The organism is Neolewinella marina, from assembly GCF_002631205.1.
Classification (GTDB): domain Bacteria; phylum Bacteroidota; class Bacteroidia; order Chitinophagales; family Saprospiraceae; genus Neolewinella; species Neolewinella marina.
This window is the reverse complement of sequence record NZ_PDLO01000008.1, coordinates 1-205,588: the sequence shown is the minus strand read 5'-3', so window position 1 is coordinate 205,588 and position 205,588 is coordinate 1. Positions and strand designations below refer to the sequence as shown.

Sequence of the window (205,588 nt, the reverse complement as noted above, 5' to 3'; positions counted from 1 at the left end):
TTATCGTCGCGATCATCGTCGTCATCCTTGTCGTCGCGATCATCGTCCTTATCGTCGTCGTCGTCGCCCCGGTAACTCTTGCGATCACCCACCTTGCTGTCGGCGTAATCATCATCATCGTCGTCCTTGGTGCACCGGCTGTTGTGCTCGTGGTGGCGGTCTTCGTCCTTATCGCAGTGGTCAGCGTGATCGTGGTGGTTGTCGTCGTCCTTGGTACACCGGCTGCTGTGCTCGTGGTCGCCGTCCTCTTCCTTGTCACAGTGATCGGCGTGGTCGTGATTGCAATCGTTACCACGGCGTCGGCGACGCTCGCGGCAGTCAACTTCTGCATTGAGTCCCCGGATACTGGCATAGGCCCGGTATACGTCGGAGGTCGGCAGTTCGCAGGGCAGGGAGAAGCGGATGTTGGAGATGTCTTTACAATCGTCACCGATAAGGCACAGTTTCCAGGTGAAGCGGGTAGCGTTGTACTTCTCACTGTACTCGATCGTCGGATCAATGGAGTAGCAATCATTGGTGTGACTGGTGGAAGTCTTCACCGTGATCACCTGTACGCATTCGGTGGAATTGTCACAGTAGTCGGTGGCCGTCCATCTCCGGGTGAGGGTGTACTCACCATCCGGGCAACTGCCACTGGTTTCTTCCCCATGATAGGTGACAAGTACATCGGAGTCGCAGTTGTCTTCCGCCATGATGTTTTCGGGTACCGGAGGAATTTCGTCCGGGTGGTTGACGACCATGTCCCGCGGACAGTTCGTGAACACCGGCGGTTCATTGTCCACCACTTCGATGTGCTGGGGATGGCTGCTGATATTGTCGCAGGCGTCCTTGGCATACCACACGCGTTTGATGATATAGCAATTGCCATCTTCGTCATCCTCACGGACGTCTGTATAGTCGATGAAGACTTCTCCCCCACAGTTGTCGGTGGCGGTGGCCATTCCGGTATTGTCGGGTGAGGTACTGGCGTCGCAGGACAGGCCGGATACGTCGGCCGGGACGGTCAGCTCGGGTGGCGTCAGATCCTCCACGGTGATCGTCTGGCTGACGCTGCTGCTGTTTCCTAGGCGATCAGTGAAGGTCCAGGTGCGAATGATGGTGTATTGGTTCTCGCATTTGATGTCCGTTTTGACATCGATCACCTCCCCGTCGATGGTGCCGTCACAGTGGTCTTCGGCCGTCAGGGGCTCGGGAGGGGGTACGTCTTCGGCGCATTCCACGGTGAGGTCACCCGGTGGAGCCGGTGGGACGGGGGGATCGGTGTCCAGAATGAAAATCTGCATCGTACAACTGGATACGATCCCGTTCTCGCTGGTGCCGTACCAAGTCCGCGTGATGACCGCACCGTAGGCGGGATTGTCCGGGTCGTAATCGATCTCGTCTTCGTACCGCAGGTGGGTCGGGGGAGTACACTTGTTTTCGAAGTGGGGTACGTGATTGATGTTGTTGAAGTCCGGATCGGCGTCCTCCGCGCAATCAACGCTGTAGTCGTTCGGACAGGCGATCTGGTCGCAGGTAAACAACGCTGTCGTGGTTTCTCCGGAAACCACGAAGGGCACCGTGAAAGCCGTTGTGGAGGGGGCTTCCGTCACGGCGTACAGCTCCGTCAGGTAAAAGGGGTGTTCGTCGGTGGGGCCCAGGGGCGCATCCCGGAAGGAGGGTCCCGCAACTAGTCCTGCCGTCAACAGCAGTCCCAAAAGAAGGGGAAAAGGTTGTTTGCCGGGCAGGCAGCATCGGTAAAGGTGATCCATGATGGTGTCGTTGATAGCGTGTGAAAAAATGGGTTATATCGGTCTGGGCATTGGTGCTGGAATCCAAAGGACATCCACCCTCGTCCGGACCGGCGAAGTGTAATCTGATATAACGGGGAGTACGGCCCATGACGGCTAGGCTACCGGGTACGGTAGTACTCGGCGGTAGTCGGGATGATCAGCCAGGGATGTGCGATGGGGCGAGCGCGTTTGCAGTACGCGCTGCTGAATACTATTGGCACTGAAAAATGTGCATTTCTAAAATATGCTGTTTGGGTATTTAATCAAAATTAAATATTGATAATTATCACGATTGGCGGATATTTCTTCCGATGTGGGTGGGGGTTGATTAAATCGCAGAAAATCAGGTCGTTAATTGTCCAGCGCACACCTTGCTCCGGGACCGCCGGGCGGCTCGTAGCCGGTTTTCTTGGCGGGCCGCCGGAATACGCCTATTATTGAAGGAAATCAGTCACCACCCCATGAACGCAGCGGACCTTCACCTGATCCTCAATCATTTTCCCATTATTGGCGCTTTCTTCGGAGTGGCCTTCATGGGGTACGGCTATTACACGAAAAACGAAACCATCCTGTCCGCCGCCAAGGTTGTTTTCATTTTCATCGCCCTCATGACCATCCCCGTGTACTTCACCGGCGAGCCCGCCGAGCACGCCGTGGAGGAACTGGGTGGCTTCAGCCACGACCAGATCCACGAGCACGAGGACGCCGCGGTGTGGGGCTTCGTCGCGGTTCTGATCGTGGGCGCGCTCTCCGGCTTTTCCCTGTGGAAGCAGCGCAATCCCGGCTGGCTAAATGCTGCCATCCTGGTAGCGGGATTGATTACCCTCGCCATAATGGCGTACGTGGGTTACGAAGGCGGGCAGATCCGCCACCAGGAGCTTCAGGAAGCCGCTATTGGGCAGTAGGGGGGATTTACCATTTACGAGGTACGAATTACCATTTCCGATTTGCGGCTTTGCTCGCTGGCGCTCGTGGCAGGTCGAGGCCCTCTGGGCCGAGTGAAGAATGATCACGCCCCATCACCGCGAGGCCCATTCCTGGGAATTGACCCCGCTAATTCGGGGCCGTCCCTTCCAGGGCCGGTAAAATTTACCATTTACCATTTCCAAAGTACCATGGACAATTTGCTGCCATGCTCGCTGACGCTCGTGGCAGGTCGAGGCCCTCTGGGCCGAGTGAAGAATGATCACGCCCCATCACCGCGAGGCCCATTCCTCGGTTCCCTCGGAATTGACCCCGCTAATTCGGGGCCGTCCCTTCCAGGGCCGGGAGGGATTTACCATTTACGAGGTACGAAATACCATTTCCGATTTGCAGCACTGCTCGCTGACGCTCGTGTGGCCCGATACATTTGAACCACCGAGGCACAGAGGTACACGAGTTCGTTCCAAACCCTCCGTGGTACTCCGTGGCTCTGTGGTTCACCACTCCCTGGTCTCTACGGCGGAGGCAGCACCTCGGAGGGTCCGCAAGACCTCCGAGGGTGCGGACGTGTGGAAAACTCCTACCCCTGGTAAGCCCCAGAGGAATACGTCAGCTCATAGCTGTGGGTGTAGATTTCGAAGACCACGCCGAAGGGGTCTTCCACGTAGACCATGCGGTAGGGCTTTTCGCCGGGGTAGTACTCGCGGATGGGCATGCGTTGTTTGCCGCCGTGGGCGACGATCTTTTCGGTCAGGCCCTCGATGTCGGGATCCTGAACGCAGAAGTGGAACAGTCCGGTGGCGAAGGGATTGAAGTCGGGTTTGCGGGCTTCGGTCTGGGGGAAGGAGAACAGTTCGATTCCGACGCCGTCGGAGGTGGACAGGTGGGCGATCTCGAAGGTTTCCCAGTCTTCGCCAAAGACGTCAATGCACATTTGACCGATGGCCGTGTCGCGCTCCTTGTGCACGGTGGAGGGGGGCATGATGACGTACCAGCCCATTACTTCGTGGTAGAATTCGACCGCGCGGGACAGGTCGGGGACGGTGATGCCGATGTGAGAGAAGGAGCGGGGGTACATGGTGAGTGTTTGCCTACAATACCCGGGTGGCCAGCAGCTGGTTCACCGGGGCGATGTCAATGGTGCGGCTGAAGTTGATCTCGAAGAGGCCTACTCCACTCACCCAGATCTTGAAGTCGGCGTCGGTGTCCATCAGGCCGGCGGTTTCCACGGCGTAGGAACCGATCTTGCCGTAGGGGAAACTGCGGAAGTTTTTCTTGGAGCCCGTGAGCCCCTGCACGTCAAGGGCGAGGATGCGGCGATCGGTGAACCACACGCGGTCGCGGACGTGCTTGTACGCCAGCTCGATGGTCTCTCCGGGGGCCAGCATATGCCGGATGAGGTCGTAGCCGTCGCCGGAGGTGGTCTGGGTGGTTACGCTGAAGCTGGTGAGCAGGTCCATGGTTGATATTTTGATATGGCTAATATAGAGTTCAGACGCAAAGCCCCTAACTTTAAGCAGGATGTCAGACCAGCTTAACTTCCCGCTCCCCGCCCCGCGGCCATCTTGGCGGCTCCGGACCGGTCTCCGCTGGGCGTGGCTGTTGGTGGTTGCCCTGGGCACCTGCGCACCGGCGCTGAACGGACAGGACACGGCCCGCATACAGCAAGTGCTGGCGGCGGCGGATACCCTCTTCGTCCTCCAGCCCCGCCCGACGCTTGACCTCCTGGCTACCGTGGAACCCCTGCTGCCGCAGGCCACCCTACGGAAGCGGATCGACTGGCTGCACTACCACGGCGCGGCCTACCAGCGGCTGGGGAAGATGGACTCGGTGGAGTGGTACCACCGGCAAATCCTGGAACAACTGCCCCCGGGCTCCCACGAGGCATCCCGCGCCCGCGCCCTGGCGAATCTTGGCACCGCCTACCGCGCCCGCGGGGAACTCGACTCCGCCGCCGCCGTCTACGAGCGGGCCCTGACGGTCTTCGAGGCCCGCCCCGACAGCTTCCCCCGGGGCACGGTGCGCAACAGCCTCGGACTCATCTACTACGCCCGCGGCGAATACCCCGCCGCCATGCGGGTCTACCTGGAAGCCCTCAACCTCTTCGAGGGGCTGGGCCACGCCGGGGCAGTGGCTATCGTGAACAACAACATCGGCCAGGTCTACCACGCCCAGAAAGACTATAGCAAGGCCATCGACCACTACACCGCCTACCTGGCAGCCAGTCGCGACGGCGGCAACCGCCGGGGGGAAGCCACCGCCCTGAACAATATCGGCGTGGCCCACCTGGACCGCAACGCCCCCGACACGGCGGAAACCTACTTCGTGCGCAGCCTGGCGGTGAAGGAGGAGATCGGACTGGCTTCCGAGATCTCCACCACCCTCAACAACCTGGGCAAGATCGCCAACGGGAGGGGAGACTACACCGCCGCCCTCGACTACCACGGCCGGGGACTCGGACAGGCGCGGGAGCAGGGCAACCCCCGTGATGCCGCCTTCTGCCTGCTCGGCCTGGGGCACAGCTACCGCCACCTTGGACTGACGGCCGAGGCCCGCACCCACTACCGCGAGGCCCTGGAGCTGGCCGACGAAATGGGCGACCCCCAACTACGTTTCGAGGCCCATCAGGGACTCTACGAATCCTATGCGGACGACGATCCCGGCCGGGCCCTTCCCCACCTCGCAGCCGCCTTCGCCCTCCGCGACAGCCTGGTGAACGCCGAAAACGTGGAGGCCCTCACCACCCTGCGGCTGGAAAACGACTTCCACCAGCGCGAGCTGCTCAGTGAGCAGCAACTGGCCAACCTGGAACTGCGCCAGGCCCTCGACGCCACCCGTCTTGCCAACCAGCGGCGGGTGATCTACGGCCTGCTGCTGGTGCTGGCCCTCCTCGGTGCCCTGGGCTACCTGCTCTGGCGGCAGCGCAACCGGATCCAACAGCAGCACGCGATGATCCAGGGAGCACTCCGCGAAAAGGAAACCCTGCTGCGGGAGATCCACCACCGGGTGAAGAACAACCTGCAGGTGATCTCCTCCCTGCTGGGCCTCCAGTCGCGCCACGTGCGCGACCCGGTGGCCCGTGACGCCCTCAACGAAGGCCGCAGCCGGGTGCAGACCATGTCGCTGATCCACCAGAACCTCTACGGCCGCGACCAACTTACGGGCATCAACATCCGGGAGTACTTCGACAAGCTGCTGCAGAACCTGCTGCGGACCTACCACATCTCCCCGGAGCGCGTCGAGGTAGACACCGACATCGAGGACCTGGTGCTGGACGTGGACACCCTCATCCCCCTCGGACTGATCCTGAACGAGCTCATGACCAACGCCCTGAAGTACGCCTTCCCCAACGGCGCGGGGCGCATCGCGGTGAGCATCCAGCAGGCGGAGGGTGGTTTAGAGGTGACGGTGGACGACGATGGGGTGGGCATCGAGGACGCCGCGGCCCTTACCCGGGGCGACAGCTACGGCTACGAACTCATCACCGCCCTGGTGGACAAGCTGGAAGGTGAGCTGAGGGTGAACGGGCAGGCCGGAACCCGGGTTAATATCCTGCTGAAAGCCTATAAAGTAGCGGCATGACGCTGGAAGCATTGCGCATCCTGGTGGTGGAGGACGATCCGGTCATCCGCACCGACCTGAAGTCCCTGCTGCTGAGCCGCGGGCTGGCCGTGGTGGGCACCGCCAAGAACGCCCTCCAGGCCTACGACCAGCTGCGGTCGGCCCGCCCCAATTTCGTTATCCTGGACATCAACCTCGGCACCGGCCCCAGCGGACTCGAAGTGGCCGAGGTGGTGCACACCACCTACCACCTGCCGTACATCTTCCTGACGTCATATTCCGACGCGGCTACCCTGGAAGCCGCCATGCAGCAGAACCCCTACGGCTACCTGGTCAAACCCTTTCAGGACGAAACCGTGCTGAGCACCCTGGCCGTGGCCTGGGGCAACCACCAGCGGCTGCGGCAGAACCGGGGCATCGACCTGAGCGACTGCCCCGAGCCCCTGACGGATCAGGAGGAGCGGATCGCCCGCCTGTTGGTGGAGGGACTTTCGTACCGCAGCATCTGTGAGCGGCTGTTCATTAGCCAGAACACCCTGAAGTACCACGTGAAGCACATCTACGCCAAGTTCGGCGTGGCCGGCCGGGCGGCCCTGGTGGCCACCGTATACCGATAACTACCCTTTTGTGTGGGGCGCCGTCGCGGGGCGGAGCGGAATTTAGGAGTGTCCGGAGCATGAGCCTCTGGCGCATTGATCCTTCCACAAAATTCCCCCACTATGAAACGCATAGCCTTCCTCCGCACTTCCCTGGCCGCCGGGGCCATCACCGCCCTGGGCCCCCTGTCCGCCCGCACCCCCGCCCTGGCCGGCGACCCCTTCCTTGAACCCCGCATCGTACGCGGCGGGGAAGGCAAGGCCGTCAACGTCCTGGGCGACCGTATGACCTTCAAGCTCACCGGGGCGGACACGGCCGGGCAGCTCACCATGATCGAAGAGACAAACGATCCCGGGGTGATGATCCCGCCCCACATCCACGACAACGAGGACGAGATCTTCCGGGTGCTGGAAGGTGAGCTGGAACTCACCGTCGGCGACCAGACCACCATACTCCGGGCGGGTGATATGGCCTTCGGGCCCCGGGGCGTGGCCCACAGCTGGAAAACGGTAGGGGAGGGCAAGACCCGCGTCATCCTGACGGCCTTCCCTTCCGGTATCGAGACCATGTTCGAGGAACTCGGTGCCCTGCCGCCCGGCCCCCCCGATATGCCGACGGTATTCGGCATCTGTGAGCGCTACGGCATCCGCTTCGTCTGACCTGCCGCTTTTTTTCACCCCGTAAATGATTCAGTTATGAAAGCGACATCCGTTTTTATCGCCTTATTGGTGCTCTCCTTTTCGGCCTGCCAGGACGACGAGAAAGTGCAGACCCGCTTCACCGGACCGGAAATTGCCGTCGGCAACGGCCAGGCCTGGACGGTAGTGAACACCGACCGCCAGGGCAATCCCCTGAGCCTGTCCGTGGAGTTCGGGGCCGATGCCCTGGAAGGCTTGCCCACCGGCCAGCACCACCCGCCGTCCTACGTACTGCGGTTGCCGACGGAGGTAGCCCTGCCGCCCTACGACCACGTAACCCTTGACTGGAACGAGCACGGCCACGACCCTTCGCAGGTGTACGACATCCCGCACTTCGATTTCCACTTCTACTTCATCACGGAGGCCGAGCGGGACCGCATCGGTCCCGACGATTCCCTGGCCTTCAACAAGCCCCTGGCCCCCGAGCACCTGCCCGCCGGTTACCTGGAGACCCCCGGGGGCGTACCGCGCATGGGCGCCCACATCATCGACCTGCAGTCGCCGGAGATCAGGGGCGATGCACCCTTCACCTATACCTTCATCTACGGCAAGTACGACGCTGAGCTCATCTTCCTGGAGCCGATGATCACGACGGACTATCTGCGTACCAAGCCCGACATGACGGCCGAGGTGCGGCAGCCGCAGGAGTGGCAGCAGGCCGGGTTTTACCCGACAGAGTACCGCATCTCCTACGACGCGGCCACGGATCGCTACGCGATGACCCTCCAGGATTTCGTGTCCGTCCCGTAGGCGGCGCCGGAGCGCGGGTGCCGATTACCCCGGCAGCAGCGGAGCGGGAGGGCGGTTGTCCTCCTGACTTCGCGCTGCTTTTTGTACGTTGGGGTGAGAGCAACCATTTTGGCCCATATGTTCCTGACTTCCCTGATCTCCATCACGGTCCTCATCCTGGTCCACCTCTTCGTCAGCCGGCTGGGGCTGTCGGGTATCCCTCGCAGCAAGTGGCTTTCCCTGGGCGGCGGCATTTCGGTGACCTACGTTTTCCTGCACGTGCTGCCGGAATTCGCCGAATACCAGGAGATGTACACCGAGCACGCCGCTTCCCCGCTGCTTTCCTTCATGGAGCACCACATCTACGGTTTCGCGCTGCTGGGGCTGGTAGCCTTCTACGGACTGGAGCGGGCCGCGATGCGGTCCAGCCAGACGGAGCGGGAGCCCCACAACGACCATGAGGAACACGATACCCGCATCTTCTGGATCCACATGTTCTCCTTCATGGTGTATAATGGCATCATCGGCTACCTGCTGTGGTGGCGGGAGGACCAGTCGACCCTAGGGCTGGTGTACTACGTGCTGGCCATGGCGTTCCACTTCATGGTGACCGACTTCGGGCTGTACGAGCACTACCGGGAGCTGTACCGCCGGCGGGGCCGCTGGTTGGTGGTGGCCGCCCTGCTGGGGGGCTGGCTGCTGGGCCTCACCGTGGAAATCGAGGAGATCCACATCGGCATGATCTTCGCCTTCGTCGCCGGTGGCATCATCATGAACGTGCTGAAGGAGGAACTTCCCGAGGAGCGGAAGAGCAACCTCTGGGCTTTCCTCACGGGAGTGGCCGTTTATGCCGCCCTCCTCATCGCTACCTGAAGGGGATCCGAGAAACGAATGGGGGGTGTTTCCACCGATTTCCATACATTGACCGGACAAATCCAGATACAGACATGACCGATCGTAGAAAATTCCTCCGGCAATCCGCCAAATTCGGTGCCGCCGGGCTGCTGCTGCCCGTCTGGGCCTGCGGCGCCAATTCCGGTGACCAGGGCGAGAGCGTGGAAGCCCTTGAAGACCACGACATGGACGCCGAAGCCGCGGGCGGGAGCATTGAAACCTTTGGCATCCAGCTGTACACCCTGCGGGACGTACTGCCGCAGGACGTGAAGGGAACCCTGCGCAAGATCGCCGACTACGGCTACAAGCAAATCGAGGGCTACGAAGGCAACCAGGGACTCTTCTGGGGCATGGAGAACACCGAGTTCAAGGACTACCTCGACGAACTCGGACTCACCATGGTGGCCAGCCACTGCAACATCGACGAGAACTTCGAGCAAAAGGCCCAGCAGGCTGCCGCAATCGGCATGGACTACCTGATCTGCCCCTACATCGGTGCCCAGGCTGGCCGCGCCGGCTGGCAGGCCGTGGTGGACAAGTTCAACCAGCGCGGGCAGACCTGCGCCGACAACGGCATCCGCTTCGCCTACCACAACCACGGGTACAGCTTCGAGGAGGTCGACGGCATCATCCCCCAGGACTTCATGATGGAGAATACCACCGACGCGGTAGACTACGAGATGGACATCTACTGGGTGGTCACCGGCGGGGCCGACCCCGTCGACTACCTGAACAAATACCCCGGAAAGTGGAAGCTCTGTCACGTGAAGGACCGCGAACAGGGCGCCGACCCCGCGGAAAGCGAAGCCTCGGTCGACCTCGGTACCGGATCAATTGATTTCGCCCGTATCCTTTCCGTGGCGGAAGAGCAGGGGATGGAATACTACATCGTCGAGCAGGAGCGCTACCCCAACTCCACCCCGCTGAAGAGCGCGGAAGTGGATGCCAAGTACCTCAAGCAACTGAAGTTCTCCTAGCCTTCTGGCAGGAGCTGTTTACAACGGGCCACTGGCCGTTGTCCGCCTGCGGTGGATGACGGGCGGTGGCCCGTTCTCGTTTACCGCCCCCCGGTGTGGACGCCTACGCGTACCCCGGAGTAGAAATAGAAGCGGGAACCTTTGCCTTCCTCGCTCTCCAGCCAGATGTCGCCTTCGTGAAAGCGGATGATCCGCTGGACCAGGGCGAGGCCGATGCCAGTGCCTTCGTATCCTTCGCTGTTGGTGGAACGGGTGAAGAGGTCGAATACCCGGGCCTGCTGATCCTGCGGAATCCCGATGCCGTTATCGGCCACGCAGAAAACGGGAAAGCCCCGGCGGTACTCCCCGGTGAAACTGACTTCGACCCGGGGCTCCTTCGCCCGCGCGCTGTACTTGAAGGCGTTGGAGAGCAGGTTCGTGAATACGATGATCATGTAATTGCAGTCGCCGCAGATGTCCGGCAGCGGCTGGGCAATGTCACACTGGGTAGCCGCGGAGTACTTTGCGGAGGACAGATCAGCGAGTACCCGGCGAACCAGTTGTTCCACGCACAGGCTGTTGAAGACCATCTTGTTGCGGTCAATGCGGTTCAGCGCCAGCAGGTCGTCCATGAAGATGCGCATCCGCTCGGCGTTCTGCTGGATCTTGTTGAGGAAGGCCTGCCCTTCCTGGTCGAGCAAATGATTGTAATCTTCCTGCAGGATATCGGCGTAGCTGGCGATGCCGCGCAGTGGTGCCCGCAGGTCGTGACCGATGGTGTAGCTGAACAGCTCCAGGTCGTCGAGGGCTTCCCGCAGCAGGGTGTTCTGCCGCTGGGTGGTCGAATACCGCTGGAGTACTACCTTCTGCAGGAAGACCCGCAGGGCGCGGATGGCCAGAATCTCTTCTTCCCGCCAGGGAAGCGACCACCGTTGGGTGGTTACGGCCCGTTCGCTGTACCGCCGGTCGCGGGGGTTGTCGGCGGGGGCCGTGCTTCCGAAGACGATGGTCCGTACCGTTTCCGGCTTGAACCACACGATCCACTGGTTTGCATCGTGGTCGAGGGGCAGGAATACCATGCCGGCGGCTTTCTTGATGTACGCCTGGGCGGGGGGGAAGTGGGTGGCCAACTGATCGGTGTACCACTTTTTGTCCTCTCCGATCACGCCCTTCACCCAGCCGACCACGGCGTTGATCTCCTCCTGGGTGGGCGTCTCTCCCAGGATCGTCATCTCGTCGTCGGAGCACACGGCGGCCCCTTTGGCTTCCGGGATCAGGTCCAGGATGGTGGTGGGGCCCGCCGTCAGGCCTTCGGTAAGGTTTTCGGCCCTGATGATTTCCTTGTGCAGGTTATCCCGTACCGCGTGGGCCTTTTGCTTATTGCGCAGGTTGCTGTGGTAGAGGTGGTAGGCAATCTTGTGCTGCACCAGCCGGCCGACGACCCGCAGGAAGGACTGCATCTGGTAGTCGAGGTAGAGCGGCTCAATGCTGTGCATGTAGCAGGACCCCCAGAGTTTGCCGTCGATGAGGATGGACAGGTACCCCAAGGTGCTCAGTCCGGTATCGCGCAGGAAGCGCAGGCTGTTGACGAAGGGCTGGCGGGAAGCAACGTGGAGGTGGATGATCTCGGCGGCCGGATCGCTGACGTCGCCGACCACGGGGTGGAGGGGAGTATTGTCGTCCGTAAAATTCAGCACCGTTTCCGCGAGCTGCCGGCAGCGGGTAGCTTCCGGGATGTCCTCTTCCACGAACCGCATGTCGAGCATGGACGGCATGCCTTCCTTCCGCGATTCGTGGGTGACGACGCTGTGTTCCAGGTTGTCGAACTGAATGGTGATGGCCCGGTCGTAACCCAGGTGCTCGGTCAGCCCATCGCACAGCCGCTGCAGGAGGCCCGAGGTGGTGGTTTCGGCTTCCAGTTCCCGGGTAAACCCGTCGAGCCGCGAAGCGTAATCGCCTACGTGCGACCACTTGCGGCGCAGCTCCACCTCCAGGACGAACTCGTCCTTGAGTGGATAAATCACAACCTGATAATCACCTGCAGGCCAACCCGCGGGATCGTTGAGGTAGACCACCGAGGGGGTATCGGAGGGGGGGACAGCCGTAATCTGGGCGATGGTTTTCGCGGGGAAAAGCTCCTTCAGGGGCCGGCGCAGCAGGGCCTGGGCGCTCCGTCCGCAATGCTGTTCAGCCTGCGCGCTGGCAGCCGTAATAGCCAATGTCGTCCGGTGCACAACGAGCACCAAAGCATAGGACTGAACAAGAAGGGGAGGAGAGTGCAAGGTGTCAGCTTTCGTGCAAAGCTAACACCAATACCCGCTTTCTATTGAAGTTCTTCCACGAGGAAGCGCCCCGTGTGGCTTTCTTTAACACTTGCCACCTCCTCCGGCGTGCCGGTAGCGACCACCGTTCCGCCGCCCCGGCCGCCCTCGGGACCCATGTCGATGAGGTAGTCGGCTACCTTGATCACGTCCATGGTGTGCTCGATGACGATGACGGTATTGCCCTTGTCGACGAGCTTCTGCAGCACCCGCAGGAGGTACTTGATGTCCTCGAAGTGGAGGCCGGTGGTGGGCTCGTCGAGGATGTAGACGGTCTGCCCGGTGTCCCGTTTCGACAATTCCTCGGCGAGCTTGACGCGCTGGGCTTCGCCGCCGGAAAGGGTGGTGGCCCGCTGCCCCAGGGTGATGTAACCCAGGCCCACGTCGCGCAGGGTCTTGAGCCGGCGGTAGATCTTCGGGATAGGCTCGAAAAACTCGGCGGCCTCCGCTACGCTCATGTTGAGGACGTCAGTGATGGACTTGCCTTTGTACAGGATTTCCAGCGTTTCCCGGTTGAAGCGCATGCCCTGGCAGTTCTCGCACTTGACCTCCACGTCGGGCAGGAAGTTCATCTCGATGGTACGCATGCCGGAGCCCTTGCAGACCTCGCAGCGTCCGCCCTTGACGTTGAAGCTGAAGCGGCCGGGCTTGTAGCCCCGGATCATGGCCTCGGGCAGCTTGGTGAACAGCTGGCGGATGTCGGTGAACACCCCGGTGTAGGTGGCCGGGTTGGAGCGGGGGGTGCGGCCGATGGGCGACTGGTCGATGTCGATCACCTTGTCGATGTGCTGCAGGCCGTAGACGCGGCCGTACTCCATGGGTTTCTTCACACTGTTGTAGAAGTGTTGCCGCAGGATGGGGTAGAGGGTCTCGTTGATGAGGGTCGACTTGCCGCTGCCGCTGACCCCGGTCACGCAGGTGAGGGTGCCGAGGGGGATCTTGATGTCTACCCCCTTGAGGTTGTTGCCCTGGGCGCCCTTCAGGGTGAGGAACTTGCCGTTGCCCTTGCGCCGCGTTTCCGGAATTTCGATCCGGCGGCGGCCGGCCAGGTAGTCGCTGGTGATGCTGCCGGCGTTCTCCTGCTTCAGGAACTCCTCGGGCTTTCCGGCGGTCACGACCGCTCCCCCCAGGGCCCCGGCCCCGGGACCGAGGTCGAGCAGGTAGTCGCTGGCCATCATAATGTCCTTGTCGTGCTCCACCACCAGCACCGTATTGCCGATGTCGGTTAGGTCGCGCAGGGCCCGGATCAGCCGCTGGTTGTCGCGCTGGTGCAGCCCGATGCTGGGCTCGTCCAGGATGTAGGTGATGCCGGTGAGCTGGCTGCCGATCTGGGTGGCCAGCCGGATGCGCTGGGCCTCTCCGCCGGAGAGGGTCCGGCCGGGGCGGTCGAGGCTCAGGTAGCCCAGGCCCACGTGCAGCAGGAACTGCAGGCGGAAGCGGATCTCCTTCAAGATGTCGGTGGCGATCAGGGTGGTGCGTTCGTCCATCCCCTCCTCGGCGGTTTCCATCCAGGTGCCCAGTTCGCCCAGGTCCATACGGGCCAGGTCGCTGATGGTCTTGTCCTTGATCTTATAGTGGCGGGCCTCCATACGCAGGCGGGCGCCCTCACAGTCCGGACAGGTATCAATCGTCATGAATTCCTCGGCCCAGCTGCGGATGCGCTCGCTGGTGGTCTCCTCGTACCAGCGCACGATCATGTTCACCAGGCCGTTCTGCTCCACGTCCCAGACTAGGTCGTGGGCCACCTTGTCGTAGCGGCTTTTCTTTTTCTTCTTGCCGTCCTGGCGGCCGTAGAGAATGACGTTCAGGGATTCCGGGGGAATACGCTCGATGGGATCGGTGAGCTTGAACCCCTCGGCCTTGGCGATGGCTTTGATCTGCTTGAAGGTGGTGTTGTCGCGGGTATCGCCCAGGGGGGCCAGCCCTCCCTTGTTGATGCTCACCGAGCGGTCGGGGATGATCTTGGTGATGTCCGGACTGTTCACCTGCCCGAGTCCCTTGCAGGTGGGGCAGTAGCCGTAGGGCGAGTTGAAGGAAAAGGTGTTCGGGCTGGGCTCCTCGTAGCTGATGTTGTTCTCCGCGTCCATCAGGTTCTTGGAGTAGGGGGAAACCTCTCCGCTTTCGGCGTCCTGGACGAATACCAGTCCCTCGCCCAGTTTCAGGGAGGTGGCCACGGCCTGGCTGAGGCGATCACGGCGGTCAGCGCTCATCTTGATGCGGTCGACCACCAGCTCGATGTCGTGCACCTTGTAGCGGCTCACCTGCATGCCTTCCTTCAGGTCCTGGATCTCGCCGTCGACCCTCACCTTGGTGTAGCCCTGTTTGCGCACCTGGTCGAACAGCTCCCGGTAGTGGCCCTTGCGGCCGCGGACGAGGGGGGCCAGGATGACGAGCTTGCGGCCGTCGTAGGCCTCGGCGATCTGGTCGAGCATCTGCTCCTCGGTGTACCGCAGCATGGGTTTGCCGGAGACGTAGCTGTAGGCGGTGCCCGCGCGGGCGTAGAGCAGGCGGAGAAAATCGTAGATCTCGGTGACCGTACCCACGGTGGAGCGGGGGCTGCGGTTGGTGGTCTTCTGCTCGATGGAGATGACCGGGCTCAGGCCGGTGATCTGCTCCACCTCGGGGCGTTCCATGGTGCCCATGAACTGCCGGGCGTAGCTGCTGAAGGTTTCCATGTACCGCCGCTGCCCTTCGGCGTAGATGGTGTCGAAGGCCAGGCTGGACTTGCCGCTGCCGCTCAGTCCGGTGATGACCACCAGCTGGTTGCGGGGCAGCTCCACGTCGATGTCTTTCAGGTTGTGCTCCTTCGCGCCGATTACGCTGATGTAGCGTTCCGTATGGGGTATGTCAGGGCTGGTTTTGGGCGGGGCCGCAGGTGCGGTAGTCGTCGTTGAAGGCATAGTTCTATCAACCCGTGAGCGAGGGATGAGGTTTTGTCGGGCGGTTGGCTCGTCCAGGGCTGAGCGGTTGGACCACTTAGTCGTCCATGAATTATTGGTCGGACGACTTAAGTCGTCCGACCACTCAGCGTTGGACGACTACGCCAGCCCCGCCGGCTCGATGGCGTCCGCGTAGTAGCCCTGGGGGCCATCGCGGAGCACGAAGCGCACCAGGTCTCCCTTGCGGACGGTAGCCACCAGGAGGTTGCGGCGGCGGAAATGGAATTCCTCGCGGCTGCCCCGCAGCCGCAGGTAGCCGAACCCGCGCTCGGGCAGGTAGAAGACGATCGTGCCGAAGGAAGGGGCGGAATCCATGGCTCCATAGTTAGGCATTTTTCGGTTGCCGGGGCGGGCGGCGATTTCGTCAGCCACCGACCAAGCTTTCCCGCCCCGGCATGGCACCCGCGCCCGCGCCCCGGCTTACCTTTACCGAATGCTGAAACAGCTTCTCCTCGGTACCCTGCTGCTGCTCACCGCCGCCGGCCTCCGCTCCCAGGTCGACAGCCTCGGGCAGTGGCGCAGCCTGCAGTCCTTCGCCTCGGGGGCCTACGTGACCCAAAGCCCGGAGGCGGTCATCTACACCACCGGCAACGTGGTCTTCTTCCTCGACAAGGAGGACCTCAGCATCCGCCCCCTGACCCGCACCGACGGGCTGGCCGGCGGCAAGATCGACCGGGTGAAGTACCACGCCCCCACGGGGACGCTGATCATCGTGTACGAAAACAGCACCATCGACCTCTACCGCCGGGGTAGGTTCTCCACCTTGCGGCAGATCGACAACTTCAACTTCAGCGGCGACAAGCGGATCTACGACATCAGCTTCGGGGAGGACAACACCGTCTACCTGGCCACCGGCTATGGCCTCAGCTCGCTGTCGCTGGACGAGCAGATCTTCAACTTCACCACCTTCACCGGCGTACGCGTCAACAGCGTGGCCGCTCACGCCGGCCACCTCTACGCCGCCACCCCCGAAGGGCTCTACCGGGCCCCGCTGCGGGGGGTGAACCTCAACGACTTCAACCGCTGGACCCTGCTGGGGCCGGCCGCGGGACTGCCGGGCGATTATAGCTCCAATACCCTGGCCACCTGGCGCGACGCCCTCTACTTCAGCGTCGACGAAGACGTATACCGCCTGCAGGGGGATACCGCCCGCATCCATTACGACGCCGTCCGCGCCGACAACCGCCTGGAGTACCTCAGCGGCGGCCCCAGCGTGCTGCTCGCCGGCTACCGCTGCACCACCGGCAACTGCGCGGACCGGGTCATCCTGGCGATGGGAGAAACCCCCGGGGTAGGGACCGAGCTGCCCGACTGCGCCTACCGCACCAACTACGGCATCGAGGATGAGTCCGGCCGCATCTGGTTCGGCGACGCCGCCGAGGACATCCGCTACCTGACCGCTGCCGCGGGAGAGTGCCGCCGACTGGCCTATCCTGGCCCCCCGAAAGACCGCGTGTACCGCCTGCTCCACGACGGGACGGCCCTGTGGGTAGCCCCCGGACAGCTGGACGAAAACACCACCCCGACCTTCGACGCCGACGGGGTATGGCGCTACGCCGACGGCAGCTGGACCACCTTCACCCCCTTCAATACCCCGGCCCTGCGCGGGCGGAACGGGAGCACGGGGGGCGACGACGACTTCCTGACCATCATCGACGTGGACTACGACCCCGTCAACCGCGTCCACTACTTCAGCTCCTTCTTCGAGGGGGTGGTGGGCCGCGACGCGGAAGGGGAGTTCACCCTCTACGACGAGACGAACAGCAGCCTGGAGTTGGCCCCGGACGCGGGGCCCGGCCGCATCCGGGCGGCGGGGGCGGCTACCGATGTCCAGGGCTACACCTACTTCGCGGTCAGCCGGGCCGAATCCGGCGGCATCGTGAGCGTGCGCAGTCCGGACGGGCAGTGGGCGGCCCTCGGGCAGTCGTGCGACCTGAACATCGCCATCGACATTGCGGTGGATGATTTCGGCTACGTCTGGGTGGTCCACCGCGGCGGCAGCAACGGCGGGCTTACCGTCATCGACCCCATGGGTACGCCGATGGACCCCAGCGACGACCGTTGCCGCACCATCCTGGCCAGCAGCCAGAACCAGCTGCCGACCAATCAGACGCGCAGCATCGCGGTCGACCTGGAGGGCAACGTGTGGGTAGGCACCGCGGAGGGCATCGTGATCTTTACCTGTCCGGGCACCGTCTTCGACACCGAATCCTGCACGGGCTACCGCCCGCTGGTGTCGGCCGACGACGGATTCGGGGGGTACCTGCTGGAAACCGAGGAAATCCGCACCATCGCCGTGGACGGCGGCAACCGCAAGTGGATCGGTACCAACGGCGGCGCCTTCCTGCTTTCGGAGGCCGGTGACGAGCAGCTGCTGAAGTTCGACCGGGGGAACAGTCCGCTGCTCGACGACGTGGTGAAGAGCATCGCCATCGACCCGGTGTCGGGCACCGTTTACTTCGGTACGGAACTCGGCATCATCAGCTACCGGGGCGACGCCACCGCCGCCGCGGAGGTGTTCACGGGGGAGCTGGAGGTATTCCCCAACCCCGTCGAACCCGGCTACGACGGCCCCATTGCGGTCCGGGGGCTGGCCCGCGACGCCCGGGTGAAGATTACCGACGTGGGTGGCAAACTGGTGTACGAGGGCTTGGCTACGGGCGGGCAGTTCAGCTGGGCGGGTACCGACTACAACGGTCGCCGGGTGGCCACGGGGGTATACCTGGTCTTCGCCTCCAGCAACCGCCGCTTCGCCCTCGAGAACCCGGGCAGCGCCGTGGCCAAGATCGTTTTCATCCGGTAGGGGGTTCCTGCCTATCTTCGTTGCCGTGATTCCCGACTACCACTTCCGCGCCGACCATTCCGCAACGGGCACCGCCCGCTGGATTTACCTCCTCCTCTACGCCGGAGCCGCGCTGCTGCTGGTGGCGGCGGTCTACGAGCTCTACCTCTACTTCACCCACTGGGCCATCGGGGATGAGCGCGACCACGTCTGGCAGCTGATCCTCGGCATCCTCTACCTGGTCGTGAGCGGACTGGTGGCCTACTTCACCTCCCAGCGCCACGGCCGCGAGGAGACGCCGCCGGAGCGCTTCGTGACCATCAAGGACGGTATCCTCACCTACCAGCTGGACCAGCTGAATGGAAAGCAACGGGTGGACTTGCGGCACCTCGTAGCGACGCGCCGCCCCTCCGTCCGCGACCTTACGCTGGAGCTGAAGGACGGTCAGCGGGTGGAATTGCCCATCTACCTCATCGACGATGAGGCGAAGCAGGCGGAACTGGAAAAAATACTGGTGGCGGCGGCCCGGTAGCGTTTACCCCTTGTTGGCCAGCTGCCCGCAGGCGGCATCGATGTCCTTGCCCCGGCTGCGGCGCACGGTGACCATGATGCCCCGGTCACGGAGGTAGGTGGCGAAGTCGTCGATGCGGTGCTCGCTCGACTTGCGGAAGGGGGCGTTGTCGATGGGGTTGTACTCGATGATGTTGACCATGGAGGGTACCCGGCGGCAGATGCGGTAGAGGTTCTCGGCGTCGTCGAGGCCGTCGTTGAAGTCCTGGAAGGTGATGTACTCGAACCCGATGCGCTTCTTGGTCTTCTCGTAGAAGTATTCCAGGCTCTCGATGAGGGTTTCCAGGTTATTGGTTTCGTTGATCGGCATGATCTCGTTGCGCTTCGCGTCGTCGGCGGCGTGGAGGCTCAGGGCCAGGTTCACCTTGGTGTCCTCGTCGGCCAGCTTGCGGATCATCTTGGCGATGCCGGCGGTGGAGACCGTCAGGCGGCGGGGCGCCATGTGCAGGCCGGTGTGGCTGGTGATGCGGTCGATGCTGCCCACCACCTCGCGGAAGGCCAGCAGGGGCTCGCCCATGCCCATGTAGACGATGTTGGTCAGGGGCTTGCCGTAGGTCTCCAGGCACTGCTCGTTGACCAGGTACACCTGATCGTAAATTTCGGCGGCGGTGAGGTTGCGCAGCCGCTTCATGCGGCCCGTGGCGCAGAAGCTGCAGGTGAGGCTGCAGCCCACCTGGCTGGAAACGCAGACGGTGTAGCGGTCGTCGGCAACGACGGGGATGAGCACCGACTCGATGAGGTGGCCGTCGTGCAGGCGGAAGCGGCTCTTCAGGGTCCCGTCTGAGCTGCGCTGCAGCTGGTCGAGGGTGATGACGGGCAGGGTATATTTCTCCTTCAGCTTGTCGCGCAAGGCAAGCGACAAATTGGTCATCTCATCGAAGCTGCGGGCGCCTTTCTGCCACAGCCATTCGTACACTTGCTTGGCGCGGAACTTCTTCTCTCCGGCGAGAATAAGGTCGGAGGTGAGTTCCTCCAGGCTGAGGGAACGGATGTCGGGACGGGTAGCGGTCATTGTGGCCATGGGAGAGCAACGCCTGACGGACGGTGGTGGTTGACGTTCCAACCTCGCAGGTTCTTATACGTTAGTTATCCTCCGGCCATTGGCCTTTTTTGCCTTGCAGTGTATGATCTATGAACTTACCACCTAACTACCTGGAACTTTACGAGCAGGCCCTCCGCTACGACAAGGTGGGGGACCCCTACACCGCCGTGAAGCTCCTGAAGAAGGTGACCCGGATCGTACCCGACTGGGCGGGGGCCTTCCGCAGCCTCGGCCATATCTACTCCCGCCGCGGCGAGTGGAAACCGGCCTTCCACTACTGGAGCAAGACGGTGGCCCTCGACGCCGACGACCGCGACGCCTGGTGGCAGCTCGGCCTGGCCGCCGTACCCCTGAAGCGGATGCGCACCGCCCAGACCGTCTGGGCCAAGTTCGGCTTCGGCAGCGTGGACCTGAGCCAGCCCCTTGGCCTCCAGCTCAAGCACGACGACGGCTACGAGATCCTCTGGATGCAGCCCCTGGACGCGGCCCGCGGCCGGGTGGTGAGCATTCCCCATCCGGGCAGCGGCATGGGGTACCGCGACCTACTGCTCTACGACCGCCGCGGACAGCGGGGCTACAATGTGGTGGCCCGGAGGCGGGTGCCGATATTCGAAGCGGTGAGCCGACTGAAACGCTCGCCCTACCAGACCTTCAGCTGCCTGCTGCACACCAGCAATGCCGGACACATCGAGCAGCTGGAGCAGCTCTGCTACGACGCCGGACTGGGCTTCGAGGTCTGGAGCAACGCTACCCGCGCCGTACAGCAAACCCGCGCCAACGCCAGCGACGACGAGCGGCGGGCCTTCCCAGAATACTACAGTGACCTGCTGCCCCGGCCCGAGAACGGCACCGCCCTGGTGGCCATGGCCGCCATCCACCCCGCCGAGGTAGAGCGGACGCTGAACGACTGGCAGATCATCTCGCTACAGCAATTCTCGGACCTGCGGGCGTACTGAAGGAATCCATCCACTCAATCATCTCCCGTAACCCCGCCTTCCGCTCCACCCGCCGGAAGCCGGTCAGATCGTGAAGGCCGGCCTGGTAGCCGGAGAGCAGCAACCGGCAGTCGGGGCAGTGGTCCAGGATGTCCTGCACCAGATCCTCCACGGGACGGGCCACGTAGTTGCTGGACAGGATGGTGAAGAGGTAGTCCACTGGCCGCACCCGGTAAAGATCGCCCAGGTCGGTACAGGATACATCGGTGCCCACGTACACCACCGGGAAGCCCCGCTTGCGCAGGAGGTACTGGATGAAGAGCATGCTCAGTTCCTGCCGTTCCCCTTCCGGCAGGAAGAGGGTGAAGACGGGCCTGCCGGGGCGGCCCGCCGCCGGCAGGCGGTCGGTGGCCGCCAGGACCTTCTGGCGAATCAGTCCCCCGGTGAAGGACTCCTGGGCCGCCGTAATTGATCCGGTGAAGTAGAGCAGTCCGAGCTTGTCGAGCAGGGGGAAGATCACTTTCATCATCGTTTCCTCGAAGCCGCGCTGTTCGGTGTGGGCGTCGACGAGCATACTGAAGCGGCAGGGGTCGAGCTCCAGCACCGACAGGGTGAGGGCATCAAGGCGGGTCTCGGGGCTGATGTTGAGGGCGGTGACGGCGGCTACCTCCCGTACCCGCTCGCCGGGCGACATGGCGGCGATCCGGCTGATGCGGTAGCCGTGGCGGTGGAGCAGGGCCACGGTGCTGAGCTCGCGCAGGTCCTCCTCCCCGTACACCCTTGCGTTGTTTTCGTCGCGGTGGGGAGCCACCAGCTCGTAACGCTGCTCCCAGGCGCGGAGGGTAGGGGCCCGGATGCCGGTGAGTTTTTCAACGTCGCTGATGGTGTAGACGACCAAGGCAGGGGGGTAAAGGGTGATTATTGGACAGCCGGGGGACTAACGCCACCCCAAAAGAATGGTTCAGGCGATAGCACGCGCCCGCGTTCGTCGCCTTTGTGGTATTTTTCCCGAAGGAATCCAGCCACTATGCGACTACATCTACTTACTCTCTTCCTCCTGCTCGTCACCGGCCTGAGCGGCCAGGACTGCTTCTACCAGCTGCAACTGACGGACCAGGGGGGCGACGGCTGGAACGGGGGACTGCTCACCGTCACCGTCGACGGCCGCCCGCGGGTCTTCACCCTCGACGCCACCAACGACGACGGGGCGCGGCGGGATTTCTTCTTCCCCGTGGAAAACGGCGACCGCGTCACCGTAGGATTCGTCGCTGGCGCCTTCCCGGCGGAAGTGGGGCTGTCCATCCTGGACAACAACGACAGCCTGATCTACACCGTACAGGCTCCCACCCCGGTACCGGTGCTCACGGCCTTCACGGCCGCCTGCCGCACCTGCGCGCCGCCGCCGCTGTCGTCCATCGAGCTGTACCGCCTGCGCTACAACTCCGTCGACCTGCGCTTCCGGGGCACCCCCGACCGGCCTACCTACCGCATCACCTACGGGGAATCCGGCTTTGACCCCGAAGGCGAAGAAGCCACCCGCATCACTACCCGGGATACCATGCTGCGCATCAGCGACCTCCTGCCCCAAACGGCCTACGAATTTTACGTGGCCACCGAGTGCGACGCACCGGAAGAAACCAGCGTGCGCCGCGGCCCCTTCCGCATCGTGACGCCCATCCGCCGCGACGTGGGCATCACCGTGCTGCGCAACCCCGTGGACGGCTGCCACGCCGACGGGCTGGATACCCTGACGGTGGGCGTGACCAACTTCGGCGGTGAGCCCCAGCAGTTCTTCCGCATCAACTTCCGGGTGAACGGTGAGTCCGGGGGGGTGAACTTCCCCTTCGACGGTATCTACACCGGCGTGGTGGGCGTCGACAGCACCAAGTTTTTCAGCTTCAAGACGCCGGTCGACCTCCGGGAGGCGGGCTACTACGAATTCCAGGTCTACACCCAGCTGGATGGAGACGAGAACCCCGAAAACGACACCCTGACGGCCTCGGTGGTGAGCCTGCCGGTGGTCGCCGAATTCCCCTACCTGGAATCCTTTGAGGACGGAAACGGCTTCTGGTTGCCGCAGGCGGCCGGCCGGGGACCCTCTTCCTGGGCGCGCGCCCGGCCCCGGGGCCCCCGGATCGACCGCGCCGGATCGGGCGACTTCGCCTACGTGACCAACGCCACCGGCCCCTACAACGACGACGAGCGCAGCTACCTGCAGTCGCCCTGTTTCGACTTCTCCGGCCTGACCGCAGACCCCTCCCTCTCCTTCCTGCTCTACGTGGATACCGAGGCCCAGTTCGACGGCCTCTACCTCCAGGCCACCACCGACGGCGGTGCCAGCTGGCGCCGCGTGGACCGCAACACCACCAGCGTGAACTGGTACAACAACGGACGCCGGCGGGTATGGGACGGCGACGGCGGATTCGGCGGCGGCTATGCCCTGGTGAGCCACCAGCTCAAAGGGTTTGCCGGGGAGGAGGAAGTGCGCTTCCGCTTCGTATTTGAAAGCGATGGCGACGGACAACGGGAAGGCGTCGCGATCGATAACTTCCGCATCGCCCCGGCCGCGGAGACCGACTACGCCGCCGTCAGCGCCCGGCTGTTCAACGCCGCCAACTGCGAGCAGCGTACCGATACGCTGGCCTTCACCTACACCCAACTTGGCGGAGTGATCGTGGATTCGGTCACCGTCAGTTATTCCCTCAACGGTAGCCCGACCGTAAGTGAGCGCGCCGCCGCTCCCCGGGTCATTGGCACCCCCCTGACCTACCGCTTCGCCGATCCGCTGGTCGTGGACCAGGCCGTGGGCACGGAAAACCGCCTGCTGGTGTGGGTGACCGCCGAAGGGGACGGCGCTACCTACAACGATACCCTGACCTACGTTTACCCCGCGGTCCAGGAAATTCCCTTCCGGGTGGACTTTGAGGACGGCCGCGCCCCCCAGGGGTGGACCATCCCCGCCGACGCGGTGATCGCCCGCCGCACGGGTACGCCCTCCCTGGCCCTAACCGACAACCTGAACGAGCAGGACACCGATTTCTCCTTCACCACGGCCAGCTACGGCGTGGTCGAGGCCGAGGACGAACTGGTCTTTACCCTGCGCATCCGCGATGCCGACGGCAATCCGGTTACCGATGCCCTGCTTGACCTCACCGTTACCATGGGGTCCGACTGCGACGAGGAAGTGGCCCTGCTGCTGGAGCTGGATGAGGCCCCCGCGGATTCCACCTTCTCCCTTGCACTGCCGGAGATCGGTCTCGGCTACTACTTCACCTTCTCGGCTACCTGGGCCACCGGCGACATCTTCGTCACCTTCGACGACATCGGCGTGCGGCGCTGTCCGGAAAGCCTGGACCTGCGCTTCACCACCGCGCCGCCCTCGGGCATCTTCGCCGACGACGGCACCGCCTACGTGCTGGTGGGGGCGGGGCTGGCCCCCTACACCTACGCCTGGAGCAACGGGGACACCTCGCCCTCGGCCGACAGCCTGAGCGTGGCCGACTACCGCGTCACGGTGACCGATGCCGTAGGCTGTTCGGATGAGCTGACGGTGAGTATCGACCTGGACGCCGTCTCCACCGAAGACCCCAACGCCATACTGGCCGGGCTGGAAGCCTTTCCGAACCCTACTTCCGGCGTGCTGGAGGTAAGGCTGGAGCTGCCCCGGGCGGAAACGGTACACCTGGAGGTCTACGACGCCCGTGGGCGCCGGTTATCCGTCCAGGAACTGGGGCGGCGGGCGCAGGTGGCCACGCGGGTGGACCTGAGCCGGGTGCCGGCCGGACTGTACTTCGTGTGGGTAGCGGCGGGAGACGCCGCGCGGACCCTGCGCATTCTGCGGCGGTAGGCGTCTAGCGGATGCCGCGCTGGCGGAGGTTGGCTACGTAAATGGCAATGTTGCGGGAGTGCCCGGCCAGGGTACTGGCGAAGTTGTGCTCCCCGCTACCGTCGCCCCGGGCGCAGAAGTAGAGGTACTCGTGGTCTTCGGGGTTGAGCACCGCGTCGATGCTGCCCACGCTGGACATGGTGATGGGCCCCGGGGGCAGTCCCGCGTAGCGGTAGGTGTTGTAGGGGCTGTCGAACTGGGTGTGGCGCGTCAGTACGCGGCCAACATCGAACTCCCGGGTGGCGAAGACGGCCGTGGGGTCGGCCTGCAGGGGCATCCCGATGCGCAGGCGGTTGAGGTATACTCCGGCGATGCGGGGCCGCTCGGCGGCCACCAGGCTCTCCTTTTCGACGATGCTGGCCAGGGTGTAGACTTCGGCCGGCGTGAGCTGCAGGGCCTCGGCCTTCGCCAGCCGGTCGTTGGCGTGCCAGAAGCGGTCGTGCTCCTTCACCATCCGCGCGACGAAGTCGCGTGGGGTGGCGTTCCAGTACATCTCGTAGGTGTTGGGAATGAAGAGCGTCTGCAGGGTGGCGGGGGTGTAGCCGATGCTGTCGACGTACTGGGTATCCTGGAACAGGCGCACGAAGGCGAGGCTGTCGGGCTCCAGGAAGCGGGCCACCTTGGCGGCCACGTTCATGGGTTCCCGCTCGGTGGTCAGCACCACGTCGACGGTCGCCTGGGCGCCGCCGCGCAGCTTGCGCAGCACACTCAGGGCGCTGCTGCCCGGCTGGAGCTCGAAGCGGCCGGAGCGCATGCGGGGGCGGCGGAAGCCCATCTGTTCGGCCAGGGGGTCGAAGAGGGTACGGTTCAGCCGGACGCCCTTTACGGCCAGGGTGTCCATCACGGCTTCGTAGCTGCTGCCGGTGGGGATCTGGACCGTAACCGGCCCGTCCAGGTCTTCCGGAACGGCGGCCACCACCTTGAGCTGGTAGTAGACGTAGCCGAGGGCGGCCAGGCCCAGCAGGAAGACAATACCGAGAATCCTTTTCATATGCTTACATCAATCTTGTCACCGGAGTTCCGGCCGGCGGCGGGCCGGCTGCGGTTTCAGTTTGGCTAACAATGTGGTGGGGCTGAGGTTGGCCTCAGTACTGCTCCTCCTCGCTGGGAAACTCCCGGCTCTTCACGTCCCGGACGTAGGCCGCGGTGGCCTCCTTGATGACGTCGAAGAGTTCGGCGTAGCGCCGCAGGAAACGGGGGTGGAAGTCCTTGGTAATACCCAGCATGTCCTGGGTGACGAGCACCTGACCGTCGGTATCGGCCCCGCCACCGATGCCGATGGTGGGAATGTCGATGCTGCGGCTCACGCGCTTGGCGAGGGCGGCGGGAATTTTTTCCAGTACCAGGCCGAAGCAGCCCAGCTCGTCGAGCATTTTGGCGTCCTTCAGCAGCCGGCGGGCCTCGGCTTCCTGCTTGGCGCGGACGGTGTAGGTGCCGAACTTGTAGATCGACTGGGGCGTCAGGCCCAGGTGGCCCATCACGGGGATGCCCGCGGTGAGGATGCGGCGGATGCTTTCCTCCACCTCCTGTCCGCCCTCCAGCTTGACGGCGTGGGCGCCGCTTTCCTTCATGATCCGGATGCTGGATTTCAGGGCCATCTTGCTGTCGCCTTGGTAGGTGCCGAAGGGGAGGTCGACGATCACTAGCGCCCGCTGCACGCCACGCACCACGCTGGAGGCGTGGTAGATCATCTGGTCGAGAGTAATGGGCAGGGTGGTTTCGTGGCCGGCCATGACGTTGCTGGCCGAATCGCCGACCAGCAGCACGTCGACGCCGGCGGCGTCGAGGATCCGCGCGGTGGAATAGTCGTAGGCGGTCAGCATGGCAATCTTCTCCCCGGCCTCCTTCATCGACTGCAGGGTATGGGTGGTCACCCGCTTGACATCACTCGCTTTGTGTACGCTCATGGCGCAAAGGTAACTTTCCCGCTGCAACGGTCGGTTACCGCAGCAGCAGTAGCCGTCGGCTCCCCGACCGCCCATCGGCCGTGCGCAGCTGCAGCAGATAGGCCCCCGGCGGGAGCTCCCCGAGCTCGAGGGGCAGTTCGCGGGCGGTGGGTTGCACGGACCATTCACCCAGGCGGCGGCCGTCGAAGGCAAAGAGACTTACCCCCGCCACCCGCAGCGGTGACTCCCACCGCAGGTACGCCCGCTCCCGGGCGGGGTTGGGCGACAGCGACCACAGGGCGTCGGGCAGGGGCAGGCTGCGGTTGTTCACGCAGTCGTCGCCGAGGAAGACGGTGCGGAAGGGACCGGGTTCGCCGGTGCAAATGCTGGCCACCTGTACCTCGTAGCTGTTGCAGAGGTTCAGGCCCGTTACGGTGGCAGTAAGCGCCTTGACGGTGCGTTCGGTGTAGTTGCCGTCGCGGTTGCGGGGGCGGTACCGCAGCAGGTAACTGCCGCCGGGAGCCGCCGAGGCCCCCCAGGAAACCTGGGTCTGCTGGAGTTGCTCGTTGTAGGTGGCCGTCAGGGAGGGCGGCGCCGGGCACCCCTGGACGGGGGTGATGTCAAGGCAGTAATCCTCCACCTCCCCCGAGAACTGCTGGTTGCTGCCGGCGGGGCAGGGGCCGGTCTTCACCGTGGTGAACTGCATGATGATGCGCATCCGCGTCAGGCCGAGCTCGGTGGATTCCGGTACCACGATGCTCCCCCGGGCCACGCCGCCGCGGGGGGCGGACTGCTCCACCACCAGTTCGTCGGCGGTGAACTGGGCGTCCTGGTTCCAGTCGATGTACACGTGGAAGTCCTGGGTGAATCCACTGCCGCGGTAGGCGGGGGTGAGGGTGATGGGGTAGACCCCGCCGGGCACCATGCTGCTGAGGGTCTGGTCGCCGAAGTTGCGGTAGGCGTCGATCTCGCGGCTGGATTGTACGTCCAGGATGCCGGGAATCTCCACCCGCGCCAGCCACTCCTGCTCGTTGCCGAAGCCGGTGGGCAGGCAGTATTCGGCATCCAGGCAGACGCCGCAGCCCAGGGTCTTCTGGATGCGGCGGCCCTGGAACCGGGTGGCGCCGCCGGTGCAGTTGGTGCGCAGCTCGATTTCGTAGGTGCGGCAGTTGCGCAGGCCGGTGAGTTCCAGGCGGGATTCGGTGGTGGTAACCTCCGTCCACTCATCGTCCCCCGTGCGGTACCGCAGGGTGTAGCTCAGGGCATTGAGCAGGGGCTGCCATTCGGCTACGATGCGGCCCCCGGCCAGGGCGCGTACCCGATAGTCGTCCGGGAGGCGGCAGCAACCCGGCGTTTCCACCGTCCACACTTCCGTTTGGGCGGAGTCGGCCCCGCAGTGGCTCACCAGCTGGAGGTCGTACTCCCGGCAGGAGGGCAGCCCGCTGAGGCGGTAGGGGGCGCGGACGTTCGTCAGGGTGGTCCACGCAGTCGATCCGGCGGGCCGGTAGCGGAGGTCCACCCGGTCGGCGGCATCCGTAACCTTCCAGTCGAGGAGCAGGTCGGAGGAGGCATCGCCCGGCGGGGCGGTGGTGAAGGAGGTAGGCGGCAGACAGGCTACGCAGCCCTGCATGAGGGCGGTCATGGCCGCACCCACGTCCAGGGCCCCGCCGGTAACGGTAGTTTCCTTCAGGGTTGGCAAGGGGCGCAGGGTGGCGAAGAGGACGTCGCGCAGGTAGCGGGCCGCCGCCGGGGGGTCGCTGCGCAGCAGCTGCCCGAGGCTCGCGCAGGGGGCCGAGTACAGCAATCCGAAGGCACCGGTCACCGCCGGGGTGGCGAAGGAGGTGCCGTATACGGCGCCGTAGCTGTTGCCCAGCAGGGTGGTATAGACCCCCTCGCCGAAGGCGGCCAGGTCGACGGAAATGGCGCCGGCCGCGGCGTCCTTCACCTTTTTGTTGCGGGTGTCGATACTCGTCACCACCACCAGATACTCCGACTGGCAGAGGGAGGGCAGGTCGCCCACCTCGTCCACGTCGATGTCGCGGTTCGGTACCGCCGCCACGTTAATGATGCCGTAGCTGCCCAGGGTATCGTAGAGGGCGCACCAGATGGGGCTCTGGGAGGGAAAGGCGCGGTCGCGTCCCCAGCTGGCGTTGGTGGCCACCACGTAGGCCCCCTCGCGCCCCCCGGTGGCGTCGTAGCGCCGGCGGGCGTCGAGGGCGTAGCCGTAGGCTTCGATGACTTCCGATTCGAGGGGGTCGAAGTCGTTGGTGATGTTCATTACCCTGGCCAGCCAGTTGACCCCGGTGACCCCCCGCTGGTTGTTGCCCGCGGCGGCGATCTGCCCCATGACGGGGGTGCCGTGGTCGCCTTTGCCGCCCTCGACGTCGTTGTTGTCCAGTTTGGTGTTCCAGCCGAAGCGGTCGTCGACGTAGCCGTTGCGGTCGTCGTCTCGGCCGTTGCCGGGGATTTCGTCGCGGTTCACCCAGATGTTGGCCACCAGGTCCTCGTGGTCGAGGTCGATGCCGTTGTCGATGCTGGCGATGACGATGGTGTCTCCGTTCGTGGTTACCCCGCCGGTGGTGACGTCCCAGGCGGGCTGCACGTTGTAGTCGGCCCCGGTTTCCCCACCGATCTGTCCGGTGTTGAAGAATTGCCACTGCTGGGGGTAGCGGGGGTCATTGGGGCGCCGCCGCATGGTCAGCCGGTAGTTGAGCTGTACGTTCACCACCCCGGCTTCCCGGCCGTAGTCGGCCCGCAGCTGCTTTTCGGAGTGCTTTGCCCAGTCGAAGGTGACCAGGTAAGTATTCAGGTTTTGACCAAGGGGCTTCCAGGCGGCGATTTCCCGGTGACTCCGGATCCAGGCCTTGGCTTCCGTCCTGCTCTCCAGCTGGACGATCAGCTGCCCCTGCCCGTAGTCCAGTACCTGGGCACCGAGCGCGGCGCAGCCGAGCAGGGCCAACAGGAGCAGGAGGCGGGAACGGGACATATGGAGTGGTTACGGACCCGGACAAAATACGGGTTCCGCCGTCGACCCAGGTGCCGAAGGGTAACAATGACTGCTGCCTTGCCGTTCGCCGGCACCCGCGCCCGCCGCCTAGCCCAGCGTCCGCCGCCAGAGGGCCCGCACCACCACGAGCAGGAGGAGGAAAACGGCAACGACGTACTGCACCTTCCAACTGCCAAGGTCCAGCAGTCCGCTGCGGTCCACCGCCCACAGCAGCAGGGCGGTGACGGCCACCAGCCCCACCAGCCCGGCCAGCCGGCCGAAGCCCGGAAGGGTCACCAGCGCAATGCGGCGGTGAATAACGTAGGCCGTGTAGAAAAAACTGGCCACGGGCACCACCTGCAGCACCACATCGGGCGCCACGGCGGCCGCCCCGCCCACCGACCACTGATAGGCGCTCAGTCCCAGGGAAAGGGTAGCGGGCACCGCCACCAGGTACAGCAGGGCACTATAGAGGTAGTTCCAGGGCGGCAGGTGGTCCTCCTCGGGCTCCATCCAGCCCGCCAGGAAGGCGGCTACGGGCACGAGCGTAAAGTAGAATACCACCTCGGTCGGGTGCTCGGCGGCTAGGCGGATGAAGTCAGGTAGGGTCATGGGGCGCTAAGGTTGTGTGGATTTTGCGCTTCTGGACGAAAACGAGGTATTTTTTCTCTAGGCAAGGCGGTAAAAGCGGATCGTAGAACCCTCTACGAAGCCGTTTATGGCAACGCAGCGTAGGGGGAAAAGACCCGTTTGCAGGCCGAATGGTAAAGTCCACACAAGCTTAGGGTAATTCGTCAATCCACTGCCAGGGGAGGAGGCGGGAGAGGTTGAGGCGGAAGGAAACGCGGTCGAGGAGGTTGCCCCGCTGCTCCAGCAGCCCCCGGGTGTCGGCGTCGGCCAGCAGGGGGACGAAGAGGCGGAACTGGTCCTGGAACAGGTTGACGGACAGCCCCCCTACCCAGCGGACGGCGTTGGACTGGGCGCTGCTCAGGGTGGGGCGGTAGCCGTAGGCCCCGGCGTCGAGGAAGACCCCGATCGGGCCGGGGAAGGGTAGGTCGCCGTCCAGGTTCACAGCGGCCAGGTAGTCGTTGCTGCGGCCGAAGGGGAAGGCCGCGGCTACCGGTGCGCGGAAGCCACCCTGCCGCTCCCCGAGCTGCTGCTGGTACCAGCCATCCTGGCTGCGGCCCAGGTAAAGGTCGTCGTAGGCGTAGTCGCTGGCGGCGTTGTCGACGAGCGACAGGCTGACGGAGGGGGCCGTGTTACCCTCGCGCAGGTCGTGCTGCAGGAAGTAGCCGCCGAATAACCGCCAGCGGAGGAATTTGTCCGCTTGGTACTGGTAGCCGCCGGTGAGGGTAGCGTCCAGTCGCAGGTAGTCGGCGGCGGGGAACTGCTGCGCGCCCCCGTTGCGGTATTCCAGCTGGACGCCGTAGGCGACGGGATTGATCTCCCGCTCCACCCGGGCCGCGTAGCCCGCGCGCAGGAAATGGGTGGTGAGCGTCTCGGCCCGGTCCAGCAGCACGCCCCCGTCGCCAAAGTCGGGGCGGCGGCGGTCCAGGCGGATGAGCTGACTGTACAGCCGACTGCTGCGCTGACTGCTGGCCGGATGATCAAGGTAAAAATCACTGCGCAGCGCCCAGCGGTCGTAGCCGTACAGGCGGTCCACGGCTGGAGGATCGAAGTCACTGAAGCGCTGCACCCCGCCGCCCACGACCACCTGCTGCAGCCACTCCGCGGGGCGCACCACCCGGTAACGGGCACCGGCGAAGCCCGCCAGCTCCTTGCTCGCGAAGCCGTAGAGCGGGGCCACCAGCCACTCCAGCCGCCGGGGCTCCAGGGTGCGGTTGTGCAGGGCCAGGCCCGCCAGCACCCCGTCGTTCTCGTTGAAGCCGAGCAGGGGGGAGACGAACAGCTGCGGCCGCTCGCTGGCGGCGTCGGTGATGAGGGCCAGTTTCGGCGGGGACAGGCCGGGGGAACGGTCGGCGGACCGGGCCGCCCGGTTGAATTCCCCGGCCGTGGTGGAGGTCATGGCGTCGCGTACGTAGTCGTCTACCCCCAGCGGGGCCAGGGCGGCGAAGAAGTCGGTCGGGCGGGGGTGGCGGAACTTCCAGGCCGCGTAGTAGTCGCGGAAGGCCGCGTCCAGGGCTTCCGTGCCCACCCTTTCCTCTACGGCCTGCAGCACCAGTTCCGGCTTGCTGTAGGCGGAGATCCAGTAGTTGAAGGCACTCAGTTGGTCGATCGGGGTGTCGGGGGCCTGGTCGCGGCCCAGCCGGGCCAGGTAGTGGTAGGCCAGGGCGTCTGTCTCGACCTCCCGGCCGGGGATGACCTGCTGCCGCCCCCGCCGTTCGGGGTAAAATTGCCGGGTGTAGCGGCCCTCGTAGTAGCTGTTCAGTCCCTCGTCCATCCAGGGGTGGTCGCGTTCATTGCTGCCCAGGATGCCGTAGAACCAGTTGTGGCCGATCTCGTGGGCCAGTACCTCGTCGAGGCCGTAGGCGGTGTAGCTGCGGCCGATGACGGTGATCATGGGGTACTCCATGCCGGCGCCGGCGCTCAGGGCGCTCTGCACCCCGGTCACCTGGGGGTAGGGGTAGGGACCCAGGTGGTCGGAGTAGAAGCGCACGGCCCGCTTGAGGTAGTCGGTGGCGTCTTTCCACAGGGCGGCTTCGGTTTCCGTGAAGAAGGCCCATACGTCGGCGGGGCCGCGGGTGCCGGGGGAATCCGCCAGTTCCAGGGTGTCGTGGAGTACCATGAAGCGCTTGTCAGCAAACCAGGCGAAGTCGTGTACGCCCTTCGCCGTATAGGTCAGGGTCTTGCGCTCCGCGGCGCTGGGGGGGAAGGACTCGTCGACGTAGCCGGACGGAAGGTCACGGCGGCCGGCCAGGGCACGGCGGGTGCTGTCGGCCCGCGCCAGCAGCCATGCCCGTTCTTCCTGGTCCTGCAGCACCCCGGTGGCGGCCACCACGTAGTTGGCGGGCAGGTCGAGGGTCACGCGGAAGCTGCCGAATTCGCTGTAGAATTCCCCCTGGTCGAGGTAGGGCATGGGGTGCCAACCGTCGCGGTCGTAGACGGCGGGCTTGGGGTACCACTGGGTGAGCTGGTAAGACTCCCCCACGTGGCCCAGCCGGCTGAAGCTCTCGGGGATCTTCACCCGGAAGGGGGTGGTGATGGCGGCAGTGGCCCCGGGCCGCAGGGGCTCGTTCAGGTAGAGCACCCCGACGTCGGGATCCGCGGTGTAGGCGAAGCGGGCGGGGTGGCTGTCCACGCGGAAGTCGAGGCTGTCCAGGGTGCCGCGGGCCGCGGGCGGCGCGAAGTGGAAGTCGGTACTCCTGTTGCGCAGCTGCTGGCGAGCGAAGGCGGTATTGTCGCCGCTGAAGGCCCGCGGCCAAAGGTGGAAGACGATGGAGTCGAGGGCGCGGGGGGCGTGGTTGATGTAGCCCAGCCGCAGCTCGGCGTGGAGGACGTGGTCGCGGTCGTCGAGGCGGGCGTTGATGCCGTAGTCGACCGACTGCTGGAAATATTGGCCGTCCTGGGCCAGCAAGGGGCCTGCCAGGAGGAGCAGGAGAATTAGGCGCATGGGTATAGTTAGGCTACAGGAGTTCACCGCTGAATCCGAAGGGCAGCAGGGTGGTGGCCCGCTCGAAGACGTAGACCGGTCCGCCCTCCCCGCGCAGGATGAGCCGCAGGCTGTGGCCGAAGCGGCTTTCGTGCTCGCTCAGGATCTGGCGGCAGGAGCCGCAGGGGCTGGCCGGGGTGTCGAGTACGCGGCCCGGGGCCTGGACGGTAATGGCCATGGCCACCACCGGCATACCGGGCCGCAGGCTGGCCGCGGCGGCCATGGCGTTGGGCTCGGCGCAGATGCACATGGGGTAGGCGGCATTCTCGATGTTGCCGCCGGTCACCACGGTGCCGTCCTCCAGCCGGGCGGCGGCGGCCACCCGGAAGTTGGAGTAAGGGGCGTAGCTGGCCGGCAGGGCGCGGGTGGCGGTGGCCAGCAGCTCGCGGTCGGCGGCGGGCAGTCCCGCAGGGTCCGGAAATTCGGTGTAGGAAACGGTAAGTTGCTTCTGGGTCATGACGGTCTGGCAGGGCGGGCTAAGCTACGCAACGCGGGGCGTACCGGACCTCGAAGTGTTGACTGGTGTGGCCGCACGGCCTTCGAGCGTCCCCCTCACCGCGCGCCACCGGAAAAAACCACCGAGGCACGGAGGTGCACTGAGTGGGTCGTCGGGCCTGTGGCCCGGCGTGGCATTCGGTACCGGCCGGAGCTTCCACACGCCACGTGGAAGAGGGAAAAAGTATCTCCTAAATCACCTCGGCCATCCCCCCGGACCTCGAAGCGTCGCCTGGCGCAGCTACAGGACCTTCGAGCGTCCCCCTCACCGTGCGCCACCGGAAAAACCACCGGGGCACGGAGGTGCACTGAGTGGGTCGTCGGGCCTGTGCCCGGCGTGGCATTCGGTACCGGTCGGTGCTTCCGCACGTGGTGCAACTGCCTGAAGACAACTCCCAGATCACTACGGCCATCCTCCCGGACCTCGAAGCGTCGCCCGGCGCAGCCGCACGACCTTCGAGCGTGCCCCTCACCGCGCCACACCGAGCAAACCACCGAGGCACGGAGGTGCACTGAGTGGGTCGTCGCGCCTGTGCCCGGCGTGGCATTCGCTACCGGCCGGTGCTTCCACACGCCACGTGGAAGAGGCAAAAGGCATCCCCCAAATGACCACGGCCATTCCCCGGACCTCGACGACTCGCCCGCCTTAGGCGTAGTACACTACCGCCGTCGCAATACGGCAAATCGCTAACCCGGTACGAGAAAAAGGCGGCACGCCTCTTCTCTCTGGTGAAGCTCGGCGCTGTCCGGGTGTTCCTTTTCACGTATTTTCAAACAAACTATATAATGTTTAAACATTCTCTTGCTTTCCGCGAAACATTTCCACCAGGGACGGTATGTAAGAAGAGGAAGGTGTCAATTTTTCAGGTAAAGCGAATATCATGAGATTACTTTTTCTTCTGACAGTAGGCCTGCTTGCTTTTGTGCTGCCACTGAAGGCCCAACAAGATACCGTGCAGGTAGAGCAAGAAAAGAAGGTTTATAACATCCTCATCCCTTTTCTCAGGATAACTAAAGATCCGGGTCTGAATAATGCAAGAACAAAAAAAGACCTGGAGTATACCAGTAACATCGAAGAATCAGGGACCACGGAGGAAGAGGATTATCTACGGATAGGAGGGGCCTTGCGCTACAACTATATCTATACCCATTATGAAGGAGAAACCTTCCCTTTAGGTGCTGCGTTAAGAAACGATTTTACCATGGACACCTGGCGGTTAAATGTGAAAGGGCAGAATAACGGTATACTCCTTTCTTTTGAATACCGCTTCTATCCTACTTTCAATACCCATTTTATCCAGCACGGCTGGCTGGGTTACAATTTTACCGACAAAGACCAACTCCAGGTAGGGGTAACACAGGTTCCTTTTGGAAATTTAAAATATGCTTCCCACTCCTGGTGGTTTCAGACCCCTTATTATGTCGGGCTGGAGGATGATTACGATATGGGACTGAAGTGGCACAGGCAAATACCAAACTGGGATTTCCATCTTGCTTACTTTTTGCTGTATGAGCCAAGGGGTACTTCAGAGCCCTCTTTCGGTGCATTGTCTGCAGCGCGCTATTCTTACGATGTAGTGCCTGTACCCGGAGAAAGTAACCTGGAGCGTAACCAGTTTAATGTCCGGGCCGTGCGCCATCTGGGTAACACAAGTGTAGGGGTGTCCCTGCAGCGGACCGGGATATTCAACCTGGTAACTGAAAATGTGGGCAACCAGTTTGCCGGATCCCTTCACCTGGATGGCACCTACAACCGCTGGAACCTGAATGCCGAATATATTTATTACAATTATTCTAATGTGAAGAACGATGCTGGGGAGGAGTTGAAGGTCGTTCAAATGGGCGCTTACGGCTTCGGCACCTACGATGTGGCGGCAGAGGCCTCCATGTATGTAGTCGGACTGAGTTATTCGATCCCTGTAAAATGGGGCCCGGTTTCCAACGTGACGGTATACAATGATTATACCTATACCCAGAAACACAAATCCGTAGAGATAAACGGGCGGCAGTTCGGCTTTCAGCAAACCCAGCAAAATGTATTCGGCGCCTTGATTACGGCAGGTAGCGTGTATACCTATGTGGATTTAGCCATGGGGCAAAACCACCCCTGGATCACCAACGACTTCGGGGGGGCGGATTTGGGCGTAGGAAACCTTGAGGATGTTAGTGAGCCCATGTCCGACACGAACCCGCCGGATGAAAGCCCGGAGTGGAATACACGCTTCAACATCAATATTGGATACTACTTTTAATAATTTATAAATGGTAGGAAAAGACAAGCAGGAGAACCCAACTCCAACCGAAGGACTCAAAGAAACCAAGAAGCTCTTTGATATCCATGGCCCGGTATTCTGGCCGGCAGCTGTGATTATTGTGTTGTTTATTGCAGTGACGCTAGTGGTGGGAGAGCCTATGAAACAGGTATTTGCTGATATTCAGGAGGGGATATCTGGTTTTGCTGGTAGTTTCTTTGTACTGTTGGTGAATTTATTCTTGTTTTTCACGCTCTACCTTGCCTTTAGCCGCTTTGGAAAGATTCGTCTGGGAGGGAAAAATGCAGAGCCAGAATTTAGCACCCTGGCCTGGTTTGCCATGCTCTTCAGTGCGGGCATGGGCATTGGTATCCTGTTTTGGAGTGTGGCAGAGCCTATTTATCATTTTCAGTCTCCGCCGATCAGTGGGGTAGGCGAAACTAGAGAGGCAGCCATAGAGGCTATGGGTTTTACCTATCTGCACTGGGGCCTGCATGCCTGGGGAATTTATGCATTAGTGGGCATGGCCCTCGCCTTCTTTTCGTATAACCGCAAGCTGCCACTCACCATTCGCTCCGTCTTTTATCCCATCCTGGGGAAACGAATTTATGGGTGGCCTGGAAATCTAATTGATGTGCTGGCAGTGGTAGCCACCCTTTTTGGCCTGGCCACCTCCCTGGGGCTGGGCGTAAAGCAGGTAAATGCGGGGCTGAACTACCTTTTTGGAATAACCGATTCTCCCCTCACCCAGGTAATTCTTATCGGTATAATTACCGTGATGGCGACAGCCTCTGTAGTGTTAGGAATTGATAAAGGGGTACGGGTGCTTTCCGAATGGAACATTCGTATTGCTGCAGTTTTTCTCCTCTTTATGATCATTCTGGGCCCCACGCTCTTTATCGTCGATTCCTTTACCCAAAATACTGGTTATTACCTTCAGAACTTCTTTACCCTTGGCTTTTGGACTGAGTCTTACCAGCAAAGCGATTGGCAGAATAGCTGGACGGTATTTTACTGGGCCTGGTGGATCAGCTGGTCACCATTCGTGGGCATGTTTATTGGCCGGATTTCACGCGGCCGTACGGTGCGGGAGTTTGTGCTGGGGGTATTAATCGTGCCGACCATCTTAACCTTTTTATGGTTATCTGCCTTTGGTGGGTCGGCTATTTTACTGGAACTGACCGGAAGCGATGTGATCTCTGCGGCCGTAACGGACAATGTAGCAACGGCCCTTTTCGTACTGCTGGAGCAGTACCCCTTTTCCTTTGTTACGTCTTTGGTAGGGGTATTATTGGTCACCAGCTTTTTTGTTACCTCTTCTGATTCCGGTTCGTTGGTTATTGACAGTATTACATCGGGGGGTAAGCTGGATGCTCCGGTAGGACAGCGTGTTTTCTGGGCCTTTACCGAAGGAGGCGTTGCTGCGGTTTTGCTGATTGGCGGCGGACTGGGAGCTTTACAAACCGCCGCCATCACCACAGGCCTTCCTTTTGCCCTGGTGCTGCTGGTGATGTGTTACAGCCTGTACCGGGGACTGAAAACGGAGCTGTTACAGGAGGAGGAGCTTCAGAAGGAAAAAGATAAACGCGGTTATGAGAAAACGCTTTCCGACCTGGTAACACGCCATCAGAAAAAGAAAGCAGAAACGAATAAACAGGAATAGATATGGAGATTAAAAAGCTATGTATTTTCCTCGATTTAACTGGGATGGATGCGGTAATGATTCGCTACGCCTCCTTCTTGGCTGATCTGCTCAAAGCGGAAAAGACCTTCTTTGTTCATGTGTTTGAATCCACCGAATTGCCGGGCGAAGTGTCTACGCTTTTTCCTGAATTGGATGAGCCTATCGACCAGGTGATAGAAGAGGAACTGGTCGACCAGGTAAACAGGGAGTTTTCCTGTACCAGCTGTGCAAAAGAGGTGAGGGTACAGAATGAAGACTCCATTCCTGTTCTTCTGGAATGGGCGCAATCAGAAGACGTAGACCTAATGGTTTTGGGAAACAAGCGAGCCATTAAAGGCAGCGGCACTTTTGCTCGTAAAATAGCCAAGCTATCCTATACGTCTGTTTTACTCCTTCCTGAAACCGCCCGACCCAGTGTAGATAAAATACTGGCCCCCATTGATTTTTCCCAGTTTTCCCGGGTTGCTTTTCGCCAGGCCAAACATATCGCTGATCTCCGGCAGGCAGAGCTGATTTGCCTGCATGTCTATAAACTCCCTACGCAATATTTTCCTTTTCTGTCGGCTACAGATAAAAAATTGAAGGATTCTACTGAGAAGCACATTAGCAAAGAGCTGGAAAAGTTTTTAGGCAAACTAAAACTTGATGATGGAAAAGCCCGCTGCGAACCGCTTATTGACGAAAAAGGAGATGTAGCCCGTACCATCTATGACTTTGCCGTAACCAATGCCGTCGACCTCATCGTACTGGGGCCAAAAGGCGGCTCTCATGGAGAGTACATTTTGATGGGGAGTGTCTGTGAAAAGCTGATGAATTACAACAACAACATCAAAATGCTGATCGCCAAGGATAAAAAGGAACATGAGAGTCTACTTTCCGAGATTTTCGGTGGATAAAAGCATGAAATAGCACCGGGCGGATTCAGCTTGGTATCCCCTGCGGATTTGTTTAACTGCCATATGCGGTGTGCTACATCTAACAGGCCTATGTTTGGAATAAACGACCTCCCAAAGTTTTTTTTAGCCTTTTTTCTTGTCCTTCCCGTGATTGCATTTCTGCACGAGTCAGGACATGTATTTTTTGCCTGGTTAATGGGCGGCAAAAATATTAAGGTTAGTATTGGTACCGGAGATGTCGTGTTTCGCCTGGGTATGCTTGAAGTTCGCAGGTATTTCTTTTGGTATGGAGTATGTACTTTTGAGAACCTGAAACGTAACAGGCGCTTTAGTAATATTCTTATCTTTTCAGGGGGTGCATTATTCAATGCCATATCAGCAGTAGCCGTCATCCTGTTAATAGAGAATAACTGGCTGGAGCCAACTATATTCACCTATCAGTTTACTTATTTCTCTTTTTATTACATATTCTTTGCCCTCCTGCCTATGCCATATCCCGGAGGAAACTATAGCGATGGGAAGGTAATTCTTGACCTTGTCCGTAATAAAACAGAGGTCGTAAGCCACAAAACCTACCGGATACAGTGGAACAAAGAAAAGGAGCGTTGGCTTGTACTGGATCATAACAAAAACCTTGTTCAGGCTTTTGAGGAGGAAGAACAAGCCTTAAAAAAAGCCCAGGAGGTGGCACAAAAGAACCGCCCCAGCCGACTGCTTAACAGTATAGACGGGAAAGAAGTAGAAGTGCATAATTACCCAAGATTACCATTGTAGTAAGGCTTAGGTGTACCCGGCGTAGTACGCAGTTACGGTTGGATGGAAGTGGCGCGGGACTCCAAAGTGTCGCCTACCGCAGCTGCACGTCTTCCGCGGCGTGGACGAACAGCACGTTGCCGATCTCGTCGTAGCCGGCGAAGAGGTCCTTCTTCATTCGCTTGAGAGCCTCGTCGCGGAAGCCGAGGATGACCAGGTCGGCCTCGCCGGATTTACTGGCGATGACGCTGCGGCTGTCGGTGTTGTCGAGGCGGCCGAGCACCTCGATGTTGTTGCGGCTGATGGGCAGCTTGCCGGTTTCGATCAGGTCGTAGAGGCGCTGCTGCTCGGCGGCGAGCTTCGATTCCTCGAAGACGGCGAACAGCTTTATCTCGGCATTTTTCCAGTCGCTGTGGCCGGTCATCACGTAGGCCAGCAGGATCATTAGATTGCTGCTTTCCAGGTGGGCGCGGGTGATCCAGATGTGGATGGTGCGTTTGAGACCGAAGCCCCGCTCCGACAGTCCCAGGATGCCGATGTTGAAGTCGACCGACTTGATGAGCTTGAAGTTGTCGATGATGTCGTCGAGCCCTTCGCCGCCCCGCTTGGAGTACTCCAGCAGCAGCAGGTTGTTCTCCGTGCCGGCGATGCCGGGGAACTGAATGATCTGGGCGATGGCCGAGGTATAGGAGGGCGACACGATGGTGTCCACGTAGATGCGGCTGTCGGTGGCCTCGGCCATGCGGATGATGCGCTGCTTGGTCACCGCGGCGGCCTCGGAGGTTTCGTGGCTCAGGTAGCCGTTGATGTAGTGGAGGTAGGTGCCGAAGCCGTACTTCTGCGACAGCCACCGCAGCAGGTCAAAGGCCCCCAGGCGGGTGAAGGTAGCGTCGCTGACGGCGATCACGCTGGGGCGCCAGCTCTTCTTTTCCTCCTTTTCGGCCTTCTGGAGGAAGATCTGGATGCGGCGGCTGACCTGGAAGATCACCCCCTGGAAGATGAGGGCCAGGCTCCGCTTGTCGGGATTGCTGTGGGTGATGTACAGGTACAGCAGGCCAATGAGCACCACGGCCGCGGCGGCGTAGGTGGAGTTCATGAAGAACATCAGCCCGAAACAGGCGATGGCCCCGAAGAGGGAGACGTACCACTTGGAGCGGAAGGTGGGACGGTAGCTCGGATCGGCGGCGAAGTGGTTGAGGAAGCTGATGAGACAGAGCGAGCCGTAGGTCACCATGAAGAACATGGAGATGATCTCGGCCACGCTGTCCAGGGCCCCAAGCAGGATGAAGAAGGCGGCCACCACCACGGTGATCAGGCTGGCGTTGTAGGGCTCGTTGCGGGCGCCCTTGCCCCGGGCCAGGAACTGGTTGATGCCGGTGGCCGGGAAGATGTTGTCGGCGGCGATGGCCTGCAGGGTGCGAGGGGCCACCAGAATGGAACCCAGGGCCGAGGAGATGGTGGCCGCGGCCAGTCCCAGGGGGATGATCCACCAGCCCTGCCAGGCGATGTCGGCCATGATCAGGTTGCTGGTGTCGGCCAGGGCCTCGGGGGGAGCGCTGTCGGCCAGTTTCCAGGCCATGAATATGTAGACGATCATGCCCCCGATGGTGGCGGCCAGTGTACCGCGGGGGATGGAGCGGCCGGGGTCGCGCAGGTCGCCGCTCAGTCCCACCCCGGCCGTCATACCGGTAAAGGCGGGAAAGATGATGGCGAAGACGGTAAAGAAGCTCAGTTCGGGGATCACCGGGGCGGCGGGCACGGGTGCCGGGGGCGGCGCGGCGCGCATTACCTCCTCGGCGCCGGGGTAGTAGGCTTCTTCCAGTGCGCTGTCGCGGGCCGCGGGGGTGGTGTCGGCCACCGCGTCGCCCGCGCGGTCGAAGAATTCCACCTCGTGAGTGCGGGCGTAGTCGGTGGTGCCCACGAAAAAAGCCAGCAGCGAAAGGGCCAGGGTGGCCACTACGAAGTAGAGCACCTTGACGCCCAGGTCCGCCCCCTTGGTGAGGATCAGCAGGGTGAGCAGCAGCAGGGCCGGAATCCCGATCGTCTGGGGGTAGCCCAGTAGTTGGTCCACCCAGGGCAGGAGGACGTAGGTCTCCCGTACCCACTCCAGCAACGGCTTGAAAGCCTCGGTGAAGGCCATGATGTAGAAGGCCACCGAGATGGCCTGCGACATATACAGCGCGATGCCGATGGTGGAGCCGATCACCAGACCGAAAGAGCGGCTGATGATGTAGTACTCCCCACCACCCTCCACCTTCTGGTTGGTGGCGATCTCGGCGATGGCCATGGCCGTGGGGATGGTCACCGCGTGCCCGATCAGGATGATCCCGATCGTTCCGGCAAGCCCCACCATGCCCACCGCGAAACCGAAGCGGAGGAACATGATCGCCCCCAGGATGGTCGAGATGGCCGTAAAGAATACGGGAGCCGTGCCGAATTTCTGCTTGTTCATGGATTTAGCCCGGGGAGGCTCCTTCGACCAGGTAGAGGTAATCGGCCAGGATGTCTTCCACCTGCTGCCGCAGTTCGGCGTCGTCCTGGTTCCTCAGCTGGAGGAGGAGTTGCTGGGCGATGTACTGGCCGCGGCGGTTGTCATAGTCATAGCTGTTGGCCAGGGTCTGCTGGTCGAGGCTGGCGAAGTAGTCGAGGCGGTCGGCGGTGTTCTCGGCCAGTTGCAGGACGACGTCCCGTGCCCGGTCGATGTTGCCGGTCTGGAAGTAGGGGGCCAGCATCGTGAAGGCCTCGAAGTAGAACGGGAAGTTCATGTTCGGGAAAGCCTCGAAGTACTTGTCGCCGACCTCCAGGGCCCGCTCGACGTCGCCGCGGCGCACCAGTTCGTTCATGGTGCGCAGCATCACCAGCTGCATCGACTGGATGGCCGGGGAGTAGCTGGTGTTGACGTGGGTATTGACCTGGTCGAAGTTGCCCCACAGCCATTCGTTCATGATGAGGTTGTAGTTCTTGTCGACGTCGATGCCCCCCAATGCGGTATTGCCCTGGGCCTGGACGGCCTGCTGCTCGGTGGGGGTGCGGGTAGCGGTGAGCTGGAGGGCCAGCCCCTCGAGCTGCATGTAGTCCTGGAGTCCGAGGAACTTCGAAGGCTGGGCCGTCACGGCGAAGTAGATGGGCCGCTTGTAGTAGTTCGAGTTGATGATGTCCAGGATGGCGATCTCGTCCTTCTGCAGGGAACGGGGGTCGATCTGGATGGGGATGCTCTGCACCACGGGCTGGCCGGCGGGGGTGAGCCAGGGGGCCTGGGCCAGGCGGCCCGGATCGACGCGCAGGCTCACGTTGCAGGTGGAGTAGGTCGTCTCGATGATGCGCCCGCCCTGGGTGGCCAGGTTCTTGTCGGTGGCCAGCTCGTTCATGAACTCCTCCAGGCTCACCTGGGGGCCCTGGTCGCAGGGGGCGTCCGGATTGCGGGGGTTGTAGTACTGGATCTGGTTGCGCAGCCGGCCGCGGAGCTGGTCCTCGGTGAGCTGGAGGTCGATGACCGGTGAATCGTTCATCTGGTAGCGCAGCAGGTCGATGTACCAGTCCACGGCGATGAGGCTAAGGTTCACCACCCGCACGTCGGTGCGGATGCCCTCCACCTCCTGGGCGTACCAGAGGGGGTAGGTGTCGTTGTCGCCGTAGGTGAAGATGATGGCGTTCTGGTCCACCGACTCCAGGAAGTTGTGGGCGTAGTCGCGGGCCGCAGTATGCTGGGAGCGGTTGTGGTCGTCCCAGTTCTGGCTGACCATCACGATGGGGGCCGAGAGCACCAGGGCCGCGGCGCCGAGGGCGGCCACCGTGCCGCGGGCGCGGAACTGCCGCTTCACGAACTCGTAGAGGGCCGGTACGGCCATGCCCATCCACATACAGAAGACGAAGAAGGAGCCCACCAGTACGTAGTCGCGCTCCCGCGGTTCATTCGGGGGCTGGTTGGTGTAGATCACGATGCCGATACCAGTGATGACGAAAAGCGTCAGCAGGGCCAGGAATTCCTCCCCGCGCTTGCCGGAATGCCAGAAGAGCCCCAGCAGGCCAAAGAGGAAGGGGAGCAGGAAGTAGGTATTGCGGGCCGGATCGTTGCGGAAGTCCTCGGGCAGCTCGTCGAGGTTGCCCAGCCGCAGCTCGTCGAGGAACTTGATGCCGGTGATCCAGTTGCCGCTGCTCTTGTCCCAGGAGAAGTAACCCTGGTCGCCGTTCTGCCGGCCGCTGAAGTTCCACATGAAGTAGCGCCAGTACATCCAGCCCAGCTGGTAGTTGACCATGAACTTCAGGTTGTCGGCCATCGATGGGCGGCCGTAAGGGAGGGGCTGGGAAGGGTCGAGCCCGAGCCACCGCTTGTAGAGGCCGGGGCGCCCCTGGGTGCCGTCGGCCATACGGGGGAAGAGCATCTGCTTGTCCTCCTCGTAGCGGGGGGTGATCTTGTAGTTGGTGTATTCGTAGCGGCCGTCGACCAGTCCGTAGCGGTCCTCCACGTCGGTGGCGATGACCTGGGCGTCGAAGTGGGGGCCGAAGACCAGACTGCGCTCGCCGTACTGCTCGCGGTTCAGGTAGGGCAGCAGGCTGGTGACGTTGTCCGGGTTGTTCATGTTGACCGGCGTCTTGGCCTCGGCCCGGATCACCACCACCGCGATGACGCTGTAGGCAATCAGGATGGAGGCGATGCCCATGGCCGCCAGCTGCACGCCCTGGTCCTGGTGGCGGTGGGCGTAGCGGAAGGCGAGGTAGAGCAGGCCGCCGTAGGCCAGCAGGGTGGGTACGATGCCGATGTGGACGGGCAGCCCGCTGTTCACCAGCCCGATCTCGAACCAGTGCCAGACGGAAGGCACGCCGATGATGACCAGCGTCTGGATGATGCCGATCATCAGGACTCCGGTGCCGGCGGCAACGATGAACTGCGCCCACTGCGGCAGTTTGCGGCCTCCCAGGAAGTAAGTGGCACCCGCGACCGCGCCAATCCCCATCAGCTTGGCCGTAAAGGAAGCCGACGTAAGGAGGATGCTGGCCGCGAAGAGGTAGCCCACGATCTTGCCCACCCGGGTGAGGAAGAGCTGGCCCCGCTCGCGCAGGTAGAACAGGATGGTGATAAAGGGCAGCACCAGGATGCTGAGCAGGTGGACGCCGCTCGACAGCCCAATACAGAAGATGCTGAAGATGAGCCAGCGGTAGGCCACGTGGTCGCGGTCGGACGGGGTGGTGTAGTACCGCATGGCCGCCCAGACGGTCATACAGGTGAAGAAGAACGAAAGGGCGTAGACCTCACCCTCCACCGCCGAAAACCAGACAGAGGTGGTGAAGGCGGCCGCCAGACCAGCCACCAGTCCGCCCCCGGCTACGGCTACTACCTGTCCGCCACCCACCTCGGCGCGGTCGTCGCGGCCGGTAAGGGAAAGCAGGCTCAGGCGAATGGTCGACCACGCCACGAAGGTGGCCCCGAAGGCCGTGGAGAGGGCCGACATGCCGTTGACGAAAGCGGCAATGAAGGAGGGATCGTCGGAAAGCAGGTCGCCGAGGCCCGCAAAAAGCCGGCCGATGAGCAGGAAGAGGGGTGCCCCGGGGGGGTGGACGACCTCCAGCTTATAGGCGCCGAGGATGAATTCCCCCACGTCCCAGAGGCTGCCCGTACGCTCTACGCTGAGCAACAGGACGGTCGCCGTAATAATGAAAACGACCCAGCCGGTGAGCTGGTGGAGGCGGTGAAGTTTACCCATGACGGAAAGCTTGGAAAAAGTCGAAACGCCGCAAAGCTAAGAATAATTAGGGCGCAGCGCGGGCCCGTCTGCCAGCCTGCTTTTCGGCCGCGCACTTACCGCCAGTCGAAGCCGAAAGCGGCAGGTCCCATTGACCAAATTCTGGCTCGATGCCCTCTAACCCAGGCCGCAGGCCGTCTAACCCTAGGCCGCAGGCCGTCTACCTCAGGCCGAAGGCCGTCTAATCCCTAAATCCAACTAAAATCCCCCCCAATCCCCCGATCCGGGTGCTCGCCGTCGCCATGAGCGGCCGTGAAATCCCAGTCGTAGGTATCCAGTTCCAGCAGCCCGGCGGTGAGCAGGTCGATGCAATGGCCGATGTCTTGCTGGCTGGCCATCTCGATGGTCTGGTGCATGTTGCGCAGGGGGATGGAGATGGCCCCGGCGATGCAGCCCTTCTTGCCGTACCGCTGGATGGCCGCCGTATCCGTGCCCCCGGCGGGCAGGAGCTCGAGCTGGGTCGGAATGCCCCCCCGCCCGGCCACCTCCTTGAGGTAGTTGACCATGCGGTAGTCCGAAATCACCGACCCGTCCAGGATCTTGATGGCCGCCCCCTCCCCGAGGCAGGTGACGCTCTCCCGGGGGGTGCTGCCCGGCACGTCGTAGGCAACGGTCACGTCGAGCCCGAAGCCGAAGTCGGGATCGATGTGGCCCACGCTGCCCATGGCGCCCCGCAGCCCTACCTCCTCCTGGACGGTGAAGGTGGCGTAGAGATCGTAGGGAAGTTCTTTACCCTTCAGCCGCCGCAGGGTCTCCAAAAGGATGAATACGGATACGCGGTTGTCGAGCGATTTGCCGGTGACGCAGTCGCCGATCTCGATGAGGTCGCGTTCGCGGGTGATGGGGTCGCCTACCGATACGAGGCGGTCCACCTCCTCCTTGGGCAACCCCAGGTCGATGAAGTAGTCGCTGATGGGCACCACCTTGTTGCGCTCCTCGGTCTTCATGATGTGGATGGGCTTGCTGCCCATGACGCCCACCAGGTCGCGGCGACCGTGGACCACCACCCGCTGGGCGGTAAGGGTCTTGGGGTCGAAACCACCCAGGGGCAGGAAGCGCACGAAACCCTTCTCGTCCACGTGGTTGACGATGAAGCCGATCTCGTCCATGTGGGCGGCCACCATCACCCGCTTGGGGCTGCGGCCCTGGCGGACGGCGATGACGTTGCCCATATTGTCGATACTGACCGAGTCGGCCAGGCCCCGAACTTCCTCCAGGACGAGGTTGCGGATGCGGCGTTCAAAGCCGGAAACGCCGGGGGTTTCGCAAATTCGCTTGAGCAGGTTCAGGTTATCCATCTGGGTTTTTTTCGGGGGAGGGCAAAAATAGGCTATTGTCCAAACAATATTTACGCGGGTGAACATGCACATCCGTCGCCCTGCCAACCCAACCGCACTATAAACTCCGTCCCGCCGTTAAGCGTACAGTTACTTCACTCCCTTCCCCCGGGTAAATACAGAACTCTATGGACAGCATCAAAATCCTTTGGGCCGACGACGAAATCGACCTGTTCAAGCCGCAAATGCTCTTCCTGCGCAAGAAAGGCTACGAGGTGGTCACCGTCACCAACGGACACGATGCCCTGGAAGAGGTGGAAACCGACAAGGAGATCGACATCATCTTCCTCGACGAGAGCATGCCCGGCCTGACGGGGCTGGATACCCTGGCCCGGATCAAGGAGATGCAGCCCTCCATCCCCGTGGTGATGATCACCAAGAACGAGGCCGAGGACGTGATGGAGCAGGCCATCGGCAGCCAGATCGCCGACTACCTGATCAAGCCCGTCAACCCCTCCCAGATCCTGCTCACCCTGAAGAAGATCGTCGACGAGAAACGCCTCGTGCGGGAGAAGACCACCAGCGACTACCAGCAGGACTTCCGCCAGCTGCTCATGCAGATCAACAGCGGACTGAACAAGGAGGAGTGGGTGGATATGTACAAGAAAATCATCAACTGGGAGCTCAAGCTGGACGACAGCAACAGCGACCAGATGGGGGAGATCCTGGCCGTGCAGAAGCGGGAAGCCAACGCCGAGTTCTCGAAGTACATCGAGCGCCACTACATGGACTGGGTGGAGGGCAACGACGCCCCCATCATGTCGCACAACCTGATGCGGGAAAAGGTCTTTCCCCACCTGAGCAAGGACCGCCCCACGGTGATGGTGCTGCTCGACAACATGCGCTACGACCAGTGGAAGGTGATCGAACCCTACATCACCGAGCTCTACCGCATCGAGGAGGAGGACTACTTCTACAGCATCCTGCCCACGGCCACCCAGTACAGCCGCAACGCCATCTTCGCCGGCATGTGGCCCGCCGAGATCGAGAAGCACTACAAGCAGTGGTGGTTCAACGACAGCGACGAGGGCGGCAAGAACAACCACGAAGCCGACCTCCTCGGCAAGCAGTTCGAACGCCTCGTCCGGAAGGCCGACTTCAAGTGGGACTACACCAAGGTGACCCGCACCAACTTCGCCCGGCAGATGCAGGACCGCGCCCTGGACTTCCTGAACAACGACTTCAGCGTCATCGTCTACAACTTCATTGACATGCTGAGCCACGCCCGCACCGAAATGGAGGTGCTCAAGGAACTGGCCGGCGACGAAAAAGCCTACCGCAGCCTCACCCGCAGCTGGTTCGAGAACAGCCCCCTGTGGGCCACCCTCCGCCGCCTGGCCGAGCGCGACATCACCCTGATCATCACCACCGACCACGGCACCATCCGCGTCAATACCCCCAGCCGGGTGGTCGGCGACCGCGATACCAGCACCAACCTGCGCTACAAGCTGGGCCGCAACCTCCAGTACGAGGCCAAGGACGTCCTGGAAGTGAGGGAACCCAAGGAAGCCAAGCTGCCCCGCCCCAACCTGAGCAGCAGCTACATCTTCGCCAAGGAGGACAAGTTCTTCCTCTACCCCAACAACTACAACTACTACCACAACTACTACCGCGATACCTTCCAGCACGGAGGCATCAGCCTGGAGGAGATTGTTTGCCCGGTGGTACGGCTCCGCACCCGCTAGAATGCGGCCTCAGGCCGCGCCAGTACAACGCGGCCTCCCGGCCGCGCTAGCACAATGCGGCCTCAGGCCGCGAAGTAGGAAGCGGTTTCCAACCGCGGACCAGCGAAAAGCGCCCATACACCAGCCAAAACTTGTACGCAATGTCGTACGTTTAAAGGGGAAAAGAGCACAAGTGGAAGCCATCACCGTATCCAAGTTCAGGTCCAACATGAAGCACTACCTGGACCTCGTAGAGGAATCTAGCGACACCGTAATCATTCCACGCAGCGGCAAGGATCGGGAGGGGGTTGTCCTGATGAGCCTATCGGAGTACAACGCTTTGATGGAGACCGTCCACCTAAAATCTTCTCCTGAGAATCACCGGCGATTGCTGGAGGGCATGCGGCAGGTAAGCGAAGGGCTTACCACCGTGAAGTCAATGGATGATCTTGATATGGCCAGATGACCATTGCCTTTACCGAAACCGGTTGGGAAGACTTCACCTATATGCTTGAGCGGGAGCGAAAGCTGGCTAAAAAGCTTCAAAAGCTAATCTGCGAAATTACCCGTCATCCCTTTGAAGGAACCGGCAAGCCGGAGGCGTTAAAGCATGAATTTGCGGGCTATTGGTCACGCCGTATCGATAAGCAGCACCGGCTCGTGTACCGTATTGTCGGGGAAGAAGGGGAAGAAAGAACCTGCTACATCATTCAGTGTCGGTTCCACTATGGCTAGGGCCGCGTGGTAGAACGTGGTTTTCAGCCGCGCCAGTACAACGCGGCCTCAGGCCGCGCGGTAAGCAGCGGCTTCTAGCCGCGGGGCCCCTATTTTCTACGGCCTGTCCCTCCTACACCCCACTCTTCATTAGCCTCAGCCCCCATTGTCAATCTCAACTCCCCACCCCCAAGTAACTCCTTGGCCGGGAACCAGAAGGTAGTAAGCGGCTTTCCGTTCAGCGTGGCCGACTGCACGTACTTGTTCTCGTAGGAGGCGTTTTCCGCCACGATCGTAAAGGTCTTGCCCCGGCCGTACCGCTCGCCCAGGTCGATCTCCACCCGTTCGTAGAGCGGACTGCCGATCTCGTACACGGGTTCCATAGCCGTGCCGCCGTCGGTCTGGAAGAGGCCCAGGGCCGACATCACGAACCAGGCGCTCATCTGCCCCTGGTCTTCGTCGCCGAGATAGGCATTGGAGACGCCGGAGCCGTAGTAGCGGTCCAGGATGTCGCGGTTCCACCGTTGGGTAAGCCAGGGGCGGCCGGCCCAGTTGAACAGGAAGCTGAAGTGCATCGACTGCTGATTGCCCTGGATGACGGGGAAATCCCAGTACAACTCGTTCGGGGCGTTGTAGCGCCAGGGGCTGCTTACCCGGAACCCGTCGTCCAGCCGCTGGACGAAGCGGTCGGCGCCGATCTTGTCGATCAGGGCAGGTACGTCCTGGGGCACGAAGAAGGTGAGTTGCCAGGCGTTGCCTTCCACGTACTGGTGGTTGCCGCCGGTCTTCAGGGGGTCGAAGTCGGCGTACCACTCGCCGCTGGAATGACGGAGCCGCGCGAAGCCCACCGTCGTATCGATGGCGTTCTCCCACCAGTAGGCGCGGTCCATAAACTCCCGGTACAGGTCCTCCTTGCCGAGGGCACCGGCAAACTGGGCCACGGCGTAGTCGTCGAAGGCGTATTCCAGGGAATTGGAGAAGCGGCCCCGGTTGTAGGGGACGTAGTGGTGTTCGAGGTAGGTCTCCAGGTCGCGGTTGCCGGCGAAGCCGTGACCTACGGTATCGCCCGGGGTGGTCTGCATCTTGTGGACGGCGGCGAAGGCCTTTTCGGCGTCGAAGTCCCGGATGCCCATCTGGTAGGCCCCCACGATGAGCGGGATTTCGTGCTCGGCAACCATCACCGGGATGTACTCCATGCCGGCCGGCCCCTTGGCCAGCCAACCGTTGGCGTCGTACATGGCGAGCTGGGAATTGACCCATTTGGACGACCACTCCGGTACGACAAGGTTCCAGAACTGGTTCAGGTTCCAGAAGGTGTTCCAGAAGGCGTCGCAGCCCAGGGCGACGGCCTCCGGATCCTCCAGTTGGCGGACGGTCTCCGTGGCGTCCACCCAGCTCCCGTCCACGTCGCTGAAGATGTTCCTGCTCACGATGGCGCGGTACATATTGGAGTAGAAGCGCACCTTCTCCTGGCGGTCGGGGGTGGTGATGGTGACCCGCCCGAGCAGGTCGTTCCAGGCGGTTACCTGCTGCTCGCGGACCGCGTCAAAGTCCCAGCCGTAGGGCTCACTGATCTCCGCCGCCAGATTCTCCTGGGCGTTCTCGATGCTTACGTATGACAGTCCGGTGCGCGTCTGCACCACCGGCTCTTCGGCGGTGTCGAACTCCAGGATGGCCACCACGTCCTCGGGCTGGTCCAGGACCAGCGAATCCCGGTTGCCGACCAGCACGGTATCCCCGGCACCCGGCTCACGACCGTCGTACCACACCCGGAACCGCTTGATCGGTTGGTCGAACTCGAGGACGAAATGGAGGATGTACTCCTGCTCAATGTCGTCCCAGGCCCGCTCCGCGTCGCCGTTTTCGATCATCTGCTTGCGGTAATACCGCTCGCCCCACACGCCGGGCGTCACCTGCCGGCTGTAACCCACGATCCGGTTAGGACCGTCCTGGGCCAGGAAGGCTTCCTCGATGCGATAGTCATACTCCGCGGGAATCTTGAGGTCGACCAGGATGCGCGACTGAGTATCCCCCGCCGGGTAGGTGTAGCGCTGAAAGCTGGCACGGGTCGTGGCCGTCAGCTCGGCGCGGATGTCGTAGTCGGCGAGCTGGACGGAGTAGTAGCCCAGCGGTGCCTCTTCGGTGGCCTTGTCGATGCGCGAACGGTAGCCGCCGTCCGGGTCCGTGGGGTCGCCCATCGTGGTTTGCAGGGGGCCGTTGGTGGGGAAGGTGCCCAATCCGGCCATGGTCCATTCGTGGACGTGGCTGAAGGTGCCCACGTTCTCAAAGGTGGGTTGGTAGCCGGCCTGCCACCCGGCGTTCTGGTTGTCCGGACTGATCTTCACCATCCCAAAGGGCATCCAGGGGCCCGGGGCGATCATCCAGCGGGAATGGCCGGTGCCGATGCGCGTGTCGACGTAGTCCGCGGGACGGTTGACCCGCTGTGGCGCCCTTTCAACCTGCCCGGCGGACAATGTCTTCCCGTCTACCAGGATCTCGTATGTTCCCTCTTGGAGGGCGCTCACCGCCGGCAGGGGAACTTCAAAGACGTGTCGCCCGTGGCTCACTCGTTCCCGGAAGACTTCCTGCCCGTCCAGCAGAACGGAAAGGAGGGGTGCGCCCTCCAGGTGTTGCACGTCGACGAGCAGGGGCTGCACGCGCCGGTCCCCGGCCTCGGTTTCGTAGTTGGCGGCCACCACGTCGTGGAGGAACAAGCCGGCAGGGGGTGCGAGTCGGGTCTGCTCCGGTCCCTTCAGGCTGAGGTAATCGAAGACCAGCCAGCTGCCGGTCAGACTGGTGACTTCGACGACGTTGCCGCCATCCCGCAGGTCCGCCGCGTCGAGCGTCATCACCAGGTTTTGCTTGCGAGAGCGGGTGCCGGTGCCGGTCAGGGCATCCTCGCTTTCCCCGGGTTCCAGCTGGAATTTTTGCACCCGGTCATTCACGGTAACGCGCACCAGGGGCGGGTCATCCGGACTGCAATCCAGGACGCCCACCACGAGTTGGTAGGCCACGGCATCCTGCGTCCCCGCCAGATTGAACAGCAGGTTCAGTTCGTGGGGACGGATGCCCGCCAGCCGTGAGGTGCCGCCCCAGTAGTCGACGGTGCCCGGCAGCACGTAGGGGAAGCTCCGGGCCAGGGTATCCTTCCCGAGGGCGAAGTAGCGGTCTTCCCAGCCGAAGTCGTTGGCCAGGAAGCCCTCGTAGCCGTCGGGGGCCAGGGCAAACTCCCGGGCGCTTCCGTCGGCTTCGCCGAGTTGCCAGATGGTGGCCTGGGCGAAAAGTGGCCCGGTAGACATTAGGAGTAAGGCAAGGGTAGATCGCAGCAGTAGGGGAAGCATCCCCGAATGTAGCAAACCCGGTCGATTGGGGTAGGGTGGAGGGGATATTGTAATTTTGCGCCGTGTTACTGCCCTACCACACCGAAGGCCGCCTGGAAGCCGGTTGCGACGAGGCCGGCCGCGGCTGCCTGGCCGGTCCCGTCTTTGCCGCGGCCGTGGTCCTGCCCCCGGGCTACGACAATCCCCGGCTGAACGACAGCAAGAAACTCGACGAGGCGGCCCGCGATGCCCTGCGCCAAGAGATCGAGGCCGATGCCCTGGCCTGGCGGGTGGCCCGCTGCAGCGTAGAGGAGATCGACCGCTACAACATCTTCCAGTCGAGCTACCGCGCCATGCACCGCGCGATCGAAGCCCTGGAGGTGCGGCCCGATTTCCTCCTCATCGACGGGAAGTTCTTCGTTCCCTACGCCGGAATTGACCACCTTTGCGTGATCAAGGGGGATGGCAGGTACCAGAGCATCGCCGCGGCCGGTATCCTGGCCAAGACGCACCGCGACGCCTGCCTGCGTGACCTCCACACGAAATACCCCCAGTTCGGCTGGAATACCAACCGGGGGTACCCCACGAAAGCCCACCGTGCCGCCATCGCGCAACACGGAGCTACCGTGCATCACCGCCGTAGCTTTACCCTCCTGCCGGGTGGCAAGCAATACCGCCTCTTCCAGTAAGCCGTACCCCGGACGGCGAACGAAAAGGCGGTACTATTGTACTACGGTATTAGCAGACTTCAGTTTTAGACCTCATTCTATGGATATCGTTGCCATCGTAGGACGCCCCAACGTGGGGAAGTCCACCCTCTTTAACCGCCTGATCGGAGAACGGCAAAGCATCGTCGATGACCAGAGTGGGGTGACCCGCGACCGGCAGTACGGCCAGAGCCACTGGAACGGCAAGGAATTCGCCGTGGTGGACACCGGCGGCTTCGTGCGCAACAGCGACGACGTCTTCGAGGCCGCCATCCGCGACCAGGTGGAGATCGCCATCGAGGAAGCCACCGTCATTCTCTTCATGGTCGACGTGACCACGGGCATCACCGACCTCGACGAGGAGGTGGCCCAGATGCTGCGCCGCGCCGAAAAGCCCGTCCTGCTGGCCGTTAACAAGGTCGACAACAACCAGCGGCAGCTGGAGGCCAACGAATTCTGGTCGCTGGGCTTTGAGCAAACCTTCTTCCTCTCCTCCGTCACCGGCAGCGGTACGGGCGACCTGCTCGATGCGGCCGTGGAATACATCACCAACCACGAGGAGGAACCCAACGAACTGATGCAACTCGCCATCGTGGGGCAACCCAACGCCGGCAAGTCCAGCTTCATCAACGCCCTGCTCGGCGAGGAGCGCAACATCGTGACCGACATCGCCGGCACCACCCGCGATACGATCAACAGCCACTACAACAAGTACGGCAAGGAATTCATCCTCATCGATACCGCCGGCATCCGCAAGAAGGCCAAGGTGCACGAGAACCTGGAGTACTACTCCGTCATGCGCGCCATCCGCGCCATTGAAAAGGCCGACGTCTGCGTGCTCATGATCGACGCTACCGACAAGGTGGAAAGCCAGGACCTGGCCATCTTCCGCCTCGCCCAGCGCAACAACAAGGGCATCGTAATCGCCATCAACAAGTGGGACCTGGTCGAGAACAAGGAAACCAACACCGCCCGCGACTACGAAGCCGAGGTGCGCCGCCGCTTCGCCCCCTTCAATGACGTGCCGGTCGTTTTCATGAGCGTCACCGAGAAGCAGCGCATTATGAAGACCATCGAAGCCGCCGAACGGGTATACGCCAACCGTACCCGCCGCATCCCCACCTCCAAGCTCAACGACGTCATGCTGCCGGCCATTGAGCGCTACAGCCCCCCAGCCTCCCGCGGGCGCGTCATCTCCATCAAGTTCGTCTCCCAGCTGCCCCTGGCCTACCCGGCCTTTGCCTTCTTCTGCAACCACCCCCAGCACGTGAAGGACAGCTACAAGAACTACCTGGAAAACCAGTTGCGCGAGAACTTCGACTTCACCGGAGTACCCATCACCATCTTCTTCCGCCAGAAGTAGGGAGGGATGGCGTAGTCATTGATTTTTTGATTAGTGGTTTTTTAGTCTTTTAGTGATTGAGTTTTTTGGTCTGTTAGGGCTTTAGTCTTTTAGTCCCGTGCCCTGACAGCGCCCTTGCCCGAGCGAAGCGAGGGATAAATGCAGCACCTCTAACTACTCTAACCCCTCTAATTTCCCGGCCCGAGCGAAGCGAGGGATAAATGCACCCTAATTCACCAATTCACTAACTCTCCAACTCACCCCTTCACCCCTTGAAGCTTAAAGTCCACCAACTCTCCCTACCCCTACGCGATCCCTTCCGCATTGCCCACGAAAGCCGGACCGAGCAGCCCACCCTGATCGTCGAACTCAGCGAGGGGGAATTCAGCGGACTGGGAGAGACGGCGATGACCCGCTACTACGGACTCGACAGCCAGCGTTGCGCGGCGGAATTGCGGACCCTGGCACCCGCGTTCGCGCGCCATTCCCTGGGTGAACTGAAGGAAAGCGGGGTAGGCGCTTTGCTGGAAGGGACGGTCCCGGTGGATTTCAACCCCTTCCTCCGCTGCGCCCTCGACGTGGCCCTCCACGACCTCTGGGCCAAGGCCCATGGACAGCGACTTGGACTGCTGTGGGAGCAGGACCGCACGCGCCACGTTCCTACCTGCTACACCATTGGCCTGGCACCGGTGGAAGAGATGGTCCGCAAGCTGCGCGCTTTCCCCTGGCCGGTGTACAAGATCAAACTGGGTGGCGGCGACGACGACGTGGCCATCATCCGCGCCCTGCGCGAGCACACCGACGCCCCCTTCTACGTGGATGCCAACACGGGGTGGACGGCCCGGCAGGCCATCGACTTCTCCGGTCCCCTGAGCGAACTGGGAGTAGTGTTTATTGAGCAGCCGCTGAAGCCCGCCGATACCGCTGGCCAGGCCGAGGTGCACCGCCACAGCGTGCTGCCCGTACTGGCCGACGAAAGCTGCCAGACGGAGGACGACGTCGACCGCTGCGCCGAGCACTTCTCCGGCATCAACATCAAGGTCGTAAAGTGTGGGGGACTGCTGCCCGCCCGCCGCATGATCGCCCGGGCCCGCACCCTGGGCCTGCAGGTGATGGCCGGCTGTATGACCGAAAGCAGCGTGGGCATCAGCGGCATCGCCCAATTGCTGCCCGAACTCGACTACGCCGATCTGGACGGCGCCATGCTGCTGGCCGACGACCCGGCCACCGGCGTCACCTTTGACCCGCAGACGGGATACGCCATCTACCCCGACCGGCCAGGGACGGGAGCAGTGCTCAAGTAGGGGAGCAGGCGGGCCACGCTTAACTTTTTGCAGCAAACTTATTCGGCCCGGGCCGACTTCTAGCTGGGAAACCATCTGCCAACAAGACATGTACGTTACCCTCTCGCGCTTGTGCGCCGCCTTGCTTTTGCTCACCTTCCTGTTCGTCCTGCCCAGCTGTGCCACGAACCCGGTCACCGGCAAGCGACAGATCTCCCTGATCTCCGAGGAAAGCGAAATCCAGATGGGCAAGGAGTACGACCCCCAGGTGGTGGCGGAGTTCGGGCTATACGAAGATGCCCAGTTGCAGCGCTTCCTTACGGAAAAGGGGAACGCAATGGCCGCCATTTCCGAGCGCCCCAACCTTCCCTGGACCTTCCGGCTGGTGGATTCCGAGGTGGTGAACGCTTTCGCCGTTCCCGGCGGCTTCGTCTACTTTACCCGGGGCATCATGGCCCACTTCAATAATGAGGCCCAGTTCGCGGGCGTCCTCGGCCACGAGATCGGCCACGTGACCGCCCGCCATACCGTGGCCCAACAGAGCAAGCAGCAGCTGGCGCAGATTGGCCTGATCGGCGGGATGATCCTCTCGCCGGAGCTGGCCAGCCAGGGGCAGACCCTCATGCAGGGCATGCAGCTCTTGTTCCTCAAGTTCGGTCGCGACGCCGAGAGCCAGTCCGACGAACTGGGCGTAAAGTATTCCACCGCCATCGGCTACGACGCTCAGGAAATGGCCGGCTTTTTCAGCACCCTGGACCGCCTCAGCGGCGGCTCCGAGAACCGGGCGCCCACCTTCCTCAGCACCCACCCCGACCCCCTCAACCGCGAAGCCCGCGTAGCCGAGCTCGCCCAGCAGTTCCAGGCGGCCGATAACCGGGCAAACTACGAGGTGGACCGCGAGGGCTACCTGCGGCGGATCGACGGCATCCTCTACGGGGAGGACCCCAAGAAGGGTTACGTGGAGAGCGGCGCTTTCTACCACCCCGACCTGCGCTTCTACTTCACTATCCCCCGCAGCTGGCAACTCATCAATTCACCCACCATGGTGCAGATGGTGGCCCCCGATCAAAAAGCCATCATGCAGATGCGGCTGGCCCCCGGCAGTGACCCTCGCTCCGCGGCCCAGGAATTTGTCCAGCAGAACAAGGTACAGGTTTCCCGCACCAGCGACCAGGCCATCAATGGCTTGCCCGCTACCACCGTCATCGGGCAGATTGACCAGCAGAACCAGCAGGGACAGCGCTCCTCCCTGGGCACCATCGCCAGCTTCATCAGCTACGGCGGCAACATTTACATGATGGCAGGACTGTCCATGGCCTCCGACTTCAACCGCTACGCTCCGGAGATGGAATCCAGCATCCGCAGCTTCAACGAACTGCGCGACCAGAGCAAGCTGAACCGCAAGCCGGAGCGTATCAAGATCATGACGACCAACCGCGCCAAGACGCTGCGCGAGGCCCTGCTGGACGCGGGCATTCCCCAGGACCGGCTCGAGGAGTTTGCCGTACTCAACGGCATGGAACTGACCGACCAGCTGCCCGCCGGGTTCCTGTACAAGGCGATTAGCGGGGGTACGCGCTAGGGGCGTTGCCCGAGACGGGCGGCCGTAGACGGGGCTTCGCCCCTACGGTTGAAGGCGGATAATGGCTCCATGGCTTCGTAAGCGGCATCCTGCATCTTCTTGCGGGTCTTGAGCTTGCTCAGCTTGTTGTTCTCGGCGCTGGGATAGGTCCGGTTGGAGAGGAATACGTAGACCATATCCTCCTGGGGGTCGGCCCACACGGCCGTTCCCGTAAACCCGAGGTGGCCGAAGGCGCGGGAGGAGGCTTCGTCCGACATGTTGAGGTAACGGTTCTCGTTCAGCTGCTTCATGTCGAAGCCCAGTCCGCGCCGCGATTCGCCGGGGTAGCGGGAAGTAAATTCGTGAATGACCTCCGGGCTCAGATAGCGGCGACCACCGTAGCTGCCTTCCTGCAGCAGCATCTGGAAGAGGGCCGCCACGTCGTGGGCCGATCCGAAGAGTCCGGCGTGACCACTCACCCCGCCCATCATGCCGGCGCCCATGTCGTGTACGAAGCCCCGCACGGTGCACATGCGAAAGTAGTTGTCCCGCTCGGTGGGCGGGATGCGGTCAATGGAGATGGAACGCAGGGGATTGAACGTGAGGGATTCGAGACCCATGGGACGATAGAAGTGGCGGGCGGCGTACTCGGCCACGCTGAGGCCACTTACCCGGTCCACCAGTTTGGCCAGGAGGTAAAACCCGAGGTCGCTGTAGCGGTACCGCCCTACGTTGGGCAGGGGGCTGTCGTAGATCCGTTGCCATACGCTGTCGATGCCCACCTTGTTCATGTACAGCTTGTCGGTAACGGGAACGACGAAGTCGCCGGTCTGGCTGGTCCGGTAGAACTGTGAGCTGGGTTTGGGGTTGCGGCCCGGGGTAAGGGTATAGCGGTAGAAGGGGATCCAGCTGTGAAGGCCGGCGCGGTGGGCCAGCACGGCGCGGATGTTCAGGGGGGCCTTGTTGGTGCCCTTCAGTTCGGGGAGGTAGTAGCCCAGTGTTTGGTCCAGGTCGATTTTGCCCTCGTCCACCAGCTTCATCACGGAGAGGGTAGTGGCGGCCACCTTGGTCACGGAGGCCAGGTCGTAGACGGTGTTTGGCGTGACGGGCTGATCATCGGAGTAGGTATGGTGGCCGTAGGCCTTCTCGAAGACCACTTTCCCGTGGCGGGCGACCAGGACGACCATACCCGGGGCGGCGCGTTCCCGCATGGCTTCTTCGGCCAGTTTGTCTACCCGGGCGGTCAGCCGCTCCCCGTCGATGCCTACGCTCTCCGGCGGGGCGTAGCCCATGCGGAAGTTGGCCGTCGTTTCCAGTCCGGCGTTGTAAGGGGCCTTGGGGCTGGCGGTCACGGGCAGGCGACCGGTGAGGCGGTTAGCACCGAACAGCGCCTGGGCGGCGGCGTCCTGGGCCACCTCGTCGCGGGTGTAGGCCTCCAGCAGGGTGCCGAAGCCGTCCAGGGCCTTGAGGCTGTAGGGGTTGCCGAAAACGGTGACGACCAGCTCGGCGCGCTCGTCGATGGCGCGCAGCAGGCGCAGCAATTCGGAAGTGACCGTCACCTTTTCGATGAAGCGGCTGCCGTCGCTGTAGAGGCTGGTAATGACCACGTCGCCGGCGCTGATGCGGTTGAGGATCTGCTTGCGCTCGGTGTCGCTGGGGCTGCCCCCGGTGGTCAGGTGGGTGATCTGGCCGTAGTCGTCGAGCCGCTCGGTGAAGGTGGTCGGCTGGGTAGCGCCGATGCGCAGGGAGACGATCTTGCCGGTAGGGGGCGTCTGGATGGGGACCAGCTTTTCGGCGTCGCGGACCAGCGTCATCGAGGCCTGGAAGAGTTCCTGCTTGAGGGTCTTGGCGGCGGGGGAGTTGAGCTCGGCCCGCAGGTTGGCTACGGCGGGGAAGTTAGGCCGGGTCAGGCCGAGGCGGTACTTCGACAGCAGCACGCGGCGCACCTTGGTTTCGATGTCGGCGGGCTTGATCTTGCCTTCGGCGACGTAGCGCTTGATGGCCGCGAATGAGGCGGCGATGTCTTCGGGGAGCAGGAGAACGTCGGAGCCGGCGGCGATCGCCTCGGCTTCCACCTCACCGTCGCCGTAGTGCTTGGTCACCCCCTTCATTTCGAGTCCGTCGGTGAAGATCAGTCCCGTGAAGCCCATTTCCTTGCGCAGCAGGTCGGTAACGATGGGCTTGCTCAGGGAGGAGGGGCGGTTGGGGCGGGGGTCCAGGGCGGGGATCTGCAGGTGGGCGGCCATGATGCTGCCGATGCCGTAGCGGATCAGGGCGCGGAAGGGGTAGAGCTCGATGCTGTCGAGGCGGGCTCGGCTGTGCTTGATGACGGGCAGGTCGAGGTGGCTGTCCACGTCGGTGTCGCCGTGGCCGGGGAAGTGCTTGGCGCTGGCCAGGATACCGTTGTCCTGCAAGCCCTTCATGTACATATACCCCTTGGCGGTCACGTTGTAGCGGTCCTCGCCGAAAGATCGGGTCGCGATGACGGGGTTGTTCGGGTTGTTGTTGACGTCCAGAACGGGGCTGAAGGCCACGTTTACCCCCAGGCGGTGCATCTGACGGGCGATTTCAGCGCCCATGTCGTAGATCAGCTGGTTGTTGCGGATCGCGCCGAGGGCCAGCTGCTTGGGGTAGGAGATGGTGTGGTCCGGCAGGCGCATGCCCAGTCCCCACTCGGCGTCCATGCTCACCATCAGGGGCAGGTCGCTGAGGGCCTGGTAGCGGTTGGTCAGCTCGAGCTGCTTTTCGGGGGTGCCCTGGAAGAAGCACAGTCCGCCCACGTGAAAGTCGCGGATCTGCCGCTCGACGCTGGCTACGTGGTCGGGCCCCAGGTCACTGTGGGCGCGAATCATGAACAGTTGCCCTAACCGTTCGTCCTCTGACATCGATTGGTAGACCGAATCCACCCAGCGCTGCTCGGGAGCGGTTAGCTGGGAGAGGTCTGGCCGATAAACCTGTTGACCGATGAGTGTGGAAGAAAAGGTTAGTAAAAGCAGACAAAAAAGAGAGAACGTAAGCTTCATGGACCGGGGAATAGTAAGCTGGTATAAATAGCGCCAAGACGTGGGCAAAGCCCGAAAGGGTTTGTTGGGGTTTTACCATTCGACCTGCAAACGGCCCCTTTTAGCCTGTACTTCGTTGCTAAAAACGGCTTCGTAGCTGGGCTACGATCCGCTTTCCGCGCCTCGTCCAACCTAAAACTGGCTCGTTATCGGACAGAAATGCAAAACCCCAACAAGTCCGTAAGGTAATAACGCTATTAATATACGCTTCCGATGCGGTCCCCCGCTTAAATATTCGGTAAATCTTCGTTCTACCTAAAACTATCCTTTTTTTCAGCGGAACCGCAGGTTTAGCGGCCGCTGACCAGCTCCTCGGAGTAGAGGGGGAACCGCTCCATGAAGGCGTGCACTTCGCCGCGGATCCGGGCGAGAATCGCCTCGTCGTTGGCGTTGCGGATCACCTCGTCGATCCAGGCGACGGTCTGCCGGCAGTCGTCTTCGTTGAAGCCCCGGGTGGTGATGGCCGCCGTGCCGATGCGGATGCCGCTGGTGACCACGGCCGACTTCTTGTCGAAGGGCACCATGTTCTTGTTCAGGGTGATGTCGGCCTTGCCCAGGGCCACCTCGGCGTCGCGGCCGGTGATGTCCTTGTTGCTCAGGTCGATCAGCATGCTGTGGTTGTCGGTGCCGCCGCTGATGATGTGGTAGCCGCGTTCGATCAGGGCGTCGGCCATGGCGCGGGCGTTGGCGATGACCTGCTTGCCGTAGGCCTTCCAGCCGTCGGTGAGGCACTCGCCGAAGGCCACGGCCTTGCCGGCGATGACGTGCTCCAGGGGGCCGCCCTGCATGCCGGGGAAGACGGCGCTGTTCAGGATGCTGCTCATCTTGATGGCGTTGCCCTTCTTGGTCTTCCGGCCCCAGGGGTTGTCGAAGTCTTTCCCCATCATGATGATGCCGCCACGGGGGCCGCGCAGGGTCTTGTGGGTGGTGCTGGTCACGATGTGGCAGTGGGGCATCGGGTCGTTCAGCAGGCCGGCGGCGATGAGGCCGGCGGGGTGGGCGATGTCGGCCAGCAGCAGGGCGCCGACTTCGTCGGCGATTTCCCGGAAGCGGGCGTAATCCCAGTCGCGGCTGTAAGCCGAGGCGCCGCAGATGATGAGCTTGGGCTGTACCTCGCGGGCTTTCTCAGCCACCTTGTCCATGTCGATCCGGCCGGTTTCCTCCTCCACGCCGTAGAAGTTGGCCTGGTAGTTCTTGCCGCTGAAGTTGGCGGGGTGGCCGTGGCTCAGGTGGCCGCCGTGGGCGAGGCTGAAGCCGAGCGTCTTGTCGCCGGGCTTGAGGCAGGCCAGGAATACGGCTGCGTTGGCCTGGGCACCGGAGTGGGGCTGGACGTTGGCGTATTCGGCGCCGAAGAGTTCACACAGCCGGTCGATGGCCAGCTGCTCGACCTGGTCGACGATCTCACAGCCGCCGTAGTAGCGCTTGCCGGGGTAGCCCTCCGCATACTTGTTCGTCAGGCAGCTGCCCATGGCCTCCATCACGGCGGCGCTGGTGAAGTTTTCGGAAGCAATGAGCTCAATGCCGTGGCGCTGGCGTTCGAGTTCCTGGTCGATGAGGTCGAATACGGCGGTGTCGCGGTTCATGGGGAGGGGGGATTGAAGCTGCAAAGTTACCGCACCCCAGGCGATTATGCCCCCCGTCGGGCCGGATAGTTGATCGGTGATCAAAAGACAAGCGCCCGCCCCGAAGCATTCGGGACGGGCGCTCGCCGTAGTGCGGAAGTTGTACTGCTAGGCTTCCGCCGTTTCGGCGTCGGCGGTCTTGCCGCGGCCGTTGCGGTTGGCGCGGGCTTCCTCTTCCAGGCCCATGAGCTTGGCCTTGATCTTGGCTTCCACCTCGTCGGCCACTTCGGGGTTGTCGAGCATGAACTGCTTGGCGGCTTCCCGTCCCTGGGCGATCTTGGCTTCGTCGTAGGCGTACCAGGCGCCGGACTTCTGGATGATGTCCTGGTCAACGCCCAGGTCCACGATCTCACCCGACTTCGAGATGCCCTCTCCGTACATGATGTCGAATTCGGCGACCCGGAAGGGTGGGGCCAGCTTGTTCTTGGCCACTTTTACCTTGACGTGGTTGCCAACTACGTTGCCTTCCTTGTCCTTGATGGCGGCACCCGTGCGGCGGATGTCCAGGCGCATCGAGGCGTAGAACTTCAGGGCGTTACCCCCCGTAGTGGTCTCCGGGTTGCCGAACATGACGCCGATCTTCTCCCGCAGCTGGTTGATGAAGATGCAGCAGCAGCCGGTCTTGCCGATGGTGCCGGTGAGCTTCCGCATGGCCTGCGACATGAGGCGGGCCTGGAGGCCCATCTTGCTGTCGCCCATTTCCCCTTCGATCTCGGCGCGGGGTACCAGGGCGGCTACGGAGTCGACCACGAGGATGTCGACGGCGCCCGAACGAATCAGGTTCTCGGCGATTTCCAGGGCCTGTTCCCCGTTGTCGGGCTGGGAGATGAGGAGGTTGTCGGTGTCTACTCCCAGGCTCTGGGCGTAGAAGCGGTCGAAGGCGTGCTCGGCGTCGACGATGGCGGCGATCCCGCCCCGCTTCTGGCATTCGGCGATGGCGTGGATGGCCAGGGTAGTCTTACCGGAGGATTCGGGGCCGTAGATCTCGATGATGCGGCCCTTGGGGAAGCCGCCGATGCCGAGGGCCACGTCGAGGCCCAGGGAGCCCGTCGGGATGGCCTCCACGTTGGCGGCCTGGCTCTCGCCGAGGCGCATGATGGTGCCCTTGCCGTAGGCCTTGTCCAGGCGGTCGATCGTCATCTGGAGCGCCTTCAGCTTGGCGGCGGTGTCTTTATGGTTATCTGCCATTATCCTGTTTGTTTGAAACTGCTTTTGTTTTGCGACGCTACAAATATAAACACGTTCGGGGCGGTTCGCAAGGAAAAACCCATTAATTGTCGAATAAAAATTCGTCTTTTAGGGATAAATCTGCATTTGTACGCAAATGGGTTATATTTTTTGTTTGAAAAACATTGACCGCTTCTACCGCAACTTGGGGTTGTCGCGGTGGCGCTCCCGGTCGCGGGTGGTCTTCTTGGCCAGGTTGCGTTCGAGGGCGGCGGTCAGGTCAGTACCGGTCTGATTGGCCAGGCAGATGAGCACGAAGAGCACGTCGGCCAGTTCGTCCGCCAGTTCGCCCGGGGCGGCGGCGGCGGCCTCGGGGGTCTTGAACGACTGCTCGCCGTAGAGGCGGGCCATCAGCCGGGCTACTTCGCCGGTCTCTTCCATCAGGATGGCGGTGTTGGTCAGCTCGCCGTAGTAGCGTACGCCTACGGTGTTGATCCAGCGGTCGACGGTCTCCTGGGCTTCCTTCAGGGTCATGGTATAACGTAAAAGGGCACCGGAAGGGGATTTCCGGTGCCCGGTTGATCTGATCTCAGGGGTGGATCAGTAGGAATTGATGATGCGGAAGGTAGTATCGTTCACTTCCACCGTGTCTCCGTTGTGCTTCCCTTGCATGGCCTTGTACAGGGGGCTCTCGGTGGAGATGCCGCGGTACTTCTTGCCGTTCACCTCAAACTCATCGCTGGCGGCGCCGACAAAAAAGAGGCCGCGGTCCGTCTCCACGATGTCGCCCAGCTGGATCTCCTCCGTGGGCTCGATCTCGTCTATGTTGGCCAGCAGGCGGATCTCGTGCTGCAGGGCCTCCACCACGGAGGAGCGGGCTTCGACGCGGTTGATCGACTGGTCCACTTTACCGTCCTCGAAGAGATTTTCCGACTCCTCATTCGTCTCTTCGGCCTCCTGCAGGTCGGCGTTTTGCATGGCCAGCATATTCTGGTAGGAATTCTCCTTGATGGTGAGCAGTCGGTCGGCTACGGCCCGCTTTTCAGCAGCCTGTTCCTTGGTTAATTGCATGGTTAATGGTTTGGCTACTGCAACGGCTCAGCCCCCGGCATGTTTGCCCGAAATCAGTCCGGCGGGCGAACATCTGCCGGGCGGTGGGGATTATATAACAGACCGTGCACATACGTACGGTGTGCCATTGTAAGCTCCGGCCGGGAATCGACTTCCGGCGCCGCTGAACATGCCAACCCACACCGGGTCTTGCTCAGCAACGCTACGATTCCCGTACAGTCTGACCATTATCGCGACGCTCAACAATACGTTGTGGAGTCTATCGCAAGACTTAAGGTCATGTCTTTTGCTGGGTTTTTGGTTAATGTTCGGGCAAGTCGGATTCTCCGGCTTGCCTTTTTTTGTGCGCCTACCGCTGCTTGGCCACCCACTCCACGTGCCGCCGGATGCGCTCGTCGGCCAGCAGCAGCTCCTTGGTGTTGAAGTCCCGCGCCAGTTCCTTTTCGTCGGGCACGAGGCGGTGGATCCCCCGGTGGCAGTCGCGGCAGATGCTAATTCGCCGCAGCGTCATGTCCTCCTTGCTGAACCGCTTCTGGAAGTAACTCTTGCGGTGCACCGCACGCGGGATCAGGTGGTGCTCGGTGAGGGGTTTGTGGCGGGCACAGAGCTCGCATTCCCCGGACGGGCCGCGCAGTCGGTCGGTGTAGTTTTTGCCTTTCCTGGGCATGAGGGGTTAGCTGCAGTAGGGGTACCTAATGCGCTTCTAACCAGTTTTCCCCCTTGCCGGTTTCCACCACGATCGGCACCGCCAGGTCGGGCAGGGCCTCCCGCATCAGCTCCTCGATGAGGGGCGTCACCTTTTCTACCTCGTCCCGCGGGGCGTCGAACACCAGTTCGTCGTGTACCTGCAGGATCATGCGGGTGCGGAAGCCCTTGTCGCGCAGCATCCGGTGGATGCGGATCATGGCCAGCTTGATCATGTCGGCCGCTGTGCCCTGGATAGGGGTGTTCATGGCCATCCGCTCGGCCAGGGCCCGGGCCACGCCGCTGCGGCTGTTGATGTCGCGCAGGCTGCGCTTGCGGCCCAGCAGGGTAGTGACGCAGCCCTCCTCCCGGGCCTTCTCCACGGTGCCGCTCATGAACTGCTTCAGTCCCGTGAACCGCTCGTAGTAGTTGGCGATGAGCTGGCTGGCCTCGGCCCGGCTGATCTCCAGTTCCTGGGTCAGGCGCTGGGCCCCGGCCCCGTACAGGATGGCGAAGTTGATCGTCTTGGCCTGGTAGCGCTGCACCCGGCTGACCTCCTCGTAGGGCACGTCGAAGATCAGGGCGGCGGTAGCGGTGTGGATGTCCTTGCCGCTGCGGAAGGCTTCGAGCATGCCCTCGTCCTGGCTCAGGGCGGCCACCAGCCGCAGCTCGATCTGGGAGTAGTCGGAAGCCAGCAGGATGTGGTCGGCGTCGCGCGGGATGAAGGCCTTGCGGATTTCGGCCCCCTCCGGCGTCCGCACGGGGATGTTCTGCAGGTTCGGATTGTTGCTGCTCAGGCGGCCCGTGGCGGCGATGGTCTGGTTGAAGCTGGAGTGGATTCGGCCGTCCTCGTTCACCAGCAGGGGCAGGGCGTCGACGTAGGTGCCCAGCAGCTTGCTCAGGCTGCGGTGCCGCAGGATTTGCTTCACGATGGGGAAGTCGGCGCTCACCTCCGCCAGGGTGGCCTCGTCGGTCTTGTACTGCCCGGTCTTGGTCTTGCGCCCCTTGTAGGGTACGCCCATGCGGCCGAAGAGGATCTCCCCGATCTGCTTCGGGGAGCCGATGTTGAACTCCGAGCCGGCCATTTTGTAGACCTCCCGCTCGATCGACTGCAGCTCCTCGGTCAGCACCTTGCTGTAGTTGCGCAGGAAGTCGGTGTCGACGTTGATGCCCTCGAGTTCGATGTCGCGCAGTACGGGGATCAGCGGGGCTTCCACGGTTTCGTAGAGCTCCACCAGCCCCTCCTCCTCCAGCTCGGGCCACAGGGCGTGGTAGAGCCGCAGGGTGATGTCGGCGTCCTCGCAGGCGTATTCCACCACCTTTTCCACGGGGACGTCCCGCATCGTGAGTTGCTTCTTTCCCTTCCCGATGAGGGCCTCGATGGGGATGGGCTTGTAGTTCAGGTATTCCTCGCTCAGCAAGTCCATCTTGTGCCGCTTGTCGGGGTGCAGCAGGTAGTGGATCACCATGGTGTCGAGCAGCTTGCCCTTTACGGGGGCACCGTAGCGCTCGAGCACGATCATGTCGTACTTCAGGTTCTGTCCCACTTTCTCGATGCTTTCGTCGGCGAGCAGGGGCGCGAACTCGGCGACGATGGCCTCGGCTTCGGCGCGGCCGGCGGGTACGGGCACGTAGTAGGCCTCCCCGCTTTTCCAGGCGAAGGAGAGGCCCACCAGTTCGGCGGTGGTGGGATCTACACTGGTCGTCTCCGTGTCGAAGGCGAACAGCTTTTGCTGGCTCAACTGGTCGATCAGGGCGGCGCGTTCCTCGGGCGTTGCCGCCTTGTGGTAGGCCTGTTTGGTGTTGCCCAGGTGCTGGTCGGCAATGGCGTGGGCGGGGGGCTGCTTGAAGGAGCGGTTGGGCGCGGACGCGGGTGCCGAATCCGTCGCGGGGGCAAAGAGGTCCCCCTGGGCGGAACTCGCGGACTTCGGCTCCTCCTCCACTCCCAGGATCTCGTTGGCGATGCTCCGGAATTCCAGTTCCCGGAAGATGTCCGTCAGGTAATCCCGGTCGAAGGGCTCGATCAGGTAGGCCTCCGGGTCGAAGGTAATGGGGACGTCCTGGATGATGGTGGCCAGTTTCTTGCTCAGCAGGGCCTGGTCGCGGTACTCCCGCAGCCGTTCCTGGTTCTTGCCGCGGATCTGATCGGTATTCTCCAGCAGGGCTTCCATGCTGCCGAACTGCTGGATGAGCTTGGCGGCGGTCTTGGGGCCGATGCCGGGCACGCCGGGGATGTTGTCCACCGAGTCGCCCATCAGGCCCAGCATGTCGATCACCTGTTCCGGGTGCTCGATGTTCCATTTGTCCTTTATGTCGTCTACGCCCAGAATCTCCACCCCGTTGCCCATGCGGCTGGGCTTGTACATGAGGATCTTTTCCTCCACCAGCTGGCCGTAGTCCTTGTCGGGGGTGACCATGTACACCTGGTAGCCGGCGCGGGCGGCCTGCTTGGACAGGGTACCGATCACGTCGTCGGCCTCGAAGTTGGGCACGATGATGATCGGGATCTTGAAGGCCTGGAGGATCTGGTGGATGTAGGGAAAGGCGATGCCGATGTCCTCGGGCTGCTCCTCCCGGTTGGCCTTGTAGTCGGCCGCCAGCTCGTTGCGGAAGGTGGGCCCCTCGGGGTCGAAGACCACTGCCAGGTGGGTGGGCTCCTGGTTCTTCATTAGGTCCCAGAGGGTCCGGGTGAAGCCGTGCATGGCGGAGGTGTTCACCCCCTTGGAGTTGATGAGCGGGCGGTTGATGAAGGCAAAGTGCGCCCGGTACACTAGGGCGTGTCCGTCGAGTAGGAAGAGGCGCTTGTCGGTGGCGGGATTGGGCATGGGGCGAAGGTAAGGAAGTCTCGCGGTGGACGCCCGCCCGGTAAACCCGCAGGCCTCCTCCGGCCAGGAGTGGCAGAAAACCGGAAAAGTCCGGAACCGTCAACGAGGCTTTCCGCAGCGACCTCGCCTGAAATAAATTGAATATCCTGGATCGCCTGCAAGCCGTCCGTAATCCCGCCCTGCATATTCTGGGGTGATCTACGATGATCTGGGTAAGCGGTATGGGGTCAATAAGTGCCAGCGTATCATCCCGAATACCCGGCACAGCACCAGCGGGGAAAGTCCGGAGGTGGTGCTGCCCATCATCCGATAATTTTAACGGAGGGCAGACCAGAGCGCTCACCGCGGTGCCCGGGCCACTTGCTACGGTTATGTCCGGGCTAAGCAGCACTCTGGACGGAAAAGGCCCTTCACCTAAGCGGTGAAGGGCCTTTCTGTTTTTAAGGGAAGACTGCCGGGGCTGATTGGTTGAGTAGCCGCGACTGCGGCGGTTACTAGGCCCGCAGTTTTACCTTCTCGGCAACGGGGCCTTTGGGGCCGCGGCCGGCTTCGAAAACGACCTGATCGCCGTCGCGGATCGGGCCCTGGAGATTGTCCACGTGCACGAAATAGCTCTCATCGCCCTCGTCGCCGATGATGAAGCCGTAACCCTTTTCGTAATTCAGGAACTTGACGAATCCGGCCTTTTCAAAACTGGATTCAGCCGATTTCTCGGACGGGGGGACGCTGACGTCTATGTCTTCAAGGCTGACCTGTTTGCGCAGGCTCGGATCGGGAGCGTGGGGGGTCAGGTTGCCATCCACGCCGACGTACATGAATTCGGGTGGCTTGCGCGCGCTCAGTTTCTTTTGCTCTCGCTTTTCACTTTTCTCGCGCTTCTTTTTCTGTTTCTTTTTCTCTCGCTGCTTCTTGTTGAAAGTATCTGCCATAGGCTTGTTTACGGGATAACGCGCATCGCTTAGAAACTAAAAGGAATAACAATAGATGCACATATCACTAGCCCAGTCAGGAAACGCCAAAATCACTCCGCTGCTAGTTCGTGGGTAGCGGGAGTGTGTGGTCGTATCCCAGTAGGGGCAACCGGTCAGTAGGCCGGAAGTTGTGTAAAGGAAGCGTTATTCACACGACTATCCTCCCCACCGGCGTCCATCAGAGGCAGAATAGTCGGGAGGTAGCGAGGGGCGCTTGCCCCAAGCAGAAAGCCCCGGCCGCGCGGGGCGGCCAGGGCTTTACTACCTAATAAGTGAGTGTGTGTTACTTGTTGGGCCAATTGCCCCAGATGCTGCAGTGGCCGGCCTTGTCGGTGCCGTCGACTTCGGTCTGCAGGCCGGAGTAGGCGGCGTTCATGACCGCGCGGGGGCTGAAGTGGACCTGGCCATTCTTGTTGCGGAAGGCCTTGCCGAAGTGGCCCTGGCTCAAACCGTGGCCGGCTTCGTGGAGGGCTACGGTTTCAATGTCGATGCTGGTGGCCCAGTTGAAGCGATCGTTGTAGTAGATCTCGCGCCAGGCGACGTCCGGCTTGTTGTCGTTGTTGGTGTCGACGAAGTTGCCGTCGGCGTCCACGTGGAGGAGGGTGAAGGTCACGCCCAGTACCGAGCGGCCGGAGCGGCCGAAGAGCTGCTCGAAGAAAGCCCCGGGGAGCCAGCCGTTGTGGACTACGTCAGCCACGTACTCGTAGCTTCCGCCGTAGCCCAGCAGCTTGGCGATGTAACCCGTGGGGCGGCCGTCAGCGGGGATCTGGAACATGTTCAGGTCGCTGCAGGTGGCGTCTTCCCAGGTGGTCATGGCGCGGTTCACGGCGGCGGTGCTCATATCGACGGTGAGGTCCTGGCTGGGCCGGGTATCGTCGATGTAGTAGGAGATGGCGTCGGTGCCGTCGCCCGACATGCCGGGGGCGAAATCGTAGTCCAGTTGGTTTTTGCCGCGGTGGTTGAACAGGACGGTGTTGCCCATTTCGTCGGAATCACCGGCGGTGATGTACTCGGCCATGACGACCTCGTAGCGGGCGCCGTCGGCGCTTTTACCCAGCTTGCCGGAGGGGGTGGGGAGGTCGGCGTAGACTACCTCGGGGGTGTCGATGGCCATGGTTTCTACGGTAGATTCCTGCTCACACGATAGGGCAAACAGAGAGAGCGACAGCACGCTGGCTGCGCGAAAAAAGGAAATAGTCATGGGTTAAAAGGTATAAGAGAGTAGTAGAGAGAGAAGTGGATCCCGCTGCATCGCATCAAGCGAAGCAGCCAAAGATTACCGATGCACGTAAAAAAAAATGGAGTTACGCTCCGGGCAGCCAGATGCATACTGCCCCTACCGGCAAAAGGCGGTTAGGGCACGGCGCAGACGGCGGGCTGTCCGTTGTGATATCCCGGAACAAACGGCGGGAACTTCCCGGATATTTGAAATATGATAAAAATTAAGAAATTCTCTTCCCCGGAACCCGCGCGCCGCCGCCCGGCATTCCCGTAATCAGGCTACTGGTAGCCCACCGCCACGGCGAGCAACAGCCCCGCCCAGGCCCACAGCAAAAGGAGCCCGGTGAGCGGCAGGATGAACCGCAGCCAGCGGTCAAAGGGAACCCGGCAAACGCCGAGCATGGCCACGAGGCCGCCCAGGGAAGGGTTGAAGAGGTTGGTGACCCCGTCGCCTACCTGGAAGGCGAGGATGGAGATCTGCGGACTCAGGTCCAGGGCCCGCCCCAAAGGAATCATCACCGGCAGAGTAGCCAGGGCCTGACCGCTGCCACTGGGGATGAGCAGGTTGATGCCGCTCTGCCCGATCGACATGCCCACGGCCGAGGCATAAGTGGGCAGCCCGTCCAGCGCCTGCGCCAGTCCGTAGCTGATGGTATCCTGGATCTGACCCTGCTCCAGGATCACCTTCACCGTGGCCGCCATGCCGATGATGAAGGTGGCCGGCGCCATCTCCGCCACCGCCCGCATGGCGCCGTCCGTCAGTTCACGGGCGGTCAGGCCACTGGTCACGGCACTGACGACCATGACGATCAGGAAGACCGCCGAGATCTCGTTGATGCCGAAGCCCCAGCGGAATACCCCGACGAGCACCGCCCCCAGCCCCGCCAGGAAGACCGAAAGCAGCCACCAGTTGCGGCCACTGATGCGGTAGTCGGCCAGGGGCAGGGAAAGGGCCAGCCCGGAAGTGTCGAGCCCCCGCCCGATGCCGCTCTCCGGGTCGGCGCGCAGCCGGCGGAAGTAGCGCACGTTGTAGTAGGCCGTCAGCGCCAGGGCCCCGAAGCAGAGCACCGAACGCAGCCACCAGCCGCTGAAGAGAGGCAGCCCCGCGATCTCGTGCCCGATGCCCACGGTGTAGGGATTGATGGGTGAGAGCCCGAAGGCCACCGTCATGCCCCCGAGGCTCACGCCCGCTGCCAGCACCAGGTCGCCCCCCAGGGCCAGCACCACCACCACGGCAATGGGCACGGTGGCGATGTTGTTCTCGTAGCCCACCAATACGCCCAGCATGCCGTACACGAAGGTGAGCAGCACCAGCAGCAGCTCCGACCGCTGCTTCCCCATGCGGTAGACGAGCCGCCCCACGGCGTTCTCGATGGTGCGGGTGCGCTCCAGTACAGAGAACATCAGGGCACTCGCCAGACAGATGAAGATGACGGGCGTGGCCAGCCGGTACCCCTCCGGAAACGCCCGGAACATCGCGAAGGGGCCCACCGGGGTGGAGGGCACCTCGGCGTAGCTGCCGGGTACCACCCGCAGGCTGCCGTTCACCTCTTCACGGGCGTAGAGGCCCGCCGGCAGCAGGTAGGTAAGTAGCGTCACCACCACGATGATGGCGAACAGCATGACGAGGGGCGGGGGGATGTTGGAGTACCAGCGGCGCATACGGCCCAAGGTACGCGTCGGACATCGGATGTCTATAGACATCCGATGTCCGACAAGCTGTCAGGTGGAGTTCATGAAAATTGTATGTAAACACTAGGAATAACTGATGAAAGGCGCAAGATGCCATTCTGTCATACATCCGATGTTGATTTAGCCCGTCTGCACCTGGTTTTGCCACATGCGTCGGAAGGCCTCGCTGCGGGCCAGGAGGGTATCCAGGGTACCCTGACTGACGATGCGGCCCTCCTCCAGGTAGTAGATGTAGTCGAATTCCCGCAGCAGGTGGAGGCGGTGGAGGGTGGAGACGATGGTCCGGTCGGGGTAGGCGTCGAAGATGCGCTGGTACACCAGCACCTCCGACTCGGGGTCGAGACTGCTGGTGGGCTCGTCGAGCAGCAGCAGGGTGGAGGACTCCGCGGCGAGCAGTCCCCGGGCGATGCTGAGCCGCTGCCGCTGGCCCCCGCTCAAGTTGGCGCCGCCCTCGGAAAGCCAGGTGGCGAGGCCCTGCTCGGCGGAGGACACCACGTCTTCCAGGGCGGCCAGGTGGATGGCCTGCTCCAGGGCCTGGGGCTTGCGCTGGATGCCCATGGTGAGGTTCTGCAGGATGGTTTCCTCGAATATCTCCGGGCTCTGGGGGATCAGGGTGGTTTGCTCGTACAGCTGGGCGGGGGAGCCGGCGGGTTGTCCGTCGAAGGTGACCTGCAGGGTATCGGGGGGATAGAGGCCGCGGAGGTTGTAGAGCAGGGTGGTCTTGCCGCTGCCACTGGGGCCGATGAAGGCGATGCGCTGCCCCCGGCCGAGGCGCAAGTGAATGTCGGTGAGCCCCCGGCTCTCCTCGGTGGCCGTGGCGTAGGTGAAGGTGAGGTTGTTGATACCCAGCTCCCGCCAGCTGCGGTTGATGGGGGTGCCCGGGGGCAGGGCCGGCCGGGAGTGCCGCTGGTAGGCCTGGGTGATGGGGTCGATGGCGGCCAGGTCGGCCCGCAGGCGGATCACGGTATTGTACTGCCCGGTGAGGGCGTTGAACATGTTGGAGAACTGGTTGACGTAGCCGATGAGGGTAACCAGTCCGCCCACCAGGAATACCTCCCCCGGCACGTAGTTCTGGTAGACGTAGCCGATGACGATCACCACGTACATCAGCCCGATGAGGACGCCGGTGGCGAACCACTTCTGTTCGTTCAGCTGGGTATTGCGGAGGAAGGGGGGCCAGACGGCCTTCAGGCGGCGGTCGATCTGCTTGGAGGTCTGGCGTCCCAGCCGCAGGGTGGTGACAGTAATGATGTTGCCGAGGTTGTCGGTCAGCCCGGCCAACAGGTCGTTCTCCCGCTCGTTGGTTTCCTGGGTGGCGGCGATGATGGGGCGGTCGAAGGCGAGGACGGTCAGGACGATCAGGATGCCCACGGCACCCGCGACCCCGCCGAACAGGGCACTGAACCAGATGATGGCCACGATGGAAAAGAGCATGCGCACCAGCGTCTGGAAGTAGACGAAGCCGTTGTCGAAGAAGTTCTTAAGGGCCTCGTACGCTTTGCGGGTACGGTTAATCGTATCGCCGCTGTGGTGCTGCCGGTGCCAGTCGAGGGGCAGCCGCACCACCCGGTCGTAGGTTTCCATCAGGAGCCGCCGGCTGATCTCGTAGGCCATGCGCCGCTCCATCAATCGGGCCGGCCACTGGAAGGCCCAGCCGCCGAGGATGAGGAACATGTAGGCGCCGCCGTAGATCCAGGCCGCCGTGATGAGGTCGCCGCGCTCTTCCTGCAGGTAATTGATGAAGTAGCCGAAGATGATGGGCTGGAGGGAGGCCAGCAGGTTCACGCAGGTGAACATGGCGTAAATGAGCAGGTAGCGCCCCCGCAGGCCCCGGGCGTAGGCCCAGGAAGTCCGCAACAATTGTTCGTAGGGGTTGGTGGAGAAGAATTCCCGCCACTGTCGAAGGGTCCCTTTCAATTTTTGATACTTTTAGGCGGCGCACCGCGCTATAGCCCTAACCATTTCCTATATGTCACGTCCCCCCCTCCTTTTGTTCGCTCTGTTGTGCTCCCTTTCGCTTTTTGCCCAGAAGCAGCACCGCCAACTCCCCCTGGATACCGCCATCGTCTCCGAAAACACGGTGCGCATCAAGGGGAAGGCCGTACCCTACGAGGTAGAAACCGGCGTGCAGCCGGTGTACGACGACAACGGGAAGGTGACGGCCGGACTCCACTACACCTACTACCGCCGGACCGACCAGACCGACCCGAACCGCCCCCTGCTCATCAGCTTCAACGGCGGCCCCGGCTCCGCTTCGGTATGGATGCACCTGGCCTACACCGGCCCCAAGGTGCTCAACATCGACGAGGAGGGCTACCCCGTGCAGCCCTACGGCATCAGCGACAACCCTTATTCGGTGCTCGACCTGACGGACATCGTGTACGTCAACCCGGTCAATACCGGCTTCAGCCGCATGGTGGAGGGGGCCGACCGCGAGCAGTTCTTCGGCGTGAACCAGGACATCAAGTACCTCGCCGACTGGATCAGCAACTGGGTAAGCCGCCACGACCGCTGGCGGTCGCCGAAGTTCCTGATCGGGGAGAGCTACGGCACCACCCGGGTATCGGGGCTGGCCCTGGAGCTGCAGGACAACCGCTGGATGTACCTGAACGGGGTGATCCTGGTATCGCCCACCGAGATCGGCATCGAGCGGGCGGGCATCGTGGAAGCCGCCAACCAGCTGCCCTACTTCGCCGCCGCCGCCTGGTACCACAAGCAATTGCCCACCGAACTGCAATCAATGGAGCTGGAGCCCCTGCTGGCCGAAGTGGAGGCCTACACCCGCAACGAACTGCTGCCCGCCCTGGCCAGCGGTATGGACCTGAGCGACGCCCGCCGCCGGGAGGTGGCCGCCGCCGCCGCCCGCTACTCCGGACTGGACGCCCAGGAGTGGCTGGACAACAACCTGATGCCCTCGGCCGCCTACTTCTGGAAAAACCTCCTGCGCGGGGAGGAGGCCGGTAACTATACCGTAGGCCGCCTCGACAGCCGCTACCGCGGCGTGGACGCCCGCGCCGCCGGGGAGCGGCCCGATTACAACAGCGAACTGACCAGCTGGCTCCACTCCTTCACCCCGGCCATCAACTATTACCTGCGGGAGGAACTCGGCTTCCGCACCGACCTGCAGTATCACATGTTCGGCCCCGTCCACCCCTGGGACCGCTCCGGCGACCGCACGGGCTACAACCTGCAGCAGGCCATGGCGATGAACCCCTACCTGAACGTCATGATCCAGTCGGGCTACTTCGACGGGGCCACCAACTACTACGACGCCAAGTACACCCTCTGGCACCTCGACCCCAGCGGTCGGATGCGCGACCGGCTGAGCTTCAAGGGCTACGAGAGCGGCCACATGATGTACCTGCGGCGCCCCGACCTGGAGGCCGCCAACGAGGATGTGCGCACCTTTATCCGCGCGTCCCTGCCCGGGGAAAAACCGGCCCGGTACTAGTCAGGCGACAATTTCCGGCGGGGGCTTCTGTTATCTTAGAGCTTGTTTGGGTTTTGCTCTTCAGACCGAAAATGAGTCACTTTTCGGATGGCCGAGGCGCTGAAAGTGGATCGTAGCCCAGCTACGAAGCCATTTTCAGCAACGAAGGGCAGTTGAAAAGGGGCCATTTGCAGGTCGAATGGTAAAGCCCAAACAAGCTCTTATTGATTCCAAACCCCCGCTATGCTCCGAGGTCTACTTCTTTCCCTGGCACTGTGTGCCGGTCCACTTTTTGCCCAGTCCGGCTTTCAGTTTACCTCGACCGCCAAGTCAAGCCCGGAGCTGGCCGGCCGCTACGCCACGGCCTCCCTGGACCTGCCCGCTTTCCGGCAAGCGCTCAGCGCCAAGCGGCATAAGCTGGAACTGCCCCTGCCCGACGGCAGCTTCGCTTCCTTTACGGCCGTAAACAGCCCCGTCTTCGCCCCCGAACTGGCCGCCCGCTACCCCGAGATCGGGAGCTACCGCGTGGAGGGGCCCTGGGGGGTGGGCCGCGTGGCCATTTCCCACCAGGGGGTTGACGCCCTGCTGCCCGGCCCGGACGGGATGTACGCCATCCAGGCCGAGGAGGAAGGGGAGGAGTACCTCGTCTTCTACAGCGGGGAGTACGCCGGTGACTCCTCAGACCTGCCGCTATCCTGCGGCTTCAATCCCGGCGATCCCCACAACGTGCCCCTTCCGGCCTCCGTTAAGGCCGAAATCAGTGGGGGGCAGAAGCGCGGCGGCGCGGCGCGGGAGCTGCGGCAGTACGACCTTGCCTTGACCAACACCGGCGAATTCGCCCGCGAGGTAGGGGGCACCAGGGCCGACGTACTGGCGGCTTTCAATACCGCCGTGAGCACAATTAATGTCATCTTCGAGCGGGAAGTGGCCGTCCGCATCAATCTGCTGGCGCTGTCGGAGCAGCTGATCTACCTCGATCCCGAAACCGACCCCTTCATCGATACCGACGAGGGAACCGGCCTGCTCGACCAGGTGATCAACGCCTTCCAGGAAAACAGCGTCCCGTCGACGGCCTACGACCTCGGCCACATCTTCACCACCCGTTGCGTCGACGTAGGGGGAGTTGTGAGCGGACTGGCCTGCAGCGGCAGCAAGACCCGCGGTGTCACCTGCCTGCAGGGCAAGAACGTGGCCCGCACCGCCGAGCGGGTCATGGTCCACGAGATTGCTCACCAGTTCACCGTTTCCCACAGCTGGAACAACTGTCCCTCCAGCCAGGCCCAGCGGGCGGGCAACACCGCCTTCGAGCCGGGGTCGGGTACCACCATCATGTCCTACGCCGGGGCCTGCGGCAACCAGAATGTCGGAGCGGCGGAACCCTACTACCACGTGGGTAGCCTGGAGCAGTTTCTGTACTACACCCGCGAGGGCGGGGCGGCCGGCTGCGCCACCATCATCGAAACGGAGAATGTCACCCCGGAGGTAAGCCTCGACTACGAGAACGGATTCTACATCCCCCAGAGCACCCCCTTCCGCCTCACCGGGACGGCCACCGACGCCAACGATCCGGCGGAGCAGCTTACCTATAACTGGGAGGAGTACGACCTGGGGCCGGCGGTCGACATCTACGAACCCCGGGGCTCGGCCCCCCTGTTCCGCTCCGTGGCCCCCGCGGCCGACGGCCACACCCGCTACTTCCCCCGCATCGACCGGGTGGCCAATCAGATCAGTACCGGCGATGAGGTGCTGCCCGACTACGAGCGTTCGCTGACCTTTCGCCTGACGGCCCGCGACAACCACCCGGGGGCCGGCGGGGTCGACTGGGCCCAGGTGAACTTCGAGGTGGCCGCGGCCGGCCCCTTCACCGTCAATGAACCCGCGCTCGCCGCCGAAGAATCCGCCTGGCGGGTAGGGGAGTACCGTGAAGTAACCTGGAACGTGGCCGGTACCGACCGCGCACCCGTCAACGCCAAACGCGTAGATATCCTGCTGAGCGGCGACGGCGGACTCACCTTCAACCAGGTCCTCCTGGCCGGCACCGCCAATACCGGCAGCGCCTTCGTGACGGTGCCCGATACCCTGGGTTCCGCCATGCGCATCATCGTGGCGGCCACCGACAACGTATTCTTCAATATGAACGGCCAAGACTTCACCATCGAGCCGGCCACCGAAGCCACTTATACCCTGGACTACGACCTGCCCTACGCCGACGTCTGCCTGCCCGAAACCCTCACGACCACCTTTACGGTGGGCAGCGTGCTGGACTTCGCCGCGCCGGTAACCCTCGAGGTCGTGGAGGAAGAACTGCCCGCCGGGGTAGTGGCCACCCTGGAGCGGACGCAACTGCTGCCCGGGCAGTCCACCCAATTGACGGTCGAGCTGGACGGGGTGACCAGCAGCGGACGAATGACCGTGCCCGTGCGCGTCACGGCACCCGGACAGGAAGCCAGCCGCCGCGAGATCGTGCTCGACGTCGTAGCCAACGACTTCAGCGACCTCACTACCAACCTGCCCGCCGAAGGTACCGAGGGGATCGGGCTGACCACCTCCTTCGACTGGTCGGCCTCGGTCAACGCCAACTCCTACGACGTACAAGTGGCCACCTCGCCAGCCTTCACCTCCGGGTCGATATTCGCCGCGGCTACCGGACTGACGGAGACTTCCTTCGCCCCTGAGGAGTTCTTCTCCCCCAACCGGGTCTATTTCTGGCGGGTACGGCCCGTGAACGCCTGCGGCCCCGGCCCCTGGACGGAAACGGTGTCCTTCCACACCGTCAGCAGCCAATGCGATACCTACAGTGGAACCGATACGCCGGTAGCACTGCCCGGTTCCGGACCTGCCTTCACCCGGCAGTCGAAACTGTTCGTGGATCGCCGCGGCAGTATCAACGACCTGAACCTGCCCAACGTCCGCATCAACTACCAGTTCGCCTCCAAAGTGACCATAAAACTGACGAGCCCCACCGGCACCACGGTCACCCTCTACGCCGAGAAGTGCTTCAGTACGAACTCTATTAACCTGGGCTTCGACGACGACGCCCCCGAGGCGGTGGCCTGTCCCCCCGACGACAAGCAGGTGTTCCAGCCCCTGGAGGCCCTGTCCGCCTTTGACGGTGAGGACACCTACGGGGAATGGATACTCACCGTCGCGGTTAGCGAAACCAGCGGGGCCTCGGGAAAGATCGTCGGCTGGGCGGTGGAATTCTGCGCCGACGCGGAGGCTTCAACCCCCGAAACCCTGGTCAACGCCCCGACGGAAGTACAGCCCCTGGGCCGTAACGCCGTACTGCGCGCCGAACTGGAGATTGTGAGCGCCAACGATGCGTCTGCCGCTACGGTATACCAGCTCACCCGCCTGCCCGCCCGGGGCTGGCTGGAGCTGGCCGGTACCCAGCTGGCGCTGGGCGACACCTTCACCCAGGCCGACATCAACGACCAGCGGCTGGTGTACGAGAACCAGGACAGCACGGTGATGACCGACGATTTCGGCTTCGTGGTGACCACGGCCAGCGGTGGCTACCTGCCGGTAACCTACCACGAAATCCGGCTGACGGCGGATGCCGTCAACCCAACCAATAACCTCCGGTCGCTGGCCAGTCAGCTCGAGGTGTTCCCCAATCCGACACGCGGGGCCTTGCACCTGCGTTGGGCCGCCACCAACAGCGCCCGCGAGGTGGGCATCGAACTCTACGACCTGAACGGCCGCCGCCTCCACCAGGAATGGGTATCACGGCTTGCGGGAGCGGCCACCGTGCCCACCGCCGGCCTGCCCGCCGGGGTGTACCTGCTGCGGGTCGACGGGGCGGTGTACCGGCGGATCGTCCGGCAGTAATTACTCGGCGACGCTGCTGGCCCGGGCGGACAGGGCGTCGACCACTTCGGCGATGAAATCGCCGTGCAGGATGGTGTAGCGGTCCGGCGTATTGACTACGTTCGGCGGCAGCTCCCGCCCGTAGCGCTTTTCGAGTTCCTCGCGCCGGTGGGCGTAGAACAGTACCGGTACGTGGCGCAGCACGGGGTCGAAGGCCAGCATGGCCGCGAAGTCGATACCCCGTTTGCCATCGTTGTCGCCCTGCTCTTCGCGGGTGACGTCGCTGATGATGAGGTCGATGCGGTCTTCGGGTTTGCTGCTGGACTTGTTGTTGTTGACCAGCAGCTGGTGGGCCTCATCGCTGGTCCTCACCGTATAGCAGTAGGTGTGCAGCCGGTCCAGGATCGCCATCGGCAGGGGATAGGTAAGGCTGTCGTCGATCCAGAGGATCTTGTATTTCTCCGGTCGCTGGGCGAGGGCGGAGATCTTGTCCTTGATTTCCGCATTGTCGCGGATGCCAAAGGCCTCCAGCGTCCGGTCCAGATCCTTGACGTTGCTCAGTTCCCAGAGGACGGGCTTGATCCGCTGCAGCAGGTTGGTCTTGAGGTCCGATTTGTACTCCAGCCAGTTGAAGCGGCGCAGGAAGCGGCTTGCGGCCTCGGCCCCCCGACGGAACAACTTCAGTTTTTCGGCCTCCGATATTTCGAAGTTGATCCAGTTGAAGCCTTCCACGTCGATGTACTCCACCAGGGCCTTGTACTCGGGGTTGTTGCGGATGAACTCCAGGTCGCGCAGGTTCCTCACGCCCTCCTGCATATTGCCCAGGAAGCCCCCCAGGCTCCCGATGGTGCGGGCGTGCCGGCGGTCTACGCCCAGCTTGACCCCGATGGTGGGCCGCTGGGGGATCCGGTCGCTGTGGTGGAAGAGGTCGATGGGGAAGTTCGACATCACGCCCCCGTCGACGAAGAGGATTTCCTCGGGCAACTCGCCCGGGTAGCCGGCCACCTGCCGCCACTTGCGCCTCACCTCCTCCTCCCGCCCCTGCGCCCAGGCGAGGGATACCCGCTTGGGGGTGAAGAAAAAGGGGATGGCCATCGAGGCCCGCACGAAACTGGCCGGGTGCTGCTCCGCGGGCTGCTCGTAGTACAGCTCGGCCATGCGGGGGAATTCTACCTTGGTTTGGGTGGTGATGTCGGCGGCCACGATGGCGATCTTGGGCTGCAGTTCCTCCGCGTCGACCGGCCGGCGGTGGTTGCCGTAGTCGGAGACGTGGACCAGGCTATCGGGCAGGTTGCAAAGGTTCTCGTTCAGGGAAGCCCAGCTGGGATGGTGGAGCTGCTCGGCGAGCCACCGCTCGAAGTGGTCGCCCGGATTGATGCCGAAGTCCTGGAAGATTTCCGACAGGTTCCCGGCGGCCTCCAGCAGGGCTGGGAGCTTGCCCATCACGTCCAGGCCCTCGCTGAACTGCACCCCCGACTGGATCAGGGCGGTCAGCCGCTGGGCGTCGCGGCCCCCGTCCACGAAGTCGGTGAAGGGCTTGCCCGCAATCCGCTCCAGAATCTTGGCGCTCTTTTTCTCCCCGGGCGTGCCGGCGTCGGCCATCAGCAGGGTATTGATGGAACCCGCGCTCGTACCGCCCAGACTCAGGAAGCGCAACCCCATTTCTTCCAGCACGTAGGTGAAGCCCACCAGGGCAATGCCGAGTACGCCCCCGCCCTCCTGCACCAGGTTGACGTACTGGTGGCCCTCGCCGTCGAAGATGTCGGAGTAGCGGAACCGGTCGCCCTGCTGTTGCCGGTAGGCCTGCAGGTCTTCCAGGATGTCAAAAACGTATTGTTTGTAAATGTGGGTGGACATAGGTAAGTGGGTTTAGGAGAAAAAGGCATTCCGCCTCCGCTCCCGTAAGATAATGGCTGCCGGGCAGTTACTTCTTCCGGGGAAACCCTTGATAATGTGGCCGCTAAGGCGTAATATCCAGTACGGATCCCGGCGCCCTCCCCGAACATTAGGCGGTAAATGGGCGGCGGCGCGCGGGTGCCGTACGCTACCGGGAACAGCCCGCCCCCCCCCCCCACGTCCATTCCCGTCCTCCACCTCTTAATCCGTTCGTCATGGTTACTCTAATCCTGCGTCCCATCGGCCTTGCCCTGCTGTTGGTCTGCCTTTGCACCTGCGGCGACCGCCCCCAAAGTCCTCTCGCCCATACCGGGGCGCAAGCAGCAACCGCCGCGTGCCTGCCGGCCACCAACGACCGCGCTTGGTACGAGACCAAGCAGAAAGCACCCCTCTTCGACAGCATGGGGCAGCATCACTTTCCCATCACGACCCGACGGAAGCTGGTCCAGCGCTACTTCGACCAGGGCCTGGTGCTGGCCTACGGTTTCAACCACGCCGAAGCCGCCCGCTCCTTCTACCACGCTACCCGGCTGGACCCCGACAGCCCCATGCCGTACTGGGGCTACGCCTACGTGCTGGGCCCGAACTACAACGCTGGTATGGAGAAGGATAACTACCCGCGCGCCTACGAGGCCGTTCAGCGCGCAAAAAACCTGGCCCGGATGCGCGGCACGGAAAAAGAAAAGGCTCTCATCAATGCCCTCGCCACCCGCTACCACCGCGACGCGCCCGAAGCCCGTAGTGCACTCGACCAGGCCTACGCAGAGGCCATGCGCAAAGTGGCCACTCGCTTTCCGGACGACGCCGACGTACTCGCCCTCTTCGCGGAAGCGCTGATGGACCTGCACCCCTGGGACCTGTGGGATAAAGCGGGCGAACCCCGGACGTGGACCCCCGAGATCCTGGAAACCCTGGACCAGGTGCTGGCCATCGCCCCCGACCACCCCGGCGCCAACCACTTTTACATCCACGCCATTGAGGGCAGCCGGACGCCCGACAAGGGCCTGGCGAGTGCCCGCACCCTCGACGCGGGTCTGGTGCCGGGGGCCGGGCACCTGATGCACATGCCCTCCCACATCTATATCCGAACCGGCGATTATCACGCCGGGTCGCTGGCCAACCGCGCGGCCGTACGGGTCGACAGCAGCTACATCACGGCCTGCCGCGCCCAGGGGGCCTATCCCCTCATTTATCACCCCCACAATTACCACTTCCTGGCCGCTACCGCCACCCTGGAGGGCAAGCCCGACTGGGCCATGGACGCGGCGCTCCGTACCGCCCGCCACGCCGACAACGACCTGATGACGGTGCCCGAACTGGGTATGCTCCAGCACTACTACACCATCCCGGATTACGTACGGGTCAAGTTCGGCCTCTGGGATGAGATACTGAATTCGATTGACGTGCGCCGCGACCTAACCTACCCCAAGATCATCCGCCACTACGCCCGCGGTATGGCCTACCTGGGCAAGGATGACCCGGCCGCCGCCGCGGTGGAGCTGGCCGCCCTGCGTAAACTGGCCGCTGGTGCGTCGATTGATTCCTTAGTCATCGGGGTCAATACGGCCCGCGCGGTGGCTTCCATCGCCGAAGGGGTGCTGGCCGGAGAACTGGCCGCCAGCGAAGGGGACTACGACAGCAGCATCGAATTGCTGGAAAAGGCCGTTGCCGTCGAGGACGCGCTGCACTACATGGAACCCCCCGACTGGTTCTTCTCGGTCCGCCACCACCTCGGCGCGGTGCTGCTGGAAGCCGGGCGATTTGCCGATGCGGCGCGGGTGTACGAGGAGGACCTCTTGACCTTCCCCAGGAACGGCTGGGCGCTCCGCGGATTGCAGACCGCCTACGAGGGCATGGGTGAGACCGCGAAGGCCAGGGGCGCGGCGGAGCAGCTGGAAAAAGCCTGGGCGACGGCGGATATCGCGTTGACGGCTTCCCGTATCATGTAGCCGATACCCAATTGCTACCCGTCTTTTAAGGGAGCTTGTTCCCGCGTTGTACGCTGGAAGCCAATCGCCTGCGCTCCGGTGGTCCGGGGATGCTATCCGAATGGATTCCCGCTGATCAATTACCTTGGGGGACAACAATGGCGGATGGCTCCTGCCCCCCGCTACTCATGTCAACCCGCCCGCTATGGAATTGCCACTGTTACGTTTCGCCAGCTGTTTCGCCCTTATTACCCTGCTGGCTTGCGGTCCCACCGCCCCGGAGGAGGTGGTTGACGCCGGCTCCTCCGAAGTAAGCGAAGCCACCTACCAGGAGCCCCACCGCCCCCAGATTCACTTTTCGCCGCCCGCCAACTGGATGAACGACCCGAACGGCATGGTGTACCACGATGGGGAGTACCACCTGTTTTACCAGTATTATCCGGACAGCACCGTGTGGGGCCCCATGCACTGGGGGCACGCCGTGAGTACCGACCTCGTACACTGGGAACACCTGCCCGTGGCGCTCTACCCCGACTCCCTGGGCTACATTTTCTCCGGTAGCGCCGTAGTGGACAACGACAATACCAGCGGACTGGGCCAGAACGGGGAGGCGCCCCTGGTGGCCATCTATACCTACCACGATCCGGAGGGGGAGCGCGCCGGCCGCGACGACTACCAGTATCAGGGCATCGCCTACAGCAACGACCGGGGGCGAAACTGGACGAAGTACGAGGGCAACCCCGTGCTGCCCAACAACACTGGTATCCGCGACTTCCGCGACCCCAAGGTGAGCTGGAACACGGCCGCCGGGCAGTGGGTCATGGCCCTGGCGGCCAAGGACCGGATCTCGTTCTACGGTTCCGACAACCTCATCGACTGGGAGCACCTGAGTGACTTTGGCACGGACCAGGGGAGCCACGCGGGGGTGTGGGAGTGCCCCGACCTCTTCCCCCTGCCCGTGACGGGCGCCAACGGCGAGAGTAAGTACGTACTCATCGTCAGCATCAACCCCGGGGCGCCCAACGGTGGCTCCGGTACCCAGTACTTCGTGGGGGAGTTCGACGGGACGACCTTCACCGTCGACCCCTCCTTCGCCGAAGACGTGACCGATGAGCAGGGAGTGTGGCTCGATTATGGCCGTGACAACTACGCCGGCGTGACCTGGTCCGGCATTCCCGAAGAGGACGGCCGCCGGCTGTTCATCGGCTGGATGAGCAACTGGGCCTACGCCAACGTGGTACCCACCGAGCGCTGGCGCAGCGCCCTCACCGTTCCCCGCCAGCTGACCCTCCACCAGACGCCGGCGGGCTACCGGGTGTTCTCCCAGCCGGTCCGGGAGCTCGAACAGCTGCGCACCGATGAATTCACCATTCCGGAGGGGGAGGAGAGCGCAAACCGGGGGCTATCCGACCGCTTTTCGGTACCCGCGAACGCGCCCAAGGAACTGGAGCTGCGCTACGCCCTGTCGCCCGACAGCAAGGCCCGCTTTGGCGTGGAACTCGCCAACGGCAAGGGGGAAGTCTACCGCATCGGCTACAACGCCGCCTCCGGGCACTACTTCAGCGACCGCAACTCGGCCGGGCCGGCTACCTTCTCGGAAGACTTCGTCGGCGACCTGGAGTTGGCACCCCGGGTGATGGACGGGGCGGAAGTGAGCCTGCACCTGCTCATCGACCGCGCAAGTGCGGAACTCTTCGCCGACGGTGGAGCAACGGCCCTCACCGAAATATTCTTTCCGACGGAAGATTTCAACCAGATCCGGCTGTTCACGGAAGGCGACGGCGTGCGGCTGCTAGAGGGAAAAGGGTATACCCTCACCTCCATCTGGCCGCAACTCGACCGGTGATCTGACTAAAGACCGAATCCGGTACCCGAATCGGGATCAGGAAACCTGGTCCCGCATCCGCTGCATTTTGCGCTCGAGGAAGTACCGCCACCCCACCAGGGAGAAGAAGTAGAAGCCGACGACGGGCAGGGTGAGTACCAGCGTCCAGCGCACCCACGTCACCTCCCAGAGCAGGAAGTAGACGGCCGCCAGGCAGAAGGTGCGCAGCAGGAAGAGGGCGTACCGCTTGCGGCGGTATTCCGGTGAAAGCATGGTCTTTTCGTGGGAGTCGCGGTGGGTTTGCATGAATCGACGGCGGTACTCCTGATGGTTAGTTTCTGGGTTCAAAGCGTTAAAACTTAAAAAGCGTGTAATAATATGGGGCAATTCCAGTGAGACAAATTTGTCGATTATTTTTCGGATTGTCAAGCGATTTTTCTTCGGTTTGCGAAATGTGCAACACACCTGAAGTGACTAGGCCCGATCTCTGGGGCGGCGGGAGCATGGCGATCCAGAAGACTTGAAGAAGGGAGCGAAGTACGCGCATCCGCCCCGTAGGGCTATCTTTGCGCCCCACCAAACCCAGCTGTTCATGGCCGGCCGCAATAAGCTGCAGAAGTTTGCCGAAGTCCTCCAGATGCCCAACGTTTACGAGAGCTTCGAACCCACGAAACCGGAGCTGACGGGCGTCAACGGTACCCTTACCGACCTGCGGGGCCGCTGGGCTACCGGCCACTTCGGCAACGACCACCCGATCACCCTGGAACTGGCCTGCGGGCGGGGAGAGTACACCCTGGACCTGGCGCGGCAGTACCCCGACCGCAACTTCATCGGCGTCGACATCAAGGGCGCCCGCATCTGGAAAGGCGCGAAGACCGCTCTGGCCGAAGGGCTTGACAATGCCGCCTTCCTCCGCACCCGCATCGAGGTGATCAGTCACTTTTTCGAAGCCGGGGAGGTGGAGGAGATCTGGATCACCTTCCCCGACCCCTTTCTGAAAAAGGGCAAGGAGAACCGCCGACTCACCGCCGCCCAGTTCCTCAAGCAGTACCGCCGCATCCTGCGCCCCGGCGGGGTGGTCCACCTCAAGACCGACAGCCGCGAGCTCTACGACTGGTCGCTGGAAACCCTGGCCGAGCAGCCCGCCGTCCAGCTGGAATACCACGATAACGACATTTACAGCAAGCCGCTGCCCCTGCCGGAGTTGTCCACCGAGACCTACTACGAACGCATGCACAAGGACCTCGGCAAGACGATCACCTACTTGCGCTTCCGCTTCGGGGAGGGGGATATTATTGGGGGAAAGGGGATGCCTGTTGGGGAGTGAAGTACTGAATTGGTGAATTATTGAATTAGTGAATTGGTGGCGGGCATTTGTCCCTCGCTCCGCTCGGGCAGTTGCGTCTCCGCGTCGCTTATCTGCGCGCTTGCTGCGTGCCCTGGTAGCATTCGCTTAGTGATGCACCTACCCGAACGAAGTGAGGGAAGAGTGCAACACCCCATTCACCCCTTCAGTCCTTCACCCCTTCACCCCCTTAAAACTGAGCAGTAACCTGCGCCCGCCCCACGTGTACGGTGGATGCCTCTCCCGTCTGTCGCCCGTCGTAGAGGAGGTTGAGCTGGAGATATTCGCCGAGGTTCTGGGTAAGGCTGAGGTTCCACAGCAGGTTGCGACCGGGTTGCAGGCCCTGGAGGAGGGCGAAGCCTACCGGGCTACCCGAGCGGCCGTTGGCGAATTCGATCTGTATCCACTGGAAGCTGGCATTGATCCAGTTGCGGTAGTTGCCGGCGAAGCGGGTTTCCCGGCGCAGGGTAAACTCTCCGGCACCGCTGGGCAGGACGTTCTCTTCCCGGCCCACCACCACCGTGGTGTTGAAGCTGAATTCCCCCGGCTGCCAGTTCACCCCCGGTTCCAGGCGGTTGAAGTGGATCTCGTAGTCCTTTTCGTTGAAACGCTCGGAGTCGGAGGCCCGCCGGCCCGTAATGCCCGCCGCTTCCAGACTGAGCTGGTCGTTGGGCCGGAAGCGGAAGCGTAGTTCCCATTCCTCCCGGCGGCTGCTCTCGTAGCCGGTGGTGAGGACCCGGCGGTTGCGCTGTTCGTCGTTGGACAGTTGGATGTCGTAGCGCGGGCTGGCGCGGTTAAAGAACAGTCCGTGCCGCCGCCGTACGTTCAGGGCTACCAGGTTGCTGTCGGCCACGGCCAGCTGAAAGGGGTTCCAGGGCATGATGTCCTCGGCGGCCTGGGTCTTGCGGTCGATATTCACCGCCGTATTCACCGCGAACCGGCGCAGGAAATCGCGGACGCCGTCCGCTCCCCGCCAGATGCGGTCGGGGTCCCAGTTGAAGCGCTGGTTGATGCTGACGTTGTCGGTGCGGATGAAGTTGTTGTTGAAGACGCTCACCCGGATGTAATCGGCAATGTCGGCGAAGGGCGCCAGCTCGATCTCGTTGGGCTGGATCCGGCCGTCTTTGTTGTAGAGGCTGTCCTGCCAGATATATTGCCCGAGTCCGGGACCGACGTAGAGGTACTGGAAGTCGACTCGCGGTTCCTGTCCGCTGCCCACCTGGTAGGTAGTCTGACTGGTGAAGGCCCGCTTCAGGGCATCCGCCCGCACGTCGAGGCGGCCCAGGAAGGTGCTGCTGGGTTTGTCTTCCACCAGGTCCTGGCCGGGCACTTCCAGTTCGCGGTAGGTGAAATTGCCCCCGAGTTGCAGGTTACGGGCGGCCTCGAACTTGCCTTCCGCGGCCACTTCCCGGGCGGAGGTACTGGCCCGCAACTCCGTCGCGTTGGGCAGGCGGTCGTCGCGGCGGCTCGCACTCAGGGTGAAGGCGTAGCGGTCGTGCTCCGGGGCGGCCAGTCCCAGGGTAAAGCGGTCGTATTGAAAAGACAGGGCCGAAAGGGTGTCGCCACCCCCGGGGCGGCGGATGCTCTTTTCGCCACTGTAGGCGGCCGCGAGTTCCCAGCCCCCGAGAAAGTCGAACTCCTTGCTCAACCGCAGACTGGGCCGGCGGAAGGTGCCGGTGCTCTCCCGGTCCTGGCTGTTGAGCAGGCTGTAACCGCCGGCCGCCTCCCAGCCATTTACCTGCAGCTGCAATACCCCCTCGTGGCGGTGTCCCGCGTAGTCATCACCCCGAGTAAATTGCTCGTAGTCGTAGTCGATCCGCCCGACGCCGGCCCGCAGCAAACCGAGGCCACCGCCCGCCAGTTTTTCCACGGCGGCTTCGGGGCGGATGGTGCTCAGGCGGTTGCTCAGGTTCCAGTTGCGGTAGAATTCCGGCGAGCGGTAGGGATTGATGAAGGTGAAGGTTTCTTCCACCCACTCGTAGCGCCCCCGGCCGGTCACTGCCCAGCCGCTGCTGTCGGACCCGAGCCGGAGGGTGCGGTCTACGTCCAGCCGTAGGGCGTGGCCGGTATCGTCGCCGTCGTCCAGGTCGCTGAAGCGGTTCAGGTCCGACCGGCTGCGGCTCCCCTCCACCCGCAGGCTGCCCTGGTCACCAAAGCGATATTCCCCGCCGGCGCTGAACAGCTGTTGTTGGCGGGGGGCTACCAGGTCGATCTCCGGCGCAAACCGTCCCCGGGGCTGGCAGTTCTCGTCGTAGCCGACGAATACATACACCCGTTCGTTGGCCGGGCGGCCGGGGTCCAGGCTGTAGGGGCCGCCGCCGGCCCCCCGGTCGGTGAAGGTGGCCACGTAGCGCCCGAGCCGGGGGTCGTTGCTGCTCACGAGGTAGGCCTGGGTCACCGCGCAGCCGAGTACGGTGTCGCGGAGTTCGTAGGTGGCCCGCAGTTCTTCCCGGCCGGTGAGGGTATCGATGCTGGGTACGGCCACGCCATCCGGGTTGTCGCCGGCCAGGCGCAGGGCTTCCCGCTGGGCGGCGGTCAGGCGTAGGTCGCCGGTGGCGGTCTTGCTGTCCTGCTGGGAGTAGAGGTTGACGTAACCGGTCACCCGGCCCCGGGTATAGCGGCTGCTGCCGGCCGTGAGGGTGCGCAGGTAGCGTTGGTCGGCGTACTCGTACTCCACCGTGATGCGGGCGTCGCGGGTGATGAGGCGGCGGGTGGTGAAGGTCAGCTCCGCCAGGTTGTAGTCGATAACGTAGTCGGCGTCAAGGCCACGGACCAGCAGCTCCCCGTCCAGGTACACCCGTTCGGTGCCGGCCAGGATGATGAGGAAGCGCTGCTCCCCGTCGCCGGTGAGCTTGTAGGGGCCCTGGTTGCCCTCTCCGGGGGTGATGTTTTGGCGGATGAATTGTCCGCGGGCCACGGCCACGCTGGCGGCGTTTTCCCACTGCCCGTCGTCCTCTTCCTGTTCTCCGGAAACGGTGGTGAAGGTGGCCCCCTCCAGTTTCTTGTAGTAGCGCATGAAGTAGCCGTCCGGGTTGCGCAGTTCGTAGTCGCCGGCGGTGAGCTGGCTGCGGTCCTTACGCAGCTGGATGAAGATGCGGTCGAATTCCCGCAGTTGCTGGGTGGTGCCTTCGGGCTGGACGGGCAGGTTCTCGTCGGTGATGGCGGCGGCCACCTCGATGCCGTTGCCTAGTTCGCCGTTCAGCTGGAGGTTAAAGGCCGAGTTCAGCACCAGGTCCTGGCGGTTGCCGAAGCTGATCGCCCGGCTGAAGCTACCCCGCGTCTGCACCTTGGAGGTGTTATCGAGCAGCCCGGCCCGCACGTAGGGGTCGTAGGCGCCGATGACGAGTCCGGCTTCCTCCCTTCTCAATTGGGCCGAGTCCAGCAGGCTCATGCGCTGGTCAAGGGCAAAGGGCAGGGCGCGGTAGCGCAGGTGCAATGAATCGGGTAAATCCGGGTTCGTCCACCGCAGGTAGCGCCCCTCCAGAATATAGTCCGACTCCGGAATCCGCCGGCCGTCGGGTGCGAATACCCCGAGGCTTCCCGGCGCGATGGTCAGGCTGTCCACCAGCTGTCCGGCCGCATGCACGGCCACGGTCCGCTCCCGCAGGTTGGACGTGGGCGCCACCTGGGCCGTCACCATACCGGTGGCCAGCAGCCAGAGCACCAGCCACAACAATTTCGGGATCACCTGTGGGTAACGCCGCCGCGCCGGGGCGTAGTGCTAGCTGGAGTAGACATCGGATGTTGGTGGGCTGTCATCCTGTCAGACATCGGATGTCTGACAAAATGTCGCTCCAGCAATCCCTTTATTGTTGGGGCTGTTGCCAAAAAGATTCCCGCAAAAATGGCAGAATAACCGCAAAAGACATCGGATGTCTGACAAAATGGCGCGCTGACAACATCCGATGTCCATTTGGCTTACAGCACCCCCTTAGTACTCGGCAGCCGCATGTTATCCACGTCGCGGCGCTTGGCCATCTTGATGCTTTTGGCGAGGGCCTTGAAGGTGGCTTCGATCTTGTGGTGCTCGTTGTCGCCTTCAACCTTGATGTTGAGGTTGCAGCGTGCCCCGTCGGTGAAGGACTTGAAGAAGTGGTAGAACATCTCCGTGGGCATATCCCCGATTTTCTCGCGGCGGTACTCGCAGTCCCAAACCAGCCATGGCCGCCCGCCGAAATCGATGCCCACCTGGGCCAGGGCGTCGTCCATCGGCAGGTAGAAACCGTAGCGCTCGATGCCGAGCTTATCGCCGAGGGCTTTGGCGAATACCTCGCCGAGGGCGATGGCGGTGTCCTCGATGGTGTGGTGCTCGTCGATGTCCAGGTCGCCTTCCACCTGAATCGTCAGGTCGCACCCGGAGTGACGGCCCAGCTGGTCGAGCATGTGGTCGAAGAAGCCGAGGCCGGTCTGGATGTCGGTAGTGCCCGTACCGTCCAGGTCCAGGGTGATGCTGATGTCGGTTTCCTTGGTGGTGCGGCGCACCGAAGCCGTACGGTTTTCCAGTCGCAGGTGGCGGTAGATGTCTTTCCAGCTGGTGGTGCGCAGGGCAATGGTGTCTTCCAGGGCGGAGAGGGGACTGTCGCTCAGTTCCTCGTTGCCGAGTTCCGGGTCGTTGGCCAGCCAGAACCCGCGGGCTCCCATATTTTTGGCCAACTGCATGTCGGTGAGGCGATCTCCGATCACGTAACTGTTGGGGATGTCGTACCGCTCGTCGTCCAAGTACTTCTGCACCAGGCCGACATTCGGCTTGCGGGTGGGGGCATTGTCCCGGGCGTAGGTGCGGTCGATGAGCTCCTCCACGAATTCCACCCCCTCCGCCGCCAGGGCCCGCCGCATTAGTTCATGGGGTGGCCAGAAGGTATCTTCGGGGTAGGCCTGGGTGCCGAGCCCGTCCTGGTTGGTGATCATCACCAGCTGGTAATCCAGTTCCCGGACGATACGGCCCAGCCAACGGAAGATTCCGGGGTAGAAATTGAGCTTTTCGACGGAATCAACCTGATAGTCTTCGGGCTCCAGGATGAGGGTGCCGTCGCGGTCGAGGAAGAGAATCTTTTGGGGCATAATGTCACCGCAGCTTGCTGGCGGATTTGATTTCGCGGAGTAGATGGGGGTTAGTCCTGCGCCTCGCCCAGGGCGCGGAGCGCCTCGATGAGTTTGGTATTCTCCTCCGGCGTACCGGCGGTGATGCGCAGACAGTTCTTGGCGTTGGGTTGGTAACTCTGGTTCCGAACCACGATGCCCTGGTCCAGCAGGTAGCGGTACACCCGGTCGGAATCCGTAAAGCGAACGAGCAGGAAGTTGGTCACGGAGGGGAATATGTAGTCCACCATCGGCAGCTGGCCGAGCTCCCGCTCCAGCCGGCGCCGCTCCCGGATGAGCAAATCCACCCGTGACTGCATCACTTCCGGCTGGGCCAGGGCGTCCAGGGCCGCGTCCTTGGTGAGGACGTTGATGTTGTAGGGCATCTTGATCGCCCGCAGCATGGTGATGATGAACTCACTGGCATAAGCTGCACCCAGGCGGACACCGGCCATGCCCCACGCCTTCGAGAGGGTTTGGGTGATGATCAGGTTCGGGAACTCGTCCAGGCGGGGCACGAAGCTTTCTTCCGGGACGAAGTCGATGTATGCCTCATCCAGCACCACGATACCCGGGAAGCTGCGGATCAGGTCCTCCACTACGGCGGCGTCCATCAGGTTGCCGCTGGGGTTGTTGGGGCTGCAGAGCCAGAGCACCTTGGTGGTGTCGTCCCAGCTGGCCTTGAGCTCCTCCACGGGGATGGTGAAGTCGGACTGCAGGGTTACCGCCCGGAAACCCACGTCGTTGATGCCCGCGGCTACCTTGTACATCCCGAAGGTGGGGGGCAGGGCTACGACGCTATCCTTTCCGGGGATGCAGAATACCCGGGTAACCTGGTCGACGATCTCGTCGGAGCCGTTGCCGAGAAAAATGCGGTCCGGGTGGACGTTCCTGATTTTAGCCAGGGCCTCACGCACGTCCGTCGACAGGGGTTCGGGGTAACGGTTCACCCCGGTGTCGAAGGGGCTTTCGTTGGCGTCCAGGAGGACGTCGGCACGGCCCTTGAATTCCGAGCGGGCGCTGGAGTAGGGGGTGAGGTTGAGGATGTTGGGGCGGACGAGACCTTTGATCTTGGCTTCGGTCCAGGTAATGTTTTCGGTGGTGGTCATGATCGCAATCTGTCGGCGGGCGCTACTGCCGGCCGGTGGTTAGGTTAAGGGTTGTTGGGGGGTGGCGGCGACTACGGGTACGAATACTTCCTCGGTGGCTTCGGGGTCGTCGAGGCGGTAGTCGGGCCCCATCCGCTCGAAGTGGGGGCGGGTATTATCCACGGCGTAGCCCGAGGCGGGCAGCCAGCTGCGGAAGAGGTAGTCCAGGGTGCGGCCGAATTCACTCGCCAGTCCGCGGTGGATGCAGTAGGCGTAGATGCCCCCGGGAATCTTGACGGATTCCAGCCCTTCGGGCAGGCTGTCGTCGGCGTTGGCCAGGGCCACGGCGGCCCATTCCCGGTACTCGGTGTCGGGCTCCAGGCGGAAGGAGGACGGTCCGGCGGGGTATTCCCGGATGGCATAGCGGAAGGTGTCGGCCCGGGCGGCCACCTCCTTGATGCGCGGGCCGAAGGCCTGCCACAGCCTGGGGGTATCCATCGCGGCCAGGGTGGTGCGCTGGGAGAGGCCCACCAGGTTGATTGGAGCGAGGTCTTGCAGGGTAACTTCCGTCATGGTCGTCGTGGCGTGGAGTTTAGGAGGGCAGGTCGCGTAACCGCAAACTTACCGCATTTCGGTGGGCCCGCAATTGTTCGGCCTCCGCCATGGTCTCTACGGCCGGGCCGATGTTGCGCAGTCCGTCGGCGGTGAGTTCCTGGAAAGTGATCTTCTTGACGAAGCTGTCCAGGCTAACCCCGCTGTACTGCCGGGCGTAGCCGTAGGTCGGCAGGGTATGATTGGTGCCGCTGGCGTAGTCACCCACGCTCTCGGGGGTGTGGTAGCCGAGGAAGATGGACCCGGCATTGCGGATTTGGCCGGCGAACGAACGGGGGTCAGCCAGGCTCAGAATCAGGTGCTCCGGGGCGTAGGCATTCACGTAGTCGGCGGCTTCCGACCAGTCGTCGAAGACCAGGGCGAAGCTGTTGGCGATGCTCTGGGCCGCCAGTTCGCGGCGGGGCAGCTCGGCGAGCTGGCGCTGGACTTCCTGCCAGACCCCTTCGGCCTTTTCGCGGCGATCGGTGACGAGCACCACCTGGCTGTCGTGGCCGTGCTCGGCCTGGCTGAGGAGATCGGCGGCCACATGGGCGTCCGCGGCACCCGCGTCCGCGCAAACCAGCACCTCACTCGGGCCGGCGGGCATGTCGATGGCCAGTCCCTGCAGCAGAGCCAGCTGTTTGGCAACGGTCACGAAGGCGTTGCCGGGGCCGAAGATTTTGTAGACCTGGGGGACGGTGGCCGTGCCGTACGTCATGGCCGCGATGGCCTGGGAGCCACCGAGGCGGAAGATTCTCGTTACGCCGCACAGGTGGGCGGTGTAGAGGATAGCGGGGTGAATGTTGCCCTGGCGGTCCGGGGGGGAGCAGAGGACGATCTCCCGGCAGCCCGCCAGCCGGGCCGGAACGGCCAGCATGAGCACGGTGCTGAAGAGGGGCGCGGTGCCCCCGGGAATGTAGAGTCCTACGCGGTCGATGCCGCGGCTTTCGCGCCAGCAGCGGACGCCCGGCATGGTTTCGATTTCCTCCACCTGCGTCTGCTGGCTGCGGTGGAAGGTTTCGATATTGTCGTGGGCGGTCTGGATGGCGCGCTTGAGGTCGTCGGGAACCTGGTCGGCGGCGGCCTCGACCGTGGCGGCCGGAACGGAGAAGTCGTCCAGCTCCACCCCGTCGAAGCGGGCGGTGTACTCCCGCAGGGCGGCGTCGCCTTCCTCTTTAACCCGGTTCATCACCTCGCGAACCGTAGCTTCCAGTTTGCCCAGGTCGCTGGCCGGTCGCTGCAGCAGTTCCTCCCAGCGGTCGCGGGAGGGGTTATCGTAGATCTGCATCAGACGATCATTTTCGCGATGGGGACGATCAGGATGCCCTCGGCGCCGGCGTCGCGCAGGCGGTCGATGATGTCCCAGAAGCGGTCCTCGCTGATCACCGTATGCACGCTCGACCAGCCCTCCTCGGCCAGCGGCAGTACGGTGGGGGAGCGCATGCCAGGCAGCATCTTGATGACCTCCTGGATGCTGCGGTTGGGCACGTTCATCAGCAGGTATTTCTGGTTGCGGGCGGCCAGGACGGACTTGATGCGGAAGACGAGCTTGTCCAGGATGGCGCGCCGCTCGGCGTCGATGCGGGGGCTGGCGGCGATGACGGCTTCCGACTGCAGGATGATGTCCTGCTCCTCCAGTCCGTTCTTGAACAGGGTGCTGCCCGTGGAGACGAGGTCGCAGATGGCGTCCGCCAGTCCGATATTCGGCGCGATCTCCACCGAGCCGCTGATCTCGTGGATCTCGGCCTCGATGCCCCGTTCGTCGAGGTAGGCCTGCAGGCTGTTCGGGTAGCTGGTGGCGATGCGCCGCCCCTGGAGGCTTTGAGGGCCCTGGTACTGGCTGCCGCGGGGGGTAGCCAGGCTCAGACGGCACTTGGAGAAGCCGAGCTTCTGTACCACTTCGGCGTCCTTTTGCTTCTCGATGAGGGTGTTTTCCCCGATGATGCCGATGTCGGCCACCCCGTCCTGGATGTACTGGGGGATATCGCTGTTCCTGAGGTAGAGGATCTCGGCGTTAAAGTTGCGGGCCGGGGCCTTGAGCTGGTCGCGGCCGTTGTCGATCTTGATGCCGCACTCCTTCAGGAGCTGGATGGACTCGTCGAGCAGGCGACCCGATTTCTGAACGGCAATTCTGAGGGGGGGAGTAGACATTTCGAATTGGGGTAAAATACAAAGAGGCCCACCGGTATTCCCGGCGGACCTCTGAGCAATAGGTTTGTGGAGTATAAAGTTTACCGCACCACCTGTACGCTCGCCGACGGGCAAGAAACGCAAGAATGATGATGGTGAACTCCAAGGATCATGTGGTGTGGGGCGGAATCGAACCGCCGACACATGGATTTTCAGTCCATTGCTCTACCAACTGAGCTACCGCACCGTTTCGCTGCAGGGCCGGGCGTTCCCGACCTAAGCGGATGCAAATGTAATTACAAGGCGGGAACCCGTGCAAGCCGGAAGGGGAAAAAGTTTAGTGGTCGGACCGGTTAGTGGTCCGACCACTAACCGGTCCGACCAGTTTCGCATGGACGACTAAGCGGTCCAATGAAAATTCGTCGGACGACTTAGTCGTCCGACCACTCAGCCATGGACCACCCCCGTGGTCGCCGCGCGACCGGCCTGTTCCAGGTGACGCCAGTCGTGGTAAGCGAGCAGCCGCAGGCAATCACCGAGGCGAAGGCGGACCACCCACAGCAGGGGAGAGCGAAGATGCAGGCGGGTCAGGTTGGCCGAGCGGGCTTCTGCGATAAAGGCGGCCAGCCGTCGGTTGCTGGTGAGGTAGCGGTGGATCACCCCGTGGTCCAGCGTCTCGTTCAGGGGGTTGAGCCGGTTAAAGGTGGGCACCGCCCGGCTGCGGGGACCCGGTTTCATGCTGCTGGCAATCAGGTTGCCCAGCCAGCTGCTGGTGAAGGTGGGTGAGGTGGGGTAATCCGCCGTCCGGTCGAGGGCTTCCGCTACCCGGGGGAAGTAGGCGGCGTGGGTGCAGTTCAGGTGTTCAACGGCTTCCAGGGCGTTCCAGCTGCCGGGGGCGGGCCGGAGACGGAGTTGAGTTTCTGGTAGCCCGGCCAGGGCACGGGCGCCGTGTTCGTTCTGCCGCACCCGGTCGGCCAACTTATTGAGCAGGGCGGTGGCGGAGCGTGGTTTCATGAACCTAATTTAGGGCCGCTGGCCTGGATGGTCCGGTGGTCACTGGTCCGACCGCTAACCGGTCGGACCACTTAAGTCGTCCGACCAGTTTCACATGGACGACTAAGTGGTCCAATGAAAATTCGTCGGACGACTAAGTCGTCCGACCACTAAACCACGGACCACCTCACCACGCCCCCGGCCGCATCCCCGGCTTGAACTTCTCCCCGAAGCCGGAATTGTTGGGCTCGTAGGGGGAGACAAAGTCGGCGTTCACCCCCTCAGCGGGGATGTCCGCTTCCCGGCCCAGCGCCCAGTAGATGCCGTTCAGGGCCAGCTTCCGCATGGAGGTCTCCCGGAAGTCGTAGGGGTGGCCCAGGGTGGTGAAGAAGACCCGGGCCGGGGTGCCGCTCGCCCCGGTGTAGGTCTTGGTCCAGGCCACGGGGTTGTCCAGGGGGAACTCGTCCAGCTTTCCATTGGCTTCGTGATTGGAGCGCAGGCTGTGACCCATGAGCAGGGGATCGCTGTCGCCGCTGAGCTTCCACTGGCCGCCGTCCACGTGGTACAGCCAGGAGTAGGCCTCGAAGGGTTCCACGCCGTTCAGGATGGGGCTGTCGCGGCGGTCTTCCACCAGGCTGACCTCGGTGAGCCGCCCGTGACCGTCCTCGAAGTGGCCGTGGTGGGTGATCCACTGCTGGCCGAATACCCTGGTCGGCCACTCGTCGTTCAGCACCATCAGCTGGCTGTCCTTCGGCTCGGTGTAGCGGAAGGCGTGGGTGGAAGTGCGGAAGCCCACGATCGGCCGGCCGCTCTCGGCGTAGTCGGTGATCTTGCGGACCATTTCGGCGGGCAGTTGCCGGAACCGCAGGAAGACCACCATCAGGTCAGCGTCTTCGAGTTCGTCGAGGGCACTGACGTGGTAGAGGTTGTTGGGGTCGATCACGCCGTTGCTGTCCAGGGAGTAGCCCACCACGGTTTCCGCGCCGAGTTCTCTTTCCAGGATGTCGGCCAGCATGGGCATGGATTCCTCGGAGCGGTACTCCTCATCGCCGGTCAGGAAGACGATCTTCGGGGGGGCGGTATCCACGGCCGTGGCGGCAGCTTCCGTTTCCTGGGGGGCGGGGCCGCAGGTGCAAAGGACGGCCGCGAACAGCAGGCCGGTCAGGATTTTCATCATCGGGTATCTCAGGTTATTTCTTTACTTCTTCCGGGAAGGGGTGCTCCCGCAGCAGTTCCGCGGCCTCGTACATGCCCTTGCGGCCGGCGGTGGCGGTGCGTACCGCGGCGATCTCCTCCGGCTTGACCATGGGGGCTTCGTTGCCGAAGGCGTTGCGGACGTAGGTCAGCACGGCGGCCATTTCCTCGTCGTCCATCAGTCCGCCGTAGGCCGTCATGGGTACTTGACCGTCGTACTGCTTGCCCTTCACTTCCATGGGGCCGTAGAGGCCGTGCATCACCAGTTTGATGAGCCGCTCCTTGGAGCCGGTTACCCAGGGCGAACCCGCCAGGGGCGGGTAGCCGGTAGCGGCCAGCCCGCGGCCGTCCTGCTGGTGGCAGGTACCGCAGTAGCCTTCCTGCTCGAAGAGCTCGGCCCCGAGGGCGTAGGCCCGGGCAATGGGGCTGTCCGGCGCCTCGACGATGTTGGCGGCGGGGGCGATGTAGGCCTTGTTCGAGAGGTGGGCGCGGGCGTTGAGCAGGACCTCCCGGTCGAACTCGTCCAGCTTTTGTCGTTCGGCTTCGGCCAGTACTTTTTCACCTTCCTCCCGGGGCAACCAGCTGGCGGCGGTCATGGCCTCCATCCGTACCCGGGGGTGGGGGTCGGCGGCGAAGGCGGTCAGCCGGCGGGTTTCGTCCTCCAGCAGGTGGCCCAGGTAGCGCACCACCCGCGCCGCGGCGGCCCGCAGGCGGAAGTCGTTGGATTGGCTGGCGGCGTCCAGGATGTCGCGGTCGACCATATTGGCTCCCCAGGTGACGAAGAGGGCTTCCCGCAGGTATTCGGGGTAGTTTTCCGACTGGGGGTCGAGTTGGTCCACCCATTGGCGCACGGCGGCCATCACGGCCTTGGGGTCCCGCTGCCGCAGCACACGGCGGCTCCGGTAGCGCGTCCGGTATTCGGGTTCCTTCAGGTTTTCCAGGAGCTGGGGGATGGTGGCGTCGGCTACTTTCGGGGCTTTGACGAGCGGGCGGCCGGGGTAGGTGATGCGGTAGATGCGCCCGTGGACGTGGTCGCGCAGGGGGTCGCGCGCGTTGTGCTGCATGTGGCCCACGAGTACGTTGTGCCAGTCCACCAGGTAGAGGCTCCCGTCGGGGGCGAACTCCATGTCCACCGGCCGGAAGTTGGGGTCGGTGCTGGTCACGAGATCCTGCCGCCAGCGGGTATCGAAGCCGGCGCCGTGGTCGAATACCCGGTGCTGCTTGGTGCCCAGGAAGCCGATGGTATTGTTGATCAGCAGGTCACCCTGCATTTCTTCGGGGAAGTGGCGGCTGGAGATGATTTCCAGTCCGGAGGTGGGGCGTACCCGGTGCTCGGGCTCGATCAGGTCGGGGGCCATGGGGTTCTGCACCCCGTAGAGGTTCTTGATGGTGGAGGGGAGCATCCACTGCACCCGGGGCCCGCTGGTATGGGCGAAGATGGGCTGCCCCCAGGCGTCGAAGATAATGCCCCAGGGGTTGGGGATGGAGATCTGGGCCGTCCGCTCCAGGTGGCGGCGCGCCGGATTGAAGCGGTAGAACCCGCCGTTGGTGGCCCGTACGGGCCCGTAGGGGGTTTCCACGTTGGTGTGGAGGAATACGCCCTCCCCCATGTAGATGCCGCCCCCAGGGTCGGCCTCGTAGGCGCTGATATTGTGGTGGGTATCGTGGTCGTCGAAGCCACTCATGACGGTTTCCCGGTAGTCGGCGCGGTCGTCGCCGTCGGTATCCTTCAGGAAGACCAGGTCGGTACCCTGGGAAACGTAGACGCCTCCGTTGGCGAATTCAAAGCCCACCGGGAGGTGGAGGTTGTCGGCCCATACCTTGAGCTCGTCGGCGCGGCCGTCGCCGTCGGTGTCCTCCAGGATCACCAGCTTGTCGTTGGGCAGCTCATCCCCGGGCTTGTAGTGGGGGTAGCTGGGCATGAGGCTGACCCAGAGGCGGCCCTGGTCGTCCCAGTTCATCTGGGTGGGGTTGGCCAGTTCCGGGAATTCCCGTTCGGAAGCGAAGAGATCGATCTGGAAGCCCGGCGCCGTAGTGAAGGTGGTCAGGGCATCCTCGCCGTAGAGGTACTCCACCGAGTCGGCGGGTTCCACGGCGTAGTTGGTCTCCACGGGGGGCAGGGGGCGGGTGAGTGCGTCGGCCGCGGCCAGGTCGTAGTCTTCCCCCCTCAGGTAGGCGTGGATGGCCGCGTCGCGGTTAGCGGTGAGCTGCTTCACCTTTTCCTTTTCGTAGGGGTAGTTGTCGGGGCCGTAGGGGTTGTATCGCCGGCCGTAAGCGTGCACCCCGTTAGGCATTTTGAAGTCGAGCAACCAGAAGTGATTTTTATCCTTCACCCGCGCCAGCAGGTCGGGGTCTTCCTCCGGCGGGGCTTCCCCGAAGAGCTGCTCGGTAAGGTAGCCGGCCAGTCGCCGATAGCCCGCGTCGCTGAGAGAGATGCCGTCGGTGGTCAGCCGCTCGCCTTCTTCCATCCACTCCCGGGAGACACTGAAGAGGTCGACGAAGGGTACGCCGTTGTCCGCGGCAATGTCGGCCATGGCCTGGGTGTAGCGAGCGATGTTTTCGTTTTCCGAGGTGCCGTCGGGCAGGCCCAGGTCACTGGAGTTCTCGTAGGCGAGGGGGGAGACCAGCACGAGCCGGGGGGCGCTTTCGTCGTTGTAGCGCTGCTGCTGGGAGTGGCGCAGGAAGCTGTCGAGCTCGAGGGCGAAGTTCGTCAGCCCGGCCGCCCCGCCGTAGCTCTCGTTAAGGCCGAAGAAGGCGATGACGACGTCCGCGTCCAGGGAATCCAGCCACTCGTCTTCGGAGGGGAAGAAGCCCTCGCTGTGGCTGTCGCGGCTCACGTCGGGGTTGAAGGCTTCCGCCCCGGGGAAGGCCCAGGGGGAGTTGCGGCTGGCGTGGGGCCGGAAGCCGGCGGTATTGCCGGGGTCACACATGTTGCGGACCGTCAGCTCAGCCGTGGGGTGGGTCTGGTAGATGGCCGTCTCGAAGTGGCCAAACTCCGACATCCGGCTGCAGAGGTTGTTCCCGATCAGGACGATGTGGTCCTCGGGTTGGAGGTCCAGGATTCCTTCACTGTCACGGGAAGCGCATCCAGCCAGCAGACAGGCCAGCAGGGGGAGAAAAAATAATTTTGTCACGGCTGATTTTTGGTCGACCGAATATACAAAAGCGCACGGGCTAGTCGTCCTGTCCGAAGCGCAACAGTTTTATCCGGTTTACCATCATCCGAAGGGCCAGACAGAGAGTATTCATCAGCTCACTGTCGGGGTGGTAGTCGGCCGGCGCAATGTTGTGGACGCGACGCGCCCGGCTCATCTGGTCGTAGTTTTCCCACTCGCCCTCGCCGTCCTTGTCGATGGCCACGGCAACGCCTCCGCCGCCCTCGACGACCTGGAAGGCCGACATATCGCTGTTGCCGTCGCCCACGTAGATCACCTGCGCCATGGGTACGTAGTACTGATCGGGGTCGTGCTCCACGTAGGTGTTCTCCAGTTCGCTGGCGCGGTCCAGGTCCAGTCCCTGCACCAACTGCTTGATGTAGTGCACCTTGTCCACGTGGCTGATTACTCTGCGGGCGCTCAGCACCCGCCCTTTGTCGTCGAAGTGGAGCTCCCCGCCGTATACCCGGTCGAACTGCTGGCCGATCACCGAGTGGGCCGGGATGGTCTTGAAACCGGCCGTAAGCAGGACAAACTCCAGGGTAATGTTGTCGTCCAGCTCCCGGACGAAGTCGTTCAGGTGGTCGACCATTTCATCGACCCCCGGGAAAAGGGGGAATTCCCGGCCGAAGGCCTGCATGGATTCCCGGTTCAGGGGGCTGCCCTCCCGGTGGCTGTATTCCCGGTACAGGTCGGCCTTGGCCAGGGGCGCCTGCCACTTCCTCTTTTTACGTTCCCGCAGCCGCGATTTAAAATCCTCGAACGACAGCCCCAGGTACTCCAGGTAGGCGCGGGTGGTGTTGGGGCCCAGCGTATCGTCGAAATCGAAGATGAGTACGATTCTTTCCCGGAGGATCTTGGTGGCGGTAGAAGCGGACATATTATTAAGATGGGTAGCCGGAAAGAAATGTTCACGGCCAGAACGGCGGGGGCGCCGGCCCGGGAATATTGGTCGACTTCCCCAAGGCATAGATCGGATGAAGTGGCGGGGTGGTTGGCGGGAGCAGACCTTGTTCTCATGCCCAAAATTTTCCGTCATGGCACCCACCAGCCTCCCCTCCGCCCCCCTTTCCGTCCGCCCCCGCTCCGCCGCACAGCGCCACCGCCGTCGGAAGGGAACCCGCGTTCCCGCCGGCAAGGGTCACCCCCCGGACGGCCTCCGGCTGGAGGAAAAATACCAGCATGAGGTCCGGGAAAGCCGCCTGCTGCAACGGACCACGACAATTATTGGGCTTCTGGTTGCAATAATTGTAGTTATTCTGCTGTCTTTGCGGTTCAACTTTGAAGGATCACTATGAACGTTTGTAAATGCCTCGCGCTCGCCATTCTCTTCACCCTCTTCGGCGGCCGCTTGGTGGCCCAGGAGTACGACGAGGCCATCGGCGTGCGCTTCGGCTACCCGCTCTCGGTGAGCTACAAGGCCTTCGTCAACGCCAGCGACGCCGTTGAGGTCTACGCCGGCTGGCGGGGCTGGCGGCGCTACCGGGCGCTCAGCATCCACGGAGCCTACCTGATCCACCAGGATTTCCCCGACGTAAACCACCTGCAGTGGTACTACGGGGCCGGTGCCGGACTGCAGTTCTGGAACTACGACGAGTTCGACCGGGGCTCCTCCACCGTGAGCCTTTCGGGCTACCTGGGCGTGGAGTACGTCTTTACCGATACTCCGATATCGATCAGCGCCGACTGGCGGCCGACGATCTACCTCGGGACTCAGCGGGCCCACGACTTCCACAACTTCAGCCTCGGATCCGGTGCCCTGGCGGTACGCTACCTCCTGCCCCGCAAGTTCCGCATCCGGTAGCCGACGATCCGGAAACCGTAACGAAGGAGAGATCCGGGGAATGGAAGGGTAAACCACACTCGCCATGAACCACCTCCGCTACCTCTTCCTTTTCCTCGTTTTTCTGCTCCTTGCCCTGCCCGCCAATGCCCAGCGGGTAAAGGATTATTCTTCGTCCGTCGGGTTAAGGGTGGGAACCCCCACGGCCGTCAGCTACAAAGGTTACTTCAACCAGCGGCATGCCGCCGAGGTCTACGTTGGTTACCGTAGTTACGATGTTTCTCGTTATATCAGCGTGAACGCCGCCTACCTGTCGCACCAGCAGATCGAGTCACTGCGTGGACTGAAGTACTACGTCGGTGCCGGCCCGGGCGTGCGCCGCTGGAGCTACGACTTTTCCGAATCCGGCGCCACCGTGGTCACCGCCAGTGCCTACGTGGGGCTGGAATACGATATCCCCCGGATCCCGGTATCCGTTTCCGCCGATTGGGTGCCCACCTATTTCTTCGGGCGCGACGGGGGCAGTGGAACTTTCGGCTACGACCTGGGCGGGCTTGGCGTCCGGTATCGCTTTGCCGGTGCCTACGATTACGACGACGAATGAGCGAACGCCGCCGCGGCCACCCCGTCGGCTACGGCCAGCCCGGCCCGCGTAAGGCGGTAGACGGTGCCCCCCGCACTGCGCTCGACCGTGGCTTCCCGCAGGGCCGTGCGCATTTCCCCAGCGAAGTAGTCGGCCAGGGCCGGGCCAAAGCGTTGCGCCAGGTCGTTGAGGTCGATACCCTCCCGCCGCCGCAGGCCCGTCATCACGTACTCGTTGTAGCGGTCGGTGGGGGTGAGGTGCTCTTCTTCGAACAGCAGGGGGCCGGCCGCCGCGAAGGCTGAGTGGTCCGCTATGTCCGCCCACACCCGGGCGTAGCGGGCGTTGTTGCTCACGTTCCACCGCCGCCGGAAAGCGCCGTCGAAGCTGTGGGCCCCGGGGCCAACCCCGAGGTAGGGCTGCCCCGTCCAGTAACCGCTGTTGTGGCGGCTGCGGTAGCCCGGCCGGGCGAAGTTGCTGATCTCGTAGTGGTCGAAACCGTGGCCGGTGAGGTGGTCGATCAGGAGGTTGAACTGCCGGGCGAACTTTTCGTCGTCGGTATCGGGCACCGCCCCGGCGGCTACCCGGTGGCCCAGGGCCGTGCGGGGTTCCACCGTCAGGGCGTAGGAGGCGATGTGTTGTACGCCCAGGTCGGTAGCAATCTTCAGGTTCTCTTGCCAAGTGGCGTCGCTGGTTGTTTGCCCGCCGTAGATCAGGTCAATGCTCAGGTTGGTGAAGCCGGCAGCCCTCACCTTTTCCACCGCCGTAAGGGCTTCCCGGGCCGAGTGGGCGCGGTTCATGAAACGCAGGTCCTCCGCATCAAAGCTCTGGATGCCGATGCTCAGCCGGTTCACGGGGCTGTCGGCCAGTACGGCGATCGTCTCCGGGTCGAGGTCGTCGGGATTGGCCTCGAGGGTGATCTCGGTTTCCGCGGCCGGGTCGTAGTAGCCCTCCCGCTCCAGTACGGCGAACAGCCCCCGCAGTTCCGCCCCCGTCAGCAGGGAAGGGGTGCCGCCGCCGAAGTAGAGGGTGGGCGCGGGAATGGCCGGCAGCTCCCCCCGGCGCACCGTCAGTTCCCGTTCCATGGCGGACAGCACGCCCCCACGTCCCTTCAGGTTGGTGCTGAAGTGGAAGTTGCAGTAGCTGCAGGCCTGCTTGCAGAAGGGGATGTGTAGGTAGAGCAACCGGTAAAATTTACCATTTACAACTTACCATCTATCATTTTGGCGGCGGCGCGCGGGTGCCGCCAAAATGATAAATGGTAAATCAGAACTTGTAAATTGTAAATTCCTCGCCCTATCGTCCTTTCGGCCGGCGCCGCTTGCCGCCGCGGGTCATCATACGGTGGCCTTCCTTGCCCATGCGCTGGGCGGCCTTTACCTGGCCGGATTGCTTGAGGGCGGTGTCGAGCATGTCGATCTGCTCGGTGATCTGGGGCAGCTTGACGTTGGTTTCCTTGGCGGCCTTGAGGTACTTCTTGGCGGCGCCGAAGTTGCGGCGGTTGGCTTCGATCTGGGCCAGCTGGAGCTTGAGCATGGCCTTTTCGTTGGCGGTGGGTACGTCGATGGAGTCGGCCTGCTTGAGCCAACCCTCGGCGGCGTTGAGGTCCTTGCGGCTCAGGGCGATGGTGCCCCGCATCATGTAGTAGAAGGCCCGGTTGGCGCTGTAGAGCCACTCGGGCTTCAGGGTGAGGTTGAGGAGCTTTTCACCCTTGGCGAAGTCCTGGGCCTGGACGGCCTTGGCGGCCGGCCCCACGGTACCGAGGAAGATGTAGCCGATGAACAGGATGATACCGGCCAGCAGGAAGGGGAAGCCGTACCAGAAACCGAAGGCAATCCAGAGACTTACGCCACCGACCACTCCGGCGGCGATGAGCGCAAAACGGATATAGGGGGGGATGATGAACATGGCTTATTGGTTTTATACGGCACCCGCGCCCCGGCGCAAAAAAGGGGGCGGCATCCGCTTATTGCAGGGAGGCTTCGTATTCGCGCTGGGCGCGCTTGGCGACAAAAATGGAGATTTCGTAAAGGGTATACAGCGGCACGGCGATGAGGATCTGGGTCACGACGTCGGGGGGCGTGAGCAGAGCCGACAACACCAGGATGCCGATGAAGCTGTGGCGGCGGTACTGCCGCATGGACTCGGCGGTGACGAGGCCGAATTTCGCCAGGAAGTAAATCAGTACCGGCAGTTCAAAGATCAGGGCCGCGGGCAGGGTGAACATGATCATGTAGCTGATCACGGAGTCCATCTTGGGCTGGTTGACCGTGCCACCCACCTCGAAGCCCATCAGGAAGTTGGTGCCGAAGGGGGCCACAATGAAGAAACCGAAGGACACGCCCACGAAGAAGAGGAAGGAACAGATGAGGATCACCCAGCGGGTAGCCTTCTGCTCGGCCGGGTAGAGGCCCGGGCGGACGAAGGACCAGATCTCGTAGAAGACGTAGGGGAACGACAGGACGAACCCACCCACGAAGGCCATCTTGACCGCCGTGATGAACTGCTCACCGAACTCGGTGGCCTGCACCAACACCGTGGGGGGATGAAAGCACAGCGCACTGCCGGTGCCGAGGAAATCGGACAATCGGCAGAACATCCGGTAGCTGAGGAAGTCCTCCCGCAGCGGCCCGTAAAGCACGTAGGTGAAGTAAAAGTCGTTGAAGACGAACAGCAGCACCCCGGCAACGCAGATCGCGATGAGGGCGCGCATAACGTGCCAGCGCAGTTCCTCCAGGTGGTCGACGAAGGACATTTCCTTCTCGATTTCCGGGACGGGCTTGCCGGCCTCGTCGTACTTCCAAGTGTCTACATCCTGTTGATCCAGTGGCATGGGGCGAAGGTACTACCTAGTACAGATTAGAGTAGAAATTCCCGGACGGCCGTCTCGCTGTATTCCCAGAGGCGTCGGGCAAGTTGCTCATTGCAGGCCGTGGGGGAAGGCTTCACCAGGCACTGCGTGGGGTTGAAATAGCGGCCGGAAACCTCCCGGACCTCCGGGCTGCTGGCCAGGTACACGCTGGTATCGGCGCCCCGCTCGGGGGTCCGGGCGAAGGGCTTGTACAGCGACCAGATGGCCTTGGTAAAAAGTTTTCCTTTTTTGTTGGCCAGGCTGGTGCCCACCACGCCCGGGTGGAGGCAGTTGGTGGTGATCTCACTGCCGTGGCGGCGGTCGAGTTCCTTGGTGAAGAGGATGTTGGCCAGCTTGCTCTGGGCGTAGGCGGCCGTGCCGTCGTAGGCCCTGGGCCCCCGCTCCCCCCGCAGGTTGCCGAAGTCGATTCCCCCCTTGGTGTGCAGGGCGCTGGCCACGTTGATCACCCGGCTGCAGATGTTGGCACACTGCATGGCCGGCAGCAGGTTCAGGGTGAGCAGGAAGTGGCCGAGGTGGTTCACTCCGAACTGCAACTCGTAGCCGTCCTGGGTGAGTTCCAGCGACTCGCAGTACACGCCGGCGTTGTTGATGAGGACGTCCAGACGGGGGTAGTCGGCCAGGAAGATCTCGCTGGCGGCCCGCACGCTGCTCAGGCTGGCCAGGTCGAGGGGCAGGGTGTCGATCTTGGAGTTGCCGGTATGCTCCACCAGCCAGTCGGCGGTGTGCTGGGCACTGGTCTCATTGCGGCAGGCCAGCACCAGATGGGCTCCCTTTCTGGCAAGGCGTTCGGCGGTGGCCCGCCCAATGCCATCGTTGGCGCCCGTGATGAGTACAGTTTTGTTGTGCATAGCCTCTGGCAGACGTAACGCGCGGGAGGCGGGGGCGGTTGTTGGGACAAGGTTGCGGCGGGCATAGTACATTTACCGTGTGCTGATTACCCACGACCTGACGTACCGCTATCCGGGGGCCGCCACGACTTTCCGGTTTCCTGACCTGAGTGTCGACCGCGCCGGCACCCTGCTGCTGCTGGGGCCCAGCGGGGCCGGCAAATCCACCTGGCTGCACCTGCTGGCCGGGGTACTCAGTCCGCTGGCCGGCCGGATGGAGCTGGACGGGGTGGACTACGCCGCCCTCAGCGGGGCCAAACTCGACCGCTTCCGCGGCCGCAACATCGGATTGGTCTTCCAGCGGCCCTACTTCGTGGATGCGCTGACGGTAGAAGAAAACCTCGCCATCGCCCGGCGTATGGCCAGCCTGCCGCCAGACCCAGAACTGCTGCGTACCACCCTGCACCAACTCGGTATCGACGACCACGCCGACCGCCTCCCCGGCCAGCTCAGCGTAGGGGAGCAGCAGCGGGCTACCATCGCCCGGGCACTGGTCAACCGGCCCAAACTCATCCTGGCCGACGAACCCACCAGCGCCCTCGACCGCCGCAACGCCAGCCGCGTAAGTGCCCTGCTGCGCGAACGCGCCGCCGAACTCGGGGCGGCCCTGATCGTGGTCACCCACGACGAGCGGCTGCGCGATGACTTCCGGCAGGTGGTGGAACTCACCTCTCTCGCAACCCCCAACTGATCCGGCCATGTCCCTCTTCTCCCTCGCGTGGCGCAACCTGCTGTACCGACCCTGGACGACCCTGCTGAGCGTCATCCTGGCCGCGCTGGGGGCCGGACTGATCAGCATCGTCCTCCTGCTCAACTGGCAACTGGAGCAGCAATTCGACCGCAACCTCGCCGGCATCGACCTGGTGGTGGGGGCCAAGGGCAGCCCCCTGCAGCTGATGATGTCGAGCATGTACCACATCAGCTCCCCCACCGGCAACGTGCCCCTGGATGCGGTGAAGCCCTTCCTCAATCCCGAACACCCCTACATCGGGCTGGGCGTACCGCTATCCCTCGGCGATTCGTACCGGGGGCGCCGCATCGTGGGTACCCGGCCGGAGTTCCTGGAACTCTACGGCGGTACCCTGGCCCGGGGAACCATGTGGACGGAGGTGATGGACGTGGTCGCCGGCGCCACCGCGGCCCGCGAACTGGGGCTTGACCTGGGGGATACCTTCCAGAGCAGCCACGGACTGATCGAGGACGATGACCTGACCCACCGCAATGCGCCCCGTTTCCGCGTGGTCGGGGTGCTGGCCCCCACCGGTACGGTGGCCGACCTGGTGCTGCTCACCCCCAACGAAAGCCTGTGGGCGGTGCACGATACCCACGACCACGACCATGCGGATTCCTCGGCTGCCCCCGGCTACGACGTGACGGCCCCGCTGACCCGCTACGGCGATGAGTCGATAACCTCCGTACTGCTGCGCTTCCGGGGCACCAGCGTGGCGGGACTGAACATGCAGCGCAGCATCAACGAAAACACGGAAATGCAGGCCGTAACCCCCAGTATCCAGCTATCGGAACTGTACGCTACCGTCGGCCAGGGAGAGGAAATCCTGCGCCTGCTGGGCTACGTGGTGGTGGGCGTCAGTATCCTGAGCATCTTCATCGGACTGTACAGTTCCCTGGACCGCCGCCGGGGCGAGCTGGCGCTGTTGCGCAGCCTGGGGGCGGGCCCCGGCAAGCTGTTCGGCCTCCTCCTGCTGGAGGGCACGCTGACGGCCGTGACCGGTGCCCTGCTGGGCCTGGCGCTCAGTCACGCGGGCATGGCCCTCATCGGGAGATATTTTGCCGAGAATTACCGCTACGATTTCCGAACCCTGGTATTTCTGCCCGAGGAGGCCTGGATCCTGTTGGCTGCCCTGGTGGTGGGGGCCCTGGCCTCCCTGCTACCGGCGCGGCGGGCGGCCCGCACCGACGTGCACGACACCCTGGCGGGTGGGTGATTTCTCCCTTTACAGGGTGCCCTCTTTTTTGAGCTGCTTGTCCATGTAGTCCACCGCCCGGGCCGTCATGGCCATGTAGGTGATAGACGGGTTCTGGGTGCCGGAGCTCACCATGAAGCTGCCGTCGGTCACGAAGACGTTGGGTACGGCGTGGACCTGGTTCCAGCGATTCAGTACACTGGTACGGGGGTCGTGCCCCATGCGGGCGGTGCCCATCTCGTGGATGGCGGCCCCAACGGCGGTTGGGTCGTTGTGGGTCTCGATGTTCTTGAAGCCCGCGGCTTCCATCATTTCCGCCAGGGCGTTTACGCCGTCCTCCCGGAGCTTGTGCTCGTTTTCCTTGAGGCCGGCGTCGAAGACCAGGGTGGGGATGCCGTACTGGTCGACCTGGTCGGTGCTCAGCTCCATCTTGTTCTCGTGGTAGGGCAGCAGCTCGCCGAAGCAGGTGGCCCGGAAGCGCCATTCGCCGGGGGTGGTGATGGCCTTCTTGAATTCCGGCCCGAAGGGGGCATCCAGGTTGGTGGCCCGGCTCATGCCGCCCTGATAGCCGAAGCCGCGCAGGTAATCCTTCCGCCGGGTAGCGGCGTCGATGTTGCGGAAGCGGGGAATGTAGAAACCCCCATTGGGCTTGCGCCCCTGGTAGTATTTGTCCTGCAGGCCGTCGAAGGTGGCCGAACCTCCCATGCCGTAGTGGTGGTCCATGAGGTTGTGGCCAAGCTCGCCGCTGTCGTTGCCGAGCCCGTCGGGGAAGCGCTCCGATTTGCTGTTCAGGAGGATGGCCGTCGATCCGATGGTGCTGGCGTTGCAGAAGATGACCTTGCTGAAGTACTCCCGCGTTTCCTTGGTTTCCGCGTCGATCACCCGCACCCCGGTGGCCCGCTCGGTGGCGTCGTCGTAGATCAGGGAGTGCACGATGCTGTTGGCCAGCAGCGTCAGGTTGCCCGTTTCGTTGGCCACGGGGATAGTGGACGACAGGCTGGAGAAGTAGCCGCCGTAGGGGCAGCCGCGCCAGCAGCGGTTGCGGGCCTGGCATTGTCCGCGGGTGCCGTGGTGGAGTTCGGGAATGTATTTGGTCAGGTTGGCGGTGCGGCCCGGGGTAATCCGCCGCTCGGGGAAGGTGCTTTCCACGGCCCGCTTGAAGTGGTCCTCCGCGCAGTTCAGGTCGAAGGGGGGCAGAAATTCCCCGTCCGGCAGGTGGGGCAGTCCCTCTTTCTTGCCCTGGACGCCGACGAACTTCTCTACGTAGGTGTACCAGGGCTCGATGTCGGCGTAGCGGATGGGCCAGTCTACGGCGATGCCTTCTTTCAGGTTGGCCTCGAAGTCGAGGTCGCTCCAGCGGTAGCAGTGCCGCCCCCACATGATCGAGCGGCCGCCGACGTGGTGGCCGCGGATCCAGTCGAACCGCTGCTTCTCCTCATAGTCGTATTCGTCGTCCTTGACGATCCAGTGTTTGTTGTCCTGGTTGAGCCACCACGACAGGCGGTTCTGCTTGTAGTAATGGGCGGCGATCTCTTCCCGGGGCACGCGCCCCTGGTATTCCAGGTCCCAGCTGTCCAGGTTGGCGGTGGGGTATTCACCGTGCTCAACCATCCGGCCGCGTTCCAGCATGAGCACGGAGTAGCCCTTGCGGCAGAGTTCCATGGCGGCGTAGCCCCCGCTGATGCCGGAGCCGATGACGATGGCGTCGTAGGAAACTTCGTCTTTTCCTTGAGAATTGAAGCGCATAAGGGGAGAGTGAGAACAGCAGGTAAAAGAAAGGGGTCAGATCGATCGGAAGTCCGGCGGTTTTCCGGTTTCCGACTGATCTGACCCCATGGTTGGTAGACGGTAAGGTGAACTGAAGCCGTGGCCCTAGATGGCCCAGGCTACGCCGCCGGTGAGTTCCTGGAGGTCGCCGCAGGGGATGTACTCGCCGGGTACGGGCAGGTAGGCCAGTACTTCGGTGCCGATGGGCTCACTGTTGAACCACGCCCCGACGATCTGCGACTTCAGGTCGAAGTAGACGTTGCGGGCGTTTCCTTCCACTTCGGGGACGGTGTCCCACTCGGTATCGGGGTTTTTGTAGTGGAGGTCCTGGTCCTGGAGGTACACCAGCGATTGCTCGCTGTCCATGTCCGAGAAGGGGCCGGCGGTCTCGTCGGCGTCCATACGACGCATGAGCTCCTTGAGGCCTTTGCGGAAGTTGTTGCGGGCCTCTTCGTCGTAGACCTGTCCGACCATCTTGTCGACCATCTCGGGTACGCCCACGTCAAGGGCTCCCGGGGTATCGGTGGTCGGGATCATCGTATCCGACAGCTTGGTGATGAAGCGGTACTCCTCCTCGTTGAAGAAGCCGGGCGCGTAGACGGCCTCCCCGGCGGCAACGGCTTCATCGCGCTTGCAGCCCGCCAGCAGGGCGGAGGCGACCGGGGCGCTGACGGCCCAGCCGGTCATGTAGGCGGTATACCGCAGTAATTCTCTTCTTTTCATCGCTTAGATGTTCATCTTTTTAAGTTCGTTGACGGCGTGGTCCGCGGCGCGTGCCGTGAAGGCCATATAGGTCAGGGAGGGGTTCACACAGGCCGCGGAGGTCATGAAGGCGCCGTCGGTCATGTAGACGTTCGGGGCGGCCCACAGGCGGTTGTGCTTGTCCACTACGCTGTTGGAAGGGCTGCTGCCCATCCGCGCCATGCCCATCTCGTGGATGCCGAGGCCGGGGTAGGAGTGGGCGTTGTAGGTGCTCACGTCCTTGAGGCCGGCGGCTTCGAGCATCTCGGCGGCGTCGTTCATCATGTCGTCGACCATGGCGTACTCATTCTCTCCCCATTTGGCGTCGAAGACCAGGGTGGGCAGGCCGTCCTTGTCCAGCTTGTCGCGGTCGATGGTCATGCGGTTCTTCGTGTCGGGCAGGGTTTCGGCGAAGGCCGTGAGTCCCATCGTCCACTTGCCGGGACGGATCAGGGCGTCCTTCAGTTCGGGGCCCACCTTCACGTTCATCTCGCGCACCGTGTGGCCCCAGCCGCCGCGTCCGGCGCCTCCCTGGTAGCCGAAGCCGCGCAGGTAGTCCTTCTTGCTGTTGCGGTCGCCGAGGTTCTGGTAGCGGGGGATGTACACGCCGTTGGGCTTGCGTCCCTTCTCGATCTTGTCGCCGTAGTCGTCGGTGGATCCCGAGGCGCCCACCCGGAAGTGGTGGTCCATGATGTTGCCCCCGAGTTCGCCGCTGGTGTCCAGGGTTACGCCCTCCTCGTGCTCAGTGTTCATCACGATGAAGGAGCTGGGGATGGCCGAAGCGCAGAGAAAGATAACCTTGGCGAATACCTCGTGGTCCTCACCGGTGGTGGTGTCGCGGAAGCGCACGCCCTTGGCCCGCTTGTTCTCCTTGTCGTAGATCAGGCTGTAGACCGAGCTGTTCGGGCGCAGCGTCATGTTGCCGGTGGCCTGGGCCACGGGAATGGTGGAGGAAACGCTGCTGAAGTAGCCGCCGTAAGGACAGCCCCGGATGCAGCGGTTGCGGTATTGGCAGGCCCCGCGGGTACCCAGGTGGACGCTGGGGTCGTAGGCGGTCAGGTGGGCTACCCGGCCGGCGGTTACCACGCGGCCGCCCATGTTTTCGGCGACGCCCTTGCGCACCTGCTCCTCTACACAGTTGAGGGGCATCATGGGCAGGAAGTTGCCGTCGGGCAGCTGGCTGAGGCCCAGCTTTTCGCCGCTGATGCCGGCGAAGGTCTCTACGTAGGTGTACCAGGGGTCGATTTCGGCGTAACCCACGGGCCACGGCGTGGCGATGCCCTGGCGGGCGTTGGCGGTGAAGTCCATGTCGCTCCAGCGGTAGCTGTGGCGTCCCCACATGATGGAGCGGCCGCCGACGTGGTAGCCGCGCATCCAGTCAAAGCGCTCGGTTTCCCCATAGGGGTGCTCGGAGTCCTTTACAAACCAGTGCTTGCTCTGGGGGCGCACGGTGTAGCCGGTGCGGTTCTGCTTGTAGTAGTGCTCCTTGATTTCTTCGGCGGGCACGTTGTTGTTCAGGTCCAGGTCCCAAGTGTCAAGGCTGGCGGTCGGGTAGTCGCCGTGCTGTACCATGCGCCCCTTTTCGAGTACCAGCGTCTTGAGGCCCTTTTCGGTCAGCTCCTTGGCGGCCCAGCCTCCGCTGATGCCCGTGCCAACGACGATGGCATCGTAGGTGACCTCTTCGTCACCTTGAGAATTGAATTTCATATGATCGATTTGTTGTCATCCCCCCTCGGAGGGGCCGTAAATTAACGATAATGTTCCGGGACTTAGCGAACCCGGAGGTGGTTTTCACCGTCAACCGCCGGACTTACCCACAATTGTAGGGCGCGGCCGCGGGTGCCGGGTTCAGTCGGCCGCCCACACGGCGCGGGCCTTTTCGGTGATGGTTTCCCACCAGCGGCGCAGGCTAGGCGGGGCGGGCGGGGCCGGTGCGGTAGCCGCAGGCACCGATTGGAGGTGGTGGCGCAGGGTCTTGTCCAGTTCCGCCGGGCCGGCCACGGCCAGCTGGGGGGCGGGGGGCAGCCGCTCCAGGGTGCGGGGGTCCAGGGGGCGGTAGCGGCGCACGTCGAAGTAGTGAAGCACCTCACCGGCGGACAGGGAGTCCAGTTCCCCGCGGTTGCTCCACACCAGCAGCTGGTCCACGGGAATGCCGTGGCGTTCGGCCACCTGTCGGGCGGTCGTATCGCCGGGAACCACCGTCACCTCGTGGCGACGGTAGTAACGGTTCGGGGCGAGTTCCCCGCGGCCCGCCCGGGGGTGGGTCCAGGGCAGGGAAATGGCTTCCTCCGGCAGTTCACGGGGGAAGCTCGCCAGGTATTCCTGCAGGGCCGGCACCACCCGCTTGGGTACCATCAGGCTGTGGCCCCCGCGCAGGCCGGGGAGGTAGCCCCTTACGTACTGGGGGTTCATCTCCACGACCACCTCGGGGCGCAGGCCGGTCACCTGGGCTACCTGGAAGAGGCTCATCCGGCGGTAGACCATCACCCGCTCTACTAGCTGCTGGTCCAGGGGTAGGGCGGTGGCCGGCAATCCGTAGTGGTGGTGGTAGTGCATCAGGAAGACCGCGGCGATAAAGTTGGGCACGTAGTGGCGGGTCTCCCGGGGCAGGAAGCGGCGCAGCTTCCAGTAGTCGCGGCTGCCGGAGCGGCGGATGGCCCGGTTGACGTTGCCGGGACCGGAGTTGTAGGCGGCCAGGGCCAGGGCCCAGTCGCCGTAGCGCTCATACTGTATCCTGAGGTATTCCAGGCCGGCGGCGCAGCCCAGGGCGGGGTCGAGGCGCTCGTCAAGTTCATCGTTGACGATCAGGCCCAGCTCCCGGGCGGTCGGGGGCATGAGCTGCCAGAGGCCCCCGGCGCCGACCGGGCTGATTGCCCAGGAGCGCAGGGCACTCTCCACGATGCTGAGGTGCTTGAGCTCCAGGGGGAGATTGGCCCGCCGGAGTTGCTCTTCGAAGATGGGGTAGAAGCGGGCCGACCGCGCCAGCATGCGCCCGCTGGAAATCGGCCAGTCGCGCAGGTAGTTCACGATGCGCCGGTAGACGGCATCGTCCAGGCGGTAGTCCAGCAGGGAGGCGTCGAAGGCCGCCAGCCGCAGTTCTACCTCTTCCCGGCTGAGCTCCATGATGGTGAGCGCCCGTGCCTCGGCTTCGTCCATATCCATCGCCGCGGAACGCAGCGGCAGCAGCGCGAAACAGAAAAGCAGGATGCGGTACAGGGCGGTCAAAAGGGTGAGTTAACGGGCGCAGGGCGGAAATGCGCCGAAGATACGGAATTTGGGTCAGCTTTCGGTGGCCGGAAAGAGCCACTGGATGGCTTTGGGAAATTCCCGCCCCCAGCGGGCCTCGTTGTGCTGCCCCAGGGGGTCGATGGCCAGTTCAATCTCGAGGCGGGAGGCGTCGGTCTGCTTGAGCAGTTGCTGGCGGAAGCGCTCCATATTGGGTACCATGGTGGCGCTTTCCGCTTCGCCGCCGTAGAGGTACATCCGCCCCCGGTACTGCCGCGAGAGGGTCATGATGTTGAAGGGGATTTCGGGGGTCACCCACAGGCTGGGACTGAACACCATCAGCTTCTGGTAAATGTCGGGGTACATGATGCCGGCGTAGATGCTGATCAGCCCCCCCAGGGAGCTGCCCCCGATACCCGTATGCCCGGGCTCCGGTCGGGTGCGGAAGTGGGCGTCGATGTAGGGCTTGAGACGTTCGGCCAGGAAGCGGACGTACTTGCGGCCGTCGCCCCGCCCCAGCCGGGTCTTGAAGGAGGGGGTGAACTCGCTCATGCGTTCACTCTCGGCGTGGTCGATGGCCACCACGATCAGGTCGCCGTGCCCGTGCTCGGCCAGGTGGGCCAGTCGCTTGTCTACCCCCCAGCTGCCGAAGGGGGCGTAGTCGTCGAAGAGGTTTTGTCCGTCCTGAAGGTAGAGCACGGGGTAGCGCTTGTCCGACTCATAGTAGTCGTGCGGCAGCAGCGCGGCGACCCGGCGGGTGCGGATCAGTTCCGGGATTTCGAAGTGCTCGTCGATCACCTCAATGCGGGGCAGAAGATGGTCCTGGTATTCGAGTCCGGAGCTGGCCCAGTGTGCCACCCGATCCGGTACCGTCCAGGGTTCGTGGGTGTAGCGGAGGTGGTTCAGGGCACTTTCCTGGTGGTCGCCCAGCTCGACCGATTCCCAGCCCCCGCGGGTGTACTTGTATTCCACCTTCAGCAGGTCGTCGGGAAACTTGAAGGTTCGCCGGTAGGTGCCCGGCCGCTCGTCGGCTTCCATGCGGTAGCACTCGTCGTGGGCGTTCCAGTCGTTGAAGGTGCCGGCCACGTAGATGGGCCGCTCGTCGTCGGTGGTGGTGATCAGTTTCAGGGTCCGCTGGGGCATGGTTGGTTGGGGTAGCGGGCCCAAAGGTAGCTACCGTTCCTGCTTCCGCCGCTCAGCCAGTTCGCGCCAGGTGATCAGGCGGATGCCCTCCTCGGCCAGGATGTCGGCGAAGGCATCGCTGGTGAAGAAGTTGTAGTCCAGCTGCCGCCAGCGGCTACCGAAGGCTTCCGCGCCTCCGGCCATGGCGGCACTTTCGGCCCCGTCGAGGGCGGTGTGGATCAGTAGTACGTTGACCCCGGCGGGCAGGTCCTGAAGCTGGTCCCGGTAGAAGGTTTCCAGCCCGATCTCATAGTCGGGCTCGCCGGCCATGAAGAGGTTATCGACCACCATGTCCTGGTCGGTGATGGCCTCCCGGTAAGCGGGGGGCATGCTTTCCAGGCGGTTGCGACTGATGAGGGTGGGCAGCCCGTACTCCCGCCCCGTCTCCAGGTAGATCCGGAACAGCTCGGGGGTGGCGGCCAGGCAGCCCATGTGGGTGTCCAGGTGGGTGGGCTTGATGCCGAGAGCCCGGGCCTTCTCGATCTGGGCCTTGATCTCGATCCTCACCTCTTCGGGGACCGCGGAGCGGACCATATCCGCGCAGTTGGACTTCAGATAACCCGCTGAATCCAGCAGGCTGCTTACCCGGTCGGCACTGGCTACACTGCCCCACTTCAGGTCGCGCCACTCGCTGGTCAGCACCAGGTGCATGCCGAGGTCGGCGTCCGGGTGGCTGATGGCGTAGCGGGCTACTTCCGGCAGCCAGGGGGTGTTGGCCATGATGCTGGCGCTGCTGACCGTACCCTTGTCCAGGGCGCGGAAGCTGCCCTGGTTGGTGGCGTGGGTAACGCCCAGGTCATCGGCGTGGACGATCAGCAGCTTTTCATTCGCTCCGTAGCCCAACTCGGCGGCAAGGTGCTGGGCCATCAATGACCAGGGGGCAAGGAGCAGTGCGAGGAGGCAGGTGAGGATACGCATGATCGATTTTTGCATCCAAGATAGCCGGACCTGCGAAATGTCCGGACCGCGGAGGTGAACTTATCTTGGCCACCACCCTCAAAAAACCCGGCTTCCCATGGGGAAATTCCTTGGCACCTGCGTACCCGCCCTCCTGATCCTCCTGACGGGCTGCGGCACCCCGGACCTGCCACGCAAGATCCGCCTCCCACCGGTGCTCAACGAAGCTTCGGGCCTGGTCATCGACGGCCAGCGCATGATCTGGCACAACGACAGCGGCGACGGCCCCTACCTCTACACCACCGACCTGCGGGGGCAGCTGCTCGGTATCGATACCCTGGAGGCCCGGGCGGTGGACTACGAGGACATCTGCGCCGACGAAAACGGGTTGATCTACGTGGGCGACTTCGGAAACAACCGGGGAGAACGGACGTCCGCGACCATCTATACCTATGACCCCGGGAGCGGCAGGACCGACTCCATCCGCTATACCTACCCCGGGCAGGATGGCGGCGGGCGGCTGCGGCGGGGCAACTACGACTGCGAGGCGATGGTGGCCAGCGACGGCTACCTTCACCTCTTTACCAAGGATATCCTCTTTGGCGACCGGCCCTTCTACATCTACCACTTTCGCCTGCCTGCCCACCCTGGTAGCTACACGGCCGAACTGGTGGACAGCCTCTACCTGCCCCGCCGGGTGATCACCGGGGCTACCCTCGACCGGGATACGCGGGAGCTCTTTCTGGTGGCCTACAACTACCGGACGTTGCTGGGATTCCTGCCCACGGGGGCCGCCAGCGTGATTACCGTGAGCGACTATCCGGGAGATCGCTTCTTCCGGGGAAGGCTCCGGCGGCGGAACCTGGCCTGGGCGGTGCCCACCCAGCACGAGGCCGTGAGCATCTACGGCGATGAATACCTCTACATTGCTGCCGAAGCTACCCGCATCCGGCGGCGGGCCATTGCGCGGCGGGTCCGCAGGTAGTCAGTCCTCCGCCCCGGAATCCCACTGCCGGCTTCCCAAGTGGTAGTAGATGAGGTGGCGGCTGCCCGGATTGGCGACCCGGGGCCAGAGCTCCCACCCCAGGGCCCGGGCGGTGGCCGTATCCACGGTTTCGTGGCGGATCAGGTCGCCCCGGTAGAGGTAGAGGCCCCCGTAATAGGTGGAACTGTCGACGCGGTAACGCCCCTCCGCGAGTCGGGTAAACCGCAGGGAGTCGCCCAGTTCGTCCAGTTCCGGTTCGTTGACCAGGTAGGCCAACTGGTCGCGGCGGTACACCACCGCCCAGTCGTAGGCGGCAACGGCAAGATCGAGTGGCAGGGGGTAGGGGGGCTGCTCCCTGATGTACTGCTCGACGATGGTGGGGTCCAGGATGCTGTTCTCCGTTTCCCAGCGCTGGAGGTCGCCGGTGTTGTAGGCCATCAGCACGGCGCGGTCGACGGGGGGAATGCCCTGCGCTGCCCGGTCGCGGTACTGGTGCAGGCGGACCGTGCAGCTAACCAGCTTGCCGGAGGCCTCCCCGAGGGCCACGAGGAAGTCGAAATAGGCGGAGCGGGTGGTGGCGGTCCAGTCGCAGTCGATCTGCAGTTCATTGTAGGGGAAGGGGAATACTTCCGTCAGCAGGCCCACCAGGTCCTGGACCAGATCAGGGTGGGGGTGGGCGAAGACTTCATTGGTGATGAAGATCACGGGCACGGCCTCCACGGGCAGGGTATCAACGGTGGATTGCAGCAGCGCCGAGGGTTCCGGCCGGCCACCGGTCCGGCTCACGTCGAAGGCCTTGATGTAGATTCTTTCGGCGGCGTGGCGGGACAGAAGATCGGTGGGCAGGTCCAGTTCCGTTTGCCAGTGGTAAAAGGCCGGGGTGGGGGGCGGGGGCTCCTTTTCGCAAGCAACGACCAGCAGGAGCAGAAGTATCAGGTTACAGGGCCACCTCATCGCCCAGTTGTGGCATGATCACTTCCCGGAAGCCCGCCCGGGTAAGGCTTTCTCCGAGGGGTTCCATCCGGTCCAGGGTACCGTGGACCAGGAAGACCTTCTCACAGCTGTCTTGTTGCCCGTTCAGGAAATTGATCAGCTCGGAGCGGTCGGCGTGGGCGCTGAAGGAATCCATGGTGACTATTTCGGCCCGGAGCGGGTGGTACTTCCCGAACAGCTTAAGCCCTTCGGCTCCTTCCCGGAGTCGGCCGCCGGGGGTGCCGGGGGCGCAGTAGCCTACGATGAAGATGGTGTTGCGCGGATCGCTCATAGTGTTGGCCAGGTGGTGCTTGCTGCGGCCGGCGTTCATCATGCCGCTGGCGCTGATGATGATGGCGGGCCCGTCGAGGAAGTTCAGGGCCTTGCTTTCCGCCACGCTTTGGGTGTAGGTCAGGCGGCTGAAGCCGAAGGGGTCATCGTCGGTGAGCAGGTACTCCTGGAGGTCGAGGTCGTAGCATTCGGGATGGGCGCCGAAGACGGTGGTGGCGTCGACGGCCAGGGGGCTGTCGACAAAAACCGGGATCCTGGGCAGCTGCCCACTGCTCTCCAGTTGGTCGAGCATATAGACGATCTCCTGGGTACGCCCCACGCTGAAGGCCGGAATGAGGAGTTTGCCGCCTTTGGTGACGCAGGTATCCTGGATCACTTGCAGGAAGCGGCGCATTTCATTGGGGGGCGACTCGTGTTCCCGGTCGCCGTAGGTGGCTTCGCTGATCAGAAAATCGCAGTGGGGCATTTTCTGGGGGTCGCGCAGGATGGGTCGATCGGGGCGGCCAACGTCGCCGGTGAAGCCCACCGTAGTGGTCTGCCCACTCTCGTCCCGGATGCGCAGGGTCACGCTGGCGCTGCCGAGGATGTGGCCGGCGTCCCGGAACTGGAGTTCAACCCCCGGGCGGATCTCCTGCCAAGTATTGTAGGGCAGGGCGACGAAGCGTTCCATAGCCGGCTTCACGTCGGGGCGGCCGTAAAGGGGGCGGCGGGTCTGGCCGGTTTTCTTGTGCTTGCGGTTAAAGTATTCGGCGTCCTTTTCCTGGATGAAGGCCGAATCGAGCAGCAGGATGGCGCAGAGGCTGCGGGTGGCGTGGGTGCTGTAGATCTTGCCCCGAAATCCGTCGCGCACCAGCTTGGGGATGCGCCCGCTGTGGTCGATGTGGGCGTGGGAGAGCACCAGGGCATCGATGTCCGCCGGGTCGAAGCGCCAGTTCTCATTAAAGTGCTCCATGTCATCGTTCCGGCCCTGGTAGAGGCCACAGTCGAGCAGGATGCGGTAGCCGTTGTCAAGGGTGAGCAGGTGGGCCGAGCCGGTGACTTCGCGGGCGGCGCCGCAGAATGTGAGGGTCATGTGGGGGAAGATAGTGACGGATTGTCAGACATCGGATGTCTGTCTTTTTGACAGACATCCGATGTCCCTGGGCATGATTCGTGGATTAATAGGGTAGGTCGAGGTTGTTGAAACATCAAATGATGAATCTTAACAGGGGTTGTAGTTAGTGTGATTATAGTTTAGCGCCACTATGGCAGACATCGGATGTGTGACATTTTGTCACACATCCGATGCCTGCCGAAGAAAAATTCACCGCTCATCCAAAAAACGCGGCTCCCATTCCGGGCGGGGCAGCATACAGGCCTCCCGCTTGCCGAACCAGCGGTAGCGGTTGCGGCCGATGAAGTCGTACACCCAATTGCGCAGGGGGCGGGGGATCACGCCCAGGTAGTAGAGATAGGCCCAGGGTCCACCCATGTGCTTGAAGGTGCGCAGCACACTGTCGCTGTGGGTGTACACCCGGCCGTTCTCGTAAAGGACTACGGAGTTTAGGGCCTTGGGGTCTACACCGTACTGGGGCAGTAACTCCGCAGCGGTGTCCGACTGCAGGCTGGCAAAGCGCAGTACCCCTCGGCGGTCGTGCTCCAGAATGAAGCGGACCGAGCCGTTGCAGAGGTTGCACACGCCGTCGAAAAAGAGAATGGGGTGGGAGGTGTCCATATCCTCCAAACAACAAGTGGTGGCCTCAGGTTAGCAACGGCCAGTTGCGATCGCGGTCTGCAATGGTGTAGCCGCCCTCCACTTCCGGCCACTCGATGCCGATGGCGGGGTCGTCATAGCGCAGACCGCCTTCGGCCTGGGGGGCGTAGAAGTTGTCGCACTTGTACTGGAAGACCGCCACTTCGGAGGTGACCACGTAGCCATGGGCAAAGCCACGGGGGATGTAGAGTTGCAGGTGGTTGGTGTCGTTGAGGTAACAGCCGTACCACTGCCGGTAGGTGGGGGAGTCGGGACGGAGGTCCACGCTCACATCGTATACCTCTCCCACAACTACCCGCACAAGTTTGGCCTGGGCGGAATCTCCACGTTGGAAATGCATCCCCCGCAGCACCCCGCGACCGCTGGCGGCCTGATTATCCTGCACAAAATCGGCGGGAATGCCGGCTTCCGTGAAGAGCTGCTTATTGAAACTTTCGAAGAAGTAGCCCCGCTCGTCACCGAATACCCGCGGTTCAAAGAGAAGCAAGTCGGCCAGAGGAGTAGTGGAAAAGGGCATGTAAGTTGGCTGTTTTACACGGAGGGTCAACCGGAACCGCCCCCCGGGTCGTTTGCTTCGCTAAGGTAGGGTGCCGCAACGTAGCGACAAGCCTGCCCCGACTTTCGCAACCCCTTCAACCTAACCCCCCGTGGCCGAAAACTGGGAACTAGACTTTGCCTACCAACGCGTACGCCACCTGATCAAGGATCGCTTCCGGCGGGAGTCGCTGCCCGACCTCAACGCCCTGCTCTTCCTGATCGGGGTACAGGAACTTGGCCGCTGGCAGCCCGACTTCACGAAGGAGGAAAAGCGCGACCTCATGCACGTAGCCGTTTGTCGCTTGATGTCCGAGGATGGTCACTACCGCTTTCTGGGCCGCGACGCCGATGGCTGGCCCCACTACGAACTGACGTCCAAGATTCCGCCCACCGACCTGAAAGGACAGGAAGCCCTGCTGAAGGAGAAGATCGTGGCTTACTTCAATGACCTGGAGCAGGAGGAAGGCTTCCTCGGCTAGGTGGCCGGACTTCTCGCCGCGGCGGTTTAAATTTGCCCAATGCGCTACCTCCTCCTTGCCCTTTTTCTCGGACTCCTGTCCTGCTCCTCCAATGACGGCACCCGCGCCGTCATCCAGACCAACCGCGGCGACATCGAGGTACTCCTATACCCCGAAACCGAGCGCCACACCGAGAACTTCATCAAACTGGCCCGGGAAGGATTCTACAACGGAACCCTGTTCCACCGGGTGATTCCCGGCTTCATGGTGCAGGCCGGCGACCCGGAAAGCAAGGGGGCGGGGCCGGACCAACCCCTGGGCCGCGGCGGTCCCGGCTACGAAATCGATGCAGAAATCGGCGCCCCCCACCTGCACGGCGCCCTGGCCGCCGCCCGGACCCCGAATCCGGAGAAGCGCAGCAGCGGTTCCCAGTTCTACATTGTCACCGGGGAGATCCAGACCGACAACACCCTCGACAACATCGAGCGCATCAAGGGCATCCAGTACAGCGACGCCCAGCGTGAGGCGTACAAGACCGTGGGCGGCCGACCCGACCTCGACCAGGAGTACACCGTCTTCGGTGAGGTGGTCAGCGGAATGGACGTAGTAGAAGCCATCGCCGAGGTAGAAAGGGGTGCCTACGACCGCCCTCTGGAGGACGTGGTGATTGAGAACATCACGGTTAAGTAAGCGCATTTACGGGCACCCGCGCGCGCCCGCCTAAAGCAGTCCCAGCGAGCAGCTGTACACGAAGGCCGGCGGCAGGTTAGCCAGGGTGAAACTGACGGAGACGTTCGGGAAGCTGTCCTTCAGCAAGCCGTAGTCCTGGAGAGCGTACTGGTACTGGAGGTACTGTCCGCCGGGTTTAAGTACGCGCCGCGACTGACCGATGATGCGTCCCTTGACTGGCTGGTCGATCATGCTGAGGGGGAGGCTGGAGACGACGAAATCGACGCTGCCCTCCGCCAGGTGATCCGTGAGCCGGTCGGCGCCAATGGGCAGTACCTGCAACCGGGGGTCCTGGTTCAACTGCAGCCTTCGGACGAAGGCGGGATTGATCTCGAAGGCCGTCAACCGGCTCTCCGGGTGCAGCCGTTGCAGCAGCGCGCGCGTGATGCAGCCCTCGCCGGGCCCCAGTTCAACAACGTTGAGGGGCACATGGGAGGGGATAGCGCTGATGAGGCGCTTGATGAGGACGGGGGACGCCCGGGCAATGGCTCCGGTGGAGCGAAAATTTTTTACGGCTTCCCGAAAGAAGTTCCAATTATTCATAATGGGTGATCGTCACAGCAACAACAAAGAACGGGAAAAATAGCTTAGGAAACCGGGCCAATTTCCCTTCAGGAAAGGGCTTGCCGGGAAAAAAGGCGGTTTCCCCGACCGCGACAACCATTGTAGGTTACCACTTGTAACCACTGCTAAAGTATCACCTCATGCTCCGTATCCTGCTGGTCGAAGACGAAGAGAACATTCGCGAAACCGTGAAACTCAACTTCGAAATGGAAAACTTCGAAGTGGTGACCGCCGAAGACGGCCGCAAGGCCCTGAAGTACGCCAGCGAACAGCACTTCGACATCATGATCGTCGACGTGATGCTGCCCGAAGTCAACGGCTTCCAGGTGGTGGAGCAGGTGCGGCTGACGAACCGCGACACGCCGATCATCTTCCTGACGGCCAAGGACCAGGCCCAGGACCGCATCCAGGGGCTGAAGAAAGGGGCCGACGACTACCTCATCAAGCCCTTCGTGTTTGAGGAGCTGCTGCTACGCGTCAACCGCCTCATCGAACGGACCAGCAAATCGCCCGATGTGCAGCCCGACCTGTTTACCTTCGGCAACAACCAGGTAAACTTCGCCACCTACGAGGCCACCGGCAACCAGGGTGGCTTCACCCTTACCAAGAAGGAGGCCATGCTGCTCAAGTTGCTCACCGAACGGCGGGGCGAGGTGGTCAGCCGCCAGCAGATCCTGCAGTCGGTCTGGGGCTACGACGTCTACCCCAGTACGCGAACCATTGATAACTTTATCCTGTCCTTCCGCAAGTATTTCGAGCAGGACCCCAAGAATCCGACACACTTCCTGAGCGTGCGGGGCGTTGGGTATAAGTTCGTGGAGTAGCCCTCCACCGCGTAGAAACCCGGCCGTACCTTGGAAAACATCTCCTTTACCTACCCGCTCTGGTACCTGCTGTTGTGCGGGCTGGCCGGACTGGTCGTGGCCCTGCTGCTCTACTACCGGTCGGCGATCACGGCTTCCCGGCCCCTGCTGTGGGGCATGGCCGCGCTCCGCTTCCTGGGGTACACCCTGCTGGCTGTCCTCTTGCTGGCCCCGTTGCTGCGTTTCCTGCAGACCGACCGGCAGGAACCCATCATCGTGCTGGCCCAGGACGTAAGCGAATCGGTGGGGCTGGAGACCGACACCACGGCCTACCGGGCGGAGTGGGCCGCGCTGCGGGAAGCCCTCGCGCGCGATCATCGGGTGGTGCACTACACCTTCGGCAGCACGGTGCGGGAGGAGGACGAACTCAGTTTTTCCGACAAGCAGACCAACCTGGACGCGGTGCTGTCCGAAATCGCCGATCTCTACGGCAACCAGAACCTGGGAGCGGTGGTGCTGGCCACCGACGGCATCTATAACCAGGGCCCGAACCCGGCCTACCGCGACCTGCCGCTGAGGGCGCCGGTGTATACGGTGGGCCTGGGGGATACCACCCGCCGGCGCGACCTCTACATCAACCGGGTATTCCACAACCGCATCGCCTACCTGGAGGATAAGTTCGTCATCCAGGTTGACCTCAGCGCCCGCAACGCCGCCGGGGAGCGTACCGCCCTCACCGTGAGCCGGGTGGGGGAGGCCGGTACCTCCGTGCTCCACACCGAATCCCTTACCATTGATGGCCCCGATTTTTTCACCACCCGGGAAGTCGTGCTCGACGCGGACCGGGCGGGCGTACAGCGGTACCGGATTGCGGTCTCCACCATCGGTCAGGAGGTCACCACGGCCAACAACCAGCGCGACATCTTCGTAGACGTGCTTGACGGACGCCAGTCCATCCTCCTGCTGGCTGCCGCCCCCCATCCCGACCTCGGGGCCCTGCGGCAGGCCCTGGTCAGCGGCCGCAATAACGAGGTGGAAATCGCTTACGGCAACAAGTTTGACGGGCGGTTGTCCGATTACGACCTGGTGGTACTCCACCATTTGCCGTCGGCCGTGCAGCGCGTCAGCCGACAATTGGAGGAGTTGCGCGCCGGGAATATTCCCACCCTCTTCATCACGGGGCCGGACCTGCCGGCACCCCTGGTGAACGCGGCCCAGGAACTGCTGCAACTCTCGGGCGGCGGCGCGCAGGTGCAGGGCAACGAGGTGACCGCCCGCCTGGCCCCGGGCTTCAGCGCTTTCACCCTGAGCGAGGAACTGCGGCAGGCTTTGCCGACCTATCCGCCGCTGTCGGCCCCCTTCGGGGAATTCCGGGTAGGGCCGGGAGCGAACCCCGTGCTGTTGCAGCGCATTGGCCGGGTCGATACGGAGTACCCTCTCCTGGTGGTGGGCGAGAGCCGGGGCCGGCGCACCGGGGTGCTGGCTGCTTCGGGGCTGTGGCAGTGGCGGCTCTACGACTACCTGGAGTACGGCAACCACGCCCGCTTCGATGAACTGGTAAGCCAGCTGGCGCAATTCCTGACCGTGCAGGAGGACAAGCGCCGGTTCCGGGTCAGCGTGGCGGAGAACATTTTCGACGAAAACGAGCCGGTAATCCTCGACGGGGAACTCTACAACACCAGCTACGAGCTGGTCAACGACCCGGAGGCACGGGTGGTAATTACCGGCCCCGAAGACCGGGAGTACAACTACACCTTCACGCGGACGGCCAACGCCTACGCCCTCAACGCCGGCACCCTGCCGGTGGGCAACTACCGCTACCGGGCCACCGCGGCCCACAATGGCGAGGAGCTGGTGAGCGAAGGCCGCTTCAGCGTCCAGGCCGTGGAGGTAGAGCGCTACGCCCTGGAGGCGGACCACGGCCTGCTGCGGCAGCTGAGTGAGCGCTACGGGGGCAGCCTGCTCTTCCCCGGACAGCTCGCCGCTCTGGCCGATTTCCTGGCCCAAAGTGAGGCCGTCAAGCCGGTACTTTACCAGACGGTGACTACCCGCTCCGTCCTGAACGTGAAGTGGATCTTCTTTTTGCTGTTCGGATTGTTCGTCGCCGAGTGGGGACTGCGGCGGTGGTCAGGGGGGTATTAAAAGCTTTGACATGCAAAGCTCCGTATTGTGGCCCAAAGGGTTATCTTTGCGGACTCTTAGGAGAATAAGACCCTGTTAAAGCGTCGCTTAGTGCTGATAACTGCCCATTCCCAAAGCTTTCCATCCGACCATTCTGCGGCGCTGGATGACCTGCATCCCGCCGAACCCCGGTGGTTCGCGGTGCGCGTTGGTCACCGGAAGGAGAAGGTAGTGGCGAAGCAACTGGAACTGGAAGGCGTTGAGTACTTCCTACCCTTACGAGAGCGCCCTTTTAGGTACAAATCAAAGACTGGGGTACGGCAAATTCCCTTAATAGGTGGCTACCTCTTTGTTAAAATTGTCGCCCGCCAAGCAGTTGCGGTACAGCGGCAAAACTTCGTCTTCGGATTCGTAAAACTGGGCCGCGAGCGGCGTCAAGTGAAGCCCCACGAGATCGAACTCCTCAAGCGTCTTTCTACTGACAATACCCTGGAATGGGTGGTGGAGGAGAAGATCGAGGCCCTAAGTCCGGGTGCTTTAGTGGAAATTTGCCGCGGTCCGCTGGCGGGCGTCCGTGGTCATTACCTGAACGCAAAGAATAAAAAGACCTTCATCATTTCCTTCGGAGGGCTCGATGCCCGGCTCATGACTTGCGAGGTTTCTCCCCGCGACGTGGTGCCGCTGGAAGGAGCTTCGCTACCGGCTGAAACGGCGGATGGTGAAGGCAAAAAGAAACTTTGGTAGAAGCGAATACCAAGTCGGACAACGGACCGCGGTGGCGGTTGGGACATAGTGGCTTCGACACATGGAGGGCGAAGCCGTATGCGGCAGAAACTGAAGTACTGGCTTGAAGCGCGTCCTGATCGTTTCCTACTACTGGCCCCCCTCCGGGGGCATCGCCGTACTGCGCTGCCTGAAGTTTGCCAAATACCTGCGGCAGTCGGGCTGGGAGCCTGTCATCTTCACCGCCGACGGAGCCCACTATCCTACCCTGGACGAGAGTAACAACGCCGACCTCCCCGAAAACCTCGAGGTCATCCGGCAGCCCATATGGGAGCCCTACGCCTGGTACAAGAAATTCATGGGCAAGCCGGCCGACGAAAACGTGAACAACGTCTTCTACACCGACGAATCCGCAGGCGGCTGGAAGCACCGGCTGGCTGTCTGGGTAAGGAGCAACTTCTTCATCCCCGACGCCCGGGCCACCTGGATCCGGGGCTCGGTGAACCGTATCTTGGAATACCTGAAGGATAACCCGGTGGATGCTATCCTTTCCGACGGACCGCCCCACTCCAACACCCGCATCGCCACCCTGGTGAGCCGGGCCACCGGGCTGCCGTGGCTGGCCGATTTCCAGGACCCCTGGACGCAGGTCGACTACTACCAGATGCTGAATCTCACCGCGGCAGCACGCAAGAAACACGAGCGGCTGGAACAGGAGGCATTCCGACAGGCCAGCCTGACCACCATCGTGAGTCCGAGCTGGAAGACCGACCTGGAGTCGATCGGTGCCCGCAACGTGCGGGTGCTCTACTGGGGCTACGATCCCAACGATTTTGCCGGCTTGCAACGGCAACCCCACCGGAAGTTCACCCTCACTCACCTGGGGATTATGGGGCACGACCGCCATCCGGAGGTGCTCTTCCGGGCCATTGCCCAACTAAAGGAGGAGGTGGAGGGCTTCACCGAGGACTTTGAACTGCGGCTGTTCGGGCAGGTCGACCACCGCGTCCGGCGGTCGATTGAGGACCACGGTCTGGTGGAGCAGACCCATTTTGGCGGTACCGTAAGCCGGCGGGAGGCATTGCAGGAGACACTCGACAGCCACCTGCTGCTGTTGTTGCTCAACCAGCAGGACAACGCCACGGGGCGCATCCCCGGGAAGTTCTTCGAGTACCTGGCTGCGCGCCGGCCCATCCTGAATTTTGGCCCGATGGACAGCGACGTAGCCCGTATCATGGAAAAAACGAACAGCGGTTGCTCTCTGGGGTACGACATGGCACCCGCGCGCGTCGCCGAATACCTGAACGAATCCTACCAATCTTACCGTCGTGGAGATACGGAGGAGCTCGACCGGGAGGTTATTAAGGAATACAGTCATCCCCGCCTGGTGAAGCAGCTGGCGGGATGGCTCAACGAGATTGCTGCATGATCACCAAGACCATTATGGTTACCGGAGGGGCGGGATTCATCGGTTCTCACCTGGTGGAACATTTGGTGCAGACGTATCCCCACTACAACATCATCAACCTCGATGCCCTGACCTACGCCGGCGATCTGGCCAACGTGAGCGCGGTAGCCGGGGCTGATAACTACAGTTTCCTGGAGGTTGACATTACGGACCTCGATGCGATCCGGAAAATCTTCGCGATCTATCCCATCGATACAGTCATTCACCTGGCCGCCGAGAGCCACGTGGACCGCAGTATTGAGGATCCCCTGGTTTTTGTGCGAACCAACGTAGTGGGAACCGCCACCCTGCTGCAGGCGGCCCACGAAGCCTGGAAGGGAAACTTTGGCGGCAAGCTGTTCTATCACGTATCGACCGATGAGGTGTATGGCTCGCTGGGCGAGACCGGGGCCTTTACGGAGGATACACCATACGATCCCCGCAGTCCCTACTCGGCCTCCAAGGCGGGCAGCGATCACTTCGTCCGCGCCTGGCACCATACCTACGGCATGCCAACCGTAATCAGCAACTGCTCCAATAATTATGGCCCCCGGCAGTACCCCGAGAAGCTGATTCCGGTCATCATCAACAACGCCGTGCACGACCGGCCCATCCCCGTTTATGGTAAAGGCATCAATGTGAGAGACTGGCTCTATGTCGGCGACCACGTAAACGCTATCGACCTGATCCTCCACCGGGGGCGGGTGGGGGAAACCTACAACATCGGCGGCAACGACGAATGGCGCAACATCGACCTGGTACGCCGGATCTGCGCTACGGTGGATGAGCAACTGGACCGGGAAGTCGGCATCAGTGAGGGCCTGATCGCTTTCGTGCCCGACCGGGCCGGTCACGACCTGCGGTACGCCATAGACGCCGAAAAGATTCGCACGGAACTGGGCTGGACGCCCCAAACGGACCTGCAGCAGGGCCTGGAGGAAACTGTTGCCTGGTACCTAAAAGCATTCTCCGCATGAAGGGGATTATCCTGGCCGGCGGCAGCGGCACGCGCTTGTACCCCATCACCCTGGCGGTGTGCAAACAGCTGATGCCGATCTACGACAAGCCGATGATTTATTACCCTTTGTCGGTACTGATGCTTGCCGGCATCCGGGAAATCCTCATCATCACTACCCCGGAAGACGGTCCAGCATTCCAGCGTCTACTGGGCGATGGCAGCCGGCTCGGTTGCCGCTTCGCCTACGCCACTCAGGCCGAACCCAATGGCTTGGCCCAGGCCTTCGTGATCGGAGAAGAATTCATCAACGGCGACCCTTGTGCCCTTATCCTGGGCGACAACATCTTCTACGGGGCCGGACTCACCGAGCTCCTCCAGGAGAGCGCCCGACTAACGAAGGGCGCGCGCATCTTCGCCTACGCCGTGCAGGACCCCCAACGCTACGGGATCGTGGAGTTTGACGATAAGCAGCGCGCCGTATCCATCGAGGAAAAGCCCCAGCGGCCGAAGAGCCGGTACGCGGTTCCGGGACTCTACTTCTACGACGCCGACGTGGTAGAAATCGCCAAGAACATCACCCCCAGCCCCCGGGGGGAATACGAAATCACCGACGTCAACCGTCATTACCTCGAGAGGGGAAAACTGGAAGTAGGCATCATGCGCCGTGGTACCGCCTGGCTCGACACCGGCACGGTGGACAGCCTCCACGATGCCTCGGAGTTTGTCCGCGTTATCGAGAAGCGGCAGGGCTATAAGGTAGGCTGCATTGAGGAAGTGGCCTGGCGGATGGGGTTAATTAACAGGGATGAGCTTCGACGGCAAGCCGAGCGCTTGAAGAAAAGCAGCTATGGAACTTACCTGGCTTCACTTATAGATCATACAGTTTGAAAAGGATAAAGCGTTTACTTCCAAAGCAGCTGTTTGGCTACTTCCGGTTTTTCTACAAGTACCTGGGCAATGCGGCTATCATCTCCCTGGTTGCCGCTATGTTCGTGGCCATTCTAGACGGGATTGGCCTCACAATGTTCCTTCCTCTGCTACAGGCCGCAGGACCGGCGGAATCTGGATCGGCAGCTACACCGGAACTAGGGGAAATGGACTTCGTCCTAGAGGGAATCCAAGCAGTGGGAATTCCCCTGAACATCACTAGTATTCTAGCCGTCATGTTAGTGTTCTTTTGTCTGAAGGGCATTGCCAAGTTCTGCGCCGACTATTACACGGTCATTCTGCGGCAACGATTTGCCAACAAAATTCGGCTTAACAACATGGTGTTGCTGGCCGGATACGACTACCGCGCCTTTTCAACCTCAGATTCGGGCAGGATACAAAACACCTTTAGTGGGGAAGTAGAGCGGCTCAATTCCTCCCATCGGTACTACTTCCTGATGCTACAAAATGGCATCATGACATTAGTCTATATCTCATTGGCCTATCTCGCCAATCCCCGGTTTGCTATCATTGTAGCTGTGGGAGGTGTGGTTTCCAACCTGGCTTTCAAGCGAATTTACGCCGTAACTAAAGACGCTTCGCGTGGCGTAACCCAAAAAACGCATAGCTTTCAAGGCTATTTGATTGAGAGTGTTTCTAGCTTCAAGTTTTTGAAAGCGACGAACTTAATGGAACCTTTCAAGCGCAAGGTTGATGCTATTATTAAGGCGGTGGAAAACGAACAGAGACGGGTAGGGACGATGAACAGCATTGCTGTTGCCATTCGGGAGCCCATTATCATCTTGATCGTGGTCGTTGCCATCCTCTTGCAGGTGAAAGTATTCGGGGGCGCGCTGAGCGCGCTTATCCTGAGTCTGCTCTTTTTCTATCGGGGGTTGATCTACTTGATATCCGTCCAGAATTACTACAACAGCTTTTTGGGGACCTCGGGCTCCATAGAAAATATGGAAGCCTTCGTTGCGGACCTCGAAGCGCACCAAGAGATGAACGGTGAAATCAAGATTGACCGACTGAAATCTGGCTTACTGGCGAAGAACCTCACTTATGGTTACGATGACCACACCCTACTCAAAGACCTCAAATTACGGGTTGATAAAAATCGGACATTAGGTATCGTAGGGGAAAGTGGCACGGGAAAAACAACGCTGGTGAACATTTTGTGCGGGCTGTTGAAGGTGAAGCCCGGTATGCTCTTTATCGATGATGTTGACATTACGCAGCTAGACGTCAATGCCTACCGGAAGCGTATCGGCTACGTTACCCAGGAAGCCCACGTGTTCAGCGATTCGATTTTTAACAATGTGACATTTTGGGAAGGGCGCACCCCCCAGACAGAAGCTCGGGCCTGGAAAGCGCTCAAGCTTGCGCATGCCGATGGATTCGTGCGGGACCTGCCCGGGCAGTTGGACACCGTGATTGGCATCAATGGCGTCAATCTCAGCGGAGGGCAACGACAGCGGATCTCAATTGCTCGTGAGTTGTATCGCGACATTGATATTCTGGTGATGGACGAGGCTACCTCCGCCCTAGACTCCCAGAGCGAAAACCTCATCCAGGAAAATATAGAAAGCCTGTCCGGAACCTATACGATGATCGTAATTGCGCACCGGCTTTCAACCATCAGGAATGCTGACCAAATCTTGTACCTCAAACCGGGAGGGCAATACGAAATAGGCACCTTTACGAGCCTGTGTAACACTTCCAGTACCTTTAAAAATATGGTAGCCCTGCAAAGTGTAGGGTGACCATACTTCAATATTAAATTTCCTTTTACTAGTGGTAGATCAACCGACCGCATTATTGCAAGGCCTCCGCAACAAAGAAAAAGCCATTTCCGTAGTAGGCCTCGGATACGTAGGCCTGCCCCTGGCCCTCGAACTCGCCAAGAAATTCCGCGTCATCGGATTCGACATCAGCGCCTCGCGGGTGGAAATGATGCGCAATGCCGTGGACCCCAGTGAAGAACTCGAGGCTTCAGCCTTTGAAAACAAGGACATCACCTTCACCTCCGACCCTGCCGACCTGGCCCGGGCCTCCTTCCACATCGTGGCCGTGCCCACCCCCGTGGACGAGAGCCGTATCCCCAACCTGAAACCCCTCCTCGGTGCCTCCCACTCGGTGGGCAAGGCCCTGAAGGCCGGTGACATCGTGGTGTTTGAGTCCACCGTTTACCCAGGCTGTACCGAGGAGGACTGCGTACCGATTCTAGAACAGGAGAGCGGACTGAAGTTCGGTGAGGACTTCACCGTAGGGTACTCCCCGGAGCGCATCAACCCGGGCGACAAGGAGCATACCGTCGACAAGATCCTGAAGATCGTAAGCGGCAGTGACCCCGAGACCCTCAAGGTGGTTTCCGGCGTCTACGGCGACGTTATCACCGCCGGTATCTACGAGGCCGCCAGTATCAAGGTGGCCGAGGCCGCCAAGGTGATCGAGAACAGCCAGCGGGACGTCAACATCAGCTTCGTCAACGAACTCAGCATCATTTTCCGCCAGATGGGTATCGATACCCAGGACGTGCTCGAGGCCGCCGGTACGAAGTGGAACTTCCTGCCCTTCCGCCCCGGTCTGGTGGGTGGTCACTGCATCAGCGTGGACCCCTACTACCTGCTGCACAAGAGCGTTAAACTCGGCTACGACCCCCTGGTGATCGCCAGCGGCCGCCGCATCAATGACCGGATGCCCGCCTTCATCGCTAAGGAACTGGTACAGTCCCTGCTGAAGGCCAACAAGAATCCGAAAGAGAGCAAGGTGCTCATGCTCGGCGTCACCTTCAAGGAAAACGTCGCCGACATCCGCAACTCCAAGGTGGTGGACGTGGTACGTGAACTCATGGACTTCGGCGTCAACGTCCACGTCCATGACCCCCACGCGAGCCCCAACGAGGTGGCCCACGAGTACGGATTGACGCTGACCGAAGAAATCGGCAAGCAGTACGACGCCATCGTGGTCGCCGTTTCCCACTCCAGCTTCAAGGATTACACCCTGGATTCATTCCGAGAGCTCAGCCGCGACAACCTCCTGCTGTTCGACCTGAAGGGCCTCTACAACCGCGACGAACTGCGCGACGGAGAGACCATCTGGCGCCTTTAATTCCGCACCTACAAAACCCCAAGCATGGTACTCATTACCGGAACGGCCGGTTTCATCGGTTCCCACCTTGCCCGGCGGCTCGTCCGCGAGGGCGAGCAGGTCGTCGGCCTCGACGTCATCAACGACTACTACGACGTCAACGTCAAATACGGCCGCCTGGAGCGGGCCGGCATCGCCCGGGACACCATCGCCTACGGCGAACTGGTGCAGAGTAGCACCCACCCCAACTACCGCTTTATCAAGCTGGACCTGACTGACCGCGACGGGCTGAACAACCTCTTCGCTGGCGAACAGTTTACCACCGTGGTCAACCTGGCTGCCCAGGCCGGCGTCCGCTACAGCCTGGTGAACCCCCAGGCCTACATCGACAGCAACATCATCGGCTTCACCAACATCCTGGAGGTCTGCCGACACCACGGCGTAAAGCACCTGGCCTACGCCTCCAGCTCCAGCGTCTACGGCCTCAACGAGCGGATGCCGCTGGCCACCAGCGACAACGTCGACCACCCGATCTCCCTTTACGCCGCCAGCAAGAAGAGCAATGAGCTGATGGCCCATACCTACAGCCACCTGTTCGGGCTGGCCACCACCGGTCTGCGCTTCTTCACGGTATATGGCCCCTGGGGGCGCCCCGATATGGCCCTTTTCCTCTTCACCGAAGCCATCCTGAAAGGGGAGCCCATCAAGGTGTTCAACCACGGCAACATGGTCCGCGACTTCACCTACGTGGACGATATCGTGGAAGGCATCAAGCGGGTGATCGACAATCCGCCCAAGGGCAATCCGGACTGGTCCGGCGAATCCCCCGACCCCTCCACTTCCAAGGCACCCTACAAGGTGTACAACATTGGCAACAACGATCCCGTGAAACTGATGGACTTCGTCACCGCCATCGAAGAGGAGCTCGGGCTGGAGGCCAAGAAAATTATGATGGACATCCAGCCAGGCGATGTACCGGCTACCTACGCCAACGTACAGGACCTGATGGATGACCTCGGCTACAAGCCGGAAACCAACATCCGCCACGGCATCCGGCAGTTCCTGGACTGGTACCGGGAGTTTTACGGCTACACCCGGGAAGCGGGCGCGAGTAACAGTCAACAGGCTCAATAATGTTTGGCTTCCTCCGTCGCAAACCACCTCCTGTTAAGGATTTTGGGTTCTTACAAACCGACATGCATGCGCATTGGCTGCCAGGGATTGACGACGGGGCAAAGGATTTAACGGAAAGCCTCGCGCTGATCCAACGCTTTGTTGCTTTGGGGTATCGAAAACTAATCGCTACCCCCCACGTGATGGCGGACCTGTATCCAAATTCACCGGCAATAATCTTGGAGAAGCTGGAATTGGTTCGTGAGGCGGTGATATCTTCCGGTATCGAGATTGAGTTGTCCGCCGCAGCTGAATATCTTATTGATGAGGGCTTTACAGACCTCCTCCAGCACGACAATTTATTAACCTTACCCGGAAACCGGATACTGATCGAGTTTTCCTTTGTTTCCATGCCGGCAAATTTTGCCCAGGTGCTTTTTACTGCGCAGGCCAAAGGCTATCAGGTAGTGTTGGCTCACCCGGAGCGGTATAGTTACCTGCACGATAAGCCAGAGCAGTTGCGCAAACTGGTTGCTAAGGGCGTCGAACTACAGATCAACACCCTTTCTCTGACTGATCATTACGGAACAGCGGTACGCAAGGTTGCAGCCCAACTTTTGAATGAGGGGATAGTGAAGTGGCTGGGTTCCGATGCCCACAGGATGGACCACCTTGATAAAATGGGGAGGTTCAGTAGACAGACCGACCGGGAGATCGTTTTGCGTGGTAAATGGCATAACTCCCAGCTTTAAATCAATCTTTATGAATGGTCATTTCTTTCGCTTTGGCAGCCTGGCATTCATTTTAGCAGGCATAGTAGTAACCATGGCCAGCTCCTGTGTTTCCCACGAGGAACTGGTAAGTTTTCAGTCACTGCGTGCTGACAGCCTCCAACAGACGACCATTGAAGGATATACCAACCCGGAAATTCAGCCGGAGGACCTGTTACGGATCACCGTCAACAGCATCAATCCCGAAGCGGCCGCGCCCTTCAACATTGATCCAGTGGATGGTGGCCAGCGACAATCCGGTAATGGGCAAAATGCTCAGCAACTTGAACTCTTCTCCGGGTATCTAGTGGATGTGAACGGAAATATCGAATTTCCGATACTAGGTACCATTTCCGTGGCAGGGATGACCCTGGAAGAGGTTAAGGGGAAGCTGACTGAAATGCTCGATCCCTATTTAAAGACGCCAGTGGTCAACATCCGTTATCTCAACCTGAAGGTCACCGTCTTGGGGGAAGTGTTGCAGCCCGGAACGGTTCAAATAACCAACAAGCGCGTGACCCTCCTTGAAGCCATCGGGCGGGCGGGCGATTTGACGCAATACGCGAACCGAGCCAATGTATTGGTCATCCGGGAGGAACGGGGGCTGCGTACCTACACGCGGTTGAACTTGCAACGGGGCGACATATTTGAGTCACCCTACTACTACCTACAACAGAACGACGTCATCTACGTCGAACCCCTTCCGGCCCGCGTGGCGACGGTGTCCGATCCGGCCCAGCGGTTCGTTTCCTATGGCACTGCGGCTTTGTCTCTCGTTTCCATCATAATCGCGATCGCTACTCGCTAGACATCACTTTAAATTTCATCCTTGGAACTCTTAGCCAACAATCCGACACCGGAAATCAATGCCGGGGTACAATCTGCAGGTCCTAAACCGGGTGGAAGTGGATTGGACATTAAAGCCATTCTGGGCCGGGCGGTTCGGATGTGGTACCTCTTTCTCCTGTTTCCCATAATTACCGGTATTCTTGGGTGGCTGTATTTGCGTTACGATGTACCGGCCTATGAGGTACGCAGTGTGATTCTGTTGAAAAAAAGCGCTGAAGATGAGGCCGTTTCCGAATTGGTCAGCGGAGCCGGTGGAACGCTCATTACGGACAATTCCACCAATCTGACCAATCAAATCGAAATTCTGGGGTCATTTGCCATGATGCGGGCGGTCGTGGATTCCCTGGACCTTCATGCCGTATACCTTCAGCAGGGCAGGGTGAAGGATTCTTACCTGTACGAAAGGGAGGAGCGACCCTTCCAATTGTCGTATTATGACGACAAGGGCGGGCAACTCTACAACAAACCCCTCCAAGTTACGGTAAGCAAAACCGGGCCGGAATTCACGCTTCGGTATGGAGAAGACTACGAAACGACCGGACGACTAGGAGAACTGCTGTCATTGCCTTTTGGTGTAATTTTACTCAGATCTAACCCGGACTATGTAGGCCCACCACAGGAGGGGGCTACCCTGATCATTAGCAATCCTGTTACGGTAGCGCGTCGATACGTCCAGCAACTATCCATTCGGCCGGTACGCAATTCTGAACTTTTGGAGTTGTCATTGGTAGACCAAGTTCCTCAAAGGGCCATCGATTTGATGAACGAGTTAATTCGCCTGTATAACGAAACGACGATCGCAGAGAAGAATGAGGTAGCAAACAAAACTACTGCCTTTGTCAACGACCGCCTGAATTATCTCACCAATGAGCTGAACGAAGTAGAACAACAGGCAGAGGATTACGTAATCAACAACGAAATCGTCGGGGGTACAGAGCGGGAACTGGAAGCCTCCTTTGAGCAGCTACGCGAGAACGAACGCCGCTTGTTAGAAATTGAACTTCAGGAAGAGTCGCTGGAGAATATCCGCACGGATCTAGCAAGTGGTGTCAAGGACTCCCTGACCTATTTGCCCTACAGCCTGAACCTGGAAAATCTTGATTTGACACCTTTGGTATCTCAGTACAATGAGCTACTGCGGCAACGGGAAGCGTTGCTGCTTGGTGCTGAGCCGGGGAACCCAGTCCTTATTCCTGTAGAAAAACAGATTCAAGGAGTCAGCAAGGTGGTCAGGAATGCCATAGCAAAACTTGAGAATAGCCTGGAGGAAAGGGCCAGAGAAGTTGAAGGAGAAAGCAATCGTATTTTGCGTGCGATTCAACAGATTCCTGGAAAGCAACGGGGGCTGATGGCCATAGAGCGGCAGCAAAGTATTCGGGAAGATCTTTACCTCTTCCTGCTCCAGCGCAGAGAAGAAACCGCCCTATCAAGTGCAGCCGCGGTTTCCAATGTGAGGGTGCTGGAAGAACCCATGCGGCAGAGTACCATTACGCCTATGCCTTACCAGGTATACAGTATTGCGCTCCTCCTGGGCTTGCTGTTGCCAATGGGGCTGATAACTTTACTGGAAATTCTGGATGACACCATTAAATCGCCGGAGCATATCAAGTCGATGACCGATACGCCTTTTTTGGGTGCCATCATGCAGGCCAAGGGCAACCAGCGGTTGGTCGTGAGCCGCAACAGCCGTACCGCGGTGGCCGAGATGTTTCGTATGCTGCGCACTAACTTGCGGTTCATGGCCCCCGATAAGAAACAGCAGGTGCTGCTCATTACCTCAAGTATGAGCGGGGAAGGTAAAACCTTTGTCTGTATTAACCTCGGAATAAGTCTGGCCATATCCGATAAGAAAGTCTTGCTGATGGGCATGGACCTGCGGAAGCCCAAATTAAGTCGTTATATTTTGGATGACGATGACGCTATGAGCGCTGGTATCACCAACTACCTGACGGAGAACGCTACCTTGGATGAAATCATCCAAAAAACGACATTCAACGAAAACCTCTACTACATCAGTAGCGGAGCTATCCCGCCTAACCCGGTCGAATTGTTGATGTTAGACAAGACAGGCAGGATGATGGCGGAGTTGCGGAACCGATTCGATTATATCCTCATCGACATGCCGCCCATCGGGCTGGTAACCGACGCGTTGTTGATGAGTCACTTGGTGGATGGTTCACTGTACGTGACCCGCTTTGGAAAGTCCAAAAAAGGCCAGTTGTCTATTGTAGATGAGCTCTACCGGGCCAATAAGCTACCTAATCTCTCAATTATCCTCAACGGGGTCAAGGAGGGCCGGGGCTACGGCTACGGATATGGCTACGGTTATGGGTATGGGTATGGGTATGGGTATGGGTATGGATATCATGAGGATGCTTAAAAGGACAAGAGGGAAAGTAGAATTGCATCCATAATTCAGTATGAATGCAATTCTTAGCTATGGTAGTTCTTTTGATTAGCTGCACAATTATTCGTACCTTAACCGCTTAGGAGAATTCTTGAAATATAGCTGAATTGCTCTTAAGGTGAATTGCCTAATTGGGCTTCAAAAGATGAACTTCAACTAGCCAAACCTATGGTTGGTTGTAAACCAAATTATATGTATAAAAGTCATTTGTATAGACTCAAGTGGTCGAACCTTTTTGATTCTGTAAGGGCTAACCTGTTTACTGACAATATTCTATTATATTGGTCTCATAGTAAGGGCGGAACATTCAACTTCGGAGACATACTAAACCCTTATTTGGTTGAGGCGTTAACGGGGCAAAAGTGTATTAATTTAAAAGATATTTATCTGATAAAGAACCGACGGAAATTCACTTGTATCGGTAGCGTTCTTGACCAAAATATTCGATTTGGTGGATTCGAAGTTTGGGGGTCTGGGTTCATTAGGAAACCCGACAATCTGCCATATACACCTTCAGTAGTCCATGCAGTTCGCGGGCCTTTGTCTAGAGATGTATACGAAAGTTTCAATATAGACTGCCCCCCGGTTTACGGTGACCCTGCTATTTTGTTGCCACGATTATACAATCCGGACATTGCTATCAAGCATAAGGTCGGAATTGTTCCTCACTATACGGAACTAGAGCACCCTAGTTTGAAAACTTTTTTGAACAACAATGAGGATGTAAAATTAATTTCTGTACTAAATGGAGTGGAGGCTTTTGTAGACGACATATTGTCTTGTGAGCGGATTCTATCTAGTTCATTACATGGATTAATCGCCTCTGATGCATACAATATCCCTAATAAGCACGTTGTTATAGGTGATAAATTACATGGTGGAAGATTTAAGTTTGTTGATTATTATAGCTCAGTGAATAATAGGGACTATACTGCAATATCTTTAACTGATGCAATTCGTACAGAGAATATAAGGTTTGAAAGCATGTTTGATAAAGTTAGCGAGCTGGCAACTGGGCTATTAGCGTCCTGCCCTCTGCCAGTTCTGCCAGTCTTCAAATAGTACATGGCGGTAAGCGGTTAAATCAGTACATGTTTATTCGTTGGATACTAAGCGTTGTATTGCAGAAGATAGGGGGTGTAATTTGGTAAGTGGCCAATTCACCTATGTTTTTTTGGTGTAAACGGTTCCGGCTCAAATTGGAAGTCTTACCCACCCTTTATTTAGATCCAACTCGTTTTTTTCGCTATAGGGCGATCCGATAGTGCACCACTTTAATTTTAAATAGTTGCAACACAATCAGGCTGTATTACTATCCGTCCACATTGATTACTAATACTGTTCAATAGGTTCTCTTTCCCTCCCCCTCTCCCCTACACGATTTAAACTCTAGTATTATCAATACGAAATCATCTTTTGTTGAAACGTATATATCGTTTTTAGGATGGACCGGGGCGCCCTTTTACGCATTGACCGAAGCTCATCGCGCCCCGTTATCCAAAGCTCGGCTGTTACTGCTCACCGCACAAGCAATATTATTGGGCTGGATTCCATTGGTAAAGCCTGCTTATAAGTACAGACGGTACGCAAATACCCTCATCTTCAGCGATTGGGGTACTACGGAAGCTTACTACCAAAAGATTTGCAGCTTTTTGGGCGCCTCCAGGGCCAAAAGCCCAGTGGGGGGACTAAATGCTGTAGTGTTATATGGTACGTTAGTGATGAACCTGCCTGGCATCCTCATCAGAATCCTTCGGGGGGGGCAGGTTTCGGTTTTAACAAAGGATATTAAGTCGGCGACCTGGAGTTTTATACGTGCCCACCAGGTGTTGTCGGGTTCACCGGATTCGATTGTCGTATTCAGCCAGCATTCCGTTACCTGCCGCGCACTCATCTGGGTGGCGGCAGCAAAAGAAATCCGTACCGTTTACCTGCCCCACGCCCCTACGGCAAACAACGTCGCCTACCAAGACCTTCCCGTTCACGTTGCCGGGCTGTGGAGTAGAAAGGATCGGGAAATATATAAAAGCCTGGGGGCGTCAGGTAAAATGAAAGTAGTAGGCAATCCGCTGATTCAGTATGCTCCCTGGCGGGCCACGGGCTTTGCGCGGCAAAGGTGTAAATACATCTTTGCCCCTTCACCCTATCATAAAAACGAGCTGATACGGCAAATCAAGTGGTTAAAGGGGTTTAGGCTGCCGATGCTGCACATTTGCCTTCACCCGCGCATGAAGAAACATGAGATGGCTGAAATTATTGGTGATCATCTCCAATGTCCCATCACTTTTGAAAGTGAACGCGTTGCCTCCCTGTCGGAGCCGGGAGACGTAATTTTCTCTTGCTCGTCCGGGGTGGCGTTAGATGCCTTGAAAAATGGTTCAATCGTTGTAGACCTAACGGCCAATGGGGTTAGACTGAATTATTACTACCTGGAAGATGAGATCATTGTCAAATTGCGCGACAAATCAATCGGTGAAGTAGAACAGCGAATCGCAGGCATCCGTCAAAATAGTGCAGAATATCTCCAAAAGACAAATGTGTTTTTTGAAGATTGGATGAGCTACACAGGCAAGGAATCACTGCTTCGTATTAAATCTCTGCTGGATACAAAGGAGGCAGCGCCTGATAAATTGATTTACGACAGATGGAACGCTTAACTGCCCCCCTTACCCTGTTCACCGGCCAGCTCGACAGCAAGGGCACGGGGCGGGAAAAATTCCGGCACAGCACCATGGTGGCGTTGAGGGAAATATCCGCGGATCTTCGGGTGTTCCACTTCGTGTATGACCGGTCCAACAATTACGTTAATTTGCTGAAGTTTCGCCTGGACGGTTTACATCTTTGCGACACTCCGGAGTTTCGGGCTTTTGTCGACCAGATTCCGGAAACCGGAACCGTTGTTTTTGACGGCTCGAACTATGGTACGGCAGTGGCCCAGGTACGCAAAAGAAAGCCAAAGGTCAGGATCATTGTGCTTTATCACAACGTGGAAAGCATATTCTTTTACCGGGCGTTTGTACATAAAAAAAATCCTAAGTCGCTAGCTTTGGCCGCTTACTACTATGTTCAGGAGTGGATAGTGGCAAGGAAAGCGGACGCCTGTGTGTACCTTACCCAAGAGGATTTGCAGGCTGCTAACCGCATCTATCCTTCCCATTCCTCGGCTGTACTGCCGATAGCGGTAGCGTGCGGGGGCGGGGTAAGTCCGCGGCCCGAAAGCGGTTTACCATTGAAACTGTTGTTTGTCGGTGGTGCATTTTATGCTAATGTGCAAGCAGCGCGTTGGTTGGCAACTGCAATTTCCCAAATGCCAAACGTAAAACTCACCGTAGTGGGTAAGGGGTTTGACGGGGTGTCGGGGTTAAACAAAGATAACGTTTCCGTGTATGGGTTTGTAGATAGCCTGGATCCGTTTTACAACAGTTGCGATGTAGTAACTAACCCGATTTTTTCCGGCTCCGGGATGAAAACCAAGGTAGCGGAGGCGATGTACTACGGTAAACCAATTCTTTCCACTGAAATGGGGCTGCACGGATATGACGCGATTTTAGGCCAGCCGTATGTAAATATATTTAAGGACGAATTTGAACTGGCTGGTTTGCTGAAAGGGTTGGTCGAAAAAAAGCAGCTAGGCCATCAGGTTTTCTTCTATCCGCAAGCCAAGGTGGATTATGAACGCTTTTACTCTGCTGTTGCCCACCGCCAACAGCTAGCAAGAATTCTCTCTTGAAAACCAGAATTGAAGTTCCATTCTAGGGCAGTATCTTCCATCAGGCAATAAAAGTCTACTTACAATAGGCTCCTGGTGTGTCTTGAAAGGTAATGAAGCCAAACAAAGTAGACTAATATGTTATACCCTGGGGGCTCAATGCTCTAGAACGCAGTAAAGGATCTTATGAAACGCGGGTAAATTTCACACCATAGATCCGGCGCGTCTTGGATACCATGCTTACATGATACACCTGAACTGTCGAAAGTTGTATACGCGTAAAGAGCAATGTTGTAAAACGTTGTGTTGGCTATAACTATTGAAACATTATCAATGAATACGAGAATTATTATCTTAGTCGGATCTTTTAAAACCGGTGGAGCAGAACGGATGGCTTTACGAATAGGAAAGCAACTATCGCAGAGGGGGCTTGATGTCCACTATGTAATTCAAAACAACATTCAAGAGCTACCACATAATGTTCCTCCGAATCGCTTGCATATTCTCACTGAATATGATCCTAATCGTTCCCGCCTTCATTATTTTCAAAAAATTATGTTGCTTCGGAAGGTAACCAAGAAGGTAAAGCCAAAGGCTATTGTGGCTTTCACTCGCTTTTCTAGTTTTCTCGCTACTTTTTCAGGGGTAGATAACATAATTGGAACATATGACTACCCGCCCTATATCGTTAAAAGTAAGATGAAACATTTTGAGTCAGACTGGGCGATATCTTGGCCCTGGACGCGAAAGATTCTTGTTCCATCCAAGGGGCTTTATCGTTCTATTAGAGGCAGATCAAAGTTTCATAAAAGTAAACTCGGATACTTGCCAAATTGTATAGACTTTGAAGACATAAAAGAATCTGCTCAACAGTCAAATAAAATAACCACGGCAGGCGGGGAGACTCAACAGGGCCAATACATAATTGCAATTGGACGATTATGCTTGGCAAAAAACTTCCCCCTACTTTTAGAAGCATTCAAAGAAAGCAAGATTCGGCAATCGCATAAGCTCCTAATTGTTGGTCATGGAGTGCTTGAAAAACAACTTGAAGAGTTAGTGCACGAATTAAGGCTTACAAACTATGTAATATTTACTGGGAAAGTAGCAAATCCCTTTCCCTTGCTGAGTCGAGCATCGTTCCTTGTTAACACTTCGATAGAAGAAAGTTTTTGTTTGGTAATATTGGAAGCTCTTGCATTAGGTGTTCCTGTTGTAGCGACTGATTGTGACTTCGGGCCGGCCGATATGGTTGTTGATAATGTGAACGGAAGGCTTGTTCCTAATCGCAATAAAAAGGAGTTAATAAGTGTATTAGATGAAATCGAAGCAAACCCCTCTTTACTATCCAAGTGGGCAAGCAAGGCTTCAGATAGTGTACGCAGCTTCTCTTCGCAAGAAGTGGGTGAGCAGTACTTTAGGCTAATTCAGCAAGACATGGAATAAAAATATGGAGGTATAATACAAATGGGCTGAACGCTCATCTTCACCCCCCGTCTTATTTATGATGTACTGTTCATTGACATTATTACTATAGTTTAGAATGAAAGTTTTACACCTAATAAAATCTCTAGGTAGAGGCGGCGCTGAAACCTTGCTGAGCGAAACGCTACGTGTGCACGACCGTAAAAACTTTGTCTTCCATTTTGCTTACTTCGTAAGTTACAAGGGGCAACTGGGAGAGGAGCTTCGTAAACAGGGAGCCCCGGTGAAGTGCTTTGAAGCGAATTCCGCTCCAGCCATCCTGGCCAAAACCCCGGCCCTTGCCGCATTCGTCCGCAGGGAGGGGTTTGACCTGATTCATTGCCACCTGCCCCTGTCCGCTGTCGTGGGGCGCCTGGTCGGACGCTACGCTAACGTTCCGGTAGTTTATACGGAGCACAACAAACAGGAGCGTTACCATCAGGCTACGCGCCTAGCTAATCTGGCTACCATGGGCCTTAATGCTAAAGTGCTGGCCGTATCCGATGATGTTCGTCAGAGCTTGCTGCACCATTGGGATGGTCCGAAAGAGCGGGTTCGAGTGTTGATCAATGGAGTCAACACCGAAAGATTTAATCCGGATCATTGTGATCGCGGGCAAAGCCGGCTACGGTTGGGGCTGCCGGCCGACGTACCCATTGTCGGTACGGTATGCGTGTTCCGGGTTCAGAAACGACTCAACCTATGGATGGAACTTGCCCGACAGGTGAAGGCGGAAATTCCGACAGCTCACTTCGTCGTAATCGGGGATGGACCCACAGAGAGCCAGGTGAAGGGTCTGGCGCGGGAATACGGGCTGGAAAACAGCATCACCTTCCCCGGTCGCCTGGAGGAAGTGCGGCCCTGGATGAGTGCGATGGATGTGTATCTGATGACCTCGGAATTCGAAGGCCTTCCCATCGCCATGCTGGAAGCGATGAGTATGGGCCTGCCGATTGTAGCTACTGCCGCGGGGGGGATACCCGAAGCGGTTACCGACGGAAGGGAGGGGCACCTTACATCTGTGGATGCATGGGAAGGCCTTAAACAACCCCTACTTAAGTTGGTGCGTAATCCCGCGCTGCGCTGGCGACAGGGTGAGGCGGCCAGGAAAAGGGTAATGACCGATTTTAGCATACAGACCATGGCGAATGAGCTGGAAGCTGTCTACCGCGAAGTTATTGACACCCATAAACACGGACGCGTATGACCATTCGTGAAGCTGAATCGGAGGATGTAGATGCAATTGTTAACCTGCTTAAATTGAGCCTGGGAGATGTTTCCACCGAGAAGTCAAGTACATATTGGCGGTGGAAGCACGAACGCAACCCCTTCGGACCAAGCCATGTCCTCCTGGCGGAGGAAGGCGGCGAACTGGTAGGCGTCCGGGCATTTATGCAGTGGCGATGGACGGATGGTTCCCGCGAATTTACCGCCCTGCGCGCCGTAGATACGGCAACCCATCCCGCCCACCAGGGGAAAGGCATTTTTAAACGGCTCACCCTGGAGATGATTGATCGCCGGCGAAAGGCCGGAGATGATTTCATCTTCAACACCCCCAATGCCCAAAGCAAACCGGGCTACCTAAAAATGGGGTGGAAAGAACTGGGCAGGCTGCCCGTGACGGTAAAAATTCAGCGTCCTTTAGATCTTGTTCGGCACAAACTTGGACTAGGCCGGGAAAGCCTTGCACCGCCCCGCACATCAGCCTTTGACTGGGGCCAGTGGACGCAGTCGGACTACAACCACGGGAAGGAGGGATGGTATACTGCCCATCGCCCAGACTACCTGCAATGGAGGTATTGCGACTGTCCCGTGGCGGATTATCTCACCTACGGTGAGAGCGGTCGATACTTAATCGTGATCCATCCAAAACAATCGGCGCTTGGGTTAGAGTGTCGGATTGTACATCATGAAATTTTAGCCGGTGGACTAGCAGCCGCTCGCGAAGCTTTGAGGGGAGTGATTCGACAATTATCTGCCGATATCGTCACGATTGCACCGGGAAGCCCACTGAGCCGATGGTGGTGGTTCACTGGATTATTAGGTCCGGAATTAACCTATCGTCCCCTTAATTTTGACACCCCCCCCGCCCCCACCAAATGGGAATACACGCTGGGTGATATGGAGCTTTTCTGACGATATGGACACTTTCCTTGTATTATTGTTCTCCATTGGGGTCGTAGCGGTTTTGGTAACCGCGTATAGTGAACAACTGCGGCATTCAAAAGGTGTGCTGTACGGGGCTTTCGCTTTTCATTTATTGATGTTCACGGTATATTATCTTTACACTGCCAATAATGCGTCGGATTCTTTTGCCTACTATAATACAGCTTCGACCATGCGGTACGGAGAAGATTGGGGTAATTATTATGGTGTAAGCACGTATTTTATAAACTTCCTCTCCTTTCCATTAGTACAGTACTTGGGGTTTTCTTATGAAGGGGTAATGCTATTGTTTTCCCTTTTTGGATTTATTGGTATTTTCTACTTTTATCTTTTTGTAACCGAAGGCATTGTTCATCGTCATCGGCTTTTTGGCATAGATTTTATCATGTTGCTGTTGTTTTTACCTAACATGCACTTTTGGAGTGTTTCCCTTGGGAAAGGTTCAGTTGTCTTAATGGGGATGGGGATGCTTTTTTACGCGCTTAATAATATTGGTAGAAGGGTTGTTGTCCTTTTACTGGGAGGGTTGATTGTTTTTCATGTCCGCTCACATGTATTGTTGGTAATATTGGCGAGTTCAGTGGTTGCCTCTATCTTTTCCTCAAAAGGGATTAAGGGCTGGCAGAAGTTAATTATTGTTGCCGTTTCGCTAGCGGCCATATCCCCGGTGTTAAGTACATTCTTAGATTATGCAGGGCTTGAGGAGGCGGACAGTCAGGAGATTGCAAGTTGGCAGAGTCACCGCACTAACGATTTAAGTAATGCAACATCCGGGGTTGATTTGGAAAACTACAGTCAACCGATGAAGATTTTTACATTTCTTTTTCGGCCTCTGTTTATTGATTCTCCCAATGCAATGGGATTGATTGTGTCTGTTGAGAATTTATTTTATCTTATATTTTTTTTGAAATGTTTATCGCCTACATTTTTTAGATACTTTCCCCGTTCACCGTGGATTGTAAAAGTTTCATTCATCGCATTTCTTGGGGTGTCAATTGCTCTAGCACAAATCTCCGCTAACACGGGTATAGCAATCCGACAGAAATCACAGGTTATGTATCTCTTCCTTTTCGTGTTTCTTGCCTATGCTGATTACGCATATCAGAAAGAAAAGAAGTTGGTAATTGGAGAATAGATTTAGTATGATGTCCCGATTAATAATATCATTGGATTTCGAACTCCACTGGGGTGTCTTCGACCACATGAAGCTTGACGCTACGGGCAGAATGTATTTTAAAAGTACCCGTGAATTAGTTCCTATAACCTTGAAGCTCTTTGCCAACCACGGCGTAGCGGCCACTTGGGCTACCGTAGGCATGTTGTTTGCTCGCAGCCGAGAGGAGCTTTCGGCCTCCGCCCCAGAGGTCCGACCCAGTTACATTAACGGAAAGCTGAATCCCTACGCCCTGCTGGGTTCTGTTGGGAGAAATGAGCGAGAAGACCCTTACCATTTTGCTCCAACTCTTATCCAAAACATTATCGATACTCCCTACCAGGAAATCGGGAGCCACACTTTTTCACATTTTTACTGTCTGGAAAGGGGAGCTTCAGCGGAAGCTTTTGCCCAGGATTTACAAGCAGCCCAACATTTGGCCAAAGCGAATTTTGGTGTAAACCTCACATCACTGGTCTACCCACGTAACCAAAGCAACTTCATGCCGATTGTTGAGAAAGCTGGGTTTACCAGCTACCGAGGTAACCCCCCCGCCTGGTTTTGGCGAGCGGCAAACGGAGAAGATACCAGCATGCCCAAAAAAATGGCACGCTTATTGGACCATTATATTCCTCTAAGTAGTCATACTGGCAGCACATTATACACTGATGAGTCACGATTGAAAAATGTGCCCGCTTCCCGATTCTTTCGGCCTTTCGTGCCTAAACTAGATGCCTACGGAGGACAAAAATTAAAACTCCGGCGAATCCGGTCAGAAATGACTGCGGCGGCAGAAGCCGGAAAAACATACCACCTTTGGTGGCACCCCCATAACCTAGCGACTAATCCCCAACGAAATATGGCCGGGTTAAACGAAATTTTGACGCATTTCAGCCAATTACGGAAGGACTTTGGGATGCAGAGTGTTACTATGCAGGATCTGAGTAAAACAGTTTGACCGGATGGAGACCGCCCCAATACGTTTACTACGGATTACTACCGTCCCGATTTCTTTACGGCTGCTCATCACTGGGCAACCCCGGTTTATGACGCAACATGGAATGGATGTAATGCTATGTAGTGCCGACGGCCCAGAAGTCAAGGCAGTTGAAGATTACGAAGGTTGTCACCATTCGGTTATCCCTTTCACCCGGGCTATTACCCCAGTCCAAGACTTGCGTTGCTTGTGGCAGCTGGTCCAGTTTATGCGTAGGTATACCCCTGACATTGTGCATACGCATACACCGAAGGCAGGGTTATTAGGGATGGTGGCTGCTCGCCTGACGGGCATCAAAGTTAGGGTTCATACCGTAGCAGGGCTACCTTACATGACGGCGGGGGGGAAGAAGCGCCGTTTACTGATCATGATGGAAAAAATTACTTACTGGGCGGCTGCGCATGTATGGCCGAACAGCCAAGGCCTCTACAAGGAAATTGTGGACCAGGGCCTTTGTCCAGCGAGTAAGTTGGATATCATCAGTCATGGGTCGACCAACGGGATAGATTTACAACAGTTCTCCTCGGATGCCATTTCCGCTACAATAGATCGTAAAATAAAGAAGGATATTGGCTACCGTCCTGACTGCCGTTACCTGATAGTAATCGGCCGGCTAGTGCGTGACAAAGGTATTTTGGAACTATTGGAAGCTTTTGAACAACTTCACAAGGCACTCCCTGACGTCAGACTGTTATTGCTAGGTCCGCTAGAGGAGGAAAGAGCCGAAGAAATTCTGCCGGGGGACGCCGTAAGAAGACTGAAGGAACATCCAGCCATTACCCACGTTCCCTGGACCGATGAGGTGGCTGTCTATCTCCGGCTGGCCGATTTGTTAATTCACCCTTCCCATCGGGAGGGATTCCCTAACGTGCTCCTGCAGGCAGGTGCCATGAATTGTCCTATTATTTGCTCGCAAATTGCTGGGAACGTAGACATTGTAACCCACGAGAAAACCGGCCTGACATTCCCCGCTGGTGACGCCGTTGCCCTTCTAGACCGAATGGAATATGCATTGCAGCACCACGCAGAAATGTCTCGAATGGCTGACACTTTGAGACAGCAGGTGCAGCAGCGGTACGATCGCGAGGTCATCCATCGTTGCCTACTCCACCGCTACCAGGAGTTGATGAACCAGGTGGACTGATCAACGCTCCCGCTTCCGAATCCCTAACCTCTAAGCCAAAATAAGACTACATGGTCCACGTTTCTGCAAAGGCAGTTAATAGCCTGTATAGCAAGTTTTTTGATCGACTCCGCACAGCAATTCTCATCCGGCGTACCGAAGAAAAATTGCTACAGTTGTTTGCCGAGGGCAAACTGAATGGTACCGTTCATACTTGCGTAGGGCAGGAGTTTTCCCCAGTAATGATTGCTCCCTATTTGCAGGAGGACGATTTCGTAGTTTCCAATCACCGGGGCCACGGCCATTTCATCGCCCGAACCGGAGACGTAAAGGGGTTAATCGCCGAAGTAATGGGACGTTCTACCGGTGTAAGCAAGGGCATGGGGGGCAGCCAGCACCTGACGGCCCACCGCTACCTGTCTAATGGTATCCAGGGAGGCATGGTGCCGGTCGCTGCGGGGGTCGCACTGTCCGACAAGGTTTTGGGAAATAAGAATATCAGTGTTGCCTTTGTTGGTGACGGAACACTGGGAGAAGGAATTTTCTACGAAACGATGAACCTGGCCGGCATCTGGCAGCTGCCCCTGCTTATCGTGGTGGAAAACAATGGATACGCGCAGAGTACATCCTTCAAGCAAACTTTTTCCGGTTCCCTTGGCCAGCGGGTAGAAGGATTCGGCCTGCAATATTTTTGTGGTTCCACCTTTGACCTGGATGTGTTGGACGAAACCGCGCGAGTGGCGGTTGCGGCTGCCCGATCTGGTTCCCCCGTTGTACTCGAAATTGAAACTTACCGACTGAACAGCCACAGCAAAAGCGATGACAACCGGAGGGAAGCGGAAGTGGCGGAATACCGGAAGAACGACCCGATAAACCGCTTTGCTGAAAGCTATCCAGACGAATTCGGTGATTTAGTATCAGCAGCCGATGCGATAATTGCTGCGGCGGCAGCGGAGGCGGAGCAGGATCCCATTCAGGAAGGCTGTCACCCAGCTTGGCCCCGGATTCCCTCTGTGGCGACCGAAGCATGGAAGCCGCTCTCGGAGCGGAGTGATGCCCGCTTCAATGAACTCATTTATGAGTCGTTAAAAGAACAGTTCGAAACCAACGATCGTACCATCCTCATCGGAGAAGACATCCAGGACCGTACGGAATTTACGGAAAAAAATTACGGCGGAGCTTTCAAGGTCACCCGTGATCTCAGTACCCTCTTTCCGGGGCGGGTAAGAAATACCCCCATCAGTGAAGCGGCCATAACGGGCATTGGTACCGGGCTGGCGGTAGGGGGAATGCAGCCTATTGTCGAGATCATGTTCGGTGACTTTATGACACTTACGCTTGATCAACTGTTGCAGCATGCCGCCAAATTCCACGCGATGTACGGCGGCCGGGTAAACGTGCCGCTGATTCTACGTACTCCCATGGGCGGACGGCGGGGATACGGCCCCACGCATAGCCAGTCACTCGAGCGCTTTTTCCTCGGAATACCGGGACTCAACGTAGTGGCGCTGAACCACCGAATTTCTCCCAAAACAATATATGAAGCACTGTTTCAAAACGGGAACAGCCCAACGGTGGTCATTGAGAACAAGATTCTGTATACCCGTAGTCTTAATCGTAGCACTCCTGCTGGGTTTTTGCGGGAAATGACGCAGGGTGATTTCCCGGTTTACCGAATGCGGCCCGCTGGGGTAGCCCCCCAGGTAACCATTTTGTGCTATGGAGGAATGCTGGAAGAGGCGGAAAGGGCGGTCGAGCAGGCCTTTGACGAACACGAGATTCTTGGCGAGATCATCTGCCCTACTTTGCTCCACCCCTATGACCCTGCTGCACTGATAACCAGTGTGGAGAGTAGTCGCAAATTGGTCGTAGTGGAGGAAGGGACTTCCTTCGCCGGGTTTGGAGCCGAAGCCATCGCGACCGTCTCCGCCGCCGCTACCCATCAGGTAGCCGTAAAGCGCCTTGGCTTTGATGGGGTCATCCCCTGCTCGCTTCCCGGGGAGATTCAGTTACTGCCCGGAGCAGAAGCTATCGTAAATGCTATTAAAGAACTCGTTCATGGCCGGTAATCAATCTATCGACATTATTATTCCTAAGGAGACCGTCAGCGACGATTTCTACCGCGTTACCGAACTGAATTTTGTGAATGGTGATCAGGTTAAAGAAGGAGATACCATTGGGGCACTTGAAACTTCAAAAGCTGATTTTGAACTTGAGGCTCCGGCTGATGGCTTTATTTATTATCTCGTAGAAGAGGGAGACGACGTGGCTGCTGGCAAAACCTTTGCCCAGATAACGACGGAGAGACAGTCATCAACGTCTGATCAGACTAGTGACCCTGACTTGACACCCGCAACCGGATCGCTGACCGGACACAGCGATGTAGAAGTACGCGTTTCCAGGGCGGCCCGAGACTTGATGCAGACGCACGGGCTTACCAACGCTAACTTTCCGGGCACCTCACTCATTACAACCAATGAGGTACGCAGGCAACTCGGACTAAAGAGTGGTGGCAAAAAGCCCTCCAAGAATGCACCGGCCGTCCGGATAGGTGGGCTTCAATATGATGCTCAATCGGTACTGATTGTCGGAGATCAGGGGCACGCGGGGGCCTGCCTCGATCTGCTGGAATTGCAGCCCGGCCTGAAATGCGCTGGCTTCATCGGTACCGATCAATCGCCGTCGGAAGTATTTGGGCTGCCGGTACTCGGTACGAATGACGACTTACCAGATTTGTTGCATAACAAGGGTATTACCAAAGCCGTCATCGGTATCGGTGCGTTGGCCAATCCCGGGGTAAGGACCCGACTATATAATATGTTGTTGGAAATGGGCTTTCAGTTTCCCAACCTAGTTCATCCCCGGGCCGTCATCGAACGGTCGGTTAAAATGGGAACCGGCAACCAGGTTTTTGCCGGGGCTCTTGTAGGAAGTAATGTAGCCATTGGCAGTAACTGTATAATTAATAGTGGAGCGATTATCAGTCATGATTGCGTTTTATCCGATAATGTTCACCTTACCCCAGCCAGTACCCTTGCTGGTATGGTTTCGGTAGGAGCGAATACGGTGGTTGGAATGAACAGCAACGTTTTTCTGGGAGTCAGTATTGGCAGCAACCAACTGATCACCAACGGTGAAAATGTCTTCAAGAATATAGCGGACAAATAAGGTAGTCGTCCCTATGAACAGAATAGAATACATAGCCCTGTTGGGCTATTCTGGCCACGCTTATGTAGTATGTGATGCGCTTCAACAGACGAAGCGAAAGGTGATTGGATATTACGATCGGGAGAAAAAGGAATGGGACCCTTTCAATTTGCCTTACTTGGGCCGAGAAAAGGACCTAACCCTCAACAACGCCCCCGCCGCGGCGTTCTTTCCTGCGGTTGGAGATAATCGTCTCCGCCACGATCTGCTTCGGTACATCCAAGAAACCGGGTTGCTGATAGCGGCCGGGGTGATCCATCCATCGGCTAGCGTTTCTGAGAGTGCCCTCCTTGAGGGGGCCGCGCTAATCGCTATGCAAGCCTCCGTAAGCACATTCGCAGTCATCGGGCTGGGCGCTATCATTAACACCGGAGCACAGGTCGATCACGAATGCAATGTGGGTGCCTACGCTCACGTAGGTCCGGGAGCCATCCTGGCTGGCAACGTTACTATCGGAAAAGGCGCATTAGTTGGCGCCGGTGCCACGGTATTGCCGGGGGTTCAGGTAGGAGAAGGCGCCATCATCGGCGCCGGCTCCGTAGTTTTGCGCGACGTGCCACCCGGCGCCACCGTTGTAGGAAATCCCGCAAAACCAATCTAAGCCTATGATCCCACTTTCCATCCCCCACCTGGCCGGTAACGAATGGACCTACGTCAAAGAATGCCTGGATACGGGATGGGTATCTACTGCCGGGGCCTACGTTGGGAAATTTGAGGATGCCATCGCCAACTTCACCGGGAGCCGCTACGCCATTTCGTGCATGAACGGTACGGCGGGACTCCACACGGCCATGAACCTGCTGGGCATTGGCACGGGAGATTACGTGCTGGCCCCCAACCTGACCTTCGTGGCCACCCTAAATGCCATCTCCTACACCAAGGCCGAGCCACTGTTGCTGGATATCGATCCGGAAAGCTGGCAGCTGGACCTGGATCTGCTGGAGCGCTTCCTAAAGGAGGATACTTACCTGCAGGACGGGGTTTGCATCCTCAAAGCCGACGACCGGCGCATCGCCGCCATCATGCCCGTACATGTACTGGGCAACATGTGTGATATGGACCGGCTGATGCAACTGGCCGAACGCCACCGGTTGCCGGTGATCGAAGACAGCACCGAGGCCCTGGGGTCAACCTACCGGGGCCGTCACGCGGGTACCTTCGGCGTATTCGGGACCAGCAGTTTCAACGGCAACAAGATCATCACCACCGGGGGCGGGGGCATGCTCTTCACCCAGGACGAGGCGCTGGCCACCCGGGCCAAGCACCTGACTACCACGGCCAAGACTGACCCCCTGGACTATTTCCACGACGAGGTGGGCTACAACTACCGGCTGGTCAACGTGCTGGCGGCGATCGGCCTGGCCCAGATGGAGCAACTGCCCGAGCTGATCAACTACAAAAAACGCATGGACGCCTTCTACCGCGAGCAGCTCGCCGGCGTCGGGGACATCGAGTTTCAGCAAGTCACGGAAGGGGTGGACCCCAACTGCTGGCTCTTCACTTTCCGCACCGGACGGATGCGCGAGTTGCTGACCTACCTCAACGACCGGGGGGTACAGTCGCGGCCCTTCTGGACCCCCATGAACCAACTGCCGATGTACGCCGGGCTGCGCTACGTCACCGAAAATCGCAACGCCAACCGGGTACACGCTACCGCCATCAGCATTCCCAGTTCCAGCGGGTTGAGCGAGGCCCAGCTCGCGGAGGTAGTAGACACGATCAAAGCCTTTTACCAGGAATAAAGCCCATATACACCAATGAAACACTTCAGCCTCAACAACTTCATTAGCCGCTACGTAACCGAGCGGGACGAAAGCCTTTTCACGGTTGATCTGGCCCGTTACCACGCCGACCTGGCCCGGGAAATCGACGGCAAGTCGGCCCTGGTCATCGGCGGTGCGGGCACCATCGGTTCCTCCTTTATCCGCGCACTGCTCAAGTTTCGCCCGGCGAAGCTGTACGTAGTGGATACGAACGAGAACGGCCTTACCGAGTTGACCCGGGACCTGCGCTCCGCCGCCGACCTGAACGTACCGGAAGACTATAAACCCTACCCGATCAATTTTGGCGATCCGGTATTTGCCAAGATCATGGCAAATGAAGGTCCATTTGACATTGTGGCCAACTTCGCCGCCCACAAGCACGTGCGCAGTGAGAAGGACCACTACTCGATTGAGGCAATGGTGGACAACAACGTCCTGAAGGCCAAGCATTTGCTGGAACTTCTACTGGCTTACCCACCAAAGCATTTCTTCTGTGTCTCCACCGATAAGGCTGCCAATCCAGTGAATGTGATGGGGGCCAGCAAGAAGCTCATGGAGGAAGTCATTCTTGCTTATTCCGACCGTCTCAAGATCAGCACCGCACGCTTTGCCAACGTCGCTTTTTCGAACGGCAGCCTGCTTTTCGGCTTTCTCGAGCGTATGATGAAAGAGCAGCCGTTGAGCTCGCCGAATGATGTGAGGCGGTATTTCGTGAGTCCGGAGGAGTCCGGCCAGCTTTGCCTACTGGCCTGTGTATTGGGCCGCAGCGGAGAAATTTTCTTCCCCAATCTGCGAGAGGAGCAGATGCGGACCTTTTCTAGTATTGCCGTTGATTTTCTGCGTGAATACGGTGCTTACGAGCCGTTATACTGCAAAACGGAGCAGGAGGCCCGGGAACAGGCGGCTCAGCTCACCGAAGAAACTACCCACTATCCAGTCTACTTCTTCGGGAGCAGCACTTCGGGTGAAAAGCCCTACGAGGAGTTCTTTACCGAAGGAGAGAACGTGGACCACACTCGTTTTGAGCAGCTGGGAGTGATCCAGAACGCCGGGCGCAAGAGCGTGGAGGAAATTGAAGTCATGTTTGCCAAACTGAAGGCCCTGTTTAAGGATACCAAAATCGACAAGGCCGCGATCGTTAGCCTTATGGCAGATTTCATTCCTAATTTTGAGCACATTGAAACCGGTCGTTCACTCGACCAGAAAATGTAAGTATGTACCCAGCCGTCAAACGATTTTTTGATTTTGTCTTTGCACTACTGGCGCTGCTGGTACTAAGTCCGTTGCTGATCCCTATTGTAATCGGGTTAAAACTTACGGGTGAAGGTTATGTGTTTTACCTGCAGGAAAGGGTGGGGTACCGCAATCGACTGTTCAACATCTACAAATTCGCCACGATGTTAAAGGACAGTCCTAATATGAAGGGCGGTATCATCACTACGGCAAAGGATCCGCGCATTACCCCCATGGGGGGCTTTCTGCGGAAGTCCAAGATCAACGAGCTACCCCAGTTGTTGAATGTCCTGTTTGGAGATATGAGTTTTGTGGGGCCCAGGCCGGTCATGCAAAAGAGCTTTGACCAGTATCCGCCGGAGGTTCAAGAAGTCATCTACAACGTTAAGCCCGGTATCACCGGCATTGGCAGCATTGTCTTCCGGGACGAGGAGCAACTGATCACGGCCGTACGCGACCGCGGCGGCGATACCTGGGCTTACTACCGCGACGTGATCTACCCCCACAAGGGGCGGGTGGAGGAATGGTACCAGGCCAACCAGTCATTTTGGGTGGACTTGAAGATCCTATTCCTGACCGCTTGGGTAATTTTGCGGCCGGAATCCGACCTGGTTTACCGGGCGTTTCCGGAAGTGCCGGTGTTCAAACCCGGGACGCCCTAGGATCGGAAAGCAGCGCGCGCGTCCGCCGTCTATCGATCGCATGTTGGGGCTGGAACCGCCCCTCATCCCACAGAAATTCCTGAGTCAAACGCTAAATACCAAGGGCGGCCTACCCGCTCCTGCCTGGTTTGGTCGTTCTCAATTTTCACCTACCTTTGTGACCTTATATGGAAAACTTGAACCTCAACGATAAGTCTGTACTGATTACTGGCGGCACGGGCTCCTTGGGAAAAGCGCTTACGCGGCGCATCCTAAGCCAGTGGCCGAACGTACGGCGACTTGTCATCTTCAGTCGGGACGAGCAAAAGCAGTTCGTCATGGCGCAGGAATACTCGACCGAGAAATATCCTGCCATGCGCTACTTCATTGGCGACGTCCGCGACCGGGAGCGGTTGGTGCGTGCCATGCAGGGAGTTGACTACGTCATCCATGCTGCAGCCATGAAGCACGTCCACCTAGCGGAGTACAATCCATCGGAGTGCATCAAAACCAACGTCGGAGGGGCTGAGAACGTAATCTATGCCTGCATGGAAGCCGGGGTGGAACGCGTCGTTGCCCTGAGTACCGATAAGGCCTGCGCGCCCATCAACCTCTACGGAGCCACTAAGCTGACCAGCGATAAGCTCTTCATCGCGGCCAACAACATCCGGGGCAAGAATCCGATCAAGTTTTCGGTGGTTCGCTACGGAAACGTAATGGGCTCGAATGGCTCGGTCATTCCCTTCTTCCTGAACAAGCGGGACGAAGAATACCTGCCCATCACCGACACGCGTATGACGCGCTTCAACATCAGCCTGGACGGTGGGGTAGACATGGTATTTCACGCCCTGGCCAACGCCTGGGGGGGAGAGATATTCATCCCCAAGATTCCAAGCTACCGCATCACCGACGTAGCCGAGGCCATCGCCCCCGAGATGGAGCAGCGGATCGTGGGTATCCGGCCCGGGGAGAAGATCCATGAGGAGATGATTACGCCCTCCGACAGCTTCTACACCTACGACATGGGCAAGTACTACGCGATCATTCCATCCATCCCCAACTGGGACCTGAAGGAATTCAAAAAGAAATTTGGAGCCGAGCTGGTGGAAAACGGCTTCAGCTACAACTCCGGATCCAATACCGACTGGGTGTCGGTAGAGGAGTTGCGTCAGTTTATTGTCGACCACGTCGACGCAAGCTTCTCAGTATGAGCAACTACTCCATCCCCTACGGTAAGCAGGACATTACCGAGGCGGACATTGCCGCCGTCGTTGAGGCATTAAAGTCCGACTACCTCACCACGGGACCCCGGGTCGAGGAATTCGAGGTAAAGTTTGCCGAGTACATTGGCGCGGAATACGCTGTGGCGGTGGCCAACGGTACCGCGGCCCTTCACCTCTGCGCCCTGGCGCTGGGGGTCGAACCGGGCAAGCGGGTCATCACCACCCCAATTACTTTCTCGGCCAGCGCCAACTGCGTGCGCTACTGCGGTGGGGAAGTATGGTTCGCGGACATCGATCCCGAAACCCTTACCCTGGATATTGATCGGGTACGCGAACTGATCGAAAGCAAACCCGCCGGCTTCTTTGCCGGCATCATCCCCGTAGACTTTGCCGGTTACCCGGTCGATCTGGAGGCCTTCCGCAAACTTGCGGATGAGCACGGGCTGTGGATCATCGAGGATGCCTGTCACGCCCCGGGAGGTTGGTTCACCGACAGCAAGGGTGAGCAGCAGTGGTGCGGAAACGGAAACTACGCCGATTTGGCCATCTTCAGCTTCCACCCCGTCAAGCATATCGCCAGCGGTGAAGGGGGTATGATCACCACCAACAACCGGGAACTGTACGAGCGGCTAAGCATGTTGCGGACCCACGGCATCACCCGCGACCGCGGGAACCTGCGGTACCCCGACCACGGCGGCTGGTACATGGAAATGCAGCAGTTGGGCTACAACTACCGGATTCCGGATATCCTCTGTGCCCTGGGCACCAGCCAGCTTTCGCGCGCCAAAGCGGGCATGCAACGCCGGCAGGAAATTGCCCAACGCTACGATGAGGCATTTCAGGGCGCACCGGGTATCCTGAAGGCCCACGGCGTACCGGCTTCCGACATCCGACATGCTTTCCACCTTTACGTCATCGAGGTGGCCGACCGGCGGGGACTGTACGACTATCTCCGGGAGCAGAACATTTACGCCCAGGTTCACTACGTACCCGTGCATACGATGCCGTACTACCAGGACATAGGTTACAACGAGGCGGACCTGTCCCGCTCCGAAGAATACTACGCCGGGGGCCTGAGCCTGCCCATGTACCCGACCCTGACGGAAGAGGAGCAGGACCACGTCATTGCTCATGTAAAAGCCTTCATAGGTGGGTAGGCTTGCTATCATTCCCGCCCGTGGGGGCAGCAAACGTATTCCCCGGAAGAACGTTAGGCCTTTTTTGGGTAAACCCATTATTGGCTACTCGATCCAGGTTGCATTGGAGAGTAGGCTTTTTGACAAAGTGGTTGTTTCTACGGATGATTTAGAAATTGCTGAAGTTGCAAAAAGTTTTGGCGCCGAAGTACCGTTTATGCGCAGTGCCATAAACAGTAATGATTTTGCTACAACCGTTGATGTTTTGAGAGAGGTCCATAACTACTATGGCTCAATCTACAACGAGGCATGTTGTATATATGCAACTGCACCGTTTGTAACAGTCAAATTGCTAACTGAGGCCATGCATAAATTGGATGCTGGAAATTGGGTTAGTGTATTTCCTATTTTGCAGTTTGGTTATCCAATACAGAGGGCGTTAAAATTTTCAGTAAATGACGAGTTGGATATGTTTTACCCATCTTTTAAAGCTACACGCTCTCAGGATCTAGAAGCGGCTTTTCATGATGCAGGTATGTTCTATTGTTATCGACCTGATGAAATGCTAAGCCAGGGAACAATGTATGCGTCGCCGTCAACTGGAATTGTTATATCCGAGATGAATGCTCACGATATTGACAATGAATCCGATTGGGCTCTTGCAGAAATGAAGTATAAATATACAAATAACAATATTGAATAACCGGGTATTGATTAGGGTAGACGGTGGCCCCGCTATGGGGCTTGGCCACCTGATCAGGTGTACGGCGTTGGCACATATGCTAGAAGGGGCTTTTAACGCTGTATTCGTGTGTCAGCAGGGAGCACAGTATCTGGAAAACCGGGAGAGCGGGAATGGTTTTGATGTTGTCCAACTCGATGCAGTACTTGATGATGTTGAGCAGTTAATTAGATTGAGTAAAGTCTATACTACTGCGGAAGGTCACCCCCCGTTAGTCGTGCTTGATGGATACCATTTTGGCGCGGATTACCAGCTGAAGTTGAAAAACAACGGCTTAAGAGTAGTCAGCATTGATGATATTCATCGGGAAAGATTCTATTCAGATGTAATTATCAACCATTCCGGGGGGTTTAGCCGAGAAGATTACGATGTTCCAATGGAAACTTTGCTCTATACAGGATTGGAGTATTGTTTGCTGAGGCCCCCTTTCTTGCAGGCGGCCAACAATCGCAGCGCCAAACGGTTCCCAAAATCTAGCATCTTTATCTGCTTGGGGGGCGCGGACCCGAACAATGACACCTTGGCTGTTCTTGACTTACTGTATCGGAATAGAGTGGTGGATCGTAAAGTGAATCTCGTACTAGGTAGTGCTTTCCAGCACGAAGATGCCCTTATGGCATACATCCACAAAAACAATATTGAGCTGGAAATTTTTAAGAAGGTCAGTGCGGAAGGAATGGTAGGGTTAATGGAGGAAGCCAAGTTTGCCGTTACCCCGCCGAGTACCACGTCCTATGAATATTTGTGCGTTAACCAAAATCTGTTATTATACAAAATAGCCGATAACCAAAAAAGGATGGAAGAGTACCTTACCGGGGTTGGTATGGCAACTACCCTCAGAAGTTTTATCGGTGACCAACAGTTCAGGAACAACCCGGATCTTCAGAACCAATGTTTTGACGGAAAACAACGCACGCGGATTATTGACATTTTCAAAAATATCGCATGACCTGGGTATTAATAACGGGTGCGTCCAAGGGTTTGGGCCTAGCCCTGACAATGAACCTCCTTGCTATTCGGGAAGACCTACATATTGTAGGTGTTTCAAGAAGCGCTCCCCCTGACAATGTCCTGCAGTCCAACCGATTTTCCTTTATGCAGGCAGACCTGAGCGAACCGAAGGAAGTTTTAGAAAAGTTCTCGGAGTGGGTGACAACAGCAGTTTCTGGCGAGGGCGAGATCGTGTTCATCAACAATGCCGGTACGATTAATCCCATCGGGTTTTCGGCCTCAGCTGCGGAAGAACTGATTCAAAGCGTAAACATTAACTTTCTCTCTCCATTATTAATATATCACTCACTTGTAAATGCTTTTGCCAAGGTGTTCTTGGTAAATATTACATCGGGAGCGGCTAATAATCCGATTGCAGGCTGGGAAATGTATGCGGCTACGAAATCCGCAATGAAAATGTTCTGTGCGACAACGGAAGCCTCACGCCCAGGATCTACGCATAGTATTGATCCCGGAGTAATTGATACCCAGATGCAGGCCCAAATCAGGAGTAGTAATGATCCATCGTTTGCACGAAAGGATAACTTCGTAAAACTGTCCATCGAAGGCGGCCTTCAATCACCCCCTCAAGCAGCAGTAAGGGTGTTAGATGAATTGTCATCCCTAAGCATTCTATAATGAAGAGGGTAGGGGTGATTTCAGACGTGCATGGCAATGCATATGCACTGGACGCTGTTCTGCAATCTGCCGTTGAACTGGGCATCCAATCCTTCCTGGTTCTCGGAGATCTGGTAGGATATTACCACCATCCCCGCAGGGTGCTGGAACTACTGTCCGCCTTTAATGTAGTGGCGATCAAAGGGAACCACGAGGACATTTTGGCTGAGTATGTTAAGGGAGACCCCGGGTTTCAATTGAGGATCGACGCTAAATACGGCCTTGGGCATAATTACGCAATCCGGGAATTACCCTTTGGTAAAATAGAAGAGTTAGTAGGGCTGCCGGATAGACAGTCCGTTCCACTAACAGATGATTTTGGAGTGCTGCTTACGCATGGAAGCCCCCGCGACAAATCAGAATACATTTATCCGGATTCCGAGCGGCAAACGCTGGAGAGCCTGGAAGATGCTAGGTACCAGATGATTTTTATGGGACATACGCATTATCCTATGACGTTCCAGGGGCAGTATTCTCAACTGGTAAATCCAGGATCCGTCGGGCAGTCGAGGATGCAGGGTGGAATAGCCAATTGGGGATATATCGAGGTTGCCCAAGAGAAATTCGTTGCTGTCGGCACGCCCTACGATGTATCGCCTTTGTTGGCGGAGTTATCTCGTATGCAGGCCCCAGAATACCTTTCCTCCATCCTGAAAAGAAATAACAAAAAATGAAGAATGTAACCGTACTTGTAACTGGGTCTGGCGGCGATATTGGGCAAAGTATTGTAAAAATTTTGCAGCAGCAGGACTTTGTTAAAAAAGTGGTAGGTACTGACATCCACGACAAGCACCCTTCCGTCCTATTATGCGACGCATTCTATACAGTAAATAGGGTAACGGACAGCAGGTATGCCGACGAAATATCGAGGATCATTCACACGCATGAGATAGACTTACTTATACCCGTAGCTGAACCTGAACTACGACAGCATCTGAAGGCTGACACTTATTCCATACTCGTAGGTCGCCACCCTGGCCTAAAGGTTGTGCTTCCTAATAAATTGTCTTTAGCCGTTGGGTTCGATAAATTGAGAACGGCAGAATATCTAAAGGCTAAGGGCATCCCAACACCGACAACGGTGGAGGCGGGAGATAACCCAGACTTAGAGTACCCGTTTGTATTGAAAGACCGATATGGGTCTGGCAGTAAGGTAAACCATGTCGTGACGACTAATCGGCAGTATGTATTTTATCAGAAAGAACACTCAAACCTCATACAACAACAGTTCCTGCCTGGGGCGGAAGGGGAGTTCACCTGTGGCCTTTACCGGTCAAACGGTGTAGTGCGATCGATAACGTTCAAACGGGAACTTATGGGGGGATATAGCAACTACGGGGTAGTTGAGAATTCCGAAAAAACGACCCGTTTGCTTGAAGACATCGCAACGGCCCTCGACCTAGAAGGCGCGATCAATGTTCAATTCAGGCGGGTGAACGGTGTTGATTATGTTTTTGAAATTAATCCCCGCTTCTCGAGTACGGTTCTGTTCAGGCACTTGTTTGGGTTCAGCGATCTTATCTGGAGTATTATGACCGTTTTTGAAGTCCCGCTTCCTGACTATCGTGCTCCAGCGAATGGAGGCGTGTTTTATAAGGGCTTTAATGAATACATTACTCCTGCTAAATAAATAAATACACCTCAATCAATTGTAAAATGAAAGAATTCAAGATTGGCCGGTTTAACATCGGTACAAACGCTGCCCCCTTCATCATCGCCGAAATGTCAGGCAATCACAATCAGTCGCTGGATCGCGCACTGGAGTTGGTGGAAGCTGCTGCGGAAGCTGGCGCTCATGCGCTGAAACTGCAGACTTATACGGCCGACACAATTACCATTGACCACCGAGGCGGACTGTTTGACATCCAAGACAAGGATTCCTTATGGAGTGGTCAAAACCTCTACGATCTATATAAGGAGGCCCACACCCCCTGGGAATGGCACGGGCCAATCTTTGACCGAGCTAAAGAGCTCGGCATGGTAGCCTTCTCTTCCCCCTTTGATGAAACCGCCGTGGACTTTTTGGAGGATCTCAACGTCCCCGCTTACAAGATCGCCTCTTTCGAGAGTGCCCACCACCCCTTGTTGCGCAAGGTAGCCGCTACCGGTAAGCCCGTCATCATCAGTTCCGGTGCCTCGCGACTGGACGAGCTTTATGAATCTGTGCGGGTTCTGCGTGAGGCCGGTGCCACGCAAATCTGTGTGCTGAAGTGCACAAGCACCTATCCGGCCACCCCGGAAAACACCAACCTGCGGACCATCCCGGTGTTACAGGACATCTTCTCCGATTGCAAGGTGGGCCTTTCCGACCATACCATGGGTATAGGCGTTTCGGTGGCTGCCGTCGCGTTGGGCGCTTCCGTAATTGAGAAACACTTCACCCTACGTCGCGCTGACGGGGGAGTGGACAGCGCCTTCAGCCTGGAGCCCCAGGAACTCAAAGCCCTCGTGACAGAAACTGAACGTGCTTGGCAGGGCTTAGGCCATATCCAACTCGACACCCAGAAGGCCGAGAAGAAGAGCCGTCAGTTCAAACGTTCCATCTACGTGGTCAAGGACATCGCTCCCGGGGAAACCTTCACGCCCGAAAACCTCCGGGTGATTCGCCCGGGCGATGGCCTGGCCCCGAAGCACTACGACGAACTAATGGGCAAGAAGGCCACCGTTGCCATGCAGCGGGGCACCCCGTTCACGGGGTTGTTTTAGTCCGGCAGCAGGCGAAATCGGTCGACGGACTAACTTGCGGCCGGAACGCTCGTGCCCTTAACCCTCCACCGTGCCCGCCAACAAGATCCTCTTTCTGGCCAACTACTTCCCGCCGCGCCCCGCCGTGGCCGGGCGGCGACTGGGGCACTTAGCCACCTGGGCGCGGAAGCACTACGAAAAGGTATTCGTTATCCGGGCCGACCGCAACTTCAGTGGGGAGGATCTGCCCGATTTGCAGGTCATCGCCCTGCCGGCTCGTGACCTGCGCAGTCTGTTGGGCGGCTCGGGTCCCGCTCAAACCCTGCCCCACGGAAGCTTTCGCAAACAAGCTTACGGCCCGCTGCTGACCTTCCGCCAGTCCTTCCCCTTTCTCTACCTCACCGACGACGGTGGCCCGCTCTACCGCCGCGCTGCCTACCGGGAAGCCGTGCGGCTTATTGAAGGGGAGGGGATTACCACCCTGGTGTCCTCCTTCCGGCCGTGGTCCGATCACCTCATCGCCCGCCGGCTCAAGAAGCGCTTCCCCCACCTCTACTGGATCGCGGACTTCCGCGACCTCCACGCCGACCCCGTCCGCCGCGACGTATGGTGGCCCGCCCTCCAGCGCTGGTGGGCCCGCCGCGTGATCCGCCGCGCCGATGAGGTATGGGGCGTATCCGAGGGACAGGTGCAGTACCTGCGGGAGTTACATCCGGCCGCCACGGTACGCCGGAACCGCCTCTTCGCCCTGCCACCGGCCACTACTGACCCCCGCACCGACCGCTTCACTATCGTCTACACCGGAAGCTTGTACGTGGAGTTGCAGACCGTCCGGCCGCTCATTACTGCCCTCAACGAACTCATTGCCGAAGGGGCCATCGACCCCGACGACGTGGAACTCATCTACCGCGGCAAGGACGACGGCCTCTGGACGGAATGGACCACCGATCTCCACCCCCACGTACACTGCAATACCCGCTCCTACATTGCACCCGCGTCCGCGCAAAAGCTGCAGGAGGAGGCCCAGATGCTGCTGCTGCTGAACTGGTCGGCCCCGAATTACTACGGCGTACTTACCGCCAAGCTCTACGATTATCTCGGCACTGGCCGGCCAGTCATGGCCCTGGTCAATGGTCCCGGCGACCCCGAACTGCGACGCATCATCGAGGGCAGCCGCGCCGGCCGGGTATTCGCTACCGGACATTCCCCGGCCGACTGGCTACTGGGCTGCTACCAGCAATGGCGCGACGGCGGCGGCCGGGTGCCCTGGTCAGCCGATCTCGCGCGGATGGCGGAATACCTGGAGAACCAGCCGGTTGGTAGCCCTCTCCGCGCAAGTCCTGAGTGATGAAGCCGTTCCTGCTTCCTCTTTTTGCCGTTGCTACCTTGTTCCCGCGACTGTTATCCTTCCCATCGCCCTGGGAGCAGGTTCAACTGACGGAACTCCTGTTTTTTCCTTTGCTGTGGCTCTTTCGTAAGGAGCTTTTCGACTCCGTCCGCAGGCTCCCGGCCTTTTCCTCAGCCGCGGGTCTGTACGTGGTCATTGGGGTCATATCCGGATTTGCTTCCGGGGAAATGGGGGCAGTACTCGAAGCCGGTTCCCGCGGGTATTTGGCCGCGCTTGCCCTGCTCACGGTTGCCCACCTGTATCGCTACGGGCCGGGACAACTTGAAGCTTGGTGGAAGTGGGGTACCGTGATCACTGCAGCTGCTGCGCTGGCCTACTATGCGCTGATCATGGTGGGCGTACCGGATCAGCTGAACTGGGTCGAACGGTTCTCCGATTACCCCTATCTGGGAGAGGTATACCGGATGCGTGCGACTGGCAACACCTACGGGATGTGGATGATGCTCACCCTGCCCGGATTGTTGATCGCCCTTGGAGACTGGCATCGCGGACGGGGCCGTTTGTGGCCGGTTGGCCTCATTCTGATGGCGATGTTGCCTACCCTGAGCAAGGAACTCCTGCTGGTGCTTACCGGCTTTCTGTTGCTGTCCAATTCTCCCGCCGCAGTCAGGGTAGGGGGAAGTGTACTGTTGGGTATCGTGTTGGTTCTCGGTACCCACTACCTGGTAGTCGACTCGGAATCAGGCCACCACCCAACGAGCTACCTTGGTAATTCCACGCTGGTTTCTGTTGGCGATTATCATCTGGTAGAAAGTGTCTATCTGCCCATCAAGCGGGCGGCCCTCCGGGTAGGACAGCAGCACCCCTGGCTAGGAGTGGGGCCGGGACAGTTCGCAACTTTTTCTCAGGGGGCGGTCCCCCCCGGAGAATTGCCACCTGCATTCGGACCGTTCGACCCCCACTCCGTATGGACGGGTACAATTGCCGAAACGGGCATCCTGGGACTCCTCACTCTGATAACCTTGGTCGCCGTGCTGTTCGCCTACTGGCCTAAGCAGATCACGGTCGTGGGGGCACTGCTCATCCTGTTCCTGATTTCCAGCGTATTCAAAGACGTTCTTAATTTCCGGGGACTGTGGGTGCTTATCGGCTGGTTTTTAGCCCAAGGTGCCGGGGTGTCTCATGCTAAGGAAGGGGCGACATCCGAGAGAGGTAGGGTAAGTCTGGCCTAACTATTGCCAGGGTAGAGCATTTCTCAGCGACAGACGCATACCGTATCAGGATCAATCCTAGTTCTTTTGACAAGGGCGAATTGCCCTATCCCCGTAACAGCGACATAGGATTTGCGAAAAGTTGGTATATATTTCCAAAAAACAGCTTTGTCCTTTAGCAGCTTCTCTCACGAATGAATTGGAAACTTTTTACCTGCTTCATTTTACTAGTGATGCCAGTGGCACTGGCCGGTCAAGGCGTAGTAAATGGTAGTGTGGAACAAGCCACGCAAAATCCAGGTAGCTCTTTCATTCGACTCTTCGCCGGCGACCGATCCGTAACGAACTGGACGGTAGAATCCGGTAGCATCGATTACATCGGCACTTACTGGACCGCGGCAGATGGGCGGCGTAGCTTCGATATGAATGGCACCGAACCCGGATCGGTATCTACGGTAATCAATACCACTGCCGGAGAGCAATACTACCTGCAATTTGCCTTTGCGGGAAACCCGAATTGCGACGACACGCCGGTTAAGGAACTTCTGGTAATCGCGAACGATTCGTCCCGGACGTACCGGTTTGACGTTACGGGAAAGGGATCCCAGAATATGGGTTGGCGGGAGGAAGTCTTTTCTTTTGTGGCTTCGTCCAATCAAACTAGGGTAACCTTCACCAGCCAGAATCCAGGTCACTGTGGGCCGGCAATCGATGACCTGAAGTTAGTGGAAGTTGACTGTGCCGGTACGGTTAATGGCAGTGCCATTCTGGACGATTGCGGCGTCTGCCTGGAACCAGAAGATCCTGCCTTCAACCAAAGTTGTACCGACTGCGCAGGAACATTAAATGGAACTGCGGTCGTGGATGAATGCGGAGAGTGTCTGGAACCCACCGACTCCGCCTTCAATCAAAGTTGCCTTGACTGTGCCGGCACCGTGAATGGAAGTGCGGTGGTGGACGATTGCGGAGAGTGTCTGGAACCCACGGACCCAGCCTTCAACCAGGGTTGCCTTGACTGCGCCGGCACGGTGAACGGCAGTGCTGTCGTGGACGACTGCGGAGAGTGCCTTGAACCGAGCGACTCTACCTTCAATCAGTCCTGCGTGGATTGCGCGGGAACCCCTAACGGAACAGCCCAAATCGATGATTGCGGGATCTGCCTGGAAAGGAATGACCCGGAATTCGAAACCAACTGTGAGGAAAGCATTTACATTCCCAGTTCGTTTTCACCTAATGGCGATGAGGTAAACGATGTATTCGACATATTCAAGGGTAACGGGGTCGCGGTACGGATTGCGGAGTACCGAATCTACAGCCGGTGGGGAGAGTTAATCTACCAGGCCCAGGATTTTGACTTTGCCGACGCCGATAAGTGGTGGAACGGAACATTCCGGGGCAAACCAGTAGACTCAAATCCCTATGTGTACTTTGTTGAGGTGGTGACCGCGAATGGAAGCACACAAACCTTCCGAGGAGAGGTGATGGTCGTCAACCCTGGGAAGTAGACCGGGCCGCATGCGCGTCCACCCTTCACCCGGCCGGTCTATTAACGGCTGGAGGCCGGGAACCATTAGGTCCGGGAAGCTTACGCCCTCGCCGGTGTACGCTGTGCTGGAGCTAGGGGCGGGGGGTCCCACTTTTTCCCCATCTTTGCACTGCCCCAATTCTAGCCCCTAGCCACCGGTAAACCCATTGCATTCCCATGAACAAAATCCCCTTCAACGTACCCTTTATCGCCGGCACGGAGGTCGGATACATGCAGGATGCCATTCAAAGCGGGAAACTGAGCGGTGACGGGAAGTACACGAAACTGGCCCATCAGTTGCTGGAAACCCAAACTTCCGCCAGGAAGGTACTGTTGACTACCTCCTGTACCCACGCCCTGGAGTTGGCTGCCCTGTTGCTGAATATTCAGGTGGGCGACGAGGTGATTTTGCCATCCTACACTTTTGTGTCCACCGCCAATCCCTTCGTGCTCCGGGGAGCAAAGATGGTGTACGTCGACATTCATCCCGAAACGATGAACATCGACGAGCGGCTTATCGAAGCCGCTGTTACCCACCGAACCAAGGCAATTGTTCCCGTACATTACGGGGGCGTAGGCTGTAATATGGGGGCCATATTGGATATCGCTCAGCGGCACAGTCTCTACGTCGTCGAAGATGCCGCCCAATGCATAGGGGCTACGTACAAGGGGAAGGCCCTGGGAACCCTGGGTCATCTGGGGGCGATCAGTTTCCACGATACCAAGAACATTCACTGCGGGGAGGGCGGCGCCTTGTTGATCAATGATCCGGCATTCATCCACCGGGCCGAAATTATCCGGGAAAAGGGCACCAACCGCACCAAATTCCTGCGGGGGGAAATAGACAAGTACACTTGGGTTGACAAAGGTTCAAGTTATCTGCCCAGCGAATTGAATGCTGCTTTTCTGTACGGACAACTATTGGAGACTGATCGGGTGACCTCCACCCGCAGGGAAATCTGGTCGCATTACCAGCGGAGGCTTCAACCCCTGGCCAAAACCGGACGTATTGGCCTTGCGGAAACAGGCGAGAGTAGTCATAACGGCCATCTGTTCTTCCTCAAGTGTCGGGACATCGAGGAACGGCAGGAGTTGATTGAATTTCTGAAACAAAGGGACATCTACACGGTGTTCCACTATATTCCTTTGCACTCCGCCATCGCCGGTCACGCTACCGGGACCTTCCACGGGCAGGATATCCACACCACCCGAGAGAGCGAAAGGCTGCTCAGACTTCCCCTCTATGTGGGGTTGACCACGATTGAGGTCGATCGCGTGTGCAGTGCCATCGAGATGTACTATGGTTACCCTGCTTAAACGATTGGTCAAACGCATACTTGCCCTTACCGGCATCTACCGCCTTATCGATCAGCGGGTGCAACCGCGCATGGTAAGGCCCTACCATGACCCCCGGACGTATACCATTTATCCAAATACCCGGGTCAGCAATACGGCGGTTCTTTATCATCCTGATCGGATGAGGCTGGCCGACTACATTTACGTGGGGCACTATTGCGTACTGGACGCCACCGGTGGCTTGACGATAGGGGAGGGAACCCAGATTGCCGCCATGGCCGGGGTGTTTTCTCACAGCAGCCACTGCGCCATCCGGCTGTACGGTCAGGAATACATCCGGGTACCCGAAGATCAGAAGGTAGGATACTTCAAGAAACCGGTGAGCATTGGCAGCTATGTCTACCTGGGGGCCGGTTGCAAAGTGCTGCCGGGGGTGTCCATCGGCGACTATGCAGTGGTCGCGGCCGGCGCCATCGTCACCCGGGACGTCCCCACCTGTAAAGTCGTGGCCGGCTGTCCGGCGAGAATTATCGGAGATGTCACCGATCAGGATCACCCTTTTCTCGAGGATCACCCGGAACTGCTCCACTCTTATGTTGTGCCCCGCAACGGTTCACACGAGCCTTGATAGTGAGAACTCCATACGACAGTTCGGCCACCCGCTTCCCAAGGGGTAAGGGCGGGCGGGTAGCGGAAAACCGCTGCGATGAGTAATCCATTTCGCAGCAAGACCATCAGCGGCCTCAAGTGGAACGCGGTCAGCCGGGGTGTAGTGCAGGTCACCACCATCGTCCTTGGGATCGTCTTGGCTCGTTTGCTATCTCCTTCCGAGTTCGGCCTGGTGGCCATGGTAACCGTCCTGACAGGCTTCGGGACCGTCTTTGTGGACTTCGGGTTCACCAGTGCGATCATCCAGAACAAGAACTCGGACCAACGCCACTGGTCCAGCGTATTCTGGCTCAACCTTACGGTAAGCGTACTCATTGCAATCGTGCTGAGTGTTTCGGCGCCGCTCATTGCCAGGTTCTACCAGGAACCGGAACTGAGGTTGGTTACCGTAGTTATTGCCTGGACCTTCGTGTTCCAATCTTTCAATTTGGTACAGGAGGCACTGTTGCGCAAGCGGATGGAGTTCAAGCAGTTGACCCTCATCCGGATTGTTGCCCAATTGGTAGGGGGCGGGGTAGGTATCGGCGCGGCCCTGTCGGGGCTGTCCTACTGGAGCCTGGTGGCCAAGGAATACGCCACCATATTCTGCACTAATCTTGGCATCTGGCTGGTGTCTTCCTGGCGGCCCGGGTTCATTCTTGAAAGATCCGCCATCAGGGAGATGATGAGCTTTTCTCTGCCACTCATGGGCTCGCAGACGTTGAACTACTGGACCAGGAATGCCGACAACCTCATGGTGGGCAAGGTACTTGGGGAAAGTGCACTGGGGGTTTATTCCCGGGCGTATACTCTAATGCTGCTTCCCCTGAGCAACATCTCGAATGTGATCTCCGGGGTCATGTTTCCGGCCTACTCCCAGATTCAGGACGAGAAGGAGCGGATTAAAAGGATTTACCTGCGCATCACCCGGGTCATTGGTTACCTAACCTTCCCAATGATGTTCGGGCTGTGTGTGGTTGCCGAACCCTTCATCGCCTTGCTGCTTGGCCCCCAGTGGATGGGGGTCGTGCCGGTGATCGAAATTCTGGCCCCCCTCGGCGCGGTACAGTCCATATCAACCCTCGAGGGGAACATCTTCCTTTCCCAGGGAGCGACCCGACTGCAGTTCGTTACGGGGGTCATCAGCAAAGTCGTGATGGTAGCCTCCATGGCCGTAGGGCTGTACTTGGGAGATCTAACCGGCATTGCTTGGGCTTACCTGATCAGCTCCACGACGGTGGCCTTTGCCATGTTTCATTATATGGGAAAACTCATTGACCTGTCCCTTTACGAAATCTGCCGGAACCTCTTCCCGATGTTCATGGCGGCAGTAACCATGGCCCTGGCCGTATGGTTGCTGGACTACGTTTACCTCCATAACTGGCCGGATCTTGCGCGGCTGTTGTCACTGGTGCTGTCCGGGGCGGGGGCGTATCTTCTGCTGTCCTTCGTGTTCGGCCTGGACGAACTGGCGTACCTCTATCGCATCCTCAGGGAGCGATAGCCCTATACTGAACTTCGACTGTCCTTCCATGATCGTCCTCCATAATTTTTACGCCTATCTGCCGACCTCCCAGAACTGGGCATACAAGCTGGTAAGGCATACCCCAGCAACCAAGACATTGGTGTACGCCAGTGAATACTTGAAAACCAACTTTTATTCCGGTGACATTACCTACCTGAATGATGGATTGCCGGGACTGAACGATGCCAGACGCAGGTACGCGGAAGGGCGCGGCTGGCGTGAACGCTGGCTATACGGAGTTCTTACCGCCGTGGAAAAGCTGGTATTAGCGTACCATAAAAGCGCCTACCTTCAGGAGTTGCGGCACCACCGGGTGGACATCGTACACTCTCACTTTGCCACAGTAGCTATTGGTAAGAAGAACCTGATTAAGCGGTCGGGATGCCGCCACGTCGTTTCCTTCTACGGCTACGATTATGAGATGGCACCCCGGGCCGACCCGTCCATTATGTCGGCCTATCGGCAGTTGTTTGTCGAGGCGGATGCCTTTGTCTGCGAGGGGAACAACGGGGCACGCATTCTGGCGGACTATGGTTGCCCCGAACACAAGATCCACGTTATTAAACTAGGCATTGAACCAGGAAAGGTTACGCCCCAGGTCGGCAACAAGGACTCTGGGCAACTCCGGTTGATTCAAATTGCCAACTACACCGAGAAAAAGGGCCACATCTATTCGCTCAGGGCCTTCGCCAAAGCCTTGCCGCATTGCCCCGGATTACGGCTCACCCTTGTCGGCAGTGCAAAAAGGCCTGAAGACCAGTTGGTCGCAGCAGAGGTTGTTACAGCCATCGAAAGGCTCGGGCTTAGCCATGCCGTAGAATTGGTTGCTAGCATTGACTACAGCCGGCTTTCTACTTACCTGCAGGATTTTGACGTATTTATTCATCCCAGCTGTTACGCCGAGAATTACGATTGCGAGGGGGGGGCACCCGTCGTCATTCTGGACGCTCAGGCAGCGGGACTGCCCGTCATCAGTACCCGGCACTGTGATATACCCGACGAAGTCTTGGACCAGGTGACGGGGCTGTTGTCTCCGGAGAAGGACGTGGAGGCACTGGCCAAGTCAATTGTTGCATTTTATAATATGTCGAACGACAGTTACCAGCGGTTCTCCAAGGCGGCTGTCCATCACGTCGCTTCCGAGTACAACGTCGCGAACAGTGGAGAAAAACTGGCTACCCTGTATAAGTCGCTATTGGCGGGTAAGTAACAGCAGCAACCGCTCCGTCAGCTCCGGAATAGCGTACTGCGGAAATTCGTTCGCGGGGGCGGCGGTGCGCGGGTGCCGGGCCGCCAGCCGGTGCAGCAGGGGGACCATGGTGTCCACCGCGTCGGTGGCGCAGAAGTGTCCCTTTTCCTCCAGCAGGCGGCTGACCTCCGTAGGCGGGCCCAGGTAGATCACCTCACAGCCCGCGGCGAGGAAGTCGTACAGTTTAATGGGCACCGTCTGGGTGTAGTTGGCGTCGTGGAGCACCAGTCCGAAGCGCGACTCCGCCAGGATCCGGGCCATGGCGGGCGGGGAAACCACGTCGTGCAGCCGGACGAAGCGGGCGTAGGCCTCCCGGACCCCGGGCTCGTAGTCGTCCAGGGCGGGCCGCTCGTTGGTGTAGAGGTGGATGCGGAAGTGCTGGTTCAGCACGGGGTCGTCCACCTGGACGAGCCCGCGCAGCAGGTTCGCCAGCGTCTCCATGCGCTCGCGGATCAGGGTGCCGGGGCATACGGCGATCATGTTGCCGCGCCGCAGCCGGGTGGCGTCGGGGAAATCTTCCGGGTCGTAGCCATTGGGTAGCACCCGGAACTTGAGGTCCGATTCCGGGAAGCGGCGGGAGTAGTCGCGGCGGTGCTCCTCGGTGGTGAACCACACCTCGTCCACCCGCGACAAGGCTTCCCCCTCCAGGGCCGTATACCGCTCCCGCTCCGGACTTTCAGTACGCCCGTAGTCGGGGAAGAAGTAAGTCCAGGGGTCCCGGTAATCCACGATGAACCGCACCCCGGGGTAGTCGGCCGCCAGTTCCGCGAAGGGCATCAGGGCCGAGAAGGAGGGCACGGTCAGGATCACCGCGTCGAAGGGGGTGCCGCTGTCCAGCCGCTGGCGGCACTGGCGGACGAAGTGCCGGCCCCAGCCCTGGGCGGTATCGATGGGGTGGGTGGTGCGCTGCAGTACCCGGGAGCCGATCTTGACGAGGATGCCGCGGCGGGGTTGCCGCAGATAGTCCGGATAGCCCGCCGGGGTGGGGTAGCGGACGATGCGGTCGTTGCCGCTCACGTCGGCGCACCAGTTCACCCGGTCGCGGAAGGGATAGTCGGCGCAGACCACCTCGGTAGTCACCCCCTGCCGGCTCAGGTACTTGGCAAACTTGCTCCACCGCCGGGTGCCGACACCTCCCTGCGGACACCAGCGGTAACTCACTAAAAGGATGCGTTGGTGTAGTTTGCTGGAAGTCATACCTTTGGCGACAAACGATAGTTTATTGGAGCGATTTACCCAGTGCCCGGTCTGCAAAGATGATCATTTGCAGACCCAAAAACAATTCACTTTCCGCAAGTCCGCCGGAAACGATCGCACCGCCGAACTCAACCGGATATACCTCGATCTGATCGCCCGGGCCCCCGACGGCCAGGCCACGGTCGACGTATCCCGCTGCCCCGCCTGCAGCTTCCTCTTCACCAATCCGCGGCTGTCGCCGGCCGACCTCGACCGCAAGTACGCCGAGATCGCGGCCTTCGACCTGGCCCACCGCCGCAAACGGGGCCGCCCGCCCCACCTGGAGGAGCGCCGCCGCCGCACTACCCCCTTCCTGCTCGACCTGCTGCCCCACTCCGCGGCCAGCGTGCTCGACTACGGCGGGGCCGAGGGCTTCCTCCTTTCTCCCCTGATCGACGCCGGCCACCGGGGCTACGTAGCCGACTATATCGATTACGAGCGGGAGGACGACCGCATCCGCTACCTTGGCCAGCAACTCAGCGAGGAAGTGGCCAACCGTGGCCCCTACGACCTCATCCTCCTGTTGCATACCCTGGAGCACGTGACCCACCCCGTGGAACTGCTGCAGTCGCTGGGGGAACTCCTCACGCCCACGGGCAAAATTTACGTGGAAGTCCCCCTCGGCGCCTGGCTGGAATGGGCCCACCTGCGCGAGCCCCTGACCCACCTCAATTTCTTCAGCGAGGAATCGGTGGTGAAGGCCGCCGAGCGGGCCGGGCTGCACCCCCACCACGTATCTACCGACTGGCAGTACGTCACCCAGCCCGAAAAGACCCCCTGCATCAACCTGGTGGCGGGCCGGACGCCCTCGCCGGACTTCGACCGGTCGGCCATCCGCTCCGGAAAGCAGCAGATGAACCCCCTCCACCAGCTCTGGCCGGCCCTGGGCGTGAACCCGCGCTACTACGGCAAGATTGCCCTCAAGTCCCTGCTGTCGTGAGCGCCGCGCCGGGACCCATCCACCTGCTGCTGCCCACCCACCAGCGGGCCAACCTGCTGCGGCGCTGCCTGGACAGCCTCGACCAGATGGCGGCGGAGCTCACCGACTGTACCCTCCACGTGATCGAGAACGGGTCGCGGGTAGCGGAGGAGCTGACAGCCGGTTACGCCCCCCGGCTGCCGGTCCGCTACCACCATTTCCCGGCGGGCAACAAAAGCCTGGCCCTGAACGCCACCCTGGAGCTCCTCCCCGCGGACGCCTTTCTCATTTTCCTGGACGACGACGTGGCCGTCCGCCCCGGCACGGTCACCGCCTTCCGGAAGGCCGCGGCGGAATTCGGTCCCGGCCACTTCTTCGGTGGGGTGCTCCACCCGGATTACGAAGTGGCCCCGGAACCGGCCGTCGTACCCTACCTGCCCCCCTCCGCCCGGCTGGTAGACCACTCCGGGGGGAAGGACCTGCGGGTGCTCACCTCCTTCACCTACTTCATGGGCGCCTGCTGGGCCTGCTTTGCACGGGACCTGCGCGCCGCCGGCAACTTCAGCGGTGAATTCGGACCGGGTGCCAGCAGTGGGGCCCGCGGACAGGAAACCGACGCCCAGCAGCGGTTGCGGGAGTTGGGTGGGATATCCGTCTTCGTGCGCCGCGCCGCCGTGGACCACCACGTCACCGCCCGAATGGTGACGGCCGACTACGCCAGCGACCGGATCTTCCACGCCAGCATCTACAAGGGCCGCGCCGCACCCGGGGTGGTCCATACCCTGGGTATGCTCACCAAACTGGTGTACAGCAGCCTGCTCCTTTTCCTGCAACCCGGCCACCCCGGCCATCGTTACCGTATTGCCAAGGCGGCCGGATACTTCCGCGGCCTTTCCCAGCGCGGGTGAACCCCTTCGACCGCGGCCCTGTTTCCGACAACTCCCCCCCCCCGCCCATGGTCGAAATCTTTATCCGCTCCCCCCTGCTGCTCCTGTTCACCGTCATGGCCATCGGCTACGGCCTCGGCGAGATCCGCATCCGGGGTTTCAAGCTGGGCGTAGCGGCCGTCCTCTTCGTCGGCCTGGGCTTCGGCGCCCTCGATCCGGGACTGGAAGTGCCCCAGTTCATCACCTTTCTCGGGCTGGCCATCTTCGTCTACACGGTAGGGCTCACCTCCGCCCCGGCTTTCTTCGCCAGTTTCCAGCGCAACGGGTTCCGCGACATCTACTTCGCCACGGGTACGGTGGCACTCTCCGCCCTGCTCGCCTACGGCATCGGCGAATGGCTGCAGTTTGACGCGGCGACCACCAGCGGACTCTACGCCGGAGCCAGTACCAACACCCCGGCCCTGGCGGGCCTCCTGGACGCCATTCAGAAAAACGCCCCCCTCGACGTCCGCGACGCCGTTAGTCAACAGGCCGTAGTGGGCTATTCCCTGGCCTACCCCCTGGGCGTACTCGGGGTCATGCTCGGCATCTTCGCCCTGCAGCGAATGTACCGCATCGATTACGGGGCCGAATTCCGTAGCCTCCAGAAGGACTACCCGATGGGGGAGAAGCTCGTGAGCCAGACCTTCAAGGTGGAATCCCCGGAAATCATCGGCCGCACCCTGCGGGAGTTCCGCCGCGACCACCACCTCGGCGTTGTCTTCGGGCGGATGCTGCGCGACGGCCATACCACCCTGACCACCTGGGACAGCACGCCGCAGGCCGGGGACCTGATCGTACTGGTGGGGCCCCAGGAAGCCATCGACGAGGCCGCGGCCTTCGTGGGGCCACCGGCGGAGGGGCAGCTGAGTCACGACCGTTCGGTTTTTGATGTCCGCCGCATCTTCGTTTCCAACGAAGAGATCGCCGGCAAGACCATAGCCTCCCTCAACCTCCAGGAGCGGTTCAACATTCTCATCACCCGGGTGCAGCGGGGCGACATGGACCTCCTGGCCAGTGGCGATACCGTGCTCGAACTTGGCGACCGCATCCTGCTGGTGGCCCATCGCAATGACCTGCCGGAGGTATTCCGGGTGTTCGGCAACAGCTACGAGGCGCTATCCCGCGTCAACCTGCTTTCCTTCGGACTGGGCATCACCCTGGGCCTCCTCCTGGGCATGATCACCTTCGCCCTGCCTGGGGGCTACTCCTTCAGCCTGGGTTTCGCGGGCGGACCGCTGATCGTGGCCCTGCTGCTCGGACAGCTGCGCCGCACCGGTCCCATCGTCTGGACGCTTCCCTACGGCGCCAACCTCACCCTGCGGCAGCTCGGACTCATCTTCCTCCTGGCGGGCATCGGCATCCGTTCCGGGCAGACCTTCTACCAGACCCTGCAGACGGACCTGGGCCTCAAACTCTTCCTCGCCGGCGGGGCCATCGCCGTCATCACCACCGTGGCCACCATCGTGATCGGCTACCGGGTGCTGCGCATCCCCTTCAGCTTCCTGGGCGGCATGGTGGGCAGTCAGCCCGCGGTACTGGAATTCGCCGTCGAACAGGCCGGCAACAAGTATCCCACCATCGGCTATACCCGCATGCTCCCCGTGGTGCTGATCGGGAAGATTTTGGCGGTGCAGCTGCTTTATAGCTTGCTCAGCTAAGGGGGCAAGGGGTGAATGGGTGAAGGAGTGAATGGGTGAATGGGGGCTCGCACACCATTGCTTTGGGGAACTACTGATCACCGTCGATCTCTGACTGAAGAGCAAAGGGGGCAAGGAGTTAAGGGGATAAGCGGTCAAGGTTGGCTCGCTCACCATTGCTTTGAGGAACTCCTGATCGCCGTCGATCTCAAGCTGAAGAGCAAAGGGGTTAAGGGGTCAAGGGGTTAAGGTTGGCTCGCTCACCACTGCTTTGAGGAACTCCTGATCGCTGTCGATCTCCGACCGAAGGTCAAGAAGCGAAGGCAACCCAATGACCCAAAAACTCAAAAACCCATCAACTAAAAACTAACAAACGCAGTAGGATCCACCGCCCGGCCTTCGTGCCACAGCTCGAAGTGGAGGTGGGGTCCCGTGCTCTGGGTGCCGGTGTTGCCGATGATGGCGATGGCTTCTCCGGCCTGGACGCGGTCGCCGACCTGCTTGAGGAGGCTGGAATTGTGCTTGTAGAAGCTGATGAGGTTGTTGTCGTGCTGGATGCCGATCACGTTGCCGTTGGCGTTGCTGAATTCCGACAGGAACACGATCCCGGCGCGGGTAGCCTTGATGGCGGTGTTCTGGGGAGCCAGGATGTCGACGCCGGTATGGTCGGTGGCCAGGTTGAAACCGGCGCTCACCTCCCCGTGTACCGGCGCCACGAGATAGACCTGGGCCAGGGGCACGGCGTTGCTGCCCGAGGTGGGCAGGGGGGCGGCCGCCGCGGTGGCTTCCCGCTGTCCCGCGCGCTCGCGTTCGAGTTCCTGGCGCAGGCGGATCTCCTCGGGGGAGGGGGGCAGGGGCGTCACTTCCCCGGTTACTCCGGCTGCTACCGACTGGTTCTCTACGCTGTCGGCGGTGACCGCTTCGCCCAGTACGGTGCGTTTCAGGTTGTCGATGTAGAGGTTTTGTCCCTCCACCAGTTCCATCAGTTCGGCGACGCTGGCTTCCAGTTCGGCCATTTCCCGCCGTTCGATGACGTCGCCGTAGCCGGGGACGTACTCTCGCAGGGGGGTGAATATGATGAGCAGGAAAACCAGTCCGGTAGATAGAAGAAATAAGGTGGAAAGCCCGATGTAGATGTTGAGGGGCGTGAGGTTATAGGTGGCCAGTTCCCGGTAGTCGTGGGCCCCGCGCACCACCAGCTGGTAGCCTTCCCGGAAGCTGCGCCGGAACTGTTCCCAGCGGCTAGCGTTTTCGCTTTTCTCCTCCATGTTGTTTTCCATACGTTTCCGTGGTTGCACGTCCGCCGGGGGGTGGCGGGAACGCAGGTGCAACGACAAAACCCGCCAGCCCACGCCGCCCGGTACACTCAGTCACACTTTACGGTACCTTGCGAACGTTTGCTCGGGGAGCGCCGGCAAAGATAAGGGCGGACCGGCCGGCAAACACTAAACCATAAGATTTGAGACTAACGCGGCTCTTTTTGATTCTATTGGCCTTTCAGCTGCTGATCGCGGCCTGCTCGCCGACCAAGCGGCGGGAAGACCAGGGCATCGTCGCCAAGGCGTGGCACAACACCAACGCCCACTACAACGGCTACTTCAACGCCCGGGAGATCATGGACGAGACCCTCCTGTCGCTCAGTGAGCAGCACGAGGACAACTACAACCAGCGGCTGGACCTCTTCCCCTTCCTGGCGGTCGACAATCCCGCCTCGGTAGCCGGGGAGCTGGATCGCGCCATCGAAAAGGTGGCCATCGTAGTCAAGAAACACCCCTTCAGCAACTGGACGGACGACAGCTACCTGCTGGTCGGGCAGGCCCAGCTCCTCAAGCAGGACTACGAAAGCGCCGAGCGTACCCTGGATTTCGCCGTCACCGAGTTCCGCCCCCGGCCCAAGCGCGGGAAAGGGAAATCCGGTTCCGAAGAATCCGCCGAGGAAGAATTCGAGAGCCGCCGCGAAATAGCCACCAACGAGACCCAGTCGCGCCGCGACCGGCTGAAGGCCCGCCGCGACGCCCAGCGGGAACGGGAACGCACCATCAAGCAGCGCAAGAAGGAGCAAAAGGCCGCCCAGAAGGAAAGGGAACGGGAGCGCAAGGCCAGGATTCGGGCCCGGAAGAAGGGAATCCGCCTGCCCTCCACCAACACCCCCGCCGCCCAGGACACCACCGCCCTGGAAAACGAGCCGGAGACGGTTGCCCTGGAAGAGGAAGCCGAACTGGAGGAAGGCCCCATCGGCATGATCTCCATCTTCAGTAACCGCGGTGCCGACGAGGCCGGCAGCGGTGCCTACGGCTCCAACCCCGGCAGTTACCTGCTCAAACACCGGCCCGCCCACCAGGAGATCCGCTTGTGGCTGGCCTGGACCCTCATCAAGCGCGACAACTTCGACCGCGCCCAGATCATCCTTGAGGACCTGCGCAACGACCGCGGCACCTTCGCCGATGTCCGCCGCAAGGCCATCGCCGTACAGGCCTACCTCTACCTGGAACAGGACCGGTTGGAGGAAGCCATTCCCTACCTCGAAGCCGCCGCTGAAGTAGCCGAGGAGCGCAACGAGCGCGCCCGCTACGCTTACATCGCCGGCCAGCTCTACCAGGAACTGAACCAGCCGGGCAGTGCCATTGACGCCTTCCGCGCGGTGATCGCCGCCAAACCCGCCTACGAACTTGAACTCGGTGCGCGCATCAATATGGCGCAGAACGCCTACCTGAGCGGCAGCGGCAGCCCCTCCGAGGCGATCCGCGACCTCGAACGCATGGCCGGGGAGGAAAAGAACCGAGACTACGAGAGCCAGCTGCTCTACGCCATGGCCGGCATCGCCCTGAACAGCGGCGACGAAACCGCCGGCGCCGAATACCTGCGCCGGGCCCTCAACAGCCCCTCCGGTGGCCCCAACACCCGCGTGGAGGCCTACCAGTTGCTGGGGGATATGGCTTACACCCAGGAAGACTTTCTCACCGCCAAGTTGTACTACGACAGCACCCTGCAGGTGATGGCCCAGACCGACGTGCGCTACCCCGAAACCAGCGGCCGGCGCGACCAACTCACGGGAGTGTCCACCAACCTGGAAACCATTGCCCTCCAGGACAGCCTCCTGCGCATCGGCACGCTGCCGGATGCCGAGCGGCGCAGCTGGGCCGAGGAGGTATTTGAATTGCGCCGGGCTACCAGCTCCGCTACCAACTTCAGCACCCCCGCCACCCGGGGCAGCCTGCCCGTCGCCAACGCCTCGGCCACCGCCGTGGCCACCGGCAGCAGCTTCTGGGCCTACGACAACCAGGCCATCCGCCGCGGGCGCCGCGACTTCACCCGCCGCTGGGGCGACCGCCCCCTCGAGGACAACTGGCGCCGCAGCAACCGCACCGACGTGAGCCTTTTCACCGACGCCGGCGACGCCGCCACTGAAGTGCCGGGTACGGAGCCCGTCACCCTGGTCACCGAGGACGAGATCAACCGCATCCTGGCCGACGTGCCCACCGACGAGGCCGCCCAGCAGGCCACCCGGGCCGAACTGGCCGAAGCCTACTTCAACCTCGGGCGGGAGTACCGCGACCGGGTGGGCAATACCCGCCTGGCCATCGAAGCCTTCGAAACGCTCGACAAGCGGTTCCCCGGCACCACCTACGAGCCGGAAAGCTGGTACTACCTCTACCTCCTGCACCAGGAAGCGGGGAATGCCGCCCAGGCCCGGACCTACGCCGAACGCCTGGCACAGCGGTACGGAGAGACCAAGTTCGCCCGCCTGGCCAACGACCCCAATTTCGTGAACGAGATGGCCGACGAGGAAGCCGGCCGCCGCCGCGCCTACGAGGCCGCCTACGCAGCCTTCGAAAACCGGAACTACGACGAGGCGCGCCGCCATATCAACGCCTCCCTGAGCAGCCTGCCCGAGCAACACGCGCTGCGCGCCCGCTACGACCTGCTCAGCGCCATGGTGGCCGGCAAACTCGAAGGGCGGGCCGCCTACGTGAGCGGACTTCAGCAGGTGGTCAACCAGTACAACAATACCCCCGAGCAAACCCGGGCCCGGGAAATCCTCCGCCTCCTGGGGGAATCGGCCACCCGCGTACCCGGGCGCACCGAAGCCGCGGCCAACACCAGTTTCAAGGCCAGCATGGACGAGATCCACTATGTGCTGATCGTTTTCGAGAATACCGACGCCCGACTGAACGACCTGAAGGTGGACCTGGAAAACTTCAACCAGAAGTACAACAAGGCCGACCGCCTCAAATCGACCCCCATTTACATCGGCCCCAGCAACGAAACCCCCATGCTGGTCATGCGGCGCTTCCGCGACGGAGAGGCGGCCCTGAAGTATTACCGCAATACCCAGGAGAACAGCCAGGATTTTCTGGCCGCCAGCGGCGAAGGCTACCAGGTACTGCCGGTTTCCCAGACGAACTACCGCGAAATCCTCAAGGCCCGCTCCATCGGTGGTTACGCTGAGTGGTTCCGGGAGAACTACGAGTAGGCGGTGATCGTCCAGCAGCGGTGCAGGTTCTTCTTCCGGAAATCCGGGGGAAGGGTCTGGGCCGTAATCTCCCGGGCGGTACCGGCGATGGCTTCCTCCGCGAGCTTGAACCGGCGGTAGTTGGTGCTGAAGTAGAGCATTCCCCCCGGCAGCAGGCGGCGCAGGGCGCCGTTGATCAGTTCTACGTGGTCGCGCTGGGTGTCCAGTACGTCGTCCATCATCTTGGAGTTGGAGAAGGTGGGCGGGTCGAGAACGATCAGGTCGTACCGCTCGGTGACGCCCCCCCTCAGCCACTGTAGCGCATCCTCCCGCAGGAAGCCATAGTTGGCCGGGTCCAGTCCGTTGGCGGCGAAGTTGCGGCGGCCCCAGTCGAGGTAGGTATTGCTCAGGTCGAGGTTGTCCACCCGCTCGGCACCCGCGGTAGCGGCGTATACCCCGAAAGAGCAGGTGTAGGCGAAAAGGTTCAGCACCCGCTTGCCGGCCGCGGCTTCCCCCACCATGCGCCGGGTTTCCCGGTGGTCGAGGAAGAGGCCGGTATCGAGGTAGTCCGTCAGGTTGACGAGCAGGGTCCGGTCGTACTCCCGCACCGGGAATTCCTGTTGGCGGGCGTCCAGCTTTTCGTACTGGGCCTTACCCGATTGCCGCTGCCGCACCTTAAAGAATATCCGCGATTCGGGCACGTCCAGGGTGTCGGACAGGTACGGCAGATAGGCTTCGGGTTCGATATCCTCCCCCCGCTGGTAGACGGCCACGTAGAGCCTGTCGGCGTAGCGGTCTACCGTGATCGGGAACTCATCCAGGTCCGCATCGTAGATCCGGTAGGCTTCCAGCCCGCGCCGCCGCGCCCACTTGTCGTAGTGGCGGGCCATTTTGCGCAGGCGGTTCTGGAAGGCTTGGTTCATGGGGCGGGGCTTGAATTGGGGAAATTACCAGTCCACCCCCTTCCGCAGGAGGCTCAGGGTTTCGGCTTCCCGGCTGCCCGGTTCCGGGCGGTAATCGTAGGTCCAGCCGGCCAGGGGGGGCAGGCTCATCAGGATACTCTCCGTGCGGCCGTTGGTGGTGAGGCCGAACTTGGTGCCCCGGTCCCACACCAGGTTGAACTCCACGTAGCGCCCGCGGCGCAGCTCCTGCCAGCGGCGTTCCTGCTCGCTTACTGCTTTGTCGCGGTTGAGGTCCAGCAGGTGGAGGTAGGTGGGTGCAAAGGTTTCCCCCACGGCCGCCGTAAAGTCAAAAAGCTCGGCCTTCGTCTTACCCTCCGTGGCCGGCTCCAGCCGGTCGTAGAAGATACCGCCGACGCCCCGGGTTTCCTCGCGGTGGGGGATGAAGAAGTAGTCGTCGGCCCACTGCTTGAAGCGGGGGTAGTAGGCCGGGTCGAAGGCGTCGCAGGTGTTGCGCAACTGCTGGTGGAACCAGGCGGCCTGCTCACGATCGATGTAGTGGGGGGTAAGGTCGATGCCGCCGCCGAACCAGAACCGCCCGCCCTCGAGTTCGAAGTAGCGGACATTCATGTGGATGATGGGAACGTGAGGGTTGCGGGGGTGGAGTACGATGCTGACCCCCGTGGCGTAGAAGGCCGTTTCCTCCGCATCCGCCAGGAGGCTGGCGGCGGCGGCCGGCGGGAGCTCCCCGTGTACCGCGCTGAAGTTCACGCCTCCCTTTTCGATGTCGTTGCCGAGCAGCACCCGGGCCCGTCCCCCGCCGCCGCCCGGGCGGTCCCACTCGTCCTCCGTAAAGTCGGCGTGATCGGCCGCGGCGAGGCTGCCGCAGATGCTGTCCTGCAGCTGGCGAAAATATTCGGTGATGATGTGGCGGTCCGGCATCAGTCGTTCAGGGCGTTTTTGGTGGCGGCCACCGTCTTTTTGGCGCTGCCCACGAAGACCTGGTCGCCCACTACGGTAACGGGCCGCTTCAGAAAGGTGTATTCCTCCAGGATGAGGCGGCGGTAATCGTCTTCGGTCAACTCCTGATCGGCCAGGCCGAGGCTGCGGTACTTCATGGCCCGGCGGCTGAACAGGGCTTCATAGCTGCCCGCGTGGGCGGCCAGGAAATCGAGTTCTTCGGCGGTGATGGGCCGCTCCTTGATGTTGATGACTTCCAGCTCAGGTTGGTCGCCCAGCTCGCGGCGGATCCGCTGACAGGTGGCGCAACTGCTCAATTGGTACATTTTTGCCATGCCGCAAAGCTACGGCACCCGCGTCCATTCCCGCCGGAAGGTGGCAAACGCCTCCCGGGCGGCGGCGGTAGCCCGGGCAATGTCGGCGGGCGAAAAGGGTGAACGTCCCAGGAAATTTACGAACGCACGCCACTGCTGCAGCCCCCAGTCGGCCTGGTCGCGGTAGAAGGTAAAGGGGCCTTGGCCGGCCAGCGCCGGGTTGGACTGGAGTTTACGGTAGATCAGGCTCCCGCCCAGACTCGCTCCTTCCAGTACGTAGAGGATGCCCACGGCCCCGGCGCGGTCCACCTGGGTTTGGCCCGGGGCGGCGGGTGCCAGGAAACGGGGCCGATAGCCGTAGTTCCCATCCTGAAAGCCCGCTACCTGGGGTTCCAGCACGAGGTGACTGCGCCGTTGCCAGTCGATCAGGCGGCGGTATTCCGGGGCGGACAGGCTGCCGTCCATGATTTTGTTGCCCAGCGACACCTCTTCCAGGGCCTGGTGGTCCGCGCGGGTGGCGTGGCGCAGGGCGGTAAGGATAGCGGGGGAGGTGCTCATGCCGGAACCCGGTTGTGGTCGATCCAGAAAGTGACCATCACCTTCACCAGTTCATGCAGGTCGCGGTAGCGATTCGGTTTGGTGAGGTAGGCGTTGATGTCGTGATCGTAGGCCCGATTAAGGTCGCGGCGCTCGGCCGAGGCGCTCAGGATGACGACCGGCAGCCGCGACAGCCGGGGCGTGGCGCGGATGTACTCCAGCAGATCCAGTCCACTCAGCCCCGGCATCTTGATGTCCAGCACGATCAACTGCGGCAACTGCTGTCCGCCGGCTACGCACTGTTCCAGGAATCGCTGGGCCAGGCTGCCATTTTCCAGGTGGGTGCAGCTGGTGGCCGGTGCGCAGCGGGAAAGGGCCCGGATGAAGAAGGTGGCGTCCGTCAGGTTGTCTTCGGCGTACAAGATGTAGCTCTCCCCCGGGGGCGGGGGTAGGGGACTGCTGCCGCGCGTCTTCGCAGCCGGGGGTGGAGTGAGGTCCGACATCAGGATGCGTTCTCCGAACCCAGGTGAAAGTTGAAGGTGACGCCAAGCCGGTCGTTGGTTACCCACACCTTGCCGTTGTGGCGCTGGATGATACGGTCCACGATGGCCAGGCCCACGCCCGTACCTTCGGTGTGGGAAGTGGAAGACAGGCGGCTGAACATCTCGAAAATGGTTTGGGTGTACTCTTCCGGGATGGCCGGACCGGTGTTGCTCACGTAATAGGTGGTGGGCTTGCCGCTTTCCGGAGGGTGGGCACCGATTTCCAGGGCCAGTCTGCCGGAAGCGTCGGCTTCCATGTACTTGAAGGCATTGGAAATCAGGTTCAGGTAAAGTTGCCGCAGGAGGCGCCGGTCGGCACTCACCGGAGGCATCTGCTTGCTCATCTCGATGGCGATGTGGTCGGCCCGGGGATAGATGCCCCGTAGCTCCGAGACAACCTCGGCGGCCAGGGGGGCGATCTGCACTTCATCCAGCCGGATGCCCCCGCTGCCTACCCGGCTCAGTTCTAGGATGTCGGTGATGAAGTTGTTCATCTGCTCCACGCCGCTGTGGATCTTGCGGATGATCTGGTGGGCGTCCTCGTCGAGCTGGGGGCCGTAGTCCTCGGCCAGGATTTCCGTGTAGCCATTGATGGCCCGCAGCGGTGCCCGCAGGTCGTGGCTCACGGTGTAGCTGAAGGTTTCCAGGTCTTCCAGGGCCTTGCGCAACTGCTCATTGACCTGCTTGACCTCGGAGTACCGTTGCATGAGGCTGTTGATGACCGTGATGCGCAGGGAGAGCGCCAGATCGATTTCCTCCTTGGTCCAGGGGGAACTGAAGCCTTCTACGGTTTCCACGTAGCGGGCAAAACTCTTTCGCGGGCCGAGCCGCCGGGTACCCGAACCGGATTCGATGACTTCTTTTTCCGGTTTTCCGGCCCAGTTGATGATCTGGGGGATGCTGGGGCGGAACCAGGCGATCCAGTCCGTTAGTTCGGCGTTCAGGAAGACGATCATCACGCCGGCCGCGGTATCGCGGTAGGGGTCAAATTCGGGGAACTCCCGGGCGATCCGGTTGTGGTGGAAGATCAGGTTGTTCTCCAGTTCGTTCTGCTGCCGGCTCCACTCGATCAGCTCGTTCACCATCTCCTGGGGGGGCGCGGTGCGGTAGGCCTGGAAGCGGCCGTCGAACTGGATGCTGGCCCCGCTGGTCCCCTGGAACATGTTCAGGATGTTGTGGGTGCCGACGGTGAGTCCCTCGAAGATGTCCCGGGTCTTGGTGATCATCTCCCCGATGGCCAGGCGGGCCAGGTTGCGGTTCAGGCTCTCCTGGCGGTAGCGGTTGGCCATCTGCAACGAGAGGTGGCCACTGAAGATCTGCCCCACGAAGAGCAGCATATTGCGGATGCTGACGTCGACGAAACGCGGGGAATAGTGGTGCATGGCAAATAGCCCCCACAGCTTTCCTTCCTGGACGATGGCCACGCTCAGGGAGTTGCTCACGCCCATGTAGCCCAGGTATTCCAGGTGAATGGGAGATACGCCCCGGCAACCGGCGGCACTGAGGTCGAGGTGGCGGTCGCCCGCCTGTTCGCTGCGGCGCAGGGGGGAGGGCGGGGCGGTGGTGTCGCTGATGAGGCGTACGCGGTTCTTCAGGTAGAGCTCCCGCGCCTGCTTGGGTATATCGGTATGGGGGTAGCGCAGGCCTTCGAAGGGCTCGAGGTGGTCTTCCCGGGATTCGGCGATGACTTCCCCGTTGTACTCCCCGTCGAAGCGGTAGATCATCACCCGGTCGTAGCCGGTAACCTGCCGCAGTACGGCGGCCGTCTCCCGGAACAGGTTGTCGTACTCCCGCAGGCGCTGGATCTTGGTGATGGCCCGTGAGAGCAATTGCTGGTAGCGGGAGGCGTGGAGGAACTGGGAGGCGGCTTCGACCTCGATCAGCAGGTAATCTCCCGAACGGTTAATGACAACATTTTTCAATACCCGCTCGGCACCGATGGTGAAGAAGGCCTGGATGGGATTGAGGGTTTCAAAGCCATCCTCCCGGTTGAGGCCAACCGGAATCTGGGCGGTCACCTCAAAGCTGAAGACCTCCTGGACGGGGCGATCCAGGATGGACTCCCAGTTCCGGCCCATGTGCTGCAGGGTATTTTCACTGGCAAAACGGACCGTCAGGGTATCCAGGTCGACCGCCACCAGGCAGGCGTGGGCCTGAACGGCCTGAATGAATCGTATGGGCTCCTGGTCGCAGTTTTCTAGATCGACCTTGAAAGGGTACAGTTCCCGCAACTGCTGGGCTACGGGGTCTTGGTTTACTTGCATAGGGAAAGTTCTGCTGCCGGGGGTAAAGCCATTATACAAATCTATTCGGGGAACTATGTGATTCGACGTGATGTAAGCTGTCGCATAGTCATCCGACCTTACAGCAGATCAAAAAGGGAAAGCGGCCGAACTAGGAGGAGGCCGGCCGGAGGCGGTTGGTCTTGATCCAGAAGTAGTTGATGGAACCTACCAGTTCGCGGAGATCCTGAAAGCGGCTGGGCTTGACCAGGTAACCATTGGCGCCGTAATCGTAGGCCCGCGCAATGTCCTGGGGCTCATCGCTGCTGGACATGATAATGACGGGCATGTCTTTCGTACGGGCGTCGCTTTTGAGCTTTTCCAGGACTTCCAGTCCGCTCATGCCCGGCATCTTGATATCGAGGATGGCCAACCGGGGCAGGCTGGCGGTTTCACTGTAGGTGGCCAACCCCTCCAGGGCCTCTACGCCGTTCTTGCACCAGACCAGCTCGGGAGGGGAGTCCAGGCGGCTGAGGGCCCGCCGAAAGAATTCGGCGTCCGTAGTATCGTCTTCGGCAAGTAAAATTTGATTGGTATACATCGTAATACGGGGTAGCGCAATCGCAGGGGTTATAACAAATAACTGTAGGAACAGCAATAAACGAACGTCTTGTATAACGCAGGTATTTTCAGTTGGTTTTAATCTCCCGCAATTCGTGTGGGTCGGTGTAAAAAAGGAAGGTAGCGCCCCGCCCGACCTGACTTTCAATGCGAATTTGCCCTCCGTGACGAATGATGATGCTGCGCACGATGGCCAGCCCGACGCCGTGGCCCGCGTAGTCGTGTTGGGTGACCAGGCGGTTGAACATGCCGAATACCCGGTCCTGGTGGAGGGGGGGGATGCCGATGCCCTTGTCGGCGACGAAGAATTCTCCGTCCCCGAATTCATTGCTGCGCCGGAAGCCCACGGTGATTTCCGGCGGCCGGGTGGAGGGGCTGTACTTGATGGCGTTGGAGAGCAGGTGGTGGAACACTACTCCGAGCAACTGAGCATCGCCGCGGATGAGCGGCATGTTTTCCTCCAGGTTCACCTCCACCGGCGCGGGCTGGTCGGCGTTGAGGGCTTCCATGGTGGTCCGCACCAGGTCGTACACGGAGCAGTTCTCTACGGTTAGCCTGGTCCGGCCTACGCGGCTGAGCTCCAGGATATCGGCGATGTACTGGTTCATCCGGGCGGCGTTCTGCTGGATGGTGTGGATCAGGGCCTGCCCCTGGGCGTCGATCTTGGCGCCGTAGTCTTCGATGAAGATTTCCGCGAAGCCGTCGATGCCCCGTAGCGGTGCGCGCAGGTCATGGCTCACGGTGTAGCTGAAGGACTGCATCTCCTCGTAGGCCATTTGCAGTTGGTGGTTGACCCGGCTGAGCTGGCTGTACTTTTCCATGACCACGTCGCGGATGTACGACTGCAGGTTGCGGGCAGCATCCAGGTCGACCGCCGTCCAGGGCAGGGAATACCCCCGGCGCACCTCGGCGGTGAGCTGAAACCGGGAACCTTCATCGGGTTGGGCTTCCGGGTTGAGGCTTCCGTAGGTTACCTCTTCGACAAATTCGGGGCGGAACCAGGCGATCCAGTCCGTACACCGGGTATTCAGCGGGACAAGCATGATGCCCGACGCGGTATCGGTAAAGTTGGCGGCGGGGGGGTAGACGGCTTCCAGGTGGGCGTGGGTGTAGATCGCCTGGCTGTCGACCACCTTCCCCGCCCAGGCCAGGAGGTCGAGCACCTGCTCGGCGGTGGGGGTGGCCCCCAGGGTAACGAACTGGTTTTCCAGCAGGATGGCCGCGCCGCCGGTATTGGGCACTACATCGAGCAGGGAAGGGTCGGCCTGTTGCAAGCCCTCCACCACGGTTGTCGCCCGGGCGATGTTCTCCCGCATCCGGGCCCGCAGGTGATCGGAGGCCAACCAGTGGCGGTGGGCCTGGTCGGATTCCCGGTAGGTGAGCGCCTGACTGGTCAGGCTGCCCACGAGATGGATGAAGGTCCGCAGTTGGTAGTCCAGGTGGATGGTGTCGTGGGCGTGACCAAAAATGAAACCCCAGAGCTCACCGTGGTTGTAGAGCGCCAGGCTGAGTATGGTCTTGATCTCCAGCTCCTCCATGAAGGCGTAGATCAGGGGGTGGGGCAGCCGGCAGCCGATACACTGGCGAATGACGTCCTCAAACCCCCCGACATCGCCGATCATGCGGACCGGCCCTCCCGGCTGAGTGATGACGTTCAGCACGGATTCCGTAGCGTAGAGGTCGTGGCCGGTATCGGCAAAATCTTCCGGCCGGTAGTGGACACCGTGGAGGAGGGGGAAGGACCCGTCATTGTATTCGGTGCTCACGAAACCGTTGGCCTCCTGGTCGACCTCGAACACCACCGCCCGGCCAAAGCCGAACAGGGTGCCCAGGCGATTGCAGACCGTTTGCAACAACTGCTGGGTCGTAGTGGTGGCTTCGATGGCGTCGTTGAAGTCGCGCAGGGTAAGTTCCGGGACGAAGACCTGGCTCCTGTCGGCCGACCGGGGCTCAATCTCCAGCAGCAATCCCTGGGGCCGTCGCCGCGGCAGGCACTGCCATCCGTTCCAGTCGACCGGCTCCCCGGCCGTGAGGGGGATGGGGTGGGGCGCCCCGTTGGTCTTGGTCGCGTTGATCCGTTGCAGGGTAGCCTCCGAAAACAGGCGACTGGCGGGTTCACCGATCAGGGCACCCGCGTCCGCGCCCAAACCCGTGGGTGGATTATCGCTGATCGCCTGAATCCGACCCTCGGGTGAGAGGACGATCACGCAGGCATAGGATTGTACGGAACTGTCGTGGGGCATACGGTGGGTTAATCCTGGGGCTCATGGGTCGGTTACTGCCACTATAAAGCGTTTGGCCGCCGTGGCATGTTTAAGTACGCAAAGAAAATCACGGACGGCGGGTAAACCACATCCCTGGTATTTACCTATACTTAATTATGCAGTCCAAAGAGCGAATACTGCGGCATCCGGGGCTGGAACCCCTCTGGCGGAGTGTGGAGCGTGAGCACCGCACCAAGCAGCTCACCGCCCTGGGCGTAATAACGGTTGGCCTGCTGCTGTGTTTGCTCAGCATTCCCTACAGCGTGGGCCTGCCCTTCGTGGGGGCGCTGGCCGCCAGCCTGGGTTTGTACTGGCTGTACCGCCTGCTGAGCGAGCAGCCGCTGGAAGCATTGCGCCGCGACCTGCGGGAACACCCCCGGCGTATCGTGTGGGTGTACGGTATGGTGACCCAACGGATGCCCTTCGGACTCAACCTGATGCGCAGCGGTACCCTTTACTTTTATACCCGGGACGGTGACGTTTACGATTTCAGCCTGCGCGCCGACCGTCTGCTGCTGGTGACCAAGACCCTGAACCGCCTGCTGCCCCACGCCGAGTTCGGCTACACCGAGGAGCGGGAGCTGAAGTACCGCGGCGAACTGACCCCCAAAAACCGAAACCGATGGCCAACTTCTGGCAACGAATAAGCGCCCTCTTCGATGCGGCGGAGAACAGCTCCCCCACCGAACCCGCCGTCCACGAAATGATAAAGCGCGACGCCGACGAGCTGCGGCAGTATGACCACTGGAAGAAGACCCTGGCCCGCCGGCGGCTCTTCGACTGGCTCACCGACCAGTACGCCCTCTTCCAGACCGATCGACCCACCGACCGGGCCATCAGTTTCCTGGAGACCCCGAGCAGCAAGGGCTTCGTCATCCACTTCAGCGAAACCCACTACTCGCGGGAGGAGATCGGCCACTTCTTCCACTACCTGAAGGAGAGGATCCAGCAGCTGAACTACCGCACCCAGATCAGCGACCGCCGGATCTACAGCCGGGAAAACTGGGTAGAAACCCAGGAGCGGCACTACCTCAAGCCACGCACCCGGCAGCAGCGGCTGGATGGCCCCCCGGGGCGGGGCGAACTCGACCAGAAGTTCGGCAACGTCACCGTGGAACTGGAACTACGCGACGACCGCCCCTGGAACCTGCGCCTGCGCGCCACCACTTACCAGGATGCCCTGTATAATACCCCGGAATCCTTCCGGGCCCTCATGGTGGCCATCGCCGGAACACCGGACTAACCGACTGTGTTCCAAGGGTATGAAGCCGTTACTTGCCCTTTGTTTACTGTTTTTTCTTTCGTTGTCCGTCACCGCCCAGAGCCTGCCAGAATACCGCTGGACCTCCCGGGTACTCGTACTCTTTGCCCCCGATCTGGACGACCCCCTGTTCCTGAAGCAGCGGGCCCTGCTGGCCGACGCCTCGGAAGAATTGCGGGAGCGCGACGTGGTGGTGCTGATGGCCACCCCCCAGGGCGACCACGAGAACACCGGGCTGTTCATGCCGGAAAGCAGCTCGGAGTACTTCTACGATTACTTCGGGGCCGAACCCTACCAGCTGGAACTGGCCCTGGTGGGGCTGGACGGGTCGGAAAAATTTCGCGCCAAGAACCAGGTCACCCCGGTGTCCGTCCTGCTGCGCCTCATCGACAGCATGCCGCTGCGGGCGCGGGAACTGCGGCGGGGCTACGGCAACAAGACCTCAATCAATGCCAAGGATCCCACCCCCGACATCCCCGATGGGCGCAAGCACTAGCGCATGAAGGTTTTGACGGCCGAAATCTTGGGCCGCCAGTAGGAGGAGGCCAGGATGTTTTCCCGAATGACCCCCCGGCTGGTGGTGGGGTGGATCACCCAGAGCTCTTCCGGGCCGGCCTCGACGATCATGGAAACGTGAAAGACGGGCTGGTTGGGCCCCCGCCGGAAGAACACCAGGTCACCGGGTTGCGCCTCCTCGGGGTCGATTTCCTTTCCCTGGCGGGCCTGGTCGCGGGAAACGCGGTGGATGCTGATCCCCTCATCGTTGTAGAGGTACTTCACGAAGCCCGAACAGTCGAAGCCTTCCCCCGGGGTATTGCCGCCGTATTTGTAGCGGAGGCCCAGGTATTGCTCGGCGTGGGACACCAGGCTGTTACGGATCAATCCCGTGGTGCCTTCTTCCGCTGCAGGTGCAGCGGGCTTGCGGGCGGGAGCCGGTTTGCTGCGGCGCGGGGGCACGGTGGCTTCCCGCGGAGCGGGACGGGGCCGGCTGCGTTCGGCGGTGGCGGTCGTCTTGCCCGCACGTGATGGGTTGCGGACGGAGCTGACCGGACGGAAGGAATTACAACTGGTAAAGACCAGACTGAGCAACAGGATGATGAGGGTGGATGACTTCAAGCGCGGCAATTGTGAAATGGGAACGCCCCCTGCGGCGAATTTAGTTTAGCTTTCACACCGTGAACCGCCATTTCCTACTTTTCCGCTGGCCGCTGGCCGATGCCTACCTGGGGCAGCGCTTCTTCTGGTGGCTGGCAGGGGTAGTGGTGGTTTCTGCCCTTGGATTCCGTTATCCACCCCTGTACTGGGTAGCGGTAGCCAGTCTGGCGGTCCTGGTCGGAACCACCCTCGCCAACGGCTGGCGGCTCCGGCGGGCTGCGGCGGGGGTGAGCGCGGTGCGTCGGCCGCCGCGGGTACTTTCCCTGGGTGACCCCCTGCCGGTTGAGCTGGACCTGAGCAACACAAGTGCCATGGCCCTCCACCTCCTCGTCATCGATGAGTGGCCCGTCCAGCTGCAGTTGCGTGACCACCGCTTGTCCCTGCGGGTGGCGGCGGGGGAGGACGTCACGGCTGCCTACACCGTTCGGCCGACCACCCGGGGGGAATACATCTTCGGTAGCGTCAACCTCTTCCTGTCCGACGACTGGGGACTGGTGGAGTGGCGGCGGCGGGTGCCGCAGGAGCAACGGATTGCCGTTTATCCGAGCCTCGTCCAGCTTCGGCGGTTTGCCTTCCACGCCGCTGCACCCGTATCTTTTACCGGCCGGCGGCGGCCCCGGCCGGAGACCCGGAGTTACGAGTTCGACCAAATCAGGGCTTACGTACCGGGTGACGACCGGCGGACGGTAAACTGGAAGGCTACCGCCCGCCGCGGCGGGCTGATGGTGAATTCCTACGCCACCGAGCAGGCGCAGCGCATCTATTGTTTCCTGGACAAGGGGCGGACCATGCTCCTGCCCTTCGGGGGGCTCAGCCTGCTGGACCACGCCGTGAACGCCTCCCTCGCCCTGACCAACATTGTCCTCCAGCGCGGCGATCGGGCGGGCCTGCTCTGCTTCTCCGATCAGCCTGGCGATTACCTGGCCGCCGACAATCGCCCCGATCAACTGCGGCGCGCCCTGCAACTCCTCTACCGGCAGCGGGAGCAGGAGGGGGAGAGCGACTACGAACTGCTGTACCGGGCCACCCGCCACTACCTGCCCGCGCGGAGCATGGTCGTCCTGTTCACCAACTTCGAGAGCAACTACGCCCTGGACCGGGTGCTGCCGGTACTGCGGCGGATGGGGCGCGACCACGCCCTGGTAGTTGTACTGTTCGAGAACCCGGAAATTGCCGCTTTGCTGGAGGAGCCCACCCCGGACGCGGCGGCCGTATACCGGAAATCCGCGGCCCGCCACCACCTGCAGGAGCGGGAACTGATGGCGCTGCGGCTGCGCCGCAACGGCGTGCACGTGGTCCTGACCCAGCCCGGCGAACTGACCGGTGCCGTAATCCGCCGCTACCTCGACCTGAAGGGCAGGGGGCTGTGATCAGAACAGGCCGGGGAAAAAGACATCCTCGTAATGGGTGAGCTGGTAGTCGGTGGGGGAACGGTACAGAATGGCGATGAGGTCGAAACGGATTTCCCATTCGTAATTCACTTCCTCCATATACATCGAGGCGGCCCGGCTGATCCTCCGCTGCTGTTCGGGCTTGAAGAAGGTACTGGGGTGGCCGAAGGCCAGGGAGCTGCGGGTCTTCACCTCCACGAATACCAGGATGCCGTCGCGGCGGGCGATGATGTCGATTTCGGTGCGCCGGTAACGGTAGTTGCGGGCCTCCACGGTGTAACCGTGGTCGAGCAGGTAGCGCTGCGCCAACGCTTCCCCCCGCTCGCCCGTCTGCTTTCGGTCCGTCATATGGCTAAACTACCACCCCGAGGTGGATAAGCCGGTCAATTGCCTCGCCGCCCTATTATCTTTACCCCTCAACCCCGATTACCATGCGCGCTAGCTTTCTCCTGCTCCTTTCCCTGTTCCTGCTGTCCGATTTCGCCCACGCCCAGACCCGGGAAGACCAGGCGCGGGACGACCTGAGCTACGGCGGCAACGCCCGGCGGGTACAGGAGAACCAGGGTGGGGACATCTGGTACGGCGCGGGTGCCACCATCGGCTTCCAGGCCAACAGCTACTCGAGCTCCTTCCGCATCGGCGTGGCACCCATGGCCGGCTACAAGGTGAACAACTTCCTGAGCGTGGGCCCGCGGGTCAGCCTTATCTACAATGCCTTCCGCTACGACGGGGGGTTCAACGGCTCCGATTTCCGGGACAAATCGCTCACCTGGGCGGCGGGACTGTTCACCCGGGCCAAGATCTACCGGGGTTTCTTCGCCCACGCCGAGTACAGCCTGCTGAGTGAGAAAGAATTTTACCAGGACCCCGGCACCGGGAACATTGCCGACCGCCGGATCACCCGCGCCATTCCCTTCCTGGGGGCCGGCCTGAGCCAGGGTGGGGGAGTGGGCTCCACGGGCTTCGAGATCCTCATCCTGTTCCGCGTCAGCCAGCGGGAGCGGCTCAACGACGCCCCCTACGAGATCCGCAGCGGCATCAACTACAACTTCTAAACGAAAAGCCCCGCGGCACCAGTGGCCGCGGGGCTTTTACGCTTTTCCCTTTTTGGGGGAAGGGAATTACTTGTTGAGTAGGTAACCGAAGTTTCCGCGGAAGCCGGCTACCTTGGTGGGGTTCCATTCTCCCTGCTGTACCTGGGCCACTACGTGGTTGACGATCTCGCTGACCGTCACGTCGGCCGGGTTTTCGCCGCTCATCAGTCGGGCCTGGTAGATTTTGCCGATCTCGGCGGTGAGGAAACCGCTCAGGGCCGCCTGGGTAGCGCCGCCGATGAGGAACTTCAGGGGGGTGAAGGCACGGGTGATGCTGGTGGCTACGCTGGTGAGCAGCCGCCCGCCCAGGGAGGTGATGCCGGTGGTAATGGTCATCCGGATCAGCTGATCGTCGACGTCGTACTCGTAGATCTCGGCCAGGTCCTTGATCATCTTCACCTGGATGGCGGTCAGGGCGATCACGTCCAATCCGAAACTCGGGATCAGTCCGGCGGCCGTGCCGAAGAGGGCGTACTTTCTGATCAGGGCGTCAGCCTGTTCCTGCTTGCCGGAAGGGCTGTTCTGGGCCGGGAGGTTTTCTCCGCTGCCGGTGGTGGATTCAGTTGACTTGCTGGTGGTTGGATCGGACGTTGCCATAACGATAGTAGGTTTTGGTTGCTGGTGTACAGTAGTGTATCCCTACAACCAATCCCCGGGCGGTAGATGTTCGTTGGGCCCCGTTTTTCCGCGCTTACTCCCCGTACTGGTCCAGCAGCAGGCTGGCCAGCTCCTCGCTGTTGATGGTGATCTTGCCGCTTACTTCGTCCACGTGCACCTGCCCGTTGCGGAAATGGTCCTTGGTGCAGGTCAGGCTGATGCCTCCCACGCCGGCCCGCAGGTAGAAGCGATTGCGCAGGGCCTTGCGGTCGACGCGGAAGCCCTCATCCAGGGAGCTGCCACTCTCGGCCAGCATCTCCTGCAGGGGTTTCTCGTTGCCGTAGAAATGCTCGTCGAAGTCCTGTACCCGAATGGTGTGCTGGGGCGCCTTGGAGGCGTACTTCACCAGGGCTTTCTCAAAGTCACCCTCGTTCATGGCGAAACCGGTTTCACGGTCCTTCGGGACGGGGAGCTCGTCCACCATCTCCAGGAAGCTCTGGGTCAGTTCCGCGCTGGTTTCCGGCCGGTCGATTCCTACCCAGTCGGTAAAGTACTGGCTGATGGCGCTCTGGGTGCGGGCGTGGCGGATCATCTGGACATTGCGCCCCTTGCCGGCCAACAGGCGGGCGGCCATGGCCATGTTCTGAATGTCGAGGTAGGCCGTGGTCTGCAGCTTCAGGCGCGCGTGGCCCTCGTCTTCCACGAACAGCAGTCCCTCGGTGTTCCGGATCATGTAGATGCCGAGCATGCGGTGCTCATCCATGGTGTAGTCGGCGAAGAGGAGGTAGCCCCCCTTGGCTCCGGTCACCCCCTGGAGGTTGTCCTTCAGCACCGCCATGGCGTTCTGGCTGAAGGCGATGAAGGGCGCCCGCCCCCGGCCCTCCTCCAGCCAGTTCTGGTAGTAGGCGGGGAACAAACCCTCGTCCGGCTCCACCAGGTAGCCCTGCAACAGGTCCGTTTTTCGCTCGAAGGTTTCGTCCAGGCGACCGATCAAATCGATGGCCTGCTCGGTAATGGGAAGGGCCTCCTCGCTGAGCAGCAGATCGGCCTCGGCCATTTCGGGCTGCTTTTTCAGTTCGTGGACAATGGCGTGGTGTACGATGAGCTGATCCATGCCGGCGAAGGTAGCGCAAAGGCCGGCGAAAGATCAACCCGCCGGCCGGAACTAACGGCAACTAATCCGCGGGAGACATTGTTATACACCCGTAATTAATGTACATACACGCAACATCATGAAGACGATCTATCATCCCGCCGCTTCCCGGGGCTACGCCAACCACGGCTGGCTCTCCACCCACCATTCGTTCAGTTTCGCCCGCTACTACAATCCCGAGCGGATGCAGTTTGGCGCCCTGCGCGTCCTCAACGACGATGAAGTAGCCGGAGGGCGGGGCTTCGGTAGCCACCCCCACGACAATATGGAAATCGTCTCCATCCCCCTGGAGGGCGACCTGGAGCACCAGGACAGTATGGGGAACACCACCGTCATTCGGGAAGGCGATGTCCAGGTGATGAGCGCCGGAACCGGCGTGGTGCACTCCGAGAAGAACCGGAATCCGGACCGCCCCGTCAAATTCCTCCAGATCTGGGTGTTCCCCCGGGAACGGAACGTAGAGCCGCGCTACGACCAGGAAACGCTGGATACGGGTGCCGAGGATGGTCGCTGGCATCCCGTAGTCACGCCCGAACCGCAGCCGGGGGCCGTGTGGATGCACCAGGACGCCTGGTTCAGCATCGGCCGGTTCGCCGCCGGCACCACCACGGAGTATACCCTGAACCGGTCCGGGAACGGCGTTTACCTCTTCGTGCTCGAAGGCAGTGCCACCGTCAACGGCCAAACGCTGAATCGACGGGACGCGCTGGGCGTCACGGAAGCGGATGGGTTCACCGTGGACGCAGGTACCCAGGGCGCCCGCATTCTGGCCATCGAGGTGCCGATGGAGTAGTTTCCTACCGGCTGGGTTGCGCGGTGGCTCCCTTGAAGGTGTGCACCTGGATATCCGTGGCTCCGGCGGGCAGCCAGATGTCGCGGCTGCGCTGGCTCAGGTAGCCGCTTCCGTAGTATACCTCCGTCAGGCTGGGCTTCCCGTTCACGGTGTAGGTGACCCGCTGGGCATCGGCCGGCACCCGCACCAGCTGTCCTGCCTGAGCGAGCCGGTAGGCGGTGGTCGGGCCCTGGTTTTCGGAGGCCACGAGGGTGGGGGCACCATTGACGTTCACCACCGTGAGGCTGCGGCCGTTCCCCGGCACGTGGAAGTCACGCTCGGCGGCCGGAATGAATGTTCGGCTGCCGGGGTCGAACAGCAGCACCAGCCCGTTCAGGGCGTTCAGCATCCCCATGCCGGTTTCGGTACCGTAATCGTTGCCGATGGCCACCAGGTCCGGATGGCCGTCGGCGTTGACGTCCAGGGCCTGCATGCCGAAGAGGGGGGCCACCTGGGCCGCCCGCGGCAGTTCGTGAAAGGCAAAGTTGCCGTCGCCCAGGTTCTCGATCCAGGCCGAGCGGAGGTAGTTGGACCGCAGGGCGGTGATCTTTGCTTCCGGGTAGCCGGAGAGCACGTCCTCGATGGTGGCCCGGCCGAAATCCTCGTGGCGGGGATAGCGGCGTTTGACGCTGATGAGTTGCTTTTCGGTATCCGTCCGCTGGTGGTGGGGGAACTCCCGGTAGGTACCGTCCTCGGCCAGAACGTAGTCCGAAACGAGCACGTCGTAGCCGCCGTTGCCGTCCAGGTCGCCGCCGTACAGTCCTACAAAGTCGCTACCGCTCCCGCCGTAAAGGTGGTTGGCACCGAAGTTCCCGGCGGCGTAGTCCAGGTCACCGTCGCGGTCGAAGTCTGCCGCGGCCAGTCCGTTCCACCAGCCTACGTGGTCGGCAAAAGCGGCCGGGCTATTCTCCCGGAGGGTGCCTTTCTGGTTTTCGAACAGCCGGAGCCCCATGCCCTGTCCGGCAATGAGCAGGTCTACCCATCCGTCGGCGTTGTAGTCGGTCCAGAGGGCGTCGGTGACCAGTCCGAGTGCGGTAAAGGCGGGCGGGGACGCGGGTGCAAAGGAACCCCGGCCGTCGTTGATCAGTAGGTAGCTGTCCACGGCCTCGGGGAAGCGGCCGGGGTTGAGGCGACCGCCCACGAAAAGGTCCAGGTCCCCGTCGCGGTCAACGTCCGCCGCGCGGACGCAGGATCCACTCGACTGCAGCCCGGGCAGGCCCGCGGGGTGGGGGGTGAAGCGTCCCTGTCCGTCGTTGAGCAGGAGCTGGTCCAGCAGTTCCGGACGGTTCACGGCGAACTCACTGCCCCCGCTCACGAGGTATAGGTCCTGGTCGCCGTCACCGTCTGCGTCGAAGAAAAGTACGCCCAGGTTTTCATTCGCTGCCTCTTCGGGCAGCGCGGGTGCCGCGGTGAAGGTAGGCTCACCCTTTCCGTTACGGCCCTGCAGCAACAGTTCGCCGTGGAAGAAGTGGGAGCCGGAGCGGTAGATGTCCTCCAGCCCGTCCCCGTTGACGTCGGCCACGGCCAGCCCAGGACCGTACTCGGAGAGCTTGTGGGGCAGCAGGGGCTGCACGTTGAAGTCGATGAAAAGGCTGTCGCGGTGTTCGGAAAAACCCCGGAGCAGGTCAGGGGCGGCCACCAGCCGGGCGGCCGCGGGGGCGGGCCGCGCGGCGGGGGGAGCGGGTTGTCCGCCGGCCTTGTCGAGGGTGACGCGTTGGTCCCAGCTTACATCCTTATATATATAGGACTCCCCGTCCGGCCAGTCGACCCTCACCATCTGCAGGGAGTCGCCGGGGCGGAAGCCGAAGTGGAGGACGTCGGCCACGCTGGAGAGGAAGCCGCGCACGGGATGGTTGTAGGTTGTCTGGGTGGCGGAATCCGATACTACCGTAACCCGGGCACCGAGGGCCTGGGTGTTCTGCCCTTCTCCCCGCAGTTGCAGCTGCAGCCAGTGGCCGGCGAAAGCCGGCCCTCCGAGGTTGATCAGGTCGTTGCGGAAGAGGAAGCAGCTGTCGTTGATGTTGTTGACCACGTAGTCGAGGTCACCGTCGTTGTCGAGGTCAACGTAGACCGCGCCGTTGCTGAACGAGGGGTGGTCGAAGCCCCATTCCGCTACGCGCTTGGTGAAGTGGGGCAAGGCGTTGCCGTCGTTCTCGTAGGCGTAGTTGGGGATCTTGACCGAGGGGATCTGGGCCAGGCGGGTTTCCCGGCTTGCCAGGTTGCTGACCTGGACGTTGTAGTCCATAAAGTCGCGGTCGGTGATGTCACGCGGGAAGCCGTTCGTGATAAGCAGGTCGCGGTCGCCATCGTTGTCGACGTCGGCGGCCAGGGGGCTCCAGCTCCAGTCGGTAGCGGCTATGCCGGCCATCATACCCACCTCGGTGAGGATGAAGGAGGTGTCGTTCACCGGCTGGTTGAGCTGCAGTACGTTGCGGGTGAACTGCGGCAGGTAGTTGAAGCGGAGATTATTTAGATAGCCGTTGTAGTTGTTCGGGGGCATCATGGCCTTGCGCCGGAGGTTGTCCTCGGGGAACATATCGACGGTGAAGACGTCATCGCGGCCGTCGTTATTCAGGTCGGCCACGTCGTTGCCCATGGCGGAGTAGCTGCTGTGCTTGAGGTATTCCATGGCGCGGTCCGTGAAGGTGCCGTCCTGGTTGTTGATCCACAGCAGGTCATTGCTGACGTAGTCGTTGGTGATGTAGAGGTCGGGCCAGCCGTCGGCGTTAATGTCACAGACGCTGACGCCCAGTCCGAAGCCTTCCTTGAGGATGCCGGCTTCCTTGCCCACTTCGGTGAAGCGGGGGAGGCCGTCGGGGCCGGGGCCATCGTTGCGGTACAGCTTGTCGTTCTTGCGGCCGCTGCCGTCGGTGATCTTGGGCAGGTAACGGTTGGGTAGGGCCCGGTTGTCCATTTCGTTCACCAGGATGTAGAGGTCCAGGTCGCCGTCGCGGTCGTAATCGAAGAAGGCGGACTGGGTGGTGTGGGAGGTGTCGGCAATGCCACAGCTGGCGGCCACCTCCCGGAATTGGGGGATGGCAAGCCCGTCCTCGTTCACGGTGCTGCCCTCGTTCAGGTAAAGCAGGTTGGCCCTTCGGCTGCCGGGTTCGTAGATGGTGGCACTGACGTAGAGGTCGGGCAAACCGTCGGCGTTGATGTCGGTCACCGCGATTCCACTGCACCAGCGTCCGCGCCCGGAAACGCCGGCCAGTTCGGTCACGTCCTGAAAGCGCATGTCGCCCAGGTTGAGGAACAGCTTGTTTTCGGTGGTATTCCCGGTGAAGTAGAGGTCGGTAAGCCCGTCGCCGTTGAAGTCGGCGGCGCCTACGCCCCCGCCGTTGTAGACGTATTCGAAGTCGAGAATGTTAAAAGTGTCATTTTCGGTGATCCGATTGGCGAAGGTGAGGCCGCTTTTTGCGGGGTCAATGCGTTGGAACAGGGCAGACGATGATTCGTCGCGACAACCGGACAGCGCTAACAGGCTGAACAACAGAACAAGGGAAACGAAAACTTTCATGCGTAAGGTTGAGGAATGGCCAAGATAGCAAGGATGCAGCCCCCCCGGATTATCGGAAGCTGTAAGATTGCCGTCGATTGGACTTTTTCCACCCCGCGCCTTGTATCTAAAAATTGGTATGTTAGCGCCTTATTAGAAGATTGAGAACCGCCCCGGTGGCGATTCCCCAAATCCTTTTGAACTCACTAACTTAATCTCGATCATGAAACAACTATTAGGCCTTGTGATGGCGTTGCTGTGCTCAGCAGCCATCTACGGGCAAACGACCGTGACCGGAACCATAACCGATCCGGATGGATTCCCCCTCGTGGGGGCGACGGTGCTGGCAAAGGGAACTACCGCAGGAACCGTAGCCGACCTCGACGGCAAGTACTCACTCACGGTTCCGGCCAACGTCACCGAACTCGTCTTCTCCTACACCGGCTACGAAACCCAAACCCTGGTCCTGAGCGGCCAGACGGTGGTTGACGTGGTTATGTCCGAAGGGGTAGCCCTCGACGAAGTCGTGGTTACGGGTTACGCCGTGACCAGCAAGCGGCAGACCACGGGCGCCATCTCCACGGTAAGCACCGAGGAGCTCACCGCCGTTCCTTCGGGCAACGTCGAACAGCAGCTCCAGGGCCGCGCCGCCGGGGTAACCGTAATCACCAACGGTCAGCCCGGTACGGAGTCGATCATCCGCGTTCGCGGTTTCGGATCCTTCGGTGGCAACAACCCCCTCTACGTAGTGGACGGGGTGCCCCAGACCAACATCAACTTCCTGTCGCCCGACGACATCCAGAACACCTCCATCCTGAAGGACGCCGCCTCGGCCTCCATCTACGGAGCCCGCGCCGCCAACGGCGTAGTGGTTATCCAGACCAAGCGCGGCACCCGCGAGCCTTCGCCCCTGAAGGTGACCTACGACGGACTGACCGGTTTCACCGACCCCGGCAAGGGTCAGCCCATCCTCACGCCCGAGCAGGACGCGATGAAGACCTGGGAAGCCATCCGCAACACCGCGGCAGCTAACGGCACCACGCCCGTTTTTGACCACCCCCAGTACGGCAGCGGTGAAAACCCCGTCCTGCCCGACTACATCCTGGTGGGCAGCATCGGTGGTGTTCGCGGAACGGTTGACCTCGAGGCTGAGCGTGAAAAGTACAACATCAACCCCGCCGCCGGCCCCCTTTACCAGGTGGTCCGCGCCAACAAGGAGGGTACCGACTGGTACGACGCCATCACCCGCACGGCGATGACCAACCGCCACACCCTGGGTTTCAGCGGTTCCACGGAAAACACCCGCTACTACGTCAGCCTGGGTGCCCAGATCCAGGAGGGTATCCTGCTGAACAATACCTACGAGCGCTACACCTCGCGCATCAACACCGAGTTTGACCTCGGCAGCCGCGTCCGCTTCGGACAGAACCTGCAGTTCACCCACCGCAAGGCCCTCGGCCTGACCGGCGACGGTGGCGGTGCCGGTAGCTCCGACGACGAGAACGAAATTCTTTCGGCTTTCCGCCTCAACCCCCTCATCCCCGTTTACGATGAGTTCGGTGGCTACGCCGGTACCAAGGCCCCCGGCTTCGGTAACCCCCGCAACCCGGTGGCTGCCCGCGACGGACTGGCCAACAACCAGAACTTCGACAACATTGCCTTCGGTAACCTTTACCTCGAGTTCGACCCCATCGAGGAGCTGACCCTGCGGTCGAGCTTCGGTGGCAAGTACATCGGCTACAACGGCCGCTGGTACAGCCGGCAGACCTACGAGAACGCCGAGAACAACGCCAGCTTCGGCTACGGTGAGTTCCAGGGTTACGGTACGGACTGGATCTGGACCAACACCGCCAAGTACGAGCGCGACTTCGGTGGCCACAACGTGAACCTGCTGGTGGGCGTCGAGGCGCTGGAAGCCGACAAGTTCCGCAACAGCAGCGGATCGGGCATCAACCCCTTCAGCCAGAGCGTTGACTTCATCTCGCTGAACAACGTAGAGAGCCGCCAGGTATTCTCGAACTTTACCAACGGCAGCCGCTTCTTCTCGGTCTTCAGCCAGCTGAACTACAACTGGAACGACAAGTACTACGTAACCGGTGTACTGCGCCGCGACGGCTCCAGCCGCTTCGGTGCCGAGAACCGCTACGGTACCTTCCCCGCTCTTTCCGCCGCCTGGCGCGTCACGAGCGAGCCTTTCATGCAGAACCAAAGCGTCTTTGCTGACCTGAAAATCCGTGGTGGATGGGGACAGATGGGTAACTCCAACAACGTTTCCGGCGACAACCGCTTCTCGCTGTTCGGAACCAGCCTGGGTGCCTCGAGCTACGACATCACCGGTTCGAACTCCTCGGCCGCAACCGGCTTCTTCCGCAGCCGCATCGGTACGGAAACCGCCCGCTGGGAAACCTCGGTGACTTCCAACATCGGCTTCGACGCTACCCTTGGCGGTGGCAACTTTGACATCATCGTCGACCTGTGGCGCAAGGAAACCAACGACCTGCTGGTACAGCTGCCCATCCCCAACGTACTCGGCCCCAGCGCTACCCCCCCGGTAGTGAACATCGGCAGCATGCTGAACCAGGGTCTTGACGCCTCCCTCATCTACCGCGCCAAGATTGGCAGCGACTTCTCGATCGAGACCACCATCAACGGTGCCCTCCTTAAGAACGAGATCACCAAGTTCACCGACGACGTTGACTTCTTCGACGTAGGAGGTACCCGCATCTCGGGCACCATCGTCCGCAACCAGGTCGGCATGCCCCTGTCTTCCTTCTTTGGCTACAAGGTGCTCGGCCTGTTCCAGAGCGAGTCGGAGGTCAACAGCGCCCCCACCCAGGAAGGAGCTGCTCCCGGCCGCTTCCGTTTCGAGGACAACAACAGCCGCGACGAGAACGGCGACCTCACCGGTATGCCCGACGGGCAGATCACCGAGGCCGACCGTACCTTCCTCGGCAGCGCCGTTCCCGATTTCACCGGTGGCCTGAACCTGAAGCTGAACTACAAGGGCTTCGACCTGACCAGCTTCTTCTACACCTCGCTGGGTGGTGAGATCTACAACAACTCCAAGTGGTTCACCGACTTCTACGGCACCTTCGTAGGCGCCGCGGTATCCACCCGCGTACTCGACAGCTGGTCGCCGACCAACACCGACACCGACGTGCCGATCTACGAGAACATCTCGAACTTCAGCACCTCGACCCAGTCGAACAGCTACTACGTCGAAAACGGCAGCTACCTGCGCCTGCAGTACCTCGCCCTGGGGTACAACTTCTCGGAGAACGCCTTCGGCGGTGCCCTGCAGAACGTACGCGTGGCCCTGGCCGCCAATAACGTCTTCACCATCTCCGGTTACGATGGTCTCGACCCCGCCGTTGGTGGTGCCGCCGACACCAAGTTCGGTGTTGACGTAGGCAACTACCCCGTTACCCGTGCTTACAACCTGAGCGTTCACGTCGGATTCTAAGCCAACCCCATTCTCCACCCGGGGGCATCCTCTCCGGAGCCTCCGGGTGGAGCTATCAACACAACTTTACAACAATAAATCATGCAGACTACTAAACGTCTCACCTATATACTAGCCGCGATAGCGTCCCTGGGGCTGGGTTTCAACAGCTGCTCCGAGGACTTCCTCGAAGTGGCCCCCACGGGCTCCCTTAACGAGTCCGTACTCAGTACCCCCGCCGGCATCGACGGCCTCCTCATCGGTGCCTACTCACAACTGGGCGGCCGCGGCAACTGGTTCGGTGGCGCCTCCAACTGGGTACACGGTTCCATCCAGGGCGGCGACGCCAACAAGGGTACGGAAACCGGTGACTTTACTGCCATCAACGAGGTGGTAGAGTACCAGCTCTCGCCCACCTCCCAGGTTCCCCGCGACCGCTGGTCGGCCATGTACGAGGGCATCGCCCGCTCGAACGCCGCCCTGAAGGTGGCCAACACCTCGGAAGACCCCACCGTAACCGATGCCTTCCGCACCCGCGCCATCGGCGAAGGACGTTTCCTCCGCGGACACTACTACTTCCAGCTGGAAATCTCCTACAACAACGCCCCCTACATTACCGAAGACCTGACTGCGGAGGAGGCCGTACTGGTACCCTCCAGTGATCTGTGGCCCCACATCGAGGAGGACTTCAAAGCCGCTTTCGACAACCTGCCCGAGACCCAGAGCCAGGCCGGACGCGCCAACAAGACGGCCGCCGCCGCTTACCTCGGCAAAGCCTACCTCTTCCAGGGTAAGTGGGCCCAGGCCAAGGAGATGTTCGACTACGTCGTCAACCAGGGCAAGACCGCCAACGGTCAGGACGTAGGCCTGATGGAGAACTACGCCGACGTGTTCAACGCTGAGTTTGACAACCACAAGGAGTCGATCTTCGCCATCCAGGCCGCCGCCAACACCGGTACGACCAACAATGCGAACCCTGATTTCGCGCTGAACTTCCCCCACAACACCGGCTCCAGCGGACCCGGCAACTGCTGTGGATTCTTCCAGCCCAGCTTCGACTTGGTGAACTCCTTCCGCACCGAAGACGGTAAGCCCCTCCTCGACGGCAGCTACCGCTCCGACAGCGAGGAACTGAAGACTGACTTCGGTATCGCTTCCGCCGATCCTTTCACGGTAGACACCAAGCCCGTAGACCCCCGTCTCGACCACTCCGTCGGACGCCGCGGCATCCCTTACCTCGACTGGGGCATCTTCCCCGGCCGCGACTGGATCCGCGACCAGGCCCACGCCGGTCCCTACTCGCCCAAGAAGTTCGTCTACTACAAGGCCCAGGAGAACACCTTCTCCGACGGTACCAGCTGGACCCGCGGTTACCCCGCCGTGAACTACATCATCATCCGTTACGCCGACGTTCTGCTGATGCTGGCCGAAGCCGAAATCGAACTCGGTAACCTCGACCGCGCCCTGGAACTGATCAACATGGTTCGCGAGCGCGCCGCCAACTCCGAGCTGGCCGACTCTCCCGCCAACTACGAGATCAGCCTCTACGACGACCTCGGCAGCCAGGAGAACGCCCGCAACATCCTGCAGTTTGAGCGCAAGCTCGAGCTCTCGGGAGAAGGCCACCGCTTCTTCGACCTCCGTCGCTGGGGCCGTGCCGAATCCTTCCTGAACGGCTACATCAACTACGAAAAGCAGTACCTGCCCGTACAGTTCGGCGGTGCTGAGTTCCGGGCCCCCCAGGACCTGTACTACCCGATCCCCCAGGGTCAGATCGACCTTCAGGGCTTCGAAGTACTGGGCCAGAACCCCGGCTACGAGTAACCATTACTCCGTCGTCGCCCGACCTTGAGCGGCCAGGATTCCTTGGGGATCCTGGCCGCTTTTTTGTTTAGGAAACACCATTTACGATATAGGATTTGCGGGGCAGCTCGCTAGGCTCGTCAGGTCGAGGCCCTTCGGGCCGAGTAGTTTACGGGGGGAGGGCCTCCAGGCCCGAGGGGCATTTGCCATTTACGATGTACCAGATACAATGTGGAATTGGCGGGGCAGCTCACTACAAAGGTCGAGGCCCTTCGGGCCGAGTGATTTTCACCACTGAGGCACGGAGGGCCACTGAGTTTATGGCTGATACCTTAGTATAGCTCAGTGGTTTGCTGAGGTAGTGGGTGGAGGTACTGCGCTCGAGGCCCAAAGGTCACGGGCCGAGTGCTATATACTTCGGCGGTTGCAGTTTGATGTGCGATTCTCGATACTCGATTCCTGATATCCGATTTGGCTACCGCACGGCTCTGCTAACTGCCGCTCGTGAACGCCATACCCGCGGGGCCCCTTCCGCGGTGTTCCCCCGCGGAACTGACCCCGCTTATGATAACCGTCCCTTCCAGGGCCGGAGGGGGGGAGGATTTACGATTTCTGATTTACGAAGTAGGATTTGCGGCTGCGCTCGAAGCCCAAAGGTCGCGGGCCGAGTGATTTTCACCACTGAGGCGCGGAGGGCCACTGAGTTCATGGCTGACACCTTAGTATAGCTCAGTGGTTTGCTGAGGTAGTGGGTGGAGGTACTGCGCTCGAGGCCCAAAGGTCACGGGCCGAGTGCTATATACTTCGGCGGTTGCAGTTTGATGTGCGATTCTCGATACTCGATTCCTGATATCCGATTTGGCTACCGCACGGCTCTGCTAACTGCCGCTCGTGAACGCCATACCCGCGGGGCCCCTTCCGCGGTGTTCCCCCGCGGAACTGACCCCGCTTATGATAACCGTCCCTTCCAGGGCCGGAGAGGGGGAGGATTTACGATTTCTGATTTACGAAGTAGGATTTGTGGCTTGTCCGTGCCTAATATAGCTTGACGGATTAGTGTAAATGATTAGGCGGGAACAGGTCTAGCTGCCCGGTATTGTTTATTATCTGCGTATTCTGTTCGGTGTACACGTGTACACCCGGC

General features: G+C 60.7%; 159 protein-coding genes and 1 tRNA gene. 88 read left to right on the top strand and 72 right to left on the bottom strand.

Annotated features, from left to right (window positions below):
- Window positions 1–1,751: HYR-like domain-containing protein (locus CGL56_RS15950; protein ID WP_222837679.1), on the bottom strand; the 1,751-nt coding region annotated here is incomplete at its 3' end.
- Between the two features lie 482 nt (window positions 1,752–2,233).
- On the opposite strand from CGL56_RS15950, the gene CGL56_RS15945 reads away from it, so the two are divergent.
- Entirely contained in the window at window positions 2,234–2,677 is a 444-nt protein-coding gene (locus CGL56_RS15945) for a DUF2231 domain-containing protein (RefSeq protein ID WP_143470755.1), read from the top strand.
- A 599-nt stretch (window positions 2,678–3,276) separates the two neighbouring features.
- Here the strand turns inward: CGL56_RS15945 and CGL56_RS15940 are convergent.
- Together CGL56_RS15940 and CGL56_RS15935 are read right to left on the bottom strand one after the other, a co-directional pair.
- A complete protein-coding gene (locus CGL56_RS15940; protein ID WP_099107577.1) occupies window positions 3,277–3,774 on the bottom strand; it encodes a lactoylglutathione lyase family protein in 498 nt (165 codons plus the stop codon).
- Window positions 3,775–3,787: 13 nt separating this feature from the next.
- On the bottom strand, window positions 3,788–4,156 hold the full coding sequence (locus CGL56_RS15935; protein WP_099107576.1) for a PH domain-containing protein: 369 nt from the start codon (window positions 4,154–4,156) through the stop codon (window positions 3,788–3,790).
- A 61-nt stretch (window positions 4,157–4,217) separates the two neighbouring features.
- On the opposite strand from CGL56_RS15935, the gene CGL56_RS15930 reads away from it, so the two are divergent.
- From CGL56_RS15930 to CGL56_RS15905, 6 genes are all read left to right on the top strand, one after another.
- Window positions 4,218–6,278 carry a tetratricopeptide repeat protein gene (locus tag CGL56_RS15930; RefSeq protein ID WP_099107575.1) on the top strand — a complete coding sequence of 687 codons (2,061 nt, stop codon included), beginning with the start codon at window positions 4,218–4,220 and terminating at the stop codon, window positions 6,276–6,278.
- Window positions 6,275–6,874, top strand: coding sequence for a response regulator transcription factor (locus tag CGL56_RS15925; RefSeq protein WP_099107574.1), 600 nt, complete (start codon window positions 6,275–6,277; stop codon window positions 6,872–6,874). The genes CGL56_RS15930 and CGL56_RS15925 overlap by 4 nt, the downstream gene beginning before the upstream one ends.
- 102 nt (window positions 6,875–6,976) lie before the next feature.
- Window positions 6,977–7,513, top strand: a complete 537-nt coding sequence (locus tag CGL56_RS15920) for a cupin domain-containing protein (protein WP_099107573.1) — start codon at window positions 6,977–6,979, stop codon at window positions 7,511–7,513.
- A 36-nt stretch (window positions 7,514–7,549) separates the two neighbouring features.
- Complete coding sequence (locus CGL56_RS15915; protein ID WP_143470754.1) at window positions 7,550–8,302, top strand: DUF5602 domain-containing protein; 753 nt, start codon at window positions 7,550–7,552, stop codon at window positions 8,300–8,302.
- Between the two features lie 117 nt (window positions 8,303–8,419).
- Window positions 8,420–9,154: a hypothetical protein gene (locus CGL56_RS15910; protein ID WP_099107571.1), complete on the top strand. Its 735-nt coding sequence runs from the start codon at window positions 8,420–8,422 to the stop codon at window positions 9,152–9,154.
- 74 nt (window positions 9,155–9,228) lie between these two features.
- Complete coding sequence (locus tag CGL56_RS15905; protein ID WP_099107570.1) at window positions 9,229–10,152, top strand: sugar phosphate isomerase/epimerase family protein; 924 nt, start codon at window positions 9,229–9,231, stop codon at window positions 10,150–10,152.
- A gap of 80 nt (window positions 10,153–10,232) precedes the next feature.
- On the opposite strand, the gene CGL56_RS15900 is transcribed toward CGL56_RS15905, so the two are convergent.
- The 3 genes from CGL56_RS15900 to CGL56_RS15890 form a co-directional block, all read right to left on the bottom strand.
- On the bottom strand, window positions 10,233–12,413 hold the full coding sequence (locus CGL56_RS15900; protein ID WP_406603294.1) for an ATP-binding protein: 2,181 nt from the start codon (window positions 12,411–12,413) through the stop codon (window positions 10,233–10,235).
- A gap of 41 nt (window positions 12,414–12,454) precedes the next feature.
- Window positions 12,455–15,352, bottom strand: coding sequence for an excinuclease ABC subunit UvrA (gene uvrA / locus CGL56_RS15895; RefSeq protein ID WP_099107568.1), 2,898 nt, complete (start codon window positions 15,350–15,352; stop codon window positions 12,455–12,457).
- A 138-nt stretch (window positions 15,353–15,490) separates the two neighbouring features.
- Window positions 15,491–15,706, bottom strand: coding sequence for a S1 domain-containing protein (locus CGL56_RS15890; protein WP_099107567.1), 216 nt, complete (start codon window positions 15,704–15,706; stop codon window positions 15,491–15,493).
- A gap of 118 nt (window positions 15,707–15,824) precedes the next feature.
- Here CGL56_RS15890 and porZ point away from each other — a divergent pair, with 118 nt between their 5' ends.
- Together porZ and CGL56_RS15880 are read left to right on the top strand one after the other, a co-directional pair.
- A complete protein-coding gene (gene porZ, locus CGL56_RS15885; RefSeq protein WP_099107566.1) occupies window positions 15,825–18,194 on the top strand; it encodes a type IX secretion system anionic LPS delivery protein PorZ in 2,370 nt (789 codons plus the stop codon).
- A gap of 25 nt (window positions 18,195–18,219) precedes the next feature.
- The gene (locus CGL56_RS15880) at window positions 18,220–18,705 is read left to right on the top strand and encodes a hypothetical protein (RefSeq protein WP_099107565.1); all 486 of its coding nucleotides are present in this window, start codon (window positions 18,220–18,222) and stop codon (window positions 18,703–18,705) included.
- Window positions 18,706–18,708: 3 nt separating this feature from the next.
- Here CGL56_RS15880 and rlmN read toward each other — a convergent pair whose 3' ends face one another.
- The gene (gene rlmN / locus CGL56_RS15875) at window positions 18,709–19,764 is read right to left on the bottom strand and encodes a 23S rRNA (adenine(2503)-C(2))-methyltransferase RlmN (protein ID WP_099107564.1); all 1,056 of its coding nucleotides are present in this window, start codon (window positions 19,762–19,764) and stop codon (window positions 18,709–18,711) included.
- A gap of 110 nt (window positions 19,765–19,874) precedes the next feature.
- On the opposite strand from rlmN, the gene CGL56_RS15870 reads away from it, so the two are divergent.
- A complete protein-coding gene (locus CGL56_RS15870; RefSeq protein ID WP_099107563.1) occupies window positions 19,875–20,741 on the top strand; it encodes a tetratricopeptide repeat protein in 867 nt (288 codons plus the stop codon).
- Here the strand turns inward: CGL56_RS15870 and CGL56_RS15865 are convergent.
- Window positions 20,701–21,618 (bottom strand): MerR family transcriptional regulator, encoded by a 918-nt coding sequence (locus CGL56_RS15865; protein WP_099107562.1) that lies wholly within the window; start codon window positions 21,616–21,618, stop codon window positions 20,701–20,703. The genes CGL56_RS15870 and CGL56_RS15865 overlap by 41 nt on opposite strands.
- Window positions 21,619–21,747: 129 nt before the next feature.
- On the opposite strand from CGL56_RS15865, the gene CGL56_RS15860 reads away from it, so the two are divergent.
- Window positions 21,748–24,567, top strand: a complete 2,820-nt coding sequence (locus tag CGL56_RS15860) for a T9SS type A sorting domain-containing protein (RefSeq protein ID WP_099107561.1) — start codon at window positions 21,748–21,750, stop codon at window positions 24,565–24,567.
- A gap of 4 nt (window positions 24,568–24,571) precedes the next feature.
- Here CGL56_RS15860 and mltG read toward each other — a convergent pair whose 3' ends face one another.
- The 6 genes from mltG to CGL56_RS15830 form a co-directional block, all read right to left on the bottom strand.
- Window positions 24,572–25,597, bottom strand: a complete 1,026-nt coding sequence (gene mltG / locus CGL56_RS15855) for an endolytic transglycosylase MltG (RefSeq protein WP_099107560.1) — start codon at window positions 25,595–25,597, stop codon at window positions 24,572–24,574.
- 94 nt (window positions 25,598–25,691) lie between these two features.
- Window positions 25,692–26,513, bottom strand: coding sequence for a 3-methyl-2-oxobutanoate hydroxymethyltransferase (gene panB / locus CGL56_RS15850; protein WP_099107559.1), 822 nt, complete (start codon window positions 26,511–26,513; stop codon window positions 25,692–25,694).
- Window positions 26,514–26,547: 34 nt separating this feature from the next.
- Window positions 26,548–29,478, bottom strand: a complete 2,931-nt coding sequence (locus tag CGL56_RS15845; protein ID WP_099107558.1) for a S8 family serine peptidase — start codon at window positions 29,476–29,478, stop codon at window positions 26,548–26,550.
- Between the two features lie 108 nt (window positions 29,479–29,586).
- Window positions 29,587–30,090 (bottom strand): hypothetical protein, encoded by a 504-nt coding sequence (locus CGL56_RS15840; RefSeq protein ID WP_099107557.1) that lies wholly within the window; start codon window positions 30,088–30,090, stop codon window positions 29,587–29,589.
- Window positions 30,091–30,259: 169 nt separating this feature from the next.
- Window positions 30,260–33,049 (bottom strand): M1 family metallopeptidase, encoded by a 2,790-nt coding sequence (locus CGL56_RS15835; RefSeq protein ID WP_099107556.1) that lies wholly within the window; start codon window positions 33,047–33,049, stop codon window positions 30,260–30,262.
- A 13-nt stretch (window positions 33,050–33,062) separates the two neighbouring features.
- Window positions 33,063–33,545 (bottom strand): cytidine deaminase, encoded by a 483-nt coding sequence (locus CGL56_RS15830; protein WP_099107555.1) that lies wholly within the window; start codon window positions 33,543–33,545, stop codon window positions 33,063–33,065.
- 919 nt (window positions 33,546–34,464) lie between these two features.
- On the opposite strand from CGL56_RS15830, the gene CGL56_RS15825 reads away from it, so the two are divergent.
- The 4 genes from CGL56_RS15825 (at window position 34,465) to CGL56_RS15810 (ending at window position 39,189) form a co-directional block, all read left to right on the top strand.
- Window positions 34,465–35,835, top strand: coding sequence for a hypothetical protein (locus tag CGL56_RS15825; protein WP_099107554.1), 1,371 nt, complete (start codon window positions 34,465–34,467; stop codon window positions 35,833–35,835).
- A gap of 10 nt (window positions 35,836–35,845) precedes the next feature.
- Window positions 35,846–37,498, top strand: a complete 1,653-nt coding sequence (locus CGL56_RS15820) for a BCCT family transporter (protein ID WP_099107553.1) — start codon at window positions 35,846–35,848, stop codon at window positions 37,496–37,498.
- Between the two features lie 2 nt (window positions 37,499–37,500).
- A complete protein-coding gene (locus CGL56_RS15815) occupies window positions 37,501–38,415 on the top strand; it encodes a universal stress protein (RefSeq protein ID WP_099107552.1) in 915 nt (304 codons plus the stop codon).
- A gap of 90 nt (window positions 38,416–38,505) precedes the next feature.
- Complete coding sequence (locus CGL56_RS15810) at window positions 38,506–39,189, top strand: site-2 protease family protein (protein ID WP_099107551.1); 684 nt, start codon at window positions 38,506–38,508, stop codon at window positions 39,187–39,189.
- A gap of 73 nt (window positions 39,190–39,262) precedes the next feature.
- Here the strand turns inward: CGL56_RS15810 and CGL56_RS15805 are convergent, their stop codons facing one another.
- From CGL56_RS15805 to CGL56_RS15795, 3 genes are all read right to left on the bottom strand, one after another.
- Entirely contained in the window at window positions 39,263–41,620 is a 2,358-nt protein-coding gene (locus tag CGL56_RS15805; RefSeq protein ID WP_099107550.1) for an APC family permease, read from the bottom strand.
- A gap of 4 nt (window positions 41,621–41,624) precedes the next feature.
- Window positions 41,625–44,870, bottom strand: a complete 3,246-nt coding sequence (locus CGL56_RS18495; RefSeq protein WP_245184169.1) for a glycosyltransferase family 117 protein — start codon at window positions 44,868–44,870, stop codon at window positions 41,625–41,627.
- Window positions 44,871–45,097: 227 nt separating this feature from the next.
- Window positions 45,098–46,207 (bottom strand): M42 family metallopeptidase, encoded by a 1,110-nt coding sequence (locus CGL56_RS15795; protein ID WP_099107549.1) that lies wholly within the window; start codon window positions 46,205–46,207, stop codon window positions 45,098–45,100.
- Between the two features lie 167 nt (window positions 46,208–46,374).
- On the opposite strand from CGL56_RS15795, the gene porX reads away from it, so the two are divergent.
- The 3 genes from porX (at window position 46,375) to CGL56_RS15780 (ending at window position 48,645) form a co-directional block, all read left to right on the top strand.
- Window positions 46,375–47,931, top strand: coding sequence for a T9SS response regulator signal transducer PorX (gene porX, locus CGL56_RS15790; RefSeq protein ID WP_099107548.1), 1,557 nt, complete (start codon window positions 46,375–46,377; stop codon window positions 47,929–47,931).
- A 172-nt stretch (window positions 47,932–48,103) separates the two neighbouring features.
- A complete protein-coding gene (locus CGL56_RS18280) occupies window positions 48,104–48,376 on the top strand; it encodes a type II toxin-antitoxin system Phd/YefM family antitoxin (protein ID WP_167641639.1) in 273 nt (90 codons plus the stop codon).
- Entirely contained in the window at window positions 48,373–48,645 is a 273-nt protein-coding gene (locus tag CGL56_RS15780) for a Txe/YoeB family addiction module toxin (RefSeq protein WP_099107546.1), read from the top strand. Before CGL56_RS18280 ends, CGL56_RS15780 begins: the two co-directional genes overlap by 4 nt.
- An 89-nt stretch (window positions 48,646–48,734) precedes the next feature.
- Here the strand turns inward: CGL56_RS15780 and CGL56_RS15775 are convergent, their stop codons facing one another.
- Window positions 48,735–51,923 (bottom strand): GH92 family glycosyl hydrolase, encoded by a 3,189-nt coding sequence (locus CGL56_RS15775; RefSeq protein WP_209280353.1) that lies wholly within the window; start codon window positions 51,921–51,923, stop codon window positions 48,735–48,737.
- 104 nt (window positions 51,924–52,027) lie between these two features.
- Between CGL56_RS15775 and CGL56_RS15770 the strand changes: the two genes are divergently transcribed.
- The 4 genes from CGL56_RS15770 to CGL56_RS15755 all read left to right on the top strand — a co-directional run bounded on the left by CGL56_RS15770 (window position 52,028) and on the right by CGL56_RS15755 (window position 56,858).
- The gene (locus tag CGL56_RS15770) at window positions 52,028–52,633 is read left to right on the top strand and encodes a ribonuclease HII (protein WP_099107544.1); all 606 of its coding nucleotides are present in this window, start codon (window positions 52,028–52,030) and stop codon (window positions 52,631–52,633) included.
- A gap of 79 nt (window positions 52,634–52,712) precedes the next feature.
- On the top strand, window positions 52,713–54,014 hold the full coding sequence (der, locus tag CGL56_RS15765) for a ribosome biogenesis GTPase Der (protein ID WP_099107543.1): 1,302 nt from the start codon (window positions 52,713–52,715) through the stop codon (window positions 54,012–54,014).
- Between the two features lie 251 nt (window positions 54,015–54,265).
- Window positions 54,266–55,297, top strand: coding sequence for a dipeptide epimerase (locus CGL56_RS15760; protein WP_099107542.1), 1,032 nt, complete (start codon window positions 54,266–54,268; stop codon window positions 55,295–55,297).
- 88 nt (window positions 55,298–55,385) lie between these two features.
- Complete coding sequence (locus tag CGL56_RS15755) at window positions 55,386–56,858, top strand: M48 family metalloprotease (protein ID WP_167641638.1); 1,473 nt, start codon at window positions 55,386–55,388, stop codon at window positions 56,856–56,858.
- Here the strand turns inward: CGL56_RS15755 and CGL56_RS15750 are convergent.
- The 11 genes from CGL56_RS15750 to CGL56_RS15700 all read right to left on the bottom strand — a co-directional run bounded on the left by CGL56_RS15750 (window position 56,855) and on the right by CGL56_RS15700 (window position 73,069).
- The gene (locus CGL56_RS15750) at window positions 56,855–59,860 is read right to left on the bottom strand and encodes a glycoside hydrolase family 3 N-terminal domain-containing protein (RefSeq protein WP_099107541.1); all 3,006 of its coding nucleotides are present in this window, start codon (window positions 59,858–59,860) and stop codon (window positions 56,855–56,857) included. The two genes, CGL56_RS15755 and CGL56_RS15750, sit on opposite strands and share 4 nt — an antisense overlap.
- Window positions 59,861–60,189: 329 nt before the next feature.
- A complete protein-coding gene (glyA, locus tag CGL56_RS15745; protein ID WP_099107540.1) occupies window positions 60,190–61,482 on the bottom strand; it encodes a serine hydroxymethyltransferase in 1,293 nt (430 codons plus the stop codon).
- A 147-nt stretch (window positions 61,483–61,629) separates the two neighbouring features.
- Window positions 61,630–62,709, bottom strand: coding sequence for a recombinase RecA (gene recA / locus CGL56_RS15740; RefSeq protein ID WP_099107539.1), 1,080 nt, complete (start codon window positions 62,707–62,709; stop codon window positions 61,630–61,632).
- Between the two features lie 174 nt (window positions 62,710–62,883).
- Complete coding sequence (locus CGL56_RS15735) at window positions 62,884–63,222, bottom strand: nucleotide pyrophosphohydrolase (protein ID WP_099107538.1); 339 nt, start codon at window positions 63,220–63,222, stop codon at window positions 62,884–62,886.
- A gap of 66 nt (window positions 63,223–63,288) precedes the next feature.
- The gene (locus tag CGL56_RS15730; RefSeq protein WP_099107537.1) at window positions 63,289–63,759 is read right to left on the bottom strand and encodes a hypothetical protein; all 471 of its coding nucleotides are present in this window, start codon (window positions 63,757–63,759) and stop codon (window positions 63,289–63,291) included.
- Between the two features lie 349 nt (window positions 63,760–64,108).
- Complete coding sequence (locus CGL56_RS15725; RefSeq protein ID WP_099107536.1) at window positions 64,109–64,426, bottom strand: hypothetical protein; 318 nt, start codon at window positions 64,424–64,426, stop codon at window positions 64,109–64,111.
- Window positions 64,427–64,451: 25 nt separating this feature from the next.
- A complete protein-coding gene (gene polA / locus CGL56_RS15720; protein WP_099107535.1) occupies window positions 64,452–67,268 on the bottom strand; it encodes a DNA polymerase I in 2,817 nt (938 codons plus the stop codon).
- Between the two features lie 494 nt (window positions 67,269–67,762).
- Window positions 67,763–68,197 carry a cold-shock protein gene (locus CGL56_RS15715; protein WP_099107534.1) on the bottom strand — a complete coding sequence of 145 codons (435 nt, stop codon included), beginning with the start codon at window positions 68,195–68,197 and terminating at the stop codon, window positions 67,763–67,765.
- Between the two features lie 325 nt (window positions 68,198–68,522).
- Complete coding sequence (locus CGL56_RS15710; protein ID WP_099107533.1) at window positions 68,523–69,440, bottom strand: hypothetical protein; 918 nt, start codon at window positions 69,438–69,440, stop codon at window positions 68,523–68,525.
- Between the two features lie 299 nt (window positions 69,441–69,739).
- Entirely contained in the window at window positions 69,740–71,122 is a 1,383-nt protein-coding gene (locus tag CGL56_RS15705) for a YfcC family protein (RefSeq protein WP_099107532.1), read from the bottom strand.
- A gap of 150 nt (window positions 71,123–71,272) precedes the next feature.
- Window positions 71,273–73,069, bottom strand: a complete 1,797-nt coding sequence (locus CGL56_RS15700; RefSeq protein ID WP_099107531.1) for an ABC transporter ATP-binding protein — start codon at window positions 73,067–73,069, stop codon at window positions 71,273–71,275.
- A 52-nt stretch (window positions 73,070–73,121) separates the two neighbouring features.
- Here CGL56_RS15700 and CGL56_RS15695 point away from each other — a divergent pair, with 52 nt between their 5' ends.
- Complete coding sequence (locus CGL56_RS15695; protein ID WP_099107530.1) at window positions 73,122–74,603, top strand: S10 family peptidase; 1,482 nt, start codon at window positions 73,122–73,124, stop codon at window positions 74,601–74,603.
- Window positions 74,604–74,825: 222 nt separating this feature from the next.
- On the top strand, window positions 74,826–78,413 hold the full coding sequence (locus tag CGL56_RS15690; RefSeq protein ID WP_099107529.1) for a reprolysin-like metallopeptidase: 3,588 nt from the start codon (window positions 74,826–74,828) through the stop codon (window positions 78,411–78,413).
- Here CGL56_RS15690 and CGL56_RS15685 read toward each other — a convergent pair whose 3' ends face one another.
- The gene (locus CGL56_RS15685; RefSeq protein ID WP_099107528.1) at window positions 78,414–80,249 is read right to left on the bottom strand and encodes a patatin-like phospholipase family protein; all 1,836 of its coding nucleotides are present in this window, start codon (window positions 80,247–80,249) and stop codon (window positions 78,414–78,416) included.
- A 254-nt stretch (window positions 80,250–80,503) separates the two neighbouring features.
- Here CGL56_RS15685 and CGL56_RS15680 point away from each other — a divergent pair, with 254 nt between their 5' ends.
- Window positions 80,504–82,237 (top strand): tetratricopeptide repeat protein, encoded by a 1,734-nt coding sequence (locus CGL56_RS15680; protein ID WP_099107527.1) that lies wholly within the window; start codon window positions 80,504–80,506, stop codon window positions 82,235–82,237.
- Between the two features lie 184 nt (window positions 82,238–82,421).
- Window positions 82,422–84,062, top strand: coding sequence for a glycoside hydrolase family 32 protein (locus CGL56_RS15675; protein ID WP_099107526.1), 1,641 nt, complete (start codon window positions 82,422–82,424; stop codon window positions 84,060–84,062).
- Window positions 84,063–84,098: 36 nt separating this feature from the next.
- Here CGL56_RS15675 and CGL56_RS15670 read toward each other — a convergent pair whose 3' ends face one another.
- Window positions 84,099–84,347 carry a hypothetical protein gene (locus CGL56_RS15670; protein WP_099107525.1) on the bottom strand — a complete coding sequence of 83 codons (249 nt, stop codon included), beginning with the start codon at window positions 84,345–84,347 and terminating at the stop codon, window positions 84,099–84,101.
- Between the two features lie 286 nt (window positions 84,348–84,633).
- On the opposite strand from CGL56_RS15670, the gene trmB reads away from it, so the two are divergent.
- Entirely contained in the window at window positions 84,634–85,368 is a 735-nt protein-coding gene (gene trmB, locus CGL56_RS15665; RefSeq protein WP_099107524.1) for a tRNA (guanosine(46)-N7)-methyltransferase TrmB, read from the top strand.
- Window positions 85,369–85,576: 208 nt separating this feature from the next.
- On the opposite strand, the gene CGL56_RS15660 is transcribed toward trmB, so the two are convergent.
- The 11 genes from CGL56_RS15660 to CGL56_RS15610 form a co-directional block, all read right to left on the bottom strand.
- The gene (locus CGL56_RS15660; protein ID WP_143470752.1) at window positions 85,577–89,074 is read right to left on the bottom strand and encodes a hypothetical protein; all 3,498 of its coding nucleotides are present in this window, start codon (window positions 89,072–89,074) and stop codon (window positions 85,577–85,579) included.
- Window positions 89,075–89,304: 230 nt separating this feature from the next.
- Window positions 89,305–90,447, bottom strand: coding sequence for a bifunctional histidinol-phosphatase/imidazoleglycerol-phosphate dehydratase HisB (hisB, locus tag CGL56_RS15655; protein ID WP_099107522.1), 1,143 nt, complete (start codon window positions 90,445–90,447; stop codon window positions 89,305–89,307).
- A gap of 50 nt (window positions 90,448–90,497) precedes the next feature.
- Window positions 90,498–91,574 carry a histidinol-phosphate transaminase gene (gene hisC, locus CGL56_RS15650; protein WP_099107521.1) on the bottom strand — a complete coding sequence of 359 codons (1,077 nt, stop codon included), beginning with the start codon at window positions 91,572–91,574 and terminating at the stop codon, window positions 90,498–90,500.
- A gap of 39 nt (window positions 91,575–91,613) precedes the next feature.
- Entirely contained in the window at window positions 91,614–92,126 is a 513-nt protein-coding gene (locus tag CGL56_RS15645; protein WP_099107520.1) for a GyrI-like domain-containing protein, read from the bottom strand.
- Between the two features lie 19 nt (window positions 92,127–92,145).
- The gene (gene hisD / locus CGL56_RS15640) at window positions 92,146–93,432 is read right to left on the bottom strand and encodes a histidinol dehydrogenase (protein ID WP_099107519.1); all 1,287 of its coding nucleotides are present in this window, start codon (window positions 93,430–93,432) and stop codon (window positions 92,146–92,148) included.
- On the bottom strand, window positions 93,432–94,295 hold the full coding sequence (gene hisG / locus CGL56_RS15635; RefSeq protein WP_099107518.1) for an ATP phosphoribosyltransferase: 864 nt from the start codon (window positions 94,293–94,295) through the stop codon (window positions 93,432–93,434). Before hisG ends, hisD begins: the two co-directional genes overlap by 1 nt.
- 153 nt (window positions 94,296–94,448) lie before the next feature.
- Window positions 94,449–94,521, bottom strand: a tRNA-Phe gene (locus tag CGL56_RS15630).
- A gap of 200 nt (window positions 94,522–94,721) precedes the next feature.
- Complete coding sequence (locus CGL56_RS15625) at window positions 94,722–95,288, bottom strand: DinB family protein (protein WP_099107517.1); 567 nt, start codon at window positions 95,286–95,288, stop codon at window positions 94,722–94,724.
- 166 nt (window positions 95,289–95,454) lie between these two features.
- Window positions 95,455–96,444, bottom strand: coding sequence for a ThuA domain-containing protein (locus CGL56_RS15620; RefSeq protein WP_099107516.1), 990 nt, complete (start codon window positions 96,442–96,444; stop codon window positions 95,455–95,457).
- A 13-nt stretch (window positions 96,445–96,457) separates the two neighbouring features.
- A complete protein-coding gene (locus CGL56_RS15615; protein WP_099107515.1) occupies window positions 96,458–99,595 on the bottom strand; it encodes a PVC-type heme-binding CxxCH protein in 3,138 nt (1,045 codons plus the stop codon).
- A gap of 40 nt (window positions 99,596–99,635) precedes the next feature.
- Complete coding sequence (locus CGL56_RS15610) at window positions 99,636–100,496, bottom strand: HAD family hydrolase (protein WP_099107514.1); 861 nt, start codon at window positions 100,494–100,496, stop codon at window positions 99,636–99,638.
- Between the two features lie 414 nt (window positions 100,497–100,910).
- Between CGL56_RS15610 and CGL56_RS15600 the strand changes: the two genes are divergently transcribed.
- Window positions 100,911–101,420 carry a hypothetical protein gene (locus CGL56_RS15600; RefSeq protein WP_099107512.1) on the top strand — a complete coding sequence of 170 codons (510 nt, stop codon included), beginning with the start codon at window positions 100,911–100,913 and terminating at the stop codon, window positions 101,418–101,420.
- Window positions 101,421–101,484: 64 nt separating this feature from the next.
- On the top strand, window positions 101,485–102,003 hold the full coding sequence (locus CGL56_RS15595; RefSeq protein WP_099107511.1) for a hypothetical protein: 519 nt from the start codon (window positions 101,485–101,487) through the stop codon (window positions 102,001–102,003).
- Here the strand turns inward: CGL56_RS15595 and hemW are convergent.
- From hemW to CGL56_RS15575, 4 genes are all read right to left on the bottom strand, one after another.
- Window positions 101,988–103,163, bottom strand: a complete 1,176-nt coding sequence (gene hemW / locus CGL56_RS15590) for a radical SAM family heme chaperone HemW (RefSeq protein ID WP_099107510.1) — start codon at window positions 103,161–103,163, stop codon at window positions 101,988–101,990. The genes CGL56_RS15595 and hemW overlap by 16 nt on opposite strands.
- 112 nt (window positions 103,164–103,275) lie before the next feature.
- Complete coding sequence (locus tag CGL56_RS15585) at window positions 103,276–103,887, bottom strand: hypothetical protein (protein WP_099107509.1); 612 nt, start codon at window positions 103,885–103,887, stop codon at window positions 103,276–103,278.
- 58 nt (window positions 103,888–103,945) lie between these two features.
- The gene (gene tatC / locus CGL56_RS15580; RefSeq protein WP_099107508.1) at window positions 103,946–104,812 is read right to left on the bottom strand and encodes a twin-arginine translocase subunit TatC; all 867 of its coding nucleotides are present in this window, start codon (window positions 104,810–104,812) and stop codon (window positions 103,946–103,948) included.
- A gap of 26 nt (window positions 104,813–104,838) precedes the next feature.
- The gene (locus CGL56_RS15575; protein ID WP_167641637.1) at window positions 104,839–105,699 is read right to left on the bottom strand and encodes an SDR family oxidoreductase; all 861 of its coding nucleotides are present in this window, start codon (window positions 105,697–105,699) and stop codon (window positions 104,839–104,841) included.
- Window positions 105,700–105,778: 79 nt separating this feature from the next.
- On the opposite strand from CGL56_RS15575, the gene CGL56_RS15570 reads away from it, so the two are divergent.
- Both CGL56_RS15570 and CGL56_RS15565 read left to right on the top strand, forming a co-directional pair.
- Window positions 105,779–106,429, top strand: a complete 651-nt coding sequence (locus CGL56_RS15570; RefSeq protein ID WP_099107506.1) for an ABC transporter ATP-binding protein — start codon at window positions 105,779–105,781, stop codon at window positions 106,427–106,429.
- Between the two features lie 7 nt (window positions 106,430–106,436).
- Window positions 106,437–107,684 (top strand): ABC transporter permease, encoded by a 1,248-nt coding sequence (locus CGL56_RS15565; protein ID WP_099107505.1) that lies wholly within the window; start codon window positions 106,437–106,439, stop codon window positions 107,682–107,684.
- Between the two features lie 9 nt (window positions 107,685–107,693).
- Here CGL56_RS15565 and CGL56_RS15560 read toward each other — a convergent pair whose 3' ends face one another.
- The 6 genes from CGL56_RS15560 to CGL56_RS15535 all read right to left on the bottom strand — a co-directional run bounded on the left by CGL56_RS15560 (window position 107,694) and on the right by CGL56_RS15535 (window position 115,496).
- Window positions 107,694–109,409 carry a GMC oxidoreductase gene (locus CGL56_RS15560; protein WP_099107504.1) on the bottom strand — a complete coding sequence of 572 codons (1,716 nt, stop codon included), beginning with the start codon at window positions 109,407–109,409 and terminating at the stop codon, window positions 107,694–107,696.
- Window positions 109,410–109,535: 126 nt separating this feature from the next.
- Window positions 109,536–110,153 (bottom strand): gluconate 2-dehydrogenase subunit 3 family protein, encoded by a 618-nt coding sequence (locus CGL56_RS15555; RefSeq protein ID WP_099107503.1) that lies wholly within the window; start codon window positions 110,151–110,153, stop codon window positions 109,536–109,538.
- Window positions 110,154–110,156: 3 nt separating this feature from the next.
- Window positions 110,157–111,878 (bottom strand): GMC oxidoreductase, encoded by a 1,722-nt coding sequence (locus tag CGL56_RS15550; protein WP_099107502.1) that lies wholly within the window; start codon window positions 111,876–111,878, stop codon window positions 110,157–110,159.
- A gap of 141 nt (window positions 111,879–112,019) precedes the next feature.
- Window positions 112,020–113,396 (bottom strand): lytic transglycosylase domain-containing protein, encoded by a 1,377-nt coding sequence (locus CGL56_RS15545; RefSeq protein WP_099107501.1) that lies wholly within the window; start codon window positions 113,394–113,396, stop codon window positions 112,020–112,022.
- 54 nt (window positions 113,397–113,450) lie between these two features.
- Entirely contained in the window at window positions 113,451–114,539 is a 1,089-nt protein-coding gene (locus CGL56_RS15540) for an alpha/beta hydrolase (protein WP_099107500.1), read from the bottom strand.
- 30 nt (window positions 114,540–114,569) lie between these two features.
- Complete coding sequence (locus CGL56_RS15535) at window positions 114,570–115,496, bottom strand: polysaccharide deacetylase family protein (RefSeq protein ID WP_167641636.1); 927 nt, start codon at window positions 115,494–115,496, stop codon at window positions 114,570–114,572.
- 97 nt (window positions 115,497–115,593) lie between these two features.
- Between CGL56_RS15535 and CGL56_RS15530 the strand changes: the two genes are divergently transcribed.
- Window positions 115,594–116,460 carry a hypothetical protein gene (locus tag CGL56_RS15530; protein ID WP_099107498.1) on the top strand — a complete coding sequence of 289 codons (867 nt, stop codon included), beginning with the start codon at window positions 115,594–115,596 and terminating at the stop codon, window positions 116,458–116,460.
- Here the strand turns inward: CGL56_RS15530 and CGL56_RS15525 are convergent, their stop codons facing one another.
- The 4 genes from CGL56_RS15525 to rfbC all read right to left on the bottom strand — a co-directional run bounded on the left by CGL56_RS15525 (window position 116,461) and on the right by rfbC (window position 119,993).
- Window positions 116,461–117,414 (bottom strand): hypothetical protein, encoded by a 954-nt coding sequence (locus tag CGL56_RS15525; RefSeq protein ID WP_099107497.1) that lies wholly within the window; start codon window positions 117,412–117,414, stop codon window positions 116,461–116,463. It abuts the gene before it with no gap.
- Window positions 117,398–118,795: an MBL fold metallo-hydrolase RNA specificity domain-containing protein gene (locus tag CGL56_RS15520; RefSeq protein WP_099107496.1), complete on the bottom strand. Its 1,398-nt coding sequence runs from the start codon at window positions 118,793–118,795 to the stop codon at window positions 117,398–117,400. The genes CGL56_RS15525 and CGL56_RS15520 overlap by 17 nt, the downstream gene beginning before the upstream one ends.
- Before the next feature lie 231 nt (window positions 118,796–119,026).
- On the bottom strand, window positions 119,027–119,437 hold the full coding sequence (locus tag CGL56_RS15515; protein WP_099107495.1) for a thiol-disulfide oxidoreductase DCC family protein: 411 nt from the start codon (window positions 119,435–119,437) through the stop codon (window positions 119,027–119,029).
- Between the two features lie 25 nt (window positions 119,438–119,462).
- Window positions 119,463–119,993: a dTDP-4-dehydrorhamnose 3,5-epimerase gene (gene rfbC, locus CGL56_RS15510; protein ID WP_099107581.1), complete on the bottom strand. Its 531-nt coding sequence runs from the start codon at window positions 119,991–119,993 to the stop codon at window positions 119,463–119,465.
- Window positions 119,994–120,123: 130 nt separating this feature from the next.
- Between rfbC and CGL56_RS15505 the strand changes: the two genes are divergently transcribed.
- On the top strand, window positions 120,124–120,492 hold the full coding sequence (locus CGL56_RS15505) for a hypothetical protein (protein ID WP_099107494.1): 369 nt from the start codon (window positions 120,124–120,126) through the stop codon (window positions 120,490–120,492).
- 39 nt (window positions 120,493–120,531) lie between these two features.
- Complete coding sequence (locus tag CGL56_RS15500) at window positions 120,532–121,161, top strand: peptidylprolyl isomerase (protein ID WP_099107493.1); 630 nt, start codon at window positions 120,532–120,534, stop codon at window positions 121,159–121,161.
- Between the two features lie 30 nt (window positions 121,162–121,191).
- Here the strand turns inward: CGL56_RS15500 and CGL56_RS15495 are convergent, their stop codons facing one another.
- Window positions 121,192–121,743 (bottom strand): class I SAM-dependent methyltransferase, encoded by a 552-nt coding sequence (locus CGL56_RS15495; protein WP_099107492.1) that lies wholly within the window; start codon window positions 121,741–121,743, stop codon window positions 121,192–121,194.
- 161 nt (window positions 121,744–121,904) lie between these two features.
- On the opposite strand from CGL56_RS15495, the gene CGL56_RS15490 reads away from it, so the two are divergent.
- From CGL56_RS15490 to CGL56_RS15285, 42 genes are all read left to right on the top strand, one after another.
- A complete protein-coding gene (locus CGL56_RS15490) occupies window positions 121,905–122,588 on the top strand; it encodes a response regulator transcription factor (protein ID WP_099107491.1) in 684 nt (227 codons plus the stop codon).
- Window positions 122,589–122,618: 30 nt separating this feature from the next.
- A complete protein-coding gene (locus CGL56_RS15485) occupies window positions 122,619–124,709 on the top strand; it encodes a hypothetical protein (RefSeq protein WP_099107490.1) in 2,091 nt (696 codons plus the stop codon).
- A 90-nt stretch (window positions 124,710–124,799) separates the two neighbouring features.
- On the top strand, window positions 124,800–125,432 hold the full coding sequence (locus CGL56_RS15480) for a transcription termination/antitermination NusG family protein (protein ID WP_167641635.1): 633 nt from the start codon (window positions 124,800–124,802) through the stop codon (window positions 125,430–125,432).
- A 103-nt stretch (window positions 125,433–125,535) separates the two neighbouring features.
- On the top strand, window positions 125,536–126,840 hold the full coding sequence (locus CGL56_RS15475) for a glycosyltransferase (RefSeq protein ID WP_099107488.1): 1,305 nt from the start codon (window positions 125,536–125,538) through the stop codon (window positions 126,838–126,840).
- A complete protein-coding gene (gene rfbB, locus CGL56_RS15470; protein ID WP_099107487.1) occupies window positions 126,837–127,835 on the top strand; it encodes a dTDP-glucose 4,6-dehydratase in 999 nt (332 codons plus the stop codon). The genes CGL56_RS15475 and rfbB overlap by 4 nt, the downstream gene beginning before the upstream one ends.
- On the top strand, window positions 127,832–128,704 hold the full coding sequence (gene rfbA / locus CGL56_RS15465; RefSeq protein WP_099107486.1) for a glucose-1-phosphate thymidylyltransferase RfbA: 873 nt from the start codon (window positions 127,832–127,834) through the stop codon (window positions 128,702–128,704). The genes rfbB and rfbA overlap by 4 nt, the downstream gene beginning before the upstream one ends.
- Window positions 128,701–130,509 carry an ABC transporter ATP-binding protein gene (locus CGL56_RS15460; RefSeq protein WP_099107485.1) on the top strand — a complete coding sequence of 603 codons (1,809 nt, stop codon included), beginning with the start codon at window positions 128,701–128,703 and terminating at the stop codon, window positions 130,507–130,509. The genes rfbA and CGL56_RS15460 overlap by 4 nt, the downstream gene beginning before the upstream one ends.
- A gap of 55 nt (window positions 130,510–130,564) precedes the next feature.
- On the top strand, window positions 130,565–131,857 hold the full coding sequence (locus CGL56_RS15455; protein ID WP_209280352.1) for a nucleotide sugar dehydrogenase: 1,293 nt from the start codon (window positions 130,565–130,567) through the stop codon (window positions 131,855–131,857).
- A gap of 24 nt (window positions 131,858–131,881) precedes the next feature.
- Window positions 131,882–132,970 carry an NAD-dependent epimerase gene (locus CGL56_RS15450; RefSeq protein WP_099107483.1) on the top strand — a complete coding sequence of 363 codons (1,089 nt, stop codon included), beginning with the start codon at window positions 131,882–131,884 and terminating at the stop codon, window positions 132,968–132,970.
- Complete coding sequence (locus tag CGL56_RS15445; RefSeq protein ID WP_099107482.1) at window positions 132,970–133,701, top strand: tyrosine-protein phosphatase; 732 nt, start codon at window positions 132,970–132,972, stop codon at window positions 133,699–133,701. The genes CGL56_RS15450 and CGL56_RS15445 overlap by 1 nt, the downstream gene beginning before the upstream one ends.
- A gap of 10 nt (window positions 133,702–133,711) precedes the next feature.
- Window positions 133,712–134,527, top strand: coding sequence for a polysaccharide biosynthesis/export family protein (locus CGL56_RS15440; protein WP_209280351.1), 816 nt, complete (start codon window positions 133,712–133,714; stop codon window positions 134,525–134,527).
- A gap of 21 nt (window positions 134,528–134,548) precedes the next feature.
- Entirely contained in the window at window positions 134,549–136,948 is a 2,400-nt protein-coding gene (locus CGL56_RS15435) for a polysaccharide biosynthesis tyrosine autokinase (protein ID WP_143470751.1), read from the top strand.
- A gap of 219 nt (window positions 136,949–137,167) precedes the next feature.
- Window positions 137,168–138,037, top strand: a complete 870-nt coding sequence (locus tag CGL56_RS15430) for a polysaccharide pyruvyl transferase family protein (RefSeq protein WP_167641634.1) — start codon at window positions 137,168–137,170, stop codon at window positions 138,035–138,037.
- A gap of 656 nt (window positions 138,038–138,693) precedes the next feature.
- Window positions 138,694–139,632, top strand: coding sequence for a hypothetical protein (locus CGL56_RS15425; RefSeq protein WP_143470750.1), 939 nt, complete (start codon window positions 138,694–138,696; stop codon window positions 139,630–139,632).
- A complete protein-coding gene (locus CGL56_RS15420) occupies window positions 139,620–140,705 on the top strand; it encodes a glycosyltransferase (protein WP_099107478.1) in 1,086 nt (361 codons plus the stop codon). The genes CGL56_RS15425 and CGL56_RS15420 overlap by 13 nt, the downstream gene beginning before the upstream one ends.
- 312 nt (window positions 140,706–141,017) lie before the next feature.
- Window positions 141,018–142,130 carry a glycosyltransferase gene (locus tag CGL56_RS15415; protein WP_099107477.1) on the top strand — a complete coding sequence of 371 codons (1,113 nt, stop codon included), beginning with the start codon at window positions 141,018–141,020 and terminating at the stop codon, window positions 142,128–142,130.
- A 97-nt stretch (window positions 142,131–142,227) separates the two neighbouring features.
- A complete protein-coding gene (locus CGL56_RS15410) occupies window positions 142,228–143,355 on the top strand; it encodes a glycosyltransferase (RefSeq protein WP_099107476.1) in 1,128 nt (375 codons plus the stop codon).
- Window positions 143,352–144,284, top strand: coding sequence for a GNAT family N-acetyltransferase (locus CGL56_RS15405; RefSeq protein WP_099107475.1), 933 nt, complete (start codon window positions 143,352–143,354; stop codon window positions 144,282–144,284). Before CGL56_RS15410 ends, CGL56_RS15405 begins: the two co-directional genes overlap by 4 nt.
- 4 nt (window positions 144,285–144,288) lie before the next feature.
- Window positions 144,289–145,449: a hypothetical protein gene (locus tag CGL56_RS15400; RefSeq protein WP_099107474.1), complete on the top strand. Its 1,161-nt coding sequence runs from the start codon at window positions 144,289–144,291 to the stop codon at window positions 145,447–145,449.
- A gap of 31 nt (window positions 145,450–145,480) precedes the next feature.
- The gene (locus CGL56_RS15395; RefSeq protein ID WP_167641633.1) at window positions 145,481–146,425 is read left to right on the top strand and encodes a polysaccharide deacetylase family protein; all 945 of its coding nucleotides are present in this window, start codon (window positions 145,481–145,483) and stop codon (window positions 146,423–146,425) included.
- 4 nt (window positions 146,426–146,429) lie between these two features.
- Complete coding sequence (locus CGL56_RS15390; RefSeq protein WP_099107472.1) at window positions 146,430–147,608, top strand: glycosyltransferase family 4 protein; 1,179 nt, start codon at window positions 146,430–146,432, stop codon at window positions 147,606–147,608.
- A 50-nt stretch (window positions 147,609–147,658) separates the two neighbouring features.
- Window positions 147,659–149,656 (top strand): dehydrogenase E1 component subunit alpha/beta, encoded by a 1,998-nt coding sequence (locus tag CGL56_RS15385; RefSeq protein ID WP_099107471.1) that lies wholly within the window; start codon window positions 147,659–147,661, stop codon window positions 149,654–149,656.
- Window positions 149,625–150,755, top strand: coding sequence for a NeuD/PglB/VioB family sugar acetyltransferase (locus tag CGL56_RS15380; protein WP_099107470.1), 1,131 nt, complete (start codon window positions 149,625–149,627; stop codon window positions 150,753–150,755). The genes CGL56_RS15385 and CGL56_RS15380 overlap by 32 nt, the downstream gene beginning before the upstream one ends.
- A 13-nt stretch (window positions 150,756–150,768) precedes the next feature.
- Window positions 150,769–151,395, top strand: a complete 627-nt coding sequence (locus CGL56_RS15375) for an acetyltransferase (RefSeq protein ID WP_099107469.1) — start codon at window positions 150,769–150,771, stop codon at window positions 151,393–151,395.
- A gap of 4 nt (window positions 151,396–151,399) precedes the next feature.
- On the top strand, window positions 151,400–152,536 hold the full coding sequence (locus CGL56_RS15370) for a LegC family aminotransferase (RefSeq protein ID WP_099107468.1): 1,137 nt from the start codon (window positions 151,400–151,402) through the stop codon (window positions 152,534–152,536).
- Window positions 152,537–152,551: 15 nt separating this feature from the next.
- Window positions 152,552–153,769, top strand: a complete 1,218-nt coding sequence (locus CGL56_RS15365) for a polysaccharide biosynthesis protein (RefSeq protein WP_099107467.1) — start codon at window positions 152,552–152,554, stop codon at window positions 153,767–153,769.
- 2 nt (window positions 153,770–153,771) lie between these two features.
- Complete coding sequence (locus CGL56_RS15360) at window positions 153,772–154,452, top strand: sugar transferase (RefSeq protein WP_099107466.1); 681 nt, start codon at window positions 153,772–153,774, stop codon at window positions 154,450–154,452.
- A 167-nt stretch (window positions 154,453–154,619) separates the two neighbouring features.
- Window positions 154,620–155,642, top strand: a complete 1,023-nt coding sequence (gene pseB / locus CGL56_RS15355; RefSeq protein WP_099107465.1) for a UDP-N-acetylglucosamine 4,6-dehydratase (inverting) — start codon at window positions 154,620–154,622, stop codon at window positions 155,640–155,642.
- The gene (gene pseC / locus CGL56_RS15350) at window positions 155,639–156,811 is read left to right on the top strand and encodes a UDP-4-amino-4,6-dideoxy-N-acetyl-beta-L-altrosamine transaminase (protein WP_099107464.1); all 1,173 of its coding nucleotides are present in this window, start codon (window positions 155,639–155,641) and stop codon (window positions 156,809–156,811) included. The genes pseB and pseC overlap by 4 nt, the downstream gene beginning before the upstream one ends.
- Window positions 156,804–157,493: a pseudaminic acid cytidylyltransferase gene (pseF, locus tag CGL56_RS15345; RefSeq protein ID WP_099107463.1), complete on the top strand. Its 690-nt coding sequence runs from the start codon at window positions 156,804–156,806 to the stop codon at window positions 157,491–157,493. The genes pseC and pseF overlap by 8 nt, the downstream gene beginning before the upstream one ends.
- Window positions 157,486–158,481 carry a UDP-2,4-diacetamido-2,4,6-trideoxy-beta-L-altropyranose hydrolase gene (gene pseG / locus CGL56_RS15340; RefSeq protein ID WP_143470749.1) on the top strand — a complete coding sequence of 332 codons (996 nt, stop codon included), beginning with the start codon at window positions 157,486–157,488 and terminating at the stop codon, window positions 158,479–158,481. Before pseF ends, pseG begins: the two co-directional genes overlap by 8 nt.
- Window positions 158,478–159,161 (top strand): SDR family NAD(P)-dependent oxidoreductase, encoded by a 684-nt coding sequence (locus CGL56_RS15335; protein WP_099107461.1) that lies wholly within the window; start codon window positions 158,478–158,480, stop codon window positions 159,159–159,161. Before pseG ends, CGL56_RS15335 begins: the two co-directional genes overlap by 4 nt.
- Entirely contained in the window at window positions 159,161–159,874 is a 714-nt protein-coding gene (locus tag CGL56_RS15330) for a metallophosphoesterase family protein (RefSeq protein WP_099107460.1), read from the top strand. Before CGL56_RS15335 ends, CGL56_RS15330 begins: the two co-directional genes overlap by 1 nt.
- Window positions 159,871–160,830 carry an ATP-grasp domain-containing protein gene (locus tag CGL56_RS15325; protein ID WP_099107459.1) on the top strand — a complete coding sequence of 320 codons (960 nt, stop codon included), beginning with the start codon at window positions 159,871–159,873 and terminating at the stop codon, window positions 160,828–160,830. Before CGL56_RS15330 ends, CGL56_RS15325 begins: the two co-directional genes overlap by 4 nt.
- 26 nt (window positions 160,831–160,856) lie before the next feature.
- Window positions 160,857–161,906, top strand: a complete 1,050-nt coding sequence (pseI, locus tag CGL56_RS15320) for a pseudaminic acid synthase (RefSeq protein WP_099107458.1) — start codon at window positions 160,857–160,859, stop codon at window positions 161,904–161,906.
- A gap of 70 nt (window positions 161,907–161,976) precedes the next feature.
- Window positions 161,977–163,233: a glycosyltransferase family protein gene (locus tag CGL56_RS15315; protein ID WP_099107457.1), complete on the top strand. Its 1,257-nt coding sequence runs from the start codon at window positions 161,977–161,979 to the stop codon at window positions 163,231–163,233.
- Window positions 163,233–164,465, top strand: coding sequence for a hypothetical protein (locus tag CGL56_RS15310; RefSeq protein ID WP_099107456.1), 1,233 nt, complete (start codon window positions 163,233–163,235; stop codon window positions 164,463–164,465). Before CGL56_RS15315 ends, CGL56_RS15310 begins: the two co-directional genes overlap by 1 nt.
- 173 nt (window positions 164,466–164,638) lie before the next feature.
- Window positions 164,639–165,949 carry a choice-of-anchor C family protein gene (locus CGL56_RS15305; RefSeq protein WP_099107455.1) on the top strand — a complete coding sequence of 437 codons (1,311 nt, stop codon included), beginning with the start codon at window positions 164,639–164,641 and terminating at the stop codon, window positions 165,947–165,949.
- A 197-nt stretch (window positions 165,950–166,146) separates the two neighbouring features.
- Window positions 166,147–167,286, top strand: coding sequence for a dTDP-4-amino-4,6-dideoxygalactose transaminase (rffA, locus tag CGL56_RS15300; protein ID WP_099107454.1), 1,140 nt, complete (start codon window positions 166,147–166,149; stop codon window positions 167,284–167,286).
- A 160-nt stretch (window positions 167,287–167,446) separates the two neighbouring features.
- Window positions 167,447–167,893, top strand: a complete 447-nt coding sequence (locus tag CGL56_RS15295; protein WP_167641631.1) for an acyltransferase — start codon at window positions 167,447–167,449, stop codon at window positions 167,891–167,893.
- A gap of 78 nt (window positions 167,894–167,971) precedes the next feature.
- Window positions 167,972–169,417 carry an MOP flippase family protein gene (locus tag CGL56_RS15290; RefSeq protein WP_099107452.1) on the top strand — a complete coding sequence of 482 codons (1,446 nt, stop codon included), beginning with the start codon at window positions 167,972–167,974 and terminating at the stop codon, window positions 169,415–169,417.
- A 28-nt stretch (window positions 169,418–169,445) separates the two neighbouring features.
- Window positions 169,446–170,648 carry a glycosyltransferase gene (locus CGL56_RS15285; protein WP_099107451.1) on the top strand — a complete coding sequence of 401 codons (1,203 nt, stop codon included), beginning with the start codon at window positions 169,446–169,448 and terminating at the stop codon, window positions 170,646–170,648.
- Here CGL56_RS15285 and CGL56_RS15280 read toward each other — a convergent pair.
- Window positions 170,631–171,848 carry a glycosyltransferase gene (locus CGL56_RS15280; RefSeq protein WP_167641630.1) on the bottom strand — a complete coding sequence of 406 codons (1,218 nt, stop codon included), beginning with the start codon at window positions 171,846–171,848 and terminating at the stop codon, window positions 170,631–170,633. The two genes, CGL56_RS15285 and CGL56_RS15280, sit on opposite strands and share 18 nt — an antisense overlap.
- Before the next feature lie 103 nt (window positions 171,849–171,951).
- Here CGL56_RS15280 and CGL56_RS15275 point away from each other — a divergent pair, with 103 nt between their 5' ends.
- From CGL56_RS15275 to CGL56_RS15265, 3 genes are read left to right on the top strand one after another with little or no spacing between them, the layout of a single operon-like run.
- Complete coding sequence (locus CGL56_RS15275) at window positions 171,952–172,863, top strand: class I SAM-dependent methyltransferase (RefSeq protein ID WP_167641629.1); 912 nt, start codon at window positions 171,952–171,954, stop codon at window positions 172,861–172,863.
- Window positions 172,860–173,750 carry a glycosyltransferase family 2 protein gene (locus CGL56_RS15270; protein WP_167641628.1) on the top strand — a complete coding sequence of 297 codons (891 nt, stop codon included), beginning with the start codon at window positions 172,860–172,862 and terminating at the stop codon, window positions 173,748–173,750. Before CGL56_RS15275 ends, CGL56_RS15270 begins: the two co-directional genes overlap by 4 nt.
- Before the next feature lie 47 nt (window positions 173,751–173,797).
- Entirely contained in the window at window positions 173,798–175,429 is a 1,632-nt protein-coding gene (locus CGL56_RS15265; protein WP_099107579.1) for an aspartate:alanine exchanger family transporter, read from the top strand.
- Window positions 175,430–175,767: 338 nt separating this feature from the next.
- On the opposite strand, the gene CGL56_RS15260 is transcribed toward CGL56_RS15265, so the two are convergent.
- Window positions 175,768–176,688 carry a M23 family metallopeptidase gene (locus tag CGL56_RS15260; protein WP_099107447.1) on the bottom strand — a complete coding sequence of 307 codons (921 nt, stop codon included), beginning with the start codon at window positions 176,686–176,688 and terminating at the stop codon, window positions 175,768–175,770.
- Window positions 176,689–176,867: 179 nt separating this feature from the next.
- Here CGL56_RS15260 and porW point away from each other — a divergent pair, with 179 nt between their 5' ends.
- Window positions 176,868–179,882, top strand: a complete 3,015-nt coding sequence (gene porW, locus CGL56_RS15255) for a type IX secretion system periplasmic lipoprotein PorW/SprE (RefSeq protein ID WP_143470748.1) — start codon at window positions 176,868–176,870, stop codon at window positions 179,880–179,882.
- Here porW and CGL56_RS15250 read toward each other — a convergent pair.
- The 8 genes from CGL56_RS15250 to CGL56_RS15215 all read right to left on the bottom strand — a co-directional run bounded on the left by CGL56_RS15250 (window position 179,873) and on the right by CGL56_RS15215 (window position 188,199).
- Window positions 179,873–180,784, bottom strand: coding sequence for a class I SAM-dependent methyltransferase (locus CGL56_RS15250; RefSeq protein WP_099107445.1), 912 nt, complete (start codon window positions 180,782–180,784; stop codon window positions 179,873–179,875). The two genes, porW and CGL56_RS15250, sit on opposite strands and share 10 nt — an antisense overlap.
- A gap of 24 nt (window positions 180,785–180,808) precedes the next feature.
- A complete protein-coding gene (hemF, locus tag CGL56_RS15245) occupies window positions 180,809–181,702 on the bottom strand; it encodes an oxygen-dependent coproporphyrinogen oxidase (protein ID WP_099107444.1) in 894 nt (297 codons plus the stop codon).
- A complete protein-coding gene (locus CGL56_RS15240; protein WP_099107443.1) occupies window positions 181,702–182,055 on the bottom strand; it encodes an arsenate reductase family protein in 354 nt (117 codons plus the stop codon). Before CGL56_RS15240 ends, hemF begins: the two co-directional genes overlap by 1 nt.
- Before the next feature lie 9 nt (window positions 182,056–182,064).
- Window positions 182,065–182,592, bottom strand: coding sequence for a biliverdin-producing heme oxygenase (locus CGL56_RS15235; RefSeq protein ID WP_099107442.1), 528 nt, complete (start codon window positions 182,590–182,592; stop codon window positions 182,065–182,067).
- Window positions 182,589–183,074: a response regulator gene (locus CGL56_RS15230; protein ID WP_099107441.1), complete on the bottom strand. Its 486-nt coding sequence runs from the start codon at window positions 183,072–183,074 to the stop codon at window positions 182,589–182,591. The genes CGL56_RS15235 and CGL56_RS15230 overlap by 4 nt, the downstream gene beginning before the upstream one ends.
- Window positions 183,074–185,377, bottom strand: coding sequence for an ATP-binding protein (locus CGL56_RS15225; RefSeq protein ID WP_099107440.1), 2,304 nt, complete (start codon window positions 185,375–185,377; stop codon window positions 183,074–183,076). The genes CGL56_RS15230 and CGL56_RS15225 overlap by 1 nt, the downstream gene beginning before the upstream one ends.
- 130 nt (window positions 185,378–185,507) lie before the next feature.
- Window positions 185,508–185,936 carry a response regulator gene (locus CGL56_RS15220; protein WP_099107439.1) on the bottom strand — a complete coding sequence of 143 codons (429 nt, stop codon included), beginning with the start codon at window positions 185,934–185,936 and terminating at the stop codon, window positions 185,508–185,510.
- 88 nt (window positions 185,937–186,024) lie between these two features.
- Window positions 186,025–188,199 (bottom strand): ATP-binding protein, encoded by a 2,175-nt coding sequence (locus CGL56_RS15215; protein WP_099107438.1) that lies wholly within the window; start codon window positions 188,197–188,199, stop codon window positions 186,025–186,027.
- A 137-nt stretch (window positions 188,200–188,336) separates the two neighbouring features.
- Here CGL56_RS15215 and CGL56_RS15210 point away from each other — a divergent pair, with 137 nt between their 5' ends.
- The 3 genes from CGL56_RS15210 to CGL56_RS15200 are packed head-to-tail and all read left to right on the top strand — an operon-like array spanning window position 188,337 to window position 189,977.
- Window positions 188,337–188,867: a hypothetical protein gene (locus CGL56_RS15210; protein ID WP_099107437.1), complete on the top strand. Its 531-nt coding sequence runs from the start codon at window positions 188,337–188,339 to the stop codon at window positions 188,865–188,867.
- Window positions 188,843–189,463, top strand: coding sequence for a hypothetical protein (locus CGL56_RS15205; RefSeq protein ID WP_099107436.1), 621 nt, complete (start codon window positions 188,843–188,845; stop codon window positions 189,461–189,463). The genes CGL56_RS15210 and CGL56_RS15205 overlap by 25 nt, the downstream gene beginning before the upstream one ends.
- Window positions 189,464–189,482: 19 nt before the next feature.
- Window positions 189,483–189,977 (top strand): DUF4174 domain-containing protein, encoded by a 495-nt coding sequence (locus tag CGL56_RS15200; RefSeq protein ID WP_187305584.1) that lies wholly within the window; start codon window positions 189,483–189,485, stop codon window positions 189,975–189,977.
- On the opposite strand, the gene CGL56_RS15195 is transcribed toward CGL56_RS15200, so the two are convergent.
- Window positions 189,974–190,597: a C40 family peptidase gene (locus CGL56_RS15195; RefSeq protein ID WP_167641626.1), complete on the bottom strand. Its 624-nt coding sequence runs from the start codon at window positions 190,595–190,597 to the stop codon at window positions 189,974–189,976. The two genes, CGL56_RS15200 and CGL56_RS15195, sit on opposite strands and share 4 nt — an antisense overlap.
- Window positions 190,598–190,656: 59 nt before the next feature.
- Here CGL56_RS15195 and CGL56_RS15190 point away from each other — a divergent pair, with 59 nt between their 5' ends.
- A complete protein-coding gene (locus CGL56_RS15190; RefSeq protein ID WP_099107433.1) occupies window positions 190,657–192,006 on the top strand; it encodes a DUF58 domain-containing protein in 1,350 nt (449 codons plus the stop codon).
- On the opposite strand, the gene CGL56_RS15185 is transcribed toward CGL56_RS15190, so the two are convergent.
- Window positions 192,007–192,375: a YraN family protein gene (locus tag CGL56_RS15185; protein WP_099107432.1), complete on the bottom strand. Its 369-nt coding sequence runs from the start codon at window positions 192,373–192,375 to the stop codon at window positions 192,007–192,009.
- Window positions 192,376–192,458: 83 nt separating this feature from the next.
- Between CGL56_RS15185 and CGL56_RS15180 the strand changes: the two genes are divergently transcribed.
- Window positions 192,459–193,082, top strand: coding sequence for a hypothetical protein (locus tag CGL56_RS15180; RefSeq protein ID WP_099107431.1), 624 nt, complete (start codon window positions 192,459–192,461; stop codon window positions 193,080–193,082).
- 66 nt (window positions 193,083–193,148) lie between these two features.
- Here CGL56_RS15180 and CGL56_RS15175 read toward each other — a convergent pair whose 3' ends face one another.
- Both CGL56_RS15175 and CGL56_RS15170 read right to left on the bottom strand, forming a co-directional pair.
- Window positions 193,149–193,718, bottom strand: a complete 570-nt coding sequence (locus tag CGL56_RS15175; RefSeq protein WP_099107430.1) for a DUF697 domain-containing protein — start codon at window positions 193,716–193,718, stop codon at window positions 193,149–193,151.
- Between the two features lie 94 nt (window positions 193,719–193,812).
- Window positions 193,813–194,832: a nucleoid-associated protein gene (locus CGL56_RS15170; RefSeq protein WP_099107429.1), complete on the bottom strand. Its 1,020-nt coding sequence runs from the start codon at window positions 194,830–194,832 to the stop codon at window positions 193,813–193,815.
- Window positions 194,833–194,950: 118 nt separating this feature from the next.
- On the opposite strand from CGL56_RS15170, the gene CGL56_RS15165 reads away from it, so the two are divergent.
- Entirely contained in the window at window positions 194,951–195,664 is a 714-nt protein-coding gene (locus CGL56_RS15165) for a pirin family protein (RefSeq protein ID WP_099107428.1), read from the top strand.
- A 4-nt stretch (window positions 195,665–195,668) separates the two neighbouring features.
- On the opposite strand, the gene CGL56_RS15160 is transcribed toward CGL56_RS15165, so the two are convergent.
- On the bottom strand, window positions 195,669–199,220 hold the full coding sequence (locus CGL56_RS15160; RefSeq protein WP_099107427.1) for a VCBS repeat-containing protein: 3,552 nt from the start codon (window positions 199,218–199,220) through the stop codon (window positions 195,669–195,671).
- Between the two features lie 202 nt (window positions 199,221–199,422).
- Between CGL56_RS15160 and CGL56_RS15155 the strand changes: the two genes are divergently transcribed.
- Together CGL56_RS15155 and CGL56_RS15150 are read left to right on the top strand one after the other, a co-directional pair.
- Window positions 199,423–202,662, top strand: coding sequence for a SusC/RagA family TonB-linked outer membrane protein (locus CGL56_RS15155; protein WP_209280350.1), 3,240 nt, complete (start codon window positions 199,423–199,425; stop codon window positions 202,660–202,662).
- An 81-nt stretch (window positions 202,663–202,743) separates the two neighbouring features.
- Window positions 202,744–204,465, top strand: a complete 1,722-nt coding sequence (locus tag CGL56_RS15150) for a RagB/SusD family nutrient uptake outer membrane protein (RefSeq protein WP_099107425.1) — start codon at window positions 202,744–202,746, stop codon at window positions 204,463–204,465.
- Window positions 204,466–205,588 lie beyond the last annotated feature (1,123 nt).

Excerpts from the sequence above, each read along its gene's own strand:
- CGL56_RS15945 (WP_143470755.1), top strand. The coding sequence starts at position 2,234 with ATGAACGCAGCGGACCTTCACCTGATCCTCAATCATTTTCCCATTATT.
- CGL56_RS15940 (WP_099107577.1), bottom strand. The coding sequence starts at position 3,774 with ATGTACCCCCGCTCCTTCTCTCACATCGGCATCACCGTCCCCGACCTG.
- CGL56_RS15935 (WP_099107576.1), bottom strand. The coding sequence starts at position 4,156 with ATGGACCTGCTCACCAGCTTCAGCGTAACCACCCAGACCACCTCCGGC.
- CGL56_RS15930 (WP_099107575.1), top strand. The coding sequence starts at position 4,218 with ATGTCAGACCAGCTTAACTTCCCGCTCCCCGCCCCGCGGCCATCTTGG.
- CGL56_RS15925 (WP_099107574.1), top strand. The coding sequence starts at position 6,275 with ATGACGCTGGAAGCATTGCGCATCCTGGTGGTGGAGGACGATCCGGTC.
- CGL56_RS15920 (WP_099107573.1), top strand. The coding sequence starts at position 6,977 with ATGAAACGCATAGCCTTCCTCCGCACTTCCCTGGCCGCCGGGGCCATC.
- CGL56_RS15915 (WP_143470754.1), top strand. The coding sequence starts at position 7,550 with ATGAAAGCGACATCCGTTTTTATCGCCTTATTGGTGCTCTCCTTTTCG.
- CGL56_RS15910 (WP_099107571.1), top strand. The coding sequence starts at position 8,420 with ATGTTCCTGACTTCCCTGATCTCCATCACGGTCCTCATCCTGGTCCAC.
- CGL56_RS15905 (WP_099107570.1), top strand. The coding sequence starts at position 9,229 with ATGACCGATCGTAGAAAATTCCTCCGGCAATCCGCCAAATTCGGTGCC.
- uvrA (WP_099107568.1), bottom strand. The coding sequence starts at position 15,352 with ATGCCTTCAACGACGACTACCGCACCTGCGGCCCCGCCCAAAACCAGC.
- CGL56_RS15890 (WP_099107567.1), bottom strand. The coding sequence starts at position 15,706 with ATGGATTCCGCCCCTTCCTTCGGCACGATCGTCTTCTACCTGCCCGAG.
- porZ (WP_099107566.1), top strand. The coding sequence starts at position 15,825 with ATGCTGAAACAGCTTCTCCTCGGTACCCTGCTGCTGCTCACCGCCGCC.
- rlmN (WP_099107564.1), bottom strand. The coding sequence starts at position 19,764 with ATGGCCACAATGACCGCTACCCGTCCCGACATCCGTTCCCTCAGCCTG.
- CGL56_RS15870 (WP_099107563.1), top strand. The coding sequence starts at position 19,875 with ATGAACTTACCACCTAACTACCTGGAACTTTACGAGCAGGCCCTCCGC.
- CGL56_RS15860 (WP_099107561.1), top strand. The coding sequence starts at position 21,748 with ATGCGACTACATCTACTTACTCTCTTCCTCCTGCTCGTCACCGGCCTG.
- mltG (WP_099107560.1), bottom strand. The coding sequence starts at position 25,597 with ATGAAAAGGATTCTCGGTATTGTCTTCCTGCTGGGCCTGGCCGCCCTC.
- panB (WP_099107559.1), bottom strand. The coding sequence starts at position 26,513 with ATGAGCGTACACAAAGCGAGTGATGTCAAGCGGGTGACCACCCATACC.
- CGL56_RS15845 (WP_099107558.1), bottom strand. The coding sequence starts at position 29,478 with ATGTCCCGTTCCCGCCTCCTGCTCCTGTTGGCCCTGCTCGGCTGCGCC.
- CGL56_RS15840 (WP_099107557.1), bottom strand. The coding sequence starts at position 30,090 with ATGACCCTACCTGACTTCATCCGCCTAGCCGCCGAGCACCCGACCGAG.
- CGL56_RS15835 (WP_099107556.1), bottom strand. The coding sequence starts at position 33,049 with ATGCGCCTAATTCTCCTGCTCCTCCTGGCAGGCCCCTTGCTGGCCCAG.
- CGL56_RS15830 (WP_099107555.1), bottom strand. The coding sequence starts at position 33,545 with ATGACCCAGAAGCAACTTACCGTTTCCTACACCGAATTTCCGGACCCT.
- CGL56_RS15825 (WP_099107554.1), top strand. The coding sequence starts at position 34,465 with ATGAGATTACTTTTTCTTCTGACAGTAGGCCTGCTTGCTTTTGTGCTG.
- CGL56_RS15820 (WP_099107553.1), top strand. The coding sequence starts at position 35,846 with ATGGTAGGAAAAGACAAGCAGGAGAACCCAACTCCAACCGAAGGACTC.
- CGL56_RS15815 (WP_099107552.1), top strand. The coding sequence starts at position 37,501 with ATGGAGATTAAAAAGCTATGTATTTTCCTCGATTTAACTGGGATGGAT.
- CGL56_RS15810 (WP_099107551.1), top strand. The coding sequence starts at position 38,506 with ATGTTTGGAATAAACGACCTCCCAAAGTTTTTTTTAGCCTTTTTTCTT.
- CGL56_RS15805 (WP_099107550.1), bottom strand. The coding sequence starts at position 41,620 with ATGAACAAGCAGAAATTCGGCACGGCTCCCGTATTCTTTACGGCCATC.
- CGL56_RS18495 (WP_245184169.1), bottom strand. The coding sequence starts at position 44,870 with ATGGGTAAACTTCACCGCCTCCACCAGCTCACCGGCTGGGTCGTTTTC.
- CGL56_RS15795 (WP_099107549.1), bottom strand. The coding sequence starts at position 46,207 with ATGGATAACCTGAACCTGCTCAAGCGAATTTGCGAAACCCCCGGCGTT.
- porX (WP_099107548.1), top strand. The coding sequence starts at position 46,375 with ATGGACAGCATCAAAATCCTTTGGGCCGACGACGAAATCGACCTGTTC.
- CGL56_RS15780 (WP_099107546.1), top strand. The coding sequence starts at position 48,373 with ATGACCATTGCCTTTACCGAAACCGGTTGGGAAGACTTCACCTATATG.
- CGL56_RS15775 (WP_209280353.1), bottom strand. The coding sequence starts at position 51,923 with ATGTCTACCGGGCCACTTTTCGCCCAGGCCACCATCTGGCAACTCGGC.
- der (WP_099107543.1), top strand. The coding sequence starts at position 52,713 with ATGGATATCGTTGCCATCGTAGGACGCCCCAACGTGGGGAAGTCCACC.
- CGL56_RS15755 (WP_167641638.1), top strand. The coding sequence starts at position 55,386 with ATGTACGTTACCCTCTCGCGCTTGTGCGCCGCCTTGCTTTTGCTCACC.
- CGL56_RS15750 (WP_099107541.1), bottom strand. The coding sequence starts at position 59,860 with ATGAAGCTTACGTTCTCTCTTTTTTGTCTGCTTTTACTAACCTTTTCT.
- glyA (WP_099107540.1), bottom strand. The coding sequence starts at position 61,482 with ATGAACCGCGACACCGCCGTATTCGACCTCATCGACCAGGAACTCGAA.
- recA (WP_099107539.1), bottom strand. The coding sequence starts at position 62,709 with ATGGCAGATAACCATAAAGACACCGCCGCCAAGCTGAAGGCGCTCCAG.
- CGL56_RS15735 (WP_099107538.1), bottom strand. The coding sequence starts at position 63,222 with ATGACCCTGAAGGAAGCCCAGGAGACCGTCGACCGCTGGATCAACACC.
- CGL56_RS15730 (WP_099107537.1), bottom strand. The coding sequence starts at position 63,759 with ATGCAATTAACCAAGGAACAGGCTGCTGAAAAGCGGGCCGTAGCCGAC.
- CGL56_RS15725 (WP_099107536.1), bottom strand. The coding sequence starts at position 64,426 with ATGCCCAGGAAAGGCAAAAACTACACCGACCGACTGCGCGGCCCGTCC.
- polA (WP_099107535.1), bottom strand. The coding sequence starts at position 67,268 with ATGCCCAATCCCGCCACCGACAAGCGCCTCTTCCTACTCGACGGACAC.
- CGL56_RS15715 (WP_099107534.1), bottom strand. The coding sequence starts at position 68,197 with ATGGCAGATACTTTCAACAAGAAGCAGCGAGAGAAAAAGAAACAGAAA.
- CGL56_RS15710 (WP_099107533.1), bottom strand. The coding sequence starts at position 69,440 with ATGACTATTTCCTTTTTTCGCGCAGCCAGCGTGCTGTCGCTCTCTCTG.
- CGL56_RS15705 (WP_099107532.1), bottom strand. The coding sequence starts at position 71,122 with ATGCGCCGCTGGTACTCCAACATCCCCCCGCCCCTCGTCATGCTGTTC.
- CGL56_RS15695 (WP_099107530.1), top strand. The coding sequence starts at position 73,122 with ATGTCACGTCCCCCCCTCCTTTTGTTCGCTCTGTTGTGCTCCCTTTCG.
- CGL56_RS15690 (WP_099107529.1), top strand. The coding sequence starts at position 74,826 with ATGCTCCGAGGTCTACTTCTTTCCCTGGCACTGTGTGCCGGTCCACTT.
- CGL56_RS15685 (WP_099107528.1), bottom strand. The coding sequence starts at position 80,249 with ATGTCCACCCACATTTACAAACAATACGTTTTTGACATCCTGGAAGAC.
- CGL56_RS15680 (WP_099107527.1), top strand. The coding sequence starts at position 80,504 with ATGGTTACTCTAATCCTGCGTCCCATCGGCCTTGCCCTGCTGTTGGTC.
- CGL56_RS15675 (WP_099107526.1), top strand. The coding sequence starts at position 82,422 with ATGGAATTGCCACTGTTACGTTTCGCCAGCTGTTTCGCCCTTATTACC.
- CGL56_RS15670 (WP_099107525.1), bottom strand. The coding sequence starts at position 84,347 with ATGCAAACCCACCGCGACTCCCACGAAAAGACCATGCTTTCACCGGAA.
- trmB (WP_099107524.1), top strand. The coding sequence starts at position 84,634 with ATGGCCGGCCGCAATAAGCTGCAGAAGTTTGCCGAAGTCCTCCAGATG.
- hisB (WP_099107522.1), bottom strand. The coding sequence starts at position 90,447 with ATGCCCCAAAAGATTCTCTTCCTCGACCGCGACGGCACCCTCATCCTG.
- hisC (WP_099107521.1), bottom strand. The coding sequence starts at position 91,574 with ATGACCACCACCGAAAACATTACCTGGACCGAAGCCAAGATCAAAGGT.
- CGL56_RS15645 (WP_099107520.1), bottom strand. The coding sequence starts at position 92,126 with ATGACGGAAGTTACCCTGCAAGACCTCGCTCCAATCAACCTGGTGGGC.
- hisD (WP_099107519.1), bottom strand. The coding sequence starts at position 93,432 with ATGCAGATCTACGATAACCCCTCCCGCGACCGCTGGGAGGAACTGCTG.
- hisG (WP_099107518.1), bottom strand. The coding sequence starts at position 94,295 with ATGTCTACTCCCCCCCTCAGAATTGCCGTTCAGAAATCGGGTCGCCTG.
- CGL56_RS15625 (WP_099107517.1), bottom strand. The coding sequence starts at position 95,288 with ATGAAACCACGCTCCGCCACCGCCCTGCTCAATAAGTTGGCCGACCGG.
- CGL56_RS15620 (WP_099107516.1), bottom strand. The coding sequence starts at position 96,444 with ATGATGAAAATCCTGACCGGCCTGCTGTTCGCGGCCGTCCTTTGCACC.
- CGL56_RS15610 (WP_099107514.1), bottom strand. The coding sequence starts at position 100,496 with ATGTCCGCTTCTACCGCCACCAAGATCCTCCGGGAAAGAATCGTACTC.
- CGL56_RS15600 (WP_099107512.1), top strand. The coding sequence starts at position 100,911 with ATGAACGTTTGTAAATGCCTCGCGCTCGCCATTCTCTTCACCCTCTTC.
- CGL56_RS15595 (WP_099107511.1), top strand. The coding sequence starts at position 101,485 with ATGAACCACCTCCGCTACCTCTTCCTTTTCCTCGTTTTTCTGCTCCTT.
- CGL56_RS15585 (WP_099107509.1), bottom strand. The coding sequence starts at position 103,887 with ATGTTCATCATCCCCCCCTATATCCGTTTTGCGCTCATCGCCGCCGGA.
- tatC (WP_099107508.1), bottom strand. The coding sequence starts at position 104,812 with ATGCCACTGGATCAACAGGATGTAGACACTTGGAAGTACGACGAGGCC.
- CGL56_RS15575 (WP_167641637.1), bottom strand. The coding sequence starts at position 105,699 with ATGCACAACAAAACTGTACTCATCACGGGCGCCAACGATGGCATTGGG.
- CGL56_RS15565 (WP_099107505.1), top strand. The coding sequence starts at position 106,437 with ATGTCCCTCTTCTCCCTCGCGTGGCGCAACCTGCTGTACCGACCCTGG.
- CGL56_RS15560 (WP_099107504.1), bottom strand. The coding sequence starts at position 109,409 with ATGCGCTTCAATTCTCAAGGAAAAGACGAAGTTTCCTACGACGCCATC.
- CGL56_RS15555 (WP_099107503.1), bottom strand. The coding sequence starts at position 110,153 with ATGAAAAGAAGAGAATTACTGCGGTATACCGCCTACATGACCGGCTGG.
- CGL56_RS15550 (WP_099107502.1), bottom strand. The coding sequence starts at position 111,878 with ATGAAATTCAATTCTCAAGGTGACGAAGAGGTCACCTACGATGCCATC.
- CGL56_RS15540 (WP_099107500.1), bottom strand. The coding sequence starts at position 114,539 with ATGCCCCAGCGGACCCTGAAACTGATCACCACCACCGACGACGAGCGG.
- CGL56_RS15535 (WP_167641636.1), bottom strand. The coding sequence starts at position 115,496 with ATGCGTATCCTCACCTGCCTCCTCGCACTGCTCCTTGCCCCCTGGTCA.
- CGL56_RS15530 (WP_099107498.1), top strand. The coding sequence starts at position 115,594 with ATGGGGAAATTCCTTGGCACCTGCGTACCCGCCCTCCTGATCCTCCTG.
- CGL56_RS15525 (WP_099107497.1), bottom strand. The coding sequence starts at position 117,414 with ATGAGGTGGCCCTGTAACCTGATACTTCTGCTCCTGCTGGTCGTTGCT.
- CGL56_RS15520 (WP_099107496.1), bottom strand. The coding sequence starts at position 118,795 with ATGACCCTCACATTCTGCGGCGCCGCCCGCGAAGTCACCGGCTCGGCC.
- CGL56_RS15515 (WP_099107495.1), bottom strand. The coding sequence starts at position 119,437 with ATGGACACCTCCCACCCCATTCTCTTTTTCGACGGCGTGTGCAACCTC.
- rfbC (WP_099107581.1), bottom strand. The coding sequence starts at position 119,993 with ATGCCCTTTTCCACTACTCCTCTGGCCGACTTGCTTCTCTTTGAACCG.
- CGL56_RS15500 (WP_099107493.1), top strand. The coding sequence starts at position 120,532 with ATGCGCTACCTCCTCCTTGCCCTTTTTCTCGGACTCCTGTCCTGCTCC.
- CGL56_RS15495 (WP_099107492.1), bottom strand. The coding sequence starts at position 121,743 with ATGAATAATTGGAACTTCTTTCGGGAAGCCGTAAAAAATTTTCGCTCC.
- CGL56_RS15490 (WP_099107491.1), top strand. The coding sequence starts at position 121,905 with ATGCTCCGTATCCTGCTGGTCGAAGACGAAGAGAACATTCGCGAAACC.
- rfbB (WP_099107487.1), top strand. The coding sequence starts at position 126,837 with ATGATCACCAAGACCATTATGGTTACCGGAGGGGCGGGATTCATCGGT.
- rfbA (WP_099107486.1), top strand. The coding sequence starts at position 127,832 with ATGAAGGGGATTATCCTGGCCGGCGGCAGCGGCACGCGCTTGTACCCC.
- CGL56_RS15450 (WP_099107483.1), top strand. The coding sequence starts at position 131,882 with ATGGTACTCATTACCGGAACGGCCGGTTTCATCGGTTCCCACCTTGCC.
- CGL56_RS15445 (WP_099107482.1), top strand. The coding sequence starts at position 132,970 with ATGTTTGGCTTCCTCCGTCGCAAACCACCTCCTGTTAAGGATTTTGGG.
- CGL56_RS15440 (WP_209280351.1), top strand. The coding sequence starts at position 133,712 with ATGAATGGTCATTTCTTTCGCTTTGGCAGCCTGGCATTCATTTTAGCA.
- CGL56_RS15430 (WP_167641634.1), top strand. The coding sequence starts at position 137,168 with ATGTATAAAAGTCATTTGTATAGACTCAAGTGGTCGAACCTTTTTGAT.
- CGL56_RS15420 (WP_099107478.1), top strand. The coding sequence starts at position 139,620 with ATGGAACGCTTAACTGCCCCCCTTACCCTGTTCACCGGCCAGCTCGAC.
- CGL56_RS15415 (WP_099107477.1), top strand. The coding sequence starts at position 141,018 with ATGAATACGAGAATTATTATCTTAGTCGGATCTTTTAAAACCGGTGGA.
- CGL56_RS15410 (WP_099107476.1), top strand. The coding sequence starts at position 142,228 with ATGAAAGTTTTACACCTAATAAAATCTCTAGGTAGAGGCGGCGCTGAA.
- CGL56_RS15405 (WP_099107475.1), top strand. The coding sequence starts at position 143,352 with ATGACCATTCGTGAAGCTGAATCGGAGGATGTAGATGCAATTGTTAAC.
- CGL56_RS15400 (WP_099107474.1), top strand. The coding sequence starts at position 144,289 with ATGGACACTTTCCTTGTATTATTGTTCTCCATTGGGGTCGTAGCGGTT.
- CGL56_RS15390 (WP_099107472.1), top strand. The coding sequence starts at position 146,430 with ATGGAGACCGCCCCAATACGTTTACTACGGATTACTACCGTCCCGATT.
- CGL56_RS15385 (WP_099107471.1), top strand. The coding sequence starts at position 147,659 with ATGGTCCACGTTTCTGCAAAGGCAGTTAATAGCCTGTATAGCAAGTTT.
- CGL56_RS15380 (WP_099107470.1), top strand. The coding sequence starts at position 149,625 with ATGCTATTAAAGAACTCGTTCATGGCCGGTAATCAATCTATCGACATT.
- CGL56_RS15375 (WP_099107469.1), top strand. The coding sequence starts at position 150,769 with ATGAACAGAATAGAATACATAGCCCTGTTGGGCTATTCTGGCCACGCT.
- CGL56_RS15370 (WP_099107468.1), top strand. The coding sequence starts at position 151,400 with ATGATCCCACTTTCCATCCCCCACCTGGCCGGTAACGAATGGACCTAC.
- CGL56_RS15365 (WP_099107467.1), top strand. The coding sequence starts at position 152,552 with ATGAAACACTTCAGCCTCAACAACTTCATTAGCCGCTACGTAACCGAG.
- CGL56_RS15360 (WP_099107466.1), top strand. The coding sequence starts at position 153,772 with ATGTACCCAGCCGTCAAACGATTTTTTGATTTTGTCTTTGCACTACTG.
- pseB (WP_099107465.1), top strand. The coding sequence starts at position 154,620 with ATGGAAAACTTGAACCTCAACGATAAGTCTGTACTGATTACTGGCGGC.
- pseC (WP_099107464.1), top strand. The coding sequence starts at position 155,639 with ATGAGCAACTACTCCATCCCCTACGGTAAGCAGGACATTACCGAGGCG.
- CGL56_RS15335 (WP_099107461.1), top strand. The coding sequence starts at position 158,478 with ATGACCTGGGTATTAATAACGGGTGCGTCCAAGGGTTTGGGCCTAGCC.
- CGL56_RS15330 (WP_099107460.1), top strand. The coding sequence starts at position 159,161 with ATGAAGAGGGTAGGGGTGATTTCAGACGTGCATGGCAATGCATATGCA.
- CGL56_RS15325 (WP_099107459.1), top strand. The coding sequence starts at position 159,871 with ATGAAGAATGTAACCGTACTTGTAACTGGGTCTGGCGGCGATATTGGG.
- pseI (WP_099107458.1), top strand. The coding sequence starts at position 160,857 with ATGAAAGAATTCAAGATTGGCCGGTTTAACATCGGTACAAACGCTGCC.
- CGL56_RS15310 (WP_099107456.1), top strand. The coding sequence starts at position 163,233 with ATGAAGCCGTTCCTGCTTCCTCTTTTTGCCGTTGCTACCTTGTTCCCG.
- CGL56_RS15305 (WP_099107455.1), top strand. The coding sequence starts at position 164,639 with ATGAATTGGAAACTTTTTACCTGCTTCATTTTACTAGTGATGCCAGTG.
- rffA (WP_099107454.1), top strand. The coding sequence starts at position 166,147 with ATGAACAAAATCCCCTTCAACGTACCCTTTATCGCCGGCACGGAGGTC.
- CGL56_RS15295 (WP_167641631.1), top strand. The coding sequence starts at position 167,447 with ATGAGGCTGGCCGACTACATTTACGTGGGGCACTATTGCGTACTGGAC.
- CGL56_RS15290 (WP_099107452.1), top strand. The coding sequence starts at position 167,972 with ATGAGTAATCCATTTCGCAGCAAGACCATCAGCGGCCTCAAGTGGAAC.
- CGL56_RS15285 (WP_099107451.1), top strand. The coding sequence starts at position 169,446 with ATGATCGTCCTCCATAATTTTTACGCCTATCTGCCGACCTCCCAGAAC.
- CGL56_RS15265 (WP_099107579.1), top strand. The coding sequence starts at position 173,798 with ATGGTCGAAATCTTTATCCGCTCCCCCCTGCTGCTCCTGTTCACCGTC.
- CGL56_RS15260 (WP_099107447.1), bottom strand. The coding sequence starts at position 176,688 with ATGGAAAACAACATGGAGGAGAAAAGCGAAAACGCTAGCCGCTGGGAA.
- CGL56_RS15250 (WP_099107445.1), bottom strand. The coding sequence starts at position 180,784 with ATGAACCAAGCCTTCCAGAACCGCCTGCGCAAAATGGCCCGCCACTAC.
- hemF (WP_099107444.1), bottom strand. The coding sequence starts at position 181,702 with ATGCCGGACCGCCACATCATCACCGAATATTTTCGCCAGCTGCAGGAC.
- CGL56_RS15240 (WP_099107443.1), bottom strand. The coding sequence starts at position 182,055 with ATGGCAAAAATGTACCAATTGAGCAGTTGCGCCACCTGTCAGCGGATC.
- CGL56_RS15235 (WP_099107442.1), bottom strand. The coding sequence starts at position 182,592 with ATGAGCACCTCCCCCGCTATCCTTACCGCCCTGCGCCACGCCACCCGC.
- CGL56_RS15230 (WP_099107441.1), bottom strand. The coding sequence starts at position 183,074 with ATGTCGGACCTCACTCCACCCCCGGCTGCGAAGACGCGCGGCAGCAGT.
- CGL56_RS15225 (WP_099107440.1), bottom strand. The coding sequence starts at position 185,377 with ATGCAAGTAAACCAAGACCCCGTAGCCCAGCAGTTGCGGGAACTGTAC.
- CGL56_RS15220 (WP_099107439.1), bottom strand. The coding sequence starts at position 185,936 with ATGTATACCAATCAAATTTTACTTGCCGAAGACGATACTACGGACGCC.
- CGL56_RS15215 (WP_099107438.1), bottom strand. The coding sequence starts at position 188,199 with ATGCCCCACGACAGTTCCGTACAATCCTATGCCTGCGTGATCGTCCTC.
- CGL56_RS15210 (WP_099107437.1), top strand. The coding sequence starts at position 188,337 with ATGCAGTCCAAAGAGCGAATACTGCGGCATCCGGGGCTGGAACCCCTC.
- CGL56_RS15205 (WP_099107436.1), top strand. The coding sequence starts at position 188,843 with ATGGCCAACTTCTGGCAACGAATAAGCGCCCTCTTCGATGCGGCGGAG.
- CGL56_RS15200 (WP_187305584.1), top strand. The coding sequence starts at position 189,483 with ATGAAGCCGTTACTTGCCCTTTGTTTACTGTTTTTTCTTTCGTTGTCC.
- CGL56_RS15185 (WP_099107432.1), bottom strand. The coding sequence starts at position 192,375 with ATGACGGACCGAAAGCAGACGGGCGAGCGGGGGGAAGCGTTGGCGCAG.
- CGL56_RS15180 (WP_099107431.1), top strand. The coding sequence starts at position 192,459 with ATGCGCGCTAGCTTTCTCCTGCTCCTTTCCCTGTTCCTGCTGTCCGAT.
- CGL56_RS15175 (WP_099107430.1), bottom strand. The coding sequence starts at position 193,718 with ATGGCAACGTCCGATCCAACCACCAGCAAGTCAACTGAATCCACCACC.
- CGL56_RS15170 (WP_099107429.1), bottom strand. The coding sequence starts at position 194,832 with ATGGATCAGCTCATCGTACACCACGCCATTGTCCACGAACTGAAAAAG.
- CGL56_RS15165 (WP_099107428.1), top strand. The coding sequence starts at position 194,951 with ATGAAGACGATCTATCATCCCGCCGCTTCCCGGGGCTACGCCAACCAC.
- CGL56_RS15160 (WP_099107427.1), bottom strand. The coding sequence starts at position 199,220 with ATGAAAGTTTTCGTTTCCCTTGTTCTGTTGTTCAGCCTGTTAGCGCTG.
- CGL56_RS15155 (WP_209280350.1), top strand. The coding sequence starts at position 199,423 with ATGAAACAACTATTAGGCCTTGTGATGGCGTTGCTGTGCTCAGCAGCC.
- CGL56_RS15150 (WP_099107425.1), top strand. The coding sequence starts at position 202,744 with ATGCAGACTACTAAACGTCTCACCTATATACTAGCCGCGATAGCGTCC.